Source organism: Haloarcula sp. H-hyl6 (assembly GCF_056934455.1).
In genome coordinates this window covers 218507-434755 of record NZ_JBRIIK010000002.1, presented here as the reverse complement: position 1 = coordinate 434755, position 216249 = coordinate 218507, and the positions used below count along the sequence as shown (strand labels likewise).

Annotated in this window: 238 protein-coding genes and 5 tRNA genes (2 of these 243 only partly in view); 126 read left to right on the top strand and 117 right to left on the bottom strand. The window is 66.4% G+C overall.

The window, feature by feature from the left end; translation table 11 throughout:
- On the bottom strand, positions 1 to 912 hold the start of the coding sequence (locus tag Hhyl6_RS15650) for a DUF7527 domain-containing protein (RefSeq protein WP_483740187.1). It extends 1398 nt beyond the left edge of the window; the window shows 912 of its 2310 coding nt (coding positions 1-912); its start codon is at positions 910 to 912; the stop codon falls past the left edge of the window.
- A gap of 181 nt (positions 913 to 1093) precedes the next feature.
- Between Hhyl6_RS15650 and Hhyl6_RS15645 the strand changes: the two genes are divergently transcribed.
- The 4 genes from Hhyl6_RS15645 (at position 1094) to Hhyl6_RS15630 (ending at position 4242) form a co-directional block, all read left to right on the top strand.
- Entirely contained in the window at positions 1094 to 1489 is a 396-nt protein-coding gene (locus Hhyl6_RS15645; RefSeq protein ID WP_483740186.1) for a DUF7541 family protein, read from the top strand.
- A 48-nt stretch (positions 1490 to 1537) separates the two neighbouring features.
- Positions 1538 to 1885: a DUF6684 family protein gene (locus Hhyl6_RS15640; protein ID WP_483740185.1), complete on the top strand. Its 348-nt coding sequence runs from the start codon at positions 1538 to 1540 to the stop codon at positions 1883 to 1885.
- A 65-nt stretch (positions 1886 to 1950) separates the two neighbouring features.
- Complete coding sequence (ctaD, locus tag Hhyl6_RS15635; protein WP_483740184.1) at positions 1951 to 3729, top strand: cytochrome c oxidase subunit I; 1779 nt, start codon at positions 1951 to 1953, stop codon at positions 3727 to 3729.
- A 231-nt stretch (positions 3730 to 3960) separates the two neighbouring features.
- Positions 3961 to 4242: a DUF7520 family protein gene (locus tag Hhyl6_RS15630; protein ID WP_483740183.1), complete on the top strand. Its 282-nt coding sequence runs from the start codon at positions 3961 to 3963 to the stop codon at positions 4240 to 4242.
- Between the two features lie 6 nt (positions 4243 to 4248).
- On the opposite strand, the gene Hhyl6_RS15625 is transcribed toward Hhyl6_RS15630, so the two are convergent.
- The 6 genes from Hhyl6_RS15625 to Hhyl6_RS15600 all read right to left on the bottom strand — a co-directional run bounded on the left by Hhyl6_RS15625 (position 4249) and on the right by Hhyl6_RS15600 (position 11864).
- The gene (locus Hhyl6_RS15625) at positions 4249 to 5952 is read right to left on the bottom strand and encodes a methylmalonyl-CoA mutase family protein (protein ID WP_483740182.1); all 1704 of its coding nucleotides are present in this window, start codon (positions 5950 to 5952) and stop codon (positions 4249 to 4251) included.
- 149 nt (positions 5953 to 6101) lie between these two features.
- Positions 6102 to 6905: a CBS pair associated ParBc domain-containing protein gene (locus Hhyl6_RS15620; protein ID WP_483740181.1), complete on the bottom strand. Its 804-nt coding sequence runs from the start codon at positions 6903 to 6905 to the stop codon at positions 6102 to 6104.
- A 37-nt stretch (positions 6906 to 6942) separates the two neighbouring features.
- The gene (locus Hhyl6_RS15615; RefSeq protein ID WP_483740180.1) at positions 6943 to 8463 is read right to left on the bottom strand and encodes a DHHA1 domain-containing protein; all 1521 of its coding nucleotides are present in this window, start codon (positions 8461 to 8463) and stop codon (positions 6943 to 6945) included.
- Positions 8464 to 8498: 35 nt separating this feature from the next.
- Positions 8499 to 8927 (bottom strand): HTH-type transcriptional regulator LrpA1, encoded by a 429-nt coding sequence (gene lrpA1, locus Hhyl6_RS15610; protein ID WP_483740179.1) that lies wholly within the window; start codon positions 8925 to 8927, stop codon positions 8499 to 8501.
- A 97-nt stretch (positions 8928 to 9024) separates the two neighbouring features.
- The gene (locus Hhyl6_RS15605; RefSeq protein WP_483740178.1) at positions 9025 to 9963 is read right to left on the bottom strand and encodes a thiamine pyrophosphate-dependent enzyme; all 939 of its coding nucleotides are present in this window, start codon (positions 9961 to 9963) and stop codon (positions 9025 to 9027) included.
- Positions 9964 to 9965: 2 nt separating this feature from the next.
- Positions 9966 to 11864 (bottom strand): 2-oxoacid:acceptor oxidoreductase subunit alpha, encoded by a 1899-nt coding sequence (locus tag Hhyl6_RS15600; RefSeq protein WP_483740177.1) that lies wholly within the window; start codon positions 11862 to 11864, stop codon positions 9966 to 9968.
- A 216-nt stretch (positions 11865 to 12080) separates the two neighbouring features.
- Here Hhyl6_RS15600 and Hhyl6_RS15595 point away from each other — a divergent pair, with 216 nt between their 5' ends.
- Together Hhyl6_RS15595 and Hhyl6_RS15590 are read left to right on the top strand one after the other, a co-directional pair.
- A complete protein-coding gene (locus Hhyl6_RS15595; protein WP_483740176.1) occupies positions 12081 to 12800 on the top strand; it encodes a DICT sensory domain-containing protein in 720 nt (239 codons plus the stop codon).
- A gap of 137 nt (positions 12801 to 12937) precedes the next feature.
- Positions 12938 to 13114 carry a hypothetical protein gene (locus Hhyl6_RS15590; protein WP_483740175.1) on the top strand — a complete coding sequence of 59 codons (177 nt, stop codon included), beginning with the start codon at positions 12938 to 12940 and terminating at the stop codon, positions 13112 to 13114.
- 3 nt (positions 13115 to 13117) lie between these two features.
- Here the strand turns inward: Hhyl6_RS15590 and Hhyl6_RS15585 are convergent, their stop codons facing one another.
- Positions 13118 to 13903 (bottom strand): N-acyl homoserine lactonase family protein, encoded by a 786-nt coding sequence (locus Hhyl6_RS15585; RefSeq protein WP_483740174.1) that lies wholly within the window; start codon positions 13901 to 13903, stop codon positions 13118 to 13120.
- Between the two features lie 102 nt (positions 13904 to 14005).
- The gene (locus Hhyl6_RS15580) at positions 14006 to 15160 is read right to left on the bottom strand and encodes an acyl-CoA dehydrogenase family protein (RefSeq protein ID WP_483740173.1); all 1155 of its coding nucleotides are present in this window, start codon (positions 15158 to 15160) and stop codon (positions 14006 to 14008) included.
- 127 nt (positions 15161 to 15287) lie between these two features.
- On the opposite strand from Hhyl6_RS15580, the gene Hhyl6_RS15575 reads away from it, so the two are divergent.
- Complete coding sequence (locus Hhyl6_RS15575; RefSeq protein ID WP_483740172.1) at positions 15288 to 16064, top strand: DUF6517 family protein; 777 nt, start codon at positions 15288 to 15290, stop codon at positions 16062 to 16064.
- A 24-nt stretch (positions 16065 to 16088) separates the two neighbouring features.
- Here Hhyl6_RS15575 and Hhyl6_RS15570 read toward each other — a convergent pair whose 3' ends face one another.
- The 4 genes from Hhyl6_RS15570 to Hhyl6_RS15555 all read right to left on the bottom strand — a co-directional run bounded on the left by Hhyl6_RS15570 (position 16089) and on the right by Hhyl6_RS15555 (position 19607).
- A complete protein-coding gene (locus tag Hhyl6_RS15570) occupies positions 16089 to 17741 on the bottom strand; it encodes a long-chain fatty acid--CoA ligase (RefSeq protein WP_483740171.1) in 1653 nt (550 codons plus the stop codon).
- A gap of 72 nt (positions 17742 to 17813) precedes the next feature.
- The gene (locus Hhyl6_RS15565; protein WP_483740170.1) at positions 17814 to 18416 is read right to left on the bottom strand and encodes a chemotaxis protein CheC; all 603 of its coding nucleotides are present in this window, start codon (positions 18414 to 18416) and stop codon (positions 17814 to 17816) included.
- Positions 18417 to 18494: 78 nt separating this feature from the next.
- The gene (locus Hhyl6_RS15560) at positions 18495 to 18875 is read right to left on the bottom strand and encodes a DUF8048 family protein (RefSeq protein ID WP_483740169.1); all 381 of its coding nucleotides are present in this window, start codon (positions 18873 to 18875) and stop codon (positions 18495 to 18497) included.
- Positions 18876 to 18938: 63 nt separating this feature from the next.
- Positions 18939 to 19607 (bottom strand): O-methyltransferase, encoded by a 669-nt coding sequence (locus Hhyl6_RS15555; RefSeq protein WP_483740168.1) that lies wholly within the window; start codon positions 19605 to 19607, stop codon positions 18939 to 18941.
- A 122-nt stretch (positions 19608 to 19729) separates the two neighbouring features.
- On the opposite strand from Hhyl6_RS15555, the gene ptsH1 reads away from it, so the two are divergent.
- From ptsH1 to Hhyl6_RS15540, 3 genes are all read left to right on the top strand, one after another.
- Positions 19730 to 20005 (top strand): phosphocarrier protein HPr, encoded by a 276-nt coding sequence (ptsH1, locus tag Hhyl6_RS15550; protein ID WP_483740167.1) that lies wholly within the window; start codon positions 19730 to 19732, stop codon positions 20003 to 20005.
- A 5-nt stretch (positions 20006 to 20010) separates the two neighbouring features.
- Entirely contained in the window at positions 20011 to 21693 is a 1683-nt protein-coding gene (gene ptsP / locus Hhyl6_RS15545) for a phosphoenolpyruvate--protein phosphotransferase (RefSeq protein WP_483740166.1), read from the top strand.
- Between the two features lie 68 nt (positions 21694 to 21761).
- Positions 21762 to 22202, top strand: coding sequence for a pyridoxamine 5'-phosphate oxidase family protein (locus Hhyl6_RS15540; RefSeq protein ID WP_483740165.1), 441 nt, complete (start codon positions 21762 to 21764; stop codon positions 22200 to 22202).
- A 7-nt stretch (positions 22203 to 22209) separates the two neighbouring features.
- Here the strand turns inward: Hhyl6_RS15540 and dhaM are convergent, their stop codons facing one another.
- The 6 genes from dhaM to Hhyl6_RS15510 form a co-directional block, all read right to left on the bottom strand.
- A complete protein-coding gene (gene dhaM / locus Hhyl6_RS15535) occupies positions 22210 to 22590 on the bottom strand; it encodes a dihydroxyacetone kinase phosphoryl donor subunit DhaM (protein WP_483740164.1) in 381 nt (126 codons plus the stop codon).
- Entirely contained in the window at positions 22590 to 23297 is a 708-nt protein-coding gene (gene dhaL, locus Hhyl6_RS15530; protein WP_483740163.1) for a dihydroxyacetone kinase subunit DhaL, read from the bottom strand. Before dhaL ends, dhaM begins: the two co-directional genes overlap by 1 nt.
- Complete coding sequence (gene dhaK, locus Hhyl6_RS15525; RefSeq protein ID WP_483740162.1) at positions 23294 to 24292, bottom strand: dihydroxyacetone kinase subunit DhaK; 999 nt, start codon at positions 24290 to 24292, stop codon at positions 23294 to 23296. Before dhaK ends, dhaL begins: the two co-directional genes overlap by 4 nt.
- A 180-nt stretch (positions 24293 to 24472) precedes the next feature.
- Positions 24473 to 25063, bottom strand: coding sequence for a thioredoxin family protein (locus tag Hhyl6_RS15520; RefSeq protein ID WP_483740161.1), 591 nt, complete (start codon positions 25061 to 25063; stop codon positions 24473 to 24475).
- 44 nt (positions 25064 to 25107) lie between these two features.
- Positions 25108 to 26352: an MFS transporter gene (locus Hhyl6_RS15515; protein ID WP_483740160.1), complete on the bottom strand. Its 1245-nt coding sequence runs from the start codon at positions 26350 to 26352 to the stop codon at positions 25108 to 25110.
- Positions 26353 to 26409: 57 nt separating this feature from the next.
- Positions 26410 to 26742, bottom strand: a complete 333-nt coding sequence (locus Hhyl6_RS15510; protein WP_483740159.1) for a hypothetical protein — start codon at positions 26740 to 26742, stop codon at positions 26410 to 26412.
- A 124-nt stretch (positions 26743 to 26866) separates the two neighbouring features.
- On the opposite strand from Hhyl6_RS15510, the gene Hhyl6_RS15505 reads away from it, so the two are divergent.
- The 5 genes from Hhyl6_RS15505 (at position 26867) to Hhyl6_RS15485 (ending at position 34625) form a co-directional block, all read left to right on the top strand.
- Positions 26867 to 27361, top strand: a complete 495-nt coding sequence (locus Hhyl6_RS15505; RefSeq protein WP_483740158.1) for an Lrp/AsnC family transcriptional regulator — start codon at positions 26867 to 26869, stop codon at positions 27359 to 27361.
- A complete protein-coding gene (locus Hhyl6_RS15500) occupies positions 27358 to 28503 on the top strand; it encodes a pyridoxal phosphate-dependent aminotransferase (RefSeq protein ID WP_483740157.1) in 1146 nt (381 codons plus the stop codon). Before Hhyl6_RS15505 ends, Hhyl6_RS15500 begins: the two co-directional genes overlap by 4 nt.
- Before the next feature lie 186 nt (positions 28504 to 28689).
- On the top strand, positions 28690 to 31209 hold the full coding sequence (locus tag Hhyl6_RS15495; RefSeq protein WP_483740156.1) for a type II/IV secretion system ATPase subunit: 2520 nt from the start codon (positions 28690 to 28692) through the stop codon (positions 31207 to 31209).
- Complete coding sequence (locus Hhyl6_RS15490; RefSeq protein ID WP_483740155.1) at positions 31206 to 33245, top strand: type II secretion system F family protein; 2040 nt, start codon at positions 31206 to 31208, stop codon at positions 33243 to 33245. The genes Hhyl6_RS15495 and Hhyl6_RS15490 overlap by 4 nt, the downstream gene beginning before the upstream one ends.
- A gap of 213 nt (positions 33246 to 33458) precedes the next feature.
- Positions 33459 to 34625 (top strand): MBL fold metallo-hydrolase, encoded by a 1167-nt coding sequence (locus Hhyl6_RS15485; protein WP_483740154.1) that lies wholly within the window; start codon positions 33459 to 33461, stop codon positions 34623 to 34625.
- A 510-nt stretch (positions 34626 to 35135) separates the two neighbouring features.
- Here the strand turns inward: Hhyl6_RS15485 and Hhyl6_RS15480 are convergent.
- Positions 35136 to 36146: a tyrosine-type recombinase/integrase gene (locus Hhyl6_RS15480; protein WP_483740153.1), complete on the bottom strand. Its 1011-nt coding sequence runs from the start codon at positions 36144 to 36146 to the stop codon at positions 35136 to 35138.
- On the bottom strand, positions 36139 to 36456 hold the full coding sequence (locus Hhyl6_RS15475) for a hypothetical protein (protein ID WP_483740152.1): 318 nt from the start codon (positions 36454 to 36456) through the stop codon (positions 36139 to 36141). Before Hhyl6_RS15475 ends, Hhyl6_RS15480 begins: the two co-directional genes overlap by 8 nt.
- Positions 36457 to 36863: 407 nt before the next feature.
- Here Hhyl6_RS15475 and Hhyl6_RS15470 point away from each other — a divergent pair, with 407 nt between their 5' ends.
- From Hhyl6_RS15470 to Hhyl6_RS15450, 5 genes are read left to right on the top strand one after another with little or no spacing between them, the layout of a single operon-like run.
- Positions 36864 to 37181, top strand: a complete 318-nt coding sequence (locus tag Hhyl6_RS15470) for a MarR family transcriptional regulator (protein ID WP_483740151.1) — start codon at positions 36864 to 36866, stop codon at positions 37179 to 37181.
- A gap of 3 nt (positions 37182 to 37184) precedes the next feature.
- Complete coding sequence (locus Hhyl6_RS15465; protein WP_483740150.1) at positions 37185 to 37529, top strand: hypothetical protein; 345 nt, start codon at positions 37185 to 37187, stop codon at positions 37527 to 37529.
- A gap of 27 nt (positions 37530 to 37556) precedes the next feature.
- The gene (locus Hhyl6_RS15460) at positions 37557 to 38555 is read left to right on the top strand and encodes a hypothetical protein (protein ID WP_483740149.1); all 999 of its coding nucleotides are present in this window, start codon (positions 37557 to 37559) and stop codon (positions 38553 to 38555) included.
- Positions 38556 to 38603: 48 nt separating this feature from the next.
- A complete protein-coding gene (locus tag Hhyl6_RS15455) occupies positions 38604 to 38831 on the top strand; it encodes a hypothetical protein (RefSeq protein WP_483740148.1) in 228 nt (75 codons plus the stop codon).
- Between the two features lie 9 nt (positions 38832 to 38840).
- Entirely contained in the window at positions 38841 to 39470 is a 630-nt protein-coding gene (locus Hhyl6_RS15450) for a hypothetical protein (protein WP_483740147.1), read from the top strand.
- Position 39471: 1 nt separating this feature from the next.
- Here the strand turns inward: Hhyl6_RS15450 and Hhyl6_RS15445 are convergent, their stop codons facing one another.
- The 22 genes from Hhyl6_RS15445 to Hhyl6_RS15340 all read right to left on the bottom strand — a co-directional run bounded on the left by Hhyl6_RS15445 (position 39472) and on the right by Hhyl6_RS15340 (position 51823).
- The gene (locus tag Hhyl6_RS15445; RefSeq protein WP_483740146.1) at positions 39472 to 40131 is read right to left on the bottom strand and encodes a site-specific integrase; all 660 of its coding nucleotides are present in this window, start codon (positions 40129 to 40131) and stop codon (positions 39472 to 39474) included.
- Positions 40132 to 40305: 174 nt separating this feature from the next.
- A complete protein-coding gene (locus Hhyl6_RS15440; RefSeq protein WP_483740145.1) occupies positions 40306 to 40617 on the bottom strand; it encodes a hypothetical protein in 312 nt (103 codons plus the stop codon).
- Between the two features lie 113 nt (positions 40618 to 40730).
- A complete protein-coding gene (locus Hhyl6_RS15435) occupies positions 40731 to 41405 on the bottom strand; it encodes a hypothetical protein (RefSeq protein ID WP_483740144.1) in 675 nt (224 codons plus the stop codon).
- 105 nt (positions 41406 to 41510) lie between these two features.
- The gene (locus Hhyl6_RS15430; RefSeq protein WP_483740143.1) at positions 41511 to 41942 is read right to left on the bottom strand and encodes a hypothetical protein; all 432 of its coding nucleotides are present in this window, start codon (positions 41940 to 41942) and stop codon (positions 41511 to 41513) included.
- Positions 41942 to 42244, bottom strand: coding sequence for a hypothetical protein (locus tag Hhyl6_RS15425; protein ID WP_483740142.1), 303 nt, complete (start codon positions 42242 to 42244; stop codon positions 41942 to 41944). The genes Hhyl6_RS15430 and Hhyl6_RS15425 overlap by 1 nt, the downstream gene beginning before the upstream one ends.
- A 2-nt stretch (positions 42245 to 42246) precedes the next feature.
- Complete coding sequence (locus Hhyl6_RS15420) at positions 42247 to 43206, bottom strand: hypothetical protein (protein ID WP_483740141.1); 960 nt, start codon at positions 43204 to 43206, stop codon at positions 42247 to 42249.
- 1 nt (position 43207) lies between these two features.
- A complete protein-coding gene (locus tag Hhyl6_RS15415) occupies positions 43208 to 43462 on the bottom strand; it encodes a hypothetical protein (protein ID WP_483740140.1) in 255 nt (84 codons plus the stop codon).
- Complete coding sequence (locus Hhyl6_RS15410) at positions 43462 to 44085, bottom strand: hypothetical protein (RefSeq protein WP_483740139.1); 624 nt, start codon at positions 44083 to 44085, stop codon at positions 43462 to 43464. Before Hhyl6_RS15410 ends, Hhyl6_RS15415 begins: the two co-directional genes overlap by 1 nt.
- Positions 44086 to 44478 (bottom strand): hypothetical protein, encoded by a 393-nt coding sequence (locus Hhyl6_RS15405; RefSeq protein ID WP_483740138.1) that lies wholly within the window; start codon positions 44476 to 44478, stop codon positions 44086 to 44088.
- Positions 44475 to 44834 (bottom strand): hypothetical protein, encoded by a 360-nt coding sequence (locus tag Hhyl6_RS15400; RefSeq protein ID WP_483740137.1) that lies wholly within the window; start codon positions 44832 to 44834, stop codon positions 44475 to 44477. The genes Hhyl6_RS15405 and Hhyl6_RS15400 overlap by 4 nt, the downstream gene beginning before the upstream one ends.
- Before the next feature lie 78 nt (positions 44835 to 44912).
- Positions 44913 to 45731 (bottom strand): hypothetical protein, encoded by an 819-nt coding sequence (locus Hhyl6_RS15395; RefSeq protein ID WP_483740136.1) that lies wholly within the window; start codon positions 45729 to 45731, stop codon positions 44913 to 44915.
- Complete coding sequence (locus Hhyl6_RS15390; RefSeq protein WP_483740135.1) at positions 45731 to 45982, bottom strand: hypothetical protein; 252 nt, start codon at positions 45980 to 45982, stop codon at positions 45731 to 45733. Before Hhyl6_RS15390 ends, Hhyl6_RS15395 begins: the two co-directional genes overlap by 1 nt.
- 10 nt (positions 45983 to 45992) lie before the next feature.
- Positions 45993 to 46721: a hypothetical protein gene (locus Hhyl6_RS15385; RefSeq protein WP_483740134.1), complete on the bottom strand. Its 729-nt coding sequence runs from the start codon at positions 46719 to 46721 to the stop codon at positions 45993 to 45995.
- A gap of 4 nt (positions 46722 to 46725) precedes the next feature.
- Positions 46726 to 47256, bottom strand: a complete 531-nt coding sequence (locus Hhyl6_RS15380) for a hypothetical protein (RefSeq protein WP_483740133.1) — start codon at positions 47254 to 47256, stop codon at positions 46726 to 46728.
- Positions 47256 to 47519, bottom strand: a complete 264-nt coding sequence (locus Hhyl6_RS15375) for a hypothetical protein (protein ID WP_483740132.1) — start codon at positions 47517 to 47519, stop codon at positions 47256 to 47258. The genes Hhyl6_RS15380 and Hhyl6_RS15375 overlap by 1 nt, the downstream gene beginning before the upstream one ends.
- Before the next feature lie 74 nt (positions 47520 to 47593).
- The gene (locus Hhyl6_RS15370) at positions 47594 to 47731 is read right to left on the bottom strand and encodes a hypothetical protein (protein ID WP_483740131.1); all 138 of its coding nucleotides are present in this window, start codon (positions 47729 to 47731) and stop codon (positions 47594 to 47596) included.
- A complete protein-coding gene (locus Hhyl6_RS15365) occupies positions 47731 to 48654 on the bottom strand; it encodes an ATP-binding protein (RefSeq protein WP_483740130.1) in 924 nt (307 codons plus the stop codon). Before Hhyl6_RS15365 ends, Hhyl6_RS15370 begins: the two co-directional genes overlap by 1 nt.
- Positions 48651 to 48923, bottom strand: coding sequence for a hypothetical protein (locus Hhyl6_RS15360; RefSeq protein WP_483740129.1), 273 nt, complete (start codon positions 48921 to 48923; stop codon positions 48651 to 48653). Before Hhyl6_RS15360 ends, Hhyl6_RS15365 begins: the two co-directional genes overlap by 4 nt.
- On the bottom strand, positions 48920 to 49498 hold the full coding sequence (locus tag Hhyl6_RS15355; RefSeq protein ID WP_483740128.1) for a hypothetical protein: 579 nt from the start codon (positions 49496 to 49498) through the stop codon (positions 48920 to 48922). Before Hhyl6_RS15355 ends, Hhyl6_RS15360 begins: the two co-directional genes overlap by 4 nt.
- A 2-nt stretch (positions 49499 to 49500) precedes the next feature.
- The gene (locus Hhyl6_RS15350; RefSeq protein ID WP_483740127.1) at positions 49501 to 50091 is read right to left on the bottom strand and encodes a hypothetical protein; all 591 of its coding nucleotides are present in this window, start codon (positions 50089 to 50091) and stop codon (positions 49501 to 49503) included.
- Positions 50088 to 50678 (bottom strand): hypothetical protein, encoded by a 591-nt coding sequence (locus Hhyl6_RS15345; RefSeq protein ID WP_483740126.1) that lies wholly within the window; start codon positions 50676 to 50678, stop codon positions 50088 to 50090. Before Hhyl6_RS15345 ends, Hhyl6_RS15350 begins: the two co-directional genes overlap by 4 nt.
- Positions 50675 to 51823: a hypothetical protein gene (locus tag Hhyl6_RS15340; RefSeq protein WP_483740125.1), complete on the bottom strand. Its 1149-nt coding sequence runs from the start codon at positions 51821 to 51823 to the stop codon at positions 50675 to 50677. Before Hhyl6_RS15340 ends, Hhyl6_RS15345 begins: the two co-directional genes overlap by 4 nt.
- A 192-nt stretch (positions 51824 to 52015) precedes the next feature.
- Between Hhyl6_RS15340 and Hhyl6_RS15335 the strand changes: the two genes are divergently transcribed.
- Positions 52016 to 52261 (top strand): hypothetical protein, encoded by a 246-nt coding sequence (locus Hhyl6_RS15335; RefSeq protein ID WP_483740124.1) that lies wholly within the window; start codon positions 52016 to 52018, stop codon positions 52259 to 52261.
- 30 nt (positions 52262 to 52291) lie between these two features.
- Here the strand turns inward: Hhyl6_RS15335 and Hhyl6_RS15330 are convergent, their stop codons facing one another.
- From Hhyl6_RS15330 to Hhyl6_RS15320, 3 genes are all read right to left on the bottom strand, one after another.
- Entirely contained in the window at positions 52292 to 52747 is a 456-nt protein-coding gene (locus tag Hhyl6_RS15330; protein ID WP_483740123.1) for a hypothetical protein, read from the bottom strand.
- A gap of 139 nt (positions 52748 to 52886) precedes the next feature.
- Positions 52887 to 53444 (bottom strand): SWIM zinc finger family protein, encoded by a 558-nt coding sequence (locus tag Hhyl6_RS15325; RefSeq protein ID WP_483740122.1) that lies wholly within the window; start codon positions 53442 to 53444, stop codon positions 52887 to 52889.
- A gap of 244 nt (positions 53445 to 53688) precedes the next feature.
- Positions 53689 to 53760: transfer RNA gene (locus Hhyl6_RS15320), tRNA-Ala, on the bottom strand.
- A gap of 247 nt (positions 53761 to 54007) precedes the next feature.
- On the opposite strand from Hhyl6_RS15320, the gene Hhyl6_RS15315 reads away from it, so the two are divergent.
- The 5 genes from Hhyl6_RS15315 to Hhyl6_RS15295 are packed head-to-tail and all read left to right on the top strand — an operon-like array spanning position 54008 to position 57324.
- Positions 54008 to 54541 carry a DUF7287 family protein gene (locus tag Hhyl6_RS15315; RefSeq protein ID WP_483740121.1) on the top strand — a complete coding sequence of 178 codons (534 nt, stop codon included), beginning with the start codon at positions 54008 to 54010 and terminating at the stop codon, positions 54539 to 54541.
- Between the two features lies 1 nt (position 54542).
- On the top strand, positions 54543 to 55130 hold the full coding sequence (locus tag Hhyl6_RS15310) for a DUF7288 family protein (protein ID WP_483740120.1): 588 nt from the start codon (positions 54543 to 54545) through the stop codon (positions 55128 to 55130).
- Positions 55118 to 56140: a DUF7261 family protein gene (locus tag Hhyl6_RS15305; RefSeq protein ID WP_483740119.1), complete on the top strand. Its 1023-nt coding sequence runs from the start codon at positions 55118 to 55120 to the stop codon at positions 56138 to 56140. Before Hhyl6_RS15310 ends, Hhyl6_RS15305 begins: the two co-directional genes overlap by 13 nt.
- Positions 56133 to 56576 (top strand): DUF7266 family protein, encoded by a 444-nt coding sequence (locus tag Hhyl6_RS15300; protein WP_483740118.1) that lies wholly within the window; start codon positions 56133 to 56135, stop codon positions 56574 to 56576. Before Hhyl6_RS15305 ends, Hhyl6_RS15300 begins: the two co-directional genes overlap by 8 nt.
- Positions 56569 to 57324 (top strand): DUF7289 family protein, encoded by a 756-nt coding sequence (locus Hhyl6_RS15295; protein WP_483740117.1) that lies wholly within the window; start codon positions 56569 to 56571, stop codon positions 57322 to 57324. Before Hhyl6_RS15300 ends, Hhyl6_RS15295 begins: the two co-directional genes overlap by 8 nt.
- Here Hhyl6_RS15295 and Hhyl6_RS15290 read toward each other — a convergent pair whose 3' ends face one another.
- From Hhyl6_RS15290 to Hhyl6_RS15280, 3 genes are all read right to left on the bottom strand, one after another.
- Entirely contained in the window at positions 57325 to 59169 is a 1845-nt protein-coding gene (locus tag Hhyl6_RS15290; protein ID WP_483740116.1) for a DUF7289 family protein, read from the bottom strand.
- A 131-nt stretch (positions 59170 to 59300) separates the two neighbouring features.
- Positions 59301 to 60986 (bottom strand): DUF7289 family protein, encoded by a 1686-nt coding sequence (locus Hhyl6_RS15285; protein WP_483740115.1) that lies wholly within the window; start codon positions 60984 to 60986, stop codon positions 59301 to 59303.
- Between the two features lie 85 nt (positions 60987 to 61071).
- Positions 61072 to 61614 carry a DUF4382 domain-containing protein gene (locus tag Hhyl6_RS15280; protein WP_483740114.1) on the bottom strand — a complete coding sequence of 181 codons (543 nt, stop codon included), beginning with the start codon at positions 61612 to 61614 and terminating at the stop codon, positions 61072 to 61074.
- Positions 61615 to 61841: 227 nt separating this feature from the next.
- Here Hhyl6_RS15280 and Hhyl6_RS15275 point away from each other — a divergent pair, with 227 nt between their 5' ends.
- Genes Hhyl6_RS15275 through Hhyl6_RS15260 form a run of 4 tightly spaced genes read left to right on the top strand, consistent with a single transcriptional unit; the run spans position 61842 to position 64303 of the window.
- Complete coding sequence (locus Hhyl6_RS15275) at positions 61842 to 62312, top strand: 30S ribosomal protein S15 (protein ID WP_483740113.1); 471 nt, start codon at positions 61842 to 61844, stop codon at positions 62310 to 62312.
- Complete coding sequence (locus Hhyl6_RS15270; RefSeq protein WP_483740112.1) at positions 62312 to 63430, top strand: hypothetical protein; 1119 nt, start codon at positions 62312 to 62314, stop codon at positions 63428 to 63430. The genes Hhyl6_RS15275 and Hhyl6_RS15270 overlap by 1 nt, the downstream gene beginning before the upstream one ends.
- Complete coding sequence (locus tag Hhyl6_RS15265) at positions 63427 to 63666, top strand: KEOPS complex subunit Pcc1 (protein ID WP_483740111.1); 240 nt, start codon at positions 63427 to 63429, stop codon at positions 63664 to 63666. The genes Hhyl6_RS15270 and Hhyl6_RS15265 overlap by 4 nt, the downstream gene beginning before the upstream one ends.
- Positions 63659 to 64303: a 30S ribosomal protein S3ae gene (locus Hhyl6_RS15260; RefSeq protein WP_483740110.1), complete on the top strand. Its 645-nt coding sequence runs from the start codon at positions 63659 to 63661 to the stop codon at positions 64301 to 64303. The genes Hhyl6_RS15265 and Hhyl6_RS15260 overlap by 8 nt, the downstream gene beginning before the upstream one ends.
- 22 nt (positions 64304 to 64325) lie before the next feature.
- On the opposite strand, the gene Hhyl6_RS15255 is transcribed toward Hhyl6_RS15260, so the two are convergent.
- Positions 64326 to 64763: a plastocyanin/azurin family copper-binding protein gene (locus Hhyl6_RS15255; protein WP_483740109.1), complete on the bottom strand. Its 438-nt coding sequence runs from the start codon at positions 64761 to 64763 to the stop codon at positions 64326 to 64328.
- Positions 64764 to 64907: 144 nt separating this feature from the next.
- Between Hhyl6_RS15255 and Hhyl6_RS15250 the strand changes: the two genes are divergently transcribed.
- Positions 64908 to 65207: a putative quinol monooxygenase gene (locus tag Hhyl6_RS15250; protein WP_483740108.1), complete on the top strand. Its 300-nt coding sequence runs from the start codon at positions 64908 to 64910 to the stop codon at positions 65205 to 65207.
- A gap of 47 nt (positions 65208 to 65254) precedes the next feature.
- Here Hhyl6_RS15250 and Hhyl6_RS15245 read toward each other — a convergent pair whose 3' ends face one another.
- A complete protein-coding gene (locus tag Hhyl6_RS15245) occupies positions 65255 to 66406 on the bottom strand; it encodes a 5-(carboxyamino)imidazole ribonucleotide synthase (protein ID WP_483740107.1) in 1152 nt (383 codons plus the stop codon).
- Between the two features lie 76 nt (positions 66407 to 66482).
- Positions 66483 to 68420 (bottom strand): flippase activity-associated protein Agl23, encoded by a 1938-nt coding sequence (locus Hhyl6_RS15240; protein ID WP_483740106.1) that lies wholly within the window; start codon positions 68418 to 68420, stop codon positions 66483 to 66485.
- A gap of 90 nt (positions 68421 to 68510) precedes the next feature.
- On the opposite strand from Hhyl6_RS15240, the gene ribH reads away from it, so the two are divergent.
- On the top strand, positions 68511 to 68915 hold the full coding sequence (gene ribH, locus Hhyl6_RS15235; protein ID WP_483740105.1) for a 6,7-dimethyl-8-ribityllumazine synthase: 405 nt from the start codon (positions 68511 to 68513) through the stop codon (positions 68913 to 68915).
- Complete coding sequence (locus Hhyl6_RS15230; RefSeq protein ID WP_483740104.1) at positions 68912 to 70072, top strand: pyridoxal phosphate-dependent aminotransferase; 1161 nt, start codon at positions 68912 to 68914, stop codon at positions 70070 to 70072. Before ribH ends, Hhyl6_RS15230 begins: the two co-directional genes overlap by 4 nt.
- On the opposite strand, the gene Hhyl6_RS15225 is transcribed toward Hhyl6_RS15230, so the two are convergent.
- The 3 genes from Hhyl6_RS15225 to Hhyl6_RS15215 all read right to left on the bottom strand — a co-directional run bounded on the left by Hhyl6_RS15225 (position 70069) and on the right by Hhyl6_RS15215 (position 72337).
- A complete protein-coding gene (locus Hhyl6_RS15225; RefSeq protein WP_483740103.1) occupies positions 70069 to 71349 on the bottom strand; it encodes a PGF-CTERM sorting domain-containing protein in 1281 nt (426 codons plus the stop codon). The two genes, Hhyl6_RS15230 and Hhyl6_RS15225, sit on opposite strands and share 4 nt — an antisense overlap.
- 65 nt (positions 71350 to 71414) lie before the next feature.
- Entirely contained in the window at positions 71415 to 71843 is a 429-nt protein-coding gene (locus tag Hhyl6_RS15220; protein WP_483740102.1) for an FAD synthase family protein, read from the bottom strand.
- Positions 71840 to 72337 carry a Mov34/MPN/PAD-1 family protein gene (locus tag Hhyl6_RS15215; protein WP_483740101.1) on the bottom strand — a complete coding sequence of 166 codons (498 nt, stop codon included), beginning with the start codon at positions 72335 to 72337 and terminating at the stop codon, positions 71840 to 71842. The genes Hhyl6_RS15220 and Hhyl6_RS15215 overlap by 4 nt, the downstream gene beginning before the upstream one ends.
- 151 nt (positions 72338 to 72488) lie before the next feature.
- On the opposite strand from Hhyl6_RS15215, the gene han reads away from it, so the two are divergent.
- Positions 72489 to 74402, top strand: coding sequence for a Hef-associated nuclease (gene han, locus Hhyl6_RS15210; protein WP_483740100.1), 1914 nt, complete (start codon positions 72489 to 72491; stop codon positions 74400 to 74402).
- Positions 74403 to 74426: 24 nt separating this feature from the next.
- Here han and Hhyl6_RS15205 read toward each other — a convergent pair whose 3' ends face one another.
- The 3 genes from Hhyl6_RS15205 to Hhyl6_RS15195 all read right to left on the bottom strand — a co-directional run bounded on the left by Hhyl6_RS15205 (position 74427) and on the right by Hhyl6_RS15195 (position 79261).
- Positions 74427 to 76100, bottom strand: coding sequence for a phospholipase D-like domain-containing protein (locus Hhyl6_RS15205; protein WP_483740099.1), 1674 nt, complete (start codon positions 76098 to 76100; stop codon positions 74427 to 74429).
- A 39-nt stretch (positions 76101 to 76139) separates the two neighbouring features.
- Positions 76140 to 77408 (bottom strand): HEAT repeat domain-containing protein, encoded by a 1269-nt coding sequence (locus Hhyl6_RS15200; RefSeq protein ID WP_483740098.1) that lies wholly within the window; start codon positions 77406 to 77408, stop codon positions 76140 to 76142.
- A 68-nt stretch (positions 77409 to 77476) separates the two neighbouring features.
- Positions 77477 to 79261, bottom strand: coding sequence for a PAS domain S-box protein (locus Hhyl6_RS15195; RefSeq protein WP_483740097.1), 1785 nt, complete (start codon positions 79259 to 79261; stop codon positions 77477 to 77479).
- A gap of 151 nt (positions 79262 to 79412) precedes the next feature.
- On the opposite strand from Hhyl6_RS15195, the gene Hhyl6_RS15190 reads away from it, so the two are divergent.
- The 14 genes from Hhyl6_RS15190 to Hhyl6_RS15125 all read left to right on the top strand — a co-directional run bounded on the left by Hhyl6_RS15190 (position 79413) and on the right by Hhyl6_RS15125 (position 93026).
- Positions 79413 to 81059 (top strand): uracil-xanthine permease family protein, encoded by a 1647-nt coding sequence (locus Hhyl6_RS15190; RefSeq protein ID WP_483740096.1) that lies wholly within the window; start codon positions 79413 to 79415, stop codon positions 81057 to 81059.
- Positions 81060 to 81063: 4 nt separating this feature from the next.
- A complete protein-coding gene (locus tag Hhyl6_RS15185; protein WP_483740095.1) occupies positions 81064 to 81456 on the top strand; it encodes a hypothetical protein in 393 nt (130 codons plus the stop codon).
- Positions 81457 to 81501: 45 nt separating this feature from the next.
- Entirely contained in the window at positions 81502 to 82149 is a 648-nt protein-coding gene (locus Hhyl6_RS15180; protein ID WP_483740094.1) for an AIR carboxylase family protein, read from the top strand.
- Between the two features lie 237 nt (positions 82150 to 82386).
- On the top strand, positions 82387 to 82800 hold the full coding sequence (locus Hhyl6_RS15175; RefSeq protein WP_483740093.1) for an NADH-quinone oxidoreductase subunit A: 414 nt from the start codon (positions 82387 to 82389) through the stop codon (positions 82798 to 82800).
- Entirely contained in the window at positions 82793 to 83485 is a 693-nt protein-coding gene (locus tag Hhyl6_RS15170; protein ID WP_483740092.1) for an NADH-quinone oxidoreductase subunit B, read from the top strand. Before Hhyl6_RS15175 ends, Hhyl6_RS15170 begins: the two co-directional genes overlap by 8 nt.
- A gap of 2 nt (positions 83486 to 83487) precedes the next feature.
- Complete coding sequence (locus tag Hhyl6_RS15165; protein ID WP_483740091.1) at positions 83488 to 85170, top strand: NADH-quinone oxidoreductase subunit D; 1683 nt, start codon at positions 83488 to 83490, stop codon at positions 85168 to 85170.
- A complete protein-coding gene (locus tag Hhyl6_RS15160; protein WP_483740090.1) occupies positions 85170 to 86210 on the top strand; it encodes a complex I subunit 1/NuoH family protein in 1041 nt (346 codons plus the stop codon). The genes Hhyl6_RS15165 and Hhyl6_RS15160 overlap by 1 nt, the downstream gene beginning before the upstream one ends.
- A gap of 40 nt (positions 86211 to 86250) precedes the next feature.
- Positions 86251 to 86712 carry a NuoI/complex I 23 kDa subunit family protein gene (locus Hhyl6_RS15155; protein WP_166971403.1) on the top strand — a complete coding sequence of 154 codons (462 nt, stop codon included), beginning with the start codon at positions 86251 to 86253 and terminating at the stop codon, positions 86710 to 86712.
- Positions 86713 to 86861: 149 nt separating this feature from the next.
- Positions 86862 to 87131, top strand: a complete 270-nt coding sequence (locus Hhyl6_RS15150; RefSeq protein WP_483740089.1) for an NADH-quinone oxidoreductase subunit J — start codon at positions 86862 to 86864, stop codon at positions 87129 to 87131.
- A complete protein-coding gene (locus tag Hhyl6_RS15145) occupies positions 87128 to 87535 on the top strand; it encodes an NADH-quinone oxidoreductase subunit J family protein (RefSeq protein WP_483740088.1) in 408 nt (135 codons plus the stop codon). The genes Hhyl6_RS15150 and Hhyl6_RS15145 overlap by 4 nt, the downstream gene beginning before the upstream one ends.
- Positions 87532 to 87834: an NADH-quinone oxidoreductase subunit NuoK gene (gene nuoK / locus Hhyl6_RS15140; protein ID WP_483740087.1), complete on the top strand. Its 303-nt coding sequence runs from the start codon at positions 87532 to 87534 to the stop codon at positions 87832 to 87834. The genes Hhyl6_RS15145 and nuoK overlap by 4 nt, the downstream gene beginning before the upstream one ends.
- A gap of 2 nt (positions 87835 to 87836) precedes the next feature.
- Positions 87837 to 89930 carry an NADH-quinone oxidoreductase subunit L gene (gene nuoL, locus Hhyl6_RS15135; protein WP_483740086.1) on the top strand — a complete coding sequence of 698 codons (2094 nt, stop codon included), beginning with the start codon at positions 87837 to 87839 and terminating at the stop codon, positions 89928 to 89930.
- Complete coding sequence (locus Hhyl6_RS15130) at positions 89931 to 91460, top strand: complex I subunit 4 family protein (RefSeq protein WP_483740085.1); 1530 nt, start codon at positions 89931 to 89933, stop codon at positions 91458 to 91460.
- A complete protein-coding gene (locus Hhyl6_RS15125) occupies positions 91461 to 93026 on the top strand; it encodes an NADH-quinone oxidoreductase subunit N (protein ID WP_483740084.1) in 1566 nt (521 codons plus the stop codon).
- Here Hhyl6_RS15125 and Hhyl6_RS15120 read toward each other — a convergent pair.
- Positions 93018 to 93968: an MBL fold metallo-hydrolase gene (locus Hhyl6_RS15120; RefSeq protein WP_483740083.1), complete on the bottom strand. Its 951-nt coding sequence runs from the start codon at positions 93966 to 93968 to the stop codon at positions 93018 to 93020. The two genes, Hhyl6_RS15125 and Hhyl6_RS15120, sit on opposite strands and share 9 nt — an antisense overlap.
- Positions 93969 to 94057: 89 nt before the next feature.
- Between Hhyl6_RS15120 and Hhyl6_RS15115 the strand changes: the two genes are divergently transcribed.
- From Hhyl6_RS15115 to Hhyl6_RS15105, 3 genes are all read left to right on the top strand, one after another.
- Positions 94058 to 94327 (top strand): DUF7553 family protein, encoded by a 270-nt coding sequence (locus Hhyl6_RS15115; RefSeq protein ID WP_483740082.1) that lies wholly within the window; start codon positions 94058 to 94060, stop codon positions 94325 to 94327.
- Between the two features lie 49 nt (positions 94328 to 94376).
- Positions 94377 to 94451 (top strand) — tRNA-Val (locus Hhyl6_RS15110).
- Positions 94452 to 94620: 169 nt separating this feature from the next.
- The gene (locus Hhyl6_RS15105) at positions 94621 to 95157 is read left to right on the top strand and encodes a DsrE family protein (protein ID WP_483740081.1); all 537 of its coding nucleotides are present in this window, start codon (positions 94621 to 94623) and stop codon (positions 95155 to 95157) included.
- A 66-nt stretch (positions 95158 to 95223) separates the two neighbouring features.
- Here Hhyl6_RS15105 and Hhyl6_RS15100 read toward each other — a convergent pair whose 3' ends face one another.
- The 3 genes from Hhyl6_RS15100 to Hhyl6_RS15090 all read right to left on the bottom strand — a co-directional run bounded on the left by Hhyl6_RS15100 (position 95224) and on the right by Hhyl6_RS15090 (position 96707).
- Positions 95224 to 95466 (bottom strand): hypothetical protein, encoded by a 243-nt coding sequence (locus tag Hhyl6_RS15100; RefSeq protein WP_483740080.1) that lies wholly within the window; start codon positions 95464 to 95466, stop codon positions 95224 to 95226.
- A 127-nt stretch (positions 95467 to 95593) separates the two neighbouring features.
- A complete protein-coding gene (locus Hhyl6_RS15095) occupies positions 95594 to 95944 on the bottom strand; it encodes a TRAM domain-containing protein (protein ID WP_483740079.1) in 351 nt (116 codons plus the stop codon).
- A 52-nt stretch (positions 95945 to 95996) separates the two neighbouring features.
- Entirely contained in the window at positions 95997 to 96707 is a 711-nt protein-coding gene (locus Hhyl6_RS15090) for a DUF1028 domain-containing protein (protein ID WP_483740078.1), read from the bottom strand.
- Between the two features lie 233 nt (positions 96708 to 96940).
- On the opposite strand from Hhyl6_RS15090, the gene Hhyl6_RS15085 reads away from it, so the two are divergent.
- On the top strand, positions 96941 to 99670 hold the full coding sequence (locus Hhyl6_RS15085) for a PKD domain-containing protein (RefSeq protein ID WP_483740077.1): 2730 nt from the start codon (positions 96941 to 96943) through the stop codon (positions 99668 to 99670).
- 25 nt (positions 99671 to 99695) lie between these two features.
- Here the strand turns inward: Hhyl6_RS15085 and Hhyl6_RS15080 are convergent, their stop codons facing one another.
- Both Hhyl6_RS15080 and Hhyl6_RS15075 read right to left on the bottom strand, forming a co-directional pair.
- Entirely contained in the window at positions 99696 to 100073 is a 378-nt protein-coding gene (locus Hhyl6_RS15080; protein ID WP_483740076.1) for a hypothetical protein, read from the bottom strand.
- Positions 100074 to 100165: 92 nt separating this feature from the next.
- Positions 100166 to 101212 (bottom strand): phytoene/squalene synthase family protein, encoded by a 1047-nt coding sequence (locus tag Hhyl6_RS15075; RefSeq protein ID WP_483740075.1) that lies wholly within the window; start codon positions 101210 to 101212, stop codon positions 100166 to 100168.
- A 160-nt stretch (positions 101213 to 101372) separates the two neighbouring features.
- Between Hhyl6_RS15075 and Hhyl6_RS15070 the strand changes: the two genes are divergently transcribed.
- From Hhyl6_RS15070 to Hhyl6_RS15060, 3 genes are all read left to right on the top strand, one after another.
- The gene (locus Hhyl6_RS15070) at positions 101373 to 101609 is read left to right on the top strand and encodes a DUF7996 family protein (RefSeq protein ID WP_483740074.1); all 237 of its coding nucleotides are present in this window, start codon (positions 101373 to 101375) and stop codon (positions 101607 to 101609) included.
- Positions 101610 to 101700: 91 nt separating this feature from the next.
- On the top strand, positions 101701 to 104007 hold the full coding sequence (locus Hhyl6_RS15065) for a heavy metal translocating P-type ATPase (protein ID WP_483740073.1): 2307 nt from the start codon (positions 101701 to 101703) through the stop codon (positions 104005 to 104007).
- Positions 104008 to 104096: 89 nt separating this feature from the next.
- On the top strand, positions 104097 to 105419 hold the full coding sequence (locus Hhyl6_RS15060; protein ID WP_483740072.1) for a glycoside hydrolase family 68 protein: 1323 nt from the start codon (positions 104097 to 104099) through the stop codon (positions 105417 to 105419).
- A 1-nt stretch (position 105420) separates the two neighbouring features.
- Here the strand turns inward: Hhyl6_RS15060 and Hhyl6_RS15055 are convergent, their stop codons facing one another.
- Both Hhyl6_RS15055 and Hhyl6_RS15050 read right to left on the bottom strand, forming a co-directional pair.
- A complete protein-coding gene (locus Hhyl6_RS15055; RefSeq protein ID WP_483740071.1) occupies positions 105421 to 107586 on the bottom strand; it encodes a GH32 C-terminal domain-containing protein in 2166 nt (721 codons plus the stop codon).
- A gap of 315 nt (positions 107587 to 107901) precedes the next feature.
- Complete coding sequence (locus Hhyl6_RS15050) at positions 107902 to 109785, bottom strand: restriction endonuclease (protein ID WP_483740070.1); 1884 nt, start codon at positions 109783 to 109785, stop codon at positions 107902 to 107904.
- 171 nt (positions 109786 to 109956) lie between these two features.
- Here Hhyl6_RS15050 and Hhyl6_RS15045 point away from each other — a divergent pair, with 171 nt between their 5' ends.
- Positions 109957 to 110130 carry a hypothetical protein gene (locus tag Hhyl6_RS15045; RefSeq protein ID WP_483740069.1) on the top strand — a complete coding sequence of 58 codons (174 nt, stop codon included), beginning with the start codon at positions 109957 to 109959 and terminating at the stop codon, positions 110128 to 110130.
- Here the strand turns inward: Hhyl6_RS15045 and Hhyl6_RS15040 are convergent, their stop codons facing one another.
- Together Hhyl6_RS15040 and Hhyl6_RS15035 are read right to left on the bottom strand one after the other, a co-directional pair.
- Positions 110131 to 111216, bottom strand: coding sequence for an actin-like salactin (locus Hhyl6_RS15040; protein ID WP_483740068.1), 1086 nt, complete (start codon positions 111214 to 111216; stop codon positions 110131 to 110133). It lies immediately after the preceding gene.
- A gap of 71 nt (positions 111217 to 111287) precedes the next feature.
- Positions 111288 to 111785, bottom strand: a complete 498-nt coding sequence (locus tag Hhyl6_RS15035) for a FlaD/FlaE family flagellar protein (RefSeq protein WP_483740067.1) — start codon at positions 111783 to 111785, stop codon at positions 111288 to 111290.
- Positions 111786 to 111959: 174 nt separating this feature from the next.
- Here Hhyl6_RS15035 and Hhyl6_RS15030 point away from each other — a divergent pair, with 174 nt between their 5' ends.
- A complete protein-coding gene (locus tag Hhyl6_RS15030) occupies positions 111960 to 112853 on the top strand; it encodes a ParA family protein (RefSeq protein ID WP_483740066.1) in 894 nt (297 codons plus the stop codon).
- Positions 112850 to 113821 (top strand): chemotaxis protein CheW, encoded by a 972-nt coding sequence (locus Hhyl6_RS15025; RefSeq protein WP_483740065.1) that lies wholly within the window; start codon positions 112850 to 112852, stop codon positions 113819 to 113821. Before Hhyl6_RS15030 ends, Hhyl6_RS15025 begins: the two co-directional genes overlap by 4 nt.
- A 29-nt stretch (positions 113822 to 113850) precedes the next feature.
- Here the strand turns inward: Hhyl6_RS15025 and Hhyl6_RS15020 are convergent, their stop codons facing one another.
- The 6 genes from Hhyl6_RS15020 to msrA all read right to left on the bottom strand — a co-directional run bounded on the left by Hhyl6_RS15020 (position 113851) and on the right by msrA (position 118587).
- On the bottom strand, positions 113851 to 115047 hold the full coding sequence (locus Hhyl6_RS15020; protein ID WP_483740064.1) for an NAD(P)/FAD-dependent oxidoreductase: 1197 nt from the start codon (positions 115045 to 115047) through the stop codon (positions 113851 to 113853).
- 59 nt (positions 115048 to 115106) lie between these two features.
- Complete coding sequence (gene mvaD / locus Hhyl6_RS15015; RefSeq protein ID WP_483740063.1) at positions 115107 to 116078, bottom strand: phosphomevalonate decarboxylase MvaD; 972 nt, start codon at positions 116076 to 116078, stop codon at positions 115107 to 115109.
- A gap of 52 nt (positions 116079 to 116130) precedes the next feature.
- Complete coding sequence (locus Hhyl6_RS15010; protein ID WP_483740062.1) at positions 116131 to 116310, bottom strand: HVO_2922 family protein; 180 nt, start codon at positions 116308 to 116310, stop codon at positions 116131 to 116133.
- An 88-nt stretch (positions 116311 to 116398) separates the two neighbouring features.
- On the bottom strand, positions 116399 to 117253 hold the full coding sequence (locus Hhyl6_RS15005) for a M14 family metallopeptidase (RefSeq protein WP_483740061.1): 855 nt from the start codon (positions 117251 to 117253) through the stop codon (positions 116399 to 116401).
- A 47-nt stretch (positions 117254 to 117300) separates the two neighbouring features.
- Positions 117301 to 117837 carry a cob(I)yrinic acid a,c-diamide adenosyltransferase gene (locus Hhyl6_RS15000; RefSeq protein WP_483740060.1) on the bottom strand — a complete coding sequence of 179 codons (537 nt, stop codon included), beginning with the start codon at positions 117835 to 117837 and terminating at the stop codon, positions 117301 to 117303.
- An 81-nt stretch (positions 117838 to 117918) separates the two neighbouring features.
- Positions 117919 to 118587 (bottom strand): peptide-methionine (S)-S-oxide reductase MsrA, encoded by a 669-nt coding sequence (msrA, locus tag Hhyl6_RS14995; RefSeq protein WP_483740059.1) that lies wholly within the window; start codon positions 118585 to 118587, stop codon positions 117919 to 117921.
- A gap of 114 nt (positions 118588 to 118701) precedes the next feature.
- Between msrA and Hhyl6_RS14990 the strand changes: the two genes are divergently transcribed.
- The 3 genes from Hhyl6_RS14990 (at position 118702) to Hhyl6_RS14980 (ending at position 119559) form a co-directional block, all read left to right on the top strand.
- Positions 118702 to 118872 (top strand): DUF7838 family putative zinc beta-ribbon protein, encoded by a 171-nt coding sequence (locus tag Hhyl6_RS14990; RefSeq protein WP_254279003.1) that lies wholly within the window; start codon positions 118702 to 118704, stop codon positions 118870 to 118872.
- 73 nt (positions 118873 to 118945) lie between these two features.
- Positions 118946 to 119152, top strand: coding sequence for a DUF7511 domain-containing protein (locus tag Hhyl6_RS14985; RefSeq protein WP_483740058.1), 207 nt, complete (start codon positions 118946 to 118948; stop codon positions 119150 to 119152).
- Positions 119153 to 119190: 38 nt separating this feature from the next.
- The gene (locus Hhyl6_RS14980; protein WP_483740057.1) at positions 119191 to 119559 is read left to right on the top strand and encodes a response regulator; all 369 of its coding nucleotides are present in this window, start codon (positions 119191 to 119193) and stop codon (positions 119557 to 119559) included.
- On the opposite strand, the gene Hhyl6_RS14975 is transcribed toward Hhyl6_RS14980, so the two are convergent.
- From Hhyl6_RS14975 to gcvT, 5 genes are all read right to left on the bottom strand, one after another.
- Positions 119556 to 123770 (bottom strand): PAS domain S-box protein, encoded by a 4215-nt coding sequence (locus Hhyl6_RS14975; protein ID WP_483740056.1) that lies wholly within the window; start codon positions 123768 to 123770, stop codon positions 119556 to 119558. The two genes, Hhyl6_RS14980 and Hhyl6_RS14975, sit on opposite strands and share 4 nt — an antisense overlap.
- 55 nt (positions 123771 to 123825) lie before the next feature.
- Positions 123826 to 125250, bottom strand: a complete 1425-nt coding sequence (gcvPB, locus tag Hhyl6_RS14970; protein WP_483740055.1) for an aminomethyl-transferring glycine dehydrogenase subunit GcvPB — start codon at positions 125248 to 125250, stop codon at positions 123826 to 123828.
- A complete protein-coding gene (gene gcvPA / locus Hhyl6_RS14965; RefSeq protein ID WP_483740054.1) occupies positions 125247 to 126590 on the bottom strand; it encodes an aminomethyl-transferring glycine dehydrogenase subunit GcvPA in 1344 nt (447 codons plus the stop codon). The genes gcvPB and gcvPA overlap by 4 nt, the downstream gene beginning before the upstream one ends.
- Before the next feature lie 110 nt (positions 126591 to 126700).
- On the bottom strand, positions 126701 to 127084 hold the full coding sequence (gcvH, locus tag Hhyl6_RS14960) for a glycine cleavage system protein GcvH (protein WP_483740053.1): 384 nt from the start codon (positions 127082 to 127084) through the stop codon (positions 126701 to 126703).
- Positions 127081 to 128172: a glycine cleavage system aminomethyltransferase GcvT gene (gcvT, locus tag Hhyl6_RS14955; RefSeq protein WP_483740052.1), complete on the bottom strand. Its 1092-nt coding sequence runs from the start codon at positions 128170 to 128172 to the stop codon at positions 127081 to 127083. Before gcvT ends, gcvH begins: the two co-directional genes overlap by 4 nt.
- 230 nt (positions 128173 to 128402) lie before the next feature.
- Here gcvT and Hhyl6_RS14950 point away from each other — a divergent pair, with 230 nt between their 5' ends.
- From Hhyl6_RS14950 to Hhyl6_RS14935, 4 genes are all read left to right on the top strand, one after another.
- Positions 128403 to 128786 (top strand): hypothetical protein, encoded by a 384-nt coding sequence (locus tag Hhyl6_RS14950; RefSeq protein WP_483740051.1) that lies wholly within the window; start codon positions 128403 to 128405, stop codon positions 128784 to 128786.
- A gap of 38 nt (positions 128787 to 128824) precedes the next feature.
- Positions 128825 to 129175 carry a hypothetical protein gene (locus Hhyl6_RS14945; protein ID WP_483740050.1) on the top strand — a complete coding sequence of 117 codons (351 nt, stop codon included), beginning with the start codon at positions 128825 to 128827 and terminating at the stop codon, positions 129173 to 129175.
- Between the two features lie 114 nt (positions 129176 to 129289).
- Positions 129290 to 129754 (top strand): NYN domain-containing protein, encoded by a 465-nt coding sequence (locus Hhyl6_RS14940; protein WP_483740049.1) that lies wholly within the window; start codon positions 129290 to 129292, stop codon positions 129752 to 129754.
- A 36-nt stretch (positions 129755 to 129790) separates the two neighbouring features.
- Positions 129791 to 130636, top strand: coding sequence for a TatD family hydrolase (locus Hhyl6_RS14935; RefSeq protein WP_483740048.1), 846 nt, complete (start codon positions 129791 to 129793; stop codon positions 130634 to 130636).
- Positions 130637 to 130669: 33 nt separating this feature from the next.
- On the opposite strand, the gene pstB is transcribed toward Hhyl6_RS14935, so the two are convergent.
- The 4 genes from pstB to Hhyl6_RS14915 all read right to left on the bottom strand — a co-directional run bounded on the left by pstB (position 130670) and on the right by Hhyl6_RS14915 (position 135328).
- Positions 130670 to 131554 (bottom strand): phosphate ABC transporter ATP-binding protein PstB, encoded by an 885-nt coding sequence (pstB, locus tag Hhyl6_RS14930; protein WP_483740047.1) that lies wholly within the window; start codon positions 131552 to 131554, stop codon positions 130670 to 130672.
- Positions 131554 to 133206: a phosphate ABC transporter permease PstA gene (gene pstA, locus Hhyl6_RS14925; RefSeq protein WP_483740046.1), complete on the bottom strand. Its 1653-nt coding sequence runs from the start codon at positions 133204 to 133206 to the stop codon at positions 131554 to 131556. Before pstA ends, pstB begins: the two co-directional genes overlap by 1 nt.
- On the bottom strand, positions 133206 to 134216 hold the full coding sequence (gene pstC / locus Hhyl6_RS14920; RefSeq protein WP_483740045.1) for a phosphate ABC transporter permease subunit PstC: 1011 nt from the start codon (positions 134214 to 134216) through the stop codon (positions 133206 to 133208). Before pstC ends, pstA begins: the two co-directional genes overlap by 1 nt.
- A 92-nt stretch (positions 134217 to 134308) precedes the next feature.
- On the bottom strand, positions 134309 to 135328 hold the full coding sequence (locus tag Hhyl6_RS14915) for a phosphate ABC transporter substrate-binding protein PstS family protein (protein ID WP_483740044.1): 1020 nt from the start codon (positions 135326 to 135328) through the stop codon (positions 134309 to 134311).
- Between the two features lie 325 nt (positions 135329 to 135653).
- Between Hhyl6_RS14915 and Hhyl6_RS14910 the strand changes: the two genes are divergently transcribed.
- On the top strand, positions 135654 to 136652 hold the full coding sequence (locus Hhyl6_RS14910; protein ID WP_483740043.1) for a PhoU domain-containing protein: 999 nt from the start codon (positions 135654 to 135656) through the stop codon (positions 136650 to 136652).
- Positions 136653 to 136969: 317 nt separating this feature from the next.
- Here the strand turns inward: Hhyl6_RS14910 and Hhyl6_RS14905 are convergent, their stop codons facing one another.
- Positions 136970 to 137341 (bottom strand): 30S ribosomal protein S8e, encoded by a 372-nt coding sequence (locus Hhyl6_RS14905; RefSeq protein ID WP_483740042.1) that lies wholly within the window; start codon positions 137339 to 137341, stop codon positions 136970 to 136972.
- Positions 137342 to 137503: 162 nt separating this feature from the next.
- Between Hhyl6_RS14905 and Hhyl6_RS14900 the strand changes: the two genes are divergently transcribed.
- Both Hhyl6_RS14900 and Hhyl6_RS14895 read left to right on the top strand, forming a co-directional pair.
- On the top strand, positions 137504 to 137944 hold the full coding sequence (locus tag Hhyl6_RS14900; RefSeq protein WP_483740041.1) for a DUF2240 family protein: 441 nt from the start codon (positions 137504 to 137506) through the stop codon (positions 137942 to 137944).
- Positions 137944 to 138297 carry a DUF7993 family protein gene (locus tag Hhyl6_RS14895; RefSeq protein ID WP_483740040.1) on the top strand — a complete coding sequence of 118 codons (354 nt, stop codon included), beginning with the start codon at positions 137944 to 137946 and terminating at the stop codon, positions 138295 to 138297. Before Hhyl6_RS14900 ends, Hhyl6_RS14895 begins: the two co-directional genes overlap by 1 nt.
- A gap of 2 nt (positions 138298 to 138299) precedes the next feature.
- Here the strand turns inward: Hhyl6_RS14895 and Hhyl6_RS14890 are convergent, their stop codons facing one another.
- The gene (locus Hhyl6_RS14890) at positions 138300 to 138782 is read right to left on the bottom strand and encodes a hypothetical protein (RefSeq protein ID WP_483740039.1); all 483 of its coding nucleotides are present in this window, start codon (positions 138780 to 138782) and stop codon (positions 138300 to 138302) included.
- A 124-nt stretch (positions 138783 to 138906) separates the two neighbouring features.
- Between Hhyl6_RS14890 and pyrF the strand changes: the two genes are divergently transcribed.
- Entirely contained in the window at positions 138907 to 139734 is an 828-nt protein-coding gene (gene pyrF, locus Hhyl6_RS14885) for an orotidine-5'-phosphate decarboxylase (protein ID WP_483740038.1), read from the top strand.
- 1 nt (position 139735) lies between these two features.
- Here the strand turns inward: pyrF and Hhyl6_RS14880 are convergent, their stop codons facing one another.
- Positions 139736 to 139936 carry a hypothetical protein gene (locus Hhyl6_RS14880; RefSeq protein WP_483740037.1) on the bottom strand — a complete coding sequence of 67 codons (201 nt, stop codon included), beginning with the start codon at positions 139934 to 139936 and terminating at the stop codon, positions 139736 to 139738.
- Positions 139937 to 140024: 88 nt separating this feature from the next.
- On the opposite strand from Hhyl6_RS14880, the gene Hhyl6_RS14875 reads away from it, so the two are divergent.
- The 4 genes from Hhyl6_RS14875 (at position 140025) to Hhyl6_RS14860 (ending at position 143859) form a co-directional block, all read left to right on the top strand.
- Positions 140025 to 140585, top strand: a complete 561-nt coding sequence (locus Hhyl6_RS14875) for a J domain-containing protein (protein WP_483740036.1) — start codon at positions 140025 to 140027, stop codon at positions 140583 to 140585.
- Between the two features lie 37 nt (positions 140586 to 140622).
- A complete protein-coding gene (locus Hhyl6_RS14870) occupies positions 140623 to 141303 on the top strand; it encodes a phosphoglycolate phosphatase (protein ID WP_483740035.1) in 681 nt (226 codons plus the stop codon).
- A 258-nt stretch (positions 141304 to 141561) separates the two neighbouring features.
- A complete protein-coding gene (locus Hhyl6_RS14865; protein WP_483740034.1) occupies positions 141562 to 143196 on the top strand; it encodes a GTPBP1 family GTP-binding protein in 1635 nt (544 codons plus the stop codon).
- 48 nt (positions 143197 to 143244) lie between these two features.
- Positions 143245 to 143859, top strand: coding sequence for an NAD(P)-dependent oxidoreductase (locus tag Hhyl6_RS14860; RefSeq protein WP_483740033.1), 615 nt, complete (start codon positions 143245 to 143247; stop codon positions 143857 to 143859).
- Here Hhyl6_RS14860 and Hhyl6_RS14855 read toward each other — a convergent pair.
- From Hhyl6_RS14855 to Hhyl6_RS14835, 5 genes are all read right to left on the bottom strand, one after another.
- On the bottom strand, positions 143853 to 144497 hold the full coding sequence (locus tag Hhyl6_RS14855; protein ID WP_483740032.1) for a class I SAM-dependent methyltransferase: 645 nt from the start codon (positions 144495 to 144497) through the stop codon (positions 143853 to 143855). The two genes, Hhyl6_RS14860 and Hhyl6_RS14855, sit on opposite strands and share 7 nt — an antisense overlap.
- 75 nt (positions 144498 to 144572) lie before the next feature.
- Positions 144573 to 145049: a double winged helix-containing putative transcriptional regulator gene (locus Hhyl6_RS14850; protein WP_483740031.1), complete on the bottom strand. Its 477-nt coding sequence runs from the start codon at positions 145047 to 145049 to the stop codon at positions 144573 to 144575.
- The gene (gene mch / locus Hhyl6_RS14845; protein WP_483740030.1) at positions 145049 to 145981 is read right to left on the bottom strand and encodes a methenyltetrahydromethanopterin cyclohydrolase; all 933 of its coding nucleotides are present in this window, start codon (positions 145979 to 145981) and stop codon (positions 145049 to 145051) included. The genes Hhyl6_RS14850 and mch overlap by 1 nt, the downstream gene beginning before the upstream one ends.
- A 24-nt stretch (positions 145982 to 146005) precedes the next feature.
- Complete coding sequence (locus Hhyl6_RS14840) at positions 146006 to 146338, bottom strand: MTH1187 family thiamine-binding protein (RefSeq protein ID WP_483740029.1); 333 nt, start codon at positions 146336 to 146338, stop codon at positions 146006 to 146008.
- A gap of 345 nt (positions 146339 to 146683) precedes the next feature.
- Positions 146684 to 146755: transfer RNA gene (locus tag Hhyl6_RS14835), tRNA-Gly, on the bottom strand.
- Positions 146756 to 147043: 288 nt separating this feature from the next.
- On the opposite strand from Hhyl6_RS14835, the gene Hhyl6_RS14830 reads away from it, so the two are divergent.
- Genes Hhyl6_RS14830 through secY form a run of 25 tightly spaced genes read left to right on the top strand, consistent with a single transcriptional unit; the run spans position 147044 to position 161308 of the window.
- Positions 147044 to 147889 (top strand): putative RNA uridine N3 methyltransferase, encoded by an 846-nt coding sequence (locus tag Hhyl6_RS14830; RefSeq protein ID WP_483740028.1) that lies wholly within the window; start codon positions 147044 to 147046, stop codon positions 147887 to 147889.
- 4 nt (positions 147890 to 147893) lie between these two features.
- Positions 147894 to 148910, top strand: coding sequence for a 50S ribosomal protein L3 (rpl3p, locus tag Hhyl6_RS14825; protein WP_483740027.1), 1017 nt, complete (start codon positions 147894 to 147896; stop codon positions 148908 to 148910).
- A gap of 3 nt (positions 148911 to 148913) precedes the next feature.
- Complete coding sequence (gene rpl4p, locus Hhyl6_RS14820; protein ID WP_483740026.1) at positions 148914 to 149654, top strand: 50S ribosomal protein L4; 741 nt, start codon at positions 148914 to 148916, stop codon at positions 149652 to 149654.
- A complete protein-coding gene (locus Hhyl6_RS14815; RefSeq protein WP_220620795.1) occupies positions 149651 to 149908 on the top strand; it encodes a 50S ribosomal protein L23 in 258 nt (85 codons plus the stop codon). The genes rpl4p and Hhyl6_RS14815 overlap by 4 nt, the downstream gene beginning before the upstream one ends.
- A 2-nt stretch (positions 149909 to 149910) precedes the next feature.
- The gene (locus Hhyl6_RS14810) at positions 149911 to 150633 is read left to right on the top strand and encodes a 50S ribosomal protein L2 (protein WP_220620794.1); all 723 of its coding nucleotides are present in this window, start codon (positions 149911 to 149913) and stop codon (positions 150631 to 150633) included.
- Positions 150630 to 151052, top strand: a complete 423-nt coding sequence (locus tag Hhyl6_RS14805) for a 30S ribosomal protein S19 (RefSeq protein WP_483740025.1) — start codon at positions 150630 to 150632, stop codon at positions 151050 to 151052. The genes Hhyl6_RS14810 and Hhyl6_RS14805 overlap by 4 nt, the downstream gene beginning before the upstream one ends.
- Positions 151053 to 151054: 2 nt before the next feature.
- Entirely contained in the window at positions 151055 to 151516 is a 462-nt protein-coding gene (locus Hhyl6_RS14800; protein ID WP_483740024.1) for a 50S ribosomal protein L22, read from the top strand.
- Positions 151516 to 152439: a 30S ribosomal protein S3 gene (locus Hhyl6_RS14795; RefSeq protein WP_483740023.1), complete on the top strand. Its 924-nt coding sequence runs from the start codon at positions 151516 to 151518 to the stop codon at positions 152437 to 152439. Before Hhyl6_RS14800 ends, Hhyl6_RS14795 begins: the two co-directional genes overlap by 1 nt.
- Positions 152436 to 152654 carry a 50S ribosomal protein L29 gene (rpmC, locus tag Hhyl6_RS14790; protein ID WP_166971544.1) on the top strand — a complete coding sequence of 73 codons (219 nt, stop codon included), beginning with the start codon at positions 152436 to 152438 and terminating at the stop codon, positions 152652 to 152654. Before Hhyl6_RS14795 ends, rpmC begins: the two co-directional genes overlap by 4 nt.
- Positions 152654 to 152941 carry a ribonuclease P protein component 1 gene (locus Hhyl6_RS14785; protein WP_483740022.1) on the top strand — a complete coding sequence of 96 codons (288 nt, stop codon included), beginning with the start codon at positions 152654 to 152656 and terminating at the stop codon, positions 152939 to 152941. The genes rpmC and Hhyl6_RS14785 overlap by 1 nt, the downstream gene beginning before the upstream one ends.
- Positions 152932 to 153258, top strand: coding sequence for a 30S ribosomal protein S17 (locus Hhyl6_RS14780; RefSeq protein WP_166971548.1), 327 nt, complete (start codon positions 152932 to 152934; stop codon positions 153256 to 153258). Before Hhyl6_RS14785 ends, Hhyl6_RS14780 begins: the two co-directional genes overlap by 10 nt.
- On the top strand, positions 153258 to 153656 hold the full coding sequence (locus Hhyl6_RS14775) for a 50S ribosomal protein L14 (RefSeq protein WP_188998599.1): 399 nt from the start codon (positions 153258 to 153260) through the stop codon (positions 153654 to 153656). The genes Hhyl6_RS14780 and Hhyl6_RS14775 overlap by 1 nt, the downstream gene beginning before the upstream one ends.
- Before the next feature lie 4 nt (positions 153657 to 153660).
- Positions 153661 to 154023, top strand: coding sequence for a 50S ribosomal protein L24 (rplX, locus tag Hhyl6_RS14770; RefSeq protein WP_483740021.1), 363 nt, complete (start codon positions 153661 to 153663; stop codon positions 154021 to 154023).
- Positions 154020 to 154730, top strand: a complete 711-nt coding sequence (locus Hhyl6_RS14765; RefSeq protein WP_483740020.1) for a 30S ribosomal protein S4e — start codon at positions 154020 to 154022, stop codon at positions 154728 to 154730. Before rplX ends, Hhyl6_RS14765 begins: the two co-directional genes overlap by 4 nt.
- Positions 154727 to 155257, top strand: coding sequence for a 50S ribosomal protein L5 (locus tag Hhyl6_RS14760; protein ID WP_483740019.1), 531 nt, complete (start codon positions 154727 to 154729; stop codon positions 155255 to 155257). Before Hhyl6_RS14765 ends, Hhyl6_RS14760 begins: the two co-directional genes overlap by 4 nt.
- Positions 155254 to 155433, top strand: coding sequence for a 30S ribosomal protein S14 (locus Hhyl6_RS14755; RefSeq protein ID WP_483740018.1), 180 nt, complete (start codon positions 155254 to 155256; stop codon positions 155431 to 155433). Before Hhyl6_RS14760 ends, Hhyl6_RS14755 begins: the two co-directional genes overlap by 4 nt.
- Positions 155434 to 155435: 2 nt before the next feature.
- Positions 155436 to 155828: a 30S ribosomal protein S8 gene (locus tag Hhyl6_RS14750; RefSeq protein WP_483740017.1), complete on the top strand. Its 393-nt coding sequence runs from the start codon at positions 155436 to 155438 to the stop codon at positions 155826 to 155828.
- A 2-nt stretch (positions 155829 to 155830) separates the two neighbouring features.
- Positions 155831 to 156367, top strand: a complete 537-nt coding sequence (locus Hhyl6_RS14745) for a 50S ribosomal protein L6 (RefSeq protein WP_483740016.1) — start codon at positions 155831 to 155833, stop codon at positions 156365 to 156367.
- Entirely contained in the window at positions 156367 to 157224 is an 858-nt protein-coding gene (locus Hhyl6_RS14740) for a 50S ribosomal protein L32e (RefSeq protein WP_483740015.1), read from the top strand. The genes Hhyl6_RS14745 and Hhyl6_RS14740 overlap by 1 nt, the downstream gene beginning before the upstream one ends.
- Complete coding sequence (locus Hhyl6_RS14735) at positions 157224 to 157673, top strand: 50S ribosomal protein L19e (protein ID WP_470312247.1); 450 nt, start codon at positions 157224 to 157226, stop codon at positions 157671 to 157673. The genes Hhyl6_RS14740 and Hhyl6_RS14735 overlap by 1 nt, the downstream gene beginning before the upstream one ends.
- Positions 157673 to 158236: a 50S ribosomal protein L18 gene (locus tag Hhyl6_RS14730; RefSeq protein WP_483740014.1), complete on the top strand. Its 564-nt coding sequence runs from the start codon at positions 157673 to 157675 to the stop codon at positions 158234 to 158236. The genes Hhyl6_RS14735 and Hhyl6_RS14730 overlap by 1 nt, the downstream gene beginning before the upstream one ends.
- Entirely contained in the window at positions 158233 to 158871 is a 639-nt protein-coding gene (locus tag Hhyl6_RS14725) for a 30S ribosomal protein S5 (RefSeq protein ID WP_166971568.1), read from the top strand. Before Hhyl6_RS14730 ends, Hhyl6_RS14725 begins: the two co-directional genes overlap by 4 nt.
- On the top strand, positions 158871 to 159335 hold the full coding sequence (gene rpmD / locus Hhyl6_RS14720; RefSeq protein ID WP_483740013.1) for a 50S ribosomal protein L30: 465 nt from the start codon (positions 158871 to 158873) through the stop codon (positions 159333 to 159335). The genes Hhyl6_RS14725 and rpmD overlap by 1 nt, the downstream gene beginning before the upstream one ends.
- Positions 159335 to 159835 carry an uL15m family ribosomal protein gene (locus tag Hhyl6_RS14715; RefSeq protein WP_483740012.1) on the top strand — a complete coding sequence of 167 codons (501 nt, stop codon included), beginning with the start codon at positions 159335 to 159337 and terminating at the stop codon, positions 159833 to 159835. Before rpmD ends, Hhyl6_RS14715 begins: the two co-directional genes overlap by 1 nt.
- A 6-nt stretch (positions 159836 to 159841) precedes the next feature.
- A complete protein-coding gene (secY, locus tag Hhyl6_RS14710; RefSeq protein WP_483740011.1) occupies positions 159842 to 161308 on the top strand; it encodes a preprotein translocase subunit SecY in 1467 nt (488 codons plus the stop codon).
- Positions 161309 to 161418: 110 nt separating this feature from the next.
- Here secY and Hhyl6_RS14705 read toward each other — a convergent pair whose 3' ends face one another.
- The 5 genes from Hhyl6_RS14705 to Hhyl6_RS14685 form a co-directional block, all read right to left on the bottom strand.
- Positions 161419 to 163233, bottom strand: coding sequence for an asparagine synthase-related protein (locus tag Hhyl6_RS14705; protein ID WP_483740010.1), 1815 nt, complete (start codon positions 163231 to 163233; stop codon positions 161419 to 161421).
- A gap of 242 nt (positions 163234 to 163475) precedes the next feature.
- Positions 163476 to 164000, bottom strand: coding sequence for a P-loop nucleotide/nucleoside kinase family protein (locus tag Hhyl6_RS14700; RefSeq protein ID WP_483740009.1), 525 nt, complete (start codon positions 163998 to 164000; stop codon positions 163476 to 163478).
- Positions 164001 to 164086: 86 nt separating this feature from the next.
- Complete coding sequence (locus Hhyl6_RS14695; RefSeq protein WP_483740008.1) at positions 164087 to 165127, bottom strand: DUF4350 domain-containing protein; 1041 nt, start codon at positions 165125 to 165127, stop codon at positions 164087 to 164089.
- Positions 165120 to 166070 (bottom strand): S49 family peptidase, encoded by a 951-nt coding sequence (locus tag Hhyl6_RS14690; RefSeq protein ID WP_483740007.1) that lies wholly within the window; start codon positions 166068 to 166070, stop codon positions 165120 to 165122. The genes Hhyl6_RS14695 and Hhyl6_RS14690 overlap by 8 nt, the downstream gene beginning before the upstream one ends.
- A 53-nt stretch (positions 166071 to 166123) precedes the next feature.
- Positions 166124 to 168499, bottom strand: coding sequence for a PKD domain-containing protein (locus tag Hhyl6_RS14685; protein WP_483740006.1), 2376 nt, complete (start codon positions 168497 to 168499; stop codon positions 166124 to 166126).
- A gap of 231 nt (positions 168500 to 168730) precedes the next feature.
- Between Hhyl6_RS14685 and Hhyl6_RS14680 the strand changes: the two genes are divergently transcribed.
- Positions 168731 to 170164 carry a polysaccharide deacetylase family protein gene (locus Hhyl6_RS14680; RefSeq protein ID WP_483740005.1) on the top strand — a complete coding sequence of 478 codons (1434 nt, stop codon included), beginning with the start codon at positions 168731 to 168733 and terminating at the stop codon, positions 170162 to 170164.
- Here the strand turns inward: Hhyl6_RS14680 and Hhyl6_RS14675 are convergent.
- Complete coding sequence (locus Hhyl6_RS14675; RefSeq protein ID WP_483740004.1) at positions 170161 to 172410, bottom strand: amino acid permease; 2250 nt, start codon at positions 172408 to 172410, stop codon at positions 170161 to 170163. The genes Hhyl6_RS14680 and Hhyl6_RS14675 overlap by 4 nt on opposite strands.
- A complete protein-coding gene (locus Hhyl6_RS14670; protein WP_483740003.1) occupies positions 172407 to 172832 on the bottom strand; it encodes a universal stress protein in 426 nt (141 codons plus the stop codon). Before Hhyl6_RS14670 ends, Hhyl6_RS14675 begins: the two co-directional genes overlap by 4 nt.
- A 189-nt stretch (positions 172833 to 173021) precedes the next feature.
- Here Hhyl6_RS14670 and trkA point away from each other — a divergent pair, with 189 nt between their 5' ends.
- From trkA to Hhyl6_RS14655, 3 genes are read left to right on the top strand one after another with little or no spacing between them, the layout of a single operon-like run.
- Entirely contained in the window at positions 173022 to 174353 is a 1332-nt protein-coding gene (gene trkA / locus Hhyl6_RS14665; RefSeq protein ID WP_483740002.1) for a Trk system potassium transporter TrkA, read from the top strand.
- A gap of 2 nt (positions 174354 to 174355) precedes the next feature.
- Complete coding sequence (locus tag Hhyl6_RS14660) at positions 174356 to 175927, top strand: TrkH family potassium uptake protein (RefSeq protein ID WP_483740001.1); 1572 nt, start codon at positions 174356 to 174358, stop codon at positions 175925 to 175927.
- Positions 175928 to 175971: 44 nt separating this feature from the next.
- Positions 175972 to 176319 (top strand): DUF7344 domain-containing protein, encoded by a 348-nt coding sequence (locus Hhyl6_RS14655; RefSeq protein WP_483740000.1) that lies wholly within the window; start codon positions 175972 to 175974, stop codon positions 176317 to 176319.
- A 6-nt stretch (positions 176320 to 176325) separates the two neighbouring features.
- Here the strand turns inward: Hhyl6_RS14655 and Hhyl6_RS14650 are convergent, their stop codons facing one another.
- Complete coding sequence (locus Hhyl6_RS14650; RefSeq protein WP_483739999.1) at positions 176326 to 177861, bottom strand: TrkH family potassium uptake protein; 1536 nt, start codon at positions 177859 to 177861, stop codon at positions 176326 to 176328.
- A gap of 247 nt (positions 177862 to 178108) precedes the next feature.
- On the opposite strand from Hhyl6_RS14650, the gene phoU (Hhyl6_RS14645) reads away from it, so the two are divergent.
- Together phoU (Hhyl6_RS14645) and phoU (Hhyl6_RS14640) are read left to right on the top strand one after the other, a co-directional pair.
- On the top strand, positions 178109 to 178777 hold the full coding sequence (gene phoU / locus Hhyl6_RS14645) for a phosphate signaling complex protein PhoU (RefSeq protein ID WP_483739998.1): 669 nt from the start codon (positions 178109 to 178111) through the stop codon (positions 178775 to 178777).
- An 83-nt stretch (positions 178778 to 178860) separates the two neighbouring features.
- Positions 178861 to 179541, top strand: coding sequence for a phosphate signaling complex protein PhoU (phoU, locus tag Hhyl6_RS14640; protein ID WP_483739997.1), 681 nt, complete (start codon positions 178861 to 178863; stop codon positions 179539 to 179541).
- On the opposite strand, the gene Hhyl6_RS14635 is transcribed toward phoU (Hhyl6_RS14640), so the two are convergent.
- The 3 genes from Hhyl6_RS14635 to Hhyl6_RS14625 form a co-directional block, all read right to left on the bottom strand.
- Entirely contained in the window at positions 179535 to 180770 is a 1236-nt protein-coding gene (locus tag Hhyl6_RS14635) for a mechanosensitive ion channel family protein (protein ID WP_483739996.1), read from the bottom strand. The genes phoU (Hhyl6_RS14640) and Hhyl6_RS14635 overlap by 7 nt on opposite strands.
- Before the next feature lie 70 nt (positions 180771 to 180840).
- Positions 180841 to 181548, bottom strand: a complete 708-nt coding sequence (radB, locus tag Hhyl6_RS14630) for a DNA repair and recombination protein RadB (RefSeq protein ID WP_483739995.1) — start codon at positions 181546 to 181548, stop codon at positions 180841 to 180843.
- 46 nt (positions 181549 to 181594) lie between these two features.
- On the bottom strand, positions 181595 to 182419 hold the full coding sequence (locus Hhyl6_RS14625) for a hypothetical protein (RefSeq protein ID WP_483739994.1): 825 nt from the start codon (positions 182417 to 182419) through the stop codon (positions 181595 to 181597).
- Between the two features lie 97 nt (positions 182420 to 182516).
- Here Hhyl6_RS14625 and Hhyl6_RS14620 point away from each other — a divergent pair, with 97 nt between their 5' ends.
- The 3 genes from Hhyl6_RS14620 to Hhyl6_RS14610 all read left to right on the top strand — a co-directional run bounded on the left by Hhyl6_RS14620 (position 182517) and on the right by Hhyl6_RS14610 (position 184581).
- Positions 182517 to 182837 carry a hypothetical protein gene (locus Hhyl6_RS14620; RefSeq protein WP_483739993.1) on the top strand — a complete coding sequence of 107 codons (321 nt, stop codon included), beginning with the start codon at positions 182517 to 182519 and terminating at the stop codon, positions 182835 to 182837.
- 133 nt (positions 182838 to 182970) lie between these two features.
- Positions 182971 to 183801, top strand: a complete 831-nt coding sequence (locus tag Hhyl6_RS14615) for an IS5-like element ISHwa3 family transposase (protein WP_483739084.1) — start codon at positions 182971 to 182973, stop codon at positions 183799 to 183801.
- A gap of 39 nt (positions 183802 to 183840) precedes the next feature.
- The gene (locus Hhyl6_RS14610) at positions 183841 to 184581 is read left to right on the top strand and encodes a hypothetical protein (protein ID WP_483739992.1); all 741 of its coding nucleotides are present in this window, start codon (positions 183841 to 183843) and stop codon (positions 184579 to 184581) included.
- Here Hhyl6_RS14610 and larC read toward each other — a convergent pair.
- Both larC and Hhyl6_RS14600 read right to left on the bottom strand, forming a co-directional pair.
- Positions 184578 to 185897 (bottom strand): nickel pincer cofactor biosynthesis protein LarC, encoded by a 1320-nt coding sequence (gene larC / locus Hhyl6_RS14605; protein ID WP_483739991.1) that lies wholly within the window; start codon positions 185895 to 185897, stop codon positions 184578 to 184580. The genes Hhyl6_RS14610 and larC overlap by 4 nt on opposite strands.
- Before the next feature lie 45 nt (positions 185898 to 185942).
- Positions 185943 to 186359 (bottom strand): universal stress protein, encoded by a 417-nt coding sequence (locus tag Hhyl6_RS14600; protein WP_483739990.1) that lies wholly within the window; start codon positions 186357 to 186359, stop codon positions 185943 to 185945.
- Positions 186360 to 186580: 221 nt separating this feature from the next.
- Between Hhyl6_RS14600 and Hhyl6_RS14595 the strand changes: the two genes are divergently transcribed.
- A complete protein-coding gene (locus Hhyl6_RS14595; protein ID WP_483739989.1) occupies positions 186581 to 188806 on the top strand; it encodes a CDC48 family AAA ATPase in 2226 nt (741 codons plus the stop codon).
- A gap of 411 nt (positions 188807 to 189217) precedes the next feature.
- On the opposite strand, the gene Hhyl6_RS14590 is transcribed toward Hhyl6_RS14595, so the two are convergent.
- A complete protein-coding gene (locus Hhyl6_RS14590; RefSeq protein ID WP_483739988.1) occupies positions 189218 to 190360 on the bottom strand; it encodes a CBS domain-containing protein in 1143 nt (380 codons plus the stop codon).
- A gap of 107 nt (positions 190361 to 190467) precedes the next feature.
- Between Hhyl6_RS14590 and Hhyl6_RS14585 the strand changes: the two genes are divergently transcribed.
- Both Hhyl6_RS14585 and Hhyl6_RS14580 read left to right on the top strand, forming a co-directional pair.
- The gene (locus tag Hhyl6_RS14585) at positions 190468 to 190773 is read left to right on the top strand and encodes a lycopene cyclase domain-containing protein (protein WP_483739987.1); all 306 of its coding nucleotides are present in this window, start codon (positions 190468 to 190470) and stop codon (positions 190771 to 190773) included.
- A 189-nt stretch (positions 190774 to 190962) separates the two neighbouring features.
- A complete protein-coding gene (locus tag Hhyl6_RS14580) occupies positions 190963 to 191454 on the top strand; it encodes an HTH domain-containing protein (protein WP_483739986.1) in 492 nt (163 codons plus the stop codon).
- 4 nt (positions 191455 to 191458) lie between these two features.
- On the opposite strand, the gene Hhyl6_RS14575 is transcribed toward Hhyl6_RS14580, so the two are convergent.
- Together Hhyl6_RS14575 and Hhyl6_RS14570 are read right to left on the bottom strand one after the other, a co-directional pair.
- On the bottom strand, positions 191459 to 191815 hold the full coding sequence (locus Hhyl6_RS14575) for a hypothetical protein (protein ID WP_483739985.1): 357 nt from the start codon (positions 191813 to 191815) through the stop codon (positions 191459 to 191461).
- A 110-nt stretch (positions 191816 to 191925) separates the two neighbouring features.
- Positions 191926 to 192000 (bottom strand) — tRNA-Val (locus tag Hhyl6_RS14570).
- Positions 192001 to 192179: 179 nt separating this feature from the next.
- Here Hhyl6_RS14570 and trpD point away from each other — a divergent pair.
- From trpD to trpG, 4 genes are read left to right on the top strand one after another with little or no spacing between them, the layout of a single operon-like run.
- Entirely contained in the window at positions 192180 to 193175 is a 996-nt protein-coding gene (gene trpD / locus Hhyl6_RS14565) for an anthranilate phosphoribosyltransferase (RefSeq protein ID WP_483739984.1), read from the top strand.
- Positions 193172 to 193876 carry a phosphoribosylanthranilate isomerase gene (locus tag Hhyl6_RS14560; RefSeq protein WP_483739983.1) on the top strand — a complete coding sequence of 235 codons (705 nt, stop codon included), beginning with the start codon at positions 193172 to 193174 and terminating at the stop codon, positions 193874 to 193876. Before trpD ends, Hhyl6_RS14560 begins: the two co-directional genes overlap by 4 nt.
- Entirely contained in the window at positions 193873 to 195528 is a 1656-nt protein-coding gene (gene trpE / locus Hhyl6_RS14555; protein WP_483739982.1) for an anthranilate synthase component I, read from the top strand. Before Hhyl6_RS14560 ends, trpE begins: the two co-directional genes overlap by 4 nt.
- The gene (gene trpG / locus Hhyl6_RS14550; protein WP_483739981.1) at positions 195525 to 196145 is read left to right on the top strand and encodes an anthranilate synthase component II; all 621 of its coding nucleotides are present in this window, start codon (positions 195525 to 195527) and stop codon (positions 196143 to 196145) included. Before trpE ends, trpG begins: the two co-directional genes overlap by 4 nt.
- Here the strand turns inward: trpG and Hhyl6_RS14545 are convergent.
- The gene (locus tag Hhyl6_RS14545) at positions 196142 to 196330 is read right to left on the bottom strand and encodes a DUF8029 family protein (protein WP_483739980.1); all 189 of its coding nucleotides are present in this window, start codon (positions 196328 to 196330) and stop codon (positions 196142 to 196144) included. The two genes, trpG and Hhyl6_RS14545, sit on opposite strands and share 4 nt — an antisense overlap.
- 493 nt (positions 196331 to 196823) lie before the next feature.
- Between Hhyl6_RS14545 and Hhyl6_RS14540 the strand changes: the two genes are divergently transcribed.
- Entirely contained in the window at positions 196824 to 199964 is a 3141-nt protein-coding gene (locus Hhyl6_RS14540) for an adenosylcobalamin-dependent ribonucleoside-diphosphate reductase (protein ID WP_483739979.1), read from the top strand.
- An 81-nt stretch (positions 199965 to 200045) separates the two neighbouring features.
- Here the strand turns inward: Hhyl6_RS14540 and Hhyl6_RS14535 are convergent, their stop codons facing one another.
- Both Hhyl6_RS14535 and Hhyl6_RS14530 read right to left on the bottom strand, forming a co-directional pair.
- Positions 200046 to 200336: a DUF7526 family protein gene (locus tag Hhyl6_RS14535; protein WP_483739978.1), complete on the bottom strand. Its 291-nt coding sequence runs from the start codon at positions 200334 to 200336 to the stop codon at positions 200046 to 200048.
- Positions 200337 to 200506: 170 nt separating this feature from the next.
- The gene (locus tag Hhyl6_RS14530; protein WP_483739977.1) at positions 200507 to 202024 is read right to left on the bottom strand and encodes a molybdopterin-dependent oxidoreductase; all 1518 of its coding nucleotides are present in this window, start codon (positions 202022 to 202024) and stop codon (positions 200507 to 200509) included.
- An 84-nt stretch (positions 202025 to 202108) separates the two neighbouring features.
- Between Hhyl6_RS14530 and Hhyl6_RS14525 the strand changes: the two genes are divergently transcribed.
- Both Hhyl6_RS14525 and Hhyl6_RS14520 read left to right on the top strand, forming a co-directional pair.
- Positions 202109 to 202231, top strand: a complete 123-nt coding sequence (locus tag Hhyl6_RS14525) for an HVO_2523 family zinc finger protein (RefSeq protein ID WP_268899105.1) — start codon at positions 202109 to 202111, stop codon at positions 202229 to 202231.
- 46 nt (positions 202232 to 202277) lie between these two features.
- Positions 202278 to 205241, top strand: coding sequence for a PAS domain-containing protein (locus Hhyl6_RS14520; RefSeq protein ID WP_483739976.1), 2964 nt, complete (start codon positions 202278 to 202280; stop codon positions 205239 to 205241).
- Here Hhyl6_RS14520 and Hhyl6_RS14515 read toward each other — a convergent pair.
- On the bottom strand, positions 205216 to 205878 hold the full coding sequence (locus tag Hhyl6_RS14515) for a TVP38/TMEM64 family protein (protein WP_483739975.1): 663 nt from the start codon (positions 205876 to 205878) through the stop codon (positions 205216 to 205218). The two genes, Hhyl6_RS14520 and Hhyl6_RS14515, sit on opposite strands and share 26 nt — an antisense overlap.
- A 74-nt stretch (positions 205879 to 205952) precedes the next feature.
- Here Hhyl6_RS14515 and Hhyl6_RS14510 point away from each other — a divergent pair, with 74 nt between their 5' ends.
- Entirely contained in the window at positions 205953 to 206321 is a 369-nt protein-coding gene (locus tag Hhyl6_RS14510; RefSeq protein WP_483739974.1) for a DUF5830 family protein, read from the top strand.
- Between the two features lie 170 nt (positions 206322 to 206491).
- Here Hhyl6_RS14510 and Hhyl6_RS14505 read toward each other — a convergent pair whose 3' ends face one another.
- Entirely contained in the window at positions 206492 to 207469 is a 978-nt protein-coding gene (locus Hhyl6_RS14505) for a DUF7115 domain-containing protein (RefSeq protein ID WP_483739973.1), read from the bottom strand.
- 135 nt (positions 207470 to 207604) lie between these two features.
- Here Hhyl6_RS14505 and Hhyl6_RS14500 point away from each other — a divergent pair.
- Positions 207605 to 207748 (top strand) — tRNA-Met (locus Hhyl6_RS14500).
- Between the two features lie 4 nt (positions 207749 to 207752).
- Here the strand turns inward: Hhyl6_RS14500 and Hhyl6_RS14495 are convergent.
- Together Hhyl6_RS14495 and Hhyl6_RS14490 are read right to left on the bottom strand one after the other, a co-directional pair.
- On the bottom strand, positions 207753 to 208661 hold the full coding sequence (locus tag Hhyl6_RS14495) for an ADP-ribosylglycohydrolase family protein (protein ID WP_483739972.1): 909 nt from the start codon (positions 208659 to 208661) through the stop codon (positions 207753 to 207755).
- Positions 208662 to 208704: 43 nt separating this feature from the next.
- The gene (locus Hhyl6_RS14490) at positions 208705 to 209085 is read right to left on the bottom strand and encodes a nuclear transport factor 2 family protein (RefSeq protein ID WP_483739971.1); all 381 of its coding nucleotides are present in this window, start codon (positions 209083 to 209085) and stop codon (positions 208705 to 208707) included.
- Positions 209086 to 209157: 72 nt separating this feature from the next.
- Here Hhyl6_RS14490 and Hhyl6_RS14485 point away from each other — a divergent pair, with 72 nt between their 5' ends.
- The gene (locus tag Hhyl6_RS14485; RefSeq protein WP_483739970.1) at positions 209158 to 210198 is read left to right on the top strand and encodes a zinc-dependent alcohol dehydrogenase family protein; all 1041 of its coding nucleotides are present in this window, start codon (positions 209158 to 209160) and stop codon (positions 210196 to 210198) included.
- 51 nt (positions 210199 to 210249) lie between these two features.
- Complete coding sequence (locus tag Hhyl6_RS14480) at positions 210250 to 211473, top strand: FAD-dependent oxidoreductase (protein ID WP_483739969.1); 1224 nt, start codon at positions 210250 to 210252, stop codon at positions 211471 to 211473.
- Between the two features lie 12 nt (positions 211474 to 211485).
- On the opposite strand, the gene Hhyl6_RS14475 is transcribed toward Hhyl6_RS14480, so the two are convergent.
- Positions 211486 to 212073 (bottom strand): HalX domain-containing protein, encoded by a 588-nt coding sequence (locus Hhyl6_RS14475; protein ID WP_483739968.1) that lies wholly within the window; start codon positions 212071 to 212073, stop codon positions 211486 to 211488.
- 146 nt (positions 212074 to 212219) lie between these two features.
- Here Hhyl6_RS14475 and Hhyl6_RS14470 point away from each other — a divergent pair, with 146 nt between their 5' ends.
- The 4 genes from Hhyl6_RS14470 to Hhyl6_RS14455 all read left to right on the top strand — a co-directional run bounded on the left by Hhyl6_RS14470 (position 212220) and on the right by Hhyl6_RS14455 (position 214305).
- Positions 212220 to 212657, top strand: a complete 438-nt coding sequence (locus tag Hhyl6_RS14470; RefSeq protein WP_483739967.1) for a pyridoxamine 5'-phosphate oxidase family protein — start codon at positions 212220 to 212222, stop codon at positions 212655 to 212657.
- Between the two features lie 45 nt (positions 212658 to 212702).
- A complete protein-coding gene (locus Hhyl6_RS14465; RefSeq protein ID WP_483739966.1) occupies positions 212703 to 213116 on the top strand; it encodes a DUF8009 family protein in 414 nt (137 codons plus the stop codon).
- A gap of 207 nt (positions 213117 to 213323) precedes the next feature.
- Positions 213324 to 213566, top strand: a complete 243-nt coding sequence (locus tag Hhyl6_RS14460; protein ID WP_483739965.1) for a DUF8028 family protein — start codon at positions 213324 to 213326, stop codon at positions 213564 to 213566.
- A gap of 79 nt (positions 213567 to 213645) precedes the next feature.
- Complete coding sequence (locus tag Hhyl6_RS14455) at positions 213646 to 214305, top strand: ribonuclease H family protein (RefSeq protein WP_483739964.1); 660 nt, start codon at positions 213646 to 213648, stop codon at positions 214303 to 214305.
- Positions 214306 to 214389: 84 nt separating this feature from the next.
- On the opposite strand, the gene Hhyl6_RS14450 is transcribed toward Hhyl6_RS14455, so the two are convergent.
- Complete coding sequence (locus tag Hhyl6_RS14450) at positions 214390 to 215280, bottom strand: NAD-dependent epimerase/dehydratase family protein (RefSeq protein WP_483739963.1); 891 nt, start codon at positions 215278 to 215280, stop codon at positions 214390 to 214392.
- A gap of 200 nt (positions 215281 to 215480) precedes the next feature.
- On the opposite strand from Hhyl6_RS14450, the gene Hhyl6_RS14445 reads away from it, so the two are divergent.
- On the top strand, positions 215481 to 215723 hold the full coding sequence (locus Hhyl6_RS14445) for a DUF8015 family protein (protein WP_483739962.1): 243 nt from the start codon (positions 215481 to 215483) through the stop codon (positions 215721 to 215723).
- A 62-nt stretch (positions 215724 to 215785) separates the two neighbouring features.
- Here the strand turns inward: Hhyl6_RS14445 and Hhyl6_RS14440 are convergent, their stop codons facing one another.
- Positions 215786 to 216249 carry the final stretch of an NADP-dependent malic enzyme gene (locus tag Hhyl6_RS14440; protein ID WP_483739961.1) on the bottom strand. 1789 nt of this gene lie beyond the right edge of the window, so only the last 464 of its 2253 coding nucleotides appear in the window; its start codon lies off the right edge, out of view; it ends in the stop codon at positions 215786 to 215788.

Sequence of the window (216249 nt, the reverse complement as noted above, 5' to 3'; positions counted from 1 at the left end):
CGGTCGGTCGGACGGCGGACTCTGGTCGCGGGTCGAAGCGCCGTTCTCCTGGGGTCGGTCGGACGCCGGTCCGTCGGCAGACTCTGCATTCTGAGTGCGCCCTGCCGAGGCGCCTTGATTCGCGCCCGCCGCCTTCGACCCCGGTGGACCGCCAGCGGCCGGCCCCGCTCCGCTCCCGCCGCTCGGCGTCTCAGGCTCTTCCGAGGCAGACCGGTCGGCGGGCGAGGACTCCTCGGGAGCGGACTGCGACGCCGCGTCGTCCCGAGCGGAACCGTCGGCCGACGACGGGTCGTCCACCGCCTCCGTCGCGGCGGCGCCGGTGGCGTCTGTCTCGTCCGCGTCCGTCGTCGGCGCTGGCTCGGGCTCCGGTTCGGGTTCCGGAATCTCGACCGGCGAAATCTCTGCGGGCTTGACCTCGTAGATACCCACCTCGTCGTCGGCCTGTTCGAACGCGTCGTCGTCCGTGACGAGACGCTCTGCGCTCCCGACCCACGCGACGCTCATCGACCGGCCCTGATGATAGACGAGATAGTAGTCGCCCGAGAGGACGTTCTCGGAGAGTTCGACGAACCCAGTGAAGTTCCCGTCCGAGAGCGTCTTGTCGACGTCCGAGATGGGCGTATCCTGCGTGTAGTACTTCGCTCGAACCTCGTCCGACCGCTCCTGCATCACCGCGAGCAAGGGGAGCGCTTCGTGTGGTGCCTCGCGGGCGGTCCCCCCACCGGCCTCGAAGTCCTCGATGTCGCCGTCCAAGATGCCGACCACCGTCCCGTTCAGCATGAACAGGCGGGTCGGGCCGGCGACGACGGCACCGGAGAACTCCTCGGTGGCGAGCGCCCGGAGTCCTTCGTAGCCGCCATCGAAGGGCACCGAGTCCCACTCGGAAACCAGTTCTACCGTGCGCGTGGTCATTACCTTCACCAAGCCGGATGGCAGACAAATAGTTTGTGCCCCGTCAGACACGTGTCCTCCCGCTGATCGGTGTGAGAGCAGGCCCGGACGAGCGCTCGTGTGCCGTCGGTTTTCGACCGACTGCGCCCGCTCCCGCGAGCGACTCCGATGGGCATATGCCGACCGAGTTCGAACGTCGGGTATGGAAGAGCAACCGGGGTTGAGCGACCAATACCGGATGGCGAGTCCGTGGCCCGTCTTCGTGGCGCTGGGGCTGGCACTCTCGGAAGTCGGAGTCTTCATCGGGCTGTTCCCCATCGCCGTGTTCGGCCTCATCCTCTTCGGCGGGAGCGTCGCGGGCATCCTCACGGAGTCGGGGTACGCGAATCGGCCGTGGCCGACGCTCGTCGGCGTCGGCGTGTTGCTGGCCGCCCTCGCGGCGCTCATCGCCGTCCTCCAGTTGCCGACGTCCGCGTTCACCGTGGCGAACGTCGGCGAGGGACCGCTGTTCACCCGCCTCGTCGCCGTCGTCGTCGCCGGTGCCGTGATGGTGGCGATGGGCGGAGCGGGGTCGGTAGTCGAACAGACCAAAGTCTGAGCCAAACCAACAGTCTATTTACCGGCCTACGCCAACGCCGACACATACATGGCACTGTTCGGGTTCGAAAAGGACACCCTGCTCGACCTCACCGTCAACGTCATCCCGCTGGGAATAATCCTCTTTTTCATCGCGGCGTTCGCCGTCGTGCCAGCGTTCGGCACCGACCCCGTCTTCAGCGGGTTGCAGTTCGCGCTGATGATATCGATGTTCTTCCTACTGGCAGTACTGACCTACTACGCCGGGCGGGCCATCGAGAACGCGGAAGAGAAACAGGAATCCCTCGAGGAAGCCAGCGCAGTGAACGAACCGGAGGGTGAAGTCACGGGGTTAGAGAGCGACGAGGAGGCGGACGCAGCGCTGGAATCGGCGTCTTCGGACGGCGACGACGAGTAAACGGAATCAGCCGGCGGCACCGCGGAACCGACCCTTTCATTATCGGCCAGTCCTGACGTGCGACCATGGCAGCAGGAGATCTAGTGCTGACGGGGTTGATGGCCGTCCTCCTCGTCGGTATCGCCGCGTTACTCACGCGCATCGAGAACTGGCGGTCGTACACGCCGCTCGCGGGCGGCGGCACGGCGACGGGCGAGACAGTCGTCCACCGGGAGAAGCCCGCAGGTATCGTTCGTTGGCTGACGACAGTCGACCACAAAGACATCGGCATCCTCTACGGCGTCTACGCCGTCCTCGCCTTCGCGGTGGGTGGCATCATGGCGCTGCTCATCCGTCTGCAACTCGTCACGCCCGGCGGGGCGTTGCTGGGTGCGAACGCCTACAACTCTATCCTGACGAGTCACGGCATCACGATGCTGTTCCTGTTCGGGACGCCCATCCTCGCGGCGTTCGCGAACTACTTCATCCCGCTGCTCATCGGGGCCGACGACATGGCGTTCCCGCGCATCAACGCCATCGCGTTCTGGTTGCTCCCGCCGGCGGCGCTGCTCATCTGGGCCGGGTTCTTCCTCGCGCCGGTCACCGAGAACATGATAGAGCCGGCACAGACCGCGTGGACGATGTACACGCCGCTGTCGGTCGAACAGGCCAACCCCGGCGTCGACCTGATGTTGCTGGGCCTGCACCTCTCGGGCGTCGCCGCCACGATGGGTGCCATCAACTTCATCGCGACTATCTTCACCGAGCGTGACGACGAGGTCACGTGGGCGAATCTGGACATCTTCTCGTGGACCATGCTCACCCAGTCGGCGCTCATCCTCTTCGCGTTCCCGCTGCTGGGGAGCGCTATCGTCATGCTCCTGCTGGACCGGAACCTCTCGACGACGTTCTTCGCCGTCGAGGGCGGTGGCCCGCTTCTGTGGCAACACCTGTTCTGGTTCTTCGGCCACCCCGAGGTGTACATCCTCGTGTTGCCGCCGATGGGGCTGGTGAGCCTCATCCTGCCGAAGTTCGCCGGCCGGAAGCTGTTCGGGTTCAAGTTCGTCGTCTACTCGACGCTGGCCATCGGCGTGCTCTCGTTCGGCGTCTGGGCCCACCACATGTTCTCGACGGGCATGGACCCGCGACTGCGGGCCTCCTTCATGGCCGTCTCGCTGGCTATCGCCATCCCGAGCGCCGTCAAGACGTTCAACTGGATTACGACGCTGTGGAACGGGCGACTTCGCCTGACTTCGCCGATGCTGTTCTGTATCGGCTTCGTCTCGAACTTCATCATCGGCGGCGTCACCGGCGTCTTCCTGGCCGCGATTCCCGTCGACCTGGTGCTCCACGACACCTACTACGTGGTCGGCCACTTCCACTACATCGTGATGGGGGCCATCGGCTTCGCCGCCTTCGCGGGCATCTACTACTGGTTCCCGGTGTTCACCGGTCGGATGTACCAGCGGACGCTCGGGAAGGCTCACTTCTGGCTGTCGATGGTGGGGACGAACGTCACCTTCTTCGCGATGCTGGCGCTGGGCTACCTCGGGATGCCGCGCCGTTACGCGACCTACCAGTTCGACGGGGCCATCGCGCCACTGGCACAGGTCCAGACGTACCACCTGCTCGCCACCCTCGGCGCAATCATCCTGTTCGTGGGACAACTCATCTTCGTCTGGAACGTCGTCCAGTCGTGGCTCGAAGGGCCGAAAGTCGAGGACGGCGACCCGTGGAACCTCGAACGCGACGGGATGCTCGACCGCGAGTTCCAGTGGTTCGACCGCAAACTGGAGACGGCCGTCACCGACGGCGGCGAAGAGGAAGAGCAGTCCGCACTCACCGCCAGTCGTAGCGACGACTGAACGAACACGCTTCTCGACTGCCGACTCGTCACGACGACACCACGCTCGGCTGTCGGCGACGCCTCTCAGAACGGTCCGTCGCTCAGGCGCCCGAGACGAGGACGATAGCCGTCACGAACATCATCACGGCGATGCCGGAGAGAACGACGAACAGCAGTTCCTTCTGAGTCATGGTCACGCTACGGGCCGGAAGTGAAAAAGGCTAATCGTCTCCTCGCCCTACCCTGTCCCATGAGCGAACAACCGGTCGGGCGGTCGGGGGAACGGGTGGTCGTCCAGTTGTACGTCGTCATCGTCGCCCTCGCCGGCGTGATGGGGTTCGTGCTTGGCAACATCCGACCGGCCGACCTCGAACCGGAACTGTTCGGGGTCGTCGCGTTGCCGCCGACGCCGTTCGGCGTCGCCGTCTACGGCTTCGTCACCGTGGGCGTCGGCCTCGGCGTGTTGCTGGCGCTGGTCGTCCTCGTCTCGCGGCGGACCGACGACGAGGCCGGGAAACGGGACCTGCAGTAAGCGCGGTCAGGCGACGCCCGCCGTCTCGCGATACGTCCCGTACTCCTGTTTGAACACGTCCATAATCTCGCCCATCGTGGCGTAGGCCTTCACCGCGTCGACGATGGCGGGCATCACGTTCTCGTCGGCTTCGACGGCCGCCCGGACGTCGTCGAGGGCCGCCTCGACGGCCGCCTCGTCCCGGTCGCCCCTGACCGCCGAGAGCCGTTCGCGCTGTCGCTGCTGGACGTCCTCGTCGACTGTCAGTACGTCGGGTTCCGTCTCCTCCTCGACGGTGTAGGCGTTGACGCCGACGACCACCTCGTCCTCGCTCTCGACGCGTTCCTGGTACTCGTAGGCCGAGTCCTGAATCGCCCGCTGGAAGTACCCCTGTTCGATGCCAGCGAGGACGCCGTCCCGGACGGACCCCTCGCCGAGTTCCTCGCGGACGTGGTCGATGTGGGCCATCGCCTTCTCCTCGATTTCGTCGGTCAGCGCCTCGACGGCGAAACTGCCGCCCAATGGGTCCACGATGTCCGCCGCGCCGGACTCCTCGGCGATAATCTGCTGGGTTCGGAGCGCGACCCGGACCGCCTCCTCGGAGGGGAGCGCCAGCGCCTCGTCGAAACTGTTCGTGTGGAGGCTCTGGGTGCCCCCCATCACGCCGGCCAGCGCCTGAATCGTCACGCGGACGACGTTGTTGAGCGGTTGCTGGGCGGTGAGCGACTGGCCGGCGGTCTGGGTGTGGAACTTCAGTTGCTTGCTGGCGTCGGCCTCGGCGTCGTACCACTCGTCCATCACGCGGGCGTAGATGCGCCGCGCGGCGCGGAACTTCGCCACCTCCTCGAAGATGGAGTTGTGGGAGTTGAAGAAGAAGGACAGTTGGGGGGCGAACTCGTCGACGTCCAGCCCCCGGTCCAGACAGTCCTCGACGTAGGCGAAGCCGTCCGCTAGGGTGAAGGCGAGTTCCTCGACGGCGGTGGCCCCGGCCTCGCGGATGTGGTAGCCCGAGACGGAGACGGGCTTGAACTTCGGCGTCTCCTGGCTGGCGAACTCGATGACGTCCGTGACCAACTTCAGGGACGGTTCCGGCGGGACGACCCACTCCTTCTGCGCGATGAACTCCTTGAACATGTCGTTCTGGAGGGTCCCCCGAATCTCCTCGCGAGGGACGCCCTGCTGGTCAGCCAGCGCCAGATACATCGCGTAGACGACGGGTGCGCTGGGGTTGATGGTGAACGACGTGGACACCTCGTCGAGTTCGATGCCGTCGAACAGGCGTTCCATGTCCGCGAGGGTGTCGACGGCGACACCCTCCTTGCCCACCTCGCCGTCGGCCATCGCGGCGTCGGAGTCGATGCCCATCAGCGTCGGCATGTCGAACGCCGTCGAGAGGCCGGTCTGGCCCTCCTCTATGAGGTAGTGGAACCGCTCGTTGGTCTCCTCGGCGGTGCCGAACCCCGCGAACTGGCGCATCGTCCACGGGCGGCCGCGGTACATCGTCGGGTAGACGCCCCGCGTGTACGGTTCCTCCCCGGGGAACCCGAGGTCACGCTCGTAGTCGGTGTCGGCCACGTCGAGCGGGGTGTACAGGCGGTCGACGTCGAGGTTCGAGACGGTGGCGAACCGCTCCTGGCGCTCGCCGTAGGCGTCGAGTACGGGGTCGAGTGTGTCACCCTCCCACTCGGCCTTGGCGTCTCGAATCTGCTGGAGGTCCTCCTCGTCGTACATACCGCGACATATGTCACCGGTTCGCAAGAGTGTTCGGGCGGGTCGGCGGGCCTCGTCGACCGGCGAGTGCCCGTTCCGCGTGGCCGTTCCGTGCCTGTCGCCGTCGAATGCCTACGTGAAACTGTCCGTGTGAGAGAACGACGACGGGGCTACTCCGAGTCCGGGTCCTGCAACCGCTGTGTCGTCTCGACCAGCGGGTGGCGCCCGTAGTCGACCACCTCGATGTCGGCGATGCGTTCGAGGTCGGAGTCGGCGGCCGTCTCAGCCATGCCGAGTTCGACCGGCCGGTCGAGGACGATGACGTAGGCGTCCATCCGGTCGATGTCGAGGCGGGCGGCCGCCTTCACGCGGTGGTGGCCGTCGGCCAGTAGCAGGTCCCCGCCGTTGTCGATGACGACCAGCGGTTCGGCCAGTCCCCGTTCGAGTTCGTACACTCGTCCCTCCAGTTCGTCGGCGTACACCGTCTTCTGGGTCGGGGTCAGGCTATCTAACTCCACTTCTCGGCGCTCCTCGTGGGAGGTGATGCCGTGGATGTTCTCGAGCGTCCGCCCGAGTTTCTCCACCTTCCCCGGCGTCGCTCGCTCTATCTGTGACCGGATGACGTCCGCGTTCGAGATGATGCCGACGAGGTTCCCCGCGTCGTCGACGACAGGGAGTTTCTGGATGCCGGACCGGAGGATGACGCGGGCCGCGTCCTGCACCGCCATGTCGGGGTGCGCGACGAGGATGTCGTCGCTCATCACCCGGAACATCGGTTCGTGGTCCTCCGCCAACAGGAGGTCCCGGGCGCTGACGAACCCCTCGACGCGGCGGCCGTCCGTCACCGGAAAGCCGCTGAACTCGTCGCTCTCGGCGATTCGTTTCGCCACCTCGGCGACCGTATCGTCGAGTTCGACGGTCGCTACCTCGCGGGTCATGTACTCCCCGACCGTCGGCCGACTCGATTCGTCCATCACTCCGAGTTGGCCCGCGGCGCTGAAAAAGTCTCGCCTAGTCCTCGTCGGTCCGCCCTTCCTCGCTCGGTTCGGGACTGTGGACCTCGGCGTAGGTCTCTGGGCCGTACTCCGAGGACGTGTAGACGCTGCCGAGCAACCGGTGAGAGCGGGAGTGGACCGCTTCGAGGAACCGGTCGTTGACGACCGACCGGACCACGTCGTGTAAGGACTCGTCCCTGTCGTCGATGGCGTCCAAGACCCCGAGGGTAATCTGCGCCCCGGCCATGTCGGCGTGACCGCCCGCCGACCCTATCTGTCCGAACGCGTCGCGCAACGCCTCACCGAGGTCGATGTCCGCGCCTCGGGCCCTCGCAGAGGCGAAGATGGTGCCGTCGATGACGCCGTACACCATCGTCGCCTGCACCCCTTCGAGGTCCAACAGGCGGTCGGCGGCCTGTGCGAGCGCGTCGCGGTCTCCGAGTTCGCCGACGCAACTCAACAGGACCGACCCCTCCTGCTCCCGGTTGTCGATGGCCCGGCCGATGACCGTCAGCGTCTCCGCGCTGACGCTCGGGTCCTCGATGCGCTGGAGCGCCCCCATGTCGGCCCGGGCGACGAGGTGTGCGGCGGCCTCGAAGTCCTCGGCGGAGACTTCCCGCCGGAAGTCCTTCGTGTCGACCCGGATGCCGAACAGCAGACCCGTCGCGATGGGTTCCGAGAGTGATACGTCGAACCGCCGGAAGTAGTCGACCAACAGCGTACTGGTCGCGCCGACGGCGCTCCGCAGGTCCACGTATCGGGCTTCGACCGGCAACCGCGGCGGATGGTGGTCGATGACGATGTCTATCGGTAGGTCCTCCGGTAACTGGTCGTTGACGCCGGGTCGCGAGTGGTCGACGAGCGCGAACCCGTCGTACTCGTCCAACGCATCGGAGCCCTCGCCGTCGAGGTTCACGAGGTCGTACTCGAGGAGGTTCACGAACGCCCGATTCTCCTGGTGGGAGATGTCCCCGTAGTAACAGACCGAGACGGTACAGCCCGCTCGCTCGGCGAGTTCCCCCAGCGCCACCGCGCTTGCGATGGCGTCCGGGTCGGGGTTGTCGTGGGCGACGATGGCGAGGTGCCCGTCGATGTCGCGGAGGACCTGCTGTAACTGGCGCGTCCGCGTCCCGTCGGCGCCCACGGTCCGATAGAGACGGTCCACGACGATTCGTTCCGGTTCGACGACGCGGTCGGCGACGGCGGCGACCGAGCGGCGCTCGTCCTCGGTGGCGCCGTACCCCACGTAGCCGAGGACGAACGCGTCCGGATACAGTGTCTCGACCATGCGAGCGACCGTCGCGTTGACCGAGGGGTCCTCCGTCGCCACCACGACCGTCTCCGGGTCGACGTCCAACTGCGCGAGCGTCGACCGGTCCGTGGGGGCGGCGACGGTGACGGCGACGCCGTCGGCCCGCAGTGTCTCGGCGCGGTGCTCGTCGTCGGTCACGACGTGGACCGACCCGTGGTCGTCGCTCATCGCGTCGACGAGCGACAGCGCAGTCGACCCAGCCCCGAGTACCAGCCGAGACGGCATGCCTTCCCGTCCGCTCTGGAGCGTCTAAAAACCCGTTACTTCAGTCGTTCCTGCAGAAACGACGGGTGGGCGGCCGTGACGCCTTCGAGGGCGAGTATCTCGTCTTCGATGACTGTCGCCAGCGAGTCCCCGTCCACGGCGCGGACTTCCGCCATCAACATGTGGTCGCCGCTGGAGGTGTACAGCGACTCGACGGCGGATATCCCCTTCAACTCGCGGGTCGCCTCGACGTACCGCTCGCTGGCCACGTCGATACCCACCATGGCGATAGACTGGCCCGCGAGTTTCTTCGGGTCCACGTCGGCCGAGTAGCCGACGATGACCCCCTCGTCTTCGAGTTTCTTGATGTACTTCCGGACCGTCGGTTTCGAGACGTCCGCCCGGTCAGCTATCTCGGCGTAGGATGCCTGAGCGTCGTCCTCTAAGACCGACAGGATTCGACGCTCCGTAGACTCGGCACTCATGCACCAATCTTTTCCATGGACAAAAAAATATCTTCCGAACCAGAAACCCGGGTTCGAGGACGCCGAGAAACGACTCGACGGACTCGGTACGAGCGGGTTACTTGTGGTGTTCGAGGAGGTTGTCGTAGGTCCGCTCCCACTCGGCGTCCTCGTCGAAGTACCGCTCCGCGAGCGGTTCTTCCGGCATCTCGCCGATGGCGCGCTTCTCCTCGCCGTAGGAGGGGCGCGCGTCCTCTACGTACATGCGTCCGGTGAGCACTTCGCCCTCGTACAGTTTCTCCTCGGTCTGCCGCATCATCTCGGCGGCCTCCGCGCGGTCCGAGAGGTCGAAGTCGTAGTCGTCGGACTGCTGGACGTCCGTGTACGGGACGTAGTGTTTCGCGTCCTTGTTCCACGTCGGACACTGGGTCAGGAAGTCGATGTGCGCGAAGCCGTCGTGTTCGATGGCCTCGGCGATGATTTCCTTCGCCTGGTTGGGGTTGACCGCCGCCGTGCGAGCGATGTACGTCGCGCCGGCGTTCAGCGACTGGCTGAGCGGTCGGATGGGCGACTTCGCCGAGCCGTGGGGCTGGGTCTTGGACTTGTGGCCCTTCGGCGACGTCGGCGACGTCTGGCCCTTGGTGAGCCCGAAGATTTCGTTGTTGAACACGATGTACGTCATGTCGTGGTTCTCACGGGCCGTGTGGATGAGGTGGTTCCCACCGATGCCGTACCCGTCACCGTCACCGCCGGCGGCGATGACCTCCAGTTCGGGGTTGGCCAGTTTCGCGGCCCGGGCGACGGGCAGCGAGCGGCCGTGGATGGTGTGGAACCCGTAGCTGTTGAAGTAGCTGTTGAGCTTCCCGGAACAGCCGATACCGGTAAAGAGCGCGACCTCGTCGGGGTTCTTCCCGACCTCGGGCATGGCCTGCTTCAGCGCCTTGAGGACGCCGAAGTCACCACAGCCCGGACACCACGTCGCCTGCGGTTCGATACCGGGTGTGAACTCGTCTCGGTCTATCTCGCGGTCGTCGCCGATTGCACTGAATGCACTCATGGTTAGTCACCCGCTGCGGGGAGGTACTTCATGTTGGTCGCGGCGAGTTCCTCGCCGTTGATGCTCGATTCGAACCCGTCGACGATTTCGGCGGGTTCGAAGGGGTTGCCGTTGTACTTGAGCAGACTCGACAGTTTCTCGCCGTACTTGCCGATTTCCTTCTGGGTCAGGCCGCGGAACTGCGCCGTGGCGTTCATCTCGACGACGAGCGCCTGGTCGACGGAGTCGAGCCAGTCGCTGACCTCCTCGACGGGGTAGGGCATCATGTCGGAGACGCCCAGCGCCTTCACGGAGTGACCGTTCTCGTTGAGCCGGTCGACTGCCTCGAAGGCGGTGTCCTGCTGGCTCCCCCAGACGAGGATGCCGTAGTCGGCGTCTTCGGGACCGTAGTAGGTCTGGTGACCCGCGTTCTCGTCGAGGTCGGCCCGGATGTCGTCGAGCTTGTTCAGCCGACGCTCCATCTGGGCGATGCGGTTCTCGGGGTCCTCGCTGATGTGACCCGACGGGTTGTGCTCGTTACCCGTCGCGAGGTAGCGCCCGTCCTTCTGACCGGGGACCGAGCGCGGACTGACGTTCGAGCCGTCCTCCGGTTCGTGGAGGAACCGCTGGAACTTGCCCGAGGAGTGATGTGCCGCGTCCTGAATCTCCTCTTCGGTCAGCACCGACCCGGGGTCGGCGTTCGGTTCCTCGTCGAAGTGGCTCGCCGGCAGGTTCCGGAGTTCGCCCTGAATCTTCTGGTCGTAGACGACGATGGCCGGAATCTGGTACTCGTAGGCGATGCGGAACGCCGAACGGGTCTGGGTGTAACACTCGCGGATGTTCGCGGGTGCGAAGACGACCCGAGCGGAGTCGCCCTGCGAGGTATACAGGACGTGTTCGAGGTCGGCCTGTTCGGGCTTGGTCGGCATCCCGGTCGACGGACCGGCACGCATTGCTTCGACCAGCACGATGGGCGTCTCGGTCATCTCCGCCAGTCCGAGCGGTTCGGACATCAGCGCGAAGCCACCGCCGGAGGACCCGGACATGGCCTTCACGCCGGCGTGGGACGCTCCGAGTGCGAGCGCCGCCGCGGCGATTTCGTCCTCGACCTGTTCGGAGATACCGCCGAACTCCGGCAGGTGTTGGGACATGATTGTGAAGACGTCGGTCCACGGGGTCATCGGGTATCCGGAGATGAACCGACAGCCCTCGTCGAGCGCGCCGTAGGAGATGGCGTTGGAACCGGAGAGGATGACCTGCTCCTCGTCGTGGGAGTTCTCGGGCACCTCGATGTCGTGGTCGACGTCGAGTTCGGATGCCGCCTCGTAGGCGTCCTGCAGAACGTTGAGGTTGGCCTCCTGCATGTCGCCGGCCATGTTCTGCTTGATGAGTCCCTCGAACTCCTCGGTGCCGATGTCGAGGATGGCCGCGGTCGCGCCGATACCGGCCGTGTTCCGCATAATCTCGCGGCCGTGCTCCTTGGCGATGCCGCGGAGGTCCATCGGAACGACGTGCCAGCCGTTCTCCTCGGCGGCCTCTTCGAGTTCTATCTCCTCGACGTCTTCCTCGTCGAGGAGCCCCTCGTCGTACAGGAGGACGCCGCCCTCGCGGAGTTCGTCGAAGTTCTCGTACAGCGGTTTCAGTTCCTCTTTGCCGTAGTAGGCCTCTTCCTGCGGGTTGCGGGCGAAGGAGTCACCCAGAGCCAGCAAGAAGTTGTAGCCGTCTCCGCGCGACTGGACGGGTTCGTCCTTCGCGCGTACCTCTACGTACGTGTGGCCGCCCCGGATGCGCGACGGGTAGTGACGATGTGTGAAAACGTGAAGTCCCGAACGCATCAGGGCCTTCGCGAAGTTCTGGCTGGTCGAGTCGATTCCGTCCCCGGAACCCCCAGCGATTCGCCAGATTAGTTCGTTGTCTGTCATGGTGAAATCCTCGGCCCCAGCTCTGGTGCCGTACCGGGAGATTGGGGGGCCACGACTAAAGATTTTCCACTACATCAAGGTTCATTAATCGTGATTAATGGGGCCTGTAACTCAGTTTTGCGGCGGAACCACTGAAACCAAGCGCGTCGCTGACAGGGTGTCCAGAAGGGAGCGGCGCAAGGCCTAAATCGGTTCCACGCCAGATTGTGGGTGTGAATGTCGCTCTCGGAACTTATCGCGGGCGTTGAACACCACCAAAAAACGCTCACGGTGTTCAATGCGGAGGCGTCCGTCGCAGACGAACTGCGCGAGCAGTTCGCAGACCGGAACGTCCGGGTCGTCTCGGAACGGACCGAGAGCGGCCGCCCCGGTGAGTTTCTCACGCTGAGCGACGACGACGGCGTCGTCACGGCGACGGACTTAGAGGCGTTCTACGACACCCTCGACGACCGGGACCGACACATCACGGCCAGCGACACCCCCTACCGCTCGATACTCGACCATCTGGACGAGACCATGTTCACCTCGTGGTCCATCGACCGGATGGTCGCGGCCTCCCGAGAGATAGAGGACCGGGCGTGGCGCGTCGGGCGTGGCTCGCTCTACGCCGGGTTCCAGACCCTCTCGACGCTGAAAGGCGAACTCGACCTGTACGAGCGCCTCGGCGAGTCCGCCGTCGACGTCCACGCCTACGCCGTTCCGGACGTGGACCCGCCCGAACAGAGTGCGTTCACGCTCCACCTCGAACGGAGCGACGAGATAGCCGACTCGTGGTTCGTCGTCTTCGACGGCGGTGGGGACCCGTCCCAGAAGTGCGCCCTCTTGGCGGAGGAGCGCGACCCCCGCGAGTTCTACGGCTTCTGGACCTACGACCCCGACACGGTGGACTGGATAATCGACCATCTGGAGTCGAGTTACGGGTTCGTAGAGCAGTAGGAGGGGGGCGAACGAAGTAAGCGGCCCTCGAACCGAAGCGGTGACCGGAGGGGCCCGCGAAGCAACAGCGAGGGACGGGTGACGAAAGGAACGCGCCCCTCGAAAGCGCGCAGCGACGACCCGAACACGACACGACGATGACGACCGGCCCTGACGCCTACCGAATCACGGAAACCGGCCAGCGGGTGAACGCCGTCGAACTGGACTGTCACCTCTTCTTCGGCGTCTGGAGCGTGGTGGCCCGCGACGGCGACGTGTGGACGGTCCGGAACGCCGACGGCGAGGAACTGACGCTCCTGCCGGACGAGGAGTGACGGTTACGACAGGTCCTCGAACACCGAGAGGTCGTGGCCCAACAGGACGTCCGCACCGGTATCTCGCTGTACGTCACGGCACCGCTCCAGACTGTCCTTCCACGCGCCGTTGTTCCAGAGCAGACTGGTCGCCATCGGTTGGCCCTCGAAGTTCGCTTCGACGTACGCCTCGTCGCCGACGACGAGGAGGGGGTCGTCGGGCCGGTCGACGAACGCACCCAGCAGGCCCGGCGTGTGGCCGGGGAGGTGGAGCAGTTCCACGCCGTCGGTGAGGTGGTAGCTGTCCCCGTGGACGACCTGCCAGTTCAGGTCGTGGTCGAAGTCGCTGGCGAGGTAGGCGATAGAGCCCTCGTCGGTCTTCGCGCTGTAGTACGCGAAGGGGAGTTCCTTGCGGTGGACGTAAATCGGGGTGTCCGTCCCGGCAAAGTTGTACAGGCCGCCGGCGTGGTCGAGGTGGAGGTGGCTCATCACGACGGCGTCTATGTCTTCGATGCCATACCCCGCGGCCCCGAGGTCGTCGGCCAGGGAGTGTTCGGCGGCGTCGACGTGGGCGAACGCCTCGTACAGCGGTTCGGGCCAGTAGCCGTCGCCGGCCTCGGGATGTGACCCGGTGTCCCAGAGAATCGTCGTCTCCGGCGTCTCGATGACGAGGTTCCAGACCACGTACGTCTCGTACTCGTGGTCGGGGTCGCGGTTCGACGCCGTGGCGACGCTGGTGCCGTCGACGACGAAGTTCCGGTCGGCCTGTACCCGCCCGCGGTCGACGAACGTGACGCTGATGTCGTCCATGGAGCGTGTAGGGCGTCTGAAAGCAAAAACGCGGCGTGAGAGGATTTCACACGACAGACGACGAGCCGTCTCCGCCCGACGCTCGCCGGCGGTAAGACGGTCTTACTGCGGGGCCTGCCGGTAGATGAGGTTGCGCTGGATGTCGTTGGCTCCCTCGTAGATGACCGGGATTCGGACGTCGCGGTAGACCCGCGAGATGCGGTTCTCGGTCAGCACCGAGCGGCCGCCGTGGAGTTGCATCCCTTTCTCGGCGCAGTCCGTCGCGGCCTCCGTCGCTTTCGTCTTCGCGAGTGCGGCCCAGTAGCCGGCGTTCTCCTGATTTGCGACGCGGTCGGCGGCGTCCCACGTCAGCGACCGGGCGGACTGGAAGTTCAGGTGCATGTCGGCGAGTTTGTGCTGGACCGCCTGGAACTCGTCCACGGTCTTGCCGAACGCCTCGCGGTCGTGGACGAACTCCCACGCCTCCTCGATGGCGGCCGCGGCGAGGCCGATGCCGTGGCCGGCGACGACGACGCGGCCGTGGTTGAAGAACTCCGCGAGCATGTAGAACCCGGCGCCCTCGACGCCGACGAGGTTCTCCTCGGGGATGCGGCAGTCCTCCAAGACGATGTGGCCCTGTTTCGAGGCCCGGAACCCCATCTTCTCGGGGATGTGTTCGGCGTGGTAGCCGGGGGCGTCCGTCGGGACGATGAACATCGAGTAGTTCCCGTACCGGTTGTTCGGGTCGTCGCCCGTCTTCGCGTAGAGAGTGAGCCAGTCCGCCTCGACGGCGTTGCCGACCCAGTACTTCTCGCCGTTGATGACCCACTCGTCGCCGTCCTTCTCGGCGCTCGTGGTCATCCCGGCGAGGTCGCTCCCCGTCTCGGGTTCGGAGACGGCGAGGCCGGTAATCTGGTCGTTCTGAGCGACGGGGCGGAGGAACTCCTCGTGTTGCCAGTCCGCGCCGTGTTCCTCGACGATTTCCGCGCCGAAACTCGCCAACTGGAGGGTCAGCGCGATGCCGGCGTCGGCCTTGTAGAACTCCTCGGCGATGGCCAGCACCTGGTGCAGGTCGAGCCCTCTGCCACCGAGGTCCTCACCGAGGTCCTGTGCGACGAGGCCGGCGTCCATCCCCGCCTCCAGAATATCGCGGGGATACTCGCCCGACTCGTAGTAGTCGGCGGCGTTGGGTGCGATGTGTTCTTCGGCGAACTCCCGCGCCTCACGCTTGACGTCGAGTGCGTGGTCCGGCACCGGGTAGTCTGAGAGTAACTCCATGCAGTTCCCCATGGACGGTGTGACCATATACCTCGTGGAACTCGGTGAAACCTCTCCGGAGTTGTTCCCTCGAAAAATCTGATAATCGGGCCGGGACGCTTTTTGACGGGAACGACGAGGCCCAGACATGAACCGTCGTGACTATCTGGCCGTCGGTGCGAGTGTCGGTGCTGCCGCTCTGAGCGGGTGTTCGTCCTTCTTTGCCGCCGCGGAGACGCCGCCGCCGGCGGTACCGAACGACCGACTGGACTCCGGCGGGTGGGAGCAGTCGGGCGAGAACAGCGGGACGGTCCTCGAAGAGGACTACGGGCCGGTGACCCTGCGAGCGGTCCAGCACACCGTCCAGTATCAGGACGCACAACTCCGACAGCGCGTCGCCGAACGGACGCTCGGACAGGTCGAGACGGCGCTGTCGGTGTGGTTCGCCTCCCGAATCGACTTCAGCCCGAACCTCGACAACCTGCCGGCCGGCGTCGGACAGGCCCAAATCGTCGACCAGGTGCAGGCCAGCGCCCGCCAGCAGTTCGAACAGCAGATGCGCAACCAGGGGCTGACCGACATCGAGGAGGCTGGGACCGGGACCATCGACGTCGACACCGGCGAGACGGCAGAGACGGTGAACCTGCGGGCGGTCTATCCCTTCGAGGGCATCAGTTTCTCGGTCAGCGAGTCGGAGAGCGTCGAGATTCCGCCGACGGACATCGGAATCAGCGCGGTGCTGGCGGTGTGGCACCACGGCGACTACGTGCTGGTCTCCGGGGGCGCACACCCAGCGGAGAACTTCCAGCAGACAATCGAGAGCGACCTGAGCGAGGGCATCACCGTCTCCGTCGACGTGGACCTCGGCCTCGAACCCGAGCGCTACCGGGAGGAGGTCCGGTCGCTCGTCGCGGGCGTACAGTAAGTCGGCGGGCCGCCACTCTGTCCCTCACTCGGGCGAGGCGTCCTCGGGGACCTGCCCCTCGACCAGCGTCTCGTCGGCGTACTCCTCGCGCAGGGTCTTCTTGTCGAACTTCCCGGTGGCCGTCTTCGGCACTTCCTCGATGGTGACGACGTTGTCCGGCACCCACCACTTCGGGTACGATTCGAGGACGTGGTCGCGCAACTCGTCGGCCAGCGTCTCGGCGTCGGCGTCTGCCGTCGGCACGACGAGGGCCAGCGGTCGCTCCTGCCAGCGCTCGTGCGGGACGCCGATGACTGCCGCCTCCGAGACGTGCTCGTGGGCCATCAGTTCGTTCTCCAGTTCCTGCGAGGATATCCACTCGCCGCCGCTCTTGATGACGTCTTTCGCCCGGTCCACAATTTTGATGTACCCGTCCTCGTCGACGGAGACGACGTCGCCCGTCTTGAGGTAGCCGTCCTCGAACTCCGACGCCGTGGCCTCCGGGCGTTTGAAGTACTCCGTCGTCACCCACGGCCCGCGGATGTGGAGTTCGCCGTACGCTTCCCCGTCGTGTGGGACTTCCTGCCCGTCGTCGTCGATGACCCGGTACTCCAGTCCCGGGACGATGAGCCCCTGTTTCGTCCGCTTCTGGAGTTGCGTCTCGTAGTCGGCCTCTCGGAGGTCGGACTTCAGGTGGGCGACGGTGCCGACGGGGGCCGTCTCGGTCATTCCCCACGCGTGGACGAGTTCGACGTCGTGGTCGTCGAAGAAGCGAATCATCGCCTCGGGGGCGGCGCTCCCGCCGACGACGAGGCGCTCCAGCGACGAGAGGTCCACGTCGTGCTCTTTCACGTACTCCATCAGGCCGAGCCACACCGTCGGGACGCCGGCGGTGACGGTGACGCCCTCGTCCTCGATGAGGTGGGCGAGGTCCGCCGGTTCCGGTTGCGGACCCGGATAGACGTGCTTCGCGCCACCGGCCGTCCCCGAGAACGGGAGGCCCCACGCGTTGACGTGGAACATCGGGACGACGGGCATAATCACGTCGTCGTCGGCCAGCGGAATCCCCTGCGGGGACTGGATAGCCATCGTGTGCGCCCACAGCATCTGCTGGGTGTACTCGACGCCCTTCGGCCGGCCCGTCGTCCCCGAGGTGTAACAGAGGCCCGCCGGTCGGTCCTCCTCTAGGTCGGGCCAGTCGTACTCCGTCGGGTGGCCGTCGAGGAACGACTCGTAGGCCACCGCGTCGAGGTCGGTGTCGGGCACGGAGTCGCCCATCACCACGAAGCGCTCGACGGACTCGAAGGAGTCGGGGTCGTCGGCCACCGCCCCTTCGAGTTTCGGCAGGAACGACTGGTCCACGAAGATAGTCCGGTCCTGCGCGTTCTCGACGATGTACTGGACGTGCTTGTCCGGCAGGAGCGGATTGATGGTGTGGAGTTGCGCCCCCATGCCCGGAACGCCGAAGTACGTCTCGAAGTGCCGGTGGTGGTTCCAGCAGAACGTCCCGATGCGTTCGCCGTCGCCGTACCCCGCCGCCGACAGCGCGTGGGCGAGTTGTGCGGTCCGGTCGCCGAACTCCCCGTAGTCGTAGCGCGTGATTCCGTCGTGCGTCCGAGAGACCACGTCCGTCTCGGAGTACAACTGCTGTGCGCGCCACAGGAACGGTCGCAGGGTCTGGGCTGAGCCACCTGGCATACCGTGGCACTAGGGCTCATCCTACATGAAGCCCGGTAAATTAATCGTGATAGACTCGGAGTTGTCGGCCGGTCAGACCTCTATCTGTTGCATCAGGTCGACCAGTTCCTCCAGTTCCGGGAACGTGTACACCTTCACGTTGATGTTCGAGTCGAGGGCGTGGACCCGCGAGTCGAACATGAGCGCCATGTCGGTGTCCCGGCCGCCGACCAACTGGTCTACCATCCCGCTACCGGGGCCGAACGTGAAGTTCGGGGTCGAGATGTCGATGGTCGTATCCAGCACGTTCGCCCACCCGTCGATGAAGCCACTGGTCATGATGTTGCCTATCTCTTGGATGGCCGACCGCTCCATGTCGGTGAATCCGGAGGCGTTCGGGTCGGTCTCGCCCATGTCGCCAATCATGCCGTGTGCGAGGTCCTTCGCGCTCTGGGCGTTGAACAGAAAGAGGATGTAGCCGTGGGGCTTCTCGACCATCTCGATGCTGATGCCGATTTGCTTCTCGTCGCCGACGTGAGTCTTGATGTCGGGGATGTCGATGAAGTTTATCTTGGTAATCTCCATCTCGGTCTCCATCCCCGTCATCTGACTCAGGTGGTTGGCCACGGTGTTGCCCCCCTCCTTGGCCATCTTGTTGAACAGCCCGAGCTTCCGGATATCTATCATCAGGCTCATGTCTGGTCGGTTGGCGCTGACTTGCCGGGCCTGCCACATAAGCTATGCACTCCCATTTTCGCAGGCGAGAATGGGGGTTCAGAACTGTTCGGCGGTGTCGACGCCGACGACGAGTCCGCGTTCGTCGGCGTCGAAGTCGTCGCTCCCCTCGACCGACTGCGCGAACAGGAGACGCGCCTGTTCCGTGTGGGCGAGGACGGCGGCCCGCGCCACGTCGGGGTCGAGGTCGAACGACGCAACCACGTCGTCCACCGTGGACGCGGATAGCCGATACGCGCGCACGCCGTCCACCGTCACGTACGGTTCGGACTCGAACTCGGAGTGCCGACCGATGAGGTCGGCGTGTAGGACCGTCAGCGCGTCCGCGACGGCCGCTCTCTCGACGCCCACCTCGTCGGCGGCGCGGTCGATTCGTGCCTCGTCTACGGCAGTCTCCTCGGCCGAAGTGTCCTCGCTCATCGTCCACCGGCGGATTCGGGCGGACCCCGTATCACCTTTGGGCTGGGTCGCCGACGACCCCAGTCAGTCCACTCGGACGCTCACCGCGACGCCCTCGCCAAGGGGGAGCAACCCCGTCTCGAAGTCCGAGTCGTCGACGACCCGTTCGAGGTACGACGCGATGCCGCGACTCGTCGCGTTGGCGTCGACGTCCTCGCCCGCGAGGAGCGCCTGCACGTCCTCGAAGGAGAGCGGGCCGGCCTCGATGGCGTTGTCGGCCGCGACGACGCCACCGACGGGCACTTTCTCGCGGACGGCCTCGAACGCCTTCGCGTAGCGGTCCTTCTCGTTGTCTATCAGCACCACGTCGAAGGGACCGTCGTAGCGCTCGACGACGTCGATGGCGTCGCCGTGTTCGAACGACGCGCGGTCGGCGTACCCGCCCCGCGAGAGAAAGTCGCGCGCCTCGTCGAGTTCGTCGGCGTCGATTTCGGTCAGGACTATCTCGCCGTCTGCAGGAATCGCCGGCGCCATCCAGTACGCCGAGTAGCCGAACCCAGACCCGAACTCGAACACCCGTCGGGCGTCCGTCATACGGGCGAGCAATCGGAGCCATCCACCGACGGCAGGGCCGACCGTCGGGAACCCCTCGCTGTCGGCCTTCTCGTCCATCTCGGTGATGACCTCGTCCGGGTCGGGAGCCAACGTTCGCGCGAACTGTTCGGTCACCTCTGGAAGCGGTGTCTCGTCCATACGGGGCGTCCGAGCGGGTAGGGCGTAAAGTCTCGGCCCGTCGAGTCGGTTCATCGTCGTCGAGGGGCGAACCCACCGGCGACCAGCAACACGGTAATGGTCGGCCCACTCCATGGGGAGGTATGGAGCGAACCGTCCAAGTCGTCCCCGAAGCGGGCCTGCACGCCCGTCCGGCCTCGGAGTTCGTACAGACCGTCAACCAGTACGACGCCCCCGTGACCGTCGGTCGGGACGGGGCAGAACCCGACGAGATGGTCGACGCGAACAGCATGCTGGCCGTCACCGGTCTCAACGTCGAACACGGCGAGTCGGTTCGCATCGTCGCCGACGGTCCCGACGCGGCCGCGGCCCTCGACGCCCTCGAAGCGGTGCTGACCACCCCGGTCGAGGAGGCGTAGGGCCCGTGACGACGCTCTCGGGCGTCGGGAGTACGCCGCTGTCGGGGGTCGGGACCGCCCGTTGGTATCGCCCAACCGCCCTCGAACTGCCGGACCGACCGGACCCCGCGACCGTGGACACGGACGCGGAGCGCGAACGGTTCGAGAAGGCACAGCGCGACGCCCGCGAGGCCATCCGTGCGGCCCGAGACCGGGCCGCGGAGTCCGTCGGCGAGGACGAGGCCGCCGTCTTCGAGGCCCACGAGCAGTTCCTCGACGACCCGCAACTGGTCGACGCTATCGAGACCGCCATCGACGACGGGACGACCGCGGAGCACGCCGTCTCCGACGCCTACGCCGACGCAATCGAGCAGTTCGAAGGGATGGAGGGGCGGATGGCCGAACGGGCGGACGACCTGCGGGACGTGCGCGACCGGTTGCTGCGGGCGTTGCTCGGCGTCGAAGGGACCGACCTCACCGCGCTCCCGGAAGGGACGGTCCTGCTGGCCGACCGACTCACACCGAGCGACACCGCGGGACTCGACCCCGAGACCGTCGCCGGCCTCGCCACGGTCACCGGCGGGCGCACCTCCCACGCCGCCATCATCGCCCGGTCGCTCGCGATTCCCGCCGTCGTCGGCGTCGGGGAGGCCCTCGACGGCGTTTCAGAGGGAGCGACCGTACTGGTCGACGGCGACGCCGGCGAGGTGGTGGTCGACCCGGACGAGGAGCGGCGCGCGGCGGCGGCGACGCCCGACGCGCCGGTCGTCGAGGACCGCGTCACGACGGCCGACGGCCGCGAAGTCGAGGTGGCGGCCAACGTCGGACGCCCCGCGGAACTCGACCCCGCGACGGCACGCGGGGCCGACGGCATCGGCCTCTACCGCACCGAGTTCCTCTTCCTCGACCGTGAGTCGCCGCCGGACGAGGACGAGCAGTTCGAGGCCGTCACGGCCGCGCTGGAGGCGTTCCCCGACGAGCGCGTCGTCGTCCGGACGCTGGACATCGGCGGCGACAAGCAGGTACCCTACCTCGACCTGCCAGAGGAACCGAACCCGTTCCTCGGCCGCCGCGGGGTCCGCCTCTCGCTCGGGGACCACGCCGACCTCTTCGAGACGCAGTTGCGGGCACTGCTCCGGGCCGCCGCGACCGACGCCGGCGATGGCCTCGCCGTGATGGTCCCGATGGTGTCCCGCGTCGAAGAAGTCGAAGCCGTGTTGGGGTGCGTGGAGTCCGTGGCCGCCAGCCTCGGTAGCGAGGGCGTCGACCACGAGATACCGGCCATCGGCGCGATGGTCGAGACGCCCGCGGCCGCCCACGTGGCCGACGCACTGGCGGACCGACTGGACTTCCTCTCTATCGGAACGAACGACCTCACGCAGTACGTGATGGCCGCCGACCGCGAGAACGACGGCGTCGCCGCCCTCCACGACCCGCTTCACCCCGGCGTCCTCCGGGCAATCCACCGGACCGTGACCGCCGCCCACGCGAAGGGCGCGTGGGTCGGGATGTGCGGCGAGATGGCCGGCGACCCCGACCTGACCGAACTGCTCGTCGGTCTCGGCCTCGACGAACTCTCGATGAGCGCCGTCACCGTCCCCGCGGTCAAACAGCGGGTTCGCGAGACAGACAGCGAGACGGCGGCGGCCCTCGCGGACGAGGTTCTGGCCTGCGAGACGCGGGCGGCGGTGGCGGCCCGTCTCGACTAACGTAGGCGTCCCGACCCGCTGAAAATATTGGCAATTCTATACGTCCGTCCGGGACCAACGGTACTCGTATGAGCCGACTCGACATGGACAGCATCGAGATAGCCGACTTCCTCGAGAGCCAACGGACCGGGGTCCTCTGTCTCGGCCGCGAGAACGACGGCTACGGCGTGCCGCTCTCGTTCAACTACCACGGGGACGATTCGAGCATCTACTTCCGGTTGGGGTTCGCCCCCGGGAGTCAGAAGCGGAAGTTCCTCGACGCGGCCGAACACGTCACCTTCGTCGTCTACGACCAGACTGACGACGGCTGGAAGAGCGTCGTGGCCGAGGGCACCCTCAAGGTCGTCTCCGAGGGCGACGTCGACTCGGCCGTCGAGGAGGCTACCAGACACCTCGACATCCCGTACTACGAGGTGCACGACAGGCCGGTCGACGACATCGACTTCGAGTTGGCGCGCCTCCGGATAACGAAACTCAACGGCATCGCCGAGGGCCACGCGGGGCGATAGCGCCCGGTCAGAGCTTGTCGATATCGCGGGCCGCCTCGGCCTGTTCGCGCACCGAGTCGAGCGTCGCCTTCGGACTGGTCGCCGCGACGGCGGCGTTGACCGTCCCTTCGAGGACCGGCGCGTCGGCGATGACCGCCTCCACGTCGCTCATCTCGATTGCGACGTCGGCGTTCATCACCGCGCTCCCGAGGTCCACGAGGACGACGACGCCGTCGCCGTCGTCCGCCGCTTCGAGGGCGTCCTCGATGTCGTCGGGCACCGTCCCGAACCCACCCTGTCCGTCGCCACCGACCGGTTCGATGCGAGTGTCTCCGCCCATCTCGGCCGCGACTTCGGCGATGCCCTCCGCGGCCTTCCGCCCGTGCGAGACGACGACGAGTCCGACCATCAGTCCTCGGCGGCCTCCTCGCCGTCCGGAACCGTCGGCGACGTGGCGTCGACGGGGGGCGTCTCGGCCACGTCTAACTGCTCTTCTGCGGCGGCCAGCAGTTCCTCTAAGATGTACAGCGTGCTGGTCGCACCGGGGTCCTGATGGCCGACGGAGCGCCACCCGAGATACGACGCTCGCCCCTTCGAGGCCCGGATGGGAACCGTGAAGTCGACGCCGCGTTCCGCGGCCGCGACGGCCTTCGCCAGCGCCTCCACCGGCGGCAGGTCGTCCGTCTCGACGGACTTCTTGAACGTGTGGACGGCCGGCACCAGCGCGTCGACCATCGTCTTGTCGCCGACTCGCGCGTCGCCGCGGTCCTGCACCTTCTCGAGGTAGGTCTCGGCGAACGCCACCGCCGTCTCGGCGGTGATGCCCTCGTCGAGTTCCGGACTGGCGAAGACGAGCGACCCGCCATAGAGCGGCCCGGACGCGCCGCCGACCTCCGAGAGGAGTGTCTTGCCCGCTGTCTTGACCACCGTCGCCGGGTCGGGGTCGTCCAGTGCCGCCACCTCCTCCGCGGCCGCCTTCCAGCCACGGGCCATGTTCCCCCCGTGGTCGGCGTCGCCGATGGCCGAGTCGAGGTCGGTCAGGTAGCTCCGCTCGGCCTCCAACCGCTCGGCGACGGCCTGCACCGCCGCGACCACCGCAGCGCCCTCGTCGCTCATCGGACCGTCAGCGCCGGGGTGTCGGCCGGCGCACCGAGCAACTCCTGCAACTCGTCGTCGACAGCACAGACGGTGATGGAACACCCCATCATGTCCAGCGACGTCATGTAGTCGCCGACCCACGCGTCCCACGTCTCCAGTCCGTGGTCGCCGAGCAGCGCCTGCAGTTTCCGGTTGACGACGAACAGTTCCATCTGCGGCGTGCCGCCCATCCCGTTGACGATGGTGACGACCTCTTGCCCCTCGTCCAACTCGAGGTCGTCGAGCACCGACTCCGTGAGTTCCTCGGTAATCTCGTCGGCCGACATCATCTCGGTCCGTTCGACGCCGGGTTCGCCGTGGATGCCGATGCCCAGTTCTATCTCGTCCTCCCCGAGGTCGAAGGTCGGTTCGCCCTTCTCCGGGGTGACGCAGGAGGTCAGGGCCATCCCCATCGTCCCGACGTTGTCGACCACCTTCTGGGCGACCCGCTGGACCTCTTCGAGGTCCGCTCCCTCGGCGGCTTTCGCGCCCGCCGCCTTGTGCACGAGGATAGTGCCGCAGACCCCGCGGCGACCAGAGGTGTACAACGAGTCCTCGACGGCCACGTCGTCGTCCACGACGACTTCGGCTACCTCGGTGCCCTCCATCTCGACCATCTCGCCGGCCGTCTCGAAGTTCATCACGTCGCCCTCGTAGTTCTTCACGACCATCAGGACGCCCTCGCCGCTGTCGGCGGCGGCGACCATCTCCTCCAGTTCGTCGGCCGTCGGCGACGTGAACACCTCGCCCGCGGCCGCGCCGTCCAGCATCCCCTCGCCGAGGTAGCCGGCGTGTGTCGGTTCGTGGCCGCTCCCGCCGCCGCTGACGACGCCGACCTTCCCGTCGACCGGTGCGTCCGCTCTGACCAGTACGTTCGTCCCGTCGAGCCGACGGACGCGGTCCGGGTACGCCGCGACCATCCCGTCTAACATCTCGTCGACCACGTCGTCCGGGTCGTTGATGAGCTTCTTCATGGTACACGATGACAATCGCCGCACTGGTCCTTAAAGTTGAGCGAGGGGCGCGTCAGGAACAAGAGACGGCGATTCCGGCCGTGACCCGAGTGACGGACGCGAGCGACTCGGGACACGCCGGGGTCCGAATCGTAACCCACTCGGCAGAAGCGGTTCGTCGCGGTTCCCTCAGCTGAGGTGTCAGACGTCCCAGTAGTCCGGTTCGTTACCCTTTCGCCACTTGATGGAACAGCCACGGGAGGGCTTCTCGGCGGCCGTTACCTCGTCACCCGCGAGCAACGCCTCGACGTGGCGTGCCATCTCCCGGTCGCTCGGGTCGTCGTCGGGGTTCGGCGCGTCGTCCAGACGGCCGTGGTAGGCCAGTCGGAAGGTCCCCCCGTCGTTCCGGAACAGGAACGGGTCGGGGGTACAGCGGGCCCCGTACGCCGCCGCGACGGACTGCCCTTCGTCTCGGAGGTACGCGTCGTAGGCCACCTCGCCGCCCTCGACGAGTTCCCGCATCCGGTCGAAGGAGTCGTCGGGGTAGGCTCCCTCGTCGTTCGGGTTGATACCCACGACGGCGAGGTCGTCGTACTCCTCGGCGAGGCGGTTCAACTCCGGAATCTTCGCCTTCGCGTAGGGGCAGTGGTTGCAGGTGAACACCACGAGGAGCGCGTCGTACTCGGCGAAGTCGTCGAGCGCGTACGTCGCCCCGTCGGTGCCGGGCAGTTCGAACGACGGGGCGGCGTCACCCCGTTCGAGGACGTCGGACTCGGAGTCGAGCGAAACCATTGTGAGCGGAGCTACGTGGTCGGTCGGTAAAAACGCACGGCAGGTCAGTCGCCGGGTTGGGGGCGCTGTCGGCCGCTCTCGCCGCCGACGGCGAGCACGAGTGCCGTCAGTCCGATAGCGAGGACGCCGATACCGGCGACGGCCCAGAACGCCGCCGCGACGCCGGCCCGTTCGACGAGGACGGCCAGTACAGGTGGAGCGACGGCCGCGCCCCCCGAGATGCCGATGGTGAGCAGGCCGAAGTTCTTGCCCGCCGAGTCCGCCGACGAGAGGGCGTCGGCCAGCGACGCCCGCGCGGGTCGGCTTCCGTCCACCGTCGCCGAGAGGACGAGGACGAGCGCCAGCGCACCGAGCACCGGGAGCGACCCGAGTGCGAGCAAGCCGGCGACGACCACCAATGCGGCGTAGCCGCCGACCAGCACCGGGGCCGGCGCGTAGCGGTCGGTGAGCCACCCGCCGGCGAAGATGAGTATCGCACCGGTGACGAGCATCGCCGAGACGGCGAAGTTCGCGGTGGCGTCGGGAATCGGGTAGCCCGACGAGAGGAGCGTCGCCGTATACTGCTTGATGCCCCACCCAGCCATCGACGTGACGAACCAGAGGACGGTGAGCGCGACGATGGGCGGCGAGGCGACGACGCTCCGGAGTTCGCTTCGGACTCTGTCGAGGAGCGGGCCCTCCACGGGTCCGTCGGTAGTCGTCGGGTGCGTGACGGACTCGTCCACGTAGCGGTCGAACGCGAGGAGACAGGCGACGCCGTAGACGGCACCGACGGCGGCGATAGCGCCGACGGCGACGCGCCAGTCCACGCCGAGCGTGCTCGCCGTGGCGACGATGGCCGGCGGCGCGGCGAACCCGAGCGCCCCAGTGAAGCCGTGGACGCTGTACGCACGCCCCCGCGTGTCCGCCGTCGTCGCCGCGCCGATGAGCGGGTAGTGGGCCGGGTGGTGGCCGGCAATGCCGACGCCGACGACGACGCTCGCGACGAGTAGCCACTCGTAGCTCTGTGCGGTGGCAGTGAGAACCGCACCGAGTGCGCCGAACGTGAGCGAGATAGCCAGCACCGACGTCCGACTGCGCGAGTCCGACAGCGACCCGAACGGCAACTGCAACGCCGTGACGACGACGCCGACGGTGCCGAGCGCGATGCCCAGTTGGGCGTCGGTCACCCCGAGGTCGGCCTTCAACGGGCCGAAAATCGGCGGCAGCAGCATGAAGTAGGCGTGGTTGACCAGATGGGACCCGCCGACGAGGCCGACGACGAGCCGTGACTGTGTGTCAGAGACCACGATACGCCGAGTCGACGGTCCGTCGCAAAGAACGGTGCGGTTCGGTCGCCCGTCCCCTCACTCCGTGTCCTCCAACCGGTCGGCGATGGCGGCGTCGAACGCCGCCGCGGTGCGGTAGACGTCCGTCTCGGTGGCGACGGCGAACTCGACTTCCTCGCCCTCGGCCTCGTGTCTCTCCAGAAATCCCATCTCGACGAGGTGGTCGAGCGTCCCGTCGAGGTAGAGCGTCTTCAGGGCGACGCCCGTCTCCTCGCTGAGTTCCGTCTTCGTGTACGTCGCATCCGCGTCCAGTCGGAGGAGCGTGTCGATGATTGCCGGCGCGCCGTCGTGCGACGCGACGTGGTCCCACCCCGTCTCCCCTGTCTCCGCGCTCGCGGCGTCCTCGAACATCACCCGACCCGAAGTACCACACCCTTTTAAAACTCGTGACGGTTTCGACCGGCGACCCGGAACGGCGTGCCAACCCCTCTCACCATTGAGCAAGGCTTTTGTCCGCGACCGTCCGCCCCTGTGTATGAGCAGTCGCCGCGAGATTCTGAACCTGCTACGGGAGAACGCCCGCTACACCACGGAGGACCTCGCCCACATGACCGGGTTCTCCGAGAGCGAGGTGGAGACCATCGTCGAAGAGTTCGAGGAGGCCGGTGTCATCTGTGGCTATCAGGCCGTCGTCGACTGGAGCGCCGTCGACACCGACGAGGAGCGAGTGCGCGCGACGGTCGAACTCAACGTCGCCCTGGACCGCGAGACCAACTACAGCGACATCGCCGACCGCGTCGCGAAGTTCCCCGAGGTCACGTCGCTCCGTCTCGTCAGCGGCGACTACGACTTCGACCTCGAAGTCGAGGGCGACTCCATGCGGGAGGTGTCGCACTTCATCAGCGACAAGATAGCGCCCATCCCCGAAATCACCCAGACGGTGACCCACTACATCATGGAGTCCTACAAAGAACAGGGGATGACCTTCGACGACCACGACGACGACGATAGACTCTCCGTCTCGCCATGACGTTCGAACCAGCAGACCGAGTCGACGCGGTGCCACCGTCGGGTATCCGCCGGTTCTTCGAGTTGGCCGAGGAGATGGACGACATCATCTCGCTGGGCGTCGGGGAACCCGACTTCTCCGCGCCGTGGGCCGCCCGCGAGGCCGCCATCACGTCGCTCGAACGGGGCCAGACGTCCTACACCGCCAACCGCGGCAAGCGCGAACTCCGCGAGCGCATCGCCGGGTACGAGGCCGAACGCCACGACCTGACATACGACCCCGACGAGGAGATTCTCGTCACCGCCGGCGCGAGCGAGGGCCTCGATTTGGCGTTCCGGGCGCTGTTGAACCCCGGCGACAGCGTCGCCGTCGTCCAGCCGTGTTACGTCTCCTACGTCCCCGGCGCGACGTTCGCGGGTGTCGACGTCGTCGACGTGCCGACCCGCGTCGAGGACGAGTTCAAACTCACCCGCGAGGTGTTGGAGGAGTCCGGTGCCGCCGACGCCGACGCCCTCGTGTACTGCTACCCGAACAACCCGACGGGGGCGACGATGACCGGCGACGAACTCGCCGAGGTGGCGGCGTTCTGCCGCGAGAACGACCTCGTGGTGTTCGCCGACGAAATCTACGCGGACCTCACCTACGAACACGACCACACGTCCATCGCGACGCTCCCCGGGATGCGCGAGCGGACCGTCGTGTTCAACGGGTTCTCCAAGGCGTTCGCGATGACCGGGTTCCGCCTCGGCTACGCGATGGGGCCGCCAGAGGCCATCACAGCGATGAACCGCGTCCACCAGTACGCGATGCTGTCGGCGCCGACCACCGCCCAGCACGCGGCCATCGAGGCGCTGGAGTCCTGCTGGGAGGACGTCGAGGACATGACCTCGCAGTACGACCGCCGACGGAACTACGTCCTCTCCCGACTGGACGGGATGGGACTGGACTGCTTCCCCGCGGCCGGGGCGTTCTACGCCTTCCCCGAGTGCCCGTGGGACGACGCCAACGAGTTCGCCGAGGCGCTGCTTCAGTCCGAGGGCGTCGCCGTGGTGCCGGGCACCGCTTTCGGCGAGGGCGGGGACGGTCACCTCCGACTCTCGTACGCGACTGGCTTAGACGACCTCAAAGAGGCCATGAACCGCATGGAGTCGTTCGTCCGATAGCGACCGGACGGACGTCACCGCTTCTTTCCCCGCTCCAGTTATCAACCGTAATAGGCGTGCCGAAAGTTTAAGTATAGCTCCTGCTGTAGCAGGGGCAAACTGTGCTGCACAGTGGCACCGTCTGGGGAATCGCGGGTCAGTTCACCGGCAAAAAGTTTTTTCACGCAAACCAGCAGATGAAACACAATGGCAATTGATGACACGGGGGCGGGGTCAGAGTCGGTCGGCGAGGGGGGTCCACAGGCCGGCCGACCGGCCGCAGTGGGAGAGTACACGTGGGACGACCTGCGGCGGGAGTTCCACGACGGGGGGCGCTTCGACCGAAGTGAGTATCTCGGGTTCGAGCCACACCAACTCGCGGACAAACTGGAGGCGGCGGCGAGTGCGGCCCTCACGCTGAACGGCCCGTTCGAGGAGTACGTCGACCCGACGACGACGCCGGTGACGAAGGACGTCTACACGTGGGAACACTTCAAGCAGGAGTACTACTACGAAGACGGCGACCTACCTCGGACCGACGAGGGCGAGGTGGTCCCGTTCGACGCCGAGGAGCACCTCGGCTTCGACCCCGACCACACCGAGAACCGTCTGTCGCGGGCCGAAGACCTCGCCGCTGAACTCGACGAGTTCGTCGACGAGAACACCGTCGACGTCAACCCCGACCTCGACGAGGACGCCTTCTTCTCGACGCGGACCGGTCACACCACCGTCGTCAACCGCTACGACTTGGAGAAGGCCGTCCCGCCGAACAAGAAGACCCACTTCAAGGAACTGGAGCGCTACTGGGTCAACAAGCCGTACGCCTGCGTCGTCATCTTCCACTCCCGAAAGGAGAACGAGAAGAAGTACTACGTCGTCGAACCGTACCTGAACGCCATCGAGGGCGACCTGCAGGAGTTCCTCTCCGGGAAACTCAAGACGGCCATCAAGTACTCCGAGGACGAGGTCATCGTGCAGGGGTCGGACGCCGACCGGGCGTCGGTCATCCAGCGAGAGGCCGAGCAACTCCTCTCCCGGTACGACCTCTACGACGGGTCGGTCGGCGGTGGTGGCGACGGCATCCTCGACCAAGTGAAGGCGATGCTGGACATCGGCGACCAGACCGACGACGAGGAGGAGCCAGGCCAACTCGACGGCATCTCCACCCGACCGGAACCCGCCATCATCGAGGACGACCCGTCGACGCTGAACGAGTACCAGGTCGAGAAACTGCTGTACATGCTCAAGCGGGACTTCATCGGCTACGCCCGCATCGACCCGGTGAAACACGACATCAACGTCGAGGACATCTCCTGTGACGGGTACAACTCCCGGGTGTTCGTCTACCACACCGACTACGAACAGATAATCAGCAACGTCGAACACGGCCAGACCGAACTCGACGACTTCGTGGTGAAACTCGCCCAGCGGTCGGGGAAGGGCATCTCGAAGCGGCAACCGCAGGTCGACGCGACGCTACCCGACGGCTCTCGTGCGCAGTTGACGCTGGGACGGGAAGTGTCCGACCACGGGACGAACTACACCATCCGGCAGTTCAAGGACGTTCCGTTCACCCCCATCGACCTCATCAACTGGAACACGTTCTCGCTGGACGAGATGGCCTTCCTCTGGCTCTGCATCGAGAACAACAAGAGCCTCATCTTCGCCGGCGGTACCGCCTCGGGGAAGACCACGAGTCTGAACGCCGTCTCGCTGTTCATCCCCTCGAACTCCAAAATCGTCTCCATCGAGGACACCCGTGAGGTCGAACTCCCTCAGCGCAACTGGGTCGCCAGCGTCACCCGCCCCTCCTTCGGGGAGGACGACAAGGGTGACGTAGACGAGTTCGACCTGCTGGAGGCCGCACTCCGACAGCGCCCCGACTACATCGTCATGGGCGAGATTCGTGGCGAGGAGGGTCGGACGCTGTTTCAGGTCATGTCGACGGGTCACACCACCTACACCACCTTCCACGCCGACTCCGTCGGCGAGGTCATCAAGCGGTTCACGACCGAACCAATCAACGTCTCGAAGACGCTCTTTACGGCGCTGGACTTGGTCTCGATTCAGACCCAGACCCGCGTCGACGGCAACAAGGTCCGCCGGAACAAGTCGCTGACCGAAATCAACGAATACTCCGCCGAGAACGACGAAATCAACGTCCGGGACGTCTACGAGTGGCGGGCCGAGACGGACGAGTACATCCAGATGGGCAACTCCAACACGCTGGAGGAAATCAAGTTCGACCGCGGGTGGACCCAGGAGAAACTCGACGAGGAACTGTTCAAGCGCAAGGTCGTCCTCGCGTACCTCATCGAACGGGGGCTGAACACCTACACGCAGGTCGCCGCGACGATTCAGGCGTTCATCAACGACCCCGAGACCATCCTCACGCTCATCGCCAACGACCAGCTAGAGCGGTCGCTGGAGGACCTGCGCGAGATGGAGTCGGTCAAAATCAACATCGAACCGGAGAAAGAGGAGATGGTGCCGCGGCCGGAGGCCCCGCCGGAGATGGTCGAGGAGACTAAGGAGATACTCGACAACGCCGGTCGGCTGTTCGACCAGTTCACGAGCGGAGACACGACGGAAATCGTGTCTGCGCTCATGGAGGGAACCGGGCTGGAAGAAGCGGACGACGCCGAGGACGACGAAGACGAGGACGAGGACACCGGCGGGTTCGGCCAGTTCGTCCCGAAGGCGGGCAAGGAGGCAGATAGCGGATGAGCCTCGACACGACGGGCCAGCAACAACTCGGGAGCGGCGGCACCCTCGGCGACGCCTTCTACCCCGCCTACCAGACGCTGTTCGACGAAGATGGGGACTTCGTCGACAGCGTGGAGGGGAAACTCGCGGAGGCTCGGATGGCCGACAACGTGGAGATGTTCCTCGCGCGGGCGCTGGCCGTGGGCGTCATCGCCGGCCTCGCCCTCTGGCTCGTCGGGACTCTGCTGGGGTATCTGCTCGTCAGCGTCCTCTTTGCCGGCACGGAGGGACCGACGTTCATCGGCGTCGTCATCCAGAACGAGGCGCTGTTGGCCGTCATCGACGCGCTGAAACTCCCCTTTCTGGTGCTGGTCACGGGCGTCGTGTTCGGGGCCATAGGTTTCGGCATCGGCTTCGGGTCGCTCGTCTCGATACCGTACTTCCGGGCCAGCGCTCGGGAACGCGAAATCAACATCCTCCTCTCGGACGCCATCTCGTTCATGTACGCCCTCTCGGTGGGCGGGCTGAACCAACTCGAAATCCTACAGGCCATGGGGAAGGCCGAGGACACCTACGGGGAGGCGGCGAAGGAGTTCCAGTCCATCGTTCTGGAGACGGAGTACTTCGACACGGACTACCGGACGGCGGTGCGCAATCAGGCGCTGGAGACGCCATCGGACGAGCTGTCGCAGTTCCTCACCGACATGCTCTCCATCATCAACTCGGGGGGTGACATGACCTCCTTCCTCGAAGACCAGAAGGAGAAGCACATGCGGACGGCCCGGCAGGAACAGGAGAAGATGCTGGAGACGCTGGAGCTGTTCGGCGAGATGTACATGACCCTCTCGCTGTTCCCCCTCTTGCTCATCATCATCCTCGTCATCATGTCGATGATGGGCAACGCCCAGCAGATGCTCATCTACGGCACCGTCTACGGCCTCATCCCGCTGACCGGGATGGCGTTTCTGGTGCTCGTCTCGACGGTCACGCAGGACGCCGTCGGCGACGGCTACCTCCGCCCGAACGCCGGCGAGGAACAGGTCGTCGTCGACGAGGGCATCGGCGTGTTCAACCTCGGCCTCGTCGAGCAGTACACCGGGAGCTACGGCGTCTTCGACCGGGTCAAGAGCCGAGAGGGGACTTACGAACTCCTCCAGATTCTGAAGAAACCCCACCTGTTCTTCCGCGACCACCCGCTGCTCGTGTTGGGGCTGACGGTCCCGCTCTCCATCCTCGCGCTCGTCACCGCCGTCGTCCTCGGGCAGGCCCCACTCACGCTCGAAGGGATGATTAACAGGCCGGTTCCGGGGACGTTCTTCTGGGTGTACGTCCCGATGTACATCAACTTCGTCCCGCTGGCGGTGTTCTACGAGTGGAACCAGCGCTCCCGGAAGGCCATCATCGGCAACCTCTCGGACAACCTCCGGAAACTCGCCTCGGCCAACGACACCGGGATGACCCTGCTGGAGTCCATCAAAGTCGTCTCCGAGACGTCGGCCGGGAAGCTCTCCGACGAGTTCGAGACGATGCACGCGAAGGTCAACTACGGGACGAGCCTCAAGAACGCCCTCCGGGAGTTCAACAACAAGTACCACGTCCCGCGGCTGGCGCGAACGGTGAAGCTCATCGCCGAGGCGCAGGAGGCGTCCAGCCAGATTCAGGACGTCCTCTCGACGGCCGCCCAAGCCTCCGAGAATCAGGACGACATCGAGCGCGAACGGAAGTCCCGCACCCGGATGCAGATGGTCATCATCATCATGACCTACCTCACCCTGCTGGGTGTGATGGCCCTGCTTAAAACGCAGTTCCTCGACGTGATGTCCGGGTTGGCGACGCAAGCTTCCGGGGCCGACGCCGGCGGGGCCCCCGGCGGCGGGTTCGGCGGGAGCGTTGACGTCGACCTCCTGTCGATGCTGTTCTTCCACGCCGTCACCCTGCAGGCGTTGCTCTCCTCGTTCATCGCGGGTTACATCCGCGAGGTGAGCCTCATGGCGGGGGTGAAGTTCGCCGTCGTCCTCTCGACGATTGCCCTCACCGTGTGGATGGCCGTCGGGTAACCGCGCCGATTCTCTCTGACGGCGCTGGACACCTGCTCTCGCCGTCGTCCGTCCCGAAGTAATCTGGGGGAACCCGCCGAGTAGGCAGGACGCGGACGGCCCCGTTCCTGACCGTCTGAGAAGTGCCGAATGGTCGGCCGAAACACCGCCACGCGGGGCGTACACAGTATCTCGGTCATAACTTTGCGCGGTTCGAGCGTGCTAAATGGTACCATGAGAGAGCCCGGGCGACCGTTCGACCCCGATGTATCACGCCGGAACTACCTCGCCGCCGGCGCGGCGGGGCTACTCGGACTGACCGGCCTGCGTGGCTCGGCGTCCAGCGAGGCGCTATCGAATCAGACGGCGGCGCTCGCGGCCCAGCAGTCGACGCCCGAAGACCCCGAGATACCCGAGAAGGGGTATCTGGTGGCGGAACTGGGCGACGGCATCTACTGGATTACCGAGGGCGTCTACCAGATGCTGTTCCTCACGACGGGCGACGGCGTCGTCGTGGTCGACGCGCCGCCGACCATCGGGCAGAACATCCTCGACGCAATCGAGGAGGTGACCGACGAACCGATAACCCACGTCGTCTACACTCACTACCACGCGGACCACATCGGCGCCGCGACGCTGTACCCCGACGACGCCGAGTACGTCGCCCACGTCGAGACGGCCACCTTCCTCGACCGATTCGACGACGAGAACCGCCCGTCGCCGACCACCGTGTTCGGTTCGACGGCGACGACGCCCGGAGACGACGAACGACAAACGGAGTCCGGCACGCCCGCGACTGGGACGCCAACGACCACACCCACCGGCCGCGAGCGCCGCCACGTCGCCGGCGACAGCTACACCCTCGCGGTCGGCGACCAGCGCCTCGAACTGGCCCACCGCGGCCCCAACCACTCCGTCGACAACATCTTCGTGTACGCGCCCGACCACCGGGTCCTCACGTTCGTGGACGTCGTGTTCCCGGGCTGGATTCCCTTCCAGAACCTCGCCGAGACGGCAGACGTCCACGGCTTCATCAGGGCACACGACCAGATTCTCGACTACGACTTCGACACGCTCGTCGCGGGCCACCTGACTCGTCTCGGAACCCCCGAGGACGTCCGGACCCAGCGAGCGTTCGTCAGGGACCTCGAAGCCAACGCCCGGGAGGTCATCGCCACCGTCGACTTCGGAGAGGTCGTCCAAGCACGCCAGCCGACGAACCTCTGGGAGACGTTCGCCGCTTACCTCGACGAGACGTCCCGCGTCACCGCGGAAGCCACGCTGGAGACGTGGGGGAACGACCGCCTCCGCGGCGCCGACGTGTTCATGCGGAGTCAGGCGGCGACGATGGTCGAAGCTCTCCGTATCGACTTCGGCGTGCTCGGCCCGTTCGGCCTCTGAGCGGCCGTCGGAGTCTGTGCCGCACCGCCGAACGAGTTGGTTCTCCAACCACTAACCGCCGATTATTGCTCTCGTAGGCACCCTTGACGGACAGAACGGTGATTTAGGCCGTCCATAGCAATGTGGGTGTTCCGTCTACAGCCGAGTATGTCAGACTTGCTTCTAGCCGGCGTCTTCCTCTGGCTACTTGGGTTGACGCTCGTCTGTCTGTTCCTCTACGGCGTCGGCGAAAACGACCGGGAACTCCGGGCCGACGTTTGAGACGACCGGGAGCGCCGTCTCATCCAGTGTCCGCGGTTTGGCACCGAGAGAGCCGTACAGAGTGCGACGAACGTCGACGAAGAGGGGGTCCGACAGTGGTTCTCACTGCGCTCGACACACCGACAGTTACTCCCTGTAAAACGAGTGAAAACGAAGTGGACTCGCCGGGATGCGGACGTTCTGAAAACCGCGCAGTCCGGCGTTCCGTCGGTTGTTCCTCTGGCTCTCGTGATGGTGGCGTTGGTGGCGTCATAGGTCCTCCAGTAGATCGCGCCGCAGTTCCATACGCTCTCGCTCGGTGCGTCGGTCGTAGTGCTGTTCCAGCACGTCCCGAGAAACGTTGCTCCGGTCCCCGACGACTTCCTCGGGCGTCCCCTCTCGAAGCATCCGGGTGAGCGCCCCGCGACGAATCCCGTGCGGCGAGTGCGAACTCGGGCACTCGCTGGCGTGTCTCGCCGTCATGTAGTCGCAAGTCTTCGGATCCTCGTCGTGCGGACACTCGCCCACCATGCACGGGCGGGTCCACTTGTAGACCGTCGTGCGGATGGACGACTCTGCGAGACGCCCCTGATTCGAGGAAATCAGCGGTTCGCGGCCGTGCGAGTCCTCGGACGGAATCCGGTTGTGCTCGATGTAGTCACCGAGGATACGGGCGTAGTCCTCGCCGACGGCGATCACTCGCTCGGCGGCCTTCCGGTTCTTCAGCGGCGTCCCCGTTTCCGGTCGGTGGCGTATCCGAAGACACGGGGTGTCGAGGTCGACGTCGTCGAGGTCCAGCGCCCGGAGCGTCCCGAGACGAATCCCCGTGTGCCACAGAATCGCCACGATGACGTGGTCACGGCTGGCGTACTCGAAGCGGTTCAGGTGCTCAAGTATCTCCTGCGCTCGTCCGGTTTCGAGTTTCACGTCCTTGGACTGCTCACCACGGTCCACCTCCGGCAGTACGACCTTCTCACGAAGGCCCTGCTCGACGCCGTCGACGGACGCACAGAACCCCAAGAACACCCGTAGCGTGGCGAGGTTCGTCCGCAGGGTCATCGTCGAGATATCTTGCCGACTCCGCCACGTACGGAACCTGTGCAGGTCCCGCCCGGAGAGGTTGTTCAGGTTCTCGATGCCGCGCTCCTCGCAGAACTCGAGGAACACGTCGAGCCGGTACTTGTGGTTGTGCAGGGACTTCTCGCTCAATTCCGGCTCGCGGTGGTGAAGGTACATCTCCACCGCCTCGAAGGGTGTGAGCGGTTCGAGGTTGTCAGTCATCGGCGACCACGGCCATACCGGCCGACTCGTCGGCGGTCGCCTGCTCGCGGCGGTCGTCGTCCGCCACCCGGCGCTTCAGCCCCTCCTCACGAGTGCCGTACGTCTCCGTACGCACCTCTCGGATAGCCTGTACGCGGAACGGCGGTAGCTTCACGCAGTGACCGGACCACTCGGTCACGCGCGTCCAGCCGCCATCGAGGCGCTGGTAGTTGGCGACGTATACCGGCCCTTGCCCTTCGACCTGCACCAACGCAGGCGTGTACTGCGGATTCTGCGGCAGGTCCTCGGGGTCGACGGCGTCGCGGGTCATGGGCCGTCCTCCGCGTCGTCACTCTTTTGCTCGCCGGTGCCGTCGTCCGATTCGGGGGCCTGTGAGCTACTGGACATAGTTTAGGCGGCCCCCTCATCGACATTCTCGTGATTCTCGTCGACGCACAGCACCGTCTCTGGGCACTCGAATGGTGAGTCCGTCGCCTGTCGGATGACGTGGCGAACGTACTCTGAGTACCCCATATCGTGCTTCTCTGCTTCTCTCTGTATGTCTTGGTCCATCTCTAGCGGCATCGAGATGGAAACCGACAGGCTTCTTTGAGCCATTGCGTTGGTAACCAATTAACCACTGAGTATTATAGTTTACAACGAGTGCCAGAACACCCGTTGAACAATTGAGCATCCAATCGGCACTATGATAGCCACGAGGTTTGATAATTAATCAAGATGCGATACTCCGGCGACTGGATGGTGCTCGCAGATGACCGGATTCTCGAATATATCCGCGAGAAGGGGTCTGGTCGTCCAAAAGAGATGGTTGACAGCGGCTATGTCCGTTACACCCGCTCATACATCTCGCAGCGATGCAAGAAGATGGTCGAGCATGGCCTCCTACTCGACTTGGGGAACGGTGTCTACACCATCACCGAGCGGGGAGAGAGGTATCTCGACGGCGAGATAGACACTTCTGAAGATGCGCCTGACGAGGTGGAACCTATCTTCGACGAAGAGCAGAACGCCGGTGAGAATCACGAGCAGGCCTGAATCATGATCGGGAGAAAGTCGGCGTACTGGATGGAACAGTTGGACGAGCGAATCATGGAATTCATCCGCTCCGAGGGGTGGGCGTCACCACGCCTTCTGGAGGGTGAACGCGGCTTCAGCGCCTCCGAGGGCCGTATCCGCGAGCGGTGTATGTGCCTGCACTACGCCGGCTTCATCGAGCCAATCCACGGCGACATGTATGACCTGACGAGCGAGGGCATTCTGTACCTCAAGGGCGACCTCGACGCCGAGCACTATCCCGAGCCGACGCCGAGCAAGGTGTTCAAGGATCGGTTCGCTACGCCGTCGGACTGGGCGCACGCTGAAGTGAAGCCGTACTGGCCGTGATCTTTTGTTCTAATTGATCTAACAAACATGGACGGCAACTCCGGTTCAGATTCTGAATATAAGCTTGATGACGATAAATTCTATAATTTACTCGAATGTAGAATTAGAATTTATGAAAATCTTGCAAGCGATGCATTGGAGATCTTAAGTATACAGTTATTCATACTTCCGCTGGCGGTCTCTCTAATGTCACTAGTGTTGGAGATATTTTCAGATTCGAATCAAGGAAGTCCCATTAGTGCACTTGCAGCCGCCTACAGTTCAGATGCTAGAACTTTCACAAATATAATCGGACTAGCACTAGCGGCGATAGGTTTGGCAATTATATCATACTATTTGGCGCGAAGAAAGGCCAATCGACTTCCTGCCCTCGCGGCAGAGAGAGAACTAGAAAAGCAGACTCAGGACACGGTACCCGAGACCGTTGGAAAATACGTTATTGATAGGGGTTTGGTAGATAGTCTCCAATCTGTTAGTATAGATGCGTCAGTCGATGAAAAGCTCCTATCTCAGTATGAAGATGAAAATGCGACAGAAGAGATGGTCAGAGGATTACTGTTTTTATCTATTTTAGCCACTATTAGCTCGGTTGGGTGGGCAATCGTTGTACTATTCGATGAGTTTTTGCCCATTGTGACTATTGGGTTTGTTATATTAACTACGTTTGCTCTAATATTGTATTACTTCCTATCGTATCAAATCAGTTTCCTAGTACTGGAAGAAATTGTCTCGGCTTTGTTGAGAATAACTGCAATCATTATGGAAGTGATCGTACATAAAACCAAGAATGGGTTATATAGAACCGGAAAATTGCTCAAGAACGGGCTATCTAGAACCAGCGATTTGCTCATAGAATCGGCATCTAGATCAGGAATAATTGCCTTATCGACATATTTCATTTCGATGTTAATATCAACAATGTTCCTCAGCTTAACGAATACACAGATGGCAATCGCAACGATATCAGCTTTGTTTACAGGAATTCTCGGAGTGCTATTACTAGTAATCGAGATCGTACGGCAATGAATTATACGTTTGGCAACTTTGATTACTAATGCCTAATTCATCTGTCGTATGGCAATTACGTGTGCGAGATGTGATGAAACGGCAGAGGAGGGGACTCAAAAATGTCCCCGGTGCGACTACAGACCCCAGAAATCGATGCAAGTTACTGGTGCAATTATTTTCGTCATAGGTCTGGTAACGTCTATTGTTATCGTTGGTATCCCGATTGCACTATTTGGCGCTTACAGAGTTTTCAAAGGCTCTAACCTGACAATAGAATCAGAATACGGTGTTTGAAATCAGTTAATGACAGAACAGTCTGATTTCAATAGCAAAAGAAACGACCCACAAGCACAGGCGATCGTACGAGAGATAGAACGGTTTGTCCATACTTTCGAGGAGCGTGCTGGAAGTCACGCAGCAGAGGTCATTCTAGACAATAAAACCCTGTATGGACAAGAAATAAATCAAGAACCAGAACGGTTTATCGAGGAGACACTTATCGAACCAATCGCCAATGTTCTGAACCTGAACCTGCGCTTTCGTCCGAAAGGATTTGCTGGATTGGGTGGTCGTATCCCGGATTTCACCGCTCTAAGTCTTGATGTTGAGAATTTCGGTGAAGTGAAAACACCCGGAGGAATCACGCAGGCTCGTAAAGAATCAGTTGAATATCTCAACATGGCGACAGAGCGTCCTATAATCGGGATAGCAACCGACGGGTTTACTTGGATTCTCTATACCGCTGGTGAGGGCGAGGCACCAACGTACACGAGCCATGAGAGACTGTATACAATCATCCGAAAAGTTCGAATGGAACAAGCACATGAGCGTGCTGACAGACGAAACCGGCCGGCATTACGGGAGGAAGCCTACGGACTGGCTTCAGAGTTCTCGAAACGCGCAATTGAGACCAAAGTAGAGTCTCTTAGATAATTCAGTTCATTGAGCAGGGTGCTGTCGATGCTCGAAGTGTACCGGGATGCACAACCTCCGTCTCCTCGTCGCCGCCCTCGAGGAAGTCGACCTTCCCACGCTCCCGCCGAATCGCCTCTGGACTGAACTCGCCAAGATAGTGCTTTCTGAACGTGTCCCAGTCCTCCCACCCGCCGAAGGACATCACAACCGACGGAATCACACCCTGCTCAAGTAGATACGTGCCCCACGTTCGTCGGAGGTCGTGGACGTCGAGGTACTGCCAACCCCGATCGCCCGTCTCTTCCTCCAGGGCGTCGGCCGCCCGCCGGACCCAGCGGTAGACGGTCGACCCTGCCACGTCCAGCAGCGGCTCGTCGTCGTCCTGCTGGTACGCCAGCGTCTCAGCGATGGTCACAACCTCCTTCGGGACCGGCGGCTCTCGGTACTTGTCTCGCTTCGCGTAGCTCTCCCAGACTCGGATATGGTCGCCGGTTGGCCCGTCGACGAGGTCCTGCGGACACACCTTGATGATTTCCGAGCGACGTAGTCCGACCCGACCGCCGAGCAGGAAGGACAGTCGCTGGTGTGGCGTCTCGGCCTGCTCGATGAATCGCTTCAGTTCGTCGTCGGACAGCCACACCCGCTTACCGTCGTCGTTGTCGTAGTCCTTCAGCCTCATGCACTCGTTCCCCAGTTCTATTGCAAAACATCTAGTTTTTTCGGTGAACTCGGGGGTCAGGAGGGGTTAAATCGAGCGAGATTGCACCAGAATGCCGGATTCTCGGGCAACATCAAGTACGACCCCGAGTTACGTATTGGTGCCAGCCGAGATACTAACTTGGTCGGCAACCAGCTACTGAGAGTATCCCTTTCCATCTTCATTCAGAACGTGGTCGTCAGGATAATGAACTGAAATGAACTCTTGAATTCGAGCACCCTGCTCTTCTACATCTAAATCTGAGGAGATCGTGTCATAGTGAACCCAGCAATCCTCACGTGGAGAAAATAGTACGAGATGATCTTGCCCGTCGTCATGTACCATTATCCCCGAAACCCGACCGTCACCACAGGGGGCACCAATGACACTGTGGAATCCCGGGTTCTGTTCCTTGAGCTTATCAAATTCTCTTTCTTCCAGCCTTCTTTCTGGCAAACTCTCCAGCATATCTATACACGATTACACGGTGGAATATTAATTTGATGTCGTTCTGATGGTTGCATCAGAGTGCCGAGTTCTCGGGCACTGGATACTCAATTTTCGAAGAGCGGACATCAAACTCAATCTGGATCTGGGTAAAATGTCCTGACAAATTCAAAGAGCCCAAACATAGATGTAGCGACAGTCAAGGAAGCAAGTAAACTTTGAAACGTTATTCCAGCGACGATACCCGAGAGGAGACATATCGAAAATAACAGCCAGAATCGTTCTTTCGTTTCGGAGGTGAATAACTGAGCCAAAGGAGTATACTCCGGTGGTCTGTCAAGCACCATCAGTGAACGGAGTAATTCCTCCTCATTACGTACTCTGCCACTATCCCAACCAGTGAATGTGACAAATATATACAGAGATACTGCGAATACCCAAGCATAGGGCTTCAACATACTCTCTGGTAGATCCAAAAAGTTAGCTGATATAAAACCTACAGTCCAGATAGCGGCCGTGGTTATACCAACTATTTTGATTATCGACATCCTCTTTTTGTACAAAGACTCGCTCGGAATTCTGTTTGGAGCAAATGTTCTTGCAATACCGTACACTAATACAAAAACTCCCGATAAAGATATGAATAAAAATACAATTCCAAACCATGCTGGTAGAAATAAACCGGAGAGAATTATTCCATCCACTAATAGATGTTGTGCCAATAAAAAATACAGCACTGAGACTAATAATAACATCATATTTTCACGCCTGAACCCGATTTTATCAAAGAATAATTCCCGAATAGACATTTTCTGAAGTTTGTAACTGGTATTGAATATAACTGGCGACTATTCAGAAGTATACTAATAGGTAAAATGAATCAGAGTCTGTAGCGTGAGAAGGCGCTCAGAAAGTTAGAGAGCGCCGACGACCGCGCCGAAGATGTCGACCACCGCCGCCCGCCCGCCGGCCTTCCAGAGCGCGTCAATCGGCGTCGGCCAGCCCATCGCGTGCTGCACGACGTCGTCGGCGGCACCGAGTCCCAGCAGGATGACCGCGACCCGATGCCGCCGGGGCCAGAACTCCGACCACGCCGGCCGGAGGGGCGCGAGTATCACCAGCGCGTTGGCGACGAGCGACAGCGTGGCGCCGATGACCGGATACCGCGCCCACACCAGCCCGAACGACGCGAGGCCGCCGAGGATGCCGCATAGCACCAGCCACGGTTCGCGGTCGCGGTGGTCGTCCCAGACGATGAGCAACGGGACGAGCGCCGCCAGCAGGAACGTCATGTAGTGGTGGGGTAGCGCCGCGTTGCCGTCCGGCACGACGTGATACGGCCACATCACGACTGCGTGCCCTCCCCGCCGGCCTCACTCTCGACCGGCGCCGCGTCGGGGTCGGTCTGCTTCTCGCTACCGTCCTCGTCGACACGGCCGGGGCCGTAGACTGCCCGGCGCATCCCCGTCTCGGCGTCCATGCCCGGCGGTGCCTTGTACGGGAGCTTCGAGGCGACGACTCGGCCGAAGCCCTCCACCCGCTCGATGCCGTAGCGGGTCGGGACTGCCAACCCTCCGAAGAAGAACAGGAGGGCGATTGCTGCGGTCTGTGCGTCAGGGGTCGGAATCGAAGCGATTGCTGCTTGCATGGTTAGATGGTGTGAGGGTGAGGGTACGGTGCGACAACGTGCAGGTCCACGCTCCCATCTTGCAGAGAACCGGGGTCGCTGATGCTCCACGACTTGATGGGGAGCGGGCCGAAGCTGTGCGTCGTCGTCTCGCCGTTGTCGTACGTGAACGTCGTCGTAGCGCCGTCTTTCGCCGTCACAGTCACGTCGCAGGCGACGTATCCCGAGCGGTGGGTGGCGGTGATGGACATAGCCGTTCCCCAGTACGTCCCGGTATCTGCCTCACCGAGATGGCCCTCCCAGTCGTACGCGCTCGTCTGCGTTGAGCCGGGCCGGGTGTGGTGTGCCCCGGAGTCGCCCGCATGGTTCGAGAGCGCCGTTGCCGCCCCTGTCTGGTCGTCCGTGACGTTGTGCGGGTTGCTCGTGTCGCCAGCGTGGCCGTCTAACTCGCTCTGCGTCGCCGGGTCAAACGACAGTTCACCAGTCCCTATCGAGTTGCCTGCGACGGCGAGAGCGCCGTTCACGAGCGTCAGAGCGTTGCCGATAGACAGACCGAGGCCCTGTGTTCCGTCCTCCGTGAGCGGGTTCGAGACCGTGACGGGCTTGTGGTGGTCTGCCGCCGACACGTCGCTGATGTTGTCGTGCGAGATAGCCGACTCGTCTACCGCGAGGTCGTCGTTCGCGTCGACGATGAGCGCGTTGGCGATGGAAAGAGCGAGACCCTGCGTCCCGTCCTCAGTGAGTGGCGCCGTCACGGTGACGGGCTGGTGGTGGTCGCCGGGTGCGACGCTCTCCAACTGGTCGTGCGAGACGTAGCCGGTCGCTTCCCACGCGCCGTTGGCGCCGTCGTAGACCTTCACCTCACCCGTCCCGTCAGCACCACCGTCGGTGTCGAACCATAGTTCGGCGTTCTCGGGATTCGCGGGTTCAGCGGCCTGCACGTAGTCGAATCCGCCGCCCGAGTTGGCGGTAAGTCCGGCCATGCTATTGGCCCTCCTCCTCGTCGGCGTCGACGGTCTGTACGGCGCCGAGTATCTCCTGCTCGATGCGCCCGAGGCGCGGCAACACGCCGCGCAGATGCGTGTCTCTGCCCGTGAGCATCTGTCTGTTGCGCTTGCTCCGCTGGCTGTTGGTCGATACCTGCCGCTTGATGGACCGGAGAACGCCCGCACCGTACGTCGCGGCCGCCGCCGTGATGATGGCCGCCGCCTGCACGATATAGCTGGTGAGCGGGTCCATCACCGCCCACCTCCCGCGAGAGACGCCCCGAGTTGTGCGTACGGCGAGAGAACCCACAGCACGACCAGCAGCCCGAGAGCGCCGATACCGAGCTTTACCTGACGCTCGCTCACGTCGCCGGGCAGCAGGTCAGGCACGCCGCCGCCGCCCTCGCTACCGTCGTTGCTGTCGTCCGGGCCGGGGTCGGTGGTGATGCCACGGTCAGCATCGCCGTCGGGCAGGCTGTCGGTGCCGTCCTCGACGGCGAGACTCTTCGGCTGGGACGTGTCGGTACCGTTGTCGCCACGAACGACGACCTCGGCAGTCACGGTGTAGTCTCCCGCTGGCAGCGACGGATTGAACTCCGCTATCGCGTTGGCCTGTCCCATCAGCGACGGGCGATTGACCGGCACACACAGCGGTTCAGTCATCTCTCTGACGACGCCGCCCGCCGGGTTGCGGATGGTGAGCGTCACGTCGGTCATGTGGCCGCTGTTGACCGCACCGGAGTCGGGGCAGACGACTGGCCCCCAGCCGACCGGGCCGACCGTTTCGAGGTTGTTGATGCCCACCTCGATGGGGAAGGGCTGGTGCGCGGCCTGCTCGTCCCGATAATCCACGAATCGGACGCGAATGTCAGCCATCTACTGCGCCCCCTCCATGACGACCGCCACGCCGTCCCCGGCGGTGTTCGTCTTGATGTGCAGCGGCGCCGTCGACGCGCCCGACCACTCGAAGACGTGGCCGGTGTCGGTGAGCGGCACGGGTTGCTCGTTGGCGTCCCCCAGGTACACGTCCCCGGCGTTGCCCGGCAGGTAGACGATGAGCGCCGTCACACCGTCGGGGATGGCGTAGTCCGGTAGTTGCTCGGGCGTCGTGCCGCCCGTCCGGTACGTCTCGATGGTCGCGCCGGACGGGTTCGAGACGGCGTCTCGAATCTCCTCCTGCCGGTTCTCGTTGGCCGGAGGAACCTTATCGCCGTTGCCGTCCTGTACCTTGAGCATCTGGTTCACGTCGGCGTTGGAGTAGAGCGTCACTCCGCCACCTCCCAGCCAACCGGCTGCACCGAATACTCCCGCGTGGTGCTGCTGCTGAGGTTTCTCACGTAGACGGTGAGCGACGAGCGGAACTCCTTTGCGGGCATCCAGACCGGCGAGAGGTCGTCTATGTCCGTCGGCGGGATGGGTGCCGGTCCGTAGATGCGCTGGCCGTCGGCCCACACCTCGTAGGAGGATTCCGGGTGCTTCGAGATAGCGAGGATGGGAAGCCGGAACTGGCTCACCTGCTGCACGGGACTGAACGTCACCGTCAGCACCTCGCCCCCGTCGAGCGTCCGGGTCACGGGGTCGTTGAACGGCACGTCATCGGGCGCCGGGGCGGGCACGACCGTCACGACGGCCCCACCTCCTCGATGCGCCGACGCTCTCGTTCGCGTTCCTCCTCGTCCATCTGGTCGACGTCCACAGTCACGTCAGGCATGGGTTCCCTCCTGTGCCTCGGCCAGCAGTAGCGCCAGCACGCCGCTCACGACGGCGCCAGCCACGGCCTGCTCGACCGAGATACGAGACAGTATCTCGTCTATCTGGTCGGTCTGGCTGCTCTCCTGCTGCTCGTCGCCACTATCTCCGGTTGGGGAGTCGTCCCCACCACTCTCGGCTTCGTCGGGGTCGGTGGTCGGACCGTCCTCACTGCTCTGAGAGTCGTCGCCTCCGGTCGGCGTCGGGTCGGTCGGCCCCACCGTCTCGTCTGACGAGGCTTCGTTTCGCCCGTCGATGATGGTGTGGTCGCTCCCACCGTCGTCGGCGCCGGTTGGACCGTCGTTCTCGCCCATCTCGCCGTCGTCAACGCCGGTCGTCGGGCTACCAGCGTGAACGCCGCCCTCGCCGCCGTCGACCACGCCATCGGGGTCGTACTGCGCCTTGATTTCGGCGGGCTGCATCACCTCGGTGAAGCCCGTAACCTGCTCTATCATCTCGGCCGTGACGCCCGCTTCAGCGTAGCGCACGGCGTCCATGCCGCTGCCCGTGTAGCCCGAGGCGTAGATTGCGACAGCTTCGTCCTCCTCGCCGGCTGTGAGCGGGCCAGCGCCGAAGTTGAGCGCCTGCTGCACGGCGTCCTTGGCTTTCTCCCATCGTTCGGTCGACCAGCGATGAGCGATGGTCTCGCCGGTGTTGACTTCCTCGTCGGGGTCGTTCTCGGCGGTCACGCCGTCGCCGTCAGAGTCGGTGCCGAATCCGTCGTCGGAGTCGGTGCCGGTCGCGCCACCGAATAGGCCGTCGAACTGCCCCATCAGGTATCCCCCCGCCACGTCATTGCGATGAGGATAGCGAACATCAGCGCGTTCGCGGTCTGTAACGCCAGCATCTTCTCTTGGTGCGACCACTCAGAGGTGGTGACGCTGACGGTGAGCGGGCCGGTGCCGCCGCTGTTGTTCCCCGCCTCGGCCGAGGTCGTCGTCGCGGTCGTCCTCGACGAGGATTCGGCCGGGTCGGGTCGCTGTGCCGTCGGCTCCCATTGCTTGCTCGCGGAATCAGAAATCATGGGAAGACTCCTACGCCTCGCCCATGTCCCGCTTGACCGCCGCCGTCAGCCCGCTGACGGAGTTGCGGCCCACTTTCACCGGGACATTGAGCATGGCGTTCGTCGGCTCGGTGCCGTCGCCGTCCGGGTCGGTCCAGCGCACCGTATACGGCGCGTCGATGTACGCCGTCAGCACCATGTCGGTGCCGAGCCACGGGTGCAGGTCCGACTGGTTCAGGTCCAGCGTCTCGGGCTGGTCCGTCTGCTTCGTACCGTGGACCAGCGCCAGATTCTCGCCGTAGATGCGCTGGCTCGATTCCGACGTACTGCCGGGGACCGACTTCCGCAGTTCGATACTGGCCGGTTCGTCGCTCACGTAGTAGACGTGCAGGTTGCTCCCGGTGCCCGAGTCGGTGACGGTGATGGTGTTGTTGTCGTAGTCCACCGAGTCCGGGCTGCCGTGGTAGACGTCGTCGAGCCAGACCACGACCGATTCGGTGGCCGGCGTGTCGGTGACGCTGTGAGGCAGGTTGAACTGCTCCGCGTCGTCGGCAGTCGCGTTAGTCGTGTCCCCGTAGTAGGCGGGCACAGCCACGCGAAACGCCTTGTCGTCGCGCAGCAGGTGGGCGGTCGTGGCCCGGAACGTCGCCATCTCCGAGCGCTGGCCCTGCGAGTTGACGCTGGTGTCCATCTCGTCGGGCACGATGAGCGACGGGTGACGACTCAGGTTCCGCAGTCGTTCGTAGAGTTGTCCCGTCATGGTTTCACCGGGAACGTCCCTTCTGCTCGACCGCCGAGGAGTCGAAGTAGACCGAGGACTTCGACCAGTCGATTTGGGCCGCCGAGTCGGCCGTCAGGTACAGCGTGTCGATGTCGCGCACCTTGACGAACGGCGCCGGCCCGTCGGCATCGACGCTCTCGGGATGCATCAGCACGAGTTTGACGGCGTCGACGTTGTCGCTGTTGCGCTGCTCCGCGATGGTGAGGGTTCGGTACTGGTCGATGCTCTTCAGCACCTCAGAGACGACCAAAGTATCCTCGCTGCCGGCCATCTCCACCTCCAAGTAGAACGAGGTGTTGACCGGGAGCGGGTCGCCGTTGGCGTCCCGAAAGTCGCCGTAGATGGGGATGCCCTGCTCAGACCCCTTGGCGACGTGGTTCAGTATCTTCAGGAGCGTCCCCTGCTCGGGCGAGATACCGAGAATGGGGGTCGCTCGGGGACTGGACGGTTCGTTCTGATAGGTCGTCACCGCGTCAGCAGTCTTGCCTTCGGCGGCGAAGAGGTCTTGCCCCATCAGTTACCTCCCGTGTACCGCTCGCGGAGCGCTTCGAGAACGTGGACGCCGCCGCCGATAGCGACCTTGCGGCCCGCGCCGCCGTAGACGGCGCCACCCACCGCGACGGTCGCGCCGTACGCCTCGTCGGGGAGGTTCCGCCCCATCTTGTTCTCGACCGCGTACTTGACTGCTGCCGGTGCCGCGTACCCACCCATCACGAAGGCCACGTCCGTCACGTAGTCCTCGGATGCGAGGGTGTCGAATGCATTACCAAAGTCCATGCAATCCCACCGTATAGACTCTGATACCTTCAAGAACCGACGAAAACGTGGCTACAAACCGCTTCGGTGTGCAGTCAGTATGGAGCGGAGTCCATCAACACCCGCACCACTTCGGCGTTGCTTGGTTCGCTGCCGGGCCGTTCCTCCGCGATACGCTCTCGGGTCTGCTCGAACTCCTCACTATCTTCGCCTCTGAGTGTGATTTGGGTCATCATGCGGTGTACTCCGGTGGTTTCAGGTCGTTACCCTCGCTCCCGTAGTGGGTGCTGTGCATCGTCACGTTCTGCGTGTTGATACGGCGCACCTCGCCACTGTTGTCGCTGTAAACCCACTCGCTGCCGATTGTGCTGCCGTTTTCGTCCTTGTGCAGTTGGAGCGTCGTGGGCGTCTCTCTGTCCGGTGGCAGCAGTTCCTCGGGGAGTCTGCTTGCGGGGACATTCGTGGCCGGGTTGTGAAGGTCATCGGGATATTCGAGGTCGACGCTGCCCACGTCACCACCCCTGAAGCCGCCGAGAACCCGCGCCTGACACTGCGTCGTGATGGTCTTGTCAATCTCCGCGAGTCGCTGCGTCACCCACATGGACGAAGTACCGTCGCCACGTCCGGTGGTCGCTATTTCCAGCGTCGGCTTCGGGACCTTCTCAGCCTGTGGAGCGACGAAGTGGGCTTCGTCTACCACTATCAACTCGTCCCGGTCGATAGTCCGGGCGGCAGCGGCGATACGGCCGCAGATGACCCGCCACTCCTCGGCGGTGATGGCTGTGTGTCTCTCCAGCACCAGCGTCGGGTTGTCGACGAGGATGTGCCGCCACTGGTCCACCGACAGGTGCCGCTCTCGCGGGCCGACTATCCAGTGAGACGCCAATCCGGCTTTGACGAGTCCTCGGTACTCCCCACAGTAGTCGAGTACCGTGAGCGACTCGTAGCCCTCTGTGTTGCGCTCCATCCACGCCTGAGCGTGGTACGACTTTCCCCACCCGGACTGTGCCGCCAGCAGGAGCGCCGATGAGCAGGCCGGACCGGTCCCATCAGGAGCAGTTGGGAACCCCCACAGGGACAGCCATAGCCCGAACGCGCTCACAACGAGCGTGATTAGGAGGATTACCCCGGTGCTGTCGGTGTCGTGCCGCGTCATTCCTCGTCGTCGGCCTCCTCGACGTCCACCGCCTTGACGCGCACCCGGTCGCCGTTGTACGTCTGTACGGTCTGTGCGTCCCCGTCCCCGAGCGCCGACAGGTCAGCGTCTCGCAGGATGGCGTAGTCGGGTTGGTCAGCGCGGTCGCCACCTCGGCCCTCGGGCACCCTGACCGTCTCAGCCAGTATCCCAACGAGCGCTGCGACCATCACGGCCGCAAACAGCCAGTCGAGAGTACTCTTGTCGAGGGCGGGAAGGTCGAAACTCATGCAAGCGCCTCCGTGTTGGCCCGCACAGCGTCCTCGGTCGTCTCAGACGGTCCGGCCAGCAGGTCGGTGAGCGCGTCCACGGTGTCGAACTCGACCACCACAGACTCGAACCGTTCCAGCGAGACGCCCCACTTGCTCGAAACGTGCGCGTCAGCCAGTGAGCGGTCGCTGTGTACGTCGTCGGCACCGTTGGCCCGGTACGTCTCGGCCCACCGCCGTATCTGAGCGTCCCACTCCTCGGCGCTCATGGCAGCGTAGTGGGAGAGTGCCGCCGGGTTTTCGGTGTCGAGATCGTCGGGGGCGCACTGCGCCAGCCAGATTTCGGCCAGCGACGGACCACCGGGACCGTAGCCGTCCACCACGTCCAAGATTTCGGCCATGCGCTCGTCCTTGTCGAGTCGGTCGGCGCCGTCGTCGGCGTCAACGCCGATCGCGTCCCGCTGGTCCATCACGGCGCCGCGCTGCTCACTCTGGATGGTCGCCAGTATCTCCGCCATCGCGCAGATTCGGTCGCTCTCGTGGGGGTTCTCGATTTCTGCCTTTGCCTCTCGCGCTCGCTTCAGTTTGTCCATCATCGTCAGAAGTTCAGTAGGTCGCCGTCCAGTTGCTCGCTCAGTGCGTCGAAAGCGTCAGTCGCCATGTCCGTCTCCGTCAGGAGGATGACCAGCACGAGGGCACCCGTGCCGACCGCCACGGCCTTGCCGGGGTCCATCTCCTGCCCGACGCCGGCCTGTGCCAGCCACTCGTCTACCGCGTCGTCGAGTTCGACCGGCGGGGCGCGGGCCAGTTCCTCGATGTCCTCGGCGGTCTTGCCCGGTTCTCCGTCTGCCGCCGCTATCTCACCGAGCAAGAGCGCCAGCACGTCCACGTACTGGTCCCCCCACGTCGCGGCGTCGGGCATGGGGAGGTCCTCGTCCTGCTCGTCGGCGCGGTCGTCGTTGTCCTCGCCCTTGTCGGTGTCCGGGTCGAGGTCCGCCCCAGCGCCCACTTCTTCCTCTATATCGTCGGGGTCGACACCGAGCGCGTCTAAGTCCACGTCGGCTTTCTCATCGGGGTCGACAGCGGGCACTTCCTCCTCGCCATCTTCGGGCTGGTCGGTGGGTTCCTCGGGCACCTCCTCGGCAGAGTCCAGGCCGCTCGCGTCGGGCGCGTCCTCAGCCTCGCTCATTCGTCCCACCCGGCGCCGGTCGGCCCGGTCGTCTCGTCGGCGGTGTCGTCAGCCTCCTCAATCACCTCACTCTCTACCTCCTTCGGCTGCTGCTCCTGCTGGTCGTCGCCGTTGGACCCATCCGAGAGGGCGAGTGCTAGCAGGGCCAGACCGCCGAGACCACCGAGGACCGCCTTCAACGAGACCCCATTACCACTGCTCGTGGTGCTGCTCTCAGTCCCCTGCCCTCCCTCGGTTTCAGCGCCCTCACCGCGCTCGTCGGTGCTCTCTTCGCCGGTCGATGCCGCTACCTGCTGCTCGTACTCCTCAGATTGGTCCATTTCTGGCTGCTCGTTCTCCTGCTTGTCGTCCGATTCAGGGCCCTCTTCTGCTGCTTTGCCCTGCTCGTCGTCGCCGTCCTCTTCGGGAGCGCCCTGAGCGCCCTCGTCGGTGCCCTCATCAGGGCGGTTAAGCGCGCTCCTGAGTGCTTGCACGTTGCTGTGTGCGTCGTCCGCCTTCGCGTTGATGTGGCGTCGGACGCTTTGCTTGCTCTTCTCGCCGTTCTCGTTGTAGTCGCACCCCTCAGCGGGGCAGGTTGGTCCTGTCATAACGTCTCCTGACCGCCTTCAGCAACCCGGAAGGCGTCGGGTACCTGCTGCTCTGTGTCCTCGGGGTCGGTGGTGACGGCACGCTCGTCGGCCAGCAGGCCGCCGGGGTTCTCCTCCGTCTGGTCAACCACCTCGCCCTGAGCGCGCTCGCCCTGCTCGCCACCGGCCAGTCGGGCTTGGTCGTCGGCGCGGTCGCCGCTCAAAGTGCGCTGGTCGTCGGTCTCAAGCACCGCCGACCGGTCAGTCTCCGACCCGACGAAGTGGTCCAGCGTCCGCACCTCGGGGATGCTTGCAGGCATCCCGTCAAGCGCGTCGAGCAGGGTGTGCAGGCGGTCGGGATGCATCGCGTCCTGCCCGTTCGCTTCCCGAATCCGGTTGATGGCCCGCCATGCTTGCCGGGCGTTGATGACCGATTCTCTGACATCGGCTAAAGCACGCTCAATACCGCTTAGACCGCCCTTGTAGCCGGTCCACGAGTCCCGAAGCGCACCCGCTACTTCGGGCGTCACCTCCATCTCGGGGTACTCGTCGCCGCCGACCGTCACCAACTCCTGTTGCTCGTGGTCGGGATCGGTCGACTCGTCGAGAAACTGCGCTACTTCTTCCTCGTCGTAGTCGCAGGCTTCGGTAAGGAACTCGCACGCCTCGGCGTCGCCGTTCTCACAGTGTCCTCGGGCGTGGTCACACTGGTTCGACTGTGCCGCTCGGGCGGCACGACCTGCCTTCTCGGTGGCGCTCTCGTCGCGGTGACGGTCGCCGGACTCGCGCCCGGCCTTCGCCATCACCTCGCGGTGTTCATCCACCGTTAGGGTGCCGTCGTAGTAGCTGGTCCAGTCCTCGACGCCCTCGGCCTGCGCGATGCCCTTCACGCTCCGGGCGTGCATCTCGTTGGCCCGCTTCTTCGAGAAGTCGAGGTGGTCCCGCTCGTCGTCAGTAAGCGGCACCTGTCCCGGCCCATCCTCACGCTCACCTCTGCCGTCCTCGGCTTCGAGGCGTTCGGCGTCGAGGATGGTTTCGGGCGTGTCCGAGACGTACGCCACGGTCTTCAGTCGGCGGTCGTCGTCTACCGGACACAGATACTCGCGGTGTCGCTCTCGCGCGGCGTCAGCGGCCGCTTTTGTTCCATACTCAATTCTCTCAGTCACTTGCGTAAGGTCCTCCGAGACAACGGACGGACCTACTAGAAATAAAACCTGTTGAGAAGTTAATAATTTAGCAAGCAATAAAAGCGACAGTAGCCAGATAGCTACGTGTCGCTCTGCTGTTCAGCGACCTTGTCCTCTCATTGGCTGGTTCTTTGCGAAAACTGAAGTGATATAATAGCTATATATGAGGACATGAGTGACGAACCAGCGGAGAATGGGAACCGCATTCCCAGCTCCAAAGCCTCTGAATCGGTTCGAAAGGCTGGGTCAGTAGCCTATCAGAGTATACTAGCAGTCTTCGTGTTGGGATTGTTAATCGTCGTAACAGCAGCGCTGGGATTCCTCGTATATCGAGGAGTAATGCAATCAGGACCGTTCCTGTTGCTGTTGGGGATTCTCGTCGGATTCAGCCTCGGTCGTTTGGATGCGATACTATAGTTGCTGAGAACACTCCCGCTCAGAGACTGCTCACGCATCGGCGTTAGCACCTCCTACACTGGCCGACTGTCGAGAGAACGGGCGAACATGGACCGCTGTGTAGTCGCTCGGCGGAATATCGTTCTGAAGCCGGACGTAGCCCCGCTTCTCGAGTTGCCGTAGGAGGCGGGGAGCGTCCTTTTGGTTGATATGGTCCACGGCCTGCGCCAATGCCCGCTTCGCCGTTTCTCCCCGCACTATCCCGCTATCACTCCGCTTCTTGCAGAGCGTCCGGTAGGCAATAGCGAGTTCGCGCCGGTCCGGCTCCGCATACGGCTCGACGCCGCCGTCCTCGGCTGGCTCCTTGACCTGCTGCCGGACATACTGCTCAAGGTCGGCGCTCATGTTGTCGACCTGCTCCTTGTACTGCTCCTTCAGGTGGGTGGGGAGGCGGAACGTGATTTTGTCGCTCCCGCTCTCCTCGTGGAGTTGGCTGCCTCCACTCATGTCTGACTAGCCACCTCCTCGTAAGACGCGGCAGAACCCCCACACGGCACCGCGATGACCGGCAGAAGGAGTACGTGTAGGACAGGCCCCCCACGGGTCGCCAAACTGCCTCGCGTCGGCGGGCGTGCGTGCGCGGGCGTCATCGGCGGCACCCCTCTGTCTTCTCACGGGCGTCGGCCAGCAAGTTCCCGATGGTGCCCGCCGCTCGGTCGGTGTAGCGGGCGAACTCCCGAACGCCGAAGCTACCGAGGTCGCAGGACAGGAGCGCGTCAAGTTCAGCAGGAGTGAGGTGGTCGTACGCGGTCGGGTCGTCATCGAGGAGCAGCCACGATGGTGGCGCTGGGTACTCCCGGCCGGTGTCGAGGTGAGCCACGACGATGGACCCACGGACCCACTGCCACCACAGCGAGGCGACGTGAGCGCACCACCCGCCGTGGAACTTGTGGCCCGCACAGTCGCACTCAGCGACGAGCGTACGGCCCTTGAGTGCCCAGAGAACGCGGTGGTAGTCGTCGCCGTCCGAGAGGCTGACGATGCGCTCGGCATCGTTCACGGCGCCGCCCTCGTCGCTCTCGCGCTGGGCTCGTTCCCACGCCGTCGACAGCGTCCAGTCGGCGGGCATGGAGAGTGTCGGCGGGCCGCCGACCATGCTGGGGAGGTCGTCGCTCGGCTGCCAGCTACGCTCGGCTCGACTCATGGCCGACACACCCCGTCGTGCAGAGCGCTACACGGCTGGCTGTCGTGGTCGATGGGCAGACCACAGTAGTAGCAAAGCGCCCGCCACTCCCTCTCAGAACTGCGTGACGGCGGAGGCCCCCGTTTGGAATCCAAACGCTCTCTTTTTCGAGAGGGAGTTAGCTCAGACTCGGAAGTGCCGAATTCAGCGTCGTTAGAAGTTGTACCGCCGTCGGGTATGAACTCCCCACGACAGTTATTTTCAATGGACTCGCCGGGATTTGAACCCGGGGCCTCTCCCATGCCAAGGGAGTGATCTACCCCTGATCTACGAGCCCTCGCTGCACTCAATCGTATCCGACGACCTTTCTTAAACCCATCGAACCGGAGCGGACGTGCGAGTCGCTGCCGTCCCGCACTCCCGTGGGGAACGCCACAATGTACAAGAGTATCCAGTGCGACAGTCCGTCAGACACCGCGCGTGGTCTGGGAGCGCGGACGGGGATTCATGTACGGCAAGGGAACAGGCAGGACAGGGGCGGTCGGCCGGGAGCGCCGCGACCCGTCAGCGGGACAGGGGTACTGATGCGCGCGCAGACGACGCTCGATTTCACTATCGGGATAAGTCTGTTTCTGGCGGTGCTTATATTCATATTCCTGTTCATCCCGGGTCTGCTGTCGCCGTTCACGGCGGGAGCACAGGACGAGACGGTAACCACCAACCGGGTCGCAGACCAGTTAGCGAAGTCCACCCTCGGCAGTCCGGACCGTCCCTACACTATCGACCGGTTCTGTACGGTCGCGTTCTTCGACGGCGACGGTCCCGGCCGGTGTGTCTTCGACGACGAGTCGCTCAGCGACCAGTTGGGGCTCGACGCCGACCGGCAGAACGTGAACGTGACTATCAGGGCGAACGTCACGACGCAGACGACGGACTCGGAGGTGCTGTGCTGGGACGCCGACGAGAGCAGACTGCTGGAGCGGTCCCAGTGCAGTCCGAGCGACGTGACGTTGGCTCGGGGTGACACGCCGCCCCCGAAGAACGACGAGTCGGTGACGGCACTCCGCGTCGTCTCGCTGAACAGAGAAGACGTGACGCTCTACGTGGTGATGTGGTAGCATGCGCGGACAGGCACACACCCTCGAAGCCGTCGTCGCCAGTCTGTTGCTCCTCTCCAGCCTCGTGTTCGCCCTCCAGATGACGGCAGTGACGCCGCTGTCGGCGAGCACGTCGAGTCAGCACATCGAGAACCAACAGCAGGCGACCGGTAGCGGCGTGCTGGCCGCGGCGGCCCGCGCTGACTCGCTGAAGCCGGCCGTGCTGTACTGGAACAACAGCTCACAGCGCTTTCACGACGCGAACGAGGACCTCGGCTACTACACGAGCGGGCCGCCGAACAACACGCTCGGCAGCATGCTCAACCGGTCGTTCGACCAGCGTGGCATCGCCTACAACGTCTACTTCTGGTTCCAGAACGCCAACGGGGAGGTAATCAACCGGAGGTACGTCTACAGCGGCGTCCCGAGCGACAACGCCGTCGCCGCGAGCTACACGATTACGCTCATGGACGACGACCACATCTACGACGAGGACGAGACGCGCAACGCCACCTCGTTGCGCCACGAGAACGTCACCTATCCGATGCCGGACCTCGAATCGAACGTCTACAACACCGTTCGCGTGGAGGTGGTCGCGTGGCGCATCTGACCGGGGACGACCGGGGCCAGACGATACTCATCGCGGCGTTCGCCCTCGCGGTGACGTTCGTGGCACTGGCGCTCATCGTCAACTCCGCCATCTTCACCGAGAACCTCGCCAGTCGGGGCGAGACGGCCGGTAGCGACGACGCGCTGGCGATGCGGGCGATGGTCGAGGACAACGCAGGCGATACGCTTCAGTCGGCCAACCGGTACAACTACTCCAGTACGACGCGACTGGACGAGGCCATCGAGTGGGGTATCAGAAACACCAGTATGCAAACGGAGCAACAGCAGGCGAGGACTGGCACGCTGGTCAACGTCACCTACGAGAGCAGCGAGGCAGGGCGCCGTATCGCTCAGAACAGTTCGACCCATCAGGAGTTCAGGTCGGCCGGCGATAGCACCGACTGGGTCGTAGCGAGCGGCGTCTCCCGGTCTGGAACTCCCCGGGAGAACGCGACGCGCGCGTTCGTCATCAACGCGAGCGACGTCGCGGGAGTGGACAACACCTCTTCCTTCGAAGTCGAGGTCAGAGACAGTTCGTCGACCAACGTGGACAGTTGGCAGATGCACGTCTGGAACGCCTCGGGGAACCGGACTATCCAAATCACGACTATCAAGAACGTGGGCGGAACCGTGACCAAAGAGCGCTGTCAAGTGCTCTCGAACCGGTCGTACGTCCGTATCGACGTCACCGGCGGTACCGTCGACTCGAAGCCCTGTGACGCGCTGGGCCTCACCGCCGGCGGCGAGAACATGCACTTTGCCACCGGAGCGAGCGACACGTACGACGTCCGGTTCAAGAACGCGAGCAGGATTCACGGGAACTACTCGATGGTCGTCCGCGACCCGAGCAGTACCCTCAACGCTGTCGAAGCGGTCGTGGCAGGCATCACGCCGGGCGACCCGTACTGGACCGACGCGCACTACCAGATAACCGTCCGCTTCAGATACGACACCGGAAACATGCGGTACGTCACCGACGTCCGGGTCGCACCGGGTGAGCCAGATGAATAGGGAGCGGGCCGTCTCCACGACGCTGTCCTATACGCTGACGCTGGCGATATCGGCGTTGCTGATTACCGGACTGCTGGTCGCCGGCAGCGACTACGTGACCGACCGCAGAGAGCAGGTCGTCCGAGAGGAACTCACCATCGTCGGGCATCAGGTCGCCGCCGACTTCGCACGCGCGGACCGACTCGTCCGCGCCGGGGACGGGTCACCGACGGTCCGGTTGAACCAGACCTTCCCCGACCGGGTGTCGGGCAGCAGTTACGACGTGCGCGTCGAGAGTCAGGACACGCTCGTCGTCAGGTCGGTCGACCCCGAGATACGGGTCGAAATCGGAGTGAAGGTAGCGACCAGCCTCGACACGGCTGGAACGGCCGACGGTGGCGTCGTCCAGATATACTACGACCCGGGGGCGAGTGAATTGGTGATACGCGATGTCTGAACGCGCCGTGAGCGAAGTGCTGAGCTACACGCTCGTGTTCTCGCTCATCATCGGGTCCATCGCTATCGTCTCCGTGGGCGGCCTCGGGAGCCTGCAGGACGTCCGTGACGTCGAGCAACTGGAGAGCGCAGAGCGCGCATTCGACGTGCTGGCGGACAACGTCGCCGACATCCACCAGCGGGGGGCTCCGAGTCGGGCGACGGAGATTAGCCTCAGCCAATCCCAGATTCGGACCGGGAGCAACGTGACGATGGAGGTCAGACTCGAAGGCGGGAGCGGCCTCCCACAGACGTTCGACTGGCGAGTTCGGCCAATCGTCTACGAGGGCAACGACGAGCGTCGAATCGTCTACGAGGCCGGCGCCATCTTCCGGACGAACCGCGACGGCGGCGTCGTCGTCCGGGAACCGCCCCTCGTCGTCGACGGCAATCGGATGCTCGTGACGGTTGTCGGTGTCAACCGGCCGACGGTCCAGAGCCTCAGCGGGTCGACCGTTCTCGTCCGCATGAGCGAGCGGCGGTCGGACCTCGTGTACCGGAACCGTTCGGCCGACGTCGAGCAGGTGGACATCACCATCAGTTCGTCGCCGAGGGCGCCGCTGTGGGCGGAAGCGTACGAGCGGTACGGGTTTGACTGTACCGTCGGGGGCGGCGGAACCAGCGTCGAGTGTGAGTACCCGCCCTCGCCCAACGGTATCGACCGCGTGTACGTCGTCTACCACGACATCGGAGTGGACATCGAGCAGTAATCAGGTACTGGTAACGTTGACCTCATTGACGGAGGCGTGGATGTACGTGACCTTCACGACCGAGTCGTCACGAGAGAGGATGTTCTGGGTCCTGAGCGCCTCGTCGTAGTGGATACCGCCCTTCCCGCTGTTCGCGATGGTCGTCTGACCGGTGAGGATACCGCCGTAGACGAGGCCCCCGTCGAGAGTCACGCTCCCGGTGCCGCTGACGCCCGGCGGGGCGTAGATGACGCCGACGTACTCCGCGGGGTCCGCGCTGTTGCCGCCGCCGATGGTCGTCGTCAGATTGTCACGGCCGTAGGCGCGGAACTGTGGCGCGTCGTCGCCCACGTTGGTCACCGCCGCCCCCTCGTCGAGGAAGATGTGGTTGGTGTGTCCGCCGGTGCCACCGACGTAGAGACTGACGGTGCCGGGCCCGACAACCTCGATGGTCGCGCCCTCGGCCAGTGCTACGTTGTCGTCCACCGCGAGAACGATGTCGCCCCCGGTAGTGTCGAGCGTCAGCGTGTCGCCAGTGCCGGGCGTGAGTTCTGAGAGGTAGTAGGTCCCGGCGCCGAGCGCCGCAGTATCGGACGTGTAGGTGATGGTGCCACCGTCGGCCGGGGTCCCAGCGTTGTCGTTGTCGGCGGCCGCGGTCTCCAGTCGGTCGCGGATGATGCCGTTGATGGCGGCCGCTTGGTCGACGCCGCTTATCTGTTCGACGTCCCCGTCGGGGTCGATGATTCGGCTCTCACAGTCGCTGTCGCTCGGGATGCAGTTGTCGGTGTAGCTGATGTTGCCGTAGACGTCCGGTTTCCCCGCCCCGTTCCCGACCTCGACGCTTCGCCCGGAGACGAGGTCGCCGCGGAAGTTCTCGCCGGCCGCTCCGCCACTGATGTCGATGTCACGTCCGTAGACGACGTCACCGTTGTCGCCGAGGTTCCCGTTGGTCGCCTGGGTGCAGTAGTCGTTTGTCGTACCGCTGGAGTCGTAGCTGTCGGTGTAGACGTCGGTAGCGGCCCCGCAGGAGGTGTTGTGGGTCGAACCGCCGAGGACGGTGAAACTGCCGCTGGCGGAGAGACTGGACGTCGCGGAAGTGAGACGCTGCTTGTCCACCGGCGCGACCAGTTCCGCCACGACGACGTTCTTGGGGTGGTCGTACTCGACTTTGCCGTCGGTGCGCGTCTCGAAGAACGACCCCCAGGCGCGGTAGTAGCGACTTCTGACCGTGACGGTTACCCGACCGTTGTTCAGCGGGTTCTGGAAACTCTGGTCGAGTTGCGGGTTCGGGAAGTACTGCGTGGTGTTGTTGTGAGTCACGATGGCCCGATTGTCGAGCGACGCTTCGCCTTGGACCGTCACGAGCGGAAGAGTGAGCGTTGCGTTCCGGTAGTGGAACTCCGGCGGCGATATCATCACCGACCGGTCGTCGCGGTCGGACCGCCAGACGCCGCCCCCCTGATACGCGATGGTGCGGTCGTCGCTGCCCTCGTAGACGACGGCACCCATCGTCTCGTTGTAGATGGTCGTCTGTGCGCCAGTCGTCGTGTTCTCGTAGGAGAGGTTCATCCACCCCGCACCCTCTTCGACCCGGTACTGGTCGCTGCCACGGGCGGAGAGACTGACGCGCTGGACGCTCGACTGACCCAGTGCGACGAGGGCCGTCCGGGAGTCGAGTTCGGTCATCGCCTTCTGCGTACGTTCGGCGTCGAGTTGGGACTGGGTCGTCGTGATGGCACCCGCGCTGAACGCGACCACGGCGGTCGTCGAGAGAATCATCACCGCCAACACCAGCGCCATCCCCAGCGGTGCTGACTGTGCCCGTTGCTGCCGCTGGTCCCCGTCCCGACCCGTGGGCAATCGCATCGTACTGCCTTAGCTATCATCCGTGATAAGCGCGGTGGCCGATTCCGCTCGGCGACCGTTTCGAAACCGCTATCTACGGCTGGAAAGATGCCGCTGTGATACCGCGACTCACGTCTCGGGATGACACCGGGCTACGTCGAGGTGACGTTGACGCGGTTGACAGAGACGTGGAGGTAGGTCAGAGCCGGTATGGTCCGGGGGTTCTGGACGCTCTCGACGTTCGTCAACGCCTCGTCGTAGTGGATGCCGTAGTTGTTGCTGACGAACGTCACGTCGCCGACGACGCCGCCGTAGACGTGGGCGTTGTTGTTCAGTTCGGCGGCCGTTCCGGGGTTCGTCCCGTCGCCGGGACCGTACAGGACGCCGACGAGGACGGCGTTGTTCTCGAAGGTGGCGCTCGCGTCGGGGTTCGTGTACAGCCAGAAGTTCGGGGCCCGGTCGCTCGTGACCGTGTTGTACGCGTTCTGCCCGTAGGTCACGTCCCCCTCGACGTAGACGTTGACGCGGTTCCCGCCGACCACCTCGACGTTCGCGTTGTTCGAGAGGTCCACGTCGCCGTCGACGACGATGTTCACCGGGCCGCCGCTACTGTCGATTCGGAGCGTCCCCGAGACGGCCATCTCGTCGAGGTAGTAGTCCCCCGCGGTCAACTCGCAAGTCGACCCGCAGTTCTCCAGCGCGTTCGTGCTCTCGTCGACGTCCACGCTCGGGTCGTCGTTGTCGTTCTCGTCGCTCTCGTCGTAGGCGACCCGGCGACTGTCGATGAGCAGTTCCACCGAGTCCGGGGATTCGATGGACGCGTTCTGGGCGTGCCACCCGTCGACGCCGCCCGGGAACCCGCCACCGGAGGCCGCCCCGCCGTAGGAGAGGTTTCCACGAATCTCGCCGTTGTTGGCGATGGAAACGTCACCGCCGGCCTCCAGACTCCCCTTGATGACGGCGTTGTTCTCCACGTCGACGTCGCCGGCGGAGACGATGCGCGTTTCGTCGGCCACCGTCGCGGCGTAGTCGCCGTTCGAGGAGTTGTAGCTGTCGGCCTCCGCGTTGTTCTTGATGGTCATCGACGTGCCCGGAGCCCCGGAGACGATGCCACCCGCGACGGGCGGGTTCGTCGCCGGCACGGACAGCGTCAGGGTCACCTCCTCGTTCACGTGGTCGTAGGCGACGCCGCCGTCGGTGCGCGTCTCGAAGTACTCGCCCCACGAGCGGTAGTAGTCGCTCTGAACGACGATTTGGACCCGGCCACTCTCCAGCGGGTTCGTCCGCCCCGTCGTCGCGTTCGGGTACACCTGCACGGACCCGTTGTCGGTGACGGAGACGCGCCCGCTGAGTGAACTGTCGCCCGAGACGGTCACGAGGGGGAGCGTCAGCGTCGCGTTCCGGTAGTGCAGTTCCGGCGGCGACACCATCTCCCCCTCTCCGTCGGGCGACGACTGCCAGACGCCGCCACCCTGATAGGCGATGTCCGCGCCAGAGGACCGTTCGTAGACGACTTTCCCCATCTCCTGTTCGAGTATCGGGGTGGCGACACCGTCGACTTCGACGCGTATCGTCCCGCCCGCCGGCCCATCCACGACCCGGTACCGGTTCCCTCGAACCGTCGGGAGGTCGACCCGCTGGACGTCCGACTGACCGAGTGCGACGAGCGACGACTGTGAGTCCAGTTGCGTCAATACCTTCTCGGCTCGCTCAGTCTCCAGTTGCGACCGCGTACTCGTGACGGCGTCCGCCCCCAGCGCGACGATGGCCGTCGTCGATGCGACCACGATAGCGAGGACGAGTGCCAACCCCAGCGGCGTACTCTGCCCACGGCTCACCCACCCAGAACGAACCTCCATGTCTCTGTTGCACTACCTTCGCACGCGATATAAACTACCTCCCCTCCTCACCGACCGATACGAACTACCCGTACCGAACGCTGGTCTCCTCGGCGACCGGCCTGAGCAGATAGCGACCGCGCTCGCCCTGTGAGACGGGGGTGAAGTCCGCGGTGAACCGCGTCGTCTCGTCGGCCCGTATCTCGAAGGACTGGGTGAACTTCAGCGGGGCGTCACCCGGCGTCCTGACCATCGCCATCTCGCCGCCGTCGAGGGACGCGTCGACGGCGGTGACGTCCAGTTTGAGGTAGGCGTACTCCCCGGTTTCGAGTTCCTGTTCTTCCGCGAGCGCCGAGGCGTCGCCGGCCAGTTCCACGAGGTCCGCGGTGACGCCGCCCACCTCGAAGACGAGTTCGTCGCCCGTGTGGTCCTCCGTCTCGGTGGCCGCCGCCGCGGGCAGCACGCGAATCGCACCGATAGTGACGACACAGGACTCGAAGTCGGCGATGTCACCCGGTTTGTCGCTGACGTACGTGGCGAGGGTCCCCGTCGGAGCGTCACTGCCGCACCCGGCGAGCGTCGCCCCCGCGGCCACGAGGCCGCTTCGGAGGAACGCACGTCTATCCATGCACGCCCGTTGACCTAGCACCATATAGGTCTACTGGCCCCGAGCGAGAGATGGAAACCGTTTAGTCGCGCGGCCGACGACCATCCCACGGGAACAGCACGACCGCAAATCTGACACGCCGTGGGCTTCCACGGCTCGGGATTGCGGCCGTGTTTGGCATCCACCGATGCCGATACGCCTCGCTACCGGCAGCGACGAGCGGTTCGTGCGGTTCCAACCAGACAACAATGGCACGAATGCACACACGCCGTCGTGGCTCGTCCGACTCGGACAAGCCCGCGGCAGACGAACCCCCGGAGTGGAGCGACGTCGACGACGACGCCGTCGAAGCGCGCGTCGTCGAACTCGCCGAGCAGGGCCACTCGCCCAGCGAAATCGGCCTGAAACTGCGCGACGAAGGCGTTCAGGGCACCCCCGTCCCGAACGTGAAGCTCGCGACCGGCAAGAAAGTCACCGAGATTCTGGAGGAGAACGACGCCGAGGGCGACCTGCCCGAGGACCTCCGGAACCTGATGGAGCGCGCAGTCCGCCTGCGCGACCACATGGACGAGAACCCCGGCGACCACCAGAACAAGCGTGCGCTCCAGAACACGCAGTCGAAGATTCGCCGCCTCGTCGACTACTACCGCGGTGACGAACTGGACGAGGACTTCACCTACAGCTACGACAAGGCCGTCCAGCTGCTCGACGACGACTGATGTCCACGACCGGTCGGGAACAGGCGCCAGCCCCTGCCCCCAGCGACGTCGCCGCGTCCCTCTCCGACGCCGCCTTCGTGCGGCTCGTGAGCGACGCGACCGGCGCTGCGCTGGCCGCGACGGGCGTGCTGGCACGGGCGCTCGCCGCCGCCGGAACGCCGTTCCAGGCGAGCGTCGTCGCCCCATTCGCCGACCCCGACCGAACCACGGAGGCCGACGCGACAGTCGCCCTCGGCCGCTCGCTCCCGCCCGCCGACCACACGCTCGCCGCCCGACCGGCCGCGGCCGCCTTCGAGGTGGCTCGCGAACTCGGCACCGCGACCAGTCCGACGCTCGCGCTCGCCGGCACTCTCGCCGGCAGTGACGTGGACGGCCCGGTCGAGAGCGCCGCCGAACAGGCTGGCCTCGACCGCCGCCCGGGACTCTCGATACCGGTCGCGGACCTCGGCGACGGGTTGGCCCACTCGACGCTGCTCTCGGCCCCCTTCTCGGGGGACGAGGAACAGGCACGGGCCACGCTGGCCGAACTGGACCTGCCCGCCGACCCGAGCGACGACGACCACCGGCGCGTCGCGTCGCTGGTCGCGCTGGCGGTCACCGGGACGGACAGTGCGCCGCCCCGGGCCGCCGACGCGGTCCAGCGCGCGCTCCACCCGTACGTGGGCGGGCCGTTCGAGACGGTCGGCGGCTACGCCGACGTCTTGGACGCCGTCGCTCGTGAGCGTCCGGGCACGGGCATCGCGCTCGCGCTCGGTCACGAGCGCGTCCGCGAGGACGCCCTCGCCGCGTGGCGAACCCACGCCGAGCGAGCCCACGCCGCCGTCGCCGACGCGACGACGGGCCGGTACGACGGCCTGTTCGTCGCCCGCGGCGACGCCATGCCGGTCGGCACCGTCGCTCGTCTGGTGGCCGACTTCCGCGCGCCCGAACCCGTGACGCTCGTCGTCACGGACGGCGAGGCCGCCGCTCGCGCCACCGACGGCCGGGACGTGGCCGCGGCGATGCGGGCCGCGGCGGACGCCGTCGACGGCGAGGCCGTCGGTCACGGCCGCCGCGCCAGAGCGCGGTTCGACGTGCCGACCGCGGACCTCATCGAGGCGTTCAGGGAGGCACTATGAGACGGGCCGAGATTCGCACGACGCACGACACGCCCGCCCGGGCCGAGCGCGTCGCGGCCGCACTCCGGCCGGACAACACCGACCAGATGACCACCCGCGTCGAGGACGACGCCGTGGTCACCACCGTCGAGCGCGACTCGACGGGCGGGTTGCAGTCGACCGTCGACGACTACGTCGTCAACCTCCGGGTCGCAGCACAGCTAACCAACCGACACACAGATTCCAACCATGAGTGAACGAAGCGTCTCCAAGCGCAAACAGCAGAAGCGGTGGTACACCGTCCTCGCTCCCGAGCAGTTCGACCGGGAGGAGCTCGGTGAGACGACCGCAGACGAACCGGACAAGGTGCTCGGTCGCACCATCGAAACGACGCTGGGCGAACTGAAGAACGACGCCAGCGAGAACAACACGAAGCTGACCTTCAAAATCAACGAGGTCGCCAGCGACTCCGCGTACACGGAATTCACCAAGCACGAGCTGACGCGGGACTACCTGCGCTCGCTCGTCCGCCGCGGCTCCTCGAAGGTCGAGGCCTTCGTCACCGTGCTGACGACGGACGACTACCGCGTCCAGATTCAGCCGGTCGCCGTCACGACGAAGAAGGCCGACGCCTCCCAAGAGAAGGCCATCCGCCGCACGATGATAGACCTCGTCGAGGAGACCGCGAAGGACCGCACCTTCGAGGAACTCGTCGACAGCGTCGTCGAGGGGCGTCTCTCCTCGGCCATCTACGGCGAGGCCAAGGAGATTTACCCGCTCCGCCGCGTCGAGATTCAGAAGACGACCCTCGAGGCTCGCCCCGAGGAAGTCGCCGCCGAAGAGGAGACGGCCGTCGACGTCGACGAGGAAGACGTCGACGTCGAGGAAGCCTAACCCCGTTCGGCACCCAGACGCACTATTCTTCGGTCGTGCCCGCCTCGTCAGTGACGACGACGGTGCCGACCATCCCGCCGCGTTCGTGCGGGATGCAGAAGTACGGGTACTCCCCGCGCACCTCGAAGGTGTGTTCGTAGGACTGTCCCTCGAACAGCGTCCCCTTCGAACTGTTCCCCCACGCGTCCCGGGCGGCCTGTTCCGTCTCGAACTCGCCGGAGGCGAAGAAGTCGGCGCCGTCGGGGAGGCCGTCCTCGTACGCGGTGACGGTGTGGCCCTGCTTGCTGGTGTTGAGCCACGTGACCGTGGTTCCCGGCTCGACCCGGAGGGTCTGTGGCCGGAAAACCTTCGCGCCCATCCCGACGTCGTAGTCGGTGTTCGCGCCGCGGCCGCCGATGCACCCCGCCATCCCGACTGTGGCGGCCGTCCCGACCGCTCCGAGGAAAGCCCGTCGCTCCATAGGTCGAACTCGGGAGCGGACGGACAAAGACGACTCGGTTCGGGACGAGGTACAGGCCCGGTGAGTAGCCGGCCGTGAGCGAGGCATAGCTGGACAGCTCAGGTTAAGGCTTCCCGAGACTCACATAATTATTGGTGATGGAACATGGCTTACGTCCTCATCCGACACGAAGTCGCTAACTTCGACGACTGGAAACCGTACTTCGACGACGACGACGACCGGCGCATCGAGTACGGACAACAGCGCTACGACCTGTTCCGCGACAGCGAGAACCCGAACGACGTCGTGATGCTCGCCGAGTTCGACACGATGGAGAACGCCGAGGCGTTCGTGGACTCCGAGGAACTCCCGGAGATAATGGGCGAGGCTGGCGTCGAGGGCGAACCCGAAATCACGTTCCTCGAACACGTCGAACGGAAGGCCGTCCCCGAGAAATCGGCCTGACCACGCGTTTTTTCGACCGATTCGTACTGTCTCCGCGGAGCGACCGCTCAGTCGCGGAACGTCAGGCCGTCGCGCAACTCGCGGACGTCGGCCAGCAACGCGTTGACGTCGCGGTCGCCGGGCATCGTGACGTGGCCCATCTTCCGCAACTCGTACACCTCGTGTTTGCCGTACCAGTGGAGGTGAGCGCGGTCGGTCTCGAACACCGCTTCGTCGCCGTACAGCGCCGCCGACTGGCGTTCATCCACGTCCCCGAGGACGTTGGTGGAGACGGTCGGGTCTCGCTGGTCGGTCGTTCCCAGCGGCATCCCCATGACGGCGCGAACGTGCTGTTCGAACTGGGAGGTGTGACAGCCCTCGATGGTCCAGTGCCCGGAGTTGTGGGGACGGGGGGCGATTTCGTTGAGCAGAATCTCGTCGTCGGCCGTCTGGAACAGTTCGATGCCGAAGACGCCGCGGCCGTCCATCACGTCGAGGACGTCCAGCGCCACCTCGCGGGCGCGGTCACGCACCGCCTCGCTCGCCCGCGCCGGAGCGACGCTCTCGCGGAGAATCTCTTCCTCGTGGATGGTCTCGGTGACCGGGAACGTGTCGCGTTCCTCGTCGCCGCGACAGCCCATGACGGCCAGTTCCCGTTCGAAGTCCACCATCTCCTCGACCATCGCCGGGCCGGCGACGTCGTCGATGGCCGCATCGACGTCCTCGGGACCCGAGACGGGGACGTTGCCGCGCCCGTCGTAGCCGCCGGTGCGAGCCTTCAGCATCGCGGGGTAGCCCAGTTCCTCACAGGCCTCGCGCAACTCCGCGGCCGTCTCGACGGCGCGGAACTCGGGGACCGGTACCCCCGCCTCCGAGAGGCGCTGTTTCTGGACGAGTTTGTCCTGAATCGTCCGCAGGGTGTCCGGTTTCGGGTGGACCGGGGCCCCCGTCTCCTCGGCGACCCGTTCGAGGACGTCGGGGTCCGCGAGTTCTATCTCGAAGGTGAGGACGTCCGCTCGCTCCGCGAGGCGGCGGAACGTCTCCTCGTCCTCGAACCCGCCGACCAACTGGTCGCGGACGACCGGGGTCGCCGGGCAGTCCGGCGTCGGGTCGGCAACGATGAGTTCGACGCCCAGCGGCGCGGCCGCTTCGCCCATCATGCGTCCGAGTTGACCCCCGCCGACCACGCCGAGGGTCGGTCCGGGAGACGTGCGTGTCATGTGCCGCGCTTTCGCTGGCGAGCGCATAAGCGTTGATTTCTGTGCCGACGAGGGGTGGGCCGTGACACCGGGTTAGTCACTCGCCGGTCGCGTTGTCGGCGTACTCCTCGTGGGTCCAGACGGTGAAGTCGTTCTTGTAGCCGCTGGTGCGCATCATGTAGCTCTCGCCCGAGTAGCCCGCGGCCCGCAGTCGGTCACGCGGAACCGTCGAGTCGTACTCCTGCGTGATGATTATCGGTGGCTGGTTCTGCATGGCGCGGACCCCGAGTGCCGTCTCCTCGTTCTCGCAGGCCACCGAGACGTCGTCGGCGGCGAAGTACCACGGCATCGGCAGCGTGTTGTGCCACTGTATGCAGGTGGGTTTGGTGTTCCACCACGCGTCGTCCCACGTCTCTCTGCTCTCCTCGACGTAGGCGTTGTTCTCGTCGTAGGCGTCGCCCGACTCGCCGTGGTAGACCACGACGTCGGGGCCGCCGTCGTGTGCCGCGGCGATGCGGTCCATCTCCGTCAGTGCCTCGCGGACCTCCTGTTCTGGCTGGGCGAACTGGACGAGTTCGTTCCCGTCGGCCGTCGTGTTCGTGTAGACTCGCGTGACCGCGACGTTCGCGACGAGCAGCGTCACCAGCAGGAAGACGACGGCGGCGATGGCGACGCCCGTCTCGTCGTCGGCCGTCAGCGACTCCAGGCCCCAGCGGAACACCGCCGCGAGGGCGACGCCGGCGGGGACCGCGAGCGGAACCACGGCGTGGACCACAATCCACGGTGCGCCGATGTCGGTGCCGAGCGGGTAGCCGAAGATGGAGACGAACCCACCGTAGAACAGGAAGGGGACGAGGTGCCGCGGCGCCGTGTACCCGAGTCTGTCGAGGACGTACCCGAGGCCGGCGAACGCCGCCAGCGGGGCCGACGCGAGCGCCAGCGCCTTCACGAACACGCCGAGGTGACGCTCGTAGTCCGCGAACGTCTTCTCGGAGGCGGGGTTGAGCCACTCGCCCCACTGGGCGACCACGCGGTCGTAGGTCACCCGCAACAGGTCGTCGAACAGCGCCGGGTTGGTCACCCCCTCCCAGAACCCGACGGACCCGGCCGAGGGCGGGGCCGGCGGGTGCTGGATGCCGGCGACGCCGGCCCCGCGAGGGGCGTAGAAGTACAGCGAGATGGCCAGAAACAGCCCGATAGCGACGACGACGTGTCCGAGGTAAGCGCCGAGCAGTTGCCCGGGATGGTCGTGGCGTTCGCGGAACGACCGGGCCGTCCCGACCACGAGGGCGACGTCGCCCTTGACACGGCCAACGACGCGCTCCCGAATCTCGCCCGCGGAGGGCGTGTCGGTGGCGAACAGCACGGCGTCGCGGTAGCCGTTGGGCAGGACCAACACTTTCGCGAGCAACAGCCCCGTCGCCCCCAGCCACGTCAGCACGTAGACGAGGGCGTTCTCCTTCGAGGCGAACCCCAGCGCCATGAAGAAGGCGACCCCGTAGAGGTAGCGGGGCTTCCGGGTGTCGTGAAAGCGGACGAGCAGCCCGAACGCGGTGAACATGAACGCGGCGACGAGTATGTCGCTGCGCATGAACCGCGAGTAGTACAGCAGGACGGGGTTGACCGCCAGTAGGAGCGCCACCGCCACCACTTCCGTCCGGCGGAGGTGTCGCCTGAACAGGAGCGCCGTCAGGGGCAAGAGAGCCCCGACGACGGCGACGGGGAGCCGCATCGCGAAGTCCGAGGGGCCGACCACGGCGAACAGCCACCGGTCGACGTGCTGGACGAACGGGCCGTGGATGATGTAGCGGTAGGCGAACGACCCACTCTCGCCGAAGTGCCACGCCCAGTAGGCGACGCGGCCCTCGTCGAAGTGGGCGACGCGCCGTCCGAGCGCGACCAGTCGCAGGGCGAATGCGAGGAGCGTGATGCCGGCGACGAGTTTGACCGTCGCGTACTCGTCGGTGTGCACCCACGAGGCGACACGACGCCGCGTTCGCTGGAGGGCGGGCAACACACCGCTCGACGTAGCCATGTGGGGTGCAAGCACAGCGGGCGTTAGAACCCTTCTGGTTTCCGACGCCGGAACGGTAGTTCTTTAGGGACGACACCCACCCACACAGATATGGTGCAGCTCGGACTGGTCGTCGCCCAGTACGACAAACACGGTGCCGTCATCGACGCGATGAGAGCGTCGGCCACCGAGGCCGCGGCCGACCACGACGCCGACGTCGTCGAGACGCTCACCGTTCCGGGGGCCTACGACACGCCGCTGGCCGCCGACCGACTGGCGCGTCGGGACGACGTGGACGCCGTCGCCGTCTTGGGCGTCATCATCGAAGGCGACACGGACCACGACCAAGTCATCGCCGACGCCGCCGCACAGGGCCTGACCGACGTGTCCCTCGACAGGGATACCCCCGTCACGCTGGGCATCATCGGTCCGGGCATGAGCAAGGACGAAGCCGAGGCCCGCACCGACAAGGGCGGTTCGGCCGTCACGAGCGCCATCGAACTCGCAAACCTATGACTATGGACTTCGCTTCCCGCGTCGAACGAGTAGAGCCGAGCGCGACGCTCGCGATTAGCAACAAGGCCGCCGAACTCGAGGCCGAGGGCAAGGACGTCGTCGACCTCTCCGTCGGCGAACCCGACTTCGACACGCCCGAGAACATCAAGCAGGCCGCCAAGGACGCCTTGGACGCCGGCCACACCGGCTACACGCCGTCGAACGGCATCCCCGAACTGAAGGAGGCGCTCGTCGACAAACTCCACGACGACGGCCTCACCCAGTACGGCACCGACAACCTCATCGTCACGCCCGGCGGCAAGCAGGCCCTCTACGAGGTGTTCCAGACCATCATCGACGACGGCGACGAGGTGGCCCTGCTGGACCCCGCGTGGGTCTCCTACGAGGCGATGGCGAAACTCGCCGGCGGGACGCTCACCCGCGTCGACACCGCCGCCCACGACTTCCAGCTAGAGGGCGCGCTCAACGACCTCGCGGAAGCCGTCTCCGACGACACGGCTCTGCTGGTCGTCAACTCCCCGGGCAACCCTCACGGGGCCGTCTACTCCGACGCCGCCCTCGAAGGCGTCCGCGACCTCGCCGTCGAACACGACATCACCGTCATCTCCGACGAGATTTACAAGGAGATTACCTACGACGGCGTCGAAGCGACGAGCCTCGGCACTCTCGACGGGATGGAGGACCGCACCGTCACCCTGAACGGGTTCTCGAAGGCCTACTCGATGACCGGGTGGCGGCTGGGCTACTTCGCCGCGCCGGAAGAACTAGTCTCGCAGGCCGGGAAGGTCCACTCCCACTCGGTCTCCTGTGCGGTGAACTTCGTCCAGCACGCCGGCGTCGAGGCGCTGACCAACACCGACGAGGCCGTCGAGGAGATGCGCGAGGCCTTCGCCGAGCGCCGCGAGTTCCTCATGGGCCTGTTCGAGGACCACGGCGTCCACGTCCCGGAACCGCAGGGCGCGTTCTACATGATGCCCGAAGTCGCCCCCGACGGCGACGACACCGAGTGGTGCGACGCCGCCATTTCGGAGGCACAGGTCGCCACCGTCCCCGGCAGCGCGTTCGGGACGCCCGGCTACGCCCGCATCTCCTACGCCAACAGCAAGGACCGGCTACAGGTAGCGGTCGACCGACTAGCCGAACACGACCTCATCTAATCAGCGTCTTTCTCGCCGTTTCGAAGTCGCGCTAGGGACGCGGCCCCGAGTCCCGCTAGCGCCGCCAGTGGCCCGAATCCGGGACCACTGTCCCCGGTCGTCGCCTCGGTCACGTCCGTCGGTGGCGGTGGATAGGGCGTCACCTCGGTGTCGGTTCCCGTCCGCGTCGTTCGGGTCCGCGTGGCGGACCTCGTCGGCGTCCCGGCGTCGCCGAGACGGACCACCCAACTACCGCCGTCCGAGGCCGACTCGAAATCGCCGGTCAGCAGGACACCACCGTCGACGGGGAACAGGTCGTGGGGCGCGACGGCCGCGTCGAACAGTTCGAGCGTGACGGTGTCGGGCGACCCCTGCGGACCGGTCCGGAGGAGTCGAATCCGAGCCGAACCGTCCTGTTCGCCGACGAAGAGGGCGCTCCCGTCGGACAGTCGCATCGCCGCCCGCGGGCTTGGGCGGTCGTCCCCCGCGAAGTTGTGTGTCCACTCGCGCTGTATCCCGCCGTCGTCCGAGAGATAGCTGATGCGCCACGCGTCCGTCCCGTCGTCCTCGTAGACGCCGGCCGCGGCGACGCCGCCGCCGGGTCCGAACCGCGCGGCGTCCGTGTACTCCTCCCACCGGCGGTCCCAGACTGCCTGGCCGTCCGCGTCGATTCGGTCGAGCCACCCGCCGAACGCCGATTTGTACGCGTAGCCACCGACAACCAAGTCGCCGTCGAGACTGTCGGTGATGGTCGCCCCGAACCCGTCGCGGGTGTGGTCCCAGCGGACGGCCCCCGACGAGTCGAGACACTGGAGACGGGCCGAGACCGCGTGGGTGCTGATGGCGTTCGAGATCAGTACTATCCTGTCGCCGTCGAGCGGTTGGACCCCGAGTTTCCGGTCGTGATACCCCACGGATACGCGGTGTCGCCACGACGGCGTCCCGTCGGCCGCCAATCGTGCGACCAGTACCCGGTCGTCAGTCTCTGTGCGCCCGGCGACGAGGAGTCCGCGGTCCTCGGTTCCGGTGATTGTCTCCGGCGAGGGGACGTCGTCGAATCGCCGGGACCAGGCGTTCGACCCGTCGTCGTCGACGGCGTGGACTGCGGCGGTCCGGTCGGACGGGGCGGTGAGCAACAGCGTCCGGCCGTCGACGCGGGCGCTGTCGAGCAGTCTGCCGTCGCCGACCGTCGTCCGCCAGTCGACGGCGAGGGACTGTGTCTCGGTCGCGCCGGCGAGACGAACCGCCATCGGGGACAGGGCGAGTGCGGCGAGGACGGAGCGGCGGTGGAGGGGCATGGGCGGCCACAAGCACGCTCACGGACAAGTGCTTTTGGTCGACCCTGCGACACAAGGCTCGTTCTTCAAGCCCGCTCGTCGAGAACTCTGTCGATGATACGGCCCGTCGAGAGCAACCGGTCGGGGTCCTCGCGGTCCAGCGGACTCGCACGGCGAATCTCGCAGTCGATGCCGCGGTCGGTCAGCGCCGCCTGCAGTTTCTCCTCGTCGTGGTGCTGGTCGTACCCGAGCGCGATGACGTCCGGGTCGATGCGCTCGATGGGGACGAAGATGTCCTCGGGGTGGCCCAGATGCGCCTCGTCGACGGGCTTTAGCGCGGCGACCATCTCCCGGCGCTGTTCGTCCGGAATCACCGGCGGTTCCTTGTGGGTGACGTTGACCGACCGGGCGACGATGACGTGGAGTTCGTCGCCCATCCCCTTCGCGTCTCGAAGGTAGTGGACGTGTCCGGGGTGGAGGATGTCGAAGGTCCCCTGTGCGACGACGCGGCTCACGAGTCGAACTCCTCCTCGCGCAGTTCCCGGTCGATGTCGCTCTGGTCGAAGTCGAAGAAGGCCTCCTCGGGTGGGTCGACGTCCAGCACCGGGAGGTCGATTGGCTCGCCGTCGTTGTCGAAGGCCTGCCAGTCGTCGGGGCCGTACGGGTAGCCGACGATGATGTGGACGTCGCCCCGGCCGAACGTGGCGAGGTCGGCGTCGCTCGGCTTGAGGACTCCGTTCGGGTGTGAGTGGATAGAGCCCGCGGCCCGCAGGTCGTTGGGCACCATGCTGGTCTTGACCGTCGCGCTCACGGGGTTCGACTCCGTCCCGGGGATGACCAAGACGTCCGTGAGGACGGTCCCCTCCTCGTCGAGTCCGAGCGTCGCGGCGTCGTCGCCGCGGAGCAGTCCCATGTACTCGTTCGGATGAGACTCCTCGGACGCGGCCCGCGCGAAATCGAGCGCCGACTCGGCGATGCCGAGGACGCCGCCCGAGCGAAAGAGGCCCATGTACGCAGGTGGGGTCGGGCGCTTTCTAAGGGTTCCGCTCTCGGCAGTTCGACCGGTGTGCGGGCGTCTCCGCGAGTTCGGCGCGGGTGCCGCCGGCGTCTAGCCAGCGATTTCGAAGGGTACAAACGGGGGAGTGACGAAGGGACGCCAAATGTCTCCGCCAACTGGCACCGACGACGGTGCCGCGGTTCCCGACGGGGGGACCATCGTCTACGATCTCGCTGCCGAGTGTACCGCAGAGGACGTCGAAGAGGGGTCTCGCTACCGGGCCACGGTCAACGGCGTCGTCGACTACGGCGTCTTCGTCGACCTCTCCGAGAAGGTGTCCGGACTGGTCCACAGTTCGAACCTGCTCGGCACCTACGAGGTCGGCGACGACCTCGTGGTCGAACTGGGCGAGGTCCGTCCGGACGGTGACCTGAGTTTCGAGGAGGTCCGCCTGAACGACTACGAACACGAACACGTCCCGCACGGAACGGCCGCGGCCGTCACGGACCTCGACGAGGAGACGGGCGACACCGTCGTCGTCGAGGGACAGGTCGTCCAGATAAAACAGACCGGCGGCCCGACGGTGTTTCAGGTCCGAGACGGCACCGGCATCGTCCCGTGTGCCGCCTTCGAGGAGGCCGGCGTTCGCGCCTACCCAGAGGTGGCGATAGACGACGTCGTGCGTATCTCCGGTCGCGCCGAGGAGCGAGACGGCGGCGTACAGGTCGAGGTCGACTCGCTGTCCGTCCTCGACGGCGACGAGGCCGCGACCGTCGAGTCGGAACTCGACGAGGCGCTCACGTCGGCCGCCGAACCGGCGGACATCGACCCGCTGGTCGAGTGGCCCGCCTTCGAGAAACTGTGGGACGACCTTCGCGACGTCGCCACGGAACTCCGAAAGACCGTCTTGGAGGGGCGCCCCATCCGGATGCGTCACCACGCCGACGGCGACGGCCTCTGTGCCAGCGTCCCCCTGCAGGTCGCCCTCGAACGGTTCATCGCCGACCACTACGAGGACGGCGACGCCCCCCAACACCTCCTCAAGCGCCTCCCGAGCAAGGCCCCGTACTACGAGATGGAGGACGTGACGCGGGACCTCAACTTCGCGCTGGAGGACCGCACCCGTCACGGCCAGAAACTCCCACTCGTCCTGATGCTCGACAACGGGTCGACCGAGGAGGACACGCCCGCCTACCGCAACCTCCGGCACTACGACATCCCCGTGGTCGTCGTCGACCACCACCACCCGGACCCGGAGGCCGTCGAACCGCTCATCGAGCAACACGTCAACCCCTACCTCCACGACGAGGACTACCGCATCACGACGGGGATGCTCTGTGTCGAACTGGCCCGGATGATAGACCCGGACCTCACCGAGGACCTGCAGCACGTCCCCGCCGTCGCCGGCCTCTCGGACCGCTCCGAGAGCGAGGCGATGGGCGACTATCTGGACCTCGCCGCCGAGAAGGGCTACGACGAGGCCGACCTGCGCGACATCGGCGAGGCCCTCGACTACGCCACCCACTGGCTCCGATACAGTTCCGGCGAACAACTCATCAGCGACGTGCTCAACGTCGACTGCGACGACCGCGAGCGACACGGCGAACTCGTCGACTTCCTCGCCGAGAAGGCCGAACGCGACGTCGAGGACCAACTCGACGCGGCGATGAGCCACGTCGAACACGAGCGACTGGACAACGGCGCGCACCTCTACCGCATCGACGTGGAGAACCACGCCCACCGATTCACCTACCCCGCGCCGGGCAAGACGACCGGCGAGATTCACGACCGGAAGGTCGCCGAGACGGGCGACCCAGTCATCACTATCGGCTACGGTCCGGACTTCGCCGTCCTCCGGAGTGACGGCGTCCGTCTGGACATCCCGCGGATGGTCACCGAACTAACGGAGGAGGTCGACGGCGGCGGCGTCTCCGGCGGCGGCCACCTCGTCGTCGGGTCCATCAAGTTCGTCTCGGGGATGCGCGACGCCGTCATCGACGCGCTGGTCGAGAAGATGGCCGACGCCGAGATAGACGAGGACCTCGGCAGTTCGACGGCCCTGCCCGAGGAAGTCTGAGCGGCGCGGCGGTTTTCTCCGTGGTTATCGCCTGAACCGCACCCGTCGAGCGGCGAGTGCGCCCACGGCGAGGACGCCGAGAACGGCACCGACCAGCACCATCGGCAGACTCGGACGGCCGCCCGACCAGTCGGCCTCGAACACCCGCCCGAAGTACTCGGCCACCTCGGTCCCGTGGAGGACCAGCACCACTTCCCGGTTCGTCGTCGCCGCCTGTTCGTTCCAGTTGAGACTGCCGAGGACGACCCGCTCGCCGTCGACGACCGCGCCTTTCGCGTGAACCTTCGTGAAGCGTTCCTGCGGGTCGGAGAGGCGGGCCATCAGCGGCGCGCCGGTCCGGTCTGCCCACGCCTCGAACCGCTCGACGGTCCTGCGGTTCTCCTCGCGGACGTACCACGCCGAACTCAAGAGCAGTCGCACCTCGACGCCGCGGTTCGCCGCCCGGCGGAGCGCCCGCATCAGCGGTTCGTCCCACCCGCCGACCGTCGGTTGGAGAACCGCGACGGACTCGTCGGCGGCGTCGAGTTCGGCGACCAGCGCCCCCTGTGCGTTGTCCGGCGTGACCAGCAGGTCGGTTCGGTCGACGGCGACCGAGCGCGGCTCGAACCGCGACGGATAGTTCGTCTCGGCCCGCTCGCCCCGTTCGAACTGGCGACCCCGGCGGTACTCGGACCACGGGACCGCGTCTCGCCACCCCGCGTCGGCACGAAACGTCTCGGCGAGGCCTCCGACCACCCGTGGCTGTGCCGTCGTCACGCCCCATCCGCGACTGCTGTTGCCGCCCGTCCCCGCCGGTTTCCAGTTCTCCGTGAGTACCACCGCCCGGTCGTCGGCGACGGCGTACTTCGCGTGGTGGTAGTTGTATCGTGCGTGCGGGCCGGCGACGAGACGCACCTCGACCCCCGACCTGACCAGTCTGTCGAGGGTTCGGGCCTCTGCGCGGGTGCGGCCGCCGACGGGCGACCCCTCGAGCAGAACCCGGACTTCCGCCCCGCGGCGGTGGGCGACGACGAGTGCGTCGGCCACCCGTTCCGAGGAGAGGGTGTACCCAGCGAGGAGGAGACGCTCGTCGGCCCGTCGGAGCGGTTCGACCGGCGCGGCGGGGGCGTCGGGGAGTGTGAACGCCCGGACGTCGTCGGCCCGTCCCGAGACGACCGGCCGGTCGGTCGCACCGAGCGGTCGCCAACGTATCGTCGCGCCGGAGACGACGCCGACGGACCCCTCCTCTGCGGTGCCGTACCGGACGCTTTCGACCGTACTCCCGTTTCGCAGGAGTCTGAGCGTGTCGCCCCCGTTGGCCAGTGCGAGTCCCGAACCGACGCCGTAGACGCGGCCGCCCGTTAGGTTCCGGACGCGAACAGGGTGAGCCGACAGGACGATTCGCCCGCCGACCGTCACGTTCGGGAGGCTTACCGTGGCGTCGCCGTCGGTGAGCGCGTACGCTCCGAGGTGGGTACCCGCCGGTACCTCGAGGACGGCGAACTCGCCCCTGTCGCCGCCCGCCACCGGGTCGGGATAGACCGCGTGGATGGTCGGAGGCGTCGCCGGGTCGGTCTCGGTGGGCGTCTCGTCCGGTGGGACGCCCCCGGTGACGGCGGCGGTGCTGGCGAGCAAGAGCGCGGCGAGTGCGAGGGACGCGAGACGCGGCCAGCTCCGCGAGCGAGCGGCGCGACCGCGAGTGAGGTCGGACGACTGCATCGGCGGGGCTGGTCGCCCCTCCGTACAAAAGGGTTCGGCCTACGCGCTCTCGGCCTTCTCGGCCTCGGCCTGCACGAGGTACGCGCGGTCGTCGGCGTACTGGGCGGCCTCGTCGAGTGCGTCCTCGGTGCCGATTTGGCGGAGCGCCCACGCGGCGGAGGCGCGGACCTCGTCGCTCTCGTCGCCTTCGAGGACGTCGGCCAGTGGCGAGACGGCGCGGGTGTCACCGAGGAGGCCCAGCGCGCGTGCCGCAGAGGACCGAATCTCGGAGTCGTCGGCGTCGAGGCGGTTGGCGACCGGTTGGACGGACTCCGGACTGCCGATGGCGCCGAGCGAGCGGAGCGTCACCTTCTGGAGGGCGGCGTCGCCGTCCCCGTCGATGAAGTCGTGGAGCGTCTCGGTGGCGCGGTCGTCGCCGATTTTGCCCAGCACCTTGATGGGGCCCTTGTCGCGCTTCTGTGCGCGCTGGTGCATCACGTCGAAGGCGGGTTCGGCGTCGCTCCCGAGGTGATAGAGGATGTCGATGAGGTACTCCTCCATGAACTCCGAGCCGAGAATCTCCAGCGCGAAGAGGACGATGTCGAGGTTCCCCTCCTTGGCGTGAATCTTCGCGGCGTTCCACTCCGGCGGGAAGTCCTTGCGGTTCTCGTTGGTGAGGACGTCGTAGAACCCCTTGTAGTCGAGTTGCTCCCGTACTGTGAGGTCGTCCCAGACCTCGGCGGCCTCGAGGTCGTCTTCGAGCGTCTCCGCGGCGTCGAGGAGTCCGGCGATGGTCTCCTCGTCGTCGTCGGCGTCCAGGTCCGCGCTCTCGATGGCGTCGGCGACGGTGCCGAGGGCGTCGGCCGCGTCCTCGAGGTCCGACCCGGCGTCCGCGTCGTGGTCGACGTACTCCTCGCTGGCCGCGAGGAACGTCTCGACGGCTTCGTGGGCCTCAGACTCCCCGTCGTCGGTCCACTCGCTGTCGGCGACGGTGTCCTGTGCGGTCTCCACGGTGTCGACGACGTCCTCGGCGTAGGGGCCGCGCTGTGCCTCGAGGTCGTCGCGGAGGTCCGAGAGGCGCGATTCGAGTTCCTCGCGGGGGTCCTCTGCGTCCTCGTCGTCCTCGTCGGGTTCGGGCAGGTCCGCCGCTTCGAGGTCGCTCTCGACGTCGTCGAGGGTCGCTTCGACTTCGTCGAGGTCGGATTCCGTCTCGGCGGCCTCGAGTTGCTCCTCGGCCTCGTCCAGCCGCGATTCGAGTTCCTCGCTACTCGCGCCGTCGGCCGCCTCGTCGGGCGCGTCCTCGGCGCTCTCGTCGTCCCCGTTGCTCATGTACGCAGATGTGTCGGTCCGGGCTAAGAGCGTTTTCCTTTCGGGATTGGGGCTGTCGGCCCGGTGTTTCAGTTGCCGGCGGCCGACTCCAACCAGATGTCGAACTGTGCGCCCCCGTCGGGACTGTCCTGATACGTGACGACGCCGTCCGACCGCCGGACTATCCACCGCACCAGCCACAGGCCCATCCCGAGGCCGTGAAACAGCGGCGTTATCGGGACCGCCCGCGTGATGATGTTGGCTTCGTTGGGTGGCAACCCACAGCCGTCGTCGGCGACCGTCAGGTAGACGCCTCGCTCCTCCACAGTACCGGAGACGACGATGGACGGGTCGTCGGTGTGTTGGCACGCGTTCTCGAACAGTTCTTCGAGCGCGCGGCCGAACGACGGCACTGCGAGGACGTCCGTCCCCTCTGGCACGTCGACGGTAAACTCGGCGTTCGGGTAGGCCTCGCGGCAGACGTCGACGGCGGTGCGGACCGCGTCGTCGAGTCGAATCCGCTCTCGGAACTGTGGTTCGAGGAGGAGGTCGGTGATGGAGTGGCCCTTCTCCGAGACGTCGAGCAGCGACTCCGCAACCCGTTCGATTCGCCGGACGTGGTCGACGGACCGCTCGGGGACGACCGATTCGAGGTAGTCGACCTCCCCGAAGACGACGGTCATCTCGTTCCTGACGTTGTGTCGCAACACCCGGCCGAAGACGCCTATCTGCTGTTCGCGTTCTATCCGGTCCGAGATGTCGCGGCCGACGCCGCAGATGACCGTCTCGCCGCCGGGCATCTCGAAGGTGTTGGCCACGAACTGGTACGGTATCCGCTCCCCGTCGCTCGTGCACAGCGGGGCCTCGATGCGCTCGTACCCGGTCTCGAACAGTTTCAGCATCCGTTGGAGGATGCGCTCGTGTTCTTCCGGCGGGAAGAACATCGTCGGGTCCGCGCCGTCGATTTCCTCGTCAGAGTAGCCAGTCACCCGGTTCAGGCTGTCGTTCCACCGTCGGAAGGTGCCGTCGGGTCCGATGATGTAGAACACGTCGTCGATGGCGGTCAGGATGTCGTCCAACACTCGCCGTTGCCGTTCGAGTTCGCGAGTTCGGCGGCGCTGTTCGGTGATGTCGCGACCGATGCCGATAATCTGGCGCTCTCCGTCCGGGTGTTCCACAGTCGAGGCGACGAACTCGTGGGGGATGCGCTCGCCGTCGCGGGTCTGGACGTCGAACTCCGCTTTGGCGGACCCCTGCCGGCGAACCCGTGCCGCGAAGCGTTCCACCGCGCGCACGTCACCGTCGGGGACGAAGTCCAGTGCCGACATCTCCCGGAGGGTCGACGCGTCGTACCCGGTGACAGACTCGACCCTGTCGTTCCACTCCACGAGTCGCCCGTCGGCGTCGAGCGTGTAGACGAAGTCGTCCAACGCGTCGAGCATCTGCCAGACCGAGCGGCGGTGTCGTTCGAGTCTGGTGCGCTCTCGTTCGTACTGGGTCACCTCCCTGACCATCACCAGCGTCTCGTCGACCGCCTCGGGTAGCGGTGCGAGGCACACCTCGTACCATCGGTGACAACCGTCTCCGGAGAAGTCGACCGTCACGCTCTGCCCGCCGTCTCCGGCCCGTATCGAGTCGAGAGCGGGACGCAGCGCGTCGGCGACGGCGGGCACGAAGACGTCGGAGACGTCGGCACCGACTACGGTCGTCGCCGTCGATGCGGCGCTCTCCGCGGGGCTCCCGCAGACGACCTCGGTGACGCGGGCCTCTGCGTCGACGAGGCAGCCGAAGTCCACGAGAGAGTCCGTCAGCGCCTCCAGTGCGGTCGACGTGGAGAGGGCGGGGTCGGCAGACGAGGGGCGGTCGTCACGCATTCCGTAATTCATACACTCCGACACGTATAAATCGACTACCCCGTTGTCGCGGCTGGGTGGGGCGTCAGCGCCGGACCGACAGTTCGCCGCGGTGCCGCTCCAACTGGCAAGAGATTTGTGGCGCCGTGGCTACCTCCTGCGTAGTTACGACATGAGTTCCGACAGCGCGGACGACTTCGAGGAGGTGGAGAAGGACTTCACCCCCGAGGGCCCCGACGTCGCGGGCGAGACGTCGGCCGCCGGGTTCGTGGAGTACGGTATCGAGGACAGACCCCCCAGAGGCGAGTCGATACTGCTGGGTGTGCAACACTATCTGACGATGATAGGCGCGTCCGTCGCGATTCCGCTCGGTCTCGCGGGCGCGATGGGGATGTTCGAGGCGGCGCCGGGACAGGTCGGCCGTCTCATCGGCACGTTCTTCGTCGTCTCCGGCATCGCCACGCTGGCCCAGACGACCATCGGGAACCGCTACCCCATCGTGCAGGGCGGGACGTTCTCGATGCTCGCCCCGGGACTGGCAATCATCGGCGTCCTCGCACAGCAGGGGGCCGACTGGCAGACGATGCTCGTCGAGTTGCAGGGCGCGGTCATCGTCGCTGGCCTCGTGGAGATGGGTATCGGCTACACCGGCGTGATGGGAAAACTGAAGCGGTACATGGGTCCCGTCGTCATCGCGCCCGTCATCGCGCTCATCGGCCTCGCGCTGTTCAACGTCCCGCAGATTTCGAACCCGAACTTCGGTGCGCCCGGGACCGGACAGAACTGGTGGTTGCTCGGCCTGACGATGCTCGCAATCGTCGTCTTCTCGCAGTACCTCGACCGGCGCCACCGCGTGTTCAAACTGTTCCCCGTCCTGTTGGGTATCGCCTTCGCGTGGGGCGTCGCCGCCGTTCTGTCGGTGACGGGTGTCTTCGCCGAGGGGTCGGTGAGCTACGTCGCCCTCGGGAGTGTCGCCAGCGCACCGCTGGTCCAGCCCATCTACCCCTTCCAGTGGGGCCTCCCACAGTTCACGCCCGGGTTCGTCGTCGGGATGCTCGCCGGGATGCTCGCGTCCGTCGTCGAGAGTTTCGGCGACTACCACTCCGTCGCCCGCATCGCCGGGAAGGGCGCGCCGAGCGGTAAGCGCATCGACCACGGCATCGGCATGGAGGGCGTCGGCAACGTCTTCGCCGGCATCATGGGCACCGGCAACGGCTGTACCTCCTACACCGAGAACGTCGGGGCCATCGCCATCACCGGCGTCGCCTCCCGCTACGTGGTCCAAATCGGTGCCGCGGTGATGATTCTCGTCGGCTACTTCGGCCCGATGGGAGAACTGTTCGCCACCATCCCCGAACCCATCATCGGCGGCCTCTACATGGTGATGTTCGGACAGATAGCCGCCGTCGGCCTCTCGCAGTTGAAGTACGTCGACCTCGACGCCAACCGCAACATCTTCATCGTGGGGTTCGCCCTCTTCGCCGGCCTCGCCGTCCCGGAGTACATGAGTCAGGTCGGACAGGGCCTCGACGCGTCCGGCGCGACGGCGCTCCAGCAGGGACTGGCCGGCGTCCCGGTTCTCGGCGCGGTACTGGGCACCGACGTCGTGGCGACGACGCTGTTCGTCGTCGGCGGCACCGGTATGGTCGTCGGCGGGTTCGTCGCGTTCGTCCTCGACAACACCATCCCCGGCACCCGGGAGGAACGGGGGCTGGCGGCGTGGGCGGAACTCACCGAGGACGACGACGAGTTCGTCTCCGTGTTCGACCGCCTGCGCGGTCGGGACGGCGACCGACCGCCCGTCTCCGGCGACGACTGAGACGATGGCCGGCGAGAGCGAGGCGGTGTACGAGGGCGCCCTCCGAAGGGGCGGCCGCATCACGGTGACGCGAGAGCGGGTGTTCGTCGAGCGTCCGGACGAGGACGGCGCCTCGGTTCCACTCTCGGCCGTCGTCGAGGTGACCCTACAGGACGTCGACTGGTTCCTCCTCGTGATGAGCCTCGGTCTCGTCGGGTTCGGCCTCGCGTCGGTCGGGCGCAGCCTCCCGCTCGCCGGCGCCTTCGTCCTCGCCGGCCTCGTCAGCACGGCACTCACCTACCGCAAGCGTGGGGCGCTCAGAATCAGCGTCTCGGGTGAGACACGACCACTCAGGTGTTTCCCCGCGGAGCCACAGGCCTGTTACGACGCCCTCGCCGCCGTCGTCGACGACGGCTGACCGAAACCGCCTACACTTACGCCCCCGCCGCTCCCACGCCCGCCTATGACCGCAGACAGCGTTCAGTCGCTCGTCGACCAGTTGCACGAGGAAGCGGAGATGGACCGACCGACCGACCTGACGCCCGATGTCGGCATCGTGATGGGGTCGGACTCGGACCTGCCGACGATGGCCGGCGGGAAGGGCAAGCGCCCCGGCGCCTACGCCGCCCTCGCGGACGAACTCGGTTTCGAGGAGCAGACCGACTACACCGACGCCCCCGACGCCCGGTTCACCTTCGAGACGTTCGTCTGTTCGGCCCACCGCACGCCCGACCTGATGTACGCCTACGCCGAGACGGCCGAGGCCCGCGGCGTGGACGTCATCATCGCCGGCGCGGGCGGGAAGTCCGCCGACCTCCCGAACATGACCGCGAGCATCGCCTACCCCCTACCGGTCGTCGGCGTCCCCGTCCAGGAGAAGTCGGTCGACTCGGTCATCGGGATGCCACAGGGCGCGCCCATCACCGCCGTCGACGCCGGCAAGTCGTTCAACGCCGCGCTGACCGCGGCCCAGATACTCGCGCGCGAACACGACGAACTGCGCGACCGGTTGGTCGAGTACCACGAGGGCCTCCAAGAGGAGGTCGGCGACGTGTCGCGGGACCTGCACGAACTGGGGACCCCCGGGTTCAAAGCGGAGTACTGGGACTAGCGAGGGCCCGAGCGGAGAGCAGCGCGCGCCGACGCGAACGGCGACTGCAAGCCGTCCCGTCTGTAACCCGGAGCGAGAGCCGTCACGGTCGGCGACACGACGGTCGTCGAGACAGGCAGGGTGCAGATTCAGGGGCGCCGTTTAAACACCACCGAACCGCCCGAAAACCGCCGCCGTAGTGGTTATCAACCCTTATATGCCAGTACTTCTAACCGTCGGACGATAGGAGATTCCGGAATGAGTAATCCATGGATCGCCATCGGCGCACTCGCGGTCGTGGCGCTCGCTATCCCCATCACGATGATGGTCGTGTCGAGCCTCCTGCGTCCGCGCGTGCCCGAACAAGGCAAAACCGCCACCTACGAGTCCGGTGAGGTGCCGACCGGCAGCAGCAGGCAGATCAAGTTCAATATCCAGTACTACATGGTCGCCCTGCTGTTCGTCATCTTCGACATCGAGACGGTCCTCATCTTCCCGTGGACGGTCATCTACCGCGACGCCGTCAGCGCGGTGGGGATGTCGAAGGCCCTGCTGCCGATGGTCGTGTTCATCGGCGTGCTCGTCGTCGGGCTCGGCTGGGCGTGGCGTAACGGCGCAGTCAGATGGGTGCGCAGTCCGCGTGCCACGAAGGGGGCAGACACATATGAGTAGTGACCAAACACCACCGGCGGTCGAAGACGTATCGACGCAGGAAGCCCGTATGGGAGAGGGCGTGGACGACCGGTTCAACTCGACGCTGCGCGAGGCGTTCGGGTCCACGCCGTTCATCCTGACCAAGTTCGACAAGTTCATGAACTGGGTCAGGGGGTCCTCGATGTTCATGCTGCAGTTCGGTATCGCCTGTTGCAGCATCGAGATGATTCACACCTACGCCATCAAACACGACCTCGACCGCTTCGGTGCGGGGATTCCGCGCGCGTCGCCGCGGCAGGCCGACGTCATCATCGTCCCGGGGACCATCGTCTCGAAGTTCGCCCCGCGGATGAAGCGCGTCTACGACCAGATGCCAGAACCGAAGTTCGTCGTCTCGATGGGGTCGTGTACCATCTCCGGCGGCCCGTTCCAGGAGGGGTACAACGTCGTCAAGGGTGCCGAGGAGGTCATCCCCGTGGACATCCACGTCCCCGGGTGCCCGCCTCGCCCCGAGGCGCTGGTGTACGGCGTCGCCAAACTGCAGGAGCGCATCGCCAACGGCGAGTCCTCGCCCGTGACGGTCAAACCGTACGAACTCGAACAGTTCGGTGACCTCGAACAGGACGAACTCGTCGACAAACTCGCAGACGAGATAGACGAAGACGACCTCGTCATGCGGTACAACTGGGACAACTCGCCATAACCATGAGTCTGGAAAAACCCACACCCGACACGGCGGGCGAAGTCGGCGTCACCGAGGACGGCCTCGACTACGACGCGCTGGCCGACCTGCTCGGCGGCCACGTCCTCGACCGCGAGGAACACGTCAACGCCGAAGGGTTCGTCGTCCGTCCCGACGAGGTCCAGCAGGTCCTCTCGACGCTGAAGAACGAGGCCGGGTTCGACCACTGTGCCTGTGTCACGGCACAGGAGTACGACGACCGCTACGAATCTATCTACCACCTGCGGAAGTTCGACGACCCCACGCAGGAACTCTCGGTGGTCGTCCCGACGACGAAAGACGACCCGACCAGCGAGTCCGGCGCTCGCGTCTACTCGACGGCCGACTGGCACGAACGGGAGGCCTACGACCTCGTCGGCATCAACTACGACGACCACCCGGACCTGCGGCGCATCCTCCTGCCCGAGACCTGGCAGGGCCACCCGCTCTCGCAGGACTACAACCAGGACCAGCCTCAGATCGTCACGCTGCGTGAGAACGCGAACCCCCTCGAAGAGGACCACCGCAGCGAGGACGACCCGGACACGATGTTCGTCAACATCGGTCCGCACCACCCGGCGACCCACGGCGTCCTCCACGTGAAGACGGTGCTGGACGGCGAGCAGATTGCCGACATCGAACCGGACATCGGCTACCTGCACCGCTGCGAGGAGCAGATGTGCCAGAACGGCACCTACCGCCACCAGATTATGCCGTACCCGGACCGCTGGGACTACGTCTCGGCCGGCATCCTCAACGAGTGGGCCTACGCCCGCGCCGCGGAGGACCTCGCGGACATCGAGGTGCCCGAGTACGCGCAGGTCATCCGGACCATGAGCGCGGAACTGTGCCGCATCGCCGCGCACATGCTCGCACTCGGGACGTTCGCGCTGGACGTCTTCGGCGACTTCACCGCCATCTTCCAGTACGCGTTCCGCGACCGCGAGGTCGTCCAGAACATCCTCGAAGACCTCACCGGGCAGCGCCTGATGTTCAACTACCTGCGCCTCGGTGGCGTCGCGTGGGACCTGCCGGAACCGCGCGAGGAGTTCTTCGAGAAGACCCGCGACTTCCTCGACGACCTGCCGCACAAACTGGAGGAGTACCACGACCTCATCACGGGCAACGAGATATTCCAGATGCGGTGTGTCGACACCGGCGTCCTCTCCGAAGAGATGGTCAAGCAGTACGGCGCGACCGGGCCGGTCGCCCGTGGCTCGGGCGTCGACTACGACCTGCGCCGCGACGACCCGTACGGCTACTACGACGAACTCGACTGGAACGTCGTCACCGAGGAGGGCGGCGACAACTTCAGCCGCGTCCTCGTGCGCATGCGCGAAGTCGAAGAGTCGGCCCGCATCATCGAGCAGTGTGTCGACCTCCTCGAACAGTGGCCCGAAGACGAACGCGAGATTCAGGCCAACGTCCCCCGGACGCTGCGTCCGGACCCTGACAGGGAGATATACCGCGCCGTCGAAGGCGCGAAGGGCGAACTCGGCATCTACATCCGGTCGGACGGCACCGACAAGCCCGCCCGGTTCAAGATACGGAGTCCGTGCTTCTCGAACCTCCAGACGCTGCCCGAGATGTCCCAAGGCGAGTACGTTCCGGACATGGTCGCCTCGCTGGGTAGCCTCGACATTGTCCTCGGGGAGGTGGACCGCTGATGCAGTCCGCACCGTTGCCGGAGACACTGGCGAAGCTCGTCGGCCTCGACCCGAACAGCACGCCAGTCATGATTCTGATGAGCCTCGTCGGCGCGGCGCTCATCGGGACGCTGATGATGACCAACACGGCGCTGGCCGGTCCGTGGGCGAAGCGGAAGATAACCGCCGCGTTCACCGACCGCATCGCCGTCGACCGAATCGGGCCGTACGGCCTGCTCATCATCGTGGCCGACGCCGTCCGGCTGCTCTCGAAGGAACTCATCGTCCCCGACGGCGTCGACCGGCCCGCGTGGGACCTCGCACCGCTCATCATCGCGAGTTCTGCACTGCTGGGCTTCGCCGTCATCCCGATGGGGAGCGGCATCCACCTGGCCGACCCCGAGGTCGGCCTGGCCTACGTCTTCGCGACGGCCTCAATCGCCTCGGTCGGTCTCGTGATGGCGGGCTACGCGTCGAACAACAAGTACTCGTTCCTCGGCGGCCTGCGCGCCGTCGCACAGAACGTGGCTTACGAGATTCCGCTCATCCTCACCGGGGCGTCGGTGGTCATCTTCACCGGGTCGCTCCAGATGAGCGAAATCGTCGCGGCCCAACAGCAGAGCCTCATCGGTCCGCTTCCCTCGTGGTACGCGTTCGTCAACCCCTTCGCGTTCGTGCTGTTCATGATTGCGAACCTCGCGGAGGTCGGCCGCAACCCCTTCGACATCCCCGAGGCGCCGACGGAAATCGTCGCCGGGTACCAGACGGAGTACTCCTCGGTGTACTTCGTCCTCATCTATCTGGGCGAGTTCATCCACATCTTCCTCGGCGGGGCCATCATCGCCACTATCTTCCTCGGCGGTCCGGCGGGGCCGGTGCTGCCCGGCATCGTCTGGTTCCTCATCAAGATATGGGGCGTCTTCCTGTTCACGCAGTGGGCCCGCTCGGCGATTCCACGCGTCCGAATCGACCAGCTCATCGAAATCGGCTGGAAGGGGATGCTCGTCCTCTCGCTGGCGAACCTGCTGCTGACCGCGGTCATCGTCGGGGTGATCGCCTGATGACCGCACTCACGACCGACTACGCTGGAGGTAACTGCTAATGATTGGCATCCTGAAGTCCATGGCGACGACGATGAAACACGCCCTCGACGGGGAGACGTTCACGGTGGAGTACCCGGACGTCGCCCCCGAGGTGAGCCCCCGCTTCCGCGGCGTCCACAAGTGGAGCCAGGAGCGGTGTATCTGGTGTCGGCAGTGCGAGAACGTCTGCCCGAACAACACCATCCAGATCGTGATGGACGACCAGCGCAACGGCGAGCAGTACAACCTCCACATCGGCCAGTGTATCTACTGTCGACTGTGCGAGGAGGTCTGCCCGACCGACGCCATCCTGCTGACCCAGAACTTCGAGTTCACCGCGGACACGAAAGACGAGTTCGCCTACGACAAGGAGCAACTCAAGAACGTGCCGTGGTACAAGGACATCGACCCCCTCGAGTCCCGCGAACCCGACCGGGGTGCGTGGATAGGCGAGGGCGACGGCGAAGTCGACTACCAGTAACCGCTCGGGTTTTCTCTCCGCCGCGTCGTCGGGTGTAGCGATTGCCGATTTTTCCGCCATCGACACCGGATGGTCCGGTGATGGTCCCCGTTACAGGCGAGACGAAAGAGGAATCTTCAAAGGGACGCCGCAAAGAGTCTCAAAGTAAGATGGCACTGTACGAGTCAATCGCGTTCGCGCTGTTCGCGTTGGTGACGGTGGGCAGCGCGGCAGGCGTCGTGTTAGTTCGGGACGTCTGGCATTCGGCGCTGTTACTGGGCGTGTCACTGGTCAGCGTCGCCGTGTTCTACGTCATGAATCAAGCGGCGTTCGTCGCAACGATGCAGATTCTGGTGTACGTCGGCGGCGTCCTCATCCTCATCACCTTCGCGGTGATGCTCACCCGGGAGGACGAAACCGTCATCGAGGTGGCACCATGACCAGCAAACCGAAACTCAACACCGACGGGAGCCTCCTTCCGGGACTGGCGGCCGTCGCGCTGTTCGTCGTCCTCGGCGTCGTGTTCCTCGGGGCGTCGTTCCCGGCGCCGACCGGATTCGGTGAGTCCGCCGCCATCACCAAGAGCCTCGGCGCGGCGATGTTCGACATCGCGCCGAGCGCGATAATGGGCGAGAACGAGGCGGCCGTCCCCGGCGAGGGCTTCCTCGTCGCGTTCGAGATTATCGACGTCGTGCTGGTCGCGGCCCTGGTCGGCGCCATCATGCTGGCCCGGCGCGAGGAGGCCGGCGAAATCGTCGACCTCGGCGTCGACGACTCCGGCTCCGACGAACCGGCGGTCGCCGCCGACGGCGGCGAGGAGACCACGGGGGGTGACGACGCGTGATTCCCGCAGAGACGTACCTCCTGCTCTCGGCGGCCGTGTTCTGTATCGGCCTGTTCGGCATCCTGACCCGACGGAACGCGCTCGTCTTCCTGATGTCCGTCGAACTGATGCTGAACGCGGCGAACATCAACTTCGTCGCGTTCTCGCTCCAGCACGGCAACCTGACCGGACAGGTGTTCGCGCTGTTCGGGATGGCCCTGGCCGCCGCAGAGGTCGCCATCGGCATCGGCATCATCCTCGTGCTGTACCGCAACTTCACTGACGTTGACGTGACGAAGGCGACGACGATGAGGTGGTAACAATGGCTGCATTCACATACGCTCCGGCAATCGTCCTGCTGCCGTTCGTATCGTTCCTCGTCGCACTGTTCGCGGGCGACCGCATGCCGAAAGGCGGCGCGCTCGCGGGCATCGCTGCGACGGGCGGGTCGCTGCTGCTCTCTATCTGGGTCGCGCTCACCGTCGCCGGTGGGAGCGTCCACAACGAGTTCGTCTACACGTGGGTCGCCGGCGTCGAGTCGGTCGCGCTCCGGTTCGGCCTGCTTCTGGACCCGCTCTCCGCGCTGATGTTGCTCATCGTGACGCTCATCTCGTTCCTCGTCCACATATTCTCGCTGGGCTACATGAACGACGAGGACGAGACGGGCCTCCCGCGCTACTACGCCGGCCTCGGCCTGTTCACGGCGAGCATGCTCGGGTTCGTCGTCGCCAACAACCTGCTGATGGCCTTCATGTTCTTCGAACTCGTGGGCCTGTGTTCGTACCTGCTCATCGGCTTCTGGTTCCGCGAGGACGGCCCGCCGAGCGCCGCGAAGAAGGCGTTCCTCGTCACCCGCTTCGGTGACTACTTCTTCCTCATCGGCGTCGTCGGCATCTTCGCCACCTTCGGCACCGGCCTCTTCGCCCCCATCACGCAGAACGGCGAAGTGGTCGCCCAGAGCTTCCCGGTGCTCGCAGAGCACGCCATCGTCGACGGCGAGACGGAGGCCATCGCGATGCTCGACACCGTCGGCCTCTCCCCGCAGGCGTGGTTCACGGTGCTGGGTCTGCTCGTCCTCGGGGGGGTCATCGGGAAGTCCGCGCAGTTCCCACTGCACACGTGGCTCCCCGACGCGATGGAGGGCCCGACGCCCGTCTCCGCGCTCATCCACGCCGCGACGATGGTCGCGGCCGGTGTCTATCTGGTCGCACGGATGTACGGCTTCTACGCCATCTCCCCGACGGCACTCGCGGTCATCGCTCTCATCGGTGGCTTCACGGCCCTGTTCGCCGCGACGATGGGCCTGGTCAAACAGGAGATAAAGCAGGTGCTGGCGTACTCGACCATCTCCCAGTACGGGTACATGATGCTCGCGCTGGGCTCCGGTGGCTACATCGCCGCCGTCTTCCACCTGACCACTCACGCCGTGTTCAAGGCGCTGCTGTTCCTCGGTGCCGGGTCGGTCATCATCGCCATGCACCACAACGAGAACATGTGGGACATGGGCGGTCTGAAAGACGAGATGCCCGTGACCTACTACGCGTTCCTCTCGGGGTCGCTGGCGCTGGCCGGCATCGTCCCGTTCGCCGGCTTCTGGTCCAAGGACGAGGTGCTGTTCGAGGCGCTCATCCACGGGTTCGGTAGCGAGGGCGGCCTCGGGACGGCCTACCTCCTCGCGTACGCGATGGGGCTGTTGGCCGTCTTCTTCACCGGCTTCTACACCTTCCGGATGGTGTTCCTCACCTTCCACGGGAACGCTCGCACCGACACCGCGCGGAACCCCCACGGCGTTCGCTGGAACGTCAAGGGGCCCCTCGCGGTGCTCGGCGTGCTGGCCGCGACGGTCGGGTTCATCAACATGAAGCCCGTCGCGGAACTGACCGGCGCGCACATCGACTTCCTCCACAAGTGGCTCAACGGCCCCGAGGAGGGCGGCTGGCCGGCCGCACTCAACACCGGCCTCCATCACTACGAGGGGCTACTCCACGACGTGGCCCACGTCTCCGCGGGGTACCCGCTCGGTGAGACGCCGACCCTGCTGGCCTCGGCGGCCGTCTCGCTGGGGCTGGCGCTCGCCGGTGCCGGCGCCGCGACGGCGCTGTACCGCGGGCCCGACCCCGTCGAGCACACGGACAAGTTGGGCGGTCTGAAGACGCTACTCATGCACAACTACTATCAGGACGAGTATCAGGTGTGGCTGGCGACGGGGGTCACCTACCCGCTCGCCCGTGCGATGGACAAGTTCGACCAGGGCGTCGTCGACGGCGTCGTCAACGGCGTCTCCAGCGTGAGTCTGTTCGGCGGCAGTCGCATCCGCCGCATCCAGTCCGGCGTCGTCAGCAACTACGCGACGCTGCTGACGCTGGGGCTGGTGCTCCTGCTGGCCATCTTCGGCATCGCTGGGGGGTGGTTCTGAATGTGGGTCGCCGCACTCCTCGCCGTGACCCTCCTCGGGAGCGCCGCCGTCATGCTCTCGCCGGACCGCTACGCCGCGAAACTCGCGGCCGCAATCAGCGCCGTCCCGGCGCTCGCGAGCGTCTACATGTACTACGTCTTCCTCACCCAGAACGGCGGCGCGGGCAACGCCCTGCTCTCGCCCGGTGAGGTGGCCTTCGGCCAGCAGATTCCGTGGATAGACCTCGCGGGCTACACCATCTCGTACTACGTCGGGCTGGACGGCGTCAGCATGCCGCTGCTCGCGCTGACGACGGTGCTGACCACGCTCGCCATCGTTTCGGCGTGGACGCCCATCGACGAGCGACAGTCCCAGTTCTACGGCCTGATGCTGTTCATGGAGACGAGTCTGGTCGGCGTCTTCGCGGCGCTCGACTTCTTCCTCTGGTTCGTCTTCTGGGAGGGCGTGCTCATCCCGATGTACTTCCTCATCGGCGTCTGGGGCGGGCCCCGGCGGAAGTACGCCGCTATCAAGTTCTTCGTCTACACGAACGTCGCCTCCCTCGTCATGTTCGCGGGCCTGTTCGCGCTGGTGTTCAACACCGACCTCACGTCGCTGGCCCTGCCCGCGATGGCCGAGGCGTTCCGGAACGCGTCCGGTCTACCGACAATCGCCGGGTTCAGTCTGGCGACTATCTCGTTCGTCCTGATGTTCTTCGGGTTCGCGGTGAAGGTGCCCGTCTTCCCCCTGCACACGTGGCTGCCGGACGCTCACGTCGAGGCCCCGACGCCGGTGTCGGTGATGCTGGCCGGCGTCCTCCTGAAGATGGGGACCTACGCGCTGTTGCGGTTCAACTTCACGATGCTCGCGGAGACGGCACAGGCGCTGGCCGTTCCGCTGGCCATCGTCGGCGTCGTCAGCGTCATCTACGGCGCGATGCTGGCATTGGCCCAACGCGACCTCAAGCGCATCGTCGCGTACTCCTCCATCTCCTCGATGGGGTACGTCATCCTCGGCCTCGTCGCGTTCACGCCACACGGCATGGGCGGGGCGACCTTCCAGATGGTCGCGCACGGCCTCATCTCGGGCCTGATGTTCATGACCGTCGGCGTCATCTACAACACGACCCACACGCGCATGGTCGGCGACATGTCCGGCCTCGCGGACCGGATGCCGTGGACGGTCGGCATCTTCGTCGCGGCGGCCTTCGGCTACATGGGCCTGCCGCTGATGGCCGGATTCGCCGGCGAGTTCCTCATCTTCCAAGGCGCGTTCGACGCGCCGTCGCTCGGCGGGGCCGCCCCGGTGCTGACCTCCGCCGCGATGTTCGGTATCGTCGTCGTCGCCGGCTACCTGCTGTGGGCGATGCAGCGCACTCTGTTCGGTGGCTTCAGCCTTGAGACCGACTACGAGGTGGGCCCGGCCGCGTTCCACGACGTGGCGCCGCTGGCCGTCCTCCTGTTGCTGGTCATCGCACTCGGTGTCGCACCCGACCTCTCCTACGACATGATTCAACACGCTATCGAACCGCTCACCGGAGGTGGTGCATAGATGGTTCATCAGCTACCTAGCTGGGCGGGGCTCGCACCCGCTCTCGCACTCGCCGTGACGGCGCTCGTCCTGTTACTGGTCGACAGCGTCGACCCCGACACGACGAACACCGGACTCCTCGGCGGCATCTCCGTCGCCGGGTCGCTGGCCTCGCTGGCGTTCGCCGTGTGGTTCATCTTCGGCGGCACCGGCATCCCGACCAACGAGGGCGGCGTCGGGACGCCCGTGCTGTTCAACGGGCAACTGGTCGTCGACCAGATGGCCCTGTTCTTCATGATAATCGTCGCGAGCGTCACGGCGCTCGTGACCCTCGCCAGCACGGACTACGTGCGCGAACACGCCTATCAGGCGGAGTTCTACGCACTCGTCCTGCTGGCCGCCACGGGGATGTCCGTCCTGAGCGCCGCGAACAGTCTGGCGACGGCGTTCGTCGCCCTCGAACTCGTCTCGCTGCCCTCCTACGCGCTGGTCGCGTTCCTGAAGACGAACCGCGGGAGCGTCGAGGCGGGCCTGAAGTACTTCCTCATCGGCGCGGTGTCCTCGGCGGTGTTCGCCTACGGCATCTCGCTGGTGTACGCCGCCACGGGCGTCCTCCGCTTCGACGGCATCGCGACGGCCATCGAGAGCGGTACCGTCCAGACCATCGTCGACGGCACGGTGCAGGCCCAGTCCGGGTCGCCCGCCGTCCCGATGTCCGTGCTGGGCGTCGGCATCATGATGGTCATCGGCGGCGTCGCGTTCAAGATAGCCGCCGTCCCGTTCCAGTTCTGGGCGCCGGAGGCCTACGAGGGCGCGCCCGCCCCCATCTCGGCGTTCCTCTCGTCGGCCTCGAAGGCCGCCGGGTTCGTGCTCGCGTTCCGCACGTTCGCCGTGGCGTTCCCCATCGGCGCACTCGTCTCCAGCGGCGAGGCGCTGAACTGGTTCGTCGTCTTCCAAGTGCTCGCCATCGCGACGATGTTCGTCGGGAATTTCGCCGCCGCCACCCAGGAGAAGGTCAAACGGATGATGGCCTACTCCAGCGTCGGGCACGCCGGCTACGTCCTCATCGGCCTGGCCGCGCTGTCGGCCTCCGGTGACGGGATGGCCCTGTCGATGAGCGCCGGGATGGCCCACCTGCTCGTCTACGGGTTCATGAACACCGGTGCGTTCCTGTTCATCGCGCTCGCCGAGTACTGGGGCGTCGGCCGCCGCTTCGAGGACTACAACGGTCTCGGCCGACAGGCACCGCTGGCCTGTGCCGCGATGACCGTCTTCCTGTTCAGCCTCGCCGGCCTGCCCATCGGCGGCGGGTTCTTCTCGAAGTTCTACCTGTTCTCGGCGACGCTTGACGTCGGCGCGTGGTCGCTCGCGGCCGCGCTGGTCATCAACAGCGCCCTGTCGCTGTTCTACTACTCCCGGGTCGTCAAGGCAATGTGGATAGAGGAGCCCAAGGGTGACCGCTCCATCGAGTCGTACCCGACGGGACTGTACACCGCCATCGTCGCGGCCGCCGTCGTGACGGTGCTGCTGGTCCCCGGGTTCGACTACGTCTCGACGCTCGCGTTCCGCGCCGTCGAACTACTGTAGGTCGTAGACGAACACGCCGCCGCTCTCTCGTTTTTCCGCACGGTCCTGCGCTTCCAGCACGTCCAGATGGCCGACAGCCTCGCTCATCCCCGAGAAGTACTCCGTCGCCGGGAGGTCCCCGAACAGCGCCGTCATCACGTCGGCCGGCGTCGTCGGTCCTTCGGTCAGGACGTCCGCGACTTCCTCGGTGCGCTGGTCGTGTTCGGCGAGGATGGCGTCGATGCGCTCCCGCGGCGACTCCACGGGTTCGCGGTGGCCGGTCAGGAACCGGTCGTGGCCCTGTTCGCGGAGCCACCGGAGCGAGTCGTTGAACGCCGGTAACACGCGGGGTCGTTGGCCACCCCGGTCCTCCGGTGGCTGGAGGAAGGGGTTGGGAGTGATGTCCCCCAGCACGTTGTCGCCGACGATGGCCTCGTGGCGGCCGTCGTAGTCGTACGAGAAGATGAGTTCGCCGGCGGCGTGGCCCGTGACGTTCTCCGCAGTGAGTCGCTCGTCCGCGACGGTAATCGTGTCCCCGTCGCTCAACTCCCGGTCCGTCGCCACGCTCTGGGCGTACGCCAGAAATGCCTCCGGGAGCTGTGTGACCGCTTCGGCCGTCTCTCTGGAGATGCCACACCGTTCGAAGAAGTCGGCGAAGTACGACTGCTCGTACTTCAGTCGGGCCGCGAAGTCGCCCATGATGTCCGCCGCCTCGGCGCTGGCGAGGACCCGAGCGCCCTCCGAGCGGAGTCGCGCCGCCAGTCCGAAGTGGTCCGGGTGTGGGTGAGTCACGACCACCTGCGAGATGTCGCCGGGCGCGAGTTCACGCGCCTCCAACGTCTCCAACAACCGCGACCACGCCTCCTCGCTGTCCGGCCCGGGGTCGACCACCGTTCGACCGGCGACGTAGGCGTTGACCGCACCGACCTGAAACGGTGTGGGAATCGATACCCGTGTGAACATACCACGACCTATCGGGTCGGAGTGGAAAACTGTTCGTACACTCCCGGTCGGGCACAAAGGATTTATTCGTCGTTGCCCAAGGGACAGATATGAACAAGCACTTCGAAGACGCTCGGTACTACCTCAAGCGCGCCGGTGAAACCGCCAGCAAGGGCGTCAAAGAGGAACTCGAACCTGTCGAAGCGCGGTTCCGTGAACTGACCGGGAAGGAAGCGGAACCGGAGCCGGGCCGCCTCGACAGGGTGAAGGCCGACCTGAAAGACCTCCAGCAGAACGCCGAGGGCGAAGCCGAACAGGCAATCGCCGACGCCCGCTCGAAAATCGAGTCCTACCGGCAGAAAGACGAGACGGAAGCGTAGTCGGAACGCAATTCTTAATGTATCCGGTCGAATAGCCACGGGTGTAGCCGGGTTGGTGATCTAGTCCGGTTATGATACCTCCTTCACACGGAGGAAGTCGGCGGTTCGAATCCGCCCCAACCCATTTCATATTTCTCGCTCCGACGAGCGTAGCCTGTGTCGTGTGTTCGGCGAGATTCAGTCCATCGAATCTCCGACCGACCACGTATTCGGCACGTCAGAGCCGCCAGCGGCGCAGACGTCGCTCGATTAGCGGGTTTCTAGTAAGGAGGGTCGACGTCGAACGGCCGCCCGTGGCAGACGAACACCCTAGACGGGCGGTCCTCCGTTGGGCCGGGGGCCTGACTGCGGTCGGGTTGGCCGGCTGTGCGGACACGGCAAGCACCGACGGTGACGGGACAGCGTCGTCCCCGACGACTGCCGGGACCGACGCGACCGAGACACAGAGCGAAACAGCGACCGAAACCGACACAGAGACCATACAGATGAGTACTGTCTTTCACTTCTCCGGCGGGACTGGCGAACAGTCGCACGCACTCAACAACGTGGCGAACTTACTGGACGCGGACGGGACGGACGTCGAGAACGTCGTCCTCGTCGCCAACGGACAGGGCATCAAACTGCTCGCCCGATCCACCGCCGAGAACCCCGACCGGGTTCGGTCGCTCGTCGAGGACGGCGTCTCGTTCCGCGCCTGCCGGAACTCGATGGAGGCGTTCAGCCTGAGCGAGGCCGACCTCATCGAGGGCGTCGAAACGGTCCCGGCAGGGGTGGCCGAACTCACCGAACTGCAGGCCAGAGAGAACTTCGCGTACATCGAGACACCCTGAGCGGACGACGGCGGACGAGGCACCGCTCGCGGTGTGCTGGGGACAGGTACCTCCCGAGAAGAGCACTTACTCACCGAACAGAACTTCTCGTGCCGTCCAAGCGGAGGTTTTCGGAACGGTCTCGTCGAAGGCCTTCTTCGCCTTCAGGAAGGTCCCCTCGGGAATCTGCGTGTTGTCGCCGGGCATCACGGCCACGTCGTCCCCGGTCCCGTCCTCCAGTGAGACGGCGGCGACGGGCATCGAAAACCCGACCACTGCGACTGTGAGGACGGCGAGCGTGACGACCGTTCGAGAGAAGGTCTCTACCATATCGACACCATGTACGTGCCAACTCGACATATAGTAGTACGGTCAGCTATCGCCCGACGCCATAGCGGGGCGTGGCAGGCATGATAGCCCTCGGTCGACCTGTGGTAACGACCCCGCGAGACGCGACTCACGCCGTCTCGACGAACTGTGCGTCCGCAGAGGTGTGGCCGCGATTGAACGAGAGGACGCGAGCGCGAACCACGTCACCGACCGAGAGCGACGACGGCACGCCTTCGGTGAAGACGACGAACCCTTCGACCTTGCCGACGGCGACGCGGTCGCCCGAGTGATGGTCGGTGAACTCGGTGATGCCGAACTCGTACGTCTCGCCGATATCTACCGGCGGTTCGCGCTCCTGTGCGGCCTCGTGTGCGCGCTGGGACTCACGGGCGTCCGAAGAGCCTCGGCGTCGGAGCGCCGCGACGCCGAGGAGGAGGACGACCACGCCGCCACCGACCGCGAGCAAGATGTGGTTCACAGCGGGAGTGTCAGCGGCCACGTTATAATAGGTTGGAGAGTCGGAGTCGAGATTACGCAGCGTCGTCGTCGAGACTGTCGGCCTCGTACTCGTCCTCGTACTTCGCCACGGCGGCCTCGAAACTCTCACGGGCGCGCTCGTAGGTCGCTCGGAGGTCCTCGATGGGCGTTCGAGTGGCGTCGACGCGCAGGTCCTCGTGGTACGGGTCCATCTCCCGGTCCTCCGTGGTCGTCACCTTCAGCGCGGCGGACTGGACCTCGAGGTCGGTGCGCTTGTCACCCCCTTCGGTGTGGCCCACTTCGAGGGCGTCTATCAGTCGTTCGGCGAGCGGCGCGTCCGGGTCTGCCGACTCGAAAGCGTCGGCCGTCGCCTCGACGACAGCCTCGCCGGTGAGGAGGTTCCCAGCGACGGTCAGCCCCTCCCGTTCGACGTGCCCGAACCACTCGCCGCACTCCTCGCCGGAGAAGGCGAACGTCCCGTCGGCGTCGACACCGTGGAGTTGCCGTGATGGTTTCCCCTCGTCGGCCGCGAGCAACGCCGACAGTGCGTCCTCGACGGCGAGTCCGTCGGCGAGGTACTCGACTCCCTTCCGTCCGAGTTCGACGTTGACCAGCGACTGCGTCGCCACCGCCCCGTGTTCGTTGGCGAACGGACACAGCGTCCCGACGGCGGCGAGTCGCGTGGTCACGGCGACGCCGTACCGCGTCTGGTCGGTCCCCTCCTCGTCCTCGTAGGACTCGCGCACGCAGATGCTGAACGTCACGGCGTCGCTTCGGGCCCGACAGCACAAAAGCGGTCGGGCAGAGGCGATGAACGAGTTCTACGACTATACGCGAGAATTATAAACTTTGATAGCTGGGAAGGTGAATTTATAGTGGACTTTACCGGTGGTTCTTGTATGGAGAACACTATACATATAGGGCCTACTCAGCGACAGGGGGCCGTTGAGGACCGGTACGCACAGATAAAGTGTATCACGAGGGCAGGTGACCGGCGGTGAAGGAACGAGGCACCGACCAGCGACGGAAACTGCGGGCTGTGTGGTTATCAGCGTTGCTCGTGTTCTCGATAACCGCGCCACTGACTTTCGCCGCCTCACCAGCGGCCGGCAACACGCTCAGCGCCGGCAACACGGCCGTCGGAAACGCCCCGATGGCGGACATCCCGGACGCGACCATCGACCCGAGCAGCGACTCCGACCTTCCGGTGTCGTACAACGTCAGCAAGATGGGCATCGCGGACGGCGATGTCGTACTCGTCCTCACGAACGAGAGCGACCCCGACCGCCCCACCGTGGCGTCAGTCTCGGGACTCTCGACGAAGGCGGAGGACTACCCGGTGACGATTCCAGCGGGCTCACTCGGTACGACAGCAGACGTGAGCGTCCAGATGATAGACGACAGCGGGTCCGAACCGTCAGCTATCTCGGGTGCGAGCGATACGGCGACGATTACCGTCGACACTAGCTCGGCCAACACCGGCCCCTCCGCCGCGCTGTCGTTGAACGAGACAGACCTCGCTGTCGGCGATACCGTCGAACTCGACGCCTCCGGGTCGGCAGACCCGGACGGGACCATCGACAGCTACGCGTGGGATTTCGACGGCGACGGTCAGATAGACAGGACGACGAGTAGCCCGACGGTCGCGCACACTGTCGACACGACTGGCGCCTACGAGATGAGCGTCTTCGTGGCCGACGACGACGGCGCCACCGCGGCCGCATCAGCACAGGTCTCCGTCAGTGAGGTCGGAGCGCCGAGTGCGGCACTGGCAGCATCACCTACGTCAGCCGCCGTCGACCAGTCAGTGTCGTTCGACGCCTCGGGGTCGACCGACGCCGACGGGACCGTCGAACAGTACGAGTGGGACTTCGACGGCGACGGCACCTACGACGCGACGACCAGCGGACCGACCACCAGCCACGCGTACGACAGTGTGGACTTCTACACCGCGACGGTCCGCATCACCGACGACGACGGAAAGACCGACACTGCGAGCGTGGACGTCACCGTCGGCGACGCCGGTGACCCCGTGGCGTGGTTCACGCCCACGCCGTCCTCAGCCAATTTCCCGTCGACGTACCCCTCGGTCGCGGAGTCCGTCTCCTTCGACGCGGCGAACTCCTTCGACCGCGACGGGTCCATCACCACGTACGAGTGGGACTTCGACGGCGACGGCACATACGATGCGACCGGCCAGTCAGTCAGTCACTCCTACGGGAGTTCGGGAACCTACGACGCGAAACTCCGCGTGACCGACGACAACGGCAACACGGCCGTCAGAACCGTTCGGATGTTCGCGGGCCTCTCTCCGAGCGTCGTCTCCAGCGACGTCACGCACGTCGGCGGTACTCAACCGCAGATGACCGACGTCAGCGTGGACGCCTTCTTCTCGTCCGACCTCGTGCAGATTCAGGTCAAGAACGACACGAGTCAGACGTTCGAGGACGACTACGAACTGAAGGGACTCGGCGTCGACGACACCACCGAACTACAGATTTCGGTCACGGTCGAAAACTACGTGCCGCGCTCGCTCATCGGGAGCGCCCACGACGTCGAGTGGACCCGGACCAACAACGGCGACGGGACGTGGACCATCACCATCACGGGGACGCCCGCAGAGCTACAGTACTACTTCGAGGACGGCGGTGGGACCCCGTCGTGGGACGGGACGCTACAGGCGACGGACGCCGACGCACAGGCCATGACGTACGCCGTCGGCGACCTGCGCGTCTTCGAGACCCAGCGCCAACGCCGGTTGAACGGGTCCGCGTTCCTCACCGACGCACAGAGCTTCGGACAACCGCGGTACGACACCTCCGGCGCCAACGACGCCATCGAACTCAGCCTGAGCGCGGCCCACTTCAACGCCGACGGCACCGTCAACGACGGGTTCTTCGAGGCGTACCTCCCGCCGGCGATGTTGGACCACTGGGGCGTGAGCGCCTCCGCACTCAGCGGCTCCTTCCAAGGAGCGACTCGCCAATCGACGATAACGAGCACGCAGAATGGCGGTGCACGAATCGACTTCAGCGTCCACTACTCGTCGGGTGACGCGTCAATCACCGTCGACAACACCGCACCGACCGCCGAGGCCGGCAGTGACCAGACCGTCACCGTGGGCGAGTCGGTGTCCTTCGACGGGAGCGCCTCGACGGACAACGCGGAGCTAGACACGTTCGAGTGGGACTTCGACGGCGACGGCACCTACGACGAGAACGGGTCCTCGGCGACGACCAGCCACACGTTCCAGAGCGACGGGACGAAGACAGTCACGCTCCGCGTGACCGACGGCGCGGGTAACACGGCCACTGACACCGTAACCATCACCGTCGAGTCCCAGAGTGGTGGCGGCGGTGGCGACGGCGACGGGCCGGTAATCGTCAATCCTGCTCCGGCCGAGGAAGAGACCGAAGTCCTCGAAAACCAGTCGACCGAGGTCGTGACCGACACCAACACGACAGAGGACAGGGACGGACCGACCGACGAACCGACGGCGACCCCCGAACGCACACAGACCCCCGACGCGCCGACTGAATCAGAGAGGACCACGACGCCGGAGCAGACCCCCGCCCCGGCGGACGACACCCCGACCGCAGAACCCGACGGTAAAGACGACGCGCCCGCCGCGGAACCGACGACCGGTGCGGACGGCCCCGGCTTTGGCGTCCTCGTCGCCCTACTCGGTCTGACAGCCGGCGCGTTCCTCGGTCGCAGACGGGAGTAAGCCCACACTACGACCGGCGCTCGGTTCAGAGTCCGAGTTTGTCCCTGAGACCGCCACTCGACGACGTCGATTGGTCGTCGAACGACCACTCGGTCGGGAGTTCCTCGGCCAGTTCGGCCACCTCGTCGTCGCCGAACCGCGGGTCCGAGACGGCGTGGTCGAGCCACTCGCCCCACTCCTCGGGCGAGAGGAGTCCCCGAGAATCCGTCTCCCACTGGTCGACGAGAGCTTCGCGGTCGCGGAAGGGGATGTCCATGCCGCTGTCGCCCCAGTACAGCGGGGAGAGTTCGAACGCGTGGGTGTCGCCGTCCAGCCAGACGAGGCGGTAGGGGTAGTCGTTGTACAGGAAGACGTCCTCTGGACCCACCTCGTCGCCGTTGGGGAGTTCGAGCGTCTCGCTCATGGGCGACACTACGGGCGCGTTCGGTTTCAGGGTTGTGCGGACCGCTCCGGAACGGCGTCAGAGAGAGGAATGTCGGGCCGGCGGTCGCCGTCTCAGTACTCGTGGAGGGGGCGCTGGCGAATCTTGGTCCGCAGGTCGCCAATCGAGGGGTTGCCGTCGCCGACGAACTGCTGACAGACGGCGTGGACCTCTTCGCGGGTAATCTTGACGTTCCCCTGTTCGATGACGTCTGCCGGGCGAGCGCGGAGTTCGCGGATGGTCCCCACTGCCAGCAGGAAGGGGATGGCCCACGCCGACAGGGAGTTGCCCCGCGTCTCCGGCATGGCGTCGAGCCACGTCTGCGCGCCGTCGAGGTAGCTCTCGGCCCGGGCGGTCACCTGTTCGATGACCGGGACCAGCGACTCGACGTTGCTCGGGTCGCCCACGTCGCCATGGTCGAGTCCCTCCTCGCGGAGCAGTTCCAGCGGGAGGTAGACGTTGTTCTCCTCCTCCATGTCCGTCGCGGCGTCCTTCGCGACGTTTACCAACTGGAGCAAGAGCGCGAACGAGCGGGCGTTCTCCTCCATCCGGCGGACCTGTTCCTCGGTCGCTTCGTGGGAGACGAGGCCCGTCACGAGAGTCCCGACGGTGCCGGCGGCGTACCAGCAGTACTCCTCGAGTTCTTCGAGCGTCTTGATGCGCAGGCCGCCCTCGTCGGCGTAGCGGTCGACGAACATCGCCATCCCGTCGACGAGTTCGCGGACCGGACCGCGAATCGCGTCGAGCGAGTGGCTTTCGAGCGACCGGAAGACGCCGACCGCCCGGCCGGCGTTGTCGACGACCTCCCAGTCGTCGGTCGTCGTCGCCGGGAGCCACTCTGCCGCCGCGTCGTCGAACGCCCTGACGGAGGTGTCCGACGACGGGTCCAGCGTCCGACTGTACAGACGGAGGAGGTCCGCCTGTACGGCCGGCGGGATGTGCCCGGCGTCCTCGATGGTGTCGGCGACGCGGCAGAGGAGATAGCCGACACAGATGTCGCGTGCCATCGGCTCGTCGAGTTCCGCAATTGTCAAACTAAACGTCCGCGAGACCCGGTGGACGGCGTCGTAGCACCACGCAATGTCTTCCTGTGACGACCGGCCAGTGTGGTTCTGAGACATTCCCGTCACCCGGCGTAGGGCGTACTGTAATAAAAATGGGTTGGCTGGCGGGCGTGACACGATGGCGGCACCGGTGCCGGGTGTCGTCGAACGCCACGCCTAAGCCGAGCAAGTGCCTACCCTGACCCATGACCGTCCCCCGTGCGGTAGTGACGGGTCGATGAACCGCAACGACGCGGTCGTCCTCGGTGTGACCGTCGCCGCCGTCGTAATCGTCCCCGGACTCGCCAACGGCTTCCTGAGTCAGATGGGACACCCCTGGGTCGGCAGCGCAGTCTGGGCGCTGGGCTACGGCCTCGGCGTGGTCTACATCTGGTACGAGTGGATACGGCCGCTCGACATCAGCGCCCCGGAAGGCGTCAGTCGCCCCACCGACGAGGACTCAGTCGAAGAGTAATAACTGAGTTCGAGTTCGTTAATAAATTCGACCAACAGAGCCGCATTACGTAGCAGTTGAATTAATAATCCCCCGTCGTCTATCTCCGCATATGAGTACTGCGGACACGCGGACCCTCCGACTCCGTGTCCCGGAGATGGACTGTTCGTCCTGTGCGGCGACGGTAGACTCGGCGGTGGCCGACCTGCCGGGCGTCGAGTCCGTCGACACGCGGCCGGGGAGCGGTATCGCGGTGGTGACGTTCGACGCCGAAGCGGTCGACCGGGAGACGCTCGTCTCGGCCATCGAGCAGGCGGGCTACCCCGTCCAGAGCGCGAGCGACGACGACGAGACGGACGTGCCGACGAGCGACGAGCGGTCGTCCGTCTGGCGGTCGGTCCGGGCGAAGAAGACGGCCGTGGGCGGCGTGTTGCTCGCCGTCGGCCTCGTCGCCGAGTTCGGTCTGGCCCCGACTCAGGTCGCCACGCTCGGCCCCGTCGGGCCGCTGGGACTCGTGGAGTTCTCGCTCGCGGACCTCCTCTTCCTCGGTGCCGTCGCCGCGGCCGGACAGGAGATTCTCCGGGGCGGCGTCGTCGCCGCCCGCCAGCGCAACCTCGGCATCGACTTCCTCATGTCGGCGGCCATCGTCGGGGCCATCACCGCCTCGCTGGTCGGCGACGAGACGCTGTACGTCGAGGCGGCGACGCTCGCCGTCCTCTTCAGCGTCGCCGAGTTGCTGGAGGGGTACGCGATGGACCGCGCCCGCAACTCCCTGCGTGAACTGGTCGACCTCGCGCCCGACGAGGCGACGGTCCTGCGGGACGGCGCGGAGGTGACCGTCCCCGTCGACGACGTGACCGTGGGCGACCGGGTGGTCGTCCGCCCGGGCGAGAAGATACCGACCGACGGGGACGTACTCGACGGCGAGTCGGCCGTCGACGAGTCGCCGGTCACCGGCGAGTCCGTCCCGGTCGACAAGACGCCCGGTGACCCGGTGTACGCGGGGACGATGAACGAGGGCGGCTACCTCGAACTGCAGGTGACCGCGCCGCCGGGCGAGGACACCCTCTCGCAGGTCATCCGTCTCGTCGAGGACGCCGAGGCTAAGAAGACCGAACGCGAGCAGTTCGTCCAGCGGTTCTCGAACTACTACACGCCGCTGATGGTCACACTCGCAGTCCTCGTCACCGTCGGCCCGCCGCTCCTCTTGGGCGCGCCGTGGCTGGAGTGGTTCGTCACCGGCATCACCCTGCTGGTGCTGGCCTGCCCCTGCGCGTTCGTCATCTCGACGCCCGTCACCGTCGTCGCTGGCATCACGAGCGCCGCCAGAAACGGCGTCCTCGTGAAAGGCGGGACCCACCTCGAAGCGATGGGCGGCGTCGACGCGATAGCACTCGACAAGACGGGGACGCTGACGAAGGGCGAACTCTCCGTCACCGACGTGGTCCCCGTCGGCGACCGCACCGAGACGGACGTGCTTCGGTGTGCCCGCGGCCTCGAGGCGCGGTCGGAACACCCCATCGGCGAGGCCATCGTCGCACACGCCGACGAGGCCGCCGTCGAGGTGACCGAACCTCGCAGTTTCGAGAGCCTGACCGGCGAGGGCGTGCAGGCGACGCTCGACGGGACCCGCCACTACGCGGGGAAACCCGGTCTGTTCGCCGACCTCGGGTTCGAACTCGACCACGCCCACGTGGTGGACCCCTCCGGCGACCTCGCGCGCGAGGTGCAGGACATGTGCGACCGGCAGGGCTGTCTGAACCTCGTGGAGGACACCATCCCGCGCCTGCAGGACGAGGGCAAGACCGTCGTCCTCGTCGGCACGGAAGACCACCTCGAAGGCATCGTCGCCGTCGCCGACGAACTGCGACCCGGCGCGAGAGCGACCGTCGAACGCCTGCGCGAACTGGGTATCGAACCCGTGATGCTCACCGGCGACAACGAGCGCACCGCCCGCGCCATCGCAGAACGGGTCGGCATCACCGACTACCGCGCTGGCCTCATGCCCGACGAGAAGGTGGCCGCCGTCGAGGAACTGCTCGGCGAGTACGACAGCGTGGCGATGGTCGGCGACGGCGTCAACGACGCGCCTGCGCTGGCGACGGCGACGGTGGGCATCGCGATGGGGGCGGCCGGCAGCGATGCGGCCATCGAGACGGCCGACATCGCACTGCTGGGCGACGACATCGCCCGACTGCCCTACCTCGCCACCCTCTCGAAGAAGGCCACCGGCGTCATCAAGCAGAACGTCTGGTCGAGCCTCGGCCTGAAACTTCTGCTGGCCGTCGGCGCGGTCACGGGCTACGTCGGCGTGGCGCTGGCGGTACTGCTCGGCGACGCGGGGATGACCGTCGGGGTCACCGGCAACGCCATGCGCCTCTCGCGGGTCGACGCCGACTGGGACGCCGACGGCGAGTAGTCCCGCGCAGTCACGTTCACGAACACACATACAACAGCAGTTGTAGTCATCCAGAAACCCTTATCCCGGTCGTAGACGCACACCGACGCATGGACGACCAGTCGCTCGGCGACGGGGCACCCGGTTTCAGGGCCCGCGCCGGTTGGACGCGCGAGCAAGCGGCGGGCATCGAACGCACCGACGAGAACGTGGCACCCGTCTTCTACCCGCCCGAGGACGACCAGATACCGCACCTCCACATCTGGGACACGTGGTTCCTGCGCGAGCGCGACGGGACGCTCGCGGAAGTCGACGGGTACCGCATCTGTTTCTCGCTGACCGCGCCGTCGGACCTCCTGCCGGGGAAACGCCACGACGTGGCGACCATCCGCTGTTTCTACTCGGACGACGGTCGGAACTGGCACGACGGCGGCGCCGTCTTCGACGACGCGCTGGGACAGCGCCAGTGGGCGGGGTCCGCTCTGTACGACGACGACGGCTCTATCTATCTGTTCTACACCGCGGCCGGCGAGGACGGTGCCGAGGACCTGACCTACTCTCAGCGCATCGTCGGAGCGAGCGGCGGCACCGTCCACACCGGCGACGGGTTCGCGCTCCAGGGTCCGTGGACCCACCACGAACTGCTCCGCCCGGACGGCGACCGGTACGAGCGCGAGGACCAGTCCCGGGCGATGATTTACACGTTCCGCGACCCGTGGTTCTTCGAGGACCCGAAGACGGGCGAGACGTGGCTCCTCTTCGAGGCCAACTCCCCCGTTCCCGAGGGGAGCGACGTCTGTGACGGCGACGCCGCCCAGCAGGGGTACAACGGGAGCGTCGGCGTCGCTCGCTCGCCGACTGGCGACCCCCTCGAGTGGGAACTGGAGGACCCCCTGCTGGACGCCGTCGGCGTCAATCAGGAACTCGAACGCCCGCACATAGTCTACACGGACGACCTGTACTACCTCTTTATCTCCAGTCACCTCCACACGTTCGCGCCGGGGCTGGACGGGTACGACGCGCTGTACGGCTTCGTCGCCGAGGACCTGCGCGGCGACTACGTCCCGCTGAACGACTCGGGCCTCGTCGCCACGAACCCCGCGAACGCGCCGTTCCAGTCGTACTCGTGGATGGCGTTCCCCCACGACGACGAGGTACTGGTCCAGAGCTTCTTCAACTACTTCGACTTCGCCGGCGAAACGCTGGACGAAATCGCACACCTCCCGGAGTCAGAACAGATGCGGCGCTTCGGTGGCACCCTCGCCCCGACCCTCAGGCTGACCGTCTTGGGGACGCACACGGAGATAATCGGCAAACTCGGCCACTGGCACGTTCCGATGGCCGGCGAGCGACTGCCGCCCACGGAGCGAGAACTGATTCGCCGGGCACAGTCCGACGAGGAGGGTCGCGGCGGCTACGGCGCGGATAACTGACTCAGCGCCGCATCGACGGCGCGTCACGGGCACTCGAACGGGGGTCGACGTCCCACGCGCGGTCCATCTCCCAGACGTCGAGCGACGCCACCGTCGCGCGCCCGCCCTCGGCGGCCATCGAGACGCCCACCGCGTCATCGCTGGTCGGGTAGACGCGACTGGTCAGGCAGTGCCGTTCGTTCGCGAACACCTCGACGACGCTCCCGTCGACGAACACCCGCAGCGACAGCGGCGAGTCGTAGGGCGTGACCCGCATCCGCTGTGTGGCGGTCGTCGCCTGAGGGTCGTGGCTTGCCGCCGAGCGGTCGACGAGTATCTCGCTGTTGCGCGTGTACCGAACCGGCGTCCGTTCGTCGCGCTCCGGCGTCTCCAGTACGGAGAGTTCGACCGCCTCGGCGTCCTCCAATCGAATCGTCGCGCGCAGTTCGAACGAACGGCTACTGACGTCGAGGCGCTGGCGGTCCCCGCCCGCCAGACGGAGTTCGTCGTAGTGGGTGTTCGCGCCGCGGAGGTCGGTGAGTTCCGGCGCGGGGCGCTGACAGAGGCCGCCGTCGTCGGCCAGCGACAGTTCGCGGGGGAGCGACATGGTGCCGGACCATCCGGCGTCCCACTGGGCGGAGAGGTCACGCGCCTCCGGAATCCAGCCCCACGTGAGGATGCGGCCGTCTTCCGTCCACATCGACTGCGGGGCGTAGAAGTCGCCGTGGTCGAGTTTGTCCCGTCGCTCGGCGGTGAACTCCCCGTCCTCGTACTCTCCGAGGAAGTAGACCACGTCCTCGTAGTTCGAGACGTGCAGGAGGTCGCGGTCCCCGAACTCCAGCAACTCCGGACACTCCCAGACCGTCCCGGCGGTGTCCCGGTCGCCGCTGAGGATGGGGCCGCGGTACTCCCAGTCCCGGAGGTTCTCCGAGACGTACAGCAGGGCCGCGCCGCCGCCGCCCTCGATGCCCGCGCCGATGAGTTGGTGCCAGACGCCGTCCTCGCGCCAGACGCAGTGGTCGCGGAACTCCCCCTCCCAGTCCTCGGTCCGCAGGACTTCGGGTTCCGAGGGCGTCTCCTCGATGACCGGATTGTCCGGGTCCTTTATCCACGCGGATAGCTCGTCGTCTGCCGCGGTGGCGATGCAGGGCAACTGCTTCTTGTCGCGCCCGCCGGTGTAGAGGATGGTCGCGGTGCCGTCGTCGTCGACGGCGCACCCGGACCAACAGCCGTCTCGGTCCGGGCCGTCCGGCGACGGTGAGAGGGCCACCGGCCGGTCCTCCCAGTGAATCAGGTCGTCGCTGACCGCGTGGCCCCAGTGGATGGTGTTGTGGAACGGGCCGGTCGGGTTGTACTGATAGAACAGGTGATACCGGCCGTTCCAGTGGATGAGACCGTTCGGGTCGTTGAGCCAGTTGGCCGGCGGGGTGACGTGGTACGAGGGGCGAAGCGGGTCCCCCGCAAGCCGTTCACGCATCGCCGTCAGCGTCTCGACGTCCTTCGGACGGCCGGTGAACGGAACGTCGTCGCCGTCGGCGAGATAGGCGAGCGCGTTCGAAATAAGCGTCTCGCGGTTGCCGCGGCAGATGTCGTGGGTTGGCTGGAGGAACGAGACGGCCGAACCGACGCCGAGGACCCGCCCGTCGCCGGGGTGCCACGAGACGGTCGCCATCCCCTTGACGACGTCCGTCTCTCCGCGCGCGGTGCTGGCGAGGACGTCGCCTTCCATCGGCGCGACGTGTTCGTAGCGGGCGTAGGGTGCAGTCACGCCCGGCCCGCGCGTGTGGACCCTGAGCGTGTCGAACCCCTCGGCGAGGGGGTGGCCGGCGTACAGCGTCTTCCAGAGCGGGCCGGTCGGTTCGTCGATTTCCTCCCAGCCCACCGCGTCGGGACCGACGGGGTCGAACCCGAGCGGTTCGACGGCCGCCATCGCGCCGAGCGTCAACAGGAGCGTCCCGCCGGCCCGGACGTACGAGGCGAGCGTCTCGCCCGCGGGACCGGCGACGGCGTCACCGTCGAACGGGTCGTCCCGGTGCCACCAGAGGACATCGTAGGCCGTTGGGTCGACCGTTGCGAGCGAGCACCGCTCGACGGCGTCGAACGCCTCCTCGCACCACTCGTATGCCGCCGTCTGTTCGTCGGAACAGGAGTCGACGTACAGACAGCCAACGCGTCGCGACTCTACCATTGAGGGTACTCACCCTCTCAAATATAAAAGCATTCGGCAATCGTTCGTGTCTATTCCTGACCGAACGTGCTCGAAATTTGGCTCGGCGGGGTCGTGACTACCCGGCCAGCGACGACAGAAGGGGAGACCAGAGTCAGGCCACCCGGGCGCTACGGGCCTCGGACTTCCAGTCGATGACCGTGTCGTGACACCGCGGACAGACGAACTCCGTCAGTTTGGTCGTCTCGTCGTTGTAGGTCATTCGTGTGCCACAGCTGGAGCAGTTCATTATAGTTGATTATATACCTCCAATTGTATTAAGCGTTCGTCCTCCGGTCATTCCTCGAGCAGACGACGCGTCGATTCCGGGATAGCGACGCCGCGCGCGTCGACGATGGCCGAGAGCGACTCGCCGTCGAGGAGTCGGACGCCCTCGTCCGCCGCGAGCGACGACACGCCGTCGTCGAGGCGACCGGCCGTCGCCAGCATCACCGCACCCACGTCGGTCGACGCTCGGAGGTCGGTACAGCGCTCGACGGCCGCCGCTCCGACCGTCGCTTCGTCTGCCGTCCTGACGACGACGCCCATGGCGTCACCGTCTCCCCGCCGGGCCAACAGGTCGTACGGCGACTCTGCCGTCGCCTCCGCCGCCCACACCGTCTCGCTCAGCGCGTCCGCGACCACTCGTGCGAGTGCGTCCCGGTCGAGCGAGCGCAGGCGCTCGACGGTCGAGTCCGGTACCCCGGGTCCGGACAGCGACGGGCCGGACGGCGCGTCCGGGGCGTCGATAGCCGCCTCGATGTCCGTCGGGCCGTCGTCCTCCGGCATCGGGTCACCGATGGTGCCCGTCGCCGCGTAGTCGGGTTCGTCGTCGGACCCGATGCGGTCGTCGACGTCCTCACCGGCGAGCATCGCCTCGGTTCGCTCGATACGCTGGTCCAACGCCTCGCGCTCCGCCTCGAGGTGGGCCACCGCGTCGGGGTAGCAGTCCCGGGCCGTCGCGAGCGCAGTCTCGAACGCCTCGGCCGCGGCCTCGAACTCCGCCAACGCGGCCTCGTACTGCCTCGCCTCGCGATACCAGTCGCCCGCTCGCATCGCCTCGACGGCGACCGCTCGCTGGGCCCCCGTCAGCTGCTCCGCGACCGTCCCCAACCGCTCGCGGACCGCCTCCGGGTCGCCCGCGAACCGCCTGTCGCCGCTCCCCCAGTCGAGTTCGAGCACGCGCCGGTAGCGTGCCATCGCCGTCGCCCAGCGCTCGGCCGCCACCGCCGGGTCGTCGGCCTCGACGGCCTCGTTGTCCGCGGCGACGGCCCGTCGGAGCGGCGACTGTTCGAGTTGCGCGACGATTCGGTCGAGGCGGTCCCGTTCGGCCTCGATAGCCTCGGCGTCCTCGATTCGGGTGTAGTCGAGCGACAGCGCTGCGTCGTACTCCTCGCGGGCCCGCTCGTAGGCCTCGTAAGCGCCCTCGTAGTCGTCCTCGCGCCAGCGCGACTCGCCCTCGTCTGTCGCCTGCCGGGCCCGCCCGACACGAATCTCCGCGATAGTGTTGACACAGCGGTCCTCCATCGGGTCGATGCGGGTACTGAGCGCACCGCCCGGGCGGTCCGTCGAGAACCGGAGCGCCGTCGCCCGGGCGGTTTCGAGGTGGTCCTCTGCCCGCCGGGCCATCTCGAGTGCCCGTTCGTAGTCGCCGTCGTCCCTGTGGTCCCGCGCCGTCACGAGCGTCTGTTTGACTCTGTTTCGCTCGTTCTCGACGCGTATCCACGCCTGCGAGGCGGCGCTGAGGTACTCCGCGGCGTCGGCCAGTCCGTCCGTCCCGGTGTAGACGTGCCACGTCGACCCGCCTTCACGGCGAAAGGTCAGCCGACCGCTTCGAACGCTCGTCGCCTGTTCGACCTGTTCCACCTCGACCAGCGGAACCGCGAACTGTCGGTCGCCGCCCTCGTCGCCGACCAGAACGACCACTCGCCGGTCCGTGAGGACGGCGATGGTCCGATAGCCCCGCCCCGGCGTGACTGTCTCCGTCGAGTCCGTGGATTCTATCGAGAGGCCGTTCTTGCGGTTCGTGAGGACGTACTGCGGCGTCTCCTCGTCGTCGAGCGTCGCCTCGACCGGTCGGTCGCAGAGATAGCCCGCAGACAGGAACCCACCCCGCCCCGTTCGGGTGAGCACGTCGGGTAGCTCACCCGCCCGATTATCTACGTTGATAACCTGACCCATCAGTTCCGTCTACAGTCCCGAATACTATGATATTCACTTATCTAATCTGAAGCATGCGGGTGGAATTTTCCGCTTTCTCCGGCGGCCCCGTCACCCGCTCGCACGACGTACCGCGGACGGCAGACGCGCGTCTGACTGAGCTTTACTTCTCATGGTTGCGTAGCCGACCGCATGCCACGGGTACGGCTGGATATCGCGGACCACGGGGGGCCGAACCACGTCGACGGGGGACTCGACGTGCGAATCGACACGGACGTCTTCGCGCTGCTCTCGGGCGACCGACCGAGGCGTGACCGGGCGATGCGGCCGGTCGTCGAGCGGTGGCTCGACTGCTGGAGCGGGTAGTTAGCTGTTCTCGACGAGGCGGGCCGCGATTCGCTGGGCCCCAACCGTCGGGGCCACGTCCGGTTCGTCGGCAGCCGTCGCCTCGATGTCGCGGTTCAGTTCCTCGCTGAGGCGCGCCTCGAACTCCTCGACGATGCCGGGGATGCAGGCCATCCCGCCGGTGAGGACCACGGGGCGGTCCAGCGCCAACTGGTACACCTTCATGTAGTCGTTGGCCAGTTCCGGCAGGAACGTGTTGGCGAGTTCGTCGACGGCGTCGTCCAAATACTCGTCGACGGCGTCCATCACCGACCGCTCGATGGTGAACTCGTGGGTGCCGCCGCCGGGTTGCTGGATGATGTCGGTGAAGGGTTCGAAGTCGACGAAGTCCGCGTGTTCCTCCTTGTATTCGCGGGCTGTCTGGGTGTCGATGTTGACCCGGCCTTGGGTCTCCTCCTCGACGTAGTTCGCTATCATCCGGTCGACTTCGTTGCCGGTGACCGCGCCCGTCGTGAAGGGCGCGAGTTGCTCGCCCCGTCGGTACGCGGAGGCTTCGAGGTTGGTCGACCCCATGTTGACCGAGATGAATATCTCGTCGATGGCCTCCAAGCCGTCGCCGAACGCCGGGATTGACCCGCACAGCGACTCGGGATAGCTCTCGACCAGACTCACGCCGATGGAGGACTCCTCGATGACCGACCGGAGGTTCTCCAGTCCGGCGGGGTTGTCGATGGTCGGGATGGCGTAGACGACGCCGCTGTCGGCGGGGATGTCGTTCTCCTCGATGAGCGCCTCGAAGAACGTCTTGGTCATCTCCGCCCGGTCGCCGTCCTCCGGGAGGCCCGACCGGAGCATGTACTGGACGCGGTCGGGGTACTCGCGGGCGGCCTCCTCGCCGTAGAGGACCTTCTCCTCGCCGGTGAGGGCGTCCTCGTAGGTGGCCATGCAGGTCAGGGTCTTGATGATGCGGTTCTCGGTCCCGTGGTCGTCCGGGAGGGCGATGACCGTCCGGGTGCTGCCGAGTTTCACACCCACCGGCACCGAACGGTCGCCGCCGGTCGTCGCCGTCGCGCCCCCGTCGGTCTCCGTGGCGTCGTCGTCACTCATGTACGGTGGCGTGTTGTCGCCGCCCCGGTATATATCCTCACCTCAAGAATCAGCGTTGATACCGACCCGTGCTACGTCATCGCCGCGAGTTTCGCGACGTACACCAGACTCAGCATGTGGTCGTCCACGCTGAGGTCGTTGCCGTCGTTGGTCGCGGACTCGTCGATGCCCAGCAGGTACTCCGAGAGGTCCGACTGGACCGTCTCCGTTATCCAGTCGATGGACTCGTAGTAGTCGAGCGCTTCGTCGGCCCCCTGATACCCCGAGTGCATCAACAGGAACTCCAGCCACTCGAAGACGACGAACTCCGCGGCGTACGTCTCCGGGAGCGAGGACAGGTACGGCTTCTCCTGCCCGTCGCCGGCGAGGAAGGGGAGGAGTTCGCGGTACAGCCCGGAGCGGAAGGAACTGCCGGCCAGCACCTCGTCGTCGGCCTCCTCCAACCCCACGTCGAGGTTCGACGGGTCCGGCATCTCCTCGTCGTCACCCAGCCCGCCGCTCCGGTCACCGCGCTCGCGGGCCATCTTGCGCAACTCGTCGAGGTCGTAGTCGCGCGGGTTGATGGTCATGGCACATCTGTTTCAGCTACGTTAAGTTAAATCTTACACCCCCGTCTGACGGCCGTCAGACGGGTGTTCGCGGCCCGTACGGGCGTAATAGGCCGCTGACTCCGAGTTACGCCGTTGATAATCGGGGGCGTATTTTTATAGGGACCCACCACCGAGTTCCGGCCACTTGGACCGATGAACCGGCACACAGCGACCGACCCCGCCCGCGTCTGCGTGACCAACGCGAAGGGCGGGACGGGCAAGACGACGGTGGCCATCAACGTGGCCGGTGCGTTGAACGACCGGGGCCGAGACGTCCTGTTCGTTGACTTGGACCCGCAGGGGAACGCCACGGAGGGACTGGGCCTCGTCGACGAGTACGACGCCCACCCGCCGACGCTGTTCGACGCCCTGACGAGCGACCCCTCGATACTGGGTGACCTCGTCGTCGAACACGAGGAGATGGACGTGGTCCCGTCCAGCATCGACATGTTGCAGGCGGAACACGAACTGACCATCGCGGACCTCGTCGCCCGCGTCCGCACGCAAGACCACGACGTCGACCCGGCGACCCTCTCGCAGTTCGCCCTCAACGTCACGCCGGAGACGGTGACCGGCGACCACGCGCTGGATACGTTGGACCGCGCGCTGTCGACGGTGTCGGGGTACGACTACGTCATCGTCGACTCGCCGCCGTTCTACGGGAAACTGACCGATACCGGGGTGTTCGCCGCGGGACACATCCTCATCCCGGCGTTAGCCGAGGCCACCTCCGAGCGAGCCATCGAACTCCTGATGGACCAGATGGCCGCCATGGAGCGCCAGACCGGAACCACCGTGGGAACGCTCGGCGTGGTGGCGAACCGCATCGAGACCACGTCGGAGGACGAGATGATGCTGGAGTGGTTCGACGCGGCGTTCCCCGACAGCCCCGTCTGGGAGGTCCGCAAGCGCGTGGCCCTCCAGCGGGCGTACACCGCCGGGAAGTCGATTTTCGCCACCGAGGAGCGCTGTGACATGGCCGACGTCTTCAGCGACATCGCCGCGGCCTTCGACAGGGAGTTCGGCTACACAGAGGTGACAGCATGAGTGACGACGACCGTATGGACAGAGCGGAGCGCATCAGCAGGATGCGCGCGGGGAACAGGGACGGCGAGGACGCCAGGGCGGCGGACTCGGCCGACGACCAAGCCGAGACGACGGACTCGACCGAGGAGGTGGAGGACGCCGACACCTCGCCGGTGGAGTCCGGTGAACCCGAGGCACAGGCCGACGAGAGTCCGTCGGAGCCAGCACCCGCCGAGGACGACCAGACCGAGGACTCGGAGAGCGAGGCGACGGCGTCTCCCGAGGAGTCGGGCGACGACCCGGCCGAGACGGACGCGACGGCGGCGGCACAGCGTGCGGCGGCCGCCGCCGCGCAGGTAGCCGGCGATACCGGAGAGGCCGACGCACCGACCCAGACCGGCGACGTGTCCGCCACGGCCGCGCCGATGCAGGGCCCGACCGGGGTGGAACTCCCCGACCAGCAACTCTTGGAGGAGGCCATGGCGGCGAGCGAGGCCGGCCGTACCGAGGGCGGCGCTCGCGCCGCCATCGAGGACGGGTCCACGCAGAAGGAGGAACTCGTCCGCGTCCTCGAGTTCGCCCTCGGCGAGGAGTACTACTGTCTGAACATCGAGTACGTCGAGGAAATCGTCAAGCGCGACACGGTCACGCGGGTCCCGAACACCCCCGACTACGTCGAGGGCGTCGTCGACCTGCGGGGCCAGATTACGACCATCCTCGAACCGAAGGAGATGATGGACATCGACGCCGACGGGTCCCAGGACCTCATCGTCGTCTTCGACCCCGAGGTGTTCGAGGAACAGGGCGCGGTCGGGTGGGTCGTCGACGAGGTCCGACAGGTCGTTCCCGTCGCCGAGTCGGAGGTCAACGACCCCCCCGTCGACGCCGAGTACGTCCGCGGCGTCGTCGACAGGGAGGACCACGACCAGTTCGTCATCTGGGTCGAACCGGACGACGCCCTCGACTCGGCGACGACCGGCGACGAGTGAAAACGGCGACGCGACGGCCCTGAACGGCCTTACTCTTCCGAGACGTCCACCACGTCGGGGACCGTCTCCTCGACGTCCTCGGCGTCGACGCCGAGGTGTAACTCCTCCCGGACGAGGTCCGTCGCGTTCCGGACCGCGCCCACGCTCCCGAGGTAGCCCGCGCCGACCGTCGTCTTCAGCGCGAGCGCCGCACGACCGGTCACGACGGTCGGTCCGACCTTCGCCACGGCGTCGTCGCCGACCGAGACCAGCCACCCGGGCACGTCGAACTGGTAGCGGGCGAGTCGGGGTTCGAACCCGCCGTCGCCGTCGAGTCGGTGGTCGACCAGCGCCGCGACGTTGTCGGCGGCGACGCGGGCCTCCCGGACGGCCGCGGACGCACTGGCGGGGACCGCCTCGCCGTCGCTGTCCACCACGCGGGCGACGTCGCCCACCGCGAACGTCGCCTCGCCGAGTCTGAGGTCCGCGCGGACGACCGGTCGCTCGTCGCGGAGCGCCACCGGCCCCTGAATCCCGCCGGTCCAGAGGAACTGGTCGTACGAGAGTCGGTCGCCGGATTCGAGTTCGACAGCGTCGGCGTCGGCCCCCGAGACGCCGGTGCCGGTGCGGACGGTGACGCCGGCGTCGACGAGTGACTCGTGGACCGCACGCTGAAAGTCCGGTGGGAACGTGGGTGCGACGTGGGCCTCCTGTTCGAGGAGGACCACCTCCACGTCGACGTCCTCCTCCTCTGCAAGCGCCGCGAGTTCGCCCGCCACCTGGACGCCGGAGAGGCCGGCACCGCCGACGACCACCCGGTCGCCGTCGCCGAGTTCGAGGAAGTCGGCGCGTATCTCGCGGGCGTGGTCGAGGCGCTTCAGCGGCGTGGCGTGTTCGCGGACGCCGCCGAGGTCGTAGTAGGCCGTCTCGGCGCCGAGACACACCGCACCCACGTCGTAGTGAAGCGTCTCCTCGTCGTCGGCCGTCCGGAGGGTCGCGCGCCCGGCGTCGGCGTCCACGCCGGTCACTTCGGCCTGCCGGACCTCGCAGTCCAGCACCTCGGTCAGTTCGACCGTGATGTCGTCGGCGAGCGACGGCCGCCGGACCACGCGGTGGAGTTCGTGCTGAACGAGGTGGTCCCGTCGCTCGTCGACGACGACGAGGTCCACGGCCTCGGGCAGTGTCCGTTCGAGCGACCGTGCGAGTGTCAGGCCGGCGTATCCGGCACCGAGAACGGCGACGCGCATGCGAACAGGTTGGGACCCGAACGGGATAATCCTGTTCCAGCCCGGCGGTCAGAAGTCTCTCAGAACAGCGCGGCGTCCTCGTCGAGGACGCGGGCGGGGCCGCCGACCTCCCAGACGCGGGTGTCGACGCCGCAGTCCGCCACCGTCTCCTCCACCCGGTCGACGTACTGTTCGGTGGTGTTGACGTAGACGCTGGCTCCGGTGTCGACGGAGAAGTACACCGGTACGCCCTCGTCGCGCAGTTCCCGCACCGCGTTGAAAATCTCGATGGTGCGCGGTTGCCAGTACACCCACCCCGCCGGGCCGGTCATCGTCGTCGCCGCCAGCGAGAGCGAGTCGTGTTCGGCGAGTTCGAACGCGCGGTCGAAGTCGGCGTCGTAGAGGGCGTCGCGCACGTCGGAAATCTGGCCGTGGATGTGGGCCATCCGGGCCTCGAACATGTGGCTGTCGGCGGCCTCCTCGTGGGCGGCCTCCGTCTCCTTGTAGGCGGGGACCATCCCGGCGACGATTCGCAGGTCGTCTTCGAGGTCCGTCTCGATGCGCTCGCTGCGACAGTCCTTGTCGTTCATGCCGGTCCGCAGGTGCGAGAACGCCCCGGTGACAGCGCGGGCGGCCGACGAGGAGCCGCGGCGGGCGACCGTCGAGATTTCCGGCCGGGTCATGTCCAGTCCGACGGCCTCGACGAGCGCCATCGCCGCGGCCGCGAACCCGGACGAGGAGGACCCGAAGCCGATGTTGGTCGGGAAGTTGTTCGTCGACTCGAAGCGGACGCCGTGGTCGATGCCCGCCAACTCGCGGACGTGGTCGACGACGGCGTCGATGCGTTCGGCACCGCGGCCCTCGACTTCCTCGCCGTCGATGACGTAGGTGTCCGTCTCGCGGGCCGGGTCGAACTCGGCGGTCGTCTTCGAATGACTCGGTGCCGTACAGACCGAGATGCTGTCGTGGTACGGGAGGCGGAGTTCCTCGTCGCGCATCCCGTGGTACTTGACCAAACCCTGGATGGGGTGGGCCTTCGCGGTCGCTTTCATACCTCACCCTTCCGGGCCGGTCACTTTGCTATTGCGAACCGGCGACGGCGGGTCACTGCTCTTCGACGTCGGCGTCCGGCGCGTTCGACTTCACGCTCTCGATGCCCTGCTTCGCCTTCGCCTTGCTGGCGTACCCCTCGCCGCTGTCGGCGATGATGTTCCCGTTCGCGTGGCGCAGTCGCCACCGCCAGTCGCCGGCCGAGTCGGTGTACAGTTCGAAGGTCGCGGTCATGGCTACCACCGAACACGTAACCGACGGCCAAGAAAGTGTGGGCCATCCGAGACGACGGACACTGCGGGCGCCGTCGACTCTGAGAGGGTCAGTCCATCCCCCAGTACTCGCGTGCGTCAGCGAGCGATTCGCCGACGGGGACGCCCTTGTAGCCGAAGATGTCCTGATAGCCACACTCGGACATCAGGATTGGGACGAACGGTTCGTCGGCGGTCACCTCCTCACCCTCTATCGTCGCCCAGACCGCTCCCTCGGAGACCAGTTCGAAGTTCTCGGCCTCGAGGTCGTACAGTTCGCTGGAGGCGGTCCCCGGCGGAGCGTCCTCGGGTTTCTCGACGACGTCGTCGAGTTCGTAGAACCTCGGGTCGCCGGTTGCGACGGTGCCAGGGAGCGCGTCGTGGAGGCGAAGGAACGTCTCGATGACCATCGTGGCCGTGTCCGTCGCGTCCTCGGTCCGCTGTCGGCCGGACTCGACAGTGACGACCGGCGCACATCGGTTCAGCGTCCCGTCGACGGTCTGACTCGTGTCGACGACTGACGGCGTGGGGAGGGCCGCGGCCGTTTCGAGCGCCGTCGGGTACTCCCGGGAGACCAGCGCCATCGGTTCCGGCTGGGAGTGCGTCGCGTGCAACGAGAGCGTGGGCGTCTCGCCGACGACGTCGAGCAGTTCGGCCGCGAGGCGCTCCTCCAGTTCGTCGCTCTCCGCGTCGCCGGGGAAGGCCCGGTTCATGTCGACGTCGACGTACCGGCGGTCGGCCGCCAGCGCGGCGGGGTTCGCGTAGACGAACTGCACCGGGCGCTCGAACTCGTGGTCGGCGTCGAGGACCCGCTGGACGGCTCGCACGCCGCTGGGTTCGTCGCCGTGCACTCCCGCGATGACCGTCACCGCCGGGTCGCCGTCCGGGCCGCGCACCGTCACTTCGGGGGAGTCTGTCTGGGACATCTACGCTGACCTACCGGGCTGGACGCCGAAAAACGTGGGGCACTCGCTCAGTAGTCGGGGCTCTCCTCGCGGACGCCCTCGCGCTTGTTCACCAGTCGGGCGAGCGTGAACAGGGCGTCCGAGAGGCGGTTCAGGTAGACGATGGCCGTCTCGTTGACGCCGGCCTCCTCGGCGGCCAGCGAGACGGCCCGGCGTTCCGCCCGCCGGCAGACGGCCCGGGCGTGGTGGAGTTTCGCCCCCGGTTCGGACCCCGAGGGGAGGATGAACGACTCCAAGGGGTCCAGTTCCTCGTTGGCCTCGTCGATGACCGCCTCTATCTCGTCGACGTGGGTCTCGGTTATCTGCGGGTCGTCCTCGTCGGGTTGCGGGTTCGCGAAGTCCGCCTGCACGATGTGGAGGTGGTTCTGCACCTCGCGGAGGTGGTCGTCCAAGTCGTCGTACCCCGTCGGGCGGACGACGCCCACGAGGGCGTTCACCTCGTCCACGGTGCCGTAGGCTTCGATGCGACGGGAGTCCTTCGAGACCCGTTCCATCGTCCGCAGGTCGGTCTGGCCTTGGTCGCCGCGGCCGGTGTAGATGGTCATACCCGAAATCGGTCTGCCACGCTCTTATAGCCGAGGGCGAACCCTTTGGGGCGCGAGCGGTCGCGGGCGGTACGCCGGCGCTCAGAGCCGTCGCCGGACTTCCGAGAGGGCGGCCGGCGAGAGGTCCAACTCGCCGAGCAGTTCCCGCCGCTGGTCCGCGTCGCCGTGGCCGGCGACGAACCCGTTGAGGCGGGCGGCGACCGTCGAGTCGACCACCGACGGGCCGTAGAGTCCCTCGAGTTCGTCGCCGACGACCGGCGTCGAGCGGAGTTCGTACTTCTGGTGGTACGCCTCTGCGAAGTAGAACCGGTCCAGCGTCTCGACGGGCGTCGCGACCGTCTTGCCCGTGCGCTCTTCCAGCGCGGCTTTCGAGTCGGCCGCCGCCGTACGCTGGGCCTCGTCGTGTGCGAGGACGACCCCCCGGTACTGCCGCTTGTGCGCCGACGTGAACGGGCCGTGGTTCGCCCAGAACACGTCCAGCAGGTCCTCGTAGGCGAGTTCGTCGGGGTCGTACTCGATTTGTACGACCTCCGTGTGGTCGCCGAGCGCGTAGTAACTCGGGTTCGGGTCGGTCCCGCCCGCGTAACCGACCCGCGTCCGCACGACGCCGGGCGTGGCGCCGAAGCGTGCGTCAGGTCCCCAGAAACAGCCCATCCCGAACGTCGCCGTCGCCGTCTCCGCTGGCGGGCGAGCCTCGGCGTCTACGCGGAGGGCGTCGAGTCGGGTCGGCTCTCGGTCCGAAGATGCCATACCGTCCTGTGGGGCGCGAACGGTTTGCCTATTCGGGTCCCCGACCCGGGGCGACGCGGCGCTGAACCGGCAGAAACCGGGACCTTCAATTGGACCCGTCCAGAACCGTGGTGTATGAGCCTCGAACTGGAGCACTACTGCCCGGAGTGCGAAGAGTACCGCAACTTCTGGAAGGTCGCCAGCACGACGATGCACCTCGGGACGAAGGTCAAGTGGCACTGCCCCGAGTGTGACTACGGGTTCGTCCGCATCGACGGCGAAGTCGACACCGGCCAGACGGCATAGACCGCTCTATAGCCGTATAGAGAGTTCTTAGCAGGCGTTTTATCCGTGGTGGGGAATCTGTCACGTAGACGCAATGAGCCTCGACCCGGACTGGGTGGCCCCCGACGCTCGGCGTGGTCCCGACCGACCCGGCGTAGAACTGGCCCTCACCGTCGTCCAGTACACCGACGGCCCCGACCGCTGCACCGTCTATCCACCCGGTCTGTCCGGGGTCGCCCGGATGTCGACGTGGCTCTCCGCGGACCACGCGGCGTTCGTGCAACTCGACGAGATGCGGTGACAGGGGGTTTTTACCGCTACGGCGCGGAGCCCCGATAAATGAGTGTTGAGGTGTTACTGGTCGACGAAGACCGGGACGTCCTCGAAATCGTCGCGACGTTCCTCGGGCAGGAGGACGACCTCTCGGTGACGAGCGAGGCCGACCCCGAAGCCGCGTTGGAGATGGCACTGAGCGGCGACTACGACGCTGTGGTCAGCGACTACAAGATGCCGCGACTCGACGGACTCGAACTGTGTGCCGCGATTCGTGACCACGACGAGTCGCTCCCCTTCCTCCTGTTCAGCGCGCGGGAACCGGAGGACGTCCAACCGGCGGCCGCCGAGGCCGGCGTGACAGCCTTCGTCCAGAAGGGGACCGGAACCGAACAGTACAGCGTCCTCGCCGACCGCATCCGCGACGCCGTCTAGCGGTCCGTCCGCGGCACGGTGAGCGTCACCGACGCGCCGCCCTCGTCCGTCTCCTCGAAGGCGACCCGTCCGCCGTAGGACTCGGTCACCCAGACGACGAGCCACAGTCCGAGGCCGCTGCCGTGACTCAACTGCGTAATCGGTTCGTCGCCGGTCAGCACGTCCAGTTCGTGGTCGGGGATGCCGGGACCGTCGTCCGCGACGGTGATGGCCACCTGTTCGCCGTCGACGGTGACGTCCACGGTGACAGTCGGGTCCGGGCCGGCGTACTCGATGCTGTTCTCCAGTAACTCGTCGACGACGCGCGTGAACCGCCCGTCCGCGGCCCGCGCCTCGACCGACGGCGCGTCCGTCCGGACGGTCACGTCGTACTCGTCGTCGTAGGTGTCGACGAGCGACGCCACGGCCCTCGGGACGTCTACGGGTTTCGTCCCGGCGTCGTCCCGCCGGACGGCACGCTCTATCTCCCGCGCCCGGTCGCTGACAGCGGCCACGTCCGCGGCCTTCCGTTGGAGGCGCTCGACCAGCGAGAGGAGCGTCTCGTCGTCGAGTCGGTCCGCGAGTTCGTCCGCGAGCCCCATCACCACGGTCAGGTCGTTTCGGAGGTTGTGCCGGAGGACCCGATTGAGTACCTCCAGGCGCCGCTCGCGTTCCTTCTGCTCGGTGATGTCGGTGTAGATGCCGAAACCCCACATCCGCCCGTCGTCGCGCCGGTACGGGATGCCCCGATAGAGGAAGTCGCGGAACCCCTCGTCGGTCCGGCGGCGTATCTCGGACTTGACCGTCTTCCCGCCGGCACTCACTTCGAGCAGTCGGTCGGCTTCCTCCCGGGCCGCGTCGTCGGGCGGGACGATGAGGTCGGTGAGTTCCTCGTCGAGGACGTTCGCGTGGTCGACGCCGAATACGTCGGTGAACGCGGGGTTCACCGAGCGGACCGTCCGCCGGTCGTCCGTGTACTCCGTCTCGACGACGGCGTCTGGCAGGTTGTTGAACAGGTACGAGAAGCGGTCGCGCTCGTCCCGCAACTCCTCGCGGGTCCGCTTGAGTTCGGTCAGGTCGCGGACCACACCGACCGTCCCGCGGAACACCTCTTCGTCGATGAGTGATACCTCGATTTCGGCGGGCCGCTCGCTCCCCCCGGCGGTGACCAGCGACGTCTCCAGTTGTATCGACCCGTCGCCGCCCGCTTCTCGCAGGTCGTGGATGCGTTGCTCGAAGGCGGCGACCGACCGGTCGTCGAGGACCGCTCCGGGATGTTCACCGACCATCTCTCGGCGGTCGAAACCCAACCACTCGGCCAGCGGTTCGGTGACCAGTTGGAACGTCCCGTCCTCGTCCAGCACGTACACCATGTCCCGGACGTTCTCGACGACCGTCTCGTAGCGGAGCAGGTCCTCCTCCCGTTCGACGCGGTCCAGCGCCGCCGCGGCGTTCGAGGCGAGGATTTCGGCGACGGCGACGTCCGCCTCGTCGAGTTCGTCCGCGGTCACGGCGGCGACGCTCAACACGCCGTGGTCGCCCACCGGAACGTACATGGCCGCCGTCGCGTGGCGGTTGTCGTACTCCTCGACGTCCCCGAAGTCCTCGACGCGAACGGTCTCGCCGCGCTGGAACGCCTCGCCGGGGAACGCCTCGTCGGCGTCGTACACCGGCCGGTCGGGCAAGTCGTCCGTCCCGACGACGGGGCGCAGCGTGTCCGTCTCGGGGTCGTGGAGTCTGACGAGGTTGAGGTCGAACCCGAGTTCGGCCTCGGCGGCCGCCACCACCGTCTCCGCCACCTCCGGGGCGGTGTGGGCCTGCATCAGCGACCGCGACGTCTCCAACAGGCCGTGGAGTTTCCGGTCGCGTTCCTTCTGGTCGGTGATGTCGTGGAAGTACACCGACAGGCCGTTCTCCGAGGGGTAGACGTTGACGCGGAACCACCGCTCGACGGGCGGGTAGTGCTCCTCGAAGGTGACCGGTTCTTGGGTCGCCATCGCCTCGTGGTAGGCCTCGTAGAACGTCGACCCGACGGCGTCGGGGAACATCTCCCAGAGGTTCTCGCCCATCACCGTCTCGGCGTCCCGGCCGAGCACTTCCTCGGCCCGCGGGTTCCAGTAGGTGAGTTCCCACGCGTCGTCCACGGCGAAGAACGCCGCCCCGATGCGGTCGAGAATCTGCTGGATGCGCTCGCGGGCCTCGCGGAGTTCGCGTTCGCGCTCCGCGCGTTCGGTGACGTCCCGGATGACGCCGGCCGTGCCGACGAACTCCTCGTCGTCCGTCAGGAGCGTCATGTGGTCCTCTGCGGGGAACGAGGTCCCGTCGGCCCGCTGGATTTCGAGGTCGAACGTCGCCTCGCCCTCGCGGTCCTCGAACAGCATCTCGCGGACCACCGACTCGGCTTTGTCGACCGTCTCGTCGTCCTTGATGCGGGCGGTGTAGGAGTCGAGGAGCGTCGCCTCGTCGTACCCCGTGAGGTCGGTCATCGCACTGTTGACGAACTCGAAGTGGCCCTCGTCGTCGAGGGCGTACACGCCGTCGTCCACCGCCTCGATGATGTCCTCGTAGCGTTCGAGGTCACGCTCTCTGTGGCGGCGCTCGAGTTCGCGGCTGACCCACTCGACGAGCAGTTCCACGAACGTCTGCTGGGCCTCGGTGAAGGGGTCGTCCCGGGGGTCGTCGTCGGCGAAGCAGAGCGTCCCGTACAGGTCGTCGTCGACGTGGATGGCGCCGCCGAAGTAACAGCGGATACCGCTCGCCTCGTAGGCCGGTTCGTCGGCCCACCCTTCCGAGGGCGCGTCGAGGACGCCGAGGGTCTCGCCCGTCTCGACGACCCGCTTGCAGTAGGTGTTGGCGAGGGCGGTGGTCGTCCCGGCCTGGACGACGTCGTGGTCGCCGACGACCTGCAACACCTCGTACTCGTCGTCCTCGATGCGACTCAGATAGCCGAGCGACGTGTCGAGACGGTCCGCGCCGAGTTCCAACACCGACGCGATGGTCGCTCCCTCCGAGAGGTCGTCGCGGGTCGCCAGTCTGGTCAGTTCGCGAAGGGCGGCGTTGTTCCGCTCGAGTTCGCGTTCGCGCTCTTTCTGGTCGGTGACGTCCGTCGCGATGGCCACCAGACGGGGTGCCTGCCCGTCTCGCTCCTCGAACACGCCGTTCGTGTGAATCCAGCGCATCTCGCCGTCGACGCGGGCGCGAAACTCCACGTCGAACTGTTCGTCGGTCGCCGGTGCCTCTTCGAGGGCCCGACGAACCCGGTCGCGGTCCCCGGGGTGAACGTAGTCGTAGAACTCCTCGACGGTGCCGCCGAACGCCGCTGGCGTGGTGTCGAAGAGGGCCGCCGTCGCCTCGTCCCAGACGACGGACCCGGTTTCGAGGTCCCACTCGTACACCCCGGTATCGGTGCCGTCCAGCGCGAGGTCAAGACGGCGGTTCGTCTCCTCCAAGCGGCGCTCGTGCTCCTTGCGCTCCGAGATGTCCCGAACGACGCCGGTACAGTACCACTTGCCCCGGTGCTCGAAGTCGCCGAACGAGACGGCCACGGTGACCCGGTCCCCGTCGGCGGTCACCAGCGGGAACTCCAGATAGTCCCAGTCGACGGTCGGTTCCCGGGTCTCGACGTACGCCGCGACGCCGTCGAGGTGGGCTTCCGTGAACGAGTCCGGTACGAGTTCGGTAAAGCGCTTGCCGACGAGGTCCGACCAGTCGTAGCCAGTCAGCGTCGCGGCCCGTTCGTTCGCGTAGGCGATGGTGCTGTCGGCGTCGATGGTGATGACGGCGTCCGAGATGCTCCCGGCGATGGCCTCGTACGACTCGGTCAGTTCCGGGGGGAGGGGACGGCGCTCGGTGCTCCTCTGGTCGGCGTCGGCAGCGAGCGTGGCGACCCGTTCGTACGGGTCCGTCTCGCTCCGCGGGACGTACTCGGTGACGCCGTGGCGCGTCGCTTCGGCGGCCACGCGGCCGTCCGGGTCGTCGGTACACAACAGCACCGGCATGTCGGGACGCTCGGCTCTGACGGCCCGCAGTACGTCGATGCCGTCGACGCCCGCGTCGGGGGCGTGGTCGCAGACGACGTAGTCGGGGTCGGCAGACGAGAGCGCGTCGAGGGCGGCGTCGAGGGACGTGGCCGACGTGACGGAGAGGTGGGTCCCGCCGTCGGGTGACAGCGAACTGCCACCGTGGACTTCGGAGGCGGGGCGAACGTGGAGGACGACAGACTGCCCGGACATACTTCTGATACGACTGGAACCGAGGGCCGGGGACTAATAAACTCGGTCCAGATTATCAGCGCTCGGAATCGAGGGCGTGCCACGAGAGGCGCGGGTTCCGCGCGGCCTCGACTTGGTCGATGCGCCCCGCGGCCGTCCGCTCTGGGGCGGCCGCCAGCGTCTCGTCGTCCTCGCCGTGGACGGCCTCGAAGGCGGCCGCCAGTTGGTCGAGCGAGCGTTTGCTCTCGCTCTCCGTCGGTTCGGTCATCAGCGCCTCGTCGACGATTTCGGGCCACTTCGTCGTCGGCGGGTGGACGCCGTGGTCGAGCATCCGCTTGGCCGCGTCGGCGGCGTCCTGCGGGCTGGCGCTGGCGACGAACTCGTGGTGGAACGGCCCGAAGGGCACCTCGTAGGGTATCTGCTCGGCGAGGTAGTTTGCGTTCAACACGGCCTTCGCGCTGGCGTCGGCCAGTCCCTCGTCGCCGAGTCGAGTGACGTAGGCGAACGTCTTCAACAGGACCGGCCAGTTGCCGTAGAAGCCGTGGACTCTCCCGATGGAGTGGCCGGGCGTGTAGTACTCGAAGCCGCCGTCCCTCGACCGCACGTGCGGGTCGGGGAGGAAGTCGGCCAGTTCCTCTGTCACACCGACCGGACCGGCCCCCGGCCCGCCGCCGCCGTGAGGCGTGGCGAACGTCTTGTGGACGTTGTAGTGCATCACGTCGAACCCCATGTCGCCGGGCCGCGCGCGCCCCAGCAGGGCGTTGAGGTTCGCGCCGTCGTAGTACAGCAGGCCGCCCGCGTCGTGGACGACGTCGGCTATCTCCTCGATGTCGCGCTCGAACAGGCCCAGCGTGTTCGGGTTGGTGAGCATCAGGGCCGCCGTCTCCTCGCTGACGGCCGCTTCGAGCGCTTCGAGGTCCACCCGCCCGTCGTCGGCGCTGGGGAGTTCGACCACCTCGTAGCCGGCCATCGCCGCGGTGGCGAAGTTCGTGCCGTGGGCGGAGTCGGGGATGACCACCTCCGAGCGGTCGTCGTCGTTGTGCTGGTGGTAGGCCTTCGCTATCTGGATGCCCGTGAACTCCCCGGCCGCGCCGGCCGGTGGCTGGAGGGTTACCGCGTCCATCCCGCCGATGCGCCCCAGATAGTCCTGCAGGCGGTGACAGAGAGCGAGCGTCCCCTGCACGGTGCTGTCCGGCCGGTCCGGGTGGACGGCGGCGTCGGCCCGTCGAGAGACGTCCTCGGTGAACGACGGGTTGTACTTCATCGTACAGGACCCCAGCGGGAACGGCCCGCTCTCGACGCCGTAGTTCATCTGCGAGAGGCGCGTGTAGTGGCGGGCCAGTTCCGGTTCGGACGGGTCCGGCAGTTCCAGCGAGTCCCGCGTCAGGTCGTCGGGCAGCGGCGAGTCCTCGACTTCGACGTGGCGGTTGGCCTTCTCCGAGAGGAGCGGTTCGTACCGCTCGCCGCCGTCGTCCGTCCAACGGGCCTGGTCGTACTTCATCCGGCCACCTCCGCCATCGCCTCGACGAACGCTTCCTCGTCGTCGGCGGTCACCTCGGTCGTACACACCTGAATCAAGTGTTCGTCGACGGCGTGGACGGCGTAGCCTCGCCCGGCGAGGTCTTCGACGACCGCGCGGGCGGGTTGGTCCGTGTGTGCCACGAACTCCCGGAAGTGGTGGCCGTCGTGGACCGGCGCTTGCACGCCGACCACCTCGTCGAGACGGGCCGCGAGACCCTCGGCGCGAGTCACACAGTCCTCGGCGAGGTCGACGAGCCCTTGCGGCCCCAGCCACGCCGCGTGCATCGCGGTTCTGAGCGCAACCCACGCCTGATTCGTACAGATGTTCGAGGTGGCCCGATCCTTGCGGATGTGCTGTTCGCGGGTCTGGAGGGTCAGCGTGTAGGCCCGGCGGCCGTCGGCGTCCTCGCTGGCCCCGACGAGACGGCCGGGGACCTGCCGCAGGTACTCCTCGCGGGTGACGAACATCCCGAGACCGAAGCCGTAGGCGGTGCCGATGCCCAGCGAGGCGGCGTCGCCGACGACCACGTCCGCGCCCGCGTCGGTCGGCCGTTCCAGCAGGGCCATCGCCACCGGGTCAGTCCCGACGCAGAACAGCGCGTCGTGGTCGTCGGTCACGTCGCCGACGTCGGCGAGACGTTCTTCGATTACCCCGCGGACCGTCGGCGTCTCGGCGTACACCATCGCCACGTCCTCGTCGGCCAGTTCAGCGAGGGCGGCGACGTCTGCCTGTCCGTCGTCCATCGGGTACGACTCCACCGACAGGTCCGGCCCGTCCGCGTAGTTCTCCAGCACGGCCCGCTTGCCGTCGCGCAACTGCTCGGGGACCAGAATCCGGTCGCCGGACACAGAGCGGACCCGCTGGGAGAGCGTCGCCGCCTCGCCCAGCGCCGTCGCGTCGTCGTACATCGAGCAGTTGGCGACGTCCAGTCCGGTCAACTCGACCAGCATCGACTGGTACTCGAACAGCGCCTGCAGGAACCCCTGCGCGATTTCGGGTTGGTACTGCGTGTAGGAGGTCAGGAACTCCGACCGTTTCGAGAGGTCGTCGACCACTGAGGGGACGTAGTGTTCGTAGTGCCCCCGGCCGAGGAACTCGGTCAGGTCGTCGTTGCGTCGGAGGAGGCGGGCGGCCTCCCGGCGTGTCTCACGCTCGTCCCGGGCCTCGATGCCGAACTCGCCGTCGAAGGCGACGGACGCCGGGACGTCGAACAGCGCCTCGACGTCGTCGACCCCCAACGCCTCTAGCATCGCCGCCGTCTCGGCCGGCGTGTGCGGTGCGTACGGACTGTCAGTCGTGGGTGCGTCACTCTCGCTCATAGGTAGGAACGCCCATCCGCACGGGTGGACATGATGGCAGATGGTAACGACCGACTATACATTAGCCTACTCCTTCCGCCGGTCCGAGCGAGCGAGTCGCACGCCTGCCGCTACGCTATCTGGTCGACGTACTCCTCGGGCGAGAGCAGGTCGTCTAGTTCGCCCTCGTCTGCGAGTTCGAGTTCGAGCATCCACCCGTCGCCGAAGGGGTCCTCGTTGACCAGTTCCGGTTCGTCGAACAGGGCGTCGTTGACGGCCGTGACCGTCCCCGAGACGGGGGCGTACACGTCCGAGACGGCCTTGATGGACTCGACGACGCCGAACTCCTCGCCGGCGGTCAGGTCCGCGCCCTCGTCGGGCAGTTCGACGAAGACCACGTCGCCGAGTTCGTCCTGTGCGAAGTCGGTGACGCCGACACGCGCGGTGTCGTCGTCTACGCGCACCCACTCGTGGGACTCCAGATATCGTAGGTCGTCGGGAACGTCGAAGCTCATCTGTCGATGAATGGCGTGGCCCTGGTACGTGCCTTCTTCGGTTCGCCGCGGACGACCACCCGCACCGAGGTTCCGGGTTCGGTGTACGTCGTGGGCAGGTACGCCAGCGCGATTGGCTCTCCGAGCGTCGGACTCATCGTCCCGCTGGTGACGTGGCCCAGCGACTGGCCGTCGGGCGTCGTCACCTCGTAGCCGTGGCGCGGGATGCCCCGGTCGATTAGCTCGAGGCCGACCAGTTTCTCTGCGACGCCCTCCGCGTCGGCCCGTTCCAGCGCGTCCCGGCCGACGAACTCGGTGTCGAGTTTGACCGTCCAGCCGATGCCGGCCTCGTAGGGGTTCCGCGGTTCCTCGTCCGGGTCGAAGTCCTGCCCGGAGAGGAGAAAGCCCATCTCGAGACGGAGGGTGTCTCGCGCGCCGAGGCCGCAGGGTTGACACTCCAGCGCGGCCCACAGCGTCTCGGCCTCGTCCCACGGACAGAGTATCTCGAACCCGCGCTCGCCCGTGTAGCCCGTGCGCGCGACCAGCGAGTCGACGCCGGCGACGGCACCCCGTCTCACGTCGAACTGGTCTAGGTCGGCCAGCGAGAGGTCCGTCACCTCGTCGAGTACGTCCGGGGCGTCGGGGCCCTGAAGCGCGACCATCGCGTACTCTGTCGTCCGGTTCGTCACCGTCGCGTCGAGACCCCACGCCTCGCGGTGGGACTCCCACCGCTCGTACATCTCCGCGTCGTGGCCGGCGTTGGGCACGAACAGGAACTCGTCGGCCTCTCCCGCGGGCAGTCGGTAGAGGACGGTGTCGTCTAACATGACGCCGTCCTCGTTCGTGATTGCGGCGTACTGGGCCTCTCCGGGGTCGAGCGCCGACACGTCGTTGGTCGTCAGACGCTGAGTGAGTCGCTCGGCGTCGGGTCCTCGAACGGTGACTTCCCCCATGTGCGAGACGTCGAACTTCCCCACGCTCGACCGCACGGCGGCGTGTTCCTCCCGAATCGACGCGAACTCGACGGGCATCTCCCACCCGCCGAAGTCGGTCATGCTCGCGCCCGCTTCCTCGTGTACTCCCGAGAGCGGGGGTGAACGAAGCGTCATACCGGGAAATCACCCCCGCGCACCTTACTACTTGGCCTCCGGCCCCGTTTGACCGCGTTCTCGACCCATCGTATAAATCGTATAGCGCGATATGAAATCCGCACGCCGCCCGAAAGCACGCCTCTGTCTGGACCGCAGATAGCGGTTTGCTCGTCCCTGCCGGCCGAGACGAACGGCACCCCGACCGGAAATCGCAACCGCTCTGCGGAGGAACGCCGGACGGCCTTCCGATGGGTTCGTGTGTCTCGTTCGTTCTTCTCGACCGCGCGACAGGCCAGTCGGGGAAACGGAACCTCGTCGAGGGATGTACGCGGTCGACGAGTTCGCGCGGCGACCTCGCGAGAGTGGGTCGTCGCCGACGTCACGGCAGGAACCCCACCTTCGCTCACCGGTCGGTGCGGGACGTCGACCCTAGGTTCGTATCGACGACGACGCGCCGCCGCCACTCTCGTCCTTCGGCCATTGCGGTCGAACTCCCCGGAGAGTACGTCACGCCGGGGCGCGTCGACGCGACCGAACGCGCCGAAACGGTGACCGGCTACGTCGACTGCCTCGGCGCGTTCTACGCGGCCGCCTGCCGGACGGGCACGAACCGCTGTACGTCCTCGGGGTAGACCCGAACCAGTTCGCCGCACTCGGCGGCGACTTGTAGGTGCCCGTCGCGACCAGTCGTGCCGGCATCGAGCGTCGGGCCGTCGAGCAGTTGTACTGGCTCCAGAGACTCCCGCGCGCGATGGTCGAGTCGCCCGGCCGCGACCGGTTGCTCGGGGCACCCGGCTGGCGCGTCGACGACCTGCGTACCGGTGCCCTACTGTTCGTCGCCTATCCGACCCCCATACGCCGCCGTTCGACAGCATCGACGAAGTCGAAGCGCGACTCGACGTTCCGGTCAGGACTCACCGGGTGTGAGTGCGGGCGAGGCGGCCACCGCCGTCGTTCCGCCGTCACCGCGCGTATCCCGCCAGCGACCGGGGCGCTGGCCCCACACGCACCCGCTCGGTAGCCGTGGCCGTGCCGGTGCCAGACCCATTCGATATAGCTATATCCAATTTACTGCCTGCTAGGGAAGAGACGACCGAAACGCCACACATAAGCCCAACGGCGGGCGAGAAGCGCTATGAACCTGTTTCGTCGTCTCGTCGGCGAGGACACCGACGACCGGACGCGCGTCGGGTTGTACGTCGACGGCCCGAACGTGTTGCGCTCGGAGTTCGACGTCGACTTAGACGAGGTCAGGACTATCGCCGAATCGTACGGACCGCTCGCCACGACCAGACTCTACCTCGACGAGAACGCCTCACCGGGGCTGATTCAGGCCGGCGAGGCCCGCGGTTTCGAGGTAATCACGACCAGCGGCGACGTCGACGTCCGACTGGCCGTGGACGCGACGGAGGCCGTCGCCGCCGGCCGCATCGACGTGCTGGTGGTCGCATCCCGCGACACCGACTTCAAGCCGGCCTTGGAGGTGGCTGCCCGGAACAGCGTCCGCACAGTCGCGCTCGCGCCGGGCGAACACGGGAAGTCCGACGCCCTCCAGAACGCGGCCCAAGATGCCCTCTCGCTGGAAGCCGACGTGGAATAGCGAACCCCTTTTGAGTCGGGCGACGGACCCTCGGACATGGACATCGAGGCAACGCCTGTGCTCGACAACCACATGCATCTGGACCCGGTACAGGGCCGGAACGTCGAGGCAGTCGAGGAGTTCGCGGCGCAGGGCGGGACCCACCTGCTCGTCCTCAACAAGCCGTCGTGGCACCTCGTGGAGGCGGCCACCGACGAGGACACCTTCCGCGAGGCGTTCGACCTGACCGTCGGCGCTGTCGAGTCCGCGACGGAGGTACTACCCGGCCGAGCGTGGCCGGTGCTCGGCGTCCACCCGGCGCTCGTCTCTCGGTTGGTTGAGGAGGGCTACACGCCCGCCGAGGCCCGCGACGTCATGCAGACGGGACTGGACGTAGCCGCCGAGTACGTCACCGACGGCCCGGCGCTGGCAATCAAGTCCGGGCGACCCCACTACGACGTCGACGAGGACGTCTGGGACGTCTCGAACGAAGTGATGTGCCACGCGTTCGAACTGGCCGCCGACGGGGACTTCGCCGTGCAGTTGCACACGGAGGGCGGCGAGGACTTCGAGCAGGTGGCCCAGTGGGCCGAGGAGCGGGGCATGGACCGCCGACAGGTCGTCAAACACTACTCCGGCGGCCGGTTGCAGGGGCCGACGAAGTCCGTCCTCGCGGACAAGGACGAACTGGAGGTAGCCATCGAGGAGGGCGACCCGTTCCTCATGGAGACGGACTACATCGACGACCCGGACCGACCCGGCGCGGTACTGGGGCCGAAGACGGTGCCGCGGCGCGTCCGCTGGCTGTTGGAGGAGGGTCACGAGGAGGCGGTGCGGACCGCCCACGTCGAGACGCCACACGAGGTGTACGGTATCGACACCGAGGCGACGCTGAACGGGTGAGACGACCGGCGACGAAAAGAGGCTCCGGCGGCGTTACCCGAACTTCCCGGTGATGTAGTCCTCGACGCGCTGGCTGTCCGGGTTCTCGAATATCTTGTCGGTGTCGTCGAACTCCACGAGCTCCCCGCCGGTGAGGAAGACGGCGGTCTTGTCGGAGATGCGGGCCGCCTGCTGCATGTTGTGGGTGACGATGACGACGGTGTACTCCTCGGAGAGTTCCTCGATGAGGTCCTCGATTTGGGAGGTGGCGATGGGGTCAAGCGCCGAGGCCGGTTCGTCCATCAGGACGACTTCGGGGTCGACGGCGATGGCCCGGGCGATGCAGAGACGCTGCTGTTGCCCGCCGGAGAGGTCCAGCGCCGACTCGTCGAGACGGTCCTTGACCTCGTCCCAGAGCGCCGCCTTCTTCAGGGACTCCTCGATGACCGCGTCCATGTTCTCTGTCTTGTCCTGCGTCCGCAGGCCGTAGGCGACGTTGTCGTAGATGCTCTTGGGGAAGGGGTTCGGGTGCTGGAACACCATCCCGATGCGGCGCCGAAGCGCCACCGGGTCGACGTCGTCGTCGTAGACGTTCTTGCCCTTGAAGGTCAGTTCTCCCTCGACGCGGGCGATGTCGATGAGGTCGTTCATCCGGTTGATACACCGCAGGAACGTCGACTTCCCGCACCCCGAGGGGCCAATCATCGCCGTGACTTGCTTCTCGGGGATGTCGAGGTCGATGTTCTGCAGGGCCTGCGTCTCGCCGTAGAAGACGTCGAGGTCCCGCGATCGGATGACCGTCTCGCCCGACGTGACGCCGCCGCGCTCGGCGTTCTCGTCGAGTCCGCCCTTGCCGGGGTCGGTGCTGATGAGGGAGTCGGTCGCTTCGTCGTCACCGTGCTGTGCCTCGGTCTCGGTCGCCATGTCCTCTGTCGTCATTAGTGAGCCTCCTGTTGGTATTTGTTCCGCACGAGAATCGCCACGCTGTTCATCGTCAACAGGACGATGAGCAGGGTGACGACGCCCGCCGCGACGACGCCGTACCGGAAGTCCGGCGAGGGCTGGAACGCCCACGCGTATATCTGCATCGGCATCGCGGTGAGTTTGCTGAACAGGCCGGACGGCGGGGAGAACTTCGTCGTCGCCGCGCCGACCATGATGAGCGGCGCCGTCTCCCCGATGGCCCGGCCGAGCGCCAGAATCGTTCCCGTCAGAACCCCCGGAAGCGACCGGGGGAGGACGACGTTCCGGATGGTCTGCCAGCGGGTCGCCCCCATCCCGTAGGATGCCTGTCGGAGCGAGTCGGGCACCGACCGGATGGCCTCCTGTGCAGAGATGACGACGATGGGGAGGATGAGCAGGGAGAGGGTCAACGCCGCGGTGAACACCGTCCCGACGCCGAATCCGGCGTACTCGATGGGACCGAGTTGCGCCCGGACGTTGACGAAGATGCCCAGTCCGAGCAACCCGTACACCACCGACGGGACGCCGGCGAGGTTCGAGATGTTGACGTTGACGAGGCGGGTTATCGTCCCCAGCGGACCGCTGGCGGGAGCGTACTCCTCCAGATAGATTGCGGTCCCGACGCCGAAGACGAACGTGAACACGCTGACGAGGACGATGAGGAACACCGACCCGATGATGGCCGGATACAGACCGGCCTCCGCGGCGTTGGAAATCGAGGGGCCGCTCGTGAGGTACTGCCAGTCCAGCCACGGCGAGGGTTCCGTCGCGCCGACGAGGCCGACGGCGAACTCGCCCAGCAGGAAGCCGAGAATCGCGATGGCGGGGAGGGCGAACGCGACCCATCGCTCGCGTCGCTGGGCGGTGTTGACGGCGGTGAAGCCCACCGGAAGGCCGAACATCACGAGGGCGATGAGCCACACGGAGCGAGAAATCGCCGGGACCGTATCGACGACCGGAACGCCGACTATGGCCAGCACCGGCAACCCGACGCCGATGCCGATGCTCTGTCGCCTCGTGAGTTCGAGCCGGTCGTGCGCGAGGAACGCCGCGAGTCCGGCACCGGGCAGGACCAGCGAGAGGAAGTAGATGCCGGGCGACCCCAACATGGCGCCGAGCGAACTGAGGACGCCCAGCCCCAGCGTCCCGACGACTGGACCGAGGACGACGGCGACGAGCATCCCCAACCCGACCCACGTCGCCTCGCGGTCGTACTGTCCGTAGACGAACAGGCCGATGACCGGGCCGACGACGGTCAGGAAGTACGCGAACCAGACGGCGGGACCGGCGATGACAGAGAGGACGATGACGGTGGCGACGGTGAGCATCACGCCGGCCAGCGTGAGACTGGTCAGTTCGAACGCGCCGGCCGCCACCTCTGGCCGCTTGCGCGCGTAGAAGACGAACGCGAGGAGCGGCACCAGCAGCGTGACGGTGTACGAGAGGTACCACGTCGTACCGGCCGACTCCAGACCGAAGGCGTCCCAGAACACGTACGCGAGCAGGACGCCCAGCGCGAGGATGCCGACGATGGACGCGCCGAAGGACGTGTACTTGAACGCGATACCCTTGAGGCGGCTGACCTCGCCGAACGACGTCGTGTCTTCTGTCGGTGTCTGTGTGGCCATTATTCGTACTCCTCCCGGTATCGACTCGCCACCACGTCGCTCACGACGTTCATCGCGAGCGTGATGACGAACAACGTGAGACCGATGGCGAACAGGGACTTGTAGGCTGTCGACCCGCCGGAAATGTCACCGCTCGCGATGTCTATCATCGCGACGGTCATCGTCGCCGAACTCTCCGTGTACAGTCCGAGCAGGTCGCCCGGCGCGACGTAGGGGATGCCGAAGGCCGACTGGACCGCCGGGATGTCCGGCGGTTGGGACCCCGCGGCGAGGACGACGGCCATCGTCTCGCCGATGGCCCGGGAGATGGCGAGAATGAACGACGACGCGATGCCGGAGACGGCGGCCGGGACGACGATGCGAAGCGAGACGTTGAACTTCGTCGCACCGAGTCCGTACCCGGCCTGTCGGAGCGAGTCGGGCACGGAACTCATCGCGTCCTCGCTGATGGAGGAGACCATCGGGATAATCATGATGCCGACGACGATAGAGGCAGAGAGTCCGTTGAACAGGCCCAGATTGGGGAGTCCGAGTCGCAACGTCTCGTTGAGCCACGTGATGGCGACGTTCAGCGCGGGCGTGATGTAGACGATGGCGAAGTACCCGTAGACGACGGTGGGGACGCCCGCCAGCACTTCGAGCATTGGTTTCAGAATCGACCGCGTGCGGTCGGTCGCGTACTCGCTCAGGTAGATGGCCGTCAACAGACCGACCGGCAGCGCCAACACCGACGCGCCGATGGTGATGAGAAGGGTACCGAGGATGAGCGGCAGGACGCCGAAACTCCGCGGTTGGAGGTTCGGACTGAACCGGGTCCCCGTCAGGAACTCGGTAATCGGGACCACCGAGAAGAAGTCGGCGGCGTCGAGAACCAGCACCCCGATGATGCTGACGGTGGTGAGGACGGACAACACGGCACACCCGGCAAGGGCGTATCTGTACGTCGACTCCCGGACCGTCCTGAACCCCCGGTCACCTGTGAGGTCGGGAGTCTGTCCCTCGTTGCTCATCGTAGTCGTTGAGTCATATACTGTATCTCGGGAAAAAGTACCCGGATTGTATCTATAGGGCTATCGTCTCTCAATACACTGCTACGTATCGCCTACTGGACCTCTTCGATGACGCCGTTGAGTTTGTCGAGTTCCTTCTGCATGCCCTCCTCCGTCTTCGGGACGTACCCGATTTCGTCGGCGATGAGCGAGGAGTTGGCGCTCTGCTCGACGTAGTAGCGAGCGAACTCTGCGATGTGCTGTTCGCTGAGCGTGCTCTTCTTGACGTAGGTGAACAGCGGACGGGAGAGCGGTTGGTACTCGCCGGCCTTGGCCGTCTCCAGCGACGGTTCGACACAGCCGTTGCCGTCGTCGATGCCCAGCGCCTTCACGGCGTCCTTGTTGCCCTGATAGTACGCGAAGCCGAAGTAGCCGATGCCGAACTTGTCCTGTTGGACGCCCTGCAGGATGAGGTTGTCCTGTTCGGTGGCCTCGTAGTTGCTCGTGTGGTTGGCCTCCTCGCCGAGGATGGCCTCCTTGAAGTAATCGAACGTCCCTGAGGTGTCGGCGGCACCGAAGCGGCTGATGGGTTCGTCGGGCCACTCACTCTTCACGTCGGACCACTTCGAGGCGCCGTCTGCCCGCCAAATCTGCTTGAGTTCCTCGGGGGTCATGCAGTCGACCCAGTCGTTCTCGTTGTTGACGATGACCGTCAGCGCGTCGGTAGCGATGTTTATCTCGTGGTACTCGATGTCGTTGTCGCTACAGAGTTGCTTTTCGGTGTCGGTGATGGGTCGCGAGGCGTTGTTGAAGTCGGAGTTCCCCACGCAGAAGTGGTTGCTGAACCCGCCACCGGACCCCGTCGAACTCACGCTGATGTCGACGCCGGAGTGCTCCTGCTGGAACCGGTTGGAGACGGCCGTGGCGACCGGGTAGACCGTGCTGCTGCCCGTGATGTTGATTTCACCCGAGAGCTGACTCGAGCCACCGTCACCGCTAGAGCCACCGTCGCCGCCAGAGCCGCTGTTCGACGGTCCCTCGGTACACCCGGCGAGAGCGAGTGCTCCGACGGCACCTGTGCTTGCCAGAAAACTACGACGCGAGACGCCGCGGTTCGGTGAGTCTGCCATCATCAGATGCCAAGACCAGAGGCGAATAAGTACCCTACTATGACGTGTATAGACCACTACGTTATCTATATAGTTCGCAATTGACAACGACCAACATGGCCACCACTATGAGCCGTGAACGTAGACGGCGACGTCACATACCCCCGTCGTACCCGGGTTGTGACGGTACGGTCGAAACGCGCTGTTCGTCGTAAAGCGGCCGATTCCGAACGTAGATTGCATTCCGACCGGGCTAGACACGTGGAGAACCGCCCGACTCGACCGAATCGTTCAAGAAATATATAGATAGAGATGGATTTATGGCAGGGGGGGACTGATACGGACCTACATGGAGACTCGCAAGGTGCAGGTGACCGGTGGGTCGACGTACACCGTCTCCCTCCCGAAGGACTGGGCGACAGAGAACGACGTGAGCGCTGGGAGCGTCGTCGAGTTCCACGCCGAGGAGGACCTGTTGTTGCTCGCTCCGAAACGGGACGACGACCGGGTCGAAGGGACCCTCGACGTGGGCGGTCTGGAGAACAAACACGAACTCACGCGCGCGGTCATGACGATGTACGTCAGCGGGTTCGACGTCATCAGGCTGGAGGCCCCGCGAATCACCGCGAAACAGCGACGCATCATCCGCGACGCGACGCAGGGCCTCGTCGGCCTAGAGGTCATCGAGGAGACGTCCGACCGCGTGGTGTTACAGGACCTGCTGGACTCCTCGGAACTCTCGGTGCACAACGCCATCACCCGGATGCGCCTGGTGTCGCTCACGATGCTCTCGGACGCCGTCGAAGCCCTCATCGAGGACGACGACGACCTCGCGGAGGACGTGATGCAACGCGACGACGACGTCGACCGCCTCTGGTACATGGTCTCTCGGGTGTTCCGAACGGTCCTCCGGAACCCGACGGCGGCCAACGAAATCGGCTTCCCCCGCGAGACGGTGTTCGACTACCAGTCCAGCGCCCGGCAACTGGAGCGTATCGCCGACCACGCGACGAAGATAGCCGGCCTCTCGCAGGAAATCGGCGAGATAACCGGCGAGACGGCGGACCTCCTGCGCCAACTCGAATCAGAGGCGACCTCCGTCCCCGAGACGGCGATGGACGCGCTACTGGCCGACGACTCAGACGAGGCGGTCGAGAAGGCCAACGAGGCGCGCGGCCGCATCCCCGACGTCGACGCCACGGCCCGAGACGTCGACAGCGAGGTCCGCGAACTGGACCCCCAGAGCGCCCAGATTCTGGGCCGGGTCGTCGACTCGCTGTCCCGGACCGCCGACTACGGTGGGAACATCGCGGAGAGCGCGCTCCAGAAGGCCGCCCCGCGGCCCTAATCGTAGAACCGCTCGAGCACCGACGCCGCACCCGCCCTCGTTTTCAGGTATCGACGTTCGCCGTCCGAACCGAGTAGGCGTAGACGTCGCTGTCGGTGGGCCAACGTGAACTGCCCTAGTGCTTTATAATTAATGATGGCCAACTATTCTACGGCGTGCGACAGACGCACCACCGGCGTCACTTCGTCAGTCAGTTACTGCACGTCACCTCGACGGCGGCCCTGCACCAGCCGCCGTCACGTACGCTACCGGGCACCGACGGCGAATAGCCGCGGCTCCGTGCGGTTCGAACGCTGAGAGAGAGTCGCTGAGAAGCGTTACTCGACGAGGACGGCGTTGACCTGCCCGTCCTGTCCGGGACGGGAGGTGACGCGGGCCTCGCCCTCGGAAGTCTCGACGATTGCGCCCTTGGTGATGATGTTCCGTCGGGCGTAGTTGGGGTTCGAGGGGTTCTCCACGACGTTCTCGATGGTCGCCTCGCGGGTCTCGGCGCCGTCGGCGACGGTCGCGACGTCGGTGGTGACGGCGCGGACCTTCTGGGTGTTCCCGCGGGAGTCGACGACCTTCAGTTTCTGGTCGCCGACCTGCGTCTCGGTCGACTCGCGGCCGAGTTCGTGCTTCTTCTTCTTGTGGTTCGGGCGTCGTCGACCGCCTGTCCGCTTGCGAGGGGAGCGTCCCTGGTCTTTCATACCCGATTCATGACCCAGCGGCTACTTGAACCGTTCGATGCCGGGCCAAGGGTGTGTGGCTCCGTGACGGTGGTCTCGACGGGGCTGTCACGTGGCATAGTGGCTCGTCCGACGCTCCGGCAATCGTAATGGTTACGCCGAGCCCGGACGGTTGCCAGAACGATGAGTCTGAAGACGGCCGTGGCCGCGCCGTTCCGCCAGCGCGGGACCGACCGGATGGCCGAGAGCGAGTTCGTCGTCGCCCTCTCGCTGGACCGGAACTGGTTCTCCCCGGACCAAGCGAAGTCGCTGGTCGACGTCGCGGCCAGCGAGGGCCTCGTCGAACGCGAGGACGACGCCCTCGCCGTGACGTTCGACGCCACCAGCGTCGACGTCCCGGACGGGTTCTCGCCGGGCGAGGAGGTGTTGCAGTCCCGTTCGACCTTCGAGCGGGTACTCGACGCCGTCGTCGAGAGCGGCGTCGAGAAGCAGACGGCCGTCGCCGGCATCAACTCGCTCCAGTCCGACCTCGGCGTGACGCTAGAGGCGGCCGCCGTCGTCTACGCCCGCAGCGAGGGCGTCGGAGTCGAAGACGTCGCGGCCGACGCGCGGGAGGACCTCTGATGGTCGAGGACCGAATCACCGACGGGAAGCGAATCGGACAGTTGCTCGCCTCCGAAGTGACGGGGTTGGAACGTGGCCCGCTGGGAACCCTGTCGGTGGCCGACGCCGACCCGGACGTCGAACCGACGCCGGAGGGGGCCTTCGCCTTCGGCATCGACGCCGAGGGGGAGCGTCTCGGCGACGTGTACGTCACGGCCGAGACGGCACGACTGAGGCTGACGGGGACGGCGTCCGTCGACGTCGAACGCGACGACGTGACGGTCGAAGAAACGGACGACCAGACCGTTATCGTCGCCCACAGCGGTGCGGCCGTGAAGTCACTGGTCGACGTGCTCGCCGACCGTCTCGGCTAGGGTCAGGCCGACCCCGGTTCTGCGAGCGTTTCTGCCGTCCACGCGATGAACCCGGTGAGAACCAACGCCGACCCCACGAACGCCATCGTCGCGGCCGAGGCCAGGACGACGACCGAGAGGCCGAGCGACGACCCGAGCGCCATCACTATCGGTGCCAGCGTGATGCAGAGTGCGCCGACGGCCACGGCCTGTCGCTGTTTGGGCGAGAGGTTCACGCCGATGTGGAAGCGCGACTCGGCGGCCGGTTCCCGCGCCGCGAGGCCGAGACAGAACAGCGGGACGCCGACGAAGACGAGCGTCGCCGCGACTGCGTTCGACCAGAACGCGGACGTCCCGGTCGTCGGTGCGACGGACAGCGCCGCGCCGACGACGAGCAGTCCGGTACCGCCGACCACCCCGAACGGTCGCAGTCGCGGGTCCTCGAGTGCCTCACGGAGGTTCGGCAGCGTCTCCGCGACGTGTCCGACGTCGAGGGTACGGTCCATGACCCGCGATTGAGCGGCCACTATCAAATAGACGCGGGGTCTGAGTCTCAAATTTGATTCTCGGTCGACGCCGGTGCGGTGGGAGAAGGAAACGCTTGTATCCGTCCCCGTCGCGCCGGTACCTATGCAGTTCTTCGACCGCCTCCACGACCGCATCGCGGCCGCGGACAGCGTCGTCTCGGTGGGACTCGACCCGGACCCCGCCCGTCTCCCCGAGACGGTCCGAGACGCCGACCTGCCCCGGTGGCAGTTCAACCGCCGTATCATCGACGCGACCCACGAACACGCCGCCTGTTTCAAACCCAACGCCGCCTTCTACGAGGACCCCGACGGCTGGCGGGCCCTCCGGGAAACCGTCGCCTACGCGCACGGCAAGGACGTGCCGGTCCTCTTAGACGCCAAGCGCGGCGACATCGGCAACACGGCCCGCCAGTACGCGAAGATTCTCGACGACGACCACGGGCCCGCCGTGGACGCCATCACGGTCAACCCGTTCCTCGGACGGGACTCGCTCGAACCGTTCCTCCAGCAGGAGGAGAAGGGCATATTCGTCCTCGGCCGGACCTCGAACCCCGGCGGTGCCGACCTCCAGAACCTCGAACTGGCGTCCGGGGAGAAGCTGTACGAACGAGTCGTCCACCTCGCCGACCTCTGGAACGACAACGGCAACGTCGGCCTCGTCGTCGGTGCCACCGCGCCGGAGGAGCTAGAGGAGATACGCGAACTCGTCCCCGACATCCCGTTCCTCGTCCCGGGCGTGGGCGCGCAGGGCGGCGACGCTGAGGCCGCCGTCGAGTACGGACTGGCCGACGGCGTCGGTCTGGTCAACTCCTCGCGGGGCATCATCTTCGCCGGCGAGGCGGCCGCGGACCGCGGGGCATCCGAGAAGTTCTTCGAGGCGGCGGGCCAGTCGGCGAAGCAACTCAAACAGCGCCTCAACGAGTTCCGCTGACTCAGAAGCGGTACGTGTCGACGCCGTCCGGCATGTTTTCCGGGTCGGTCCGCTCTCCGGGCGACCCCACGTCTGTCGCACACTCGACGCACAACCCCGTCGCTTCGTCCCAGTGGCGGTCACAGACGAGGCGGCCACAGCGGTCACAGCCGTGTTCGACGTCGGGTTGGTCACAGAGGTCACAGAGGCCCGATACACTCATGCTAATTTGTAGCACGCATTCGGCCTTCAACGCTTTGCTGGCGAGGACAGGCGAGACGCTTACGGTTCTGTGGGCCGAATCCAGATTCGTGCAGTACGACCGGCTCATCACGGGCGTCGCCGCGGTGTTCGCGGTCCTGACAGCGGTGCTGACGGTGGTGGGGATTCTGGTGAACCCGGCCGTGCTCTTTCTCGCGCTGATGTTCGCCGCCTCCACGTACCTCATGTACTACCATCTGAGCGGGAAGATGGCGGCCAACCTCTACCAACGCGTCGAGCGGCGGGCCGCCACGCGGTCTCGGGAGAGCCGACGCGGCGGGTTCGGTGCGGGGCCGCGCGAGGAGTGGACGCCGCCGCGAGACGGCCGGCGGGCCGACGACTTCGGTCGCCGCGTCAGACAGACGGGGCGAGAGCAACGCCGTCGGCGTGCCCAGCAACGACAGCGCCGCCGGCAACGAATCCAGCAGTCCAACGGTCCCTCCCCTGCCGAGGCGTACGACCGACTCGGCCTGGACCCGGGCGCCGACCAACAGACGGTCAAGCAGGCGTACCGAGAGCGCGTCAAGGAGGTCCACCCCGACACGGACACCGGCAGCGAGGCGGAGTTCAAGCGAGTGAAAGCGGCCTACGAGACGCTGACCGACGACTGACCGCAACGGCCAAACCCGTCCGGGCGTCAGGTAGGGTATGCCAGAGACGCCGCCGTTGCTCGTCGACATCGACGGGACGCTCACCGACGAGTCCCGCGCCATCGACCCGCGCGTGTTTCCCGTGTTGCGCGAGTGGTCCGATACGGTGGTCATCGCCACCGGGAAGGCGATGCCCTTTCCCATCGCTCTCTGTGAGTTCCTCGGTATTGAGCGTACCGTCGTCGCGGAGAACGGCGGCGTCGTGTTCGTCGAGGCCACGGACGAACTCCAACTGCGGGGCGACCACGAGGCCAGCCTCGCCGTCGCCGAGGCGTACCGCGAACTGGGGCACGAAATCGGGTTCGGGGCGGTGGACTTGGCGAACCGCTGGCGGGAGACGGAAGTACTCGTCAGACCAGACCAACCGCTGGCGCCGCTGGAACGACTGGCCGAGGAGTACGGTCTCGTCGTCCTCGACACCGGTTTCGCCTACCACGTCACGGACCCCGGCGTCGACAAGGGGACCGGTCTGGAGGCAATCTGTGCGGAACTCGACCGCGACCCCTCGTCGTTCCTCGCCGTCGGCGACTCCGAGAACGACGCGGAGGCCTTCGACGTGGTCGGCGAAGCCGTCGCCGTGTCAAACGCCGACGAGACGGCACGGGCGCGTGCCGACCGGGTGACGGCGGCACAGTACGCCGACGGGTTCCTCGAAGCCGTTGCTCCGTACCGCTCGTAGCGCTCCGAAAGCGAACTGGCGACACCCGGTTTAGACGGCGCGTGACCGACAGCGCACGCTATCGTCCGCACGGGCGGGTGTCGCGCGACCGCGAGACCCGTGCGGCGGCACGCCTCACGCGCGGGATTCCCCTCGGACTAGTACATAAACGCTCGGCCGGCCGTACTGTGAGAGATAGACTCATTCACTCCCGAAAACACCGGTAAGCAGGTCCAAACCCGGGGAAGGCTTTTATCTCGGCCTCCGTTACGGGTTCTCATGAGCCCCGACCGGGCTGTCCTCCGGCGCGCGCTGGAGCGCGGCGAACAGGAGGGCGGCAGCGTCGAGTTCAAAGAGCGGCTCACGGAGGACCTGCACCTCTCGGAGGGTCGACTGGAGTCGCTGACCGCACAACTCCGACATCGCGTCCTCTCCGGGGACGGCGAGGCGACGTACGTCGTCGGCGTCACCGACGACGGCGGCCTCGCCGGTATCGCCCCCGAGGCGTTCTCAGAGTCCATGGACGTGTTGAGCCTGCTGGCCGAGGAAGCCGGCGCCCACATCGAGGAGGTCCAGACGTGGGGCGTCGACGGCGTCTCGGACGCCGAGTCGGACGACGGCGACGAGCCACAGGGCATCGTCGGCGTCGCCACCGTCAGAGAGGGCGCCGTCCTCGAAGACGACGACCACATCGTCGTCGGTACCGCCGGCCACGTCGACCACGGGAAATCCACGCTCGTCGGGTCCCTCGTCACCGGCGAGGCCGACGACGGCGAGGGCAACACCCGCGGGTTCCTCGACGTGCAACCCCACGAAATCGAGCGAGGCCTCTCGGCCGACCTCTCCTACGGGGTCTACGGCTTCGACGAGGACGGCCCGGTCCGGATGGACAACCCGCACCGGAAAAGTGATCGCGCACGCGTGGTCGAGGAGTCCGACCGACTGGTGTCGTTCGTCGACACCGTCGGCCACGAACCGTGGCTCCGGACGACGATTCGAGGGCTGGTCGGTCAGAAACTCGATTACGGCCTGCTTACCGTCGCTGCGGACGACGGCGTCACCGCCACGACCCGCGAGCATCTGGGCATCCTGCTGGCGACGGACCTCCCGACCATCGTCGCCATCACCAAGACGGACATCGTGACCGACGAACGAGTCACGGCAGTCGAGCGGAGCGTCGAGCGAGCGCTCCGCGAGGTCGACAAGACGCCACTCAGGGTCGAGCGCCACGGTGTCGAGGCGGCCATCGACGAGATTTCCGAGACGGTCGTTCCCGTCGTGACCACGAGCGCCGTCACGCAGGACGGCCTCGACGTCCTCGACGCGATGTTCGAGTCACTCCCGAAGACGACTGGTGAAGTCGGCGAGTTCCGGATGTACGTCGACCGGACGTACAACGTACAGGGCGTCGGCGCCGTCGCGTCGGGCACCATCAAGTCGGGCGAGGTGGAGGCCGGGGACGAACTCCTCCTCGGGCCGATGCAGGACGGGACGTTCCGCGAGGTGGAGGTCCGCTCCATCGAGATGCACTACTACCGCGTGGACGAGGCCAAGGCCGGCCGCATCGTCGGTATCGCGCTCAAGGGCGTCCGCGAGGCGGACATCGAACGCGGGATGGCGCTGGTCCCACGGGACGCCGACCCGACGCCGGTCCGCGAGTTCGAGGCGGAGGTGATGGTGCTCAACCACCCGACCCGCATCGGGGACGGCTACGAACCGGTCGTCCACCTCGAAACCGTCAGCGAGGCGGCCGCGTTCCACCCCGAGGACGGCCAACTGCTCCCCGGCGACGCCGGCGAGACCACCGTCCGGTTCAAGTTCCGCTCCTACCTCGTCGAGGAGGGACAGAAGTTCGTCTTCCGCGAGGGCCGGTCGAAGGGCGTCGGCACCGTCACGGACATCACGACCGATTGACTCCGGTTAGGTACTACCCCTTTACCCGCCGGGTGTCTGTGTCGTCGCATGAACATTCTCGTCTTCGGCGCGAGCGGTCGGGTCGGCCGGCGCGTCTGCGAGTACGCCCACAGCGACGGCCACCGCGTCACCGCGTTCGTTCGGGACGGCGCCACGGCCCCGTCCGGGAGTCGGGTCGTCGAAGGCGACGTCACGGACGGGACCGCGGTCACGGCCGCCGTCACCGACCACGACGCGGTCTGTACCGCTATCGGGCCCGACGTGAGCGACGACCCGTCTGTGCTGACGACGGGTGCGGAGAACGTGGTGACTGCGATGGAGGCCAGCGGCGTCGACCGGTTGGTCGCCGTCGCGGCCGCCGGCATCCTGCAGGCGACCCCCGACCACCTCCGCCTCGACACGCCCGAGTTCCCCGAGCGGTCGCGGCGGGTCGCGACGGCCCACCGGACCGTCTACGAGCGACTGACGGACTCCACCGTCGACTGGACGCTGGTCTGCCCGCCGGAGATGCCCGACGGCACGCCGACGAACCACTACCGAACGGCCGTCGACTACCTCCCCGACGGCGGCCAGTCCGTCTCGACCGGCGACGTGGCCGCGTTCGTCTACGACACCGTCGTCGAGAGTCGCCACCACTGCGAGCGGGTCGGTATCGCCTACTGACGGACCGCCTTCGCCAGATAGGCCGGGTGCTGGTACGGATAGCGTCGGTTCTCGAACGCGGCGGTCCGCACCCACGCGAGGTCCCACCCGTCGGCGAACCGGTCCGCGAACTCCGAGTAGGCCACGCCGCCGGGTTGTCGGCCCCACCGCTCGGGGGCCGCCGCGGCCAACACGAACAACCGCCCACCCGGGTTCAGCGCGTCGTGGAGCGCCGCCACGTACCGCTCCCGTTCCGCGTCGTTCAGACAGTGAAACAGCGCCGAGTCCGTCGCCGTGCCGAACCGCATCGGGAGTTTGTCGACGGCGAGTGCGTCCCAGACGAGGAACTGCGCGCTACTCCCCCGCCAGCGTGCCTTCTGCCGCGCCTGTGCGATGGCCTGCGGTGCGAAGTCGACGCCGAGAACATCGTGGCCGCGGTCGGCCAGATACAGCGACAGTTCGCCGGTGCCACAACCGACGTCGAGGACCCGCCCGTGAATCTCGTCTGCCTCGGTCAGCGCGACGAACGCTCGCTGGGGCCGTCCGATGTCCCACGCCGGCACGCCCGAGTAGGCGGCGTCGAACCCGTAGGCTCTCGCAGAGACCGGTCGCGTACCGGGCCGATACGGCGGATATCCGTGCCAGACGGGTGTGCTCACGGTCGCTCCTCCTCGATAGTCGGTGGCATACCGTAGCTGACGGCGGCCGTGGCTAAGAAACTGCGCCGGCCGTCGTCAGACCGCCTCGTAGCCGCCGGGGGTCCGACTCGCCAGCCCGAACGTCGTCGCCCACCCCAGCAGGTGTTCGACCCGCGTCTGCCAGACGGCCTCCCAGTCGGCGTGTCGCTCGCGCTCCCACCGCGGCACGAGGTCCCGAACGGCCTCGAACGCCTCGGCGGCCGTCAGTGGGTCCTCGCCGAGGGCGTCGACCAGTTCCGCGGCGGCGAAGACGCGTTCGCGAAACGCCGTCCCTAGCGCCTCGCGGTCGGGTTCGACCCGCGTTCGGTGGTAGCCGCGGTCCGTCTCGGCGACGAGTCCGAGCGCCCGCAGGAAGGTCAGGAACTCACGGGCTGTCTCCCGGTCGGAGACGTCCGTCGCCCGCTGGATGGCCCCACAGCAGTCCGACTCGGCGTCGGGGACCAGCGGGACCGCCTCGTGCGCGTCCGCGAGGAACGGTAGTGACCGAGGCGGGGGCGCCACCTTGAACCGCATCAGAGTCCGAAGCTCTCGGCCAGCACGTCCTCGTGCGTCTCGCCGACGACGTGGGTGTCGCCGCCGACCACGTCCACCGTGACCTTCGCCGGCGCGAACAGTTCCACGGGGAGGTCGGCGAACTCCCAGTCGGCGTCCTCGAAGACGCTCTCCAAGGGTTCGCCGTACTCGGACCCGGCGACGGAGGCAACCTCGTCGAACCGGTCGAACCGCTCGTCGACGGTCAGGTGGACCTCACCGCCGTAGGCCAGCGCGTCGGTCGTGCGGGCCATCGCCGCCGCCTCGTCGCCGGCGACCGGTGCGACCGGGGCGCGTGCGTTCGCCGAGAGCACGGACACGGGGTCGAAGCCCAGTTCGGCGAGGCGGAACACGGCCAGTTCCGCCGCGCGGGCGGCCGCGACGACGCTCCCGGTGACGCTCGCCGTCGAGAACGCGGGGAGGAACACGCCCGTCTCGGGGACGCCCGTGCGTTCGGCCACCTGCGCGGCGACATCTTCGTCCGGAAGCACGTCGGTCTCGACGGCGAGCACCGCGAAATCGGCCTCCTCTCGGTAGCCGATTCGCTGAAACGTCTCCTCCTCGGCGACGAGCGCACGGGCGGGGCCGCTCCCGAGGCCCTCGAAGTCCGCCGTCGAGAGTTCCCACCCGCCCTTCTGCGAGCAGAGGAGGGCCAGCGCCGGGTGGTCCGTCGACAGTTCGACGTGGGTCAGCGGGGCGCCGGCGACGGTGTCCATCGTGGACTGGACCGTCGCGAGCCCCGCCGTCTGTATCTCCGCGAGGACCATCCCGGCCTCTACGGCACCGGGCACCTCGACGCCGAAGTCGAGCACCGCGGCGTCGCCGGAGAGCGCGTGTACGTCTATCGTGAGTTCGTCCGCGAAGTCGATGGCCTCGTCGACGAGTTCCGTGGCCATCCGATTGAGACTGTCCATACGCGGTCTTTGGCAGCCTGCCTTTTAATCTCCGCCTTCGGCCCCGTCGCTCCGGGCGGCCCGACCCAACTCCGATTCGACGGCGTCGACCTTCTCGCTCGCGCGCTGGTTGACCCCGCGCTTGTCGTCTATCTTCAGGAACGTCTCGACGCGGTCGGACTGTGCGCCGACGGCCTCGTGTGCGGCGTGGGCCGCCGCGAACAACTCTTCGCTGTCCTCCGCCTCGATGATGGTCCCCATCGGCGTCGTCTCGTACTCGACGTCGAAGTCGTCCAGCGCCGCGACGGCGTCGGCGACGTAGGGGGCCATGCTCTCCTCGACGACCGGTGCGACCGACAGGAAGCCGATACAGGTCATGGTCGTAGCTGTGGACGGCGGCGACCTAACGCTGGCGCTCTGGGGGACGATGGCCGCAATTTCACTCTCACGCGTGCGAGACGGGTCGTCGGCCGGGAGCGCGCTCCGTCGCGCGACCCGGGGAAGGGCAGGCCCGCCTGAGAAGATACGGCTCGCCGGGGGTGAGCCGTTTCACCGAGCGTGAGCGAAGCGAACGCTCGGCCGTTTTTCCCCACGTTTTTGCGAGTCGAGCGGGACCGCAGGTCCCGCTGACCGTGCGAACGGGCCTCCGCGCCCGTGAACAAAGAGCCCTCCCGCAGCGAGCCGACGACTCGCGAGGAAGGGCGACGAAGTAAAAAGTGGAAATGCGCTGGCTGGGATTTGAACCCAGGTTGTGACCATGGCAAGGTCACGTGATACCAACTACACTACCAGCGCGCACCGCGCCTCTCTGCATTCCAATCTGGCGGGGGTGATAGTAAAAAGCCTTCCGTTTTCGGAGGACAATCGTGGGACGTGAGGGCATTCGTCGCAGAGGCGGTCCGACAGAGCGGGTCGTGAGACCGTCTTTCGGAACCGGCAAGTCCCGTGTGGGCCGTTCACGGGCTAGGACCTGTGACGGGCCGTGTGAACGCGTCTCAACGCGTACGCGAAGCGGGGTCTTTTTACCGTAGGGACGGAGAGGTATCGGCACAGTCTAGTGGCGCGACGTGGAAGCGTCACGGCATGACGACCAGCGTACTCGTGCCGTCTTCCCTCACACGGGAAGCCGAAGACCGCCGCGAGGCGACTCGCAAACTCGGATACGTGGCCCGCGCGGCCACGGTGTTCCGGGTCGACCGGCTGACAGTGTTCCCCGACCCAGACGGGGCGGGGAAGTGGGAAGACGGGTTCGTCGAAACCGTCCTGCGGTACGCCGCGACGCCCCCGCACCTCCGAAAGGAGATGTGGGGCAAGCGGGACGAACTGGAGTACGTCGGCGTCCTGCCGCCGCTCCGCGTGCGTTCACAGACCGGCTCCGGATCTGAGGGTTCGGGGTCGTTAAGACAGGGAATCGTGACCGAGGTCGGAGCTGATGGGCGCGTCCGGGTCAATTGCGGCATGCAACACCCGATCTCCCTCCCCGTTCCAGACGGTATGGACGTGGGTCAGGGGGAGCGCGTGACCGTCAGGGTCTCTTCGCGACGGCCGGTCCGGGCGAAACTCGTCGACCACCCCACGCCGGGGTTCGACGTCGTTTCAGCGGACCTCGATGCGGCACTCTCGCGTGACGACGCCGGACTCACTATCGCGTCCTCGCGGTACGGTGAGTCGGTTTCGACCCGCCGTCTCGGCCAACTGGCCGGACAGCGGGATGCCGAGGGCGGCATGACTGTCGCCTTCGGGGCACCCGAGCGTGGGTTACCGTCGATACTCGACGTGGACCCGGGCTCCGTCGGACGAGACCAGACAGACGACGACCCCACAGGGTTCGACCTCTGGCTGAATACGGTTCCGAACCAGGGCAGCGAGGTCGTGCGAACGGAAGAAGCACTGTTCGCCTCCCTCGCCTGTCTAACCCTCACGGAGTAAACGTATGCCACAATCAAGCAGACCACGCAAAGGCTCGCTGGGCTTCGGCCCGCGCAAGCGCTCGACGAGCGAGACGCCGCGCTTCAATAGCTGGCCGTCCGACGACGGCCAGCCCGGCGTTCAAGGGTTCGCCGGCTACAAGGCTGGCATGACTCACGTCGTGCTCGTCAACGACGAACCCAACTCCCCGCGCGAGGGGATGGAAGAGACCGTCCCGGTGACGGTCGTCGAGACGCCGCCGATGCGCGCCGTCGCCCTGCGAGCGTACGAAGATACGCCGTACGGCAAGCGTCCGCTGACGGAGGTCTGGACGGACGAGTTCCACGGGGAACTCGACCGGACACTGAACCTGCCGGAGGACCACGACCCGGACGCTGCAGAGGAACAGGTACGAGACGCACTCGAGGCCGGTAACCTCGGGGACGTGCGCGTCATCACGCACACCGTCCCCGACGCCGTCCAGAGCGTCCCGAAGAAGAAGCCCGACGTGATGGAGACTCGCGTCGGCGGTGGTTCCCTCGAGGACCGCCTCAGTCACGCCCTCGAACTCGTCGCCGACGGCGGCGAGCACTCGATGAACGACATCTTCCGCGCCGGTGAGTACGCCGACGTGGCCGGTGTCACCAAGGGCAAGGGGACGCAGGGTCCCGTCAAGCGCTGGGGAGTCCAGAAGCGGAAGGGCAAGCACGCCCGTCAGGGCTGGCGGCGCCGAATCGGTAACCTCGGCCCGTGGAACCCCTCCCGCGTGCGCTCGACGGTCCCCCAGCAGGGGCAGACCGGCTACCACCAGCGCACGGAACTGAACAAGCGCCTCATCGACATCGGCGAGGGCGACGACGCGACCGTCGACGGTGGCTTCGTCAACTACGGCGAGGTCGACGGTCCCTACACGCTCGTGAAGGGGTCGGTGCCCGGCCCGGACAAGCGTCTGGTTCGCTTCCGGCCCGCGGTGCGTCCGAACGACCAACCGCGCCTCGACCCCGAGGTGCGCTACGTCTCCACAGAATCGAACCAGGGATAACCTATGCAGGCAACTACCTACACTCTGGACGGCGAGGCCGACGGCGAGGTCGACCTGCCGGACGTCTTCGAGACGCCCGTGCGGACCGACCTCATCCAGAAGGCCGTTCGCGCCGCCCAGGCAAACCGGAAGCAGGACTACGGGTCCGACGACTACGCCGGCCTCCGCACGCCGGCCGAGTCGTTCGGTAGCGGCCGCGGGCAGGCACACGTCCCGAAGCAGGACGGCCGTGCCCGCCGCGTCCCGCAGGCGGTCAAGGGCCGACGCGCCCACCCGCCGAAGTCCGAGAAGGACCGCTCGCTCGACCTGAACGACAAGGAACGGCAACTCGCCGTCCGCTCGGCGCTCGCCGCCACGACGGACGCCGAACTCGTCGCCGAGCGCGGCCACGAGTTCGACCGCGACGAGGTGCCGGTCGTCGTCTCCGACGACTTCGAGGACCTCGTGAAGACCCAAGAGGTCGTCGACGTCCTCGAAGCGCTCGACGTCGACGCCGACATCGAGCGCGCCGACGACACCAAAATCAAGGCCGGACAGGGGAAGGCACGCGGCCGGAAGTACCGCCGCCCCGCCTCCATCCTGTTCGTGACCAACGAGGAACCGTCCCGAGCGGCCCGCAACCTCGCGGGCGCCGACGTGGCGACGGCCCGAGAGGTCAACGCAGAGGACCTCGCACCGGGCGGAGAGCCCGGTCGGCTCACCGTCTTCACCGAGTCCGCACTCGAGGAGGTGGCCGAGCGATGAGCTGGGACGTCATCAAGTACCCACACGTCACGGAGAAGGCCATGAACGACATGGACTTCGACAACAAGCTCCAGTTCGTCGTCGACGACGAGGCTGGGAAGCCCGAGGTCACCGAGGCCGTCGAGTCCCAGTACGACGTCACGGTCGTCGACGTGAACACACAGAACACGATGGACGGCGAGAAGAAGGCCGTCGTTCGCCTCTCCGAGGACGACGACGCCCAGGAAGTCGCCTCCAGAATCGGGGTGTTCTAACGATGGGACGACGAATTCAGGGACAACGACGCGGTCGCGGGACGTCCACGTTCCGGGCGCCCTCGCACCGCTACAAGGCGGACCTTCAGCACCGTAAAGTCGAAGACGGCGACCTCGTCGCCGGGACCGTCGTGGACATCGAACACGACCCCGCTCGCTCGGCGCCGGTCGCGGCCGTCGAGTTCGAGGACGGCGACCACCGCCTCGTGCTGGCGCCGGAAGGCGTCGGCGTGGGCGACGAACTGCAGGTCGGCGTCAGCGCCGAAATCGCCCCCGGGAACACGCTCCCACTCGCGGAGATTCCCGAAGGGGTCCCGGTCTGTAACGTCGAGTCCAGCCCCGGCGACGGCGGGCGCTTCGCCCGCGCGTCGGGTGTCAACGCGACGCTGCTGACCCACGACCGCAACGTCGCGGTCGTGAAACTCCCCTCCGGGGAGATGAAACGGCTGGACCCGCAGTGCCGCGCCACCATCGGCGTCGTCGCCGGTGGCGGTCGCACGGACAAGCCGATGGTCAAGGCCGGAAACAAGTATCACAAGATGAAAGCCCGCGGGACGAAGTGGCCAAACGTCCGTGGTGTCGCGATGAACGCCGTCGACCACCCGTTCGGTGGTGGCGGCCGACAGCACCCCGGCAAGCCCAAATCGATCTCCCGCAACGCTCCGCCAGGCCGGAAGGTCGGGGACATCGCCTCGAAACGAACCGGCCGAGGTGGTGACGAATGAGTTCGGAATATCAAATCGGCCACGAAGGAGAGTTCTCCTTCCGAGGCCACACGCTCGACGAGCTGCAGGAGATGGAGCTCGAGGAAGTCGCGGAACTGCTCCCCGCACGCCAGCGGCGAAGTATCCAGCGCGGTCTGACCGAGGAGAAGCAGAAACTGCTCGAGAAGGCCCGCGAGGCCGAAGAGGAGGCGACGGCGAACGACCCCATCCGCACGCACCTGCGCGACATGCCGGTGCTTCCGGAGATGGTCGACATCACCTTCGCCGTCCACAACGGCCAGAGCTTCGAGCGCGTGAAGGTCGAGCCCGAGATGCTCGGGCACTACCTCGGTGAGTTCCAGCTTACCCGTACCTCGGTCGAACACGGTCAGGCCGGCATCGGGGCGACACGCTCCTCGAAGTTCGTACCGCTCAAGTAATCATGGGAATCAGCTACTCAGTCGACGCCGATCCGGACACGACCGCGAAAGCGATGCTCCGGGAGCGGCAGATGAGCCACAAGCACAGCAAGGCCATCGCCCGAGAGATCAAGGGCAAGACGGCGGGCGACGCCGTCGAGTTCCTCGAAGCAGTCATCGAGGGCGACCAGCCGGTCGCGTTCAAGCAGCACAACTCGGGCGTCGGCCACAAGAGCAAGGTCGACGGCTGGGACGCCGGTCGCTACCCCGAGAAGGCCTCCGAGGCCTTCATCGACCTGCTGGAGAACGCCATCGGCAACGCCGACCACCAGGGATTCGACGGTGAGTCCATGGAGATCATGCACGTCGCCGCCCACAAGGTCGGCGAACAGCAGGGTCGCAAGCCGCGCGCGATGGGCCGGGCCTCCGCCTGGAACACGCCGCAGGTCGACGTCGAACTCATCCTCGAGGAGGTCAGCGAATAATGGCCGACGAACAGCAGTTCATCGAGGACGGGCTCCAGCGAACCCAGATCGACGAGTTCTTCGCAGACGAACTCGGTCGTGCGGGCTACGGCGGCATGGACGTCGCCAAGACCCCGATGGGGACCCAGATCGTCCTGAAGGCCGAGAAGCCCGGCATGGTCATCGGCAAGGGCGGGAAGAACATCCGTAAGATCACGACGGAACTCGAGGAGCGATTCGACCTCGACGACCCGCAGATCGACGTCCAGGAAGTCGAGGAACCGGACCTCAACGCCCGCATCGTCGCGGACCGTCTGGGGAACGCCCTCGAACGCGGTTGGTACTTCCGCAAGGCCGGTCACACGACCATCGACCGCATCATGGAAGCCGGCGCGAAGGGTGCCGAGATCGTCCTCTCCGGGAAGGTCACCGGGGCGCGCTCCCGCGTCGAGAAGTTCAACCGCGGCTACATCAAGCACAACGGCGAACCCGCCGAGGACATCGTCGACAGCGGCGTCGGCGTCGCAGTGATGAAACTCGGCACCATCGGCGTGCGCGTGAAGATAATCCCGCCGGACGCCGAACTCCCCGACGACTTCGAGATCTACGAGGACGTCGAGGTCGAGGACTACGTCGCCGAGACCGACGGCGAGTCGGTCGAGGAACTCCTCGAGGGCGAACCCGAAGACGCCGAGGACGCCGAGACGACCGAAGTCGGTCACGACCAGCCCGACGAGACCGAAGACGAGGTCGACGCCGAGGTCGTCGAAGAGGAGATCGTCGAGGAAGACGTCGAGGTGCCGACCGACGACGACGTCGAGGACGTCGACGTCGACGAACTCGACGAGGCTGTCGAGGAGGAACTCGACGAGGACGTCGAAGCCGAAGCCGAGGAACTGATGGACGAGATGGACGACGCCGAGGAGGAGGGTGACGAAGAATGACCGTCCTCCACGTCCAAGAGATCCGCGACATGACCCCCGCCGAACGCGAGGCGGAACTCGACGACCTCAAGACGGAACTGCTCAACGCCCGCGCCGTGCAGGCCGCGGGTGGCGCCCCGGAGAACCCGGGTCGAATCAAGGAACTGAAGAAGGCCATCGCCCGGATCAAGACGATTCAGGGCGAAGAAGGCGACCTCCAGCCGGAGGACGAATAATGCCACTGACACCCGAGACGCTCCCACGTCACGAACTCGTCGGCCTCGACGTCGAGGTCGTCGCAGCGTCCAACCCGGACGCCGTCGGCATCAGCGGAACGGTCGTCATCGAGACGACCCGGACGCTGGCCGTCGAAGGAGCCGACCGGGTGTGGCACGTGCCGAAGGACAGCGCGACGTTCGCCTTCGACCTGTCGTCCGGACAGCGCGTCCGGGTGGAGGGTTCGAAACTCGTCGCCCGTCCCGCTCGCCGCACAGAGAAATCAGGTGATTCCAAATGGCGCTAGGACTGAACGTACAGGAGCCGGAGACGACCTGTACCGACCAGAACTGCCCGTTCCACGGAGAGCTCTCCGTGCGCGGTCAGACACTGGACGGTGAGGTCGCTTCCACCGATATGGAGAAGACCGTCGTCGTTGAGCGCGAGTACGACGTGAAGGTGCCCAAATACGACCGCTTCATGAAGCGGCGGAGCCGCGTCCCGGCTCACGCACCGGACTGTCTCGACCTCGCGGTCGGTGACACGGTCACGATAGCAGAGTGTCGACCGCTCTCGAAAACGAAGAGCCACGTCGTCGTGGCAATCGAGGACGGTGAGCAATAATGGAGGCGCTGAACGCAGACGTCACTCAGGGACTCGAGAAGGGCTCGCTCATCACGTGTGCCGACAACACGGGCGCACGCGAGCTGAAGGTCATCTCGGTCCACGGCTACTCGGGTACGAAGAGCCGACACCCGAAGGCCGGTCTGGGCGACAAGATCACCGTCTCGGTCACCAAGGGGACGCCGGAGATGCGTCGTCAGGTGCTAGAGGCCGTGGTCGTTCGGCAGAAAAAGCCCATCCGCCGTCCCGACGGCACCCGCGTCAAGTTCGAAGACAACGCGGCCGTCATCGTGGACGAGAACGAGGACCCGCGTGGGACCGAGCTGAAAGGCCCCATCTCGCGGGAAGTCGCAGAGCGGTTCGGGAGTGTCGCCTCCGCAGCGACGATGATCGTATAGAACCATGAGCCAGCAACCAGACAAACAGCGAACGAGTCAACGACGCGCCCCGCTCCACGAGCGACACAAGCAGGTTCGGGCGACGCTGTCGGCCGACCTCCGCGAGGAGTACGGCCAGCGCAACGTCCGCGTCAACGAGGGAGACACCGTCGAGGTGCTCCGCGGTGACTTCGCCGGCGAAGAGGGCGAGGTCATCGACGTCGACCTCAAGGACGCCGTCATCCAAGTCGAGGACGTCACCCTCGAGAAGACCGACGGCGAAGAGGTCCCCCGTCCGCTCGACACCTCGAACGTTCGGGTCACCGACCTGAACCTCGAAGACGAGAAGCGGGAATCGCGTCTCGAATCGGAGGATGATTCCGCATGAGTAACCACCAGAAGCGCCTCTCGGTGCCCAACAGCTGGCCCGTAGAGCGCAAGACGGCAACGTTCACGGTGAAGGCCGGTGCCGGCCCGCACGGTGAGTCGGGGGTCCCCCTGCTCATCGTCCTGCGGGACGTGCTGGGCTACGCCGACAACCGCAAGGAAGCGCGCTACGCGCTCAACGAGGACAACGTCCTCATCAACGGCAAGGCCGTCTCCGACGAGGAGCGCCCTGTCGGGATGTTCGACATCCTCGCGTTCACCGAGCGCGAAGAGTACTACCGAGTGTTCCCCGGCGAGGGTGGTCGGCTGGCGCTGACCGCCATCGACGCCGACGCCGCCGACTCCAAGCTCGGCAAAATCGTCACCAAGACACACGTCTCCGGTGGCGAGGTCCAACTCGGCCTTCACGACGGCGAGACCCTCGTCGTCGAGGACGACCAGACCTACGACGGCGGCGACTCCATCGTCGTGGACAACGAGTCCAGCGAGATTATCGCCCACTTCGAGTACGAGGAGGGTGCCCTCGTCACGGCCGTCGACGGCGCACACGCCGGCGAAATCGGCCAAGTCGACGAGATTCAGGTCACGCCGGGGTCGGCCCAGAACAACGTCCTCGTCTCGCAGGACGACGGCGACGGCTTCGAGACGGTCGAAGAGTACGTCGTGGTCATCGACGAGAACTTCACGGACGGAGGTGACGACGAATGAGCTCGGAGAGCGACTCCGGCGAGTTCCACGAGATGCGGGAGCCGAGCGTCGAGAAGGTCGTCGTCCACATGGGTATCGGCCACGGTGGCCGTGACCTGGCCAACGCAGAGGACATCCTCGGCGAGATTACCGGCCAGAGCCCGGTCCGGACGAAGGCAAAGCGGACCGTCGGCGAGTTCGACATCCGCGAGGGCGACCCCATCGGTGCGAAGGTCACTCTCCGCGACGAAGTCGCCGAAGAGTTCCTCGAGACGGCGCTGCCGCTCGCGGACCTCAAGACGACGCAGTTCGACGACACCGGCAACTTCAGCTTCGGCGTCGAGGAACACACGGAGTTCCCCAGCCAGGAGTACGACCCGAGCATCGGAATCTACGGGCTGGACGTGACGGTCAACCTCGTCCGCCCCGGCTACCGCGTCGCCAAGCGCGACAAGGCGTCGCGCTCGATTCCGTCGAACCACCGACTCAACCCGGCAGACGCGACCGCGTTCATCGAGTCGAACTTCGACGTGGAGGTCTCCGAATGAGCGAAAGTGAAACCACAGAAGAGCCCGACGCCGCCGAGGCAGAGCGGACCGGCCAGCTCGAGTCCTGTCAGCGCTGCGGGCGCGAACAGGGGCTCGTCGGCAAGTACGACATCTGGCTGTGTCGCCAGTGCTTCCGCGAAATCTCGCGGGGAATGGGCTTCAAGAAGTACAGCTAACCATGACAGGAAACGACCCATTCGCCAACGCGCTGTCGGCCATCGATAACGCCGAGAGCGTCGGGCATCTGGAGCAGACGGTATCGCCCGCCTCGAACGAAATCGGCTCCGTCCTCGAGGTCTTCTACGACCGCGGGTACATCGACGGGTTCACCTTCGTCGACGACGGCAAGTCCGGCGAGTTCGAGGTCGAACTGAAAGGTGCCATCAACGAGTGTGGCCCGGTCAAGCCCCGCTATTCGGCGGGTGCCGACGAGTTCGAGAAGTGGGAGAAGCGGTTCCTCCCCGCCCGTGACTACGGGACTCTCGTCGTCTCGACCAGCCACGGCATCATGAGCCACTACGAGGCCCGCGAGGAGGGCATCGGTGGCCAAGTCATCGCGTACGTATACTGACAATGCCACGAGTAGAACTGGAAATTCCGGAAGACGTGACCGCCGAACAGGACCATCTCGACGTCACCGTCGAGGGTCCCAACGGTAGCGTCACACGTCGGCTCTGGTACCCCGACATCGACGTCTCGGTCGAAGACGACGTGGTCGTCATCGAGTCCGCGGAGGACGACGCCAAGACGATGTCGACTATCGGGACCTTCGAGAGCCACATCGAGAACATGTTCCACGGCGTGACCGAGGGCTGGGAGTACGAGATGGAGGTCTTCTACTCTCACTTCCCGATGCAGGTCGACGTCGACGGTGACGAAGTCGTCATCGAGAACTTCCTCGGCGAGAAGGCCGCCCGTCGCACCACCGTCCACGGTGAGACCGACGTGCAGGTCGACGGCGAGGAACTGACGCTGTCTGGCCCGGACATCGAGGCCGTCGGCCAGACCGCCGCGGACATCGAACAGCTCACGCGCATCAACGACAAGGACGTGCGCGTGTTCCAAGACGGGGTGTACATCACCCAGAAACCGAGCCGAGGTGACGCCTAATGGCAGACAACCCCGACAGAAAGAGTAGCGACGCGGACGCCAACGAAGAGGCACTCACGCAGGGTGACGGCCCGCAGAGCGACGTCGAGTCGGAACAGCCGCTCGACGGTGAGCGTGCCGAAGACCCCGACCAGATAGCCGAAGAAGCCGAATCCGAAGACGAGGACGAAGAGCTGGAGCTCACCGACATCAGCGGCGTCGGCGACTCCAAGGCCGAGTCCCTCCGAGAGGCCGGCTTCGAGACGGTCGACGACGTCCGCGCCGCCGACCAGTCCGCGCTCGCGGAGGTCGACGGCATCGGGAACGCGCTCGCGGCCCGAATCAAGGCCGACGTCGGTGGTCTCGAAGTCGACACCGAGACCGAGGCCGAAGTCGAAGACGAAGGCGCCGAGGAAGAGCCCGAGGAGGACGTGGAGACGGAACTCCAGCCCCGCGGGCTCGCCGACAAGACGCCGGACCTCGACGACGAGGAAGCCCGACTGCTGGCACAGCGACACCGCGTCGGCACGCCGCAGTTCAACCGACAGGACCACCACAAGAAGAAGCGCGTCTCGACCTCGTGGCGCCGCCCCCGCGGCCAGCTTTCGAAGCAGCGCCGCGGCATCAAGGGCAAGGGCGACACGGTCGAGGCGGGCTTCCGCTCGCCGAAAGCGGTCCGCGGCAAGCACCCCTCCGGCTTCGAGGAGGTCCGCGTCCACAACGTGGACGACCTCGAAGGCGTCGACGGGGACGTCGAAGCGGTCCGCATCGCCTCCAAGGTCGGCGCTCGCAAGCGCGAACGCATCGAGGAGGAGGCCGAGGACGCGGGTATCCGCGTGCTCAACCCCACCTACGTCGAAGTCGAGGTGAACGAGTAATGACGGACCTCTCCGCACAGAAGCGACTCGCAGCAGACGTCCTCGACGTCGGGAAGAACCGCGTCTGGTTCAACCCCGACCGACAGGGCGACATCGCGGACGCCATCACTCGCGAGGACGTCCGCGAACTGGTAGATGAGGGCGCCATTCAGGCGAAAGACAAGAAGGGCAACTCCCGCGGCCGCGCCCGGGAGCGCCAGAAGAAGCGTGCCTACGGTCACCAGAAGGGAGCCGGTTCCCGGAAGGGGAAGGCCGGGGCACGTCAGGACCCCAAGGAGGAATGGGAGTCGCGCATCCGCGCACAGCGCAAGAAGCTGCGCGAACTGCGCGACGACGGCACGCTCTCGAGTTCGCAGTACCGCGACCTGTACGACAAGGCCGGCGGTGGCGAGTTCGACAGCGTCGCCGACCTCGAACGATACATCGACGCAAACCACGGTGACGAATAATGGCGACAGGACCACGATACAACGTGCCGATGCGGCGACGCCGCGAGGCCCGTACCGACTACCATCAGCGGTTGCGCCTGCTGAAATCCGGCAAGCCCCGCCTCGTTGCTCGAAAGAGCAACAAGCACGTCAGGGCGCAGCTGGTGACGCTCGGCTCCGACGGCGACCGCACGCTCGCGTCCGCTCACTCGAGCGACCTCGAAGAGTACGGCTGGGAGGCCCCGACGGGCAACATGCCCTCGGCGTACCTCACCGGTCTGCTCGCCGGGCTTCGCGCGCAGGAAGCGGGCGTCGAGGAAGCGGTGCTGGACATCGGCCTCAACTCCCCGACCCCCGGAAGCAAAGTATTCGCAATACAGGAAGGCGCAATCGACGCCGGGCTCGAAATCCCCCACAACGACGACGTGCTCGCCGACTGGCAGCGCACCCGCGGTGCCCACATCGCCGAGTACGCCGAACAGCTGGACGACCCGCTGTACAGCGGGGACTTCGACGCCGAAGACCTCCCGGAACACTTCGACGAAGTACGGGAGACCCTACTGGAAGGTGACATCGAACTATGAGTGCTGACAACGGCTGGGAACCCCGCACACGCCTCGGCAAGCAGGTCGCCGAAGGCGACATCGACTCCATGCAGGAGGCGCTGAACTCGGGGCTTCCCCTGAAAGAATCGGAAGTCGTCGACCAGCTCGTTCCCGACCTGGAAGACGAAGTGCTGGACATCAACATGGTCCAGCGGATGACCGACTCCGGCCGGCGGGTGAAGTTCCGCTGTGTCGTCGCAGTCGGCAACCGCGACGGCCTCGTCGGCTACGCCGAAGGGCGTGACGACCAGGTCGGCGGTGCCATCCAGAAGGCCATCGACGTGGCCAAACTGAACCTCATCGACGTCTCCCGCGGCTGTGGATCCTGGGAGTGTGGCTGTGGCCGTCCCCACACGGTCGCACTGCGCACCGAGGGCAAGGCAGGGAGCGTCGAGGTCGAGCTCCAGCCCGCCCCGCGCGGGCTGGGCCTCGCGGGCGGGGAGACCGTCCGCAAGGTGCTCGAACTGGCCGGCATCGAGGACATCTGGACCCGCTCCAGCGGGAACACGCGCACCACGGTCAACTTCGCGAAGGCGACGTTCAACGCCCTCAAGAACACGGCCGAGGCGCGCGTCCCCGAACGAACCTTCGAGAAGCGCGAGGTGATCGAGTGATGCAAGCGCTCGTTCAGATTCGCGGCGACGTGAACATGGATACGGACATCCACGACACGCTGAAGATGCTGAACATCCATCACGTCAACCACTGTACGCTCGTCCCCGAGACGGACACGTACCGTGGGATGGTGACGAAGGTCAACGACTTCGTCGCCTACGGCGAACCCAGCCAGGAGACGGTCGAACTGCTCCTGGAGACGCGCGCCGAGCCCGCCGAGGGCGACGCCGACGTCGACGACGAGTGGGTCGCCGAGAACACGGACTACGACGACATCGAGGGCCTCGCGTGGGCTCTCGTCTCCGAGGAGACGACGCTGCAAAAGCAGGGTCTCTCCCCGACACTCCGTCTGCACCCGCCGCGTGGCGGTCACGACGGCGTCAAGCATCCGACGAAGGAAGGCGGTGAACTCGGGAAGCACGACTCCGAGGGCATCGACGAACTGCTGGAGGCGATGCGATAATGACGAACAAGAAACGACGACAGCGCGGTACGCGTACGCACGGCGGCGGTTCGCACAAGAACCGTCGCGGTGCCGGGCACCGCGGTGGCCGCGGTGCCGCCGGGCGTGCCAAGCACGAGATGCACAACTACGAGCCGCTCGGCAAGAGCGGCTTCAAGCGTCCCGAGAAGGTCCAGGAGACGGTCGCCACCGTCGACGTCCGTGAACTGGACGAGGACGCGCCCCTGCTGGTCGCCGACGGCCTCGCGGAAGAGGACGGCGACGGCTACCACATCGACGCCCGTGAGGTCGTCGAGGACGCCGACGACGCCGACGTCGTGAAGGTGCTCGGCGCCGGGCAGGTCCGCAACGAACTCACCGTCGTCGCAGACGACTTCTCCGAGGGTGCAGAGGAGAAGATTGCGGCCGCCGGTGGCGAGACGGAACTGACGGAGCTCGGTCAGGAGCGGCAAGAGGCCGCCGAAGCGGACGCCGAGGACGACGCGGACGACGAGGAGTAACGACAGATGAGTTGGAAGGACACCGCCGAACCGCTGCTCGTCCGGATGCCGGCAGTCCGCCGTCCGGAGGGCCACGTCCCGTTCAAGCGCAAGCTGATGTGGACGGGTGGCGTGTTGGTGCTGTACTTCTTCCTGACGAACGTCAAACTGTTCGGACTCGACATCGACGCCAGTCAGGACGTCTTCGGCCGATTCGGGTCGATTCTCGCCTCGGGCCAAGGGAGTATCCTGCAGTTGGGTATCGGACCCATCGTCACGGCGTCCATCGTGTTACAGTTGCTCGGCGGGGCGAACCTGCTCGGGTTGAACACGCAGGACGACCCCCGTGACCAGATACTCTATCAGGGCCTCCAGAAGCTCTTGGTGCTGGTGATGATCTGTCTGACCGGCCTGCCGATGGTGTTCGCTGGCGGCTTCCTGCCGGCGGACACGGCCGTCGCACAGTCGCTGGGTATCGGCGAGACCGGTGTCCAGTGGCTCATCTTCGCCCAGATGTTCGTCGGCGGTGTCCTCATCCTGTTCATGGACGAGGTCATCTCCAAGTGGGGCGTCGGCTCCGGTATCGGACTGTTCATCGTCGCCGGCGTCAGCCAGCGACTGCTGGGTGGCCTGCTCTCGACGCCGTTCATCGGCGGACAGCAGGGCATCCTCTACAGTTGGTTCCAGTTCGCCACCGGGGCCCAGCCGATGGGCCCGATTCTCGGTGGCTCCGGCCTCCAGACCATCTTCATGGGACAGGGGCAACTGCTGGCGCTCATCACGACGGTACTCATCTTCTCGGTGGTCGTCTACGCCGAGTCCGTGCGCGTCGAGATTCCGCTCTCGAACGCCCGCGTGAAGGGCGCGCGTGGTCGCTTCCCCGTGAAGCTCATCTACGCGAGCGTCCTGCCGATGATTCTCGTCCGGGCGCTGCAGGCCAACATCCAGTTCCTCGGGCGCATCCTCCAATCGCAGTTGGGGTCGCTCCCGGCGTGGCTGGGCACCTACGACAACGGGCAGGCGACCGGTGGGCTGTTCTACTACTTGGCACCCATCCAGTCACCCGGTGACTGGATGTGGTGGCTGGAGACGACGGCCCAACCCGCGTGGCAAATCCTCATCCGCGTCGGCATCGACCTGACCTTCATGCTGGTGGGCGGCGCAGTCTTCGCCGTCTTCTGGGTCGAGACGACCGACATGGGGCCGGAAGCCACCGCGAAGCAGATTCACAACTCCGGGATGCAGATTCCCGGCTTCCGGCAGAACGTCGGCGTCATCGAGAAGGTGCTGGAACGGTACATCCCGCAGGTCACCGTCATCGGCGGTGCCCTCGTGGGCCTGCTGGCCGTCATGGCCAACATGCTCGGCACCATCGGCGGCGTCTCCGGTACCGGGCTGCTGCTGACGGTCTCCATCACGTACAAACTGTACGAGGAGATCGCCGAGGAGCAGCTCATGGAGATGCACCCGATGATGCGCCAGATGTTCGGATAGGGACGACACGAACCGTCCCTTCCCGTCTTCTCTCACTCTCTCGCGACCAGTAGTCACGCCTTCGCAGACGGCAAGCCAGCCGGGACCGGCACAGAGACTACGCCGGCAGGTCAGGCGAACTCCACGCTCCGGAACGCGTCAAGTACCGGGTCGTCCCTGTGGTAGTCGACGAGCGACGTGAGCGTGAGGACGTGACAGAGTTCGCTCCGCGTGTAGGAATCGGGGTCCGCGAGGACCGTCTGCTCTAGACCCGCCGGGTCGACGACGTCCGGTGAGTTCCGCGCGTTCTGTTCGCGCAGGCAGTCCACGAGCGGCGAGGCGGCGGGGTCGGCGTCGCTGCTGAGTCCCAGAACCGACTTTATCGTCGGCTTGACGGCGTCGAAGAGGCCCGGGTGACGTTGCAACACGTTGTAGAGGGCGACCCGCGCTTGGTGTGAGAGACTGGCCGGCGGCGCTCCGAAGTTCGCGTTCGGTACCGTCCCGAGGTTCGAGGAGAGGTGGTTCAGAAACGCGGCGAAGAGTCGGTACCGTCGCTTCTGGTCGTCCGGAATCCCCATCGCGTAGTCGAGGACGGCGGGCGCGTAGTAGGGCGAGGTCGTCCAGACGTGGTTTCGGTTCGTGTCCGTCGCCTCGAAGAGCCACGCGAACGCGCGCTGGAACAGCTCGAAGTGGACGAACTTCTTCGCGAGCGAGGACTCGGGGTACTCGCGGACGACCTCGCGGATTTCCCGCCGTATCTCGGCGTCGCCGACGCCTGTCATGGCCTCGACGTCGGCAGCGCTGAACGTCTCCTCCGACCGGAGGACGTACGAGACGAGGTCGTCGAGGTCAGCTAGCTCGACGACCGGCGAGACGTCCGGAATCAATTTGTCGCCACCGTCGCCCGTGTACGACCAGACGGGCCCCTCGTTCCTCTCCCGGACCTGTCTGAGGAACGGTTGCATGTGGGCGATGCCGAACGGGTCGGCCCCGGCCGTCATGTCCAGATGGGCCAGCAAGTCGGCCCCGCTCGGCCCGGGCGTCGGGTGTCGGTGCCAGTCCGACCCGACGGCGTCGGCCAACGTCTCTGCGAGGTCGATGTCGGCCCGCGAGTCGTGTTCGAAGTCGCGAGTCGACGCGGAGTACTCGACGTCGCAGCGTTCGAACCCGCCGAGAACCGCTCTGGAGTCCAGGCCGCCGCTCAGGAGGACGACGTTGGTCCCGGGGCACGCCTCGGCCCGGCGACGGCAGGCGTCGGTGAAGCGGTCGGCGAGTTCGCGTGCGTTCGCTTCTGTGTCGCGGTCCGCCCGGGTCTCGTCCTCGAAGTCGAACTCGTAGTGCCGTTCGAGTCGGTGGTCCCCCGTCGCCGTGTCGATGCGAACGTGGTGGCCCTCCGGGACGCGGCGGAGGCCGTCGTAGAGGGTTCGGTCGGCCAGCGCGTAGCCGAGACGGAGGTACTGGGCGACCGCCATCTGGTCGAAGGTATCGCAGTCGGCGAGACGGGCCAGCGTCGGCTTGTTGCGCCCGAGGAGGGCGTAGTCGGTGTCAGTCGCGTAGAACAGGGGGAGTTGCCCGAGGGTGTCGGGGACGACGGTCACCTCGCCGGCGGCCGCGTCGTGCGCGTAGAAGACGAACTCCCCGTCGAGGTCGCGAAGCCACGACGGGTCCGTCGGCGACGCGTCGCCGTCGGCGAACCGACGTTCGAGTTCGGCCCGGAGCGTCTCCCCGTCGCGGTTGTAGACGACGCCTTCGACGAACACCGTGGTATCGCCGAACGCGTACCGCCGGAACGGGTACGCGGGGTACAGCGCCGTCGCGATGCTGACACCCGTCTCGGTGTGTGACTCGAACTCGTAGCGGTCGTCGTAGAGACACGGGCGGTGGGCGTCCTCGACGGCGTCGTCCCCGGGGGCCGTGTCCCCTGCGAGTATGCTAATCCCGGGCATACGTGACAACACACTAACATGGCGTCTAAAAAACCTTTTCGTGAAACTACATTTTCAGTTACGGCTTATCCACGGCAGGAACTCGATACTTTTACCGGAGCGCGATAGAACGGGGTCGGTATTCGCTAGTTTCGCGAACCTTACCGGGTCCGTCGCTCGCCGTAGTCATCTCAGCCCGCGAAGGTGTCGGGTGGGTCGGTAGAACGGCCGTGGGGCGGTCGGAGTCGGGCCCGAAACCGCCGTCAGAGCCAGTCGTCGACTTGGCGCCGCATCTCCGCCACGGACCCCGAGTTGTCGACCACGAGGTCGGCGTCTGCGGGAGTCTCGAACTCCGAACGGAGAACTTCGTACACTTCGGTATCGGCCTCGCTCGGGTCGTCCCGTCGGGCACGGATGCGTTCGCGCGCGACGTCCGGGTCACACGTCACCCAGACGAGTGCGCCCGACACCGCGTGCTTCGACGCCACCGTCGCCGCTCGCTCACGGTGTCGGGGCGTCTTGAACGTCCCGTCGAGGACGACGGGCGTGTCGTCGACGAGGTGGGCGCGAGCGCGCTCCAACAGCGCGCCGTACACCAACCAGACCTCCTCGTCGGCGTAGGTCGGGTCGTCGAGAACGTCCGTTCGCACGGTGTCGGTCCGGAGCAACGCGGCGTCGAGACGGGAGGCTATCTCCTCGGCGGTCGTGGACTTGCCGACCCCCGGGAGACCGCAGACGGTCACGAGCCGTGGTTCTGCGTATCGGGTCGCGGTAGATGTATCGGACACGGTGATACCCAGTCAGGCGACAGCGACGGTACGCGGACACTTAGTTGGTTCTATCGTCAGACCCCGCTGTGGGGACCCGAACGGCGTCAGGTCGAGGGGGTGGCCGTCGTCCCGTTCGTGGGCGTCCCCGTCTCGTTCTCGGCAGGTTCGTCCGTGCCGTCGTCCTCGTCGAGTTCGGGCGGTCCGGGGAGTCGGTCCGGGGCCTCGCCCGACGCGAGGAACGAGAGGAGGTGCCCGACGAACACCTCGTTGTCGGCGTCGTACACCTCCGAGCGCTCGGCGAAGGAGGTGTCGGCGACGAACACGAGGTTCTCGGAGCGGGCGACCGTCGGGTAGCGTCCGGGTCGGCGAGAGTCGAGCGTCTGAGTGCCCGCGACCGACCGGTACACCACGTCCGCGTCGTCGCTTCTGACCGCGACGTAGCCGCCGGCGTCGAACGTCACCGTCTCGACGCCCTCGGTCAGCGGGCCGTCGCCGCGTGGCGAACTGTAGATGCTCTTGAAGTTGTTGTCGTTGGCGCTGTCGTCGATGTTGAACAGCGGTTCCGCGCCCATGGTGACGCCGTAGGCCCCGGTGAGGTCGTTCGCGCCGAAGGAGACGGTGGTCGACGTCCCGCCGAGGAGACCGGTCGAGACGCGGCTCTGGGTCGGTTCTGCGAGGACGACCACGTGGCCGCCGGCCGCCGTGAAGTTCCGAACGACGGCCCGTTCGCCCTCGGAGAAGCCGTCTGTCGGCTGGACGACGAGCAGTCCCGCGGTGCCGGCGAGCGTCTCGTTGTAGGGCTGGTCGTCGGGCGCATCCTCGGAGAACGCCACCGAGTGGCCGGCCCGGAACACGGCCTCGAAGGCCGGTTCCAGTTCCGCCCGCTCGAACTCGTTCCCGTGGTCCGTGTCCACGAGGATGCGGGCGTCGCCGCCCTCGACGGCTATCGTGCCCGTCTCGGGGTCGACCTGTGGGTTGACCCGCGCTGGCTGGAACTGCGCGGGCGACTGCCCGTCAATGCCGGCCCCGTCCGGGGCACCGGGCGCTCCGCCGACGACGAGGCCCAGTAACGCGGTGCCGCCGACGAGGACGCCCGCGACGACGATGTACGTCGCGACGAGCGTGACGACGCGGGCGTCAGTCATACACGTACACCTCCCCGTCCGAGGCGTTGCCCCGCGGGACGCCCCAGACGGCGTAGTACTCGACCGGTCGCTGGAACTCCTGTTCGCCCTCGTCGGCCCCGTCGGACCCGTCGACGTAGACGACGCCCCCCTCGACGCGTTCGACGTCCTCGTTCAACACGAGTACCTGCACCGGACGCTGAGTGCCCGTGTAGACCACGTCGTACTGGTCGCCCTCGATGTCCTCGGAGAGGGCGGCGGCCCGTTCGATTGCGGTGCCGAGGTCGCCGATTCGGTCGGCGAACCCGTTCTGGACCGCCCGGGTGCCCAGATACGTGCGACCGCTCGCAACCTCGTTCCGACTCAGCGTGAGTTCGTCCCCGCGGTGGCGCATCACCGTCCCGACGAACGCCCGCTGGAGGGTCTCGATGTCCTCACGGAGGCTATCGAGGCTTATCTGGGCCTTGTCCGGGCCCGACCGGACGAACTGCTCCTGCTGACGGGCGGTGTCCTCGATGGCGCTCCGCGGGGCCTGTACGATGACGCCGATGCTGCCGACGTTCGAACTCGGCTTCACGACGATTTCGTCGGCCGGCGAGATGCCGAAGTACCCGCCAGAGGCCGCGGTCCCCTCGACGTAGGCGACGACGGGCATCTCGCTGGCGGTCCGGTTGACCGCCAGATAGAACTCCTCGCTCGCGTCCACGGGCCCGCCGGGGCTGTCGATTCGGAGGACGACGGCCGCGACGGAGTCGTTCTGGCGTATCTGTCTGAGGCGCTGCGTGACGGCGTTGACGTTGGCGTCGTCTGTGCTCCCGCGGAGCGTGACGACGGCGACGCTCTGTCGGTCACCGCCCGCGCTGGCGGTGACGTCCCAGACGACGGGACCCAGAACGACCGCCGTCACGACGGCGGCCGTGACGACGACCACGTACGACGCCGTGGTAGCTGGTGATATATTCATCTAGCCTGACACGAGCTGAGGTAGGTGCCATCGGACGAATAGCTTTGGGGAGGCTAGCGACGGCGGGCCGCCAGCAAACCGGCACCGACGGCGGCCAGAAGCGCGACGACGGGACCGAACCCGGGTCCGGACCCACCGGTTGTCCGCGTCGTCGTTCCGGTGTCCGCTCCGTCCCCGTCCGAATTAGAGGGCGTCGCCGTCCCGGGGTCCGCCGTCGCGGTGGTCGGTCGCTCCGTCCGCGTGGCCGCCGCGCCGACGCTGACTGTCGCGTTCGCGTCGCCGGCGCTGACCGTCCTGTCGCCCGGCGTCTCGAACCGGTGGACGAACGTGGCCGTCGCCGTGTCGTTGGCGGCCACCGAGACGGTCAGGTTTCGCGGCGCTCCGACACCGGTGAGACGCACCGTCTCGTTGCCCGCCCGTCGGCCGGCGTTCTCGACCGTGACGGTCACCGCGACGGGGTCGCCGACGGTGGCCTCGGAGATGTTGGTTCGCACGGCAGTCACCGACGTCGCCGGCACCGGGACGCCGACGGTGAGTTCCGCGGGCGCGACGCTCGTGACCCGGTAGCGGTACCGGCCGTCGCTCCGGTTGACGAGCGTCGTGTTCAGCGACCGCACCGACCCGTCGACCGTCCGGTAGGCGGTCACCGACTCGGCGCTCCCGTTTCCGAGGCGGCCGTCCGGGAGGCTGAACGTCGTCGTCGCGTTCGTCTCGCCTCGCGGGTCCGTCGCCAACACGCCGAACGCCTCGATTCCGACCGCGTCGACGCTCGCGTTCTCCGGTCCGGCCACGCGGACGATGACCGGACTGACGCTGGGTCGAACGGCGAGTCCCTCGTAAGTCAGACCGTCGTCGGTGACGTTCGGCGCCACGTCCAACGGGTCGTCGCTGGAGGGGTGCGAGAGGCTGACGATGGCGCTGCGCGCGTCCGGGCGGTCGACCAACACGGTCGGACCGCGGGGTTCGGGGGCGGGCGGTGCGCCACCGCCACCGCCGCCACCGCCGCCGGAGTCGTCGTCACCGTCACCGGAGTTGCCGTCGTTACCGCCGCCCGACCGGTCGTCGCCACCACCACTGTCGGACCCGTCGTCGTCACCGCCGCCTGCGTTCCCGCCACCGGACTCGCCGCCCGAGGACTGTGGACGAACCGTGACTGCCGTCGTGTCGGCGGCGGTTCGACCCTGTCCGTCTGTGACTTCGAGTTCGAAGGCGAGGGTCGTCCGTTCGTCGACCGAGGGGACGGCGAACGACGGCGTGAGACCGCTCGCGTCCTCCAGCGTGACGGAGGGGCCGTCGACCTGCGTCCACTCGTAGGAGGCGTCGCCGGACGCCGACGAGTCGCGCCCGTCGAGCGACGCCGTTCCGCCCTCCGTGACGGACTGGTTCTCGCCGGCGGCGGCGACTGGCGGCGGGGACCCGTTCGCCGTGACGGTGACCGCGTCGGTGCTGTTCAGCGCCCCGTCGCCGACGGTCACCTCGAAGGTCAACGGCGTCGGTTCGTCTACGTCGGGTGCGGCGAACTCGGGCGTGGCGCTGTCGGCGTCGGCGAGCGAGACGGTCGGTCCCTCCACCTGTCGCCACGCGTACGTGAGGTCGTCTCCGTCCGGGTCTGTCGACCCGGTCGCGTTCAGTTCCACGTCGGACCCCGGTTCGACTGCTCGGTCGGGGCCGGCGGCGGCCGTCGGTGCCCGGTTCTCCCGTTCGACGGTCACCGAGACCGTGTCGCTGTCGCTGGACCCGTTCGCGTCGCCGACCGTCAGTTCGAACGTGAGCGCCCGCGTCTCGTCGACGTCCGGGGCCTCGAACTCGGGCGTCGCCGTCCGGTTGTCGGCCAGCGTGACGTCCGGACCCTCGACCTGCGTCCAGCGGTAGGCAAGGCCGTCGCCGAGCGGGTCCGTCGACCCGGTGCCGTTCAGTTCGACCACCGTGTTCGGCGCGACGGTCCGGTCGTCGCCGGCGGCTGCCGTCGGCGTCGGCGTGGCCGCCGACCCCGTGACCTCGACCACGTCGGCCGTCTCGTCGGTGACCCGTTCACCGGTGTCCTCGTAGATACCGGACCCCGTCGCGCGGAGTTCGTACTCGCCGGCCGCCGCCGTCTGCGGGACCCCCACGGTCAACTCGACGGAGTGGTCGTCGCCGTCGAGCCACAGCCACGCGCGCTCCTCGGAACTCGAGTAGCTCCCGTCGTCGTCCTCAACGGTGACGGTCCAGTTCGACGGCAGCGAGACGTTGATGCCGGGCGCGTCGACGTCGTCGACTTCGACGCTGACTTCGACGGCGAGCGAGCCGCCTGGAGCCACCTCGTCGCTACCGAGCGACTGCTCGACCACCACCGCGTCGTCGGGCGCGGCGACTGCCGTCGGGACGGCGAGGACGGCGAGGACGGCGAGGGCGGCGACGGCGACCGCCCGGTGTCGCGACGCCGACATCAGCACGGCCGACCTGACCGGCGGGGGCGGTATCGCGTCGAGACGCTGGGAGTGAATCGAGAGCGGGACGGAACCATCGGTGTCCGTAGTCGTGACCGCCGACCGGATTGTTATGGCCGCGTTGTCCGGGTAAGGCCCGCTTTCCCGTTTCCGTTGTATACACCTTGTTCGAGGGGTGATTCGACAAAGCTCGCTATAACAATAGCGCCGTCCCCGCTAGACGGTACTCGAATGAGCGACCCACCGTCGGTCTCGCGCCGTGCAGTACTGAAACAGGGGAGCGCCGCCGTCGCGTTCCTCGCCGGCGGTGCCCGCGTCGGCCGGGTGCGGGCACAGCAGACCCACCCGCTGTTGACCACCGACTTCGACAGCACCGACCGGTACGCCGACCCCGGCGAGCGACTCGACGACTTCGAGGACTTGGACGAGTGGAGCGAGGACGAGGGGACCCTGAGCGCCGATACGGACGAGGTGTACCGAGGGTCCCAGTCGGCGAGGCTCTCTACCCCCGCGGACAGCGACGCGGACGGGCTCGCCATCAGCAGAGAGTTCGACGGACTCGACCTCTCGGACCGCGACCTCTCGATAGCGCTCCGTCTCGGAGACCCCGACACCGAGCAACTCGTCGTCGAGGTGGAAGACGAAGACGGCGACTACGTCGAGATGAACCGGCGGACCATCTCGCCGACGTACGGGTGGTTCCGCATCGACCTCGGGGTCACGGCCGAGTCCGGCGACCCCGACCTCTCGTCGGTCGAGGAGATACGAATTCGGTTCAACAGGGACAGCGACGCCCCGATGCTCGTCTGGGTGGACGACCTCGGGACGACGCCGCGAGTCGACGGCGGCCGAGTCGTCATCGCGTTCGACGACGGCGGCATCACCCAGTACACGCGCGCCCTCCCGATTCTGGAGTCCTACGACTTCCCGGCGATTACCTGCGTGAACACGGGCCGGGTCGACAGCGACGCCTACCTCGGCGAGGACGAGATGCGCGAGATGCGCGACGCTGGCTGGGAAATCGGGAGCCACACGGTCGACCACGCACGGCTGACGGACCTCTCGAACGACGAGGCCCGGAAGCAGGTCGCAGAGGCCAAACGGTGGCTCGTAGAGCGCGGGTTCGAGGTCGGGTCGGCGATATTCACCTACCCGTGGAGCAGCACCTCTCCGCGCATCCGCTCCATCGTCAAGGACTACCACTACCTGGCGTTCACCGACGGCAGTATGCCACACGGCGCGCAGTTGACCGGGCCGCTCACCGTCGGCCGCGTGTTCGGCGAGAAACGGGACCGCGTCGAGGCGACGCTGGACCTCGCAGACAAGTACGGCCAGACGGTCGTGCTGGCCTACCATCAGGTCGGCGCGGGCGACTGGATATCGGAGTCGGCGTTTCGGGAGACGATGGCTGGCATCGCCGAACGAGGGCTCGACGTCGTCAAGCCTTCGAGCCTCCTGACCGAGTTACTCGACCCGCCGGTGACCGAAATCGAACCGCTGTCGGTCCCCCGGGTCGTCGCCCGCGACGGCGACATCGGACTCGCGGACGTCCAGCGGGCCGTCCACTGGAACGAGCAGGACGCCTACGTCCCCCGGACGAACGGGGAGAAGGTGGACGACGAGACGTTGGCCGAGATACTCGAGATGTGGGAGAACGGTCGTTAGAACAGTCGTTCGAGTAAGCCGCGCTTACGGTGTTTCTCCGCCATCAACACGGAACAGTCCACGTCGTCGACGAGGTCCATGACCATCGACCCGGAGACGAGGCGCCGGAGCAGTCCCTCCTCCGTCGCGCCGACGAGCAACAGCGACGCGTCGTCCGCCGCCGCCGCGATGGCCGACTCGACGTCGCCCTCCTCGACGCGTATCTCGGCGTTCGCGAGGCCGTGGTCCGCCGTCCACTCTTCGAGGAACGCCTCGGCCTCCTCGCGGCCGTCGTCGGCGACGTTGAGCACGGTCACCTCGGAGTCGTACTCGGCCTGCAGCATCTGTGCGACCGACGCCGAGAGGTCCGAGTCCGGACCGCCGGCGGTCGGGAGGAGGATGCGCGACGGGTCGAACCCGCGGTCCCGCAAGACGAGGAAGTCACAGGGGACCGCCTCCGTGAGTTCGTCCATGGCGGACTCCGCACGGCCGGGCGACCCGTGTGAGTTCGGTCCCCACCCCATCACGACGAGGTCAGCCGTGTGGGTCCGTGCGGCGTCGAAGATGGCCTCGAAGGACTTGTGGGAGATGATGGTGTGGGTCTCGACGTCGACGCCGAACGTCTCAGCGTCCTCGCGCGCTCTGGTCAGCAGATGTTCCGACGTCTCGTCTATCTCGTCGGCGCGTTCGGCGGCGCTCCCCAGCGCCGTCTGGTCGGGGACGGTGACGATGTGCGTGGCGACGACGGTGCCGCCGCGCTGTTTGGCGAGGGCGCTGGCCAGCGTGATGAGGTCGCGTTCGTGTTCGGGATTGGCCAGCGGGACCATCACGCGGTACTGGCCCCCGTCCGGTTGGACGCCGGCGGCCGCGTTGACTGCCGCGTCCGGCAGGTCTTTCGACCGGGAGACGATGTGTTCGGAGAGGATGCCCTGCTTCTCCGTCCGCGTCCGAGCGTAGAAGGCGTACCAGAGGACGGCCGCCCCGGCGATGGCGAACGAGAGCACCAGCGCGTCGCCCGAGACGAACGCCAGGAGCGCGAACGAGAGCACCGCACCGAGAATCGGCAGGACCGGGAACAGCGGGACGGTGAAATCGGGAGCGTACTCCTCCGGGTCGACGTACCGCATGACGATGAGCGCGCCGTTCAGCAGGCCGTAGATGATGAGGTGGAGGCCCGACGCCGCCCCCGAGAGCAACGTCAGGTCCCCGATGACGATGAACAGCAGGATGAGGCCGCCGGTGATGCCGATAGCCCGGTAAGGCGTCCCAAACCGGGGGTGAATCTCGTTGAGCGCCGGCGTGACGATGCGGTCACGGCCCATCGCGAAGTTGATGCGCGAGGACGCGAGGATGGAGGCGTTCGCGGAGGAGGCCGTGGCGAGGAGGCCGCCGAACAGGAGCGCCCCGCCCATGGCGGCCCCCTGTAGGTACTGGCCCACCTCGACGACGGCGATGGGTGGCGTCTGGTTCGGCGCGAGGTTCTCGAACAGGCCCGCGATGAACCCCTGCGGGACGGCCGCGCTCATGATGACCAGCACCAGCGCGTAGATGACCGTCACGAGGACGACGCTCCCGATGACGGCCCGCGGCAGGTTCTTCCCGGGTTCCTGAATCTCCTCGGCGACGCTCGTAATCTGGACGAAGCCCAGATAGGAGACGAAGATGAGCCCCGTCGTCTCCAGCGTCGTCACGACGCTCCGGGCTTCGGGCAGGTTCGCGGGGTCGGCCCGCAGGGTGCCCAGCAGCGTGAACACGGCGAGGATACCGACCAGCAGAACGACGATGGCGTTCTGCAGGCGTCCGGTCTCCTTCGCGCCGACGTAGTTGATGAGCACGAAGAAGGCCGCCCCGGCCAGCGCGACGAGTTTGACGGCCGACATCGACACCGGGCCGAGGCCGACGGTGCCGCTCAGGCCGAAGATGCGAGCGATGTAGCGGCCGAACCCGACCATGTAGAACGCGCTGGCGAAGGCCAGTCCCAGCCAGTTGGCCCACCCGGCGACCGAGCCCAAGAGCGGCCCGAGCGCGTGGTTGACGTAGTAGTACGCCCCGCCCGACTTCGGCATCGCGGTCCCGAGTTCGCTGGCCGACAGCGCCGTGAACATGGCGATGACGCCACCCAGCACGAACGCCACCGAGGCCATCGACCCGGCCTTGATGATGGCGTCGCCGGGGAGGACGAAGATGCCTGCCCCTATCATCGTCCCGACGCCGATGGTCAGGGCCGCCAGCGGTCCGAGGTCCTTGGCGAGTTCCTCGTCGCTCATCCTGTCCCCTCGCTCTCCTCGCCGCCCGGGAGGACGACGACAGGCCGGTCGTTCTCGGTCACGAGGCGGAGTGCGACGTCGCCCGTCGCCAACTGCACGAGGCGGTTCCCACCGCGCGGCGTGACGACGACGGCGGAGGCGTCGACGTCCTCGGCGGCGTCGAATATCGCCTCGACGACGTCGGTGCCGTAGTAGACGTCGGTCTCGACGTCCCCGAGAACGGCCCGCGCCGCCTCGAACATCTCCTCGGCCTCCATCTCTCGCTGTTCGACGCCCGCCTTGTCCGGCGCACCGCCGGCCTTCTCGACGACGTGGACGAACACCGCCTCGCCGTAGGACTGCCGTGAGAGCGCCCGAGCAGAGGTCTCGGCGTCCTCTTCGCTGGCGACCGGGACGACGACCCGTTCGAGCAGGTCAGCCATGGCACCGTCCCTCCGTGGTTGCCCCGTGCTGTCGGCAGTCTAGCGACGTAACCGTGGCTGGCCAATACATATCCGTTTACAGTCGCGCACAACCCTTAACCCTCACGTCTGCCGGGAGTTCGAGAGATAGAAATACACTTCACGCGGCCCGCTGAACGGGGGGCGTATGAACGATGCGGAGGGTCGCAGGTGTACGTCGTAATCGTCGGCGCTGGCGAAGTCGGGTCCGCTATCGCCGAGAGTCTGGCCGACACGCACGACGTCGCGGTCGTCGACATCGACGGTGACCGCGTCGAAGAACTGGTCTACGACGTCGACGTCTTGGGAGTCGAAGGCGACGGCGCCGACCTCGACACGCTGGAGGACGCCGACGTCGAACGGGCGGACATCCTCATCGCCAGCACGGACGACGACGAGACGAACATCGTCACCTGCGGCACCGCGATGACCGTCACGGACACCTTCACCATCTCCCGGGTGAAGAGCGCGAAGTTCCTCCGGACGTGGGAGCAGTCCGAACGGGCCTTCGGTGTGGACCACATGGTCGCGACGAACCTCCTCACGGCCGAGACCATCACGCGTGTCGTCGGCCTGCCGGCCGCACAGGACGTCGAGACGTTCGCCGACGGCCTCGTCCAGATGGCCGAGTTCGAGATAAGCGAGACGAGTCCCGTCGCCGACCAGACCGTAGAGGAGGCCGACCGCTACGAGTCGCTGACGTTCGCGGCGATTCTGCGCGACGACGACGTCGTAATCCCGCGCGGGGAGACGGTCCTGCAACCGGGCGACGACGTCATCGTCATCGGCAGTCAAGAGAGCGTCCACACGTTCGCCCACGAGATTGCGCCCGACGTCGACGGCGCGCGGAACGTGTTGGTCGTCGGGGGGAGCGACGTCGGCTTCCACACCGCGAGGCTCCTCCAGGAACGCGGGCTGAAGCCCCGACTCGTCGAACAGGACCACGAGCGCGCCCGCGAACTCGCCGAGGAACTGGAGGGCACCACGGTCTTGGAGAGCGACGCGACCGACCGGGAGTTCCTCGAACGCGAACACGTCGCCGACGTGGACATCGTCGTCGCGGCGCTGGACAACGACGAGAAGAACCTGCTGGCGAGTCTGCTTGCGAAGCGCCTCGGCGCGAACCGCGCCGTCGCCGTCGTCGACTCCGGTGCGTACGTCCCGCTCTTCGAGGCCGTCGGCGTCGACGTGGCCGTCAACCCGCGAGAGGCGACGGCCGAGGAGATAACTCGGTTCACCCGCGAACATCAGGCCGAGAACGTCGCCATCATCGAGTCCGACCGCGCGGAGGTGCTGGAGATAGAGGTCAGCGCCGAGAGCGTCCTCGCCGACCGGCCCATCCGGGAGTCGGTCGCGGACCTCCCCGACGGCGTCGTCATCGGCGCCATCACGCGCGCGGGCGAACTCGTCATCCCGCGCGGTGACACGGTCATCCAGCGAGGCGACCACGTCGTCCTGTTCGTGGACGCGGAGTCGCTCGAAGCCGCGAGCGCCGTGCTGTAAGCATGTTCGGGACGACGGCGAACGGCCGTAGCATTCGCGTCGACTGGCGGGCGGCCGTATCGCTGGTCGGTAGCGTCGTGAAGTACCTCTCGGTGGCGATGCTCGCCCCGATGGTCGTCGCGCTGTACTACGGCGACGACGTCGGCGTCTTCGGCGTCACCATCGTCCTGACCGTCTTCGCGGGCATCGCCCTCGAACGCGTCGACACCGACCCCGACCTCGGGGCCAGAGAGGCGTTCCTGATGGTGTCGCTGACGTGGCTCGCGGTCACCGTCGTCGGGGCGGTGCCGTACGTGTTGGCCGGGGCGGGCACCGCCTCGACGCTGGCGGACCCGGTCAACGCCCTGTTCGAGTCCATGTCCGGGTTCACGACGACGGGGGCGACCGTGATGGGGAGCATCGGGTTCGAGCGCCACTCGCACGCGCTCCTCCTGTGGCGGCAGTTGACCCAGTGGCTCGGCGGCATGGGTATCGTCGTCCTCGCCGTCGCCATCCTTCCGGAACTCTCCGTCGGCGGTGCGCAGTTGATGGACGCCGAGGCGCCGGGACCGGGCATCGAGAAACTCACGCCGCGCATCGCCGAGACGGCACGGGCGCTCTGGCTCGCGTATCTCGGATTCACCGTGTTGGAGTTCCTGTTGCTGTACGGGGCACACCTCGCCGGGTTCGCGCCGAACATGGGACTGTACAACGCCGTGGCCCATCCGCTGACGACGATGCCGACGGGCGGGTTCTCGCCGGCCGCCCGCTCCATCGAGGCGTTCTCGGCGGTCGCACAGTGGATAATCATCCCGTTCATGGTCGTCGCCGGCACCAACTTCGCGCTCATCTGGCGGGCGACGCAGGGGAAACCGACGGTGTTCCGCGACGACAGCGAGTTCAGGTTCTACGTGGGCGTGATGGCCGTGCTGTCGGCCGTCATCGCGGGTCTGCTGTTCGGTGGCTTGGGGCCGGGCCTGTCCTCGGTTCCGGAGGAAGTGCTCCCCATCGGCGGGAGCGCGGAGCGAGCGGTCCGTCACGCCACCTTTCAAGTCGTCTCCATCGTCACGACGACGGGGTACGCGTCGATGGACTTCAACACGTGGAGCGAGGCCACGAAGTACCTCCTCCTGTTCGGGATGTTCGTCGGTGGCTCTGCGGGGTCTACCGGGGGTGCCATCAAGATGGTCCGCTGTCTGGTCGTCCTGAAGTCGCTCCGACGGGAACTGTTCACCACGATTCACCCCGAGGCAGTCAGGCCCGTCCGCCTCGGCGGCCGCGTCCTGGACGAGCGAGCGCTTCGGGGCATCTACGCGTTCACCCTCCTGTATCTGGTCATCTTCTTCGTCAGCGTGGCCCTCGTCTTCGTCGACGTCGCTCGCGTCGGCTACTCGGTCTCCGCGTTGGAAGTGATGTCGGCCGTCGCCGCCACCCTCGGGAACGTCGGGCCCGGGTTCGGCGCCGTCGGTCCGATGAACGGATACCTGAACTTCCCGTGGACGAGCAAGGCGTACATGATACTGCTGATGTGGGCGGGACGGTTGGAGATACTCCCGGTGTTCGTCCTCTTGACCCGAGCCTACTGGCGTTCTTGATGCTGAGACAACACTTATTAAGGATGTTGTACAATTGAGGTGTTGTGCTGAGTACCTCGTCGGTCTTCGAGTTGCTAGCCGCGGACTACCGCCGGCAGATACTCGTCCTGCTCTGCGAATCGCCGTCTATCGAGGTACCGGACGCACTCGTGAAACGGTCAGGGGCTACGGAGTGGTGTGACGAGGCGACGAGCGACGGGACGGCGGTCGTCGACTCGACGACCGCCATCGAACTGTACCACGCCCACCTGCCGAAACTCGCGGCCGCGGGCGTCGTCGACTGGGACCGCGAGAGCGGCGTCGTCTCCCGCGGACCGGAGTTCGAGACGGTCGAACCCGTCCTGACCCTCCTCGTGGACCACAGTGACCGGGTCCCCGGCGACCTGTTCTGAGTGCCCTCAGCGTTGCCAGAACGACCGGGTGAACACGACCAGCACGGTGATGATTTCGAGTCGCCCGGCCCACATCAGCAGTATCATCACCGCCTTCGTCGTGTCGGGCAACATCAGGTAGGACCCGAACGGACCGAGGCGACCGAACGCCGGGCCGATGTTCCCGATAGCCGCCAGACTCGCGCCGACGGCCTCTAGCGGCGTGAGCGCGATGCCGACGCGGGTGGCGTCAAGCGAGATGAACACCGTGGCGACACCGAACAGGAGGAGGTAGAGGAGCGTGAACCCGACGACGCCGCGAATCGCCTCCTCGTCGACGACCACGTTCCCGAGGCGGACCGGCCTGACCGCGTCCGGATGGCTGGCGTGGAACAGTTCCCGACGGAGCGTCTTCAGGACGATGAGCCAACGGACCACCTTGACACCGCCGCCGGTGGACCCGGCCGACCCGCCGACGAACATCACCAACACGAGGACGAGTTGGCTGTGGGTCTCCCACTGGGCGAAGTCGCTGGTCGCGTAGCCCGTCGAGTTCATCAGCGACCCGACCTGAAAGGCCGCCTGTCGAAGCGCGTTCGCGAACGCGCCCTCCGTGGTGCCGCCGATGGCCAGCGTCGGCGCGGCACCGGAGAAGAGCAAGCCGAACAGGACGGCGGTGAAGACGGCCGTCGCGCCGGCGTAGGACCGGAACTCGGTGTCCCGTAGCGGCGCTCGCAGGTCGCCGTCGAAGAGGTGCCAGAACAGCGCGAAGTTGGTGCCGGCGACGACCATGAACGGGATGAGGACCCACTGCACGGCTGCCGAGAACGCGGCGATGCTCTCGGCCTTCGTCGAGAACCCGCCCGTCGGGAGCGTCGAGAAGGCGTGGGCCACCGAGTTGTAGAGGTCCATGTTCGGCGCGTAGCCCGTCAGATGGAGGCCGTAGAGGAGGACGGCGAGCAGCGCTGTGAACGCGAAATACGCCTGCCAGAGGATGCGGGCCGTCTCGCTGATGCGGGGCGTGAGTTTCTCCAGCGTCGGTCCGGGGGCCTCCTCGTTGATGAGTTGAGCCCCGTTCACCGCCAGTTCGGGGAGGATGGCGACCATCAGGACGATGATTCCCATCCCGCCCAGCCACTGGGTCACCTGCCGCCACATCATCACGGCGTGGGAGTGTCGACCGACCCCAATCTCGCCCATCACGGTCGCACCAGTGGTGGAGAACCCGGACATGGACTCGAACAGGGCGTTGACCGGGTCCGCCAGCGTCGAGGCGGTGCCCGCCCCGGCCAACACGTACGGCACCGCCCCGACGGCGGCGACGACGAACCACGTGAGCGCGACGAACAGCAACGCCTCTCGCTCGCGGAGTTCGGTGCCCGGGTCCAGTCGCTCGACGGCGAGTCCCAGAAGCACGGACCCGACGATAGAGACGCCGAAGACGCCAGCGTCCTCGCCGTAGACGAGTCCGACGACGAGGGGGACGAGCATCGCCACCGAGAGGTACTTCACGACGGTTCCGGTGAGCGCGACGCTCTTGCGCCACTCGACGACCGTGTTCATCCGCCGGCCCCTGTCACGTCGGGGTGCGAACGCCCCGCCCTCCTCCGACCGCGTCCGGCCGACCCAACCAGTCGGGCCGTCGGGGTGTCGACGCCCGGGTATCCAGTCATCAGTCTCACCGTGTGCTGACAGCGGGACGCTAATAAAACCGTCAGAGACGCGGCCCCTCGCAGTCGGGTGTTACGGCGCTACTCCATCGACGGCCACCGACACGCTCAACTCACACCCACTCCACACGCTCACACGAATGCCCCGCGACGCCTTCGCGGACAGACTCGACACACTGCGGGCCGACGTCTGCGAGATGGGTGCTGACGTCGCCGACCGCCTCGACCGCGCCACCACCGCGTTCGACCGTCGCGACCCGGCGATGGGCCGCGCCGTGGCGACGACGGACGACGCCATCAACGAGCGATACCTCGACCTCGAACGGGAGTGTATCGACCTGTTGGCCCTCGAACACCCCGTGGCGTCTGACCTCCGGTTCGTCGTCGCCTCGTTCAAGATACTCACCGACCTCGAACGGGTGGGCGACCTCGCGGCCAATCTCGGTGGGTACGTCGAGGCCATGGAGTCGACGAGCATCCCGAACGTTCCCATCGCGGACATCTCGGACATGGCGCTGTCTCAACTGGACGGCGCGATGACGGCCTACGGGGACGGCGACGCCGAGCGGTGTCGGGACGTGGCGGCCGGCGACACCGGCCTCGACCAGCGCTGTGGGGCGGCCGCCAACGACCTCGTCCGCTCGCTGGTCGGTCGGTCCCCCGACGAGGAGGAAACCGAGGCGGTGCTGGTCGACACCAAGCGGTACCTCCTGACGGTGCGGGACCTCGAACGGGTCGGCGACCACGCAGTCAACATCGCCGCTCGCACGCTGTACATGGTCGAGAGCAGCGACGAACTCATCTACTGACCCCTCGCCGCCGGGACCGCTCGACCGAGGCGTGAATTGAGCGAAGGGAAAGGCTGATACGCCCGGCAGGGGGAGTGCGGACCATGCCACGCGAATCGTATCAGGAGCTTCTCGACTCGCTCCGCGAGGACGTCCTCTACATGTCCGAAGTCGTCCTCGACCGCCTGCGGTTGGGCCTGAGCGCCCTCGAACAGAAAGACGAAGAGACGGCTTGGCAGGTAATCGAGGGGGACGACGAGATAAATCAGCTGTATCTCGACCTCGAACAGGACTGCATCGACCTGCTGGCCCTCCAACAGCCAGTCGCCTCGGACCTCCGGTTCATCGCGGCGTCGTTCAAGATTATCACCGACCTCGAACGCATCGGCGACCTCGCGACCAACCTCGGCGAGTACTCGCTGGAGGCCGAACGCGACGTGTACCCGGAGGTCGACATTCAGGAGGTCGCCGAAGTCGTCATCGAGATGGTCGAGAACGCGATGGACGCCTACGACCGCGAGGACCCCGACCTCTGTTACACCATCGCCGAGACGGACGACGAGGTGGACAGCCGATGTGAGGCGGCCTCCGAGACCGTCGTCCGCGACCTCATCGAACGCGAGATAGACGCGGGCTCTAGCGACGAGGAGATAGAGCAACTGATGGCCGACGTCTCGCGCCTGCTGTTGACGATTCGTGACATCGAGCGAGTCGGCGACCACGCCGTCAACATCGCCGCCCGCACGCTGTACATGGTCGAGAACGACGACGACCTCATCTACTGACTGCGTTCGAACCGCTCGGGTGGTGGGTGCTGGGTCTCCGCGGTCCGTCGCTCGGCGACGTGGAACCCGCCCGCTTCCGCCCGACCCTGCAGTTCCCGCTGTGGGTACGGAATCTTGATGCCGGCCTCGTCGAGGGCCGCCTTGACCTCGCGGACGACGGCGGCGGTCGTCATCGCCCGTTTCGCCGCGCTCGGGTGGTCTATCCAGAACCGACACTCCAGCACGACCGCCGAGTCACCCAGCGACTTCGGGACCACCTGCGGGGTGGGGTTCGACAGCACCTGCGGAAGGTCCCCGAGGACGTCCGCGACGACGGACTCGGCCGCCTCGACGTCGGCGCCGTAGTCGACGCCGACGTCCACCGATAGGCGCAGGTGGTCGAGGCTGGTCCGGTTGGTCACCGTCGCGTTCGAGACGTTGTCGTTGGGGATGACTATCTCCTCGCCGGCGGCGTTGCGAATCCGGGTGTTGATTATCGTGATGTCCGTGACGATGCCCTCCTCGTCGCGTATCTCCACCCAGTCCCCGATTTCGAAGGGGCGTGCGAACATCAGGACGAACCCGGCGATGAGCGACCCGATGGTAGAGCGGGCGGCCGTCCCGACGACGATGCCGACGAACCCCGCGCCGACGGCCAGACTACCCAGTCCCACGCCCCAGACCGAGAGCGTGACGAGGCCGGCCCCGAGCAACACGACTATCTGGAGGACCCGGAAGACCATGCCTTGCTGGTGCTGGTTCAGTACCTCCGACTCGTCGGCGTACTGTTCGATGGCCGTCTCCAACACGTCGATGCCCGCCAGCGTCCCGCCCAGTAACGCGACTGTCGTCAGTCCGCGCCCCAGCGTCGGGAGGGCCGTCGCCATGGTCGAGACAGCCAGCAGAGCGAGGTCCACGTACCCCCAGACGACCAAGACGGCGAGGACCGCGCCCAGGAACACGGCGAACTGGAGCGTCCGAACGGCCGCCGTGACTGGGAGTTCCCAGTCGAACGACGGGGGGTCGAACGGGACCCGGTCGCTCCCGAAGACGACGTACTTCACCGACCGGTGGACGACACCGACGAACCGCGGCGTCAGTACGATGGCCGTCACGAGCGCCGCGACGAGCAAGACCACGGTCGCCGCCACCCGCGCTTCGGTAGTGACGAACCCCTCCAAGAACGCCCGGAAATCGGTGACGTAGTTCACGGCTACACGCAGGGAGAGACCAATCGGACAAAAAGCCATCTCCCTCGCTATCAGACGGTGAAATGGGTCTCCGGCGGAGCGCGGGGTCCGGAGTCGACCGCCTCCGTCCTCACCGCGGGGAGTCGACCGCCTCGTCACCGACCAGTCCGTCGTTTGTGATGCTGAACTGCACGGTGTCGCCGGCCGGTTTGGCGCGGTGTTTCTCAAGCGTCGCGCGACGGTTGCCCCCCCGGAACCGGTCGAGGCGGAGGATGGCCCCCGACCAGTGGTTCAGCGTGTGGCCGCCCAGCGCCGTCGAGCGGTCGCTGTCGGGGTCGGTGAACACCTGATTGGTGAACAGCACCGCGAGGTCGTGTTTGCGAGCCAGCGAGAGCAGGTGCGTGACCTGTCTGGCGACGTCGCGGAGCGTCTCTCCGCCGTCCTCGTCGTCGCGCTGAAGGCGGTAGAAGCCGGTCGCGCTGTCCAACACGACGAGTTCGACCTCGGCGGCGAACTCCGCGGCGTCCTGTACGGCCTCGGTCTGCTCGTCGTAGTCGTACACCTCCGAGACGACGAGTCGGCCGGCGAGGTCGTCGACCGTCTGGTTCGGCCCGGCGCGGCCGCGGGCTATCTGTTCCATCCGGTCGGGCGAGAGGCCTTCGGTGTCGATGTAGAGAGCGGCGTCACCGTCGGCGGCGACGTCGAGGGCCGCCGAGAGGGCGAGGTTCGTCTTGCCGGCCGCTGGCGGTCCGTACACCTGCGTGACGGCGCCGCGTTCCAGCCCACCACCCAACAACTCGTCCAGCGGGTCACAGCCGGTCGAGACGTGGTCGCTCACGGTGTCGGCTTCGACACGTTCGGATAAAAACGCTCCCACCTCGGTCTCAGCCGAGGTACCGGTCGAGGGCCGCGTGGACGGCGTCGGGGTCCGACAGGTCCGCGAGTGCGATTCTTGTGTCGACGCGCCACGAGCGGTGGAGCACGAGCGCGTCCTCGGTTCTGGTGTAGCCGTCGAAGGCCGACCACGGGAACAGGCGGCGCGCTACGGGGAGGCGGTGCTCCAGACCGGCCTCGGAGACGGCGTACGTTCGCTCCTCGCTGCCGGTGACGAGGACGAGGCCGACCGGGAACAGCACCTGCGAGGCGAGTTGGAGCCAGAAGCGGTCCGTGAGCAGTCCGACGACGAACCCGACGGCGGTGACGGTGACCAGCGACCCGGCGACCACGAGCAGTCGCCGGCGCGCCCGTTCCGGCCATCCAGCGGTGAACGCACAGTCCGTCGTCGCGTCGGCCGTCACTGCGTCGGCGTACCGCGTCCGAGCCATCACGCCCAGCGCGAAGCCGAACAGCACCGCCAGTACGCCGAAGAAGAAGGCGAGGACGCCGACGACACCGGTCTGTCCGAGCGAGGCGAACCCGCCGAGCGCGTAGCCGACGGGAACCACCGCCGGGAACCATCGGGCGACGGTCCGACCGAGTCGGACGGCGAGGCCGTCCCAGCGAGCGGTAGCCAGCCATCCAACGCCGGTCACGGCGGCGAACGTGACGAGGGCCGTCCCGTACAGCGCACCGGGCGACCCGGTGACCAGACGGGCGACTGCGAGGACGACCGGTGGGACACAGAGGAGCGCGAGGTACGCGCCGGCGACGACCCCGAACAGCGGGTCGGCGTCTCGCCGGGGTACGTCGCCGTCTGTGGAGGGCGACATCGGTGACGCTTCGCAGACGGGATTGAAAACGGTTGACCCTCGACGGCCGGATTGCCCGCCGACATGTTTTTTCGACCACTGAGCGAAGCCGGCAGATATGCTCTCCAGCGAACTGCGAAGCCTGCTATCGTACGCGACGGGGCCGACGTTTCTCCGACTGTACGGTCTCGTCCTCCTCGGGACCGTCCTCCTCGACGTGGACATCGGGCCGGGACCGATACGCCACCTGGTCTACGGCCTCGGCCTGCGGGTGCTGGCAGGCGTACTGAACGCGGTGTTCACGGTCGCGGACCTCGTCGTCGACCTCGCCGGCGTCGCACTCCTCCTCGTCGCCGTCGTGGCGATTCTCCGAAAGGTGGCCGTCGAAGCACGATCGGACTCCGCCGGCCCCGGCGAGACGACCACCCAGCAATCGTAAGTGGATACCCACCCAAGTCCGGTGCGTGATAGTCGTCGCGACGGGTGACTTCGAGGGGCTGTGTTGAATCACTAGACGGCGTCTGGATAGGTCGCTAAATCGAAGGAGTTGAAGCGGGAGACTTCAGTTGTCTATGACCCAAATCTCCCGCTTCACTAGCGAAATCGTCCCGATTTCTCAAAGAGTTACTGGCGATGGAGACGAATCCGCCGCCCCGGAAGGTGGCGGCGGATTCGCCGACTATGCCCTCGTTTCCCTCCACTGTCTGCGGATTTACCTCGACACGTCCTACCGAATGACGATTGACCTGCTCAAAGAGATGCCACAAATAACCGGGGAGATCGGCCTCAGCGCGGCCGATCTCCCCTCTCCATCCACGTTGTGTAAAGCGTTCGACCGGATCAGTATGAGCGTCTGCCGAGTGCTGCTGCGCCAGTCGGCGCAGCTGCACGACCCCTCGAAACACGGCGCGATCGACGCGACATTCTACGAACGCTCAGCTGCGAGCCGCCACTACTGCCAGCGAATAAGCTACCGCGTGCAGAAGCTGAAGGTCACGAAACTCGTCGATACAGACTCTCAAGCCGTTCTTGACGTTCACTGCTCGACGAACCGTGAAGGGAGCGACGCAGACCTCGCCGAGCAGATCGCCCGCCGGAATGCGGGCGATCTGCGGTCTCTTGCCGCCGATAAAGGCTATGACAAGCAGTCGCTCCGCGAATCCCTTCGTGACCTCGGGATTCGCCCGCTCATCAAACATCGCATCTTCGCACCGTATGATCACGCGCACAACGCCAGAATCGACGAACAGCGCTACAATCAGCGCTCGATGACCGAAACCGTGAACTCGGCTGTGAAGCGCTCGCTCGGCTTCGCCGTGCGAGCGCGTTCGTGGTTCCGCGAATTCCGAGAAATCGCGCTGATGTGTGTCGTCTATAACATCAAGCGAGCTGTGAAACAGTGAATTCCACCGCTATATGGCGATTCAACACAGCCCTTCGAGGTGTACCACGGCGTGGTCACGGAGCTACGGGACCGCGGCGTGACGTTCACGACAATCGAACCCGACGACGACTGGCCCGACGAGACGACCCTCGCCATCGTCGCCGCCGGCGAAGCCATCGACGTCTCGGAGGGCGTCGACGTGGTGCAGGCCGACCCCGACCGACCGAGGCGGGCCGTCGAGGCCGCTATCGAGACGCTCCGCGGGGAGACGGGACGGACCGTCGTGGGAATCGACCCCGGCGAGAGGCCCGGTATCGCGGTGTTGCACGGCGAGATGGTCGTCGCCGCCTTCCAGGTGCCGTCCGCGGACGCCGCCGAGGTGGTCCGCCGAGAGGTCGAGGACGCCGTGAACCCCCTCGTCCGGGTCGGCGACGGCGCTCGACTGGTGGGGTCGCGGGTCATCGACGACATCGACGACGTGCCGGTCGAACTGGTCGACGAGACGGGGACGACGCCGTACCTCGGGAGCGGCGCTCGCGGGATGGGCGACGTCCTCGCGGCGGTCAACATCGCCCGCCTCGACGGCGAGGAGATACGGAGCCGCGACGTAGAACCGACGCCGGGGGAACTCCAGCGCATCAAGGACCGCTCACGTGAGGCCAGCGACACCAACCGCGCCATCGACGCGGAACTGGCCCGCCGGGTCGCCGACGGGGACCTCACTATCGAAGAAGCCCTCGCCGAACACCGGGGGGAGGGTGACGGAGAGCGCGACGGTCCGGACCCGACAGAGCGTTAGTCGCGGTCCTGTTGGACCTGCCGTTCGGCCCGACGGATGACCTCCCGAACCGGGAGGCCGGTCTCGTCGGCGACGGCCGCGGCGTCGTCGAACTCCGCGCTGACGTCGTACACCGAACCGTCGCTGTCGCTCGCCACTTTCACCGACACCTCGTGGTCCTCGCCGTCGACGGTCACCGTGGCCGTCTCGAAGGCCCGGTCGGCGACCCAGCGGTGACCCGCCCCGTGTTCTCGCACCCCGAGCGTCCCCGTCTCCTCGGCGAGTCGGCGAGCGACCCGCTTCGCGTCCTCGGGCTTGCAGACGACTTTCACGAGGTGCCCCGGGCGAGACTTCTTCATCGTCGCGGGAAGCACCGAGACGTCCCGTGCGCCCACGGCCGCGAGCGAGCGCTGGAGGTCGCCGAGCAGTTCCGGCGGCGCGTCGTCGAGGTTCGTCTCCAGCACGGTGATGTCGTCGCGCCGGAGTCGGCCCTCGCTCTGTCCGACCATCGCTCGGAGGACGTTGGGGCGGTCCTCGAACGTCCAGCCACCGGCGCCGTACCCCGAACTGTCCACGGTCAGCGTCGGGAGTCGGTCGACGCCCTCGGCGACGTGGGCGAGGATGGCCGCACCAGTAGGGGTTAGCAGTTCCGCCTCGACGGGACCGCCGCGGAGCGACCAGTCGGCCCGCTCGGCTATCTCGACGACCGCGGGGGTCGGCACCGGGTACGTCCCGTGACTCATCTCGACGGTTCCGCCGCCGGTCGAGAGCGGCGTCGTCACCACTCGGTCCACGTCGAGGTCGGCCAGCAGGAGCGCCGCACCGACGACGTCGGCGATGGCGTCGTCGGCACCGACCTCGTGGAAGTGCGTGTCGTCGAGGTCGGTGCCGTGGACCGACGCTTCGGCCTCGCCCAGAATCTCGAAGATGGCGAGCGCGTCTGTCTCGACTGCGTCCGGCAGTCCCATCCCCGTGACGACGTCGACGACTTCTGCGTAGGTCCGGTTGGGACCGTGGCCCTCGGCGTGGTCGTGACTGTGGTCGTGAGAGTGACCATCGTCGTGACTGTGGTCGTGAGAGTGGTCGTCGTCGTGGGAGTGACCATCGTCGTGACTATGGTCGTGGCTGTGCTCGTCGTCGCGACGCTCCTCAGCCAGTAAAACTTCGACGCGCGTGGCGCTGATACCGTTGCGGTCGACCGTCGAGAGGGCATATTCGACGTCGAGAGCGTCTTCGACGGGGTCGAGGACGGACTGGTCGGCGCCGGCGGCGACCAGTGCACCGAGCACCATGTCGCCGGCGGCACCCATCCGTCCGTCGAAGGCGAGTGTTCGCATGTTCGGATGGTCGCACCCGCCGAATAAAAGCCTACTACAACGGCTTCAGGACCGCCGGACGATGTGGACGTCGTAGGCGTCTTCGTCGTCCAGTTCCGCGATGGGGACGACCACGTCTTCGGTGTCGGCGCTTCCGAGGAAGACGACAGAGGCGTCGACGTCACGGGCCACCTGTCGGACGGTCTGAGAGAGGTCGTTCGCGGAGTACGCGCTCACGTCCTCGTAGTTGAGTTCGGCGTCGTCGGTCGACTCCTCTATCTTCCGGCGGAGGTCGCTCGCGGCCGTCTCGGCCGCGAAGTCCTCGTGTGGGTCGACACGACGCCGGCGTTGGGCGTAGTCGGACCCCGTCGGCACGAGGCTGACGGCGACGACTTCGGTATCCATCGCGGCGGCGTAGGTGACCGCACGGTCGAGTGCGGCCTCTGCGAGGGGCGAACCATCGAACGGAACGAGAAACACCATACCGCCGCTATCGCACCCAACCTTATCAAACGCGGCGGTGCCGGCAGGCGTTGATGGTGACCCGCCTCCTTCCGCGAACCCCCACTGAAACCCGTGCCGTCTCGCGCTGGCTGACGTGTGGTAGCAGTTCACATAAAAACCCGTCGCTGTCGCCGTCCGACCGCCGGTAGCATAAAGCATATCTCTCGTGCTACCCGAGTTCTCTGTAGCTCCACTCTACTATGAACGAAGTGCAACTGGAAGTGGCGAAGGCGTACCCGAACGACTCGGGGCGCGGTATCGCCCGCCTCGACCCCGACACGTTGCTCCATCTCAAGCTCTCGCCCGGCGACATCATCGAGATAGAGGGCAGCGACACGACGGCGGCGAAGGTGTGGCGCGCCGACCGTCAGGACTGGAACACGGATACGGTGCGCATCGACGGATTCACGCGACAGAACGCCGACGTGGGTATCGGCGAGCGCGTGACCATCCGGAAAGCGGAGGCCGAGAAGGCCGACAAATTGGTGCTCGCACCGCCAGAGGAGGCGTCGGTGCAGTTCGGCTCCGACGCCGCCGGCATGGTCAAGCGCCAGATTCTGAAGCGGCCGGTCGTCGAGCGCGACATCGTCCCCGTGATGTCCTCGACGAACCACCCGTTCATGCGCTCGCCCGGACAGGCCATCCCGCTCATCGCCGTCGAGACGGAACCCGAGGGCGTCTGTCTCATCACCGAGGACACCGAGGTCGAACTCCGCGAGGAGCCAATTTCGGGCTTCGAGAAGACCGGCGGCGGCATCACCTACGAGGACATCGGCGGCCTCCAGAACGAGATTCAGCGGGTCCGCGAGATGGTGGAACTGCCGATGAAACACCCCCAGATATTCAAGAAACTCGGCATCGAGCCACCCCAGGGGGTCCTGCTACACGGTCCGCCGGGCACGGGGAAGACCCTGCTCGCGAAGGCCGTCGCCAACGAGACCTCCGCCAGTTTCTTCTCTATCGCCGGTCCGGAGATAATCTCGAAGTACTACGGCGAGTCCGAACAGCAACTCAGGGAGATATTCGAGGACGCGAGCGAGGAGTCCCCCGCCATCATCTTCATCGACGAACTGGACTCCATCGCCCCCAAGCGCGAAGACGTCACCGGCGAGGTGGAACGCCGCGTCGTCGCCCAGTTGCTGACGATGATGGACGGTCTCGAATCGCGCGGGCAGGTCATCGTCATCGCCGCGACCAACCGCGTCGACTCGGTCGACCCCGCCCTCCGCCGGCCGGGCCGCTTCGACCGGGAAATCGAAATCGGCGTCCCCGACGAGGTGGGCCGCGAGGAGATACTCCAGATTCACACCCGCGGGATGCCCCTCTCGGACGACGTCAACCTCGCGAAGATGGCGACCGACACCCACGGCTTCGTCGGCGCCGACATCGAGAGCCTGACGAAAGAGGCCGCGATGAAGGCCCTGCGCCGGTACCTCCCCGAAATCGACTTGGACGAGGAGGACATCCCGCCGAGCCTCATCGACCGGATGATAATCAAGCGCGAGGACTTCAAGGGGGCCCTCAACGAGGTCAGCCCCAGCGCGATGCGGGAAGTCCTCGTCGAGTTGCCGAAAGTCTCGTGGGACAGCGTCGGCGGCCTCGATACCGCCAAAGAGCAGGTCCAAGAGGCCGTCGAGTGGCCGATGAACTCCCCCGAGAAGTTCGAGCGCATGGGCGTGACCCCGCCCTCCGGCGTCCTCCTGTACGGCCCGCCCGGCACCGGGAAGACCCTGATGGCGAAGGCCGTCGCCAACGAGACGGACGCCAACTTCATCAGCGTCCGCGGCCCGCAACTGCTCAGCAAATGGGTCGGCGAGTCGGAGAAGGCCATCCGGCAGACGTTCCGGAAGGCCCGACAGGTGGCCCCGACGGTCATCTTCTTCGACGAACTCGACTCGCTCGCGCCGGGCCGAGGCGGCGACATGGGGTCGAACGTCTCCGAGCGCGTGGTCAATCAACTCCTCACCGAACTCGACGGACTGGAGGAGATGGAGGACGTGATGGTCATCGGCGCGACGAACCGCCCGGACATGATAGACCCGGCGCTCATCCGCTCGGGCCGGTTCGACCGACTGGTCATGATTGGCGAACCGGACGTCGAGGGCCGCGAGCAGATACTGAAGATTCACACCGACGACACGCCGCTGGCCCCCGACGTCAGCCTGCGTGAACTCGCCGAACGCTCCGACGGGTTCGTCGGGTCCGACCTCGAATCCATCGCTCGCGAGGCCGCCATCGAGGCCCTGCGCGAGGCCGACGACGCCGACGAGGTGGAGATGCGCCACTTCCGGCAGGCCATGGACAGCGTCCGCCCGACCATCACGGACGACATCCGCGAGTACTACGAGCAGATGCAAGAGGAGTTCAAGGGCGGGTCCAGCCCGCAGCGACAGGCCGGCAGCGGCGGTCGCATCGGCTTCCAGTAGCGACCACTTCGTACTTCGTCGGATTTCTTCGGTGGCCCGCGGACACCACTCTCTGCTCACGCCAGCAGCCCTGCTCTTCCCCGTTCGCCAGCGACGACGCCGCCGGCGAAGCCACCCGAGACAGTGACCTATCGCACCCGCGTATCGGAGGGGTTTTACGCGGCACCGAGAGAGGGAGAGGTAGACGGCACGGTCAGACGGCTACCTTTCAACCCGCGTGGTTTCCACGTGCGGTTACCGCCGTCTGCCCTAAACCGTCGCTCTAACTTCCGCGAGCGGCGGCCATATCGACGCGACGACACCGAACAGAGAGCGGCAGGACCCGACAACGTGGAGACGACGTGCTGACGGACCGGCCGCTGCCACGGTTGACGTCTCGACAACAAAAAACCAAATCGAGATGTGGAGTCGCTACAGCTCGCCCAGTTTCCGGAGGAGTTGGCCGCGGTACTCCTCGTCGGCCTGCACGCCCTTCAGTTCGAGGACGTTGCGTTCGAGTTTGTCGAGTGCGACGTTGAACGCCGTCTCCGCGCCGTAGCCCTCACCGGAACCGGCGGCCTGTCCCTTGTTGGTGCGCAGGCGAATCTGGCACTGGATGAGGGGAGTGCCACGGAGCTTCTCCTTGTGTTCGTGGAACCGGACGTGGGCGTGCTGGACCTGCATCTCTTGGTACTTGTCCGCGACTTCGCCGATGTCGGCGCGGATGTCCTCGCGGGAGACGGTGTCCAGCAGGGAGATGTTGGTAATCTGGACGTCCATGTGGTCCTCCTCGGTGAACGTCAGCGCCCGGAGGACGTCCGTCTTGGTGACGATGCCGACGACGTGGCTGTCGTCCTCCTCGGCGGTCACCACCAGTCCGGCGAAGTCGTTCTCCAGCATCCGCTCGACGGCGTCGCGCACCGAGTCGCCGAGGTCGGCCGTCTCGACCGGGCTGTTCATCACGTCGTAGACCGGCAGGTCGAGGACGCGCTCGATTTCGCCGGCCCGGTCGCCCCGGGTGGCCTTGTTCATGTCCCTGACGACGACGTCGACGATGTCGTGTCGGGTGACCATCCCCGTGAGGGCCTCGGTGTCGTCGAGGACCGGGAGCCGGGAGATGCCGTGTTTCCGCAGGAGGTTCACGACCTGCCCGACGTTGGTGTCCTCTCTGATGGTGACGACGTCCTCGGTGTATATCTGGTCGATGGTGAGCGCGTCCAGATTCTCCAGTACCGCAGTGAGGATGTCGTCCTCCGTGACGATGCCCCAGAGGTCATCTCCCTGAAACACCGGGGCAATCTTGGTCCCGCCCTCGACGAGGACGCGTGCCACCTCGCGCACGTCGTCCGTCCGCCGGACTTTCGGCGCCGAACGGGTCATCGCCCCCGCCTTCGCGTCGTCCTCGACGTGGGACTGAACCAACTGCTTCTGCGTGATGACGCCGGCGTACCCACCGTCCTCGGTGACGATGATGCCCTTCGGGTTCTCCCGCTCGAAGATAGAACGGACCTTCCCGAGGCGCTTGTTGGCGTCGACCTCGACAAACTCTCTGGTGGCGATGTCAGCAATGTCCATCGTGCTTCACGTGCGGAGATTCTACGTGAAGGGTTATCAAGGTTGTTTTAGTTCCCGTGTCACGAGAGGTGGGCCAAACTTTAGGAACTCCGAGCCGTCTGTCGGATATGCTTCCCGACATCGGCGTGTTTGGCCCCTACACCTACCTCGTGACGGAGGTGGTCTGGGGGGCCGTCGCGCTGGCGTTGCTGTGGCGCGCCGAGGCGCTCCGGACGGCCGGCCGGACCATCGCCGTCCTCTACCCTATCGCCTACGTCTGGGACTGGTACACCCTCGAAGTGGGCGTGTTCGCCATCCGCCTCCGGACCGGCGTCGACCTGTTGGGCATCCCCATCGAGGAACACGTCTTCATGGTCGTGGTGCCCGCACTCGTCATCGGCATCCACGAGACGCTTCGAGCACGGGACGCGTAGCCAAATATCACATATTCGATACCGACTTTCCACTCGTAACTGTCGAACGGTGTCGACGAAACGATGGAAAGTGAATTCGCTCGAATCGGCCGCCTTCGTGGAGTATTAGGAGTATATACTCGTCCCGAGACGTGCATACACTCCCCACGGAACGCATATGTAGCCTCGACTGTATGATTCCAATTAGACATGAGCGAAGAGGCCCCCACTCCCCGCATCGAACTGTACGTCCGGTCGCTCCTCCCCGACGGCGCCCACGAGCGACAGGAGGCGGTCATCGACCACCTCGACCGTCTCGACCGGGAGGACGAAATCGAGGGTTACAACGTCGTCGTCTGGGGCAAACAGATAGCTCCCGAGTCGGCGGCCGCCGCCACAGAGGAGGGGAAGTACATCCTCAACCGCGTCGCCGAGTTCCGCCAGTGGGCGCTCTCGAACAACGTCTCGCTGGAATCGTTCTACCAGACCACCGACGTCGAGTCGGAGGTCACCGACGAGGCCTACGACGCGATGGTCCTGCCGATTATGGGACTGGCCGAGTACCGCGACGGCGAACTCGCACACGTCGCACCCTGTACCGACGGAGACGTCGTCCACTCTATCGTGGACCGGTTGGAGCGTCTCGAGAACGGCGAACCGCCGGCGCTCGAACAGACGGCCGCCGACGTGAGTATCGTCTGACCACTCAGGCGTCCGCGCGGAGCGTCTCGACGTACGGCGCCACGTCCTCCGCGTCGGCGAGTGCGTCCAACACGTCGTCGGCGTCGGCGGCGAGGCCGTACGCCGGGCGGCCCTTCCCGGTGGCCGACGTCGTCTGGTCTTTCTCCAGCAGTCCGTCCTCGGCCAGCGAGCGAAGCGCCGTGATGACCTCCTGTCGCTCGACGCCGCCGAACGGGTCCCGCGCCACGTCGTCGAGGTGGGATTTCGCCGCCTGCGTCACGTCGTAGGAGTGGGCCGGCGTCTCGCCCGCCACAGACAGTTCAACCACCGAGAGCAACACGAACTGTTCGAACGGTCCCGCCGAGCGGAGAGTCTCTTCCATGGTCGTCGCTCTGCTGGACGCTCTAAGAAACTACTGGAACCGTGCTATCAGTTGGAACCTCGGAGACCGCCAGAGCGGTCACTCGGAAACTCGTTCGCGGGAAGAAGTAGTGGGTTCGGGCGGATTTGAACCGCCGGCCTCCTCCATGTCAAGGAGGTGTCATAACCGACCTAGACCACGAACCCTCGCTGCCTCGTGCATCTCTTTGTTGCCGGGGGGTGTAATTGAAGGTTTCGAATTACGGACCCGCACGTCGTCTGTTGATTGGGACCACACCGGGCCAGTCTGCGATGTCCGCCCGACAGCCTTAAGACGGTGTACGGATTTGTACATCACAACACGAAATAGCTCATTGGTGAATGTCATGCAGGAGTACATCGAACGCGTCACCGACGGCGAGGACTTGACACAGGACGAGGCACGAGAGGTCGCGACGCTCGTCTTCGAAGAAGCGACGGAGGCGCAAATCGGCGCCCTGCTGACCGCGCTCCGGGCGAAAGGCGAGACGGAGGGCGAGATAGCCGGGTTCGCACAGGGGATGCGCGACGCCGCTCGAACCATCGAACCCGACCGAGAGGGACTCGTCGACACCTGTGGGACCGGCGGCGACGACTACGACACCATCAACGTCTCGACGACCAGCGCTATCGTCGCCGCGGGCGCTGGCGTCCCCGTCGCCAAGCACGGCAACTACTCCGTGTCCTCCTCCTCGGGGAGCGCCGACGTGCTGGAAGTCGCCGGCGTCGACGTGGACGCGGAACCGCCGGCCGTCGAGGACCGAATCGAACGCGACGGCATCGGCTTCATGCTCGCCCCCGTCTTCCACCCGGCGATGAAGGCCGTCATCGGCCCGCGCAAGGAACTGGGGATGCGGACCGTGTTCAACATCCTCGGTCCCCTGACGAACCCCGCGGGCGCGAAATCGCAGGTGTTGGGCGTCTACGACCCCGACCTCGTCCCGGTCATGGCGGAGGCCCTGGCCCGTCTGGACGTCGACCGAGCGCTCGTCGTCCACGGGAGCGGTCTCGACGAGATAGCCATCCACGGCGAGACCACCGTCGCCGAGGTGACCGGCGACTCCATCTCCGAGTACAGCATCACGCCGGAGGACATCGGCCTCACGACCCACGACATAACGGCTGTCGCCGGCGGGTCCCCGGAGGCGAACGCCGACGACCTCCGTGGCATCGTCTCGGGCGAGGTCACCGGTGCGAAACGCGACATCATCCTCGCGAACGCCGGCGCGGCCATCTACGTCGCCGGAGTCGCCGACACGCACACCGAGGGCGTCGAACTCGCCCGCGAGGCCATCGACTCGGGCGAGGCCGCCGCGAAACTGGAGGACCTCGTCGGCGCATGACGCGCGTGAAGGTCTGTGGCGTAACCACCCCCGAGGACCGCGACGCCGTCGTCTCGGCGGGGGTCGACGCCGTCGGCGTCATCCACGGCGTCCCCGTCGACACGCCCCGAGAGGTCGACGAGGACACCGCGGCCGACCTCACCGCGGGAGTCCCACCGCTCGTGACGAGCGTCCTCGTGACGATGCCCACGACGGTACAGGAGGCCGTCGTCCGCGTCGACGCCGTCGACCCCGACGTCGTACAGGTCCACGACGGCCTCGCCCCTGCGGAACTGGGCGCGCTCTCCCACCGCGTCACGCAGAAGGTCATCGCGGTCGTGGACGCCGAGGCCGACGACGTCGCCGAGTACGCCGCACACGCCGACGCCCTGCTGGTCGACTCCGTCGACGCCGAGGGGGCGGGCGGCACCGGCGAGACTCACGACTGGGAGCGCACGCGCGAACTCGTCGACGCAGTCGAGGCACCCGTGATTCTCGCGGGCGGCCTGACGCCCGAGAACGTCGCCGAGGCCGTCGAGACGGTGCGGCCCTTCGCCGTCGACACGGCGAGCGGCGTTGAGCGGGCGCGAAGCGACCGCGATGCTCGTCGCGGAGCGCAGCGCAACGCCGGCGTGGAGTCCAGCGGCGGCGTGAAAGACCACGACGCCGTCGAGCGGTTCGTCGAGGCCGTCGCGGCCGCCGACGCGGAGGTGTCTGCGTGACCCTCGACGTCTCGCGGGAGGCGTTCGTCGAGTACGCCGAGGCCGACCGGCCCGTCGTCGTGCGGGCCGCCGCCGAACTCGACGTCGACGTCGAACCGCTGGCCGCGTACGCGGCGCTCTCGGGCCGTACCAGCGACGCCGACGCGAGCGACTACACCTTCCTCTTGGAGAGCGCCGAGAAGGTCGCCTCCAGCGACCCGGACGGCGCGTTCGCGCCCGCGACCGACGACCGACACGCCCGCTTCTCCTTCGTGGGGTACGACCCGCGAGCGGTCGTGACCGTCACCGGCGACGAGAGCGACGTCGACGTGTTCGACGAGCGGTACGCCGACCTCGTGACGACCGACGGTGGCGACGTGGTCGACGACCTGCGGGCGGCGATGCCCGACGTGGAACTGCGCGGGTTCCCCGAGATGGACCGGCAACACCTCGAAGGCGGCCTCGTCGGTTTCCTCTCGTACGACGCCGTCTACGACCTCTGGCTCGACGAGGTGGGACTGGACCGGCCCGACTCTCGGTTCCCGGACGCCCAGTTCGTCCTCACGACGGCGACGCTGCGGTTCGACCACGTCGAGGGGAGCGTCGAACTCCTGTTCACGCCCGTCGTGCGCGTCGGCGAGGACGCCGGCGACCGCTACGACGAACTGCTCGCGGAGGTCGACCGGGTCGAGGCAGCGCTCACCGACGCCGACGACCTCTCGACCGGTGGCTTCACCCGCGAGGCCGAGGTGGCCGGTCCGCAAGAGGAGTACGAGGACGCCGTCGAACGCGCGAAGGAGTACGTCCTCTCGGGCGACATCTATCAGGGCGTCGTCTCCCGGACCCGCGAACTGTACGGCGACGTCGACCCGCTGGGCCTGTACGAGGCGCTCCGCGAGGTCAACCCCTCGCCGTACATGTACCTGCTCGGGTACGACGACCTGAGCATCGTCGGTGCGAGCCCCGAGACGCTCGTCTCGGTGGCGGGCGACCGCGTGGTCTCGAACCCCATCGCGGGCACCTGTTCGCGGGGGAACTCGCCCGTCGAGGACCGCCGACTGGCCGGCGAGATGCTCGCCGACGGGAAAGAGCGGGCCGAACACACGATGCTCGTGGACCTCGCGCGAAACGACGTGCGCCGGGTCGCCGAGGCGGGGTCCGTCCGCGTCGAGGAGTTCATGAACGTCCTGAAGTACAGCCACGTCCAGCACATCGAGTCGACGGTCACGGGGACGCTGGCCGACGACTGCGACGCCTTCGACGCCGCGCGGGCGACGTTCCCCGCCGGCACGCTCTCGGGCGCGCCGAAGATTCGCGCCATGGAGATAATCGACGAACTCGAACGCTCGCCGCGCGGCCCCTACGGCGGCGGCGTCGGCTACTTCGACTGGGACGGCGACACCGACTTCGCCATCGTCATCCGGTCGGCCACCGTCGAGCGCGGCGTCTCGCTCCCGGACGCGGCGTCGGACGCCGGCGATGACGGCCCCACCTACGACCGCCTCACGGTGCAGGCCGGCGCGGGCATCGTCGCGGACTCCGACCCGGAGAGCGAGTACGTCGAGACGGAACAGAAGATGGACGGCGTGCTGGCGGCCGTCGAGCGCATCGAGACGGTCGGCGACGGCGACGCACCCACGGGCGTGGCCGACGAGGAGGAGGTGAACCGATGAGCACGCAGACGCCCGATACCGACGACGCGACGGCGGACCAGCGAGTGCTGTTCGTCGACAACTTCGACTCGTTCACCTACAACCTCGTGGAGTACGTCTCGGAACACGCGGAGACGGAGGTGCTCCGAAACACGGCCTCTCTCGGGGACGTGACGGCGTTCGACCCGGACACCATCGTCCTCTCGCCGGGGCCGGGCCATCCGAAGAACGACCGCGACGTCGGCGTGACGATGGACGTCCTCCGCGAACTGAGCCCCGAGGTGCCGACGCTGGGCGTCTGTCTGGGCCTCGAAGCCGCGGTGTACGCCTACGGCGGCACCGTCGGCCGCGCCCCGGAACCCGTCCACGGGAAGGCGTTCCCCATCGACCACGACGGGGAGGGCGTCTTCCGCGGCTTAGAACAGGGGTTCCAGGGCGGCCGCTATCACTCGCTGGTGGCCGACGAAGTGCCCGAGACGTTCGACGTGACGGCGACGACGACTACCGAGGACGGTACGGAACTGGTGATGGGCGTCCGTCACCGCGAGTATCCCATCGAAGCGGTGCAGTTCCACCCCGAGTCGGTGCTGACGGCGGTCGGTCACGACGTGGTCCGGAACTTCCTCACGTCCGTCTAAAGTATCTGGAACCCGAGAAGTCCCAGCACCCACAGCACCGTCACCGCGACGATGGCCAGTATCACCAGTCGCCACGCAACCTTCATGACGAAGCGGCCGACGAGCAACACGAGGGCGATGAGCACCAGTCCGACGAGCAACGCGGGCGGCGACCCGAGCGACCCTAGCTGCAGCAAGGGGAGCATACCGATAAGAACGCGAGACTGACACAAATACTTCGTGGCTAGGTGGTAACCGCCCGCATCGCAAGACGACGACGGGTTCGTCAATAATCGCCAGACTGCGGAACGTCTGACGCTCTCGGTTCGCAAGTACTCCGGTCGAAAATAAGCCCGAATCTCCACTCGAAACCCCCGCTGATTTCTACTGGATTTCAGGGCGTAGTCTGGCGGTTGGTGGTGGGAAGATTTTACTTTCACTGCGGTCTACTCACCATTAAGGAGTGACCGACGTTGCTAGTGGTCGTACACGGCGCGGCCGTGCGCGTCGTCAGGACAGACCGACGACCACCGTAGTACCGACTCTCCGACAACTACGGAATCTGATAAAAGTTGGAGAAAGCAAGGGTTATACGCCATCCATGAATACGTATTCGCCGCCAGAAATGACAGGAACTCGGTCAGCAGTCGAGAGGGGTATCGACCGGCAGACGGACGCTGCCGGTGGGAGGAACGCCGAATGAGCGACGCGGAACTCTCCGCCGACGAACTCACGCTCCCCATCAAGCGCACCGACGGGGACACGCTCGAAGAGCGACTGACGGGCAACGCCTACCACAACATTCTGCCTGCTCGCTATCTGCGGAAGGACGCGAACGGCGACCTCGTCGAGGACCCGGAGGACCTCTTCGAACGGGTCGCGAAGAACATCGCGCTCGCCGAGGCCGTCTTCGAGGCCGAGAAGCGCGACGTCGAGGTCACGGTCACGCCCGACCAACTCAAGCCCGACCACCCGCGCCGGGACGAACTCGCCGAAGAAGTGTTCGGGAAGGGCACCACCGCCGAGGACGACGCCGAGACGACGCTCTCCGTCTACAACGTCAACAAGTTCGCCTACGACACGGTCGTTCCCGAACTCCCCGAGGACGTACGCGACCACGTCGAGGAGACGGCCGACGCGTTCCAGACGCAGATGGAACAGCTCTCGTTCATGCCGAACTCGCCGACGCTGATGAACGCCGGCGACGAACTGCAGCAGCTCTCCGCCTGTTTCGTCGACTCGCCCGGCGACGACATCGACGACATCCACCAGACCGCCAAAGAGGCGGCGCAGGTGTTCCAGTCCGGTGGGGGCATGGGGTACGCGTTCTGGAAGCTCCGCCCCTACGGCGACCCCGTCGGTTCGACCGGCGGCATCGCCTCCGGCCCCATCACGTTCATGCGGACCTACGACCAGATGTGCGAGACCATCGCGCAGGGCGGGGCCCGCCGCGGTGCACAGATGGGCGTCATGCGCGTCTCCCACCCCGACGTCATCCAGTTCATCCACGCCAAGAACAAGGACGTCTCGCTGGCCGAGACGCTGCGGCTGAACGACCCCGACGACTTCACGCACAACTCCTTCGCCGAGGCGCTCGAAGAGGCCCGCGGCCTCATCGACGACGACGGCAAGGTCCCGAAGCACCTCCGTAACGCCGTCGAGGGCCACCTCTCTAACTTCAACATCTCCGTCGGCGTCACCGACGGCTTCATGGAGGCCCTCCAGAACGGCGAGGAGTTCACCTTCACCAATCCGCGCACCGGCGAGGACCACGTCGCCACCGCCGAGACGGAGGAACTGTACGAGATGTTCGACCTCGGCGAGTACGTCGAGGCCGGTGAGGTGCTCTCGATTCCCGCCGAGAAGCTCTGGGAGCGCATCGTCGAGGGCGCCCACGAGAACGGCGAACCGGGCGTCATCTACCTCGAACGCGTCAACAAAGAGCACTCCTTCGACGTCGAGGAACACCCCGACCACCGGATTCTCGCGACCAACCCCTGCGGCGAACAGCCACTGGAGGAGTACGAGGCCTGCAACCTCGGGCACATCAACCTCTCGACGCTGGCGGACCTCGACGCCCCGGACTACCGCGTCTGGGCCGAGGACCACGCCGACGAGTACGACTCCCAAGAGGCCGCCATCTCGGCCTTCCTCGACGAGGCGCTGGACGTCGAGGAACTCGACCGGCGCATCGAACTCGGCACCCGCTTCCTCGAGAACGTCGTCACGATGTCGGACTTCCCGGTCGACAAGATAGAGCAGAAGGTCCGGGAGATGCGCAAAATCGGACTCGGCATCATGGGGCTCGCTCAGTTGTACATCCAACTGGGCGTCGAGTACGGTTCGCCCGAGGCCAACGAAATCGCCCGGCAGGTCATGCGCCACATCAACCACGGCTCGAAGCAGGCCAGCCGCGAACTCGCCGAGGACCGCGGCGTCTTCGAGGAGTGGGACAACTCGAAGTACGCGAACCCGACCGAGTACCGCGAGTGGTTCGAGAAGCAGACCGGCGAGGACGCCGACGACTGGGCCGATGGCTTCCCCATCCGTAACCACAACACGACGACCATCGCGCCCACCGGCACCACGTCGATGATAGGCAACACCACCGGCGGGTGTGAGCCCATCTACAACGTCGCCTACTACAAGAACGTCTCCGACGACGTGCAGGGCGACGAGATGCTCGTCGAGTTCGACGACTACTTCCTCCGCGCACTGGAGGAGAACGGCATCGACGTCGACGCCGTCAAGAAAGAGGCACAGGAGCAGATGGCCGACAACGAGTTCGACGGCGTCGACGGCCTATCGACGGTTCCGGACGCCATCGGCGAACTGTTCGTCACCACCGGCGACCTCTCCGCGCAGGACCACGCGGGCGTGCAGGTGGCCTGTCAGGAGGGCGTCGACTCCGCCATCTCCAAGACGGTCAACGCACCGAACGACTCGACCGTCGAGGACGCCGCCGAAGTGTTCGAGTACATCTACGACCACGGCGGCAAGGGCGTCACCTACTACCGCGACGGCACCCGCTCGAAGCAGGTGCTGACGACCCGCGCCCAGAACGCCGAGTTCGCCGACATGGACACGGAGGAAATCGTCGCCCAGATAGAGGAGATGTTCGGCGGCGTCGAGGGCTTCCTCGAGGACGAGGCCGTGCAGGCCGCCCTCGACGAGTCCGTCGAGGAGATGCTGTCGGTCGCCGACGGCGAGCAGTCCGAGTTCGCCCGCAAGCGCAACCGGCCGGACGTCCTCCACGGCGTCACCCAGCGCATCGACACCGGCTACGGGAAACTGTACGTCAACATCAACGAGGACCCCGAGGCCGAGCGGCCGTTCGAACTGTTCGCCAACATCGGCAACAGCGGTGGCTTCACGGCCTCCTTCACCGAGGCGCTGGCCAAGACCATCTCGACGGCGCTCCGCTCGGGCGTCGACCCCGAGGAGATAGCCGACGAACTGCAGGGCATCCGCTCGCCGAAGGTCGCGTGGGACAAGGGCGAACAGATTCAGTCCATCCCCGACGCCATCGGCACGGCCCTCCGCCGCTACCTCGACGGCGAAGTCGACAAGGCCTACCCTCAGCAGGTCACGCTGGAGGAGACCGCCGAGGACGAGGAGGACGGCGCGGAACACGGCGCTTCGACCTCGACGCAGACCGACGGTGGCCCACAGGCCGCCACGAGTCCGAACGCCGACGCTGGCGGCACCGAGACGGCCGGCGACCAGCAGGAACTCATCGACGCCGGCGAGAGCCCCGAGTGCCCCGACTGTGGTTCGCTCTCGCTGTACTACTCGGAGGGCTGTAAGACCTGCGAGTCCTGTGGCTGGTCGGAGTGCTGACAGGGGACTGACCGGCCCGCGATAGCGGCCAGACGGAGCGTGTGACACCGGAGCCCGATTTTCACTCCCGCCGGGGGTTTTCTACTCGAACTCGACGACGTCGTAGACCCCAGCCACGGCCGTCGATTCGACCCTCGCGGTCACGTCCTCGCCCTCCTCGACGGCCGTGTCGGCGACGAGCGTCACCGGTTCGATGGGCGTCCGTCGGAGGAAGGCGACGACGCGTTCGACCCACGATGGGCGGCCCCCCTTCCGACAGACGAGGATGTATCTGGCGTCGGCCAGCGACTGCAAGTCCGGGTCGAGGTCGTAGTCGTCGACGTCCTCGGGCGGGACGACGTGGACGACCTCGCCCGTCATCGTCTCGGTCATATCGGCCACTCGTGGTCGAACGGGATGTGTGTTGCCTCTGTGAGCGACCTGATTCCGGAGCGAAACCCGTGGACTGCAACGTGGCGACGGCGTACGAGAACGGGACGGTCGAACTGACGTACGACGTCGACGTCGAGTAGTCCGCCGGGCCGCCCCCGTTCGTGGCGCTCTCAGGCGAACTCGCGGCTGACCCACCCCGAGGGACCGCTCGGCCGCGGATTCGTCTCCGCGGACGTCTGGACAGCCCCCTCGCCGTCGACCATGCGCACGACGGCGGTGTGACCGCCGGACGGTGGGTCGTAGGTGTACACCCACTGGCGCCACGCGTCCTCGGCGGCCCCCTCGCCCGCCACGGCCGGAAGCGGGTCAGAGAGGTCGGCGTCGGTCCACGTCTCGCCGCCGTCCGTGGAGACTTCGACGCGTGAGACGCCCCGTAGCCCGGCGTAGGCGTGGCCCGCGAGGCGACGGCGGCCGTCGTCCAGCAGTTCGGCGTGGTGGAGTTTGGCGACGGGCTCGACCGGACCGGTGCCCTGCCAGCCGCGTTTCTCCCAGTACCCCTCCGCCTCGCGTTCGAGGACTTCGATTCCGGTGAGCCACTTGACGTTGACCTCGCCCCAGTGACCCGGGACGAGGGCGCGGACGGGGTAACCGTGGCCCCGGGGGAGGACGTTGCCGTTCATCCCGTACACCAGCAGGCCGCCCCGCAGCGCCCCGATGGGGAACTCCTCGTAGTAGCCGTCGGCGGCACGGAGCATCACGCACTCACACCCGCTCTGGACCCCCGCATCGTCGAGCAACCGGTCGACGGGGACGCCGGTCCACAGCGCCGTGTCCATCTTCTTGCCGTTGAGCGAATCGCCGACACAGCGGAGTGTCGAGAAGCGGTTCTCGGCGGCCATCGACTGCAACTCGTCGTAGTCCAGCGTCGTCTCCCGTTCGACGGCGCCGGTTATCGAGAGAGTCCAGTCGTCGGCGTCGACCTGCGGGTCGATGGAGTTGACGTCCACCTCGAAGAAGGTCTGGCTGACCAGCGAGTCGAGGCCGTCGACGTCGAACGAGCGGTCCCGGGCCGTCTCCAGTTTCGCCGCCGCGTCGTCGGCGTCGGCACCCTCGGCCGTCAGCGGTGGGGCGTTCGCCGCGGTGGCGGTGGACGTCCGTCGCGTGCCGACGGTGTAGCCGAGGACGCTCGCACCGAGTGCGACGCCGACAGTCGAGAGCGCCCGCCGTCGCTTCGAGGAGATTGGGGCGGTGTCGCCGGCCGCGTCGAGGGTCTGTGCGAGAGCGACCACGCCGGCCGCCGGGAGCGCCGCCCCCGCCGAGAGGACGAGTTCCCCCGTGAGTGCGACGGCGACGACCCAGGTGACGACTGCGGTACCGACGCTCGGGACCAGACGGTTGTCGGTCGCCCGGCCGGTGCGGATGGCCGCTCGAGCGGCGAGTGCGACGAGCAGTCCGGCGACGGCGACGGCCGCCAGCAGGTTGAGTCGCTGACCGAGGCTTCCCAGCGCGGTGATGGCGAACGACACTACCGCGCCGGGCATCGTCCGGGCGAGCGTTCGCTCGACTGGCGAGGCGAGGAAGGTCGGCGCGGCCCCCGTCACGGCGTACGAGCCGGCGACGCCGGCTACTCCAGCGACGGCGCTGACCACCGCCTGCCCGCCACGCGTGCCGAGAACGTCGTCTGGCATACCGTCTGGGAGGTCCTACCCCGCAAAAGGCGTTGTTCCAATTTTCCCCCAAGAGCGAAGCACGAGCGCCCCCTCCCACGAGGTATGAGCGACGAGTCAGGCGGAAGGCCCTGTCCGATGTGCGACCGCGCGATGTACCATCGCCACTGCAAGTACGTCTGCCCGCAACACGGCGTCGTCTACGACTGCGCTGACACGTTCTACTGACGCCGTGCTGGCGGCTTTATTATGATGGAACCGCAGACGTAGTACAATGGGTAGCGATGGCGAAATTCTCGTGCTCCACGTGGACGACGAACGGGAGTTCGGGGATGTCGCCGCGATGCATCTGGAACGGGTGGACGGGGCCATCGAGGTGGTGACCGAAGCGTGCGCCCGTGACGGTCTCGAACGGCTTCGCTCCGACCCAATCGACTGCGTCGTCAGCGACCACGACATGCCGAACATGGACGGTTTGGAGTTTCTGAAGGCCGTCCGCGAGGAGTACCCCGAGTTGCCGTTCGTCCTCTTCACCGGGAAGGGGAACGAGGAGATAGCGAGCGAGGCCATCTCCGCGGGCGTGACGGAGTACCTCCAGAAGGACGTGGGCACCGACCAGTACGCCGTGCTGGCCAACCGAATCAGGCGTGCGGTCGGGGAGAAACGTGCGAAGGCCGCACTCGAAGAGTCGGAGCGACAGCTCTCGACGCTCATCTCCAACCTCCCGGGCATGGTCTACCGCGCCCGCAACGAACCCGACTGGCCGATGGAGTTCGTCAGCGACGGGGCGGCGGAACTGGTCGGCTACGCCCCCGAGACCATCGAGTCCGGCGAGGTGACGTGGGGGGACCTCGTCGTGGAGGGGGCGGCAGACAGGCTCTGGGACCAAGTCCAGACCTGTCTCGACGCGGGCGAGCCCTTCGAAGTGACCTACCGGGTCGAGACGGGCGACGGGGAGCGGCGGTGGTTCTGGGAACGGGGCCGCGTCGTCGGCACCGACGACGACGGCGTCGAACTGCTCGAAGGGTTCATCACCGACATCAGCGCCCGCAAGGAGCGAGAGCGCGAACTCGAGCGGGAGCGGCAGTTCACCGAGACGCTCGTCGACGCCATCGACGACGTGTTCTACCTCGTCGACCCAGACGGCGAGTTGATTCGCTGGAACGACACCGTCGCCGAGGTGACGGGGTACAGCCACGAGGAGATAGCGGCGATGGACACGTTCGACCTGATTCCCGAGCGGTTCCACGAGCGACTGGGGACGATACTCCGTGAGACCCTCGAAACCGGCCACGCGACGGTCGAGCTACCCGTCGAGACGAGCGACGGGACGTTGATTCCCCACGAGTTCCGCGGGTCGGCCATCGAGGACCCGGACGGGGACCTGCTCGGTATCGCCGGCATCGCCCGGAACGTCACCGACCGCAAGGCCCGCGAGCGGAAACTCGAACAGTACGAGACCCTCGTCGAGAACGTCGGCGACCCGATGTACGTCCTCGACGAGACGGGGCGCATCCAGATGGCCAACCGCGTCATGGCGGAGTATCTCGGCGCCGACCGCGAGGCGGTGGTCGGGACGCCGGCCCGGGAGTACATCGCCGAGGAGGACTACCAGACGGGACAGGACCTCCTCGGCGACCTCCTGTCGGCCGACGACCAGACGTGGGCCACCTACGAGATGCAGGTCACCACCGAGGCTGGCGAGACGCGACAGGCCGAGAACAAGATGGCCGTCCTCACCGACTCCGAGGGACAGGTCACCGGGTCGGTCGGCGTCGTCCGCGACATCACCGACCGCAAGGCCCGCGAGCGGAAACTCGAACAGTACGAGACCCTCGTCGAGAACGTCGGCGACGCGATGTACGTCCTCGACACGGATGGGACGATACTGATGGCAAACGACGCCATGGCGGCCCACCTCGGGTACGACCGCGAGGAGATAGTCGGGGCCGACCCGACGGCGTTCATGCCTCCCGAGGACGTCCGGCGCGCGTCGGAGATTATCGAGCGGTTGGTGGACGACCCAGAGCAGACGTGGGCCACCTTCGAGATGCAGACCATCGACGCCGAGGGGGAGCGGACCGTCAACGAGGACAAGGTCGCGCCGCTGTTCGACCCCGACGGGACGTTCGTGGGGTCGGTCGGCGTCATCCGGGACATCAGCGACCGTAAGGCCCGCGAGCGCGAACTCGGGCGGTACGCGACCATCGTGGAGGCCGTCGGCGACCCGGTGTACGCCCTCGACGAGGACGGGGTGTTCACCTTCGTCAACGAGGCCATCGAACCGATGACCGGGTACAGCCCCGACGAACTCGTCGGCGAACACATCGGGACCATCATGACCGACGAGGGCCTCGAGAGCGGCGAGCGACTCATCCAGGACCTGCTCGTCGACCCGGCCGCAGAGGCGGGGACCCTCGAGATGGACATCGTGACCCGGTGGGGCGAACGCGTCCCCTGCGAGAACAACCTCGCCCTCCTCCCGGCACCCGACGGCGAGTTCACCGGGACGGCCGGCGTCATCCGGGACATCGCCGACCGCAAGGAGCGAGAGGAGCGTCTCGCCGAGTTCGCCTCCGTCGTGAGTCACGACCTTCGCAACCCGCTCAACGTCGTACAGGGTCGCCTCTCGCTGGCGGCGGAGACCGGCGACGTCGAGCATCTCGGCGACGCGGCGGCCGCCGCCGACAGGATGGAGCAACTCATCGAGGACCTGTTGACGCTCGCCAGACAGGGCGAGACTGTGGGGGCGACCCAGCAGGTGGACGTCGCCACCGCCGCAGAGCGAGCGTGGGCCAACGTGGACACCGACGGGGCGGCGCTCGACTGTGCCGAGACGACCACCGTCGAAGCCGACCCCGCCCGCCTCCGGGAACTGTTCGAGAACCTGATTCGGAACGCCGTCGAACACGGTTCGGCGGCCCCCCGTTCGCAGACGCAGGAGGACAGCGTGGCACACGGCGGGACGGGCGACGTGACGGTGTGGGTCGGGACGATGGCCGAGACGGCCGACGACGGGCCCGACGGGTTCTACGTCGCCGACGACGGCCCGGGCATCCCCGAGAGCGACCGCGAGGCGGTGTTCGACCGCGGCTTCACCACCGCAGACGGCGGGACGGGGTTCGGCCTCGCCATCGTCGCCGACATCGCCGCCGCGCACGGCTGGTCGGTAACGGCCAGCGAGAGCGAGGCGGGCGGCGCTCGCTTCGAGTTCAGGACGAGTCCGGCCGACCGCTGAAGTGTCGGTAGGTCGGGCCGGCGAGGACGAGGACGGCGAGCGCGCCGAACAGCACCAGCAAGTGGGGCAACGCCTCGATAGAGAGGCCGGTCAGCGTGAGCGACCGCATCGACGCGCCGGCGAGTACCTCGACGGCGACCCACGGAATCTCGCCGAGGAACGTACCGACGACGAACGCCCGCGTCGAGACGTCGGCGAAGCCCGCGCCGTAGGACACCGGGTCGGCCGGGACGGGGGAGAGGCGCGCGGCGAGGACCCCCCGCGTCTCGCCGGTCACGGCCATGATGCGCCGGCCGGAGTCGCCGAGCCATCCGAACATCCCGCCCTGCTCACTCGCCCGCTGTGCGAACCGATAGGGGATGAGGCAGGTGACGAGCGCACCCATCAGCGCGACGGGGAAACCCCACTCGACGCCGAGGACGAACCCGACGAACGCCGACAGCGGCATCGTCGGCCACGCGAACAGCGGTCTGACGAGGTAGAGAGAGACGATGAGGCCCGCCAGATAGACGGGGTGGTCCGCGAGATGCATTGCCTCCCGGATGATGCGGGCCGGGGAGAGCACCAGTGCGGCCGCGGCGACGACGGCGACCAGCGCCCCCGTTCCCACCACCTGCCGCTTCACCAGACGGTCCATCTACCCGAGACAGAGACAGCGAGCGGCAAACCTCTTGTGGTAAGCGTTAATCCGGTGGCGGTCGAGATGCCGCCGTGGACGACGCCGACCGCGACCCCGTCGAACTGGGGGTGGAACTGCTGGCCCACCTCGAACACGAGGAGCTATCGGTGGCGGAGGCGATGGACCGCATCGAGACGGTGACCACCAACCCCGGCGTCCAGCGCGAGATTCTCGACACCGCGGCGATGCGCGGCGTCATTGACCGGGACGACGGCCTGGTCCGCCCGCGCTCCCGGGGCACCTACGTCAGTTTCGAGGCCGACGTGGTGGTTCGGGAGGGCGACTTCTCCTGTGAGCGCTGTGGCGCGAGCATCTCGACGGGCCACTTCGTGCAGTTCGACGGCGGTGAGTTGGGGCCGTTCGGGTCGACGTGTATCAGGAAAGTGTTGGGGCGGGAGTAGCGAGGGGCACGACCGGAGGGAGTGGCCCTCGAAAGCGAGCGGGGAGCGGAGCGAGCCGCGAGTAGTCGCGAGGTTCTTCGTGGTGCTCGGAACTTCGACCGAGAGCGGCGACCGCAGGTATCCCGATAGTGTCGGGTGTCAGAGTGCGCGGCGGGCCGGAACAGCGTTCCTCAGCGGCCCTGTCGAAGCTCCTTGATGAGCGTCTTGATGGTCTGTTCCTGCCGCTCGATGCGCTCGTTCTGCCGTTCGACGGCGGCCGTGAGTTCGGCGACCTGCCGTTCGAGCGCGGCGATGTCGTCGCCCTCGGCGCTGGCGGTCTGTCGAGTGGTCGACGGAGACTCCGCCGTCTCGACGGCCTCCGTCGACTGCGCCTGTTGGGTGGTCGTCGCCGCCGACTGCGTGGTCCGTGACTCCGACTGCCCGTCCGTCTCCTCTGCGTCGTCGCTGACGAGGGGGTCGATGCCCGATTCGAGACCGAGGCCGCCGCCGGTGTCGCCGCCCTCCTCCGGTTCGGAGCCGACTTTCGCGTTCAGGTCGGCGAGCGAGGACACGTCGTGGAAGGCAAACAGGGCCTCCTCCAGTGCCTTTCGGACTTTCGGGGCCTGCTCGGCCGGCGCCTTGATGCGCTCGGGCCGGTCGTTCACCGAGAGGACGATGGCGGTGGCGACGCTCCCCTCCTCGAAGTCGAGGCCGGTGACGTCCTCGAAGCCGTAGGACTCGTAGTCGGCGTCCCACGTGACGTTCCCGAGGTGTTTCAGCAGTTGCGTGTCGGTGACGACCAAGGTGAGTTCGCTGAAGCGGAAGACGCCGGTGACGCTCTCGTCGGCGTCGATGCCGTTCGAGACGCGGAGCGTCCCTTCGAGGAGGCGGTCGAGGACGGCCCCACCGCGGTCGTTCGGGACGGCGAAGTCGCGCTTCTCGTCGGTGTAGTACAGCGTGAACTTCGTCTTGCGTCGGCCTTCGGAAATCGTCAGGCGCTCGAAATCGTGCGGGTGGACCGCGACCTTCTCGTCGCTCAACAGCCCCTCCCCGCGGTAGACGAGCGTCCGGGTCGGCGTGAAACAGACCGCGTCCTCGTCGCCGAGGTTGACGCCGGCCCGAATCTCCTCGTCGCCGAGTTCCTGCCGGACGAGGTCGGGAATCTCCATGCAGGGTGCATACTACCGTGATGGCTTAAATCCGTGGGGTCACCCCGGCCCAAGACGGCCATGCCACCGTCCCACAGCCCCAGCGGAGATGAGAACCTTCAAGACGGCAAGCGGCCAACGACCGAGTGCACCCGCGCCCGGGTGGCTTAGCTGGACATAGCGCCGCACTCATAGGGTCTTACGACTCATGCGGTACCAACCGGCATGACCCGAGGGGTGCTCGTCACACCCCGGACCTGGGTTATGCGGAGATCGAGGGTTCGGAGCCCTCCCCGGGCATACTTTATCCGTCGCTCGCCTCGTCGAGCGACCGCGCTAACCGCTCGATTTCGGCGCGCTCCTCGATAGCGGCGACCCAGTCCTCGGGGAACGCGTCGGCACCGAACCGAGCGCCGGCCACTGCCCCCGCGACGGCCCCGTGAGTGTCGGCGTCACCGCCGCGGTTGACCGCCTCGACGACCGCTCGGTCGGCTGACTCGGCCAACAGTCCCGAGTGGAGACCGGACTGGAGCGTGTGGACGACGTACCCGGAGTTCTGGAGTGTCGGGTCGTCGAGGGCCGACCGGGCGACCGCGCGAACGTCGTCGTGGCAGTCCTCGCCGAGTGCGTCGAGCGCCCACCCGACGGGGGTGTCCCGACCGTCGAGGAGGCCGGCGACCACGAGGTTGCACACCGCACAGGCGTCCCGACAGCGGGGGTCGGCGTGGGTGATAGCCGAGGACTCGCGGCTGACCGCGACCAGTCGCTCGGGGTCGCCACGAAACCGGATGGCGTGGGGGACACAGCGCATCAGACTCCCGTTGCCGGCGTTGCTGCCCTCCGAACGGGCCTCCCACACCCGGTGGCCCGCCTCGTCCCACGGCGTGCCCCGACGGAGTTCCGAGATGGCGTCGCGGGTCACGAGGCCGACGTCGAACGGGTCGCTGTCGAGCCACGCGACGAAGCGCTCGGCGACGTCCGCCCCGTCGAACTCGCCGCGGTCGGCGAGCGAGCGGGCGATACACAGCGCCATCTCCGCGTCGTCGGTGACGGTCCCGGCGGGTTGCCCGTGGGTCCCGTGGCCCAGCATCGTCGTCACCTCGCCGTACTGGTCGCGGATGGACGTGGGGCTACGGAACTCGACCGGCCGCCCGAGCGCGTCGCCACAGGCCAGTCCGAGGAGTGCGCCGACCGCTCGCTCTCGTGCCGTCATGTGCGGACGGTCGCCCGGCCGGACCGTAAATCCGGGTGGCCGCTCAGAAGTCGACGGCGACGCTGACGTGCATCCCGACGAACCGCCAGTCGCTGCCGCGGCGTTCGAGAGTCCCACTCCACCGCGTGTCGAACTCGTGGTGGTCGCCGCCCTCGTCCCACGAGAGGCCCACCGCGTCGCTGAACCACGCCACCCCGTCCCGCTCGGTCACGCGGAGTTCGCGGCTGTCGACTCCCCAGTCGCTCGTCGACGCCGTCTGGTCGCGGAGGCCCGCCTGTACGGCGTCGGACCCGACGAGACGCTCGGAGATACCGACCTTCACGATGGGGTCGTCCGCCGGCCGGTCCTCGGCGAAGAAGGTGTCCAGCGGCGCCCCGTGACGCAACGAGTCGTAGTAGTCGTGGATGGTCGCTCTGGCGTCCATATCGGTGCATGGCCCCGACGGCTCTTACCACTGTGGGCAACGGTTTTTCCGCGGGCGGGGCGAACGGCGAGTATGCGCGCAGCAATCTACCGCGGCCCCGGAGAGATAGCCGTCGAAGAGGTACCGAAACCCGGCGTCCAGTCGCCGACGGACGCCGTCGTCCGCGTGACGCACACGGCGGTCTGTGGCTCGGACCTCTGGTTCTACCGCGGCGAGAGCGACCGCGAGGAGGGATCTCGCGTCGGTCACGAACCGATGGGTATCGTCGAGGCGGTCGGCGAGGACGTCCGGTCCGTCGACCCCGGCGACCGGGTGTTCGCCCCGTTCGTCCAGAGTTGCGGCCGCTGTGAGTTCTGTCGGAAGGGGCTCCACACGTCCTGTGTGAACGGCGACCGGTGGAACGACGAGAACGGCGGCGCACAGGGGGAGTACGTCCGCGCGACGGAGGCCGACGGGACGCTCGTCCGGGTACCGGACCGTCACGCAGACGACGAGGACACGTTGGCGGCGTTGCTGCCCCTGACAGACGTGATGGGGACTGGTCACCACGCCGCCGTGAGCGCGGGCGTCGACGAGGGCGACACCTGCATCGTCGTCGGCGACGGGGCCGTCGGTCTGTGCGGCGTCCTCGCGGCCCGGCGACTCGGTGCCGAGCGCATCGTCGCGATGGGCCACCACGAGGACCGACTCGAACTGGCCGAGGAGTTCGGCGCTACGGAGACGGTCAGCGCTCGGGGCGAGGAAGCCGTCGAACGGGCCAGAGAGACGACGTACGGCGGCGCGACCCACGTCATGGAGTGCGTCGGAGCGTCGTCGGCGATGGAGACGGCCATCGACGTCTGCCGGCCGGGCGGGACCGTCGGCTACGTCGGCGTCCCCCACGGCGTGAACGAGGACGGCCTCGACCTCTTCGGGATGTTCGGCGACAACATCACGCTCAGCGGCGGCGTCGCGCCGGTCCGGGCCTACGCGGAGGACCTGATGGCCGACGTCCTGCAGGGGACGCTCGACCCCTCGCCCATCTTCACGAAGACGGTCGGCTTGGACGGCGTGCCGGAGGGGTACCGCGCGATGGACGAGCGCGACGCCATCAAGGTCCTCGTCAAACCGTAGGCACCGTCACCGGAGCGCTAGGCCCATGTGTGTCCGGACCAATATCTGGTGATGACACGCACTACGACAGTCCTCGTCGTCGGCGGCGGTGCGACCGGCGTCGGCGTCGCTCGTGACCTCGCGCTACGGGGCGTCGACGTGACGCTGGCGGAGCGCGGTGGCCTCTCCAGCGGCACCTCCGGCCGGTCGCACGGCCTCTTACACAGCGGCGCTCGGTACGCCGAGGCCGACGAGACGGGTGCGGAAGAGTGCATCGCCGAGAACCGGATTCTCCGAGATATCGCCGGCGAGTGCATCGGCGACACCGGCGGCCTGTTCGTCCAGTTGCCCGGGGACGACCCCGACTACTTCGACGCGAAACGAGAGGCGTGCGAGGCCGTCGGCATCGAGACGGCGGAACTCGACCCGGCGGCGGCCCGCGACCTCGTGCCGGACCTCTCCGGGGACGTCGAACGGGCGATGCGCGTCCCGGACGCCGTCATCTACCCGTCGCGTCTGGTCGCCGCGAACGCGGCCGACGCCGAGGACCACGGCGCTTCCATCCACCCGCACGCCCCGCTGGAATCCTTGACGCTGAGTGACGGACGGGTGACGGCCGCCGAGTTGGGCGGGGACGTTGGGACGACCATCGAACCGACCTACGTCGTCAACGCGGCGGGGGCGTGGGCCGGCGAGGTGGCTGCGATGGCCGACGTGGAGGTGGCGATGGCGCCCGCACGCGGGGTGATGGTCTCCGTCGACTACGGGGGCCTCGGCCCGGTGTTGAACCGGTGTCGGGACCCAGACGACGGCGACATCGTCGTCCCCCACGAGAGCGAGGCGGTACTGGGGACGACGAGCGTCCCTGTCTCGGACCCCGACGACTACGAGAAAGCCGACTGGGAGGTCGAACGCGCCGTCGAGGAGTGTGCGGCGATGCTGCCGGCCGTCGCCGACGCCCCCGTCGTCCGGACGTGGTGGGGCGTCAGACCGCTGTACGCTCCCGACGAGGGCGAGGGCGACCGGCGCGGCATCTCGCGCGGGTTCTTCCGCCTCGACCATGCAGCGGACGGAGTCGAGAATCTGGTCAGCGTCGTCGGCGGGAAGTTGACGACCTACCGGCAGATGGCCGAGAGCACGACCGACCTCGTCTGCGAGCGACTTGGCGTCGACGCCGACAGCGAGACGGCCGCCCGTCGACTGCCCGGGGTTGACGACCCCGAGCGACTCGGCGAGTACGTGGCGCGCTACGACGGACAAGGCCCGACGGACGCCGACGTGGTCACACGGCGGTAGAACGAGCGCCCCTCACCTGCCGAACTCTCTGAACGCGGCCTCGAAATCGTCGAACTCGTCGACGGCGCTGTCGGCTTTCGCTCGGAGTTCTTCGACGCGCTGACTGACCACGTGGTACTCCTCGTGGGCGTCGAGTTCCGCCGGGTTCTTCTCCGATTCGAGCGTCGCCTTCTTCGAGGCCACGGCGAAGTACTGCTGGAGGTGCTCGTCGTAGGACTCGCGGGCGAGCATCGCGTCGACTGCGTCCAACAGGTCGTCCCGACCGACGGGTTTGGTCAGGTAGTCGTCGAAGGGCATCTCCACGATGTCGAACCCCGGGTCGACGGCCGTCACCATGACGACCCGACAGTCGATACCCCGGTCCGCGAGGGCGTCGAGGACTTCGTCCCCAGACATAGCCGGCATCTGCCGGTCCAGAAACACTACGTCCACCGTCTCGTCGACCATCTCGAGTGCCGTCTCCCCGTCGTGGGCACTCCGGACGTCGTGCTCCGTCGCCAACCACGTCGTGTACAGTTCGGCGACGTCCCGTTCGTCCTCGACGACCACCACCGTCGCCGTGTCAGGGTTCTTCTTCGCGTGCACGTGTTGTCCCTCCATCTGTGGGTCGCACCGACTCTCCGGATTGCTTCTTGCCGAATCCGTAGTATAAATCCATCTCCCGGATTATCAACCCTGATTCTGTAAGGCGACTGAACCGACCACCACCCCAGTACAGTTTATCCCTGGCACCGTACGGTCCTCCGATGGCACACGTCACAGGCGCGTGGTCGCACGACGAGGTTGCCGCCTTCCTCGACGCGACGACGGTGCCGGTCCGACTCGGCTGTCGCCGGCCGAGCGGCGACCTCTGGATGCTCTCGCTGTGGTACCGCTACGAGGACGACACCCTGCAGTGTGCGACGTCGGCCGACGCGGCCGTCGTCGGTTACCTCGACCACGACGACGGCGTCAGTTTCGAGGTGTCGACGAACGACCCGCCCTATCGGGGCGTCAGGGGGAACGGTACCGCGACGGTGACGCCCGACGAGGACAAACGGGTCCTCCGCGCGCTCGTCCAGCGCTACCTCGGCGACGAAGAGTCTGCACTCGCCCGGCGGTTGCTGTCGCCCGAGCGACGAGAGGTGACGATTACGGTTACCCCCGAGCGCCTGCACTCGTGGGATTACAGCGACAGGATGTAGCGGGATGCGCCGAGGCTATGTGGCTGGCGGTCGTACGCTCGACCGATGTCATCCGACCCGTCCGCTGTCCGGTCGTTGGCCGTCAGCGCCGAGGACCTCGTGGCGGCGGTGGAGGCCAACGCCCGCGACGGCCCGCGGACGGTCCTCCGGGCCACGCCGCCGTACAGCGGACGGATGCGGGCGAGGCTCCACGTGGTACAGGCCGAGGACGACGACGAGACGCTCCACCTGCCGCCGGCGAGACTGCTGACCGACGACGCACCGGCCTACCCCACGCCGGACGAGACGGCGGACGAACTCCGGGCCAGCGAGTCGGAGACGTACTCCGTAGAGCGCCATCGGGAGTACCACGAGCGGCGCGTCGCCGAGTGGCGGACGTCGGTACTCGACCACGTCGTGGACACCGTCGCGCTCCCCGCCGTCGGACACGACCTTAGCATCTCTCTATTAGGGCCGTGAAAATACGACGGGCGAGCGGACGAAGGACGGGTCACCACACCCCACTCAGACACCCTCAGAGGCGGCCCTAAAACGTCTGGGGGCGTCTGAGGTGGTGATGAAACGTCTGGGTGAGAGTTCGTAAGGGCGTGAAACGAGTCGAAATAGAGCGAAGCCTCTCGCAGTTATAAGCGGGTACCTTGCGTACGCTGGGGCAGGTCACCCCCAATGTCGAGTTCGTCAGCACACGAACTGTTCGCCCGCCTCGACGAAACGGTCCCGAACATCCGTCAGTCCCTCCTGACCCCCATCCGTGGCATCGCCTTCTGGACAGCCATCGCCCTCCCGTTCCTGTACCTCCCCCTGCTGGCGTCGGGCCTGCAGTCGTCCGCCGTCAGGACGGCCTTCACGCTACTGGTCGCCTGTAACGCCGTCGCGTTGCTGGTCGGCCACTCGTACGCGCGGGAGTGAGCGCCGTGGGCCCCGACACCGGGTTTCGCTCGGTGAGTCGGGACCACATATTTATAATCCACGTCGTCTAAGCAGTGGTATGGCCGCTTACGGCCGGCCGACCTTACGAGATTTGTTCGACGAGTCACCGACGCCGCACATCGCGCACCCACCTCGCAGTCACCACCGGGACTTCTACATCGCCACTGACGGGTCCTTCCGTCAGCACTGCGTAGACCCCGTCCGCGACGGCCGCCCGGCGGAGCGCGGTGGCCTCGGCGTCGTCGTCGAGACGCTGGACGGCGAGCGCGTCGTCCGCCTCTCGGTGCCCGACAACGCCCCGGACAACAACGTCGCCGAGTATCGGGCGCTCCACCTCGGACTGGACGTCCTCGCGACACGCGCTCCGGCCGACGCCCGCGTCGGACTCCTCATCGACCACGACCAACTCGCCGAGAACGTCAACGCCGAGGTGCTGGCGACGCACGGGTCCGCCTACGACCCGCCCCACAGCGTCTCGGTCCCTCCGGCGACCGGACTGCACTGGCGCGGGATTCAGGCCCGCATCAACAGTTTCGGGGAGGTCAGGGCGGCCCGCATCTCCAGCGACCGGAACCCGGCCCACCCTCTCGCCAACGCGCCCGACCAGTACGCGCACGTCAACGGTGAACCGGACCGCTGTGTCCTTCCCGAGACCACCACGACGGACGAACGCGTCCCGCCGCCGTCCCGGTCCGAGCGCGGCGGGGCCTCCGACTGACCCCCCGGCCGGCCACGCTCTCGCCACCACAGTCGAGAACCGCTTCGTCCGCCACGCACCCCGATTATACGACGCCTAAGCGACTCACGCCAACTGTCGCCAGCTCCACGACGGCGCCCAGTCGAACAGCCGTTCCGCCTTCGAGGTGTCGACCAACGGCGCGTACTCGCCTAGGTCTGCCCGCACGTCGGCCTCGGAGAACAGTTCCGACACCGCCGTCTCCGTGGGCGTCTCGATGCTCGTGTCGGGGGCCGACACCCAGACGCGTTCGTGGCCGTCGAAGGTCGCTTCGACGGACCGGCGGACGAGGCCGACCACGTCGGAGACGTGCGCGTAGGTGAACAGCGTGTTCCGCTGGGTGTGGAGGTCCCCTGACGCCCGGAGGCCGTCGAGGGTCCGGTCCGCCTCGACGAACGTCTCGCGGGCCAGTTCGTCGTCGACCACCCACGGGAACCGGAGCGAGGTGATGGTTCGCGGCGAATCCTCGCCCCGCCGTGCGAATCCGTCCGCGATGGTCTCCAACGTCTGCTTGCCCACGCCGTAGGGCGTCGACGGCGTGAGTCGGTGCGACTCGTCGACCGGCAGGTAGTCGACGGTGATGGGGTCGGGTTCGAAGCCCCCGCCGATGGCGCTGAAACTCGACGCGAGCGCCACCGTCTCGACGCCGAGTTCGCCGGCCGCCTCCAGGACGTGGTAGGTGGACATGGCGTTGCTCTCGAAGGTCCGGTACCCCGGCGTGCGCTCCGGGGTCGGGAGCATCCCGAGGTGGACGACGGCGTCTGCCTCGCTCTTTGCCAGCGACCCGTACACCTCGCCGGCGTCGAGCAAGTCCGTCGTCAGGTACGCGTCGGACCGGGACTCGTCGGGTTTCCCGCGAGAGAGGTTGACGGTCCGATACCCTTTCGAATCGAGGTGTTCGAGGACGGCCCGTCCGACCCGGCCGTTGCCACCGGTGACCGCGACTGTCTCGGGCATAGGTCGTCCCTGCGGGTCTGGCGGGAAAATCCCGACGGAGAGCACGTCGGGGCCCGGTAGCGTGCCCACGAGTGTCGTGTAGCACTGTATAAGTTATGCAGGTGTTTCGGTGCACCATCGAGGACGTTCCCGCAACGTCACACGACTCAAACTTTTACTGGGAGTGGATAGATAACAACGACCGGGAGGTGACAGACGAGATGAGTACCAGTAGCAGCAGGACTCACGGTTCTGACGGACAGTACGTCGACCGGTCGGCGCTCACGCCGCCGGTCTCTCGGTACGACTTCGTACTCGCGCTCATCCCCACGGCGTTCCTGCTGACGGCCGTCGCCGCCGGACTGGTCGGCGTGACGGTACCGAAAGCACTCGCGGTGGGGTCCGTCCTCGCGCTGACGGCCGTCGTGGACGCGCTCTTTCTGCACCCACCGACAGGCGGGTAGCGACGTAGCCGCCCGCAGTGGGTCTCCCTCGGAGCGAAAAGACGGCGCTAGCGTCGCCGCGGCTACTCCTGTTGGGCGTCCACGACCGCCACGCCAGCGAGGTTGACGATGTCCTTGACTTCGTCGCCGCGCTGGAGGACGTGGACGGGTTTGTCCATGCCGACGAGCATCGGGCCGATGGCCTCGGCGCCGCCGAGTCGCTGGAGCAGTTTGTAGCCGATGTTGCCCGCTTCGAGGTTCGGGAACACGAGGACGTTCGCGGGGTCGTCGAGTTCCGAGAACTCGTAGGTGGTGTTCAGGATGTCCTCGACGACGGCCGTGTCGGCCTGCATCTCCCCGTCGACGGGGAAGTCCACCCGCTCGTCGGCCTGTAACTGCTCGACGGCCTCGCGCGGCTTTCGCGTGCCGGGCGTGTCGACGCTCCCGAAGTTCGAGTACGACAGCATCGCCGCGCGGGGTTCGACGTTGAAACTGCGGGCCAGTTCGGCGGTGTGACGGGTCACTTCCGCGAGTACGTCGGCGTCGG

What these genes read in the sequence shown, in the direction of transcription:
- Hhyl6_RS15645 (WP_483740186.1), top strand. Translation starts at nt 1,094, where the DNA reads ATGGAAGAGCAACCGGGGTTGAGCGACCAATACCGGATGGCGAGTCCG.
- Hhyl6_RS15640 (WP_483740185.1), top strand. Translation starts at nt 1,538, where the DNA reads ATGGCACTGTTCGGGTTCGAAAAGGACACCCTGCTCGACCTCACCGTC.
- ctaD (WP_483740184.1), top strand. Translation starts at nt 1,951, where the DNA reads ATGGCAGCAGGAGATCTAGTGCTGACGGGGTTGATGGCCGTCCTCCTC.
- Hhyl6_RS15630 (WP_483740183.1), top strand. Translation starts at nt 3,961, where the DNA reads ATGAGCGAACAACCGGTCGGGCGGTCGGGGGAACGGGTGGTCGTCCAG.
- Hhyl6_RS15625 (WP_483740182.1), bottom strand. Translation starts at nt 5,952, where the DNA reads ATGTACGACGAGGAGGACCTCCAGCAGATTCGAGACGCCAAGGCCGAG.
- Hhyl6_RS15620 (WP_483740181.1), bottom strand. Translation starts at nt 6,905, where the DNA reads ATGGACGAATCGAGTCGGCCGACGGTCGGGGAGTACATGACCCGCGAG.
- Hhyl6_RS15615 (WP_483740180.1), bottom strand. Translation starts at nt 8,463, where the DNA reads ATGCCGTCTCGGCTGGTACTCGGGGCTGGGTCGACTGCGCTGTCGCTC.
- lrpA1 (WP_483740179.1), bottom strand. Translation starts at nt 8,927, where the DNA reads ATGAGTGCCGAGTCTACGGAGCGTCGAATCCTGTCGGTCTTAGAGGAC.
- Hhyl6_RS15605 (WP_483740178.1), bottom strand. Translation starts at nt 9,963, where the DNA reads ATGAGTGCATTCAGTGCAATCGGCGACGACCGCGAGATAGACCGAGAC.
- Hhyl6_RS15600 (WP_483740177.1), bottom strand. Translation starts at nt 11,864, where the DNA reads ATGACAGACAACGAACTAATCTGGCGAATCGCTGGGGGTTCCGGGGAC.
- Hhyl6_RS15595 (WP_483740176.1), top strand. Translation starts at nt 12,081, where the DNA reads ATGTCGCTCTCGGAACTTATCGCGGGCGTTGAACACCACCAAAAAACG.
- Hhyl6_RS15590 (WP_483740175.1), top strand. Translation starts at nt 12,938, where the DNA reads ATGACGACCGGCCCTGACGCCTACCGAATCACGGAAACCGGCCAGCGG.
- Hhyl6_RS15585 (WP_483740174.1), bottom strand. Translation starts at nt 13,903, where the DNA reads ATGGACGACATCAGCGTCACGTTCGTCGACCGCGGGCGGGTACAGGCC.
- Hhyl6_RS15580 (WP_483740173.1), bottom strand. Translation starts at nt 15,160, where the DNA reads ATGGAGTTACTCTCAGACTACCCGGTGCCGGACCACGCACTCGACGTC.
- Hhyl6_RS15575 (WP_483740172.1), top strand. Translation starts at nt 15,288, where the DNA reads ATGAACCGTCGTGACTATCTGGCCGTCGGTGCGAGTGTCGGTGCTGCC.
- Hhyl6_RS15570 (WP_483740171.1), bottom strand. Translation starts at nt 17,741, where the DNA reads ATGCCAGGTGGCTCAGCCCAGACCCTGCGACCGTTCCTGTGGCGCGCA.
- Hhyl6_RS15565 (WP_483740170.1), bottom strand. Translation starts at nt 18,416, where the DNA reads ATGAGCCTGATGATAGATATCCGGAAGCTCGGGCTGTTCAACAAGATG.
- Hhyl6_RS15560 (WP_483740169.1), bottom strand. Translation starts at nt 18,875, where the DNA reads ATGAGCGAGGACACTTCGGCCGAGGAGACTGCCGTAGACGAGGCACGA.
- Hhyl6_RS15555 (WP_483740168.1), bottom strand. Translation starts at nt 19,607, where the DNA reads ATGGACGAGACACCGCTTCCAGAGGTGACCGAACAGTTCGCGCGAACG.
- ptsH1 (WP_483740167.1), top strand. Translation starts at nt 19,730, where the DNA reads ATGGAGCGAACCGTCCAAGTCGTCCCCGAAGCGGGCCTGCACGCCCGT.
- Hhyl6_RS15540 (WP_483740165.1), top strand. Translation starts at nt 21,762, where the DNA reads ATGAGCCGACTCGACATGGACAGCATCGAGATAGCCGACTTCCTCGAG.
- dhaM (WP_483740164.1), bottom strand. Translation starts at nt 22,590, where the DNA reads ATGGTCGGACTCGTCGTCGTCTCGCACGGGCGGAAGGCCGCGGAGGGC.
- dhaL (WP_483740163.1), bottom strand. Translation starts at nt 23,297, where the DNA reads ATGAGCGACGAGGGCGCTGCGGTGGTCGCGGCGGTGCAGGCCGTCGCC.
- dhaK (WP_483740162.1), bottom strand. Translation starts at nt 24,292, where the DNA reads ATGAAGAAGCTCATCAACGACCCGGACGACGTGGTCGACGAGATGTTA.
- Hhyl6_RS15520 (WP_483740161.1), bottom strand. Translation starts at nt 25,063, where the DNA reads ATGGTTTCGCTCGACTCCGAGTCCGACGTCCTCGAACGGGGTGACGCC.
- Hhyl6_RS15510 (WP_483740159.1), bottom strand. Translation starts at nt 26,742, where the DNA reads ATGTTCGAGGACGCCGCGAGCGCGGAGACAGGGGAGACGGGGTGGGAC.
- Hhyl6_RS15505 (WP_483740158.1), top strand. Translation starts at nt 26,867, where the DNA reads ATGAGCAGTCGCCGCGAGATTCTGAACCTGCTACGGGAGAACGCCCGC.
- Hhyl6_RS15500 (WP_483740157.1), top strand. Translation starts at nt 27,358, where the DNA reads ATGACGTTCGAACCAGCAGACCGAGTCGACGCGGTGCCACCGTCGGGT.
- Hhyl6_RS15495 (WP_483740156.1), top strand. Translation starts at nt 28,690, where the DNA reads ATGGCAATTGATGACACGGGGGCGGGGTCAGAGTCGGTCGGCGAGGGG.
- Hhyl6_RS15490 (WP_483740155.1), top strand. Translation starts at nt 31,206, where the DNA reads ATGAGCCTCGACACGACGGGCCAGCAACAACTCGGGAGCGGCGGCACC.
- Hhyl6_RS15485 (WP_483740154.1), top strand. Translation starts at nt 33,459, where the DNA reads ATGAGAGAGCCCGGGCGACCGTTCGACCCCGATGTATCACGCCGGAAC.
- Hhyl6_RS15480 (WP_483740153.1), bottom strand. Translation starts at nt 36,146, where the DNA reads ATGACTGACAACCTCGAACCGCTCACACCCTTCGAGGCGGTGGAGATG.
- Hhyl6_RS15475 (WP_483740152.1), bottom strand. Translation starts at nt 36,456, where the DNA reads ATGACCCGCGACGCCGTCGACCCCGAGGACCTGCCGCAGAATCCGCAG.
- Hhyl6_RS15470 (WP_483740151.1), top strand. Translation starts at nt 36,864, where the DNA reads ATGCGATACTCCGGCGACTGGATGGTGCTCGCAGATGACCGGATTCTC.
- Hhyl6_RS15465 (WP_483740150.1), top strand. Translation starts at nt 37,185, where the DNA reads ATGATCGGGAGAAAGTCGGCGTACTGGATGGAACAGTTGGACGAGCGA.
- Hhyl6_RS15460 (WP_483740149.1), top strand. Translation starts at nt 37,557, where the DNA reads ATGGACGGCAACTCCGGTTCAGATTCTGAATATAAGCTTGATGACGAT.
- Hhyl6_RS15455 (WP_483740148.1), top strand. Translation starts at nt 38,604, where the DNA reads ATGGCAATTACGTGTGCGAGATGTGATGAAACGGCAGAGGAGGGGACT.
- Hhyl6_RS15450 (WP_483740147.1), top strand. Translation starts at nt 38,841, where the DNA reads ATGACAGAACAGTCTGATTTCAATAGCAAAAGAAACGACCCACAAGCA.
- Hhyl6_RS15445 (WP_483740146.1), bottom strand. Translation starts at nt 40,131, where the DNA reads ATGAGGCTGAAGGACTACGACAACGACGACGGTAAGCGGGTGTGGCTG.
- Hhyl6_RS15440 (WP_483740145.1), bottom strand. Translation starts at nt 40,617, where the DNA reads ATGCTGGAGAGTTTGCCAGAAAGAAGGCTGGAAGAAAGAGAATTTGAT.
- Hhyl6_RS15435 (WP_483740144.1), bottom strand. Translation starts at nt 41,405, where the DNA reads ATGTCTATTCGGGAATTATTCTTTGATAAAATCGGGTTCAGGCGTGAA.
- Hhyl6_RS15430 (WP_483740143.1), bottom strand. Translation starts at nt 41,942, where the DNA reads ATGTGGCCGTATCACGTCGTGCCGGACGGCAACGCGGCGCTACCCCAC.
- Hhyl6_RS15425 (WP_483740142.1), bottom strand. Translation starts at nt 42,244, where the DNA reads ATGCAAGCAGCAATCGCTTCGATTCCGACCCCTGACGCACAGACCGCA.
- Hhyl6_RS15420 (WP_483740141.1), bottom strand. Translation starts at nt 43,206, where the DNA reads ATGGCCGGACTTACCGCCAACTCGGGCGGCGGATTCGACTACGTGCAG.
- Hhyl6_RS15415 (WP_483740140.1), bottom strand. Translation starts at nt 43,462, where the DNA reads ATGGACCCGCTCACCAGCTATATCGTGCAGGCGGCGGCCATCATCACG.
- Hhyl6_RS15410 (WP_483740139.1), bottom strand. Translation starts at nt 44,085, where the DNA reads ATGGCTGACATTCGCGTCCGATTCGTGGATTATCGGGACGAGCAGGCC.
- Hhyl6_RS15395 (WP_483740136.1), bottom strand. Translation starts at nt 45,731, where the DNA reads ATGGGGCAGTTCGACGGCCTATTCGGTGGCGCGACCGGCACCGACTCC.
- Hhyl6_RS15390 (WP_483740135.1), bottom strand. Translation starts at nt 45,982, where the DNA reads ATGATTTCTGATTCCGCGAGCAAGCAATGGGAGCCGACGGCACAGCGA.
- Hhyl6_RS15385 (WP_483740134.1), bottom strand. Translation starts at nt 46,721, where the DNA reads ATGACGGGACAACTCTACGAACGACTGCGGAACCTGAGTCGTCACCCG.
- Hhyl6_RS15380 (WP_483740133.1), bottom strand. Translation starts at nt 47,256, where the DNA reads ATGGGGCAAGACCTCTTCGCCGCCGAAGGCAAGACTGCTGACGCGGTG.
- Hhyl6_RS15375 (WP_483740132.1), bottom strand. Translation starts at nt 47,519, where the DNA reads ATGGACTTTGGTAATGCATTCGACACCCTCGCATCCGAGGACTACGTG.
- Hhyl6_RS15370 (WP_483740131.1), bottom strand. Translation starts at nt 47,731, where the DNA reads ATGACCCAAATCACACTCAGAGGCGAAGATAGTGAGGAGTTCGAGCAG.
- Hhyl6_RS15365 (WP_483740130.1), bottom strand. Translation starts at nt 48,654, where the DNA reads ATGACGCGGCACGACACCGACAGCACCGGGGTAATCCTCCTAATCACG.
- Hhyl6_RS15360 (WP_483740129.1), bottom strand. Translation starts at nt 48,923, where the DNA reads ATGAGTTTCGACCTTCCCGCCCTCGACAAGAGTACTCTCGACTGGCTG.
- Hhyl6_RS15355 (WP_483740128.1), bottom strand. Translation starts at nt 49,498, where the DNA reads ATGATGGACAAACTGAAGCGAGCGCGAGAGGCAAAGGCAGAAATCGAG.
- Hhyl6_RS15350 (WP_483740127.1), bottom strand. Translation starts at nt 50,091, where the DNA reads ATGAGCGAGGCTGAGGACGCGCCCGACGCGAGCGGCCTGGACTCTGCC.
- Hhyl6_RS15345 (WP_483740126.1), bottom strand. Translation starts at nt 50,678, where the DNA reads ATGACAGGACCAACCTGCCCCGCTGAGGGGTGCGACTACAACGAGAAC.
- Hhyl6_RS15335 (WP_483740124.1), top strand. Translation starts at nt 52,016, where the DNA reads ATGAGTGACGAACCAGCGGAGAATGGGAACCGCATTCCCAGCTCCAAA.
- Hhyl6_RS15330 (WP_483740123.1), bottom strand. Translation starts at nt 52,747, where the DNA reads ATGAGTGGAGGCAGCCAACTCCACGAGGAGAGCGGGAGCGACAAAATC.
- Hhyl6_RS15325 (WP_483740122.1), bottom strand. Translation starts at nt 53,444, where the DNA reads ATGAGTCGAGCCGAGCGTAGCTGGCAGCCGAGCGACGACCTCCCCAGC.
- Hhyl6_RS15315 (WP_483740121.1), top strand. Translation starts at nt 54,008, where the DNA reads ATGCGCGCGCAGACGACGCTCGATTTCACTATCGGGATAAGTCTGTTT.
- Hhyl6_RS15310 (WP_483740120.1), top strand. Translation starts at nt 54,543, where the DNA reads ATGCGCGGACAGGCACACACCCTCGAAGCCGTCGTCGCCAGTCTGTTG.
- Hhyl6_RS15300 (WP_483740118.1), top strand. Translation starts at nt 56,133, where the DNA reads ATGAATAGGGAGCGGGCCGTCTCCACGACGCTGTCCTATACGCTGACG.
- Hhyl6_RS15295 (WP_483740117.1), top strand. Translation starts at nt 56,569, where the DNA reads ATGTCTGAACGCGCCGTGAGCGAAGTGCTGAGCTACACGCTCGTGTTC.
- Hhyl6_RS15290 (WP_483740116.1), bottom strand. Translation starts at nt 59,169, where the DNA reads ATGCGATTGCCCACGGGTCGGGACGGGGACCAGCGGCAGCAACGGGCA.
- Hhyl6_RS15280 (WP_483740114.1), bottom strand. Translation starts at nt 61,614, where the DNA reads ATGGATAGACGTGCGTTCCTCCGAAGCGGCCTCGTGGCCGCGGGGGCG.
- Hhyl6_RS15275 (WP_483740113.1), top strand. Translation starts at nt 61,842, where the DNA reads ATGGCACGAATGCACACACGCCGTCGTGGCTCGTCCGACTCGGACAAG.
- Hhyl6_RS15270 (WP_483740112.1), top strand. Translation starts at nt 62,312, where the DNA reads ATGTCCACGACCGGTCGGGAACAGGCGCCAGCCCCTGCCCCCAGCGAC.
- Hhyl6_RS15265 (WP_483740111.1), top strand. Translation starts at nt 63,427, where the DNA reads ATGAGACGGGCCGAGATTCGCACGACGCACGACACGCCCGCCCGGGCC.
- Hhyl6_RS15260 (WP_483740110.1), top strand. Translation starts at nt 63,659, where the DNA reads ATGAGTGAACGAAGCGTCTCCAAGCGCAAACAGCAGAAGCGGTGGTAC.
- Hhyl6_RS15255 (WP_483740109.1), bottom strand. Translation starts at nt 64,763, where the DNA reads ATGGAGCGACGGGCTTTCCTCGGAGCGGTCGGGACGGCCGCCACAGTC.
- Hhyl6_RS15250 (WP_483740108.1), top strand. Translation starts at nt 64,908, where the DNA reads ATGGCTTACGTCCTCATCCGACACGAAGTCGCTAACTTCGACGACTGG.
- Hhyl6_RS15245 (WP_483740107.1), bottom strand. Translation starts at nt 66,406, where the DNA reads ATGACACGCACGTCTCCCGGACCGACCCTCGGCGTGGTCGGCGGGGGT.
- Hhyl6_RS15240 (WP_483740106.1), bottom strand. Translation starts at nt 68,420, where the DNA reads ATGGCTACGTCGAGCGGTGTGTTGCCCGCCCTCCAGCGAACGCGGCGT.
- ribH (WP_483740105.1), top strand. Translation starts at nt 68,511, where the DNA reads ATGGTGCAGCTCGGACTGGTCGTCGCCCAGTACGACAAACACGGTGCC.
- Hhyl6_RS15230 (WP_483740104.1), top strand. Translation starts at nt 68,912, where the DNA reads ATGACTATGGACTTCGCTTCCCGCGTCGAACGAGTAGAGCCGAGCGCG.
- Hhyl6_RS15225 (WP_483740103.1), bottom strand. Translation starts at nt 71,349, where the DNA reads ATGCCCCTCCACCGCCGCTCCGTCCTCGCCGCACTCGCCCTGTCCCCG.
- Hhyl6_RS15215 (WP_483740101.1), bottom strand. Translation starts at nt 72,337, where the DNA reads ATGGGCCTCTTTCGCTCGGGCGGCGTCCTCGGCATCGCCGAGTCGGCG.
- han (WP_483740100.1), top strand. Translation starts at nt 72,489, where the DNA reads ATGTCTCCGCCAACTGGCACCGACGACGGTGCCGCGGTTCCCGACGGG.
- Hhyl6_RS15205 (WP_483740099.1), bottom strand. Translation starts at nt 76,100, where the DNA reads ATGCAGTCGTCCGACCTCACTCGCGGTCGCGCCGCTCGCTCGCGGAGC.
- Hhyl6_RS15200 (WP_483740098.1), bottom strand. Translation starts at nt 77,408, where the DNA reads ATGAGCAACGGGGACGACGAGAGCGCCGAGGACGCGCCCGACGAGGCG.
- Hhyl6_RS15195 (WP_483740097.1), bottom strand. Translation starts at nt 79,261, where the DNA reads ATGCGTGACGACCGCCCCTCGTCTGCCGACCCCGCCCTCTCCACGTCG.
- Hhyl6_RS15190 (WP_483740096.1), top strand. Translation starts at nt 79,413, where the DNA reads ATGAGTTCCGACAGCGCGGACGACTTCGAGGAGGTGGAGAAGGACTTC.
- Hhyl6_RS15185 (WP_483740095.1), top strand. Translation starts at nt 81,064, where the DNA reads ATGGCCGGCGAGAGCGAGGCGGTGTACGAGGGCGCCCTCCGAAGGGGC.
- Hhyl6_RS15180 (WP_483740094.1), top strand. Translation starts at nt 81,502, where the DNA reads ATGACCGCAGACAGCGTTCAGTCGCTCGTCGACCAGTTGCACGAGGAA.
- Hhyl6_RS15175 (WP_483740093.1), top strand. Translation starts at nt 82,387, where the DNA reads ATGAGTAATCCATGGATCGCCATCGGCGCACTCGCGGTCGTGGCGCTC.
- Hhyl6_RS15170 (WP_483740092.1), top strand. Translation starts at nt 82,793, where the DNA reads ATGAGTAGTGACCAAACACCACCGGCGGTCGAAGACGTATCGACGCAG.
- Hhyl6_RS15165 (WP_483740091.1), top strand. Translation starts at nt 83,488, where the DNA reads ATGAGTCTGGAAAAACCCACACCCGACACGGCGGGCGAAGTCGGCGTC.
- Hhyl6_RS15160 (WP_483740090.1), top strand. Translation starts at nt 85,170, where the DNA reads ATGCAGTCCGCACCGTTGCCGGAGACACTGGCGAAGCTCGTCGGCCTC.
- Hhyl6_RS15155 (WP_166971403.1), top strand. Translation starts at nt 86,251, where the DNA reads ATGATTGGCATCCTGAAGTCCATGGCGACGACGATGAAACACGCCCTC.
- Hhyl6_RS15150 (WP_483740089.1), top strand. Translation starts at nt 86,862, where the DNA reads ATGGCACTGTACGAGTCAATCGCGTTCGCGCTGTTCGCGTTGGTGACG.
- Hhyl6_RS15145 (WP_483740088.1), top strand. Translation starts at nt 87,128, where the DNA reads ATGACCAGCAAACCGAAACTCAACACCGACGGGAGCCTCCTTCCGGGA.
- nuoL (WP_483740086.1), top strand. Translation starts at nt 87,837, where the DNA reads ATGGCTGCATTCACATACGCTCCGGCAATCGTCCTGCTGCCGTTCGTA.
- Hhyl6_RS15130 (WP_483740085.1), top strand. Translation starts at nt 89,931, where the DNA reads ATGTGGGTCGCCGCACTCCTCGCCGTGACCCTCCTCGGGAGCGCCGCC.
- Hhyl6_RS15125 (WP_483740084.1), top strand. Translation starts at nt 91,461, where the DNA reads ATGGTTCATCAGCTACCTAGCTGGGCGGGGCTCGCACCCGCTCTCGCA.
- Hhyl6_RS15120 (WP_483740083.1), bottom strand. Translation starts at nt 93,968, where the DNA reads ATGTTCACACGGGTATCGATTCCCACACCGTTTCAGGTCGGTGCGGTC.
- Hhyl6_RS15115 (WP_483740082.1), top strand. Translation starts at nt 94,058, where the DNA reads ATGAACAAGCACTTCGAAGACGCTCGGTACTACCTCAAGCGCGCCGGT.
- Hhyl6_RS15100 (WP_483740080.1), bottom strand. Translation starts at nt 95,466, where the DNA reads ATGGTAGAGACCTTCTCTCGAACGGTCGTCACGCTCGCCGTCCTCACA.
- Hhyl6_RS15080 (WP_483740076.1), bottom strand. Translation starts at nt 100,073, where the DNA reads ATGAGCGAGACGCTCGAACTCCCCAACGGCGACGAGGTGGGTCCAGAG.
- Hhyl6_RS15075 (WP_483740075.1), bottom strand. Translation starts at nt 101,212, where the DNA reads ATGTCTCAGAACCACACTGGCCGGTCGTCACAGGAAGACATTGCGTGG.
- Hhyl6_RS15070 (WP_483740074.1), top strand. Translation starts at nt 101,373, where the DNA reads ATGAACCGCAACGACGCGGTCGTCCTCGGTGTGACCGTCGCCGCCGTC.
- Hhyl6_RS15065 (WP_483740073.1), top strand. Translation starts at nt 101,701, where the DNA reads ATGAGTACTGCGGACACGCGGACCCTCCGACTCCGTGTCCCGGAGATG.
- Hhyl6_RS15060 (WP_483740072.1), top strand. Translation starts at nt 104,097, where the DNA reads ATGGACGACCAGTCGCTCGGCGACGGGGCACCCGGTTTCAGGGCCCGC.
- Hhyl6_RS15055 (WP_483740071.1), bottom strand. Translation starts at nt 107,586, where the DNA reads ATGGTAGAGTCGCGACGCGTTGGCTGTCTGTACGTCGACTCCTGTTCC.
- Hhyl6_RS15050 (WP_483740070.1), bottom strand. Translation starts at nt 109,785, where the DNA reads ATGGGTCAGGTTATCAACGTAGATAATCGGGCGGGTGAGCTACCCGAC.
- Hhyl6_RS15045 (WP_483740069.1), top strand. Translation starts at nt 109,957, where the DNA reads ATGCCACGGGTACGGCTGGATATCGCGGACCACGGGGGGCCGAACCAC.
- Hhyl6_RS15040 (WP_483740068.1), bottom strand. Translation starts at nt 111,216, where the DNA reads ATGAGTGACGACGACGCCACGGAGACCGACGGGGGCGCGACGGCGACG.
- Hhyl6_RS15035 (WP_483740067.1), bottom strand. Translation starts at nt 111,785, where the DNA reads ATGACCATCAACCCGCGCGACTACGACCTCGACGAGTTGCGCAAGATG.
- Hhyl6_RS15030 (WP_483740066.1), top strand. Translation starts at nt 111,960, where the DNA reads ATGAACCGGCACACAGCGACCGACCCCGCCCGCGTCTGCGTGACCAAC.
- Hhyl6_RS15025 (WP_483740065.1), top strand. Translation starts at nt 112,850, where the DNA reads ATGAGTGACGACGACCGTATGGACAGAGCGGAGCGCATCAGCAGGATG.
- Hhyl6_RS15020 (WP_483740064.1), bottom strand. Translation starts at nt 115,047, where the DNA reads ATGCGCGTCGCCGTTCTCGGTGCCGGATACGCCGGCCTGACACTCGCA.
- mvaD (WP_483740063.1), bottom strand. Translation starts at nt 116,078, where the DNA reads ATGAAAGCGACCGCGAAGGCCCACCCCATCCAGGGTTTGGTCAAGTAC.
- Hhyl6_RS15010 (WP_483740062.1), bottom strand. Translation starts at nt 116,310, where the DNA reads ATGACCGCGACCTTCGAACTGTACACCGACTCGGCCGGCGACTGGCGG.
- Hhyl6_RS15005 (WP_483740061.1), bottom strand. Translation starts at nt 117,253, where the DNA reads ATGTCCCAGACAGACTCCCCCGAAGTGACGGTGCGCGGCCCGGACGGC.
- Hhyl6_RS15000 (WP_483740060.1), bottom strand. Translation starts at nt 117,837, where the DNA reads ATGACCATCTACACCGGCCGCGGCGACCAAGGCCAGACCGACCTGCGG.
- msrA (WP_483740059.1), bottom strand. Translation starts at nt 118,587, where the DNA reads ATGGCATCTTCGGACCGAGAGCCGACCCGACTCGACGCCCTCCGCGTA.
- Hhyl6_RS14990 (WP_254279003.1), top strand. Translation starts at nt 118,702, where the DNA reads ATGAGCCTCGAACTGGAGCACTACTGCCCGGAGTGCGAAGAGTACCGC.
- Hhyl6_RS14985 (WP_483740058.1), top strand. Translation starts at nt 118,946, where the DNA reads ATGAGCCTCGACCCGGACTGGGTGGCCCCCGACGCTCGGCGTGGTCCC.
- Hhyl6_RS14980 (WP_483740057.1), top strand. Translation starts at nt 119,191, where the DNA reads ATGAGTGTTGAGGTGTTACTGGTCGACGAAGACCGGGACGTCCTCGAA.
- Hhyl6_RS14975 (WP_483740056.1), bottom strand. Translation starts at nt 123,770, where the DNA reads ATGTCCGGGCAGTCTGTCGTCCTCCACGTTCGCCCCGCCTCCGAAGTC.
- gcvPB (WP_483740055.1), bottom strand. Translation starts at nt 125,250, where the DNA reads ATGAAGTACGACCAGGCCCGTTGGACGGACGACGGCGGCGAGCGGTAC.
- gcvPA (WP_483740054.1), bottom strand. Translation starts at nt 126,590, where the DNA reads ATGAGCGAGAGTGACGCACCCACGACTGACAGTCCGTACGCACCGCAC.
- gcvH (WP_483740053.1), bottom strand. Translation starts at nt 127,084, where the DNA reads ATGAGCTTCGACGTTCCCGACGACCTACGATATCTGGAGTCCCACGAG.
- gcvT (WP_483740052.1), bottom strand. Translation starts at nt 128,172, where the DNA reads ATGACGCTTCGTTCACCCCCGCTCTCGGGAGTACACGAGGAAGCGGGC.
- Hhyl6_RS14950 (WP_483740051.1), top strand. Translation starts at nt 128,403, where the DNA reads ATGGGTTCGTGTGTCTCGTTCGTTCTTCTCGACCGCGCGACAGGCCAG.
- Hhyl6_RS14940 (WP_483740049.1), top strand. Translation starts at nt 129,290, where the DNA reads ATGAACCTGTTTCGTCGTCTCGTCGGCGAGGACACCGACGACCGGACG.
- Hhyl6_RS14935 (WP_483740048.1), top strand. Translation starts at nt 129,791, where the DNA reads ATGGACATCGAGGCAACGCCTGTGCTCGACAACCACATGCATCTGGAC.
- pstB (WP_483740047.1), bottom strand. Translation starts at nt 131,554, where the DNA reads ATGACGACAGAGGACATGGCGACCGAGACCGAGGCACAGCACGGTGAC.
- pstA (WP_483740046.1), bottom strand. Translation starts at nt 133,206, where the DNA reads ATGGCCACACAGACACCGACAGAAGACACGACGTCGTTCGGCGAGGTC.
- pstC (WP_483740045.1), bottom strand. Translation starts at nt 134,216, where the DNA reads ATGAGCAACGAGGGACAGACTCCCGACCTCACAGGTGACCGGGGGTTC.
- Hhyl6_RS14915 (WP_483740044.1), bottom strand. Translation starts at nt 135,328, where the DNA reads ATGATGGCAGACTCACCGAACCGCGGCGTCTCGCGTCGTAGTTTTCTG.
- Hhyl6_RS14910 (WP_483740043.1), top strand. Translation starts at nt 135,654, where the DNA reads ATGGAGACTCGCAAGGTGCAGGTGACCGGTGGGTCGACGTACACCGTC.
- Hhyl6_RS14905 (WP_483740042.1), bottom strand. Translation starts at nt 137,341, where the DNA reads ATGAAAGACCAGGGACGCTCCCCTCGCAAGCGGACAGGCGGTCGACGA.
- Hhyl6_RS14900 (WP_483740041.1), top strand. Translation starts at nt 137,504, where the DNA reads ATGAGTCTGAAGACGGCCGTGGCCGCGCCGTTCCGCCAGCGCGGGACC.
- Hhyl6_RS14895 (WP_483740040.1), top strand. Translation starts at nt 137,944, where the DNA reads ATGGTCGAGGACCGAATCACCGACGGGAAGCGAATCGGACAGTTGCTC.
- Hhyl6_RS14890 (WP_483740039.1), bottom strand. Translation starts at nt 138,782, where the DNA reads ATGGACCGTACCCTCGACGTCGGACACGTCGCGGAGACGCTGCCGAAC.
- pyrF (WP_483740038.1), top strand. Translation starts at nt 138,907, where the DNA reads ATGCAGTTCTTCGACCGCCTCCACGACCGCATCGCGGCCGCGGACAGC.
- Hhyl6_RS14880 (WP_483740037.1), bottom strand. Translation starts at nt 139,936, where the DNA reads ATGAGTGTATCGGGCCTCTGTGACCTCTGTGACCAACCCGACGTCGAA.
- Hhyl6_RS14870 (WP_483740035.1), top strand. Translation starts at nt 140,623, where the DNA reads ATGCCAGAGACGCCGCCGTTGCTCGTCGACATCGACGGGACGCTCACC.
- Hhyl6_RS14865 (WP_483740034.1), top strand. Translation starts at nt 141,562, where the DNA reads ATGAGCCCCGACCGGGCTGTCCTCCGGCGCGCGCTGGAGCGCGGCGAA.
- Hhyl6_RS14860 (WP_483740033.1), top strand. Translation starts at nt 143,245, where the DNA reads ATGAACATTCTCGTCTTCGGCGCGAGCGGTCGGGTCGGCCGGCGCGTC.
- Hhyl6_RS14850 (WP_483740031.1), bottom strand. Translation starts at nt 145,049, where the DNA reads ATGCGGTTCAAGGTGGCGCCCCCGCCTCGGTCACTACCGTTCCTCGCG.
- mch (WP_483740030.1), bottom strand. Translation starts at nt 145,981, where the DNA reads ATGGACAGTCTCAATCGGATGGCCACGGAACTCGTCGACGAGGCCATC.
- Hhyl6_RS14840 (WP_483740029.1), bottom strand. Translation starts at nt 146,338, where the DNA reads ATGACCTGTATCGGCTTCCTGTCGGTCGCACCGGTCGTCGAGGAGAGC.
- Hhyl6_RS14830 (WP_483740028.1), top strand. Translation starts at nt 147,044, where the DNA reads ATGACGACCAGCGTACTCGTGCCGTCTTCCCTCACACGGGAAGCCGAA.
- rpl3p (WP_483740027.1), top strand. Translation starts at nt 147,894, where the DNA reads ATGCCACAATCAAGCAGACCACGCAAAGGCTCGCTGGGCTTCGGCCCG.
- rpl4p (WP_483740026.1), top strand. Translation starts at nt 148,914, where the DNA reads ATGCAGGCAACTACCTACACTCTGGACGGCGAGGCCGACGGCGAGGTC.
- Hhyl6_RS14815 (WP_220620795.1), top strand. Translation starts at nt 149,651, where the DNA reads ATGAGCTGGGACGTCATCAAGTACCCACACGTCACGGAGAAGGCCATG.
- Hhyl6_RS14810 (WP_220620794.1), top strand. Translation starts at nt 149,911, where the DNA reads ATGGGACGACGAATTCAGGGACAACGACGCGGTCGCGGGACGTCCACG.
- Hhyl6_RS14805 (WP_483740025.1), top strand. Translation starts at nt 150,630, where the DNA reads ATGAGTTCGGAATATCAAATCGGCCACGAAGGAGAGTTCTCCTTCCGA.
- Hhyl6_RS14800 (WP_483740024.1), top strand. Translation starts at nt 151,055, where the DNA reads ATGGGAATCAGCTACTCAGTCGACGCCGATCCGGACACGACCGCGAAA.
- Hhyl6_RS14795 (WP_483740023.1), top strand. Translation starts at nt 151,516, where the DNA reads ATGGCCGACGAACAGCAGTTCATCGAGGACGGGCTCCAGCGAACCCAG.
- rpmC (WP_166971544.1), top strand. Translation starts at nt 152,436, where the DNA reads ATGACCGTCCTCCACGTCCAAGAGATCCGCGACATGACCCCCGCCGAA.
- Hhyl6_RS14785 (WP_483740022.1), top strand. Translation starts at nt 152,654, where the DNA reads ATGCCACTGACACCCGAGACGCTCCCACGTCACGAACTCGTCGGCCTC.
- Hhyl6_RS14780 (WP_166971548.1), top strand. Translation starts at nt 152,932, where the DNA reads ATGGCGCTAGGACTGAACGTACAGGAGCCGGAGACGACCTGTACCGAC.
- Hhyl6_RS14775 (WP_188998599.1), top strand. Translation starts at nt 153,258, where the DNA reads ATGGAGGCGCTGAACGCAGACGTCACTCAGGGACTCGAGAAGGGCTCG.
- rplX (WP_483740021.1), top strand. Translation starts at nt 153,661, where the DNA reads ATGAGCCAGCAACCAGACAAACAGCGAACGAGTCAACGACGCGCCCCG.
- Hhyl6_RS14765 (WP_483740020.1), top strand. Translation starts at nt 154,020, where the DNA reads ATGAGTAACCACCAGAAGCGCCTCTCGGTGCCCAACAGCTGGCCCGTA.
- Hhyl6_RS14760 (WP_483740019.1), top strand. Translation starts at nt 154,727, where the DNA reads ATGAGCTCGGAGAGCGACTCCGGCGAGTTCCACGAGATGCGGGAGCCG.
- Hhyl6_RS14755 (WP_483740018.1), top strand. Translation starts at nt 155,254, where the DNA reads ATGAGCGAAAGTGAAACCACAGAAGAGCCCGACGCCGCCGAGGCAGAG.
- Hhyl6_RS14750 (WP_483740017.1), top strand. Translation starts at nt 155,436, where the DNA reads ATGACAGGAAACGACCCATTCGCCAACGCGCTGTCGGCCATCGATAAC.
- Hhyl6_RS14745 (WP_483740016.1), top strand. Translation starts at nt 155,831, where the DNA reads ATGCCACGAGTAGAACTGGAAATTCCGGAAGACGTGACCGCCGAACAG.
- Hhyl6_RS14740 (WP_483740015.1), top strand. Translation starts at nt 156,367, where the DNA reads ATGGCAGACAACCCCGACAGAAAGAGTAGCGACGCGGACGCCAACGAA.
- Hhyl6_RS14735 (WP_470312247.1), top strand. Translation starts at nt 157,224, where the DNA reads ATGACGGACCTCTCCGCACAGAAGCGACTCGCAGCAGACGTCCTCGAC.
- Hhyl6_RS14730 (WP_483740014.1), top strand. Translation starts at nt 157,673, where the DNA reads ATGGCGACAGGACCACGATACAACGTGCCGATGCGGCGACGCCGCGAG.
- Hhyl6_RS14725 (WP_166971568.1), top strand. Translation starts at nt 158,233, where the DNA reads ATGAGTGCTGACAACGGCTGGGAACCCCGCACACGCCTCGGCAAGCAG.
- rpmD (WP_483740013.1), top strand. Translation starts at nt 158,871, where the DNA reads ATGCAAGCGCTCGTTCAGATTCGCGGCGACGTGAACATGGATACGGAC.
- Hhyl6_RS14715 (WP_483740012.1), top strand. Translation starts at nt 159,335, where the DNA reads ATGACGAACAAGAAACGACGACAGCGCGGTACGCGTACGCACGGCGGC.
- secY (WP_483740011.1), top strand. Translation starts at nt 159,842, where the DNA reads ATGAGTTGGAAGGACACCGCCGAACCGCTGCTCGTCCGGATGCCGGCA.
- Hhyl6_RS14705 (WP_483740010.1), bottom strand. Translation starts at nt 163,233, where the DNA reads ATGCCCGGGATTAGCATACTCGCAGGGGACACGGCCCCCGGGGACGAC.
- Hhyl6_RS14695 (WP_483740008.1), bottom strand. Translation starts at nt 165,127, where the DNA reads ATGACTGACGCCCGCGTCGTCACGCTCGTCGCGACGTACATCGTCGTC.
- Hhyl6_RS14690 (WP_483740007.1), bottom strand. Translation starts at nt 166,070, where the DNA reads ATGAATATATCACCAGCTACCACGGCGTCGTACGTGGTCGTCGTCACG.
- Hhyl6_RS14685 (WP_483740006.1), bottom strand. Translation starts at nt 168,499, where the DNA reads ATGTCGGCGTCGCGACACCGGGCGGTCGCCGTCGCCGCCCTCGCCGTC.
- Hhyl6_RS14680 (WP_483740005.1), top strand. Translation starts at nt 168,731, where the DNA reads ATGAGCGACCCACCGTCGGTCTCGCGCCGTGCAGTACTGAAACAGGGG.
- Hhyl6_RS14675 (WP_483740004.1), bottom strand. Translation starts at nt 172,410, where the DNA reads ATGAGCGACGAGGAACTCGCCAAGGACCTCGGACCGCTGGCGGCCCTG.
- Hhyl6_RS14670 (WP_483740003.1), bottom strand. Translation starts at nt 172,832, where the DNA reads ATGGCTGACCTGCTCGAACGGGTCGTCGTCCCGGTCGCCAGCGAAGAG.
- Hhyl6_RS14660 (WP_483740001.1), top strand. Translation starts at nt 174,356, where the DNA reads ATGTTCGGGACGACGGCGAACGGCCGTAGCATTCGCGTCGACTGGCGG.
- Hhyl6_RS14650 (WP_483739999.1), bottom strand. Translation starts at nt 177,861, where the DNA reads ATGAACACGGTCGTCGAGTGGCGCAAGAGCGTCGCGCTCACCGGAACC.
- phoU (WP_483739998.1), top strand. Translation starts at nt 178,109, where the DNA reads ATGCCCCGCGACGCCTTCGCGGACAGACTCGACACACTGCGGGCCGAC.
- phoU (WP_483739997.1), top strand. Translation starts at nt 178,861, where the DNA reads ATGCCACGCGAATCGTATCAGGAGCTTCTCGACTCGCTCCGCGAGGAC.
- Hhyl6_RS14635 (WP_483739996.1), bottom strand. Translation starts at nt 180,770, where the DNA reads ATGGCTTTTTGTCCGATTGGTCTCTCCCTGCGTGTAGCCGTGAACTAC.
- Hhyl6_RS14625 (WP_483739994.1), bottom strand. Translation starts at nt 182,419, where the DNA reads ATGTCGCCCTCCACAGACGGCGACGTACCCCGGCGAGACGCCGACCCG.
- Hhyl6_RS14620 (WP_483739993.1), top strand. Translation starts at nt 182,517, where the DNA reads ATGCTCTCCAGCGAACTGCGAAGCCTGCTATCGTACGCGACGGGGCCG.
- Hhyl6_RS14615 (WP_483739084.1), top strand. Translation starts at nt 182,971, where the DNA reads ATGACCCAAATCTCCCGCTTCACTAGCGAAATCGTCCCGATTTCTCAA.
- larC (WP_483739991.1), bottom strand. Translation starts at nt 185,897, where the DNA reads ATGCGAACACTCGCCTTCGACGGACGGATGGGTGCCGCCGGCGACATG.
- Hhyl6_RS14600 (WP_483739990.1), bottom strand. Translation starts at nt 186,359, where the DNA reads ATGGTGTTTCTCGTTCCGTTCGATGGTTCGCCCCTCGCAGAGGCCGCA.
- Hhyl6_RS14595 (WP_483739989.1), top strand. Translation starts at nt 186,581, where the DNA reads ATGAACGAAGTGCAACTGGAAGTGGCGAAGGCGTACCCGAACGACTCG.
- Hhyl6_RS14590 (WP_483739988.1), bottom strand. Translation starts at nt 190,360, where the DNA reads ATGGACATTGCTGACATCGCCACCAGAGAGTTTGTCGAGGTCGACGCC.
- Hhyl6_RS14585 (WP_483739987.1), top strand. Translation starts at nt 190,468, where the DNA reads ATGCTTCCCGACATCGGCGTGTTTGGCCCCTACACCTACCTCGTGACG.
- Hhyl6_RS14580 (WP_483739986.1), top strand. Translation starts at nt 190,963, where the DNA reads ATGAGCGAAGAGGCCCCCACTCCCCGCATCGAACTGTACGTCCGGTCG.
- Hhyl6_RS14575 (WP_483739985.1), bottom strand. Translation starts at nt 191,815, where the DNA reads ATGGAAGAGACTCTCCGCTCGGCGGGACCGTTCGAACAGTTCGTGTTG.
- trpD (WP_483739984.1), top strand. Translation starts at nt 192,180, where the DNA reads ATGCAGGAGTACATCGAACGCGTCACCGACGGCGAGGACTTGACACAG.
- Hhyl6_RS14560 (WP_483739983.1), top strand. Translation starts at nt 193,172, where the DNA reads ATGACGCGCGTGAAGGTCTGTGGCGTAACCACCCCCGAGGACCGCGAC.
- trpG (WP_483739981.1), top strand. Translation starts at nt 195,525, where the DNA reads ATGAGCACGCAGACGCCCGATACCGACGACGCGACGGCGGACCAGCGA.
- Hhyl6_RS14545 (WP_483739980.1), bottom strand. Translation starts at nt 196,330, where the DNA reads ATGCTCCCCTTGCTGCAGCTAGGGTCGCTCGGGTCGCCGCCCGCGTTG.
- Hhyl6_RS14540 (WP_483739979.1), top strand. Translation starts at nt 196,824, where the DNA reads ATGAGCGACGCGGAACTCTCCGCCGACGAACTCACGCTCCCCATCAAG.
- Hhyl6_RS14535 (WP_483739978.1), bottom strand. Translation starts at nt 200,336, where the DNA reads ATGACCGAGACGATGACGGGCGAGGTCGTCCACGTCGTCCCGCCCGAG.
- Hhyl6_RS14530 (WP_483739977.1), bottom strand. Translation starts at nt 202,024, where the DNA reads ATGCCAGACGACGTTCTCGGCACGCGTGGCGGGCAGGCGGTGGTCAGC.
- Hhyl6_RS14525 (WP_268899105.1), top strand. Translation starts at nt 202,109, where the DNA reads ATGAGCGACGAGTCAGGCGGAAGGCCCTGTCCGATGTGCGACCGCGCG.
- Hhyl6_RS14520 (WP_483739976.1), top strand. Translation starts at nt 202,278, where the DNA reads ATGGGTAGCGATGGCGAAATTCTCGTGCTCCACGTGGACGACGAACGG.
- Hhyl6_RS14515 (WP_483739975.1), bottom strand. Translation starts at nt 205,878, where the DNA reads ATGGACCGTCTGGTGAAGCGGCAGGTGGTGGGAACGGGGGCGCTGGTC.
- Hhyl6_RS14505 (WP_483739973.1), bottom strand. Translation starts at nt 207,469, where the DNA reads ATGGAGATTCCCGACCTCGTCCGGCAGGAACTCGGCGACGAGGAGATT.
- Hhyl6_RS14495 (WP_483739972.1), bottom strand. Translation starts at nt 208,661, where the DNA reads ATGACGGCACGAGAGCGAGCGGTCGGCGCACTCCTCGGACTGGCCTGT.
- Hhyl6_RS14490 (WP_483739971.1), bottom strand. Translation starts at nt 209,085, where the DNA reads ATGGACGCCAGAGCGACCATCCACGACTACTACGACTCGTTGCGTCAC.
- Hhyl6_RS14485 (WP_483739970.1), top strand. Translation starts at nt 209,158, where the DNA reads ATGCGCGCAGCAATCTACCGCGGCCCCGGAGAGATAGCCGTCGAAGAG.
- Hhyl6_RS14480 (WP_483739969.1), top strand. Translation starts at nt 210,250, where the DNA reads ATGACACGCACTACGACAGTCCTCGTCGTCGGCGGCGGTGCGACCGGC.
- Hhyl6_RS14475 (WP_483739968.1), bottom strand. Translation starts at nt 212,073, where the DNA reads ATGGAGGGACAACACGTGCACGCGAAGAAGAACCCTGACACGGCGACG.
- Hhyl6_RS14470 (WP_483739967.1), top strand. Translation starts at nt 212,220, where the DNA reads ATGGCACACGTCACAGGCGCGTGGTCGCACGACGAGGTTGCCGCCTTC.
- Hhyl6_RS14465 (WP_483739966.1), top strand. Translation starts at nt 212,703, where the DNA reads ATGTCATCCGACCCGTCCGCTGTCCGGTCGTTGGCCGTCAGCGCCGAG.
- Hhyl6_RS14460 (WP_483739965.1), top strand. Translation starts at nt 213,324, where the DNA reads ATGTCGAGTTCGTCAGCACACGAACTGTTCGCCCGCCTCGACGAAACG.
- Hhyl6_RS14455 (WP_483739964.1), top strand. Translation starts at nt 213,646, where the DNA reads ATGGCCGCTTACGGCCGGCCGACCTTACGAGATTTGTTCGACGAGTCA.
- Hhyl6_RS14450 (WP_483739963.1), bottom strand. Translation starts at nt 215,280, where the DNA reads ATGCCCGAGACAGTCGCGGTCACCGGTGGCAACGGCCGGGTCGGACGG.
- Hhyl6_RS14445 (WP_483739962.1), top strand. Translation starts at nt 215,481, where the DNA reads ATGAGTACCAGTAGCAGCAGGACTCACGGTTCTGACGGACAGTACGTC.